Source organism: Marinobacter goseongensis, assembly GCF_023156235.1.
In the GTDB taxonomy this organism is placed as follows: domain Bacteria; phylum Pseudomonadota; class Gammaproteobacteria; order Pseudomonadales; family Oleiphilaceae; genus Marinobacter; species Marinobacter goseongensis.
This window is the reverse complement of the sequence record NZ_JAKZAI010000005.1, coordinates 55681-279713: the sequence shown is the minus strand read 5'-3', so window position 1 is coordinate 279713 and position 224033 is coordinate 55681. Positions and strand designations below refer to the sequence as shown.

Sequence of the window (224033 nt, the reverse complement as noted above, 5' to 3'; positions counted from 1 at the left end):
CCCACCAATCTGAGTAGAGAAGGCAATGGCTTCGAGTACGTCCGGATCGTCGGTCTCAATGGCGGGCTGGCCAAGGGCCGCGAGCAGCTTCTTCAGCGAGAACTGGTCAATGCTCATTTCGCCCTTCAGCTCGGGCTTGTCGCCGAAGCCGTTAACCGCCAGATCGGCATTCAGTTTCAGATCCGCGAGGCTGGCGGTGAAGCCGTTAAGCGTGGCGGTTTCGTTCTCCAGATTAGCTTCAACGGCGCCAGCCAGCTTGGCGGTAACGGATTTGCCGCCGAACGGCTCGCCGTTCATGTCGAAGGTCGCGTCCAGTTCCGAAATGCCGAACTCGTTCAGGGCCTCGTTGGCCGCAAGGCGGGCACTGAGGCGGCCGTCTACGGCAAACTGGGGCTGGTTGGTTTCGAAACGGAAGCTGATGTCCAGCGGAAAGCTGCTGCCCAGGGTGATCTCGCTGGCGTTGACCGTGAAGTCTTCCAGGGTCACGGATTGACCGGTGCTCGCGTCGTTGTAATGAATCTGAGCGTTGCTGATTTGCACATTCTCCACGTTGAAGTTCAGCGGCTCACTGTCGCCGGCCGGTGCTTCGGTGTCCGCCGATTCAGTTGCCTGTTTATCAGCCGCTGCCTGCTCCTGTGCCGCGGTGTCCTCCCCGGTGGCGTCACCCTCAGGCATGATGCGTGTCCAGTTGCCGTTGCCGTCTTTGTCAACGTTCAGGCGGGCATCAAGCCCGTCAAGCAGGAAGGTGTTGACCCGCGGTGACATGGCAATGAGCGACCAGAAATCCACCTGGGCCACGAGTTGGTCCAGGCGCACAAAGCGCTCGCCTTCCAGCATGGCTTCCACATTGTTGAGCTCAAGGCCCAGAGGAATGAACGACCAGCCGATGTCGCCCTCCAGGATCAGATCAAGGTTGGTGGCATCTTCGGCCGCCTTCTCGATCTGGGGTTTGTAGGTGTTGGGGTCGATGACCAGAACGGCGACGGCCACGGCTGCAATAGCCAGCACGATAAGGCCGACAATGGCGAGGGCGATGTAGCGAACAGCTTTCATATTTCAGGCTTCCTTCCATTTGATGCGTTCAGGTGCCGCAAAGTGAGTAAACCTAAGGATAACGCAGGGGTAACAAAATAAAAGCGCCGATGTATGACAATACGGTATTGATAGGCCAAAATAGGCACACTGTTTTTTCATATTGTCCTGAAGACAAACCTACAACGATAAAAAGGAGTTGGCTGTGGCTATCACTGTATCGATCGAACTGAACCGGGAACTTGAAATACCGGGCGGTTACGATGAAGTATTCGATCTGTTGGCCGATGTGCCCCGCTCTGCGAGTCACTTCCCGAAAGTCGACAAGCTGGTGGATCTGGGCGACAACACGTACCGCTGGGAAATGGAAAAAGTGGGCGTGGACAAGCATGCGATCCAGTCCGTGTACGCGTGCAAGTACGCGGCAGACAAAGACGGCGGCCGCATCACCTGGGAACCGGTCAAGGGTGAGGGTAACGGGGTGGTTCGGGGCTCCTGGACCCTCAAGGCCAAGGGTGATAACGCCACCGCGGTCAGGTTCCAGACCCGTGCAGAACTCACGGTGCCGCTGCCGAGCCTGCTGAAGCTGGCGATCAGCCCGGTGATCAAGCACGAGTTCAACAGCCTGGTGGATACCTACATGAACAACCTGAAGAAGGCGTTCTGAGCACCCCGGCTATCGACACCGTCATTGTGGGACTCCGGGATCCAGAAAAGGTATAATCCGCCAATCAACATTTTCCGGCATTGTGCCCTTTATAACCTGGAGTCCCCATGGCCGAACGTAAGGCTCGGGTAGAAAGAAATACCCTCGAAACCCAGATCACTGTCGAGATCAATCTCGATGGCACCGGTACGTCTTCTTTTGATACCGGCGTGCCGTTCCTCGAGCACATGATGGACCAGATCGCCCGCCACGGGCTGGTGGATCTGAACATCGTCTCCAAGGGCGATCTCCACATCGACGATCACCACACCGTGGAAGACATCGGTATTACCCTGGGGCAGGCGTTCCGGCAGGCAGTGGGTGACAAGAAAGGTATCCGTCGTTACGGTCATGCTTACGTGCCGCTGGATGAAGCCCTGTCCCGGGTGGTAATCGACCTGTCCGGGCGTCCGGGCCTGATGATGGACGTTCCCTACACCCGCGGCTCCGTGGGCGGCTTTGATGTGGATCTGTTCGCGGAGTTCTTTCAAGGCTTTGTGAATCATTCCATGGTGACCCTGCACATCGATAACCTGAAAGGCAAGAACACCCACCACCAGATCGAAACGGTGTTCAAGGCTTTCGGCCGTGCCCTGCGCATGGCCATCGAGATGGACGAGCGTATGGCGGGTATTACCCCGTCCACCAAAGGCTCTCTGTAAACGGTCATCCAAGGACACCGCATCAACCATGAAAACCGTTGCCATCATCGACTACGGCATGGGCAACCTGCACTCTGCCAAAAAAGCGGTAGAGCACGTAGCCCCGGACACCACCGTACTGGTCACTGACAACGCCGAAACCATCCGCGAAGCCGACCGGGTGATCCTGCCCGGCGTCGGCGCTATCCGGGACTGTATGGCCGAAATCCGCCGCCTGGGTGTCGACACCCTGGTGCGCGAGGTGTCGCAGGATCGCCCGTTTCTGGGTATCTGCGTGGGCATGCAGGCACTGATGTCCCGCAGCGAAGAAAACGGCGGCGTCGACTGCATCGGGCTGTTCCCCTCGGAAGTACGCTACTTTGGCGATGACCTGAGCGAGAACGGTGAGCGCCTGAAAGTGCCTCACATGGGCTGGAACGAGGTCTACCAGACCTTCGAACATCCGCTGTGGCAAAACATCCCCGACGGCGACCGTTTCTATTTTGTGCACAGCTACTACGCCGAGGCCGAGGGCAATGCCGATATGGCCGGCCGCACGCGTTACGGTGTGGATCTGGCCGCCGCGGTGGCAAAAGACAACATTTTTGCAGCGCAGTTCCACCCGGAGAAAAGCGCCCGGGCGGGGCTGCAGTTACTGAAAAACTTTACTGACTGGACCGGAACATGCTGATTATCCCCGCCATTGATCTGAAAGACGGCAAGTGCGTGCGCCTGCGCCAGGGCCGCATGGACGATTCCACTGTGTTCGGTGACGATCCCGTGGATATGGCCACCCGCTGGGTGGACGCCGGCGCCCGCCGCCTGCACCTGGTGGATCTGAACGGCGCATTTGCCGGCGAGCCGGTGAATGGCGAAATTGTTCAGGCTATTGCCCGCAAGTATCCGGACCTGCCGATCCAGATCGGCGGTGGCATCCGTTCCGCCGACACCATCGAAGCTTACCTGAAGGCCGGTGTGCAGTGGGTGATCATCGGTACCAAAGCGGTGAAAGAGCCCGAGTTTGTCACCGAGATGTGCAAAAAATTCCCGGGCCACATCATTGTGGGTCTGGACGCCAAAGACGGCCGTGTTGCCACCGACGGCTGGGCGGAAGTGTCGGAAGTGATGGCCACCGATCTGGCCAAGCGCTTTGCCAATGATGGCGTGGATTCCATCGTCTACACCGACATCAGCCGCGATGGCATGATGCAGGGCGTGAACGTGGAAGCGACAGCGGAGCTGGCGGAAGCCGGCGGTATTCCGGTGATCGCCTCCGGCGGTGTCACCAACATGGATGACCTCAAGCGTCTGGCTACCGTGGCCGACAAAGGCATCCTCGGTGCCATCACCGGCCGCGCCATCTACGAAGGCACTCTGGATGTGGCAGAGGCCCAGGCCTATTGCGACAGCCTCCAGGCATAAGGATACCGACGATGGCACTGGCCAAACGCATTATCCCCTGCCTCGACGTGGACAAGGGCCGCGTGGTAAAAGGCGTGAATTTTGTCGATATCCGTGATGCCGGAGACCCGGTGGAAGTGGCCCGTAAATACAACGAGCAGGGCGCCGACGAAATCACCTTCCTGGACATCACTGCCAGCCACGAGAGCCGCGAGACCACCTATGAAACCGTGGAACGCATGGCCAGCCAGGTGTTTATCCCGCTGACTGTCGGGGGTGGCGTGCGTACCGTCGAGGACATTCGCAAGCTGCTGAATGCCGGCGCCGATAAGGTCTCGATCAACACCGCGGCGGTGTTCAATCCGGAATTTGTGCGCGAAGCGGCGGAGCGGTTCGGTCGTCAGTGCATCGTGGTGGCGATTGACGCCAAACGGGTGTCGGCAGACGGTGAAGCCCCGCGCTGGGAAATATTTACCCACGGTGGTCGCAAGCCCACCGGGCTGGATGTGGTGGCGTGGGCCCGGAAAATGACAGAGATGGGCGCTGGTGAGTTATTGCTGACCAGTATGGATCGTGACGGCACCAAGATCGGTTTTGATCTGGGTCTGACCCGCGCGGTCAGCGATGCGGTGTCGGTGCCGGTGATTGCCTCCGGTGGCGTCGGCGAGTTGCAGCATCTGGCGGACGGCGTCACCGAAGGCGGTGCGGACGCGGTGCTGGCGGCGTCGATTTTCCACTTTGGCCAGCACACTATTCCCGAAGCGAAGGCGTTTATGAAAGCCCAGGGGATTGAGGTAAGGGAATAATCTATTCTTTCCGGGCGTAAGCAGGCCTTATGGTCTGCTTTTCGCCTTCCGCAAACATTGGGCGGTTGTTGTTTCTCATCGCCCACAGACCACTCACGGTGGCCACCGCAATGCCCTGTTCATCCAGCATCGGCAGATGCTTCTCCAGATAGTCCACGGTGACCTTGTGCGGGTGGCCAATGCCCACGGCACTGCCGTTTTCCCTCGCCCGCTTGATCAATAGCTTGAACTGCCGATCCACGTACTCCTCGGTTTGCTCGTGATCCAGAAACACATCACGGGTCAGGGTGGGAATGCGATAGGCATCGGCCACCTCACCGGCGATGGACGATGCGATGGTGCGGCTGTCGACAAAGTACACCGGGTACCGGTCCAGCTCCGACATCACCCAATCCATCGCCTTGAGCTGCTGGGTCAGCAGGCTGCCCATGTGGTTGTTGACGCCTTTGACGTGGGGGATGGACTGCAGCGCCCGGCGAAGGGTGCCTTTCAGGCTCTGTGAATCCATATCCGATGTCAGCCCGCCGGGTCCGAGCCCGAAATTACGGGTGTTGGCCATGGGGGCGTGCAGCATGATTTCTTTCTGTCTCTGATGGGCCAGCTTTGCCAGTGGCACGGTGTGCCGGCGGTAGGGCAGAAAGGCCAGGGTCACCGGCTGCTCGAGATTGACCAGCCGCGTGCCTTCGTGAAGATTGTGCCCCATATCATCAATGATGATGGCGATGGTGGGCGGCATTTGCCCGGCATCGCGAGGGCCGGGGGTATCTGCCCTGACGGAGGATGCCACCAGAGTCGCGGCAACCAGAATAAGCAGTCGTTTCAAGGGCATCAATCCATGCTGGTCCGGTCAGAGCCGTTGTTGCGCTTGTCCAGAATGCGCAGCCCCTTGAGCAGGTTGAGCGCCGAGCGCAGCTGATAATCACGCTCGGCCGCGGAGGCGTTCTGAGCCTGTCCCGCCGCGTTGTCCTCGCCCTCGCCCTCCAGATGACCACTCAGATCAGCCTCGGTAAAGAAGGGGCCACCCTCGATCTCCTGCAGTTCGGCGGGCTTGACCTCAATGTCGGGCCTGATGCCTTTGGCCTGAATCGAGCGGCCATCCGGCGTGTAGTAGCGGGCCGTGGTCATCTTGATGGCGTGGGTCTCATCCAGCGGAATAACGGTCTGCACGCTGCCTTTGCCGAACGATTGAGTGCCCATGACCACCGCGCGCTCGTGGTCCTGGAGGGCACCCGCAAGGATTTCGGAGGCCGAGGCCGAGCCTCCGTTGATCAGTACCACAATTGGGGTGCCTTCCATCAGGTCGCCGGCCTTGGCATTGAAACGAAGGCGGGAGCTCTGGATGCGGCCTTCGGTGTAGACGATCAGTCCCTCGTCCAGCAAGGCATCCGCGGCTTCAACTGCAGCCTGCAATATGCCGCCGGGATTGTTTCGCAAATCGATGACCAGGCCGTCGAGGTCTTTGCCGTAATCTTCCTCGAGCTTGTTCAGGGTGTCCTTGAACTGGGTGCCGGTATCGGCCTGGAACTGTGTGATCCGCACGTAGCCATAGCCGTTGTCGATCAGCCGTGACTTGATGCTGGTGACCTTGATGATGTCGCGCTCAACGTCGATTTCGATGGGTGCGCTCTCGCCTTCACGCATGATGGTGAGGGTGAGGACGGAGCCGGGCTTGCCACGCATCAGCTTGACAGCTTCCCCCAGCGACATGCCCTTGACCGGCTGGTCGCCAAGCTTGATGATCAGGTCTCCTGCCTGCACGCCGGCTTTCTGGGCCGGGGTGTCATCAATCGGGGCAATAACTTTTACGAAGCCGTCTTCCATGCCCACTTCGATGCCGAGCCCGCCAAACTCGCCGGAAGTGCTTTCTTCCAGCTGCTCATAATCTTTCGGGGCCAGGTACGTGGAATGGGGGTCGAGTTCTGACAGCATGCCCTTGATCGCGCTCTCCAGCAGTTCGCGATCGTCAACTTCTTCCACATAGGCGTCTTTGATGCGGCTGAACACCTCGGTGAATTTGCGCAGGTCGTCCAGCGGAAGCTGCTCTTCCGGGTCGGGTAACTGAATCTGGACCCGTTCACCGTTCTGCACGCCCTCAAGCAGTTCATCGGTTCGGTCATCAGATGCCTGGGCGTGGCTGAGGCCGGGAAGTGCAACAAAGCAGGCAATCAGAGTCAGTGCGCGGATGGTGTTGGCATGATGTGTACTTCTGGCCCGTCTCATTCACTTATCCTGTGTTTATTCCGATGGTTGAACAGTTCCCTGCCCGTCCGGACAGTATGGCGTTACTGTCCCGGTTTGTCAGCCCTTGGCCATCCGGCCCAGGAGGGGTCTCACTTGCCGAGCCAGCCGCGGGGGTTGACCGGTTTGCCGTTGTGGCGGATTTCAAAATAGAGTGCGGGATCTTCGGTGCCGCCGGTGCGGCCGGCGGCGGCGATGGTCTGGCCGGCGTCCACCCAGTCTCCGGGACTGGTGAACAGGCTGCTGCTGTGACCATAAAGTGTCATGTAGCCGTCACCGTGGTCGACAATCGTCATCAGCCCGAAGCCCCTGAGCCAATTGGCAAACACCACCCGGCCATAATGAATGGCGCGGATGTCGGCGCCTTCTGTGGTGTTCATCATCAGGCCGTTGCGGCGCAGTTTGCCGTCGGCATAGCGCTCGCCGAAATTGCTGAACACCTTGCCTTTGGCCGGCCAGGGCAGCTTGTTACGTAGAGATTTGAACGGCTTGGATTCGTTGGGTGACGGTATGCTGGCGATGGCTTCCTCCACCTCCCGCAGCAGCAGCTCCAGGCGCTCCCGGTCAGCCTCCAGCTCTTCCCGCACGCCTTTGCGGTCGCTGATCTCGGAATTCAGTGAGGCGAGGGTTTTCTGGCGCTTGGACTTGTTGGCCGTCAGTTCCTGTTGGCGTTGTTCAACGTCCTTTTCCAGCTTGCCAAGGCGAACGCGGGTGACCTGAACGTCCTGACGGGTTTCACGCAACTGCCGGAGATTCTCGTTGAACACTTCCAGCCGCTGTACTGTGTCCCGGCTCAGATACTCGTAGTAGGTCATGGTGCGGGCGATCCTGTCCGGATCAATTTCATTGAGCAGAACTTTGACCGCTGGCGCGTCGCCTTCCATCCAGGCGGCGCGGATCTGCTTTTTCAGGCTTTGGCGCTGGCTTGCCAGGGTTCGGGTGAGGTCGGTTTCCTGTTTTTCGAGGTCTTTCAGGCGTTGTTGCTGTTCTTTCGTCTGCTGCCGCAGCTCCCGCCGTTCGCGGGTCAGCCGGCCGATGTCCCGCTCAAGGTCCGTCAGCTGCCGTTCCAGTGAGGAGCGATTCTTTTCGGCTTTCGCCAGCCATTGGTCAATGTCGGCGATCTGTTCCTTCAGGGCCCTGATCTGGCCGGGAGTCACTTCTTCCTCGGCCACTGCCGGCAGGGCACTGCAGAGCAGTGCCGCTATCAGCAGCAGTCGGGTCAGCAAAGGCCGGATCAATCGATGTCTACCAGGCTGTGCCCGGTCATTTCCGCTGGTTGCTCCAGGCCCATCAGGGTCAGCAGTGATGGCGCCACATCGCTCAGACTGCCATCATCCTTCAGGTTGATCTTGCGGTGCCCGGTGTACACCAACGGCACCGGGCCGATGGTGTGGGCAGTGTGAACCTGGCCGGAGCTGGGGTCGGTCATCTGCTCGCAGTTGCCGTGATCGGCGGTGATCAGCGCCTCACCGCCAACTTCATCCAGCGCCTCGACAACGCGTTTGACGCACTGGTCCAGACATTCGGCGGCCTTGATGGCCGCATCCAGCTTGCCCGTGTGACCGACCATGTCGCCGTTGGCGTAGTTGCAGATCACCAGGTCATACTTGCCGCTCTTGATCGCCTCGACCAGTTTGTCGGTCACTTCGGGGGCGCTCATCTCCGGTTGCAAATCGTAGGTTGCCACCTTGGGGGAGGGCACCAGAATACGATCTTCACCCTCGAACGGCGTTTCCAGGCCGCCGTTAAAGAAGAAGGTTACGTGGGCGTATTTCTCGGTTTCGGAGATGCGCAGCTGGGTTTTTCCCAGCGCCGAGACGTATTCGCCCAGACCGTTGCTCAGATGCTCCGGCGGGTAGGCGCAGGCGGTTCTGATATCAGCCGCGTACTCGGTCAGCATCACAAAATCCGCCAGTTCCGGATGTTTGCGACGATCGAAACCATCAAACTGCTTGTCCACGAAGGTGCGTGTCATTTCGCGGGCGCGGTCGGCACGGAAGTTCATGAACAGCACCGCGTCGCCGTCGTTGATGGTGCCTTCTGGCTCACCGGCACTGTGAATGCGGGTGGGTTTGACGAACTCGTCGTTTTCACCGCGCTCGTAGGCCTGCTCCAGAGCCGACATCGGGTCCGCTGCCACAAACTCGCCATCACCCTGGGTCATCAGGTTGTAAGCCGCTTCCACGCGGTCCCAGCGGTTGTCGCGGTCCATGGCGTAGTAGCGTCCAACAATGGAGGCAACACGACCCACACCCAGGCTCTTCAGTTTGGCGGAGGCTTTTTCCAGCGACGGCTTGGCGCTGCGCGGTGGCATGTCGCGACCGTCCAGGAAGGCGTGAATATACACTTCCTTCGCGCCCCGGGCGGCGGCCATCTCGGCCGTTGCCATAATATGATCCTCGTGACTATGCACACCGCCCGGTGACAGCAGCCCCATGAGATGAACGGCACGTCCATTACCTACGGCTTTGTCGATAGCGGCACACAGTGTCGGGTTTTTTGCGAAGGTGCCGTCTTCAACGTCTTTGTCGATGCGGGTCAGGCTCTGATACACCACGCGGCCGGCACCCAGGTTCATATGACCAACTTCGGAGTTGCCCATCTGGCCCTGGGGCAGCCCCACAAACATACCGGAGGTGTTGATCAGGGTTTTCGGCTGTTGCTGCCAGAGCTTGTCCCAGAAGGGGGTGTTGGCGTTGCTGATGGCATTGTCGTCGGCTGGGTCGCGGTGACCCCAGCCGTCCAGAATAATCAGTGCAGTCGGCTTACGCGTCGCAGTCATCACTTGATCCGGTATGGTTTTGAAGTTTGTAAAGGGAAGTGCAGATTCTAACCGTTTTCATTCCGTCAGGCCACGTAGGTCTGCCTTCTGTCACCGGAGCCGGGTGTGTATAATCCCGCCAAACTAATTAACTGGGTGTTTTCATGGACAGGTTTATTGAATTTGCCGTCAACCACTACATTCTGGTGTCGCTGTTCGTTGCTTTCCTGCTGGCGATTCTGCTGCTGGAGTCCCGTCGTGGCGGGCAGAAGATCTCAGCGCAGGGAGCGGTAAGTCTGATCAACCGTGACGAAGCCGTGGTGGTGGATATCCGTGATCGCAAAGACTTCACGGAGGGCCGCATTACCGGTTCGGTCAATATCCCGCTGAACGCCATTAAAGGCCGCGCCAATGAACTGAAAAAGTTCAAGGACAAGCAGATTATTGTGGCCGACAAGATGGGCCAGCATTCCGCGATGGCGGTCAAGCAGCTGAAAGCTGAAGGATATGAGAACGTGGTCCGCCTCAATGGTGGCATTGCGGACTGGAAAAGCAGTAACCTTCCTCTGGTCAAGAAGTAAAACACTGAATAATACGAAAAGGATTGAACATGGCTGAGAATCAGCAAGGCGCCGCCGGCAGCGAAAACCAGAACCAGCCGCAATTCGCGCTGCAGCGTATCTATGTGAAGGACCTGTCCTTCGAATCTCCCAACTCGCCGGTGGTCTTCCAGGAGCAGTGGAAGCCGCAGGTGAACCTGGACCTGAACACCTCCCACAACAAGGTGAGCGACAACCAGTATGAAGTGGTGTTGTCCCTGACCGTCACCGCAAAAATGGGTGAGAAGGTGGCGTACATCGTCGAGATTCAGCAGGCCGGTGTGTTCCTGTTGCAGGGCATTGAAGGTCCGCAGCTGGGCCAGATGCTCGGCGCGTATTGCCCGACCATCCTGTTCCCGTATGCCCGTGAGGCGATTGACGGCGTGGTGAACAAGGGCAGCTTCCCGGCCCTGATGCTGGCACCGGTGAACTTTGACGCTATCTATGCCCAGGCGCTCAAGCGCAAGCAGGAAGAAGGCGCGGGTGAAGCCAAAGAGGAGCAGACTCACTGAGGGAATTCCCCATGAGTTGCCCATAAAAAAACCGGCGCATGCCGGTTTTTTTATGTCTGGGCTTTGCTGCCACCGCTTCTGCCGCGGTGCTCAGACGGCACCGTCAAACCCCAGTTGCCGCCATGCCTCGTACACCACCAGAGCGGCGGTATTGGACAGGTTCAGGCTGCGGCTCTGCGGGCGCATCGGCACCCGCAGACGCTGGTTGGCGGGCAGCGATTCCCGCACAGCGGCGGGCAGGCCCCGGGTTTCCGGGCCGAACATCAGGTAGTCCCCCGGCTGAAACGCCGTCTCGTGATAGGGCTGGCTGCCTTTGGTGGTCAATCCGAACAGTCTTGTTGGTTGTTCGCTATCCAGAAAAGCCTGGTAATCCTTGTGCACGGTCACCGTGGCGTATTCGCTGTAGTCCAGCCCCGCCCGCCGCATCTGCTTGTCTTCCAGGCTGAATCCCAGCGGCTCGATCAGATGCAGCCGACACCCGGTATTGGCGCACAGCCGGATGATATTCCCGGTATTGGGCGGAATTTCCGGCTCGTACAGCACCACATGCAGCATGGAATCAGCGCTCAACCGCGAGGGCCACGCCCATGCCGCCGCCAATGCAGAGAGTGGCCAGGCCCTTCTTGGCATCACGGCGCTGCATCTCGTGCAGCAGGCTGACCAGGATGCGACAGCCGGACGCGCCGATGGGGTGGCCGATGGCGATCGCACCGCCGTTGACGTTGACCTTGGTGGTGTCCCAGCCAAGCTCGCGGTTCACCGAAATGGCCTGGGCCGCGAAGGCTTCGTTGGTCTCGATCAGATCCAGGTCATCCACGCTCCAGCCCGCCAGCTGCAGGCAGCGACGGCTCGCCGGAATCGGGCCGGTGCCCATGATGGTGGGATCAACGCCGGCGTTGGCGTGGGCCCTGATCGTCGCCAGCGGTGTCAGCCCCAGCTCTTTTGCCTTGTCAGCACTGCAGACGATTACCGCGGCGGCGCCATCGTTGAGGGATGACGCGTTGCCCGCCGTCACCGTGCCGTCTTTTTTGAACGCCGGGCGCAGTTTTCCGAGGCCATCGGCGGTGACGCCGTCACGGGGGTTCTCGTCTTTGTCGACCACCAGTGGATCGCCTTTACGCTGTGGAATGCTGACCGGAACAATCTGACCGTCAAAATAGCCGGCACTGCGGGCGGCCACGGCCTTCTGCTGTGAGGCAGCCGCAAATTCATCCTGTTCTTCCCGGCTGATGCCGTATTCATCGACAATGTTCTCGGCGGTCACACCCATGTGGTAATCGTTGAAGGCATCCCACAGGCCATCCTTGATCATGGTGTCCACCATGTTCCAGTCGCCCATGCGCTGGCCGTTGCGGCTGTTCGGCAACACGTGGGGCGCCTGACTCATGCTCTCCTGGCCGCCGGCAATCATCAGCTCGGCATCGCCGGTGCGAATCGCCTGCACCGCCATATGCACGGCTTTCAGACCCGAACCGCAGACCTTGTTGATGGTCATGGCGGGCACCGAAGCGGGCACGCCGGCGTTGATGGCCGCCTGGCGCGCCGGATTCTGGCCACAGCCGGCAGTGAGCACCTGGCCGAGGACGATCTCATTGATCTGCCCGGCCGGGATGCCGGTTTCCTCCAGAAGGGCCTTGATCACTGCCGACCCGAGCTGGTCGGCCCGCAGGCTCGACAGTCCCCCGCCGAAACTGCCCACGGCGGTCCGTTTGGCGGCAACAATGACGACATCACGCATAGGTTTTCTCCGGTTCTGATTACGCGGGATTTGGTGTCCTCGCGCTGGGGAGTCAATGATGCATTCATTGTATCGGAAAGGTGGAGAGCGGCCAAAGCTACGAAAGTCGAGAGGTGCCCCGCCTCCGCTCACTCAGTCTTGGTGCTACATGTTCAGGCTACGACCACCATCAACCGCAATAATCTGACCAGTGATAAAAGGTGCATCACACATCAGGAAGGCAATGGTGCCGGCGATATCGTCGGGGTTGCCGGTTCTGGCCAAGGGGGTTCTGGCCAGAATCGATTGCTGGTGTGATTCATCCACGTCGCCTTCGCCCTCCGGCCAGAGGATCGCGCCCGGGGAAACGCCATTGACGCGAATCGCCGGCGCCAGATCCCTCGCCCAGGAGCGGGTGAGGGCGGCCAGACCGGCCTTGCTGCTGCAGTACAGCGGGTGGTCGGCCAGCGGCTTTTCACTGTAGATATCGATGAGGTTGATAATGGCCCCGCCGGTTTCATGCAGCGCCGTCAGGCAGGCCTGGCCGAGGAAGAACGGCGCCTGCAGGTTGGCACCCATGATGGTGTGCCAGTCGCTCAGGGTCGCGGCCTCGGTGGGGTTGGGGTAGAACACCGAGGCGTTATTCACCAGGCCATCCAACCGACCCCAGGCGGATATTGCCGCGCCGGCCAGAGCGGTCACCTGCTCGGGCTCGCTCAGATCCGCCTGCACCGTCGTTGCAGAGTCCGGACGCTCGCCGTTCAGCCGGTCGGCCAGCGCTTGCGCCTGTTCACTGCGGGAGCGGTAGTGGATCACCACGTTCCAGCCACGGCTGTGCATGACTTCGGCGGTGCGGGCGCCAAGACGATGAGCGGCGCCGGTGATGAGGACAACGGAGGGAGTAGTCATGGCTCAGGCCTGCTGCTGATGGATCAGTGTGGCGATACGTTGCAGACGCTCCTGCCGGATCGCTTCACCCAGCGCCTTGCCCTTGAATCCCTGCGCCAGCAACGCCCTGGCCTCAACGCTGGTGGCGGCCTGTTCGCTGGCCTTGAGCAGCCGGATCAGGCCATGAATCTCCGCGGGCAGTGCGCAGAACAGGGTCGTGAGCAAACGCTGGAACCGCTCCGGGCGTCGCCATGCGTCGGTGCCGTCGAGAATCTCCAACAAGGTGCTCTCATCAACGCCGGCAGTGTCCTGTTGCTGAAGGGTATGACAAAGCTGACTGGTCAGTCTGGCCAGATCCTGGCAGTCGTTAGGGGCTTTGAGGGCGCGCGCGCGGGCCCGGGTGTCGTCCTCTGGCAGGGGAGAGAACAGCGCCGCAAAACGGGTGCCGGTGTCATCGCTGCTGTTGCAGGCGCGGCGAAGGGCCGTCAATGCCGCCTTGAAGGTGTCTCCGGGGGCGAGCTCCGGAATCATTACTGCGAGGGCGTTGCAGTCCCGCAGTACCTCAAAGAAGGTGCCGGGCTCGTTTTCATGGAGGGCGCGCTGGATTTCCTGCCAGACCCGTTCGGCGACGAGATGTCTGACCTCGTCGTTTGCCACCATCTGCCGCATCAACGCCATGGTGTCATCCGCCACCCGGAACCCGATCGGGGCAAGGCGAGCAGCAAAGCGCGCGGTGCGGAGTATGCGCAGCGGGTCCTCGGCAAACGCGGCGGATACGTGCCGCAGCGTCCGGGCGTCGAGATCAGCCCGACCGTTGAAGGGGTCGACCAGGGTGCCGGCTTCGGTGCGAGCCATGGCATTGATGGTCAGGTCGCGGCGGCGCAGGTCGTCTTCGAGAGTGACGTCCGGCGCGCTGTACACAGTAAAACCATGATAGCCCCGACCCGCTTTCCGCTCGGTCCGCGCCAGGGCGTACTCTTCACGGGTCTCGGGGTGCAGGAAGACCGGGAAGTCCGCACCCACCTGCTTGAAACCGCGTTTGAGCATGTCGTCCGGTGTGGCGCCCACCACCACCCAGTCCCGGTCTTTCACTTCGAGACCGAGGAGTTCATCGCGGACCGCGCCGCCCACCAGATAGATATCCATATGCCCGGGAGTGCTCCAATACGGGAAATGTCCGGTGGATTATCGGCGCTGGGCGCGGCCGAGGCAAACCGGCCGCGTTCTGTCAGAACGACGCGCCCAGTTCGATGGCGGCCCCGACCTCCGCATCGCTGAACAACACGCCGATGTCGAGACGGGCGCCAAAGGGCGACAGCCCGACACCGGCGGTGAGCTGGGTTTTCTCTTCTATGCCGTCGTTATTGTCGTTGCTGGCCAGGTTTTGCCGGATACCGGTGCGCAGCTGGGCGTAGCGGAACGCGTCGAATTCAGCGCCCAACGCCAGCCACTGGGTATCATCCTCGTAACCGAACGCCTCCCGTTTGGTCAGGTCGAGCTCGGCGGTCACCACATGGAAAGTACCCCGATGGGCGATGGCGGCCGTTACCATGGGATCCAGTTTCATCTCCCGGCCACGGACGGAGTCGAGGTCCATCGGGATCACGTTACGAACCACGGCACCGGCATTCCACTGGTTCTGCTCGCCGAACGAATAGGCGGCACCCAGGTCGAAATTGAATCCGCTGTCTTTGGTTTCGTTCTCGTCATCGTCGAAATCGTCATCCTCGAAGTCACCGACAGTCTGAACGTACTCAAAGGTTCGCATCTGGACGTACTTGGGAGAAACGCCCACTTGCAGCTGCTGCCCGTTGGCGAGCTCGAAGCTTTTGGCGAGGCTGATGCCCACTTCCGCAACCGCAGAGGCCAGCACCGTGCCATCGGACGTCAGGTTGTCGCCAATCTCGCGCCCGCCCACCAACGCGTCGATGGTGCCATTTTCAATATCCTCCAGCCGTTGCAGGTCGTCGTTGGTCACGTTTCCGCGAACGGTGGTGCGCAGGCTGGCGCTGGTGAAGAACCCCACGGAGACCGATGACGTGGGAATCGCCACACCGACACCGAAACCGACATCTCCGCGCATGGTGTCGCGATTCAGGTCGCTGAGCTGGTTCCGCAGCGCGCCGGCGGCGTCCTGGGTCCCGGCCACGTCGGCGCGGTTGGCGCTCTGTTCCACGAGCTCAATGGTGTCCTGGATATCATCAATCTGGTCGATGGTTTCTTTGTCATCGGCAAAGCGCACGTTCACCGACGGCAGTATGAGACCGAATTCGTCCACCCACTGGTGATGGTCCGCCGCGAGCATGGCGGGGTTGGCCATGCCGGCCGCCGCCGGCTGGGCCATTGCCACGCCGGTGCCACCCATGGCAAATGAGCGCGAGGACATGAAGGCCTGCGGGCTCGCGAAGGCGGCAGAGGTGGCAATGGAGAGGCCGATGGCAATGGACAGCTTGCTCAGACGATGATCAATCATGTGGCGGTTACCTGTTTGCTCTTGTTATATGGGGGCTCGGTGACACGCCTGTCAGGTTAAAAGAGTTTCCGAGCCCACACACCGGTGAACTGGTAACGGTTTGTTTTCCGGATGTAAATGGCGGTATTTTTTTGCCGCCCGTCCCCGGCGCCTGGGGCGGAAACGGTGTGGCTCGGTGGAGGTCGTTTAGCTAATCAAGGGGTTAGGAAACATGGCGTGATTCTTTCATGGAACAGACAATTGGAGCCCTGAAACGAGACTTTGCGGAGAATGAACATGACCCTGCGCTGGATAGTGGTACCCCTGCTGGCCCTGGCAATGGCAGGCTGCGCCCCGATGGGGAGCCATCAGAAAGGTGACGACCGAGACCGGAAGCTGGATCCGATCACGGTTCGGGTGAGCGGTTTCGGCACCTATGAGGATGTGTCGGGGGATCGCCTGAACACCCGTAAGCGACTGCTGGCAAGGCGTGCCTCCCAGTTGGATGCCTATCGCAATCTGGCTGAGCGAGTGTACGGCACCGTGGTCTATGGCAGCTCTACGGTCAATGACTTTGTGTTGCGCAACGACATGTTCCGCACTTATGTCGACAGCTACATCCGTGGCGCCAAAATGGTGGCGGTGAATGAGCACAGTGATGGGGTGATTGAAACCGTGATGGAGCTGAAGCTGGAGCCGCGGTTCCGCGCCTGTGTTGCCGATGTTTCCGACCGGCAGGTTCAGGATCTGTGCCCGATCCCCATGCCCACAGACAACGACAGCACCGGTGACGTCCAGAGCCGCAGTGTTGATTCGCTGTATTACCTTGACTGACCAAATGCCTGAATGAGTGACCGAATGCCCATGAACGCTGCGCGGATTCTCCTGTTAGTAACCCTGGCAGTTAACCTGCTGGTTTACCCTGTGGCCCAGGCCGTGGTGCTGGAAGGCGTGGGCCACGCCACCATCTACAACGGTGATCTGGAGGCGGCGCGGGAGCAGGCGCGCAAGGCGGCCCTGCGCGATGTGTCGCTGCAGTATGAGGCGCAGATCAGTAGTCACGACACCATGGAGAATGGCGTAGTGACCGAATCCCGGGTTCAGGTGGCGTCGTCAGCGCGGGCGAGAGACGCGCGCATCGTGGATGAATACCGCCGTGGTGATTTGCTGCGCGTCACGGTGCGGGCCGACATGTCAGAGGGTGCCAGTTGCGGTGCCGGCGACGCCGCCGACCTGAAAAAGCGGGTGGCGGTCACCGGTTTTCCGATCCTTTATCCGGATCAGGCGCGAGTTGGTCGTATCAGCGATGCCGGCGAAATCTTGCCGCAGCGGTTGCAGGCTGCCTTGCACGAGACCGGGCACCTGCAGGTCTTCGGTGCTACCACGTCGCGTCTGTTCCAGGATCTGCTCAACGCGCCCACACAACAGGGTTTCGATAACCGCCTCACCAACGTGATCCAGGTGGCGCGTGAAATGGATGTGCAGTTTGTGGTCACCGGCGTGATCCGGGATCTCGGCGTTTCCGATCCTGCCGCGTGGGGGACATCGGTGATTGATCGCATCCAACGGGGAGTGGGTGCCGCCAACCAGAACCGGCGCTTTGTGGCGGACATGATGGTGTTTGACGGATTCAGTGGCGCGCCGATCTACCAGCAACGATTTGCCACGGAAGCGAAATGGGATGCGGGCCCGGGTGCATCAGCGGGTTTTGATTCAGCCGGCTTTGACGAGACGGCTTACGGTCAGGCAGTGGGTAAGGTGATGGCGGACATGGGTTCGGCAGTGCAGGAGGCGCTGACCTGTCAGCCATTTATTACCCGGGTTACCCGGGTCGATGGTAACCGTGTCACGCTGGCATCCGGCGCGACCGCTGGTCTGCGGCCGGGGGATGAGCTGAATCTGTATCGCAGTCAGCGTTTCTTCGACTCGCTTGGCGGGACGCCGGAGCTGTCAGACAGCCAGACCCGGGTGACGCTGCGAAACGTGCACCCGGATTTCAGCAATGGCGAGATGCCGCTGTCGGGCGGCGAGATCAATATTCAGCGGGATGATGTAGCGATTATCTGGTAATCAGGCAACTGCCACCCGGGCAGCCGTGTCGCGAATCTTGCCGACCATGGCCCGCAGGCCGTTGCCGCGGGTCGGCGAGATGTGGCGGAACAGATCCAGCTTCTCGAAGAGCTCGTCGATGTCGGTGGCCAGCAGATCCCGCGGGCTCTTGCCATTCAGGGCCACCAGGATAATAGCGGCCAGGCCGCGCACGATCATTGCGTCGGAATCGATCAACAGAAACAGCTTGCCGCTGTCTTCATCGTAATGATGAGTCAGCCACACCTGGCTCTGGCAGCCGTGCACGTAATTTTCCTCAATGCGGGCCTGTTCCGGAAACGCGGGTAACTGCTTGCCCAGATCGATGATAAACGCGTAGCGCTCTTCCCAGTCGTCCAGAAACTCGAAGCCGTCCAGCACATCGTCCAGTGTGGTGTCTTTCCCGAGCGGGTTGTTCACGAAAGTGTCTTTGCTGGCGGTCATTTACAGCATCCCCAATTCAAGCTTGGCTTCGTCGGTGAGCATGTCGTTGCTCCAGGGCGGATCGAAGGTCAGTTCCACCGTGACCTTATCCACATTGGGCACGTGCTCGAGCTTGCGGCGGACGTCCTCGGTGATCACCGGGCCCATGCCACAACCGGCGGCCGTCAGGGTCATTCTGACGAAGATGTGGTTGCCTTCCTCGGTCCCGTTCTCGATGTTGCACTCGTAGATCAGGCCGAGATCAACCACGTTGACCGGAATTTCCGGGTCGTAGCAGTTGCGCATGGCTTCCCATACCTGGTTTTCATTGACGGTGCCGTCTTCCGGGGTATCGAAACTGCTTTCCAGCGGCTGCTTGCCGAGGGCATCGGCGTCGTGGCCCTCAATGCGGGCCAGGTTGCCGTTGACCGCCACGGTGAACGTGCCGCCCAGGGACTGGGTGATGGTCACAAAGGTATCCGACGGAATCATGATTTCCGTGCCGGAAGGCACAAGGCGCGCTTCCACCTCGCGTTTGGTCAGGACGACTTCCCGTTCTTGCATGCCTGTTCTGGCCTCGCTGTTTTCAATCTGTGGCGCCGCAGTTTACGCGACAGTAAAGCTCTCACCACAGCCGCACTCGGCCGTGGCGTTGGGGTTGCGGAACTGGAACATGGAGTTCACGCCCTCGGTGACAAAGTCGATCTCGATGCCGTTCACCAGTGGCAGGTGCTCTTCCTTCACGAACACATCCACGCCATCGATATGAAACACCTTGTCGTCAACAGCGGTGTCTTCCACCCACTGGGTTTCATACTTGAAACCGGAGCAGCCACTCTTCTTGATGGCCAGGCGGATACCTTTGGCGTCGGGCTTTTTATCCAGTTGTTTGCGCACGTGCTTGACGGCGCTGGGGGTCATGGTGACGGCGACCGTCGGGGTGAAGATTTCGGCTGTCATAAGGTCACCTCCATCAGGCAAACAGACGCTGGACTTTCTGCAAGGCGGCGAACAGTTGCTCCACCTCGTCCAACGTATTGTAGAACGCAAAGGAGGCCCGGGCAGTACCGGGAACTCCGTAGAAATCCATCAGCGGCATGGCACAGTGGTGGCCGGTGCGTATGGCGATACCCTGCTGATCCAGCAGCGTGCCGATATCACTGGGGTGCAGGCCGGCAATCTTGAAGGATATCACCGGCACCTTGTGCTTCGCTGTGCCAATGACTTCCATGCCCGGCACGGTTTCCACCAGCTGGTTGGCGCGGTCCAGCAGGGCCTTCTCGGCTGCTTCCATGGCTGGCCGGTTCAGGCCGCCAAGGTAGTCAACCGCCGCGCCAAGGCCAACCGCCTCGGCAATCGCCGGGGTGCCGGCTTCAAATTTGTAGGGCAGGGTGTTCCAGGTGGTGCGCTCGAACGACACCCGCTCGATCATCTCGCCGCCGCCCTGGTACGGGGGCATCTCCTCCAGCAATTGTGCCTTGCCGTAAAGCACTCCGATGCCCGTGGGCCCGAACAGTTTGTGGGCCGAGAACACATAGAAATCGCAGCCCAGTGCCTGCACATCAGGCTGGTAGTGGGGCACCGCCTGGGCGCCATCCAGCAGCGTCACCACGCCGCGTGCCTTGGCCTGTTCGATCAGTGGCGCCACCGGATTGACCGTGCCCAGCACGTTGGATACGTGGGTGATGGCCAGGATGCGAGTGCGATCGTTGAGCAGGCTGTTGAACGAGTCCAGATCCAGCTCACCTTCCGGTGTGACCTGAATGGGCACCACTTTCGCGCCGGTGCGCTCGGCGATCATCTGCCAGGGCACGATGTTGGCGTGGTGCTCCATATGGCTCACCAGGATTTCGTCACCCGCCTTCAGGCGCGGGGCCAGGCCGTTGGCCACCAGGTTGATCGCCTCGGTGGTCCCGCGGGTCCAGATGATCTCTCTGGTACTTTCCGCGTTCAGGAAGCCGCGCACGGTTTCCCGGGCACCTTCAAACGCCGCCGTGGCCCGGTCGCCCAGGGTATGGGCGCCCCGGTGAACGTTGGAGTGCATTTCCCGGTAATAACGGTCCATGGCATCCAGCACCGCCGTCGGTTTCTGGGCGGAAGCACCGTTATCCAGATACACCAGCGGCTTGCCGTTCACCTGTTGTGACAGGATCGGAAAGTCACGGCGAATGGCGTCTACGTCAAACGCGGATTGGTGTGCTGTTCTTGCCACGGACAGGTCGGTCATAACCGGTTACGCCCCCTCGAAAGTCTGGTCGAAGAACTGGTTCAGCCGGGCCTGGGCGGTCTCCCGTACCTGTGCCACCGGAATCTGCTCAACCAGTTCGTTGATAAAGGCCATGGTCAGCAATACGTTGGCTTCCCGCCGGCCGATGCCACGAGACACCAGATAGAACAACGAAACCTCATCGAGCTGGCCGATGGTGGCGCCGTGAGCGCATTTGACGTCATCGGCGTAAATTTCCAGCTCCGGTTTGGTGTCGATCTCTGCGCCATTGGACAGCAGCAGGTTCTTGTTGTTCATGTCCGCATTGGACTTCTGGGCATCCTGATGGATATGGATGCGGCCATTGAACACCGCGTGGGACTGGTCCGCTGCAATATTGCGATAGGTTTCCTCGCTGTTGCAGTGGGCGGCCACATGTTCGATGGTGGTGTGGTTGTCGTAATGCTGTTTGCCCTGGGTAACCACCACGCCGTTGAGTTTGCACTCGGCGCCTTCACCTTCCAGACGAACCTGCAGGTCGTGCCGGCGCAGCGGACCGCCAAAGCCGACGCAGTGGCTCTCGAAGCGTGAGCTGCGCTGCTGACGAACACCGGTGGCACCGATGTGCTGCACGTTCTCGCCTTCCGTGTTGAGGCGAATGCTGGTGACGTTGGCGCCGTCGGCCAGGGCGAGCTCGGTGACGGTATTGACCATGACCGACTCGCTGCCACTGGAGATGTACTCCTCCACCAGGGTGATCTGGCTGTTGCGGCCGGCTTCCACGAAGATGCGCGGGTACGCCGAACCGCTGGCGTCCGCGGTGACTTCGTGAACGATGAACAGCGGTTGCTCCAGCACGGCGTCTGCTGCGAGCCGGATCAGCAGGCCATCCTCGAAGCGGGCAGAGTTCAGCCGCGCCATCTGCACCGCGTTGTTGTCGAGCGTGCTGTCCATACGCTCGGCGAGGGTGGTGGCGGTGTCGTCATCCAGGTCGCTGAAGCGCTCGATGGTGATGCCACTGAGGTCCGGGTATTCACTGGCTTCCGGCATCATCACGCCGTTCAGGAATACGACCTTGTAGCCCGGCACTGCCAGGCTGCTGCCCGATTTGCGATCCGCCGGCAGCGAAATGGCTATCTCGTCGGTCAGCTTCAGGTACTTGCTGGAGTACTTCCAGTTTTCGGTTTTTCGGGTTGGCAGAGGCATATCCACCAACGCCGTGCCCCGTTGCTTGCGCAGCGCCAGCAGCGGCTCAGGCAGCGATTGCCCGGCCGGATGGAGGAACGCGGCGGATAAGGTTGGTGCTGATTTCATTCCGCTCTCCCTCAGTTGGCTGAGTTGGCTGCTTCTTCGTCTTTGATGCCGAGCCAGCCGTAACCGCGCTCTTCCAGCTCCAGGGCCAGCTCTCGGCCGCCGGATTTGACGATCCTGCCGCCGGCCAGCACGTGCACGTAGTCCGGCACGATGTGGTTGAGCAGGCGCTGGTAATGGGTCACCATCAGGATGGCGCGGTCCTCGGCCCGCAGTGCGTTGACGCCGTTGGACACTACCTGCAGGGCGTCGATGTCGAGGCCGGAATCGGTTTCATCCAGGATCGCCAGCTTCGGCTGCAGCAGCAGGGCCTGCATGACCTCGTTGCGCTTCTTCTCGCCACCCGAGAAGCCTTCGTTCACGCCGCGCTTGAGAAACGCCGGGTCCAGGTCCACCTGTTTGGACACGTCTTTGGCCAGCTTCATGAACTCGGCGGCGTTCATTTCGCCTTCGCCCTTGTGCTGACGCATGGCGTTCACCGCAGTGCGCAGGAACTGCAGGTTGCTGACCCCGGGAATCTCCACCGGATACTGGAACGCCAGGAAGATGCCCTCGCGGGCACGCTCTTCGGTTTCCAGCTCCAGCAGATTTTCACCGTTCAGGGTGACTTCACCTTCGGTCACCTCAAATGCTTCGTTGCCTGCCAGCACCTGGGACAGGGTGCTCTTACCGGAGCCATTGGGGCCCATGATGGCGTGAACTTCCCCGGCCTTGATCTCCAGGTTGATGCCCTTGAGGATTTCTTTGCCCTCGACGGAGGCGTGCAGGTTCTTGATGCTGAGCATTTGTCGGATTCTCTCTTCTCTGAACAGTATGAATTCGTTTATCTGCCAATAAGGTGCAGCGGCCGTTAACCCACCGAGCCTTCAAGGCTCACTTCGAGCAGCTTGCCGGCTTCCACGGCGAACTCCATGGGCAGCTCCTTGAACACTTCCTTGCAGAAGCCGTTCACGATCATGGAAACCGCCTGTTCCGGTTCGATGCCGCGCTGGCGGCAGAGGAACATCTGTTCATCGCTGACCTTGGAGGTGGTGGCCTCGTGCTCGACGATGGCGGATTTATTCTTGCTCTCGATGTACGGGAAGGTGTGGGCACCACAGCGATCACCGATCAACAGTGAGTCGCACTGGGTGAAGTTGCGGGCACCCTCGGCTCCCGGGCCGAATTTCACCAGGCCACGGTAGGCGTTGGAGCTCTTTCCGGCAGAAATACCCTTGGAGATGATGGTGCTGGAGGTGTTCTTGCCCAGGTGAATCATCTTGGTGCCGGTGTCGGCCTGCTGGAAATTGTTGGTCAGCGCTACGGAATAGAACTCGCCGACGCTGTTGTCGCCCCGCAGCACGCAGCTGGGATACTTCCAGGTAACGGCCGAGCCGGTTTCCACCTGGGTCCAGGAAATCTTGGAATTCTTGCCAATGCAGGCGCCGCGCTTGGTGACAAAGTTGAAGATGCCACCCTTGCCGTTCTCGTCTCCCGGGTACCAGTTCTGCACTGTGGAATACTTGATCTGGGCATCGTCCAGTGCCACGAGTTCGACCACCGCCGCGTGCAGCTGGTTTTCGTCGCGCATCGGTGCGGTGCAACCTTCCAGGTAGCTGACGTAGCTGCTGTCTTCAGCAATGATCAAGGTGCGTTCGAACTGGCCGGTGTTGGCCGCGTTGATGCGGAAATAGGTGGACAGCTCCATCGGGCAGCGCACGCCCTTGGGCACATAGACAAAGGTGCCATCGGAGAACACCGCCGAGTTCAGGGCAGCGAAGAAGTTGTCGCCGTGGGGAACCACGGTGCCCAGGTACTTCTGCACCAGTTCCGGATAATCACGGACCGCTTCGGAGATGGAGCAGAAAATCACACCGGCTTTGGCCAGCGGCTCCTTGAAGGTGGTGGCGACGGACACGGAATCGAACACCGCATCCACGGCCACGCCTGCCAGCTTCTCGCGCTCATGCAGGGGAATGCCCAGTTTCTCGTAGGTCTTCAGCAGCTCGGGATCCACTTCATCCAGGCTCTGGGGCATATCTTCTTTGCGCTTGGGCGCGGAATAGTAGGAGATGGAGTTGTAATCCACCTTGGGGTAGCCCACGTGCGCCCAGTCTGGCTCGTCCATTTCGAGCCAGCGACGGTAAGCTTTCAGGCGCCATTCCAGCATCCACTCCGGCTCTTTCTTGATCGCAGAAAGGCGGGCGATTACGTCTTCGTTCAGGCCGGGTTCGAACGTGTCGGATTCGATTTCAGTAATGAAACCGTGTTCGTATTCCCGTTTGATCAGCTCGTTCACCTCTTTATCGGTGGTCGCCATGATCGTCGCTCCGTATCTCTCATCGTGGGCGCAGGGCCCTTGGTGTCGCCGGCAGCATCGCTGTTGGAACTGTCGGGCGGATGTCATCAGTTCAGGTGTTGCAGTGGTCGCTCATCCTGTGAGTACGCCCTGCAATCGCTTTTTGGATGACGGATTGTGATGTGCCCGATGTCCGCAAGGGGTCATTCGACGGGCTGAATCCGTTGCTTCTGGGCAGCGATTATACAATACCAGAGTAAAATAGTCAGGTATTAAATCGTGCGTGCGCTGATTATACCTTAATCGGCCCTTGGGGCACTAAGTGCTGGCTACCAGGTCTTGTCTCCCGGGCATTCTGCAACCTTGCTGAAATGGTTGCCGGTTAATGTCAGCGGTTTGTGAGTGCAACGTTGATCGAGCGCAAAAGTCGTATTGATTGTTTTCGGCTAACATGTGTACGCTCTGTTCATTGGCTTAGTGGGCCACAGGCCCGGTTGAGGAGGTATCAGGCATGGCATCAAAGCCTCTGGCGCCAGAGGTGGTGCGGGTTTCGCTGAGTGTCCGGGTGAGTTCCCTGATCAGCGTGCAACTTGCCCGCGGCAAGGTTGGTGTGGAAGTGGTGGCGTCGCAGCTGAACATGAGTCGGTACACGCTGCACAAAAAACTGAAACGTGAGGGGCTGACCTTCGCCCGCTTGCTGGAGGACGTTCGCCGCAAGCAGGCGCTGTCTTACATGCAGGACAAAACCAAGCCGCTGGTGGAAATTGCCGAGCAGCTCGGGTTTTCGGAGTTGAGCGCATTCAGCCGGGCTTTCAAGCGCTGGATGGGAACATCCCCGGCTGAATACCGTTCGGTCAGGCTGTCCTGAGCCGCCTCAGAATTTCCTGAACACCAGGGTGGCGTTGGTGCCACCGAAACCGAAGCTGTTGCTCATCACCAGGTTCAGGTTCTGATTGTCCATGCGCTCCCGCACGATCGGGTAGCCTTCGGCGCCCTCATCCAGGGTCTGAATGTTGGCCGACGGCGCAATGAAGCCTTCCCGCAGCATGAGCAGGCTGTAAATCGCCTCGTGCACACCCGCCGCGCCGAGGGCGTGGCCGCACAGAGGTTTGGTGGAGCTCAGCGGTGGAATCCTGTCGCCGAAGGTTTCCCGCAGCGCTTTCAGCTCGGTCACATCGCCGGCGGGTGTACTGGTGCCGTGCGTGTTGATGTAATCGATGTCGCCGTCCAGGCCCTTCATCGCCTGCTGCATGCAGCGCACAGCGCCTTCACCGCTTGGCGCGACCATGTCGGCGCCGTCAGAGGTGGCGCCGAATCCGACGAGCTCCGCCAGAATGTTTGCGCCCCGCGCTTCCGCGTGTTCCAGGGCTTCCAGTGCCAGCACGCCGCCACCGCCCGAGATCACAAAGCCATCCCGGTCGGCGTCGTAGGTCCTTGATGCCAGTTCCGGGGTGTCGTTGTACTTGGTAGACAACGCACCCATGGCGTCAAACAGCAGGCTCAGGGTCCAGTGAATGTCTTCACCACCGCCGGCGAACATCACGTTCTGGCGACCCAGCGCGATCTGGTCGGCGGCATGGCCGATGGAATGCGCGCTGGTGGCACAGGCCGAGGTGATGCCGTAGTTGATGCCGCGAATACCGAAACCGGTCGCGATCGAGGCGTTGATGGCGCTACCCATGGTGCGTGGCACGCGATAGGGACCAACACGGCGAATGCCGCGCTCGCGGTGGGTGTCGATGGAATCGAGCAGTTCCACGGTCGAGGCGCCGCCCTGACCGAAGATGATGCCGGTTGTGTCCGCCTTGATGTGCTCGTCGGTCAGGCCGGCCTGCTCGATGGCTTCGAGCATGGCCAGGTAGGTGTAGCCGGAGGCCGGGCACATGAAGCGCCAGAGTTTGCGATCAATCAGTTCCTTGAGATCCAGATTGATCTGGCCGCACACGTGGCTGCGAAGGCCGTTATCGCGGGCCTCCTCACTGAAGCCAATGCCGGAGCGCGACTCTTTCAGGGACTGGGAAACTTCTTTCTGGTTGGTGCCAAGGCTGGAGACAATCCCCATGCCGGTAACGACAACACGACGCATCTTGTGAGCTCCTAAAAATCATCGGTGGATGTGAACAGGCCTACCCGCAGGTCTTTGGCGGTGTAGATTTCCTTGCCATCCACTTCCATGCGGCCATCGGCGATGGCCATGGTCAGTTTACGCTTGATCAGGCGTTTGATGTCCAGGTAGTAGCGCACCTTCTTGTTGGTGGGCAGTACCTGGCCGAAGAATTTCACTTCTCCGGCACCCAGTGCCCGACCCTTGCCCTCGCCGCCGGACCAGGCCAGATAGAACCCTACCAGCTGCCACATGGCGTCGAGCCCAAGGCACCCTGGCATCACCGGATCACTCTGGAAATGGACCCGGAAGAACCACAGGTCCGGATCGATATCCAGTTCCGCCACCAGGCTGCCTTTGCCGTAGAGGCCATCGCCCGCGCCCACGTGGGTGATGCGGTCCACCATCAGCATTTCGTCAATAGGCAGTCGCATCGCGCCGGGAAACAACTGGCCGTGACCACACTTGATGAGGTCTTCTTTGTCGAAGTGGTCGGGGTACTGTTCTGGGGGCATTGTGCGGTTATCCCTGTTACAAAATGGTTTCTTATACTGTAGCGGGAAATTTGCGGATGGGTATTGACCATTAGTTGATGATTGCCGCCGCGGAGCAACGGGGTCAAGGAAATACCATACCCCAGTCTCGCCAACTGTGCGTACAATGCGGCTATCGTTTTGATCCACAACGGAAGGACCTATGAGCACATACATGATACTCAAAAGCCTGCACATGACCACGGCTTACCTCACCGTGGTACTGCTCGCACTGCGGCTGCTGCTGGATGCGGTAGGCAAACCTAACTGGCGGCAGACGCCATTGCGCTGGATTCCCCATGCCAACGACACCGTGCTGCTGGTGGCAGCTATCAGTCTGATCTTTGTGACTCCGTGGATGCCGTTTGTTCACGGCTGGGTGACGGCCAAGATCTTCCTGCTGGTGGGTTACATTGTGGCGGGTGTGTTTGCGCTGAAACAGACCAAAAGCCTGCCGGTGCGCCTGACTGCCACGGTCCTGGCGTTCATTCAGGTGATGGCGATATTCCATCTGGCCATTGCCAAGCCGTTCTGAGCACCGCCTGCGTGATCGGTCATCCGGGGGCCGGCTAGCGGTCCCCCGGTTTCTTCGCCATCTGTTCGCTCAGTATCTGCAACTGCTCCTGCACCGCTTTTAACTGACGGGCGATCTCATCTCTCTCGTCATGGGCCTCTTGCGCCTGTTTGGCGTTCTGCTCCTCGCTCATCACTTCCAGAATGGCGCCAATCATCATATTCAGGAACACGAACGCGGTCAGGAAAATAAAGGTCAGGTAGTAGATCCAGCTGAGCGGGTAGTGCTCCATGGTTGCATACATCACATCCGTCCAGTCTTCGAACGTGGCAACTCTGAACAGGGTGAGCATGGCGATGGACACATCGCCCCACAGCACTTCATCCACCCTGGCAAAAAACATCGAACCCATGGCCGCGTAGATGTAGAAAATAATAAACATCAGCAGCACGATATAGCCCATGCGCGGGATGGCCTTGAGCAGAGAGTTGATCAGGAAACGCAACTCCGGCACCACCGAGACCAGTCGCAACACCCGGAATACCCGAAGCAGGCGACCCAGCAACACCGCTTCCGAATTATCCAGCGGAATCAGACTGCCGATGACCACCAGAGTATCGAACAGATTCCAGCCATCGAGCAGGAAGCGCTTCTTGTCCTGGCATACCCCGAAGCGAAAGAGAATTTCCATCAGGAAGAAGAGCGTGATGGCGTTGTCTAGGAGGCTGAGACTCTGCTCGATCAGCGGCGGCATATCGTAGGTCTTGGCGCCGATGGTCAGGGCAGACAGGATGATAATGGCGATGACGGCGCCCTGGAACAGCTTGCTGGCTTCAATGCGGCGCAGTTGCTCAAAACCGGATACAGGACTCAATTCTGACGACATGGTGAACAAGAGCTCCAGAGATTGCGGGCGAGGGGGTAGAATTTTATCGGCCCCGGACCGGATTGGATAGATCCACCTCTGATCAGCGATCGGCCAGCAGGATGGCCCACTGATCTTCGGTGACCGGCATCACCGAGAGTCGGTTCCCCTTCTTGACCAACGGCAGTCCTTCCAGTCCCGGGCGAAGCTTTATCGAGTCAAGAGCCAGCAGGCGTGGCAGTTTGCTGACAAACGCCATATCAACCGCCTGCCAGCGAGGCTGGTCTGGTGCGCTCCTGGAATCGTAATACCGTGAGTCCGGATCAAACTGTGTCGGGTCCGTATAAGCGGGCTCCACCACCTTGACGACACCGGCAATACCGATGTGTTTGCAACTGGAGTGGTAAACCAGCACCTGGTCGCCGACCTGCATTTGCCGGAGGAAATTCCTGGCCTGATAATTGCGAACTCCATCCCATGGGATGGTTTGCCCGCTGGCATTGGCGAAATCGTCAATGCTGCACTCCGATGGTTCTGTTTTTACCAGCCATTTGGGCATGCCGGGGTCCTCGATCGAGTTCATGTCAGTTCGGGCAGGCAATGGAGTGGTGGACGGCCCAAGGCATCGATATGGCTCGGGGATTATCACTGTTTATGCGCGTCGATCAGTAATATTCATTCGCGCTATGGTGAAACCCTTTCCATAATCATCTCACGAACAATAAATCCAAAAAAAGCGAGTAACCGATCATGGCAGAAAGACCTGAGTTAGCCGGGTGGCGCTGGGGGCCATTCACTTTCCGCGTTCCGTTTTACCACACACGGCTGTGTTGGTCCGAATTTATACAGGGGCTCTTTGTGTCAGCAGCGACCGGGCTGGCACTGATCCCGGTGATGACGGCGTTTTTCGGATTGAGTTTCGAGGAAGCTGTCGCTCTGTCAATGATTCATGCCTCCCTGATCGCCTCCGCAGTCATAGTGTTCGGCGAACCCTATGCCGGGGGATGGATTACCCCGGCGCTGCCGCTGATACTGGCGTTTGTTATCGGCGGGTATGAAGACCCGATGGCCCGCTTCCAGGCCATGACGGCGTTGAGTCTGGTCTTCGCCACGCTTGTGCTTGCGCTCGGCATCACCGGGCTGGGCCGGCGTTTCGTGATCTGGCTGCCGGATACCCTCAAGGCCGGCATCATACTGGGCGCCGCTATTGCCGCACTCAAGCGGGTGTTTGTTGATGACGCCGAGCGCTTCCTGCTGGAGCAGCCCATTGCCACCGCGCTTGCCTGCGCAATCTGCCTGATTTTCACGTTCTCGGTCCCGATGCAGAAACTCAAGGCACGGAACCGGTTCTTCTTCCTGCTGGGTTCGCTGGGGTTGTTGCCGGGGTTTCTGGCGGCGGCGATGATCGGGCCGCTGGTGGGCGAGGTGAGCTTCGACATCCAGTGGGGCTTCATTGTGCCACCACTGGGTGAGGCCTTCGCCAAAGCGTCTCCGCTGGTCAATGGCTGGCCGTCGCAGGAGATGATCCTGCAGAGCATTCCTCTGGCGCTGATTGCGTACATTATTCTGTTCGGCGATCTGGTGACCGGCAATGAGGTGCTGCGTGATGGTCTGAAAGCGCGCAAAGACGAGCACATCGATATCAACCTGAACCGCACCCATTTCTCACTGTCGATTCGCAATACCATCATGGGCATTGTCGCGCCGTTCTTTCCGACACAGGGCGCGGTCTGGACCGGGGTGCACGTGATTGTGGTGCAGCGCTGGAAACAGGGGCCCAAGGCCATGGGCAGCCTGCACAGCGGGTTGGCGTCCTACTATCTGATGGGGCTGCCGTTCATCTACTTCCTGCTGCCGCTTCTGACAGGCCTGAAGCCGCTGCTGGGCATAGCGCTGTCGCTGACGCTGGTACTGACCGGCTTCGCCTGCGCCTACATTGCCATGTCGATTCCACGGGATAACGCCTCGCGGGGAACCGTAGTGCTGATTGGTGCGGCGCTGGCGTTTTTTGAACCCTGGCAAGGTCTGTTGCTCGGCGTGGTGGCAACACTGGCGTTGGTGGGCTGGGATCGCAGCCCGGACCCGATCCCTCACGACGAGTGAGCGGGTGAGCGTTCTGCCTTACAGCGCCGCGGTGTGGGGCAGAACGCCGTAGTAGATAGCGCTGAAGTGCAGGGCGCTGCCGCCAATCACGAACAGATGCCAGATCGCATGCATATAGGGAATGCGGTCTGCGAGGTAGAAAATGACGCCCGCAGTGTAGACCACGCCGCCGGCAATGGTCAGGTACAGGGCGGTCTCGCTCAGGTTGGCCACCAGATCGGACGAGGCAAAGGTGATCAGCCAGCCCATGGCGATGTAAATTCCCACCCGCGCAAGCTTGAACCGGTTTCTGAAAATCACTTTCAGCACCACGCCGGCGAACGCGAGCGACCAGATGATCGCGAACAGCGTCCAGCCCGTTGTGCCCCGCAGGTTGACCAGCAGGAACGGCGTGTAGGTGCCGGCAATCAGCAGGAAAATCGCACAATGATCGAGGGTTTTGAACAGGGATCTCAGCTCCGGGTGACGGGTGCCGTGGTAGAGCGCCGATGCCAGATAGAGCAGGATCAGCGATGCGCCGAAGATGCTGAAGCTGACGATTTTCCAGGCATCGCCCATCTGACTGGCGGCGGCAATCAGAGCCACAGTTCCGACTACACTGAGCGCGGCGCCAAGGCCGTGGGTGGCGCTGTTCAGCCACTCCTCAATGCGCTGGTGGGTATTTTGTGTGCTGGTTTCAGAGCTTGTCATCGGGGTGGGATCTCTGTGAATCATGAGCGCTAAGGTACTTGAGCGTACACGTGTACGCAATGGCTCGCTAATGACCGCTGTACGCGTTTGTTCGAAAAAACTGAATGACTTTGCGGAAATCTTCCGGTTTTACCGTTTCCCGCTCTTGGCTAATCTGAACCCATATCACAAATGAAGACCCAGGAGGTTTCAGAAAATGGCTAAGATTCTTGTTCTGTATTATTCAATGTATGGTCACATCGAAACCATGGCGAACACCATCGCCGAGGGTGCCAAGGCTGTTTCCGGCGCTGAGGTCATCGTCAAGCGCGTGCCTGAGACCATGCCCGATCAGGCGTTTCGGAGCGCCGGCGGCAAGGAAGATCAGGGCGCACCTTTGGCGGACCCCAAAGAGTTGGCGGATTACGACGCCATCATCTTCGGCACTCCGACCCGCTTTGGCAACATGGCCGGGCAGATGCGCACCTTCCTGGACCAGACCGGTGGGCTGTGGGCCGAAGGTAAGCTGCACGGCAAGGTTGCCAGCGTGTTTACCTCAACCGGCACCGGCGGCGGCCAGGAACATACGATCAGTTCCTTCTGGACCACCCTTGCACACCACGGCATGGTGATTGTGCCGCTGGGTTACGGCATTCCCGACTTCTTCGACATCTCCGAGGTGAATGGCGGCACGCCGTACGGTGCCTCAACCATTGCCGGTGGTGACGGTTCGCGCCAGCCCAGTGAGAAGGAGTTGAACATCGCCCGGTATCAGGGCAAGCACGTGGCAGAGCTGGCGGTCAGGCTGCACGGCTGAATGTGCCGGGACAATCCGAGCAGGAGGCAGGCCAGGTAGGCCTGCCTTTTTTGTTTATGGCGCACTCCTGAGGGCGCTCTTGATCCGCGAGAACGTAGCCGGCACTACGCCCAGCCAGGACGCAAGCTGGTTGTCAGGCACCCTTTTGAGCAACTCCGGGTATTCTTCCAGTAACAGGGTGTACCGTTCCTTTGCCGGCAGGGTCTGTTTGCGGAACTCCCGCATGCTGGTCAGCTCGGCCAGCTCCTCAGTCAGTGCCAGGGCAAAGTTGGCCCAGACGCCGTCTCCGTGATTCTGCAGTGCTGAGCGAAAGGCGGTGAAGTCAGCGGCCCAAAGTGTGGCGGGTGTCACCGAAGTCAGGCACAGCGTGTTGCGGGCGGTGCGGCTGCGCCCGAACACCGGCCATACCAGGTCACCCTCGGAAAAGAAGTGATGAATGGCGGTTTTGCCACTGGGTGCCTCACGGAACAGGCGCAGAATGCCGTACTGCACCAGATACACGTTACTCCAGGGTTGGTCATGCCGCTCCAACGGGTGCTCGGCGTCCACACGTTGCTGCCGGAACAGAAGTGACAGATCACTCAGAAAGCGGCAGTCCGGCGTGTTCGGGTCGCTGTTGAGGTGAATGCCGAAAACACGGCTCAAACCGTGAATCAGTGCCTGCTGCGAGGGAGCGGACGGCGTGTCGATGATGTCTGGATGGTGACTGCCCCGATAGCAGGGGGCGGATGACAGAGACGATGCGGAGGGGAGTTTCATAGCCTGCGAGCTCATATCTGGCCGGAAAGTTAACAGTATTCTACTAAGTGAAATGCATGTTAAATGACTTAAATCATTAAGCATTATAGGTCGGATCAATAACAGCGGAACCTGGCGGCTGATGATAAACTTCCTGCCCTGACCCTGATCCCGCTATTGTCGGAGCAATCATGACAGCCGCGCTGGCCCTGTTCTACAAGCTGATTCCCCTGTATGTCACCGTTGTGCTGGGGTGGCTGGCGGGGCGCTACCTGGAGGCGAGCGGCAAACACATCGCCGGCATCATGCTCTACATCATGACCCCCTCCGTGGTGTTTTCCGGTGTGATGGCGGCGCCGCTGTCGGTCGAGGTGATCCTGCTGCCGGTGCTGGTGTTCGTGTTGTGTTCGGTGATCGGTGCTGGCCACCTCTGGCTGGCGCGGCGAGTCATCACCGATGACAGCGCCAGCCTGATGCCGTTATCCGTGGGTACCGGGAACACCGGCTATTTCGGTATTCCGGTGGCGTTGCTGCTGTTCGGCCAGGAAGGACTGGCGCTGTATATTGTGTGCATGCTCGGCACCACGCTGTTCGAGAATTCCGTGGGGTTCTATCTGGCGGCGCGAGGACGATACAGCCTGCGGGATTCCCTGCTGCGTGTAGTGAAGCTGCCCTCGGTGTACGCCTTCGCTCTGGCCGTGGCCCTGAATCTCTCCGGCGTCTCGATCCCCGAGGTATTTACCCCGCTGTTCGACAACCTGCGGGGCGCCTACAGCGTTCTCGGCATGATGATCATCGGCATGGGCATCCTCAGTTTTCGCGGGCTGGCCGGCAACCTGCAGTTCACCGGCCTGGCGTTCCTGGGCAAGTTTGTCACCTGGCCGCTGGTCGCGCTGGGGCTCTGGTGGCTGGACGCCAATCTGTTTGGTGTCTATGACCTGGCGGTCTACCAGGCCATCTTTCTGATTTCCATCACCCCCATCGCTGCCAATACTGTGGTGATTGCCACTCTGCTGGACACCGCGCCCAGGCAGGCCGCCGGCACCGCACTGCTCAGCACGCTGTTTGCGCTGGCGTTCATTCCGGTGATGGTGGCGCTGTTTATTCCCTGACGTTCCTGGGTAAGCGGTTGCTGATGCCCACGGCTATGCCGGCCGCCAGACCGGTTACTGCGCCAAGCCAATGGGATTGGGGAATCACCACACCGCCGATCGGTGAGTTCTCGCCGGTTATCGGTGACACAACCGTTTCCAGAGCCAGCTTCGCCGCAACAACACCGAGAATCATCAGGCTCCAGCGCTTCTCCTTTACGAGGTTGTGCATTGCTGTGAACACCACGAGTCCGTGAAGGCAGCCTGAAAACCCGCGATACCAGGCCAGCTCGGGAACGAAAACAAGCAGGCCTCCAGACACAACGACTGGCGACACGATCAGGAAACCAGCCCACAGGAGCAGTGGCGGATGCCGTGTAAACAGCATGCCGGTGATCAGCAATCCACCCAGATTGAGCAAAAGGTGATAGGGCCCCATGTGGACCCAGTGCCCGGTAACAAGGCGCCAGTATTCGCCACCGGCAATGGCGTTGCGGGACCATTCAAGGGGTGCCGGCGGCAACAGGAAGGCAGCGCCAAGCAACGCGGCCAGTACTGCAAAACGTCGCCAGCATGGGAGCAGGGATGAGTGGGAAACAGTCCTCATAAATACATTACGTTACGCAAAGCAGATGGTGCCCCGCGGGTGATTTGATTAACTTTCATTCTAACTCTTCGGACACCTCAGGGCAGCTCAATGCCAATCAAGCTTATACAGGTTGTTGCTTCGTTCTTCACCCTCCTGCTGATTGCCGCGACATCAGTCGCCAGTGAACCGGTGGAGAAAAGTATCTGGATTGATGGCCACGGCTACACCGCCTTGTTGCAACCGAGTCGGTCGACCCATGTGGCTGGCCAGTCAGACTCGGTGAGTTCCGGTAAGCATTATCGGGGGCATTTCCCCGAAGATCCCGATAGCTGGGTGAGAATCTCTCGCCTCGACAGCGGTTGGGAGGGGCTGGCCTTCGTGTTCGGGCGCCTGCATACCCTGGGCGGATCCTTTCATTCGGATCAGGCGGCCAGCTTCAGTTTCAGTCAGATGGAGGCTCCCCAGTGCGGCCTTGACCACATCCATGGTGATTCTGTCATTACACCGGACAGCCTGACCGGCACTGCCATGGCGCAGGCGGCCTCCGCCAGTTACGCCACCTTGTGTGCTGACAGGGTAAATGGCGTCTGCCTGATGCTGGAGCTGGAACTGGCGTTCGATCGGGTGTTTCAGACCCGCTTTGCGGATGATTTCGAGGGCCGAGCGGGCGCAATCCTGAATATGGTGGAGGGGTTCTACGCGGACCAGTTCGGCATGGAGTTCGACACCCTGTCCCTGACGTTCCTCGACGAGCCGTTGTTCACTGGCAGTCAGGATGCCGGAACGCTGCTCAGTGATATCAGAGACAAGCGCGCTGCGTCTGCCATTCCCTTTCTCGAAAGCAACCGATCGATTTTCCATTTCATCAGTGGTCGTGATTTTGATGGCACCACTGCCGGGCTTGCCTACGTGGGCAGCGTTTGCAGTAGCAGCGGATACGGGACCGGTATCACCAATGCTTTCGATTCGAACGCCACCACGGCGGTTGTAGTGGCCCATGAAATCGGCCATAACCTGGGTTCGGGGCACGATGGCGATGGCAATAGCTGTGCGGCGGGTGTGGACATCATGAGCCCCTATGTGAGCAGCGCTGCCTCGTCCTTTTCGAGCTGTTCATTCGCCCAGATCAGTGATGAGATCTCCGGCCTCGCCGCCGTCGAGCAATGCTTCAACTTCCCTGCCGATGCCGGTATCGACGCGGTTGAGGGTAATCCGGTCGACGTCATGCAGGGTGCCAGCTTTCAATCTCATTTCAACGTGACGTATCGCCAAGCCGCTGAGCCCGCCGATGGGTTGACGATCGCCGGATCCGTTGGTGAGGACGAGGGGCAGTTGCAAGGCGTCACCGTGGATGGAGCGCCCTGTGTTTTGCTCGACGATACGTCTTTTGCTTGTAATGACGTGAGCCCCGGAGCGGATCTCCAATTGAGTATCGACGCTGTGGCTGGCTCTGGTTCAACGTTCACATTGCTGAACACCGTAGCGCTGATCAGCGTGACCGGTGACGTTATAGACATCGAAATCGGGAACGATTCGCTGTTTACCGAGATTGCCGTTGCGCCGATGGAGGCCCCCGAGACACCCGCCAGCCCGGACTCGCCCGCCCCGGATGACGCCGGGCTAGCCGCCATGCCGCGGACCACTGTCGCCACCCGCTCTGAGTCCGGCAGCAGTGGGGGCGGCGGCGCCATCCACTGGATATGGTTGCTGGCAGGCATCGCCGGTGTCGGCCTGCGGCGCAGGAGGCCGGCGTGATGTGGGTGCGGCGACTGTCGGTAACCGCTCTCGGGCTGTGGCTGGTCGGTTGTGGGGCTCAGGTGTCGGACGTAATAGCGAAAAGTCCGCTGGACTCGGCACCTGAGACTCTTGAGCAGGCACAGGCGCTCTGGGATGCCCACGCCGTTTCAGGCTATCGGGTGACCGTTACTCAGACCTGTTTCTGCCCACCGGACCTGCGACAGCCGCTCGCGGTGAGCGTTGCGGGGGGCGCGGTGGTGAAGATTGAAGGCCTGGATCAACCGCTGCAGGAGCCACATCGACTGGATAGCCAACGGTTGACCGTTGCCGGGCTGTTTCAATTCATCGCCGAGTCAGCAAAGCGCGATCCCTACAAGCTCGAGGTGGAATACGACTCGCACTTCGGGTTTCCCCGCCGCATTGATTACGACGGCCACCCGATGATTGCTGACGACGAACTCCAATACGAATTAACGGACTTCAGGGTGAACGCCCCGGACTGACGCCTGTTTCGCGCTGTCTATGTCACTGCGCGCATGGCGCACCACGCTGACCCCCGACGTGACCGCCAGACCGCCCATCACCGCGGCAACGGCCAGATCCGGCCAGGCGGTACCGGTGCCGAACACCCCCAGTGCCGCCACCATGACCGCCATATTGCCGATGGCATCGTTACGGCTGCACAGCCAAACCGAGCGCATGTCGGAGTCGCCTTCACGGAATTTGAAGAGCAGGAGGGCGACCGCCACGTTGGCCACCAACGCCAGTAAGCCAACGGCACCCATGGTCAGTGGTTCCGGGGTGGCGCCGCTCTGGGCAACCCAGACGGCGCGGCCCAATACGACCAGGCCGAATAGCGTCATGGTGATACCTTTGACCAGGGCAGCGCGGCCGCGCCACAGCATACCCATGGAGAGCACGGACAGCGACAGCAGGTAATTGGCGCTGTCACCGAAAAAGTCGATGGCATCCGCCATCAGGGACACGGATCCGGATTGCAGGCTGGCGACGCCCTCCACCAGAAACATGGCGAGGTTGACCCACAGTGCGACCCAGAGGGCTTGGCGAAAACGGGGGTCCGGGGATTTGGGTTCGGGAACCGAGCAGCACGTCATGAATACCTCCAATGGTCAGAATGCATTCATTAAAAACCCTGTAGTTGCTACAGGGTCAACCAGCGTGTGCACTTTATTTACGCAGTGACCAACTTCAGCGCCGGCCCGGCCGATGGCTGCCCGGCACGTGGTTGTGACGACCCGCCGGAGCCTCCGCGTCGGGTTCGGCGCTGAGCCCGTCGAGAATGCCGCATTCCCGCACCGTGCGGCCCTCCGTGCAGGCCTGCTGGAGCTGCACCAGCGTGTCTTCCAGCCGGGCCAGTTCCCGCAGGCGTTCGCGTACATGATCCAGGTGATGAGCCAACAGGGCATCCACCTCACCACAATCGGCTTCCGGCTGTTCGGTGAGCCGAATCAGCTCGCGGATTTCATCCTGGGCCATATCGAGATTACGGCAGCGCCTGATGAATTGCAGGCGGTCGAGGTGGGCGCTGCGGTAGGCGCGGTAGCCACTGCCATCGCGGACAGGTTCTGGCAGCAGGCCGATTTTCTCGTAGTAGCGGATGGTCTCAACGGGAATGGCCGTTGTTTTTGCGAGCTCACCGATCCTCACTGTTTTATGCCTCTGTCGACGCCGGGAAAACTGGCCATGGCTCGGAGCCCGCCGTGCGAGCTTGTACTGAAGTTCAGGTTACCACCGTAACGCTCGGTGATCTCCCTGACGATGGCCAGGCCCAATCCATGCCCCGGGGTCTGCTGGTCCAGCCGTACGCCGCGGGTGCCCAGGTCCGGTAACGCATCCCGGTTCACCCCCGCGCCGTCGTCTTCCACGGTAATCATCAACCGGTCACCGGATTCGGTCAGTTTGACCACGGCGCTGCGCTTTGCCCATTTACCGGCATTGTCCAGCAGGTTACCGAGTATCTCGTTCAGGTCGTGTTCTTCGATGGGCCAGCGGGTCTCCGGTGCCAACTCGGTATCCAGCTCGAAGTTCTTGTCAGGGTAAAGTCGGCCCAGCATCCACAGCAGCTCCCGCGCCTGATTGACGGGCTGCCCCGCCTTACCCGCCTGCGGGCCGGCAAAGCGGCTGCGGCGCATTTCACTCTCCAGCTGGCGGTCGATGTCGGACAGCCGCTGGGCCAAGTGTTGTCGCATTTCCGGGTCCAGGGCGCGGGTGTCGTCTTCCAGCACCTGGCGGATGGCCGAGACCGGGGTTTTCACGCTGTGAGACAGGTTGGCCAGGGCGTCGCGGGAGCGGGTCAGCCTTTGATCCAGGGTGTCCAGCAGGTGATTGAGCTGGCGGATCAGGGGCTGGAACTCCGCCGGTGCGTTCACATCCAGCCGGTGGCTGGCGCCGGATTGCAGCGAGGTCAGCCCTTGCTGAAGCCGGCCGACCGAGCGCAGGGACAGGCGGATGGCCTGCCAGATCGCCAGTAACAGCAATGCCAGCAGAATGCCGGACACCACGGCGGTCCAGATGTGCAGTTCCTGCTGGCTATGGTGCAAGGTGGTCAGATCCTCGGCCACCACAATGACCACGGGTTCGCCATCCAGGGTCAGTGCCTTGCGGTACGCCAGGAAATCGGCAATGGCGGCGTCGACGCCTATGCGAGTCTCGCGCACAAATCCGCTATGCGCGTCGACCAGTAGTGGCTGCAGTGCCGGTGTCCAGAGCTCCGGAGAACTGTGCATCTGTTCCCCGATCCGCAATGCAAAGGCGTGGTGGAACACCTCCTCAAAATAATCACCGGCGGCGATGTCACGAATTTCGTCGGGCCCGGACTGCCGCAGCTGATGTTCCAGAAAAGCCACTTCGTCCTGCAGGCGGTCTTCCACAAACCCCCGGGCCATGCGCTCCAGCAGCAGGCCGTGAACGATCCAGGCGGCAACCATCAGGGCGATGGCCGCCGGCAACAGCAGCGTGAGCAGGCTCTTGCGGATGGAGCTGCGGGGGTCAATCCATAACATTGAAAATATACCCCTGGCCGCGACGGGTGGTGATGGCGTCGGTGCCGGTGATTTTCCGCAACCGGCGCACGTAGGCCTCGATGGTGTTGTCACTGGGGCTGTCGTTCAGGCTGTACAGCTGCTCAAGCAATTGCTCTTTGGAGAACAGCTGGCCGGGGCGGCTCATCAGGCAGCGTAGCAGGCGGAATTCGGTGCCGGTCAGGGAATGTTCCTGGCCATCCGGGGTCTGCAGGCATTGGCGGTATTCATCCAGCTCGAAACCGCCGGCGGTCAATTTGGCCTCCACCCGGCCTTCGCTGCGGCGGATCAGCGCGTTCAGCCGCGCTAACAGTTCTTCCGTCTGGAAGGGCTTGGCGAGGTAATCATCGGCGCCCGCCTTGAGGCCGTTGACCTTGTCTTGCCAGTCGCCCCGCGCGGTCAGAATCAGCACCGGCATGGCCAGTTTGTCCGCACGCCAGCTTTTGAGCACGTCCAGGCCGTTGCCATCCGGCAGTCCCAGGTCCAGTACTACCGCGCGATAGTCTTCCTGTTTGCCCAGTTGTTCTGCCTGTTTTGCCGTTCGGGCTTCATCCACGGTAAAACCGGCCGCCGTCAACTGGCGGTTAAGGCTGTCGGCAATCAAGGCGTCGTCTTCTACCAGAAGCAATCGCATGAAGGTTCCCGTGTTGAAGGAGTGTCTGAGTTTAGGGCCTTTTGCTGAATGTAACCTGAAAAATGGTTCATCGGAAAATTCAGCAAGAATTCAGGTTGCTGCGGCAGAGTGATTGGCATTAGCAGAATACCTATCTGTTTTCAGGAGAAAATAATGAATCCAATCCTTAAAAACGCACTTTTTCCCGCCCTTGCTCTGGCCTTCTCTTCTGGCCTGTACGCCGCCGGTGAACATGGCGGGCATCATGGCAGCAGCGCTGTCGGCGAACCGGGCAAGGCCGAAGACGTGTCCCGCACTATTGATGTCACCATGATGGACAACTACTACGAGCCGGAATCCATCTCGGTAAAGCCCGGTGAAACTATCCGCTTCCGGGTGAAGAATGAGGGCGCCCTGGTGCACGAATTCAATATCGGCACTGCCGAGATGCACGAAGCCCATCAGGAAGAAATGCAGATGATGGTGGAGCACGGCGTGATCAAGGGCGATCGGATTGATGAGGAAATGATGAACATGGATATGGGCAACGGCCATTCCATGAAACACGACGACCCCAATAGCGTGCTGATGGAACCGGGAGAGACCAGGGAAATCATCTGGACCTTCACCGAAGCCACCGACCTTGAATTTGCCTGCAACGTGCCGGGCCATTACCAGTCGGGCATGTATGGCGATATTGATTTTGAATAAGTGGGCTTGTGATATGAAGAAAACAATTCTGATCGCCATGCTGGCCGGTTTTGCCTCCCTGGCGGCCAATGCCGGTGAGTACGACATTTCCGTTGACCGGGTGCAGATCGACACCGGCGATTTCGTCAAGGAAGGCATTGGTTACAACGGCGCCTCTCCGGGCCCCATACTGAGATTCAAGGAAGGAGAAGAGGTCACCATCAACGTGACCAACAATCTGGACGAGATGACCTCCATTCACTGGCACGGGCTGATTCTGCCCTACCAGCAGGATGGCGTACCGGGCATCAGCTTTCCCGGCATCAAGCCTGGTGAAACCTTTACCTACAACTTTCCCATTGTTCAGGCTGGTACCTACTGGTTCCACAGTCATTCCGGCTTCCAGGAACCCAACGGCGCCTACGGTGCCATCGTGATCGAGCCGGAAGGCCGGGAACCCTTCCGGTATGACCGGGAATATGTGGTGCAGCTGACCGACAAACATCCCCATTCTGGCGACCGCATCATGCGTAACCTGAAAATGTCGGCGGATTACTACAACCGCCAGCAGCAGACGGTCGGGGACTTTATCGAAGAATCCGGCGATAAGGGCTTCATGGCTACCCTGATGGATAGAATGATGTGGGGCGATATGCGAATGATGAAAGCGGATATCGAAGACGTTCAGGGTTTTACCGCTTTGATCAACGGCAAGGGGCCGGAGCAGAACTGGACAGGACTTTTTGAGAAAGGAGATCGGGTTCGCCTGCGGTTCATCAACTCGTCTGCAATGACTTACTTTGATGTACGCATTCCCGGTCTGGAGATGACGGTGGTGCAGGCAGACGGCAATAACGTGCAGCCGGTGAATGTGGATGAGTTCCGTATCGGCGTGGCGGAAACCTACGACGTGATTGTGCGTATCAGGGATGAGCAGGCCTATACCATTTTTGCCGAATCCATGGGCCGCTCCGGCTTTGCCCGCGGCACCCTGGCGCCGGCAGAGGGCATGGTGGCGGACGTGCCGGAAATGCGTGACGCGCCGCTGCTGACCATGGCCGATATGGCCGGACATAGGGATCATGGCGGCATGGACCACGGCAGCATGGACCACGGCAGCATGGACCACGGCAGCATGGATCAGGGTGACATGGCAGGCATGGATCATGGCGATATGAATCGCGACGACATGGCTGGCATGGACCACAGTGGCATGAACCATGGCGGCGACAGTGCGCTGCCGGAAGATCCGTTCTACGCCAAAGGCAGCGGCCTGATACCGACAGCCAGCAATGGCGGCAAGTTCCTTTCCTACGCCGACCTGAAGGCTCAGAAGCCCTTGTACGAAGACCGCGAACCCACCCGCGAAATCGAGATGCGGCTGACCGGCAACATGGAGCGTTACGAATGGAGCATCAATGGCGTCAAATACGAAGACGCTGATCCGGTTGTGCTGCAATACGGCGAACGGGTTCGCTTCAAATTCGTCAACGAGACCATGATGACCCACCCGATGCATCTTCATGGCATGTGGTCGATTCTTGATGTGGGCGCAGACAAGTGGAACCCCATCAAGCACGTGATCAGTGTGGCACCGGCGACCACCGTTTACATGGAAACCGAGGTGGATGCGCCGGGTGAGTGGGCGTTCCACTGTCACCTGTCGTACCACGCCGCCTCCGGCATGTTCCGCAAGATTGTGGTGGAGGGCGACCCGGACAGCACCGTGGCCGACGGCAAGCAAGGCGGGCAACAGGGAGGTGAGTCATGAAGCGATTGATGCCAGCCCTGTGCGGCCTGTCACTGGCAATGGCCACGTTGACCGGCCCGGCGTTCGCTCAGGAAGATGCGGCCAAGAAAACCCAGACCGCCAAAACCTTCTGGGGCGTGTCGGCGGAAAAACTGGAGTACCGCTACAGTGACGCCGATGAAGAGCTGGCGGTCATCGAGGGCGATGCCTTCTACGGCACCGACGAGCTCAAGTTCCGCTGGCTGTTCGAAGGCGAGTGGGAAGAAGCCCACAACGCCTGGGAAACCCTGGAAAACCAGTTCGTTGCCCAGGTTCCCGTGGATGACTTCTGGGACGCTAAAGCGGGTATCCGTGTGGATACCCCGGAAGGGAAGGATCGGGTATACGGGGTGCTCGGGCTCACTGGTCTGGCACCCTACTGGTTCGAGATAGACACCAACCTGTACGTCAGCGATGAAGGTGATGCCTCGGTGGACTTCGAGGCAGAATACGAATTGCTGATCACCAACTTCTGGATTGTGTCAGCCACCTTCGAGAGTCTGGTGGCGTTTTCCGAAGACCGGGAAATTGGCGTTGGTAAGGGCCTGAACTCTACCGAGGTCGGTTTGCGCCTGAGCTACGACCTGTTCGACCGGGCATTCTCGCCCTATATCGGCGCGGCACATGAGCGCACATTCAGCGACACTGCCGATCTGGCCAGAGATTCTGGCGGCAGTACCGAAGACTGGTTCGCGGTGGTCGGCGCCAGGGTTATGTTTTGAGAGCGGGCCATCAGCCCACTCTCATCATTTATTCAACCCTCGGGCCTCAGAGCATCTTTTTCAGCTCACCATAGTCCCCACCGGTGCGAAGCACCAAGGTGATATCGTCATCGTTCCGGTTACGGAAAAACCAGCCGTGGTTGCCGGTGAAGGCAGCTTCCAGCTCGCCTTCATCTTCCGGTACGCCGCGACCCTTTTCGTAGGAAATGGATTGGCCACTGCCATCGCCGTGGGTGTCGAAGTTGATGGGGCCACCTTCCGATACCCAGGAAAACCGGGCAACGGCGCCTTCTTCCATGGTGAGCTTGAATTCCGTGCCTTCACCAGGTGTGAGTACCACGCGGACTTCATCCTGCCACTGAGGTTCCGCAGGTGCGGAGGCCGCCTCTTCCACGGGAGCCGGTGCTGGCTCTACAGCAACTACCGGTTCTGCAACAGGCTTGGCCATGGGTTCAGCAATTGGTTCGGAAACGTCGGGTGCCGGCTGGCTGGCGGAGGACTGCACCGCAACCATCTCGGCATTCTCGTCAGCGGCGGCTTCCTCAGCCAGCTGCGTCTTGATCTCACCCATTTCGGTCAGCCCCAGAAGCTGGCCGGCGCCGGTGGGGTCGATGGCGTATTCCGCGGGCATCACCACGGTCATGAGCAGGATCAGTGCCACGATGGCGGCGATGAGGGTGGAACGAATGAGCTTTGCAGTGCTTGGCAATTCTTCCCGGCTGGGCATATCGGTGTTGTACATAGCAGGTCTCCAGAATTAAGCGACAAAGTAACCGGTGAGCTGATAGCCGAAGAGCAGGAAGCCTGCACTCATCATGGCTACGTTGGCGGTGTAGGCGTGGCGGAAAAAGCCATCGGTTTTACGCCAGAAGCTCATCACGATAAGAATCATGGCAAGCGCAATCAGCTGTCCGATTTCTACGCCCACATTGAACGCGAGGAGGTTCGGAATCAGCCCGTCGGGCGAGATGTCGTATTCGATGATCTTGGTGGACAGGCCAAAGCCATGGAAGAGTCCGAAAATGAGCGTGGCGGCCCTGGTGTCGGGCTGGAAGCCAAACCAGCGCTGATAGGCGCCGATGTTGTCCAGCGCCTTGTACACGATGGACAGGCCAATAATGGCGTCAATGAGGTAGCTGTTGATGCCAACATTGAAGTACACACCCAGCAGCATGGTGGTGGAATGCCCCAGCGCGAACAGGCTCACATAAAGGGCAATGTGCTGCATGCGATAGAGGAAGAAAATGACGCCTAGCAGAAACAGCAGGTGGTCATAACCGGTGACCATGTGCTTGGCCCCGAGATAGATAAACGCGATCAGGTTTACGCCGGTTATTTCCTGGATATACCCTTTGTCACCCTGGGCGACGGCGTGGGCCAGGGTATCGCTACTGAATCCCAATAGCCCGAGAATCAATAACAACCAGGCAAGGCGGCCCGGCGCGGCCATCGTGCTGCTGCGCCAAGGGCCGTCACAATCATTTGCTAGCATGGTGACTCCAGAATGTTTGGTAACCTGTGCGCCGTGCCGCCGCGCATGCACACATCGGATTTACAGACAGTATTGTGCCAGAAGATGCTGCCTCAGCTATGGCGGCGGCGATTAAAAAAGATAAATGTTCCTACTCGAATCACTCTCGTCTTTCCGCGAGCATAGGGCGGCAGACGCCCGGAGGAAATTGCAATGGCATGGCTGATTACCAAGTACGCGATTACCGCCGCTCTGGTGGTGCTGATTTCAGAAATTGCAAAACGCAGTGACAAGATCGGCGCGCTGATTGCGGCGCTGCCCATGGTGACGGTGCTGGCCATGATCTGGCTGTATATGGAGCACCAGCCGATGGAGAAAATCAGCAATCACGCCTGGTATACGTTCTGGTACGTGCTGCCGACCTTGCCGATGTTCCTGCTTTTTCCCTTCCTGCTACCGCGACTGGGTTTCTGGATGTCACTCGGCGCCAGTGCCGTCCTTACGATGGCCTGTTTTGCTGCACTGGCGTTGGTTATGAGGCGGTTCGGCGTTTTCCTGCTCTGACCGGGGATGTTGTCTGGCGCTCGGGAGTTGCCTTGCCGTAGTGGGATCACGGGCATGACTCAGGTCAAAATTCGCTGATTAAAAAGCCACATTCAGCCCCGATTCAGTTCTATGGTCTTTACTGAGAAGGGTGGAGACCAATACAGCTTATAAGGGGAATGTCATGAACAGATTAAGCCGTTTGATTGCGTGTTCCGTTATCGCCGCATTACCCGCCTTTGCCCTTGCACAGGGCAGTCCCGGTCAAATGGGGGGTGGTGGCATGATGAATCCGGAACAGATGCAACAGATGAATGAAAACATGTCGCGCATGCAAGGCATGATGCAGGAAATGCGCAATGCCGAGTCGGACGCAGAACGTGAGCGTATTCGGATGCAGCACATGGAGTCCATGCAGAAGCATATGGACATGATGGGAGGCGGCATGATGGGGCAGGGCATGATGGGCCACGGCCAGGGAATGATGGGCCAGAATCAGGGGATGATGAACAACCAGAGCAAAAAACAGACCGGCGCCAATCAGGAAGGTCGCGCTGGTGCGGGCATGAGCAACGACCAGCGTCTGGAGATGATGGAAAACCGAATGAACCAGATGCAGTTGATGATGGAACAGATGCTGCAGCATCAGGGCCAACAGAGCCGGTAAGCTTCTGTTTAAGGCTGTGCTCAGAACAGTGACAGCTGATCGCTCTCTTCTTTCTCCTGCTCTTTGCCCGGCACAGCGGGTCGCTTCTGAACTGGCCCCTTGCGGCTGCCGTGGCGGTCCAGCACCCGGCCGGTTTCTTCCCGGCTGACGTGTTGCTTGCGAAAATCACCCACCGCCTTGCGGGCGGCGCGGGCAGCCTGCTCATGGTCGCACACCGGCGCTATGTAGGTGTTGCCGCCAAACCGCTCTTTCTGTGCCGGCGTCATCAGCCAGGGTGTGTGGATCATCTCGGCCGGTACGCCGGCCAGCTCCGGAATCCAGCGGCGGATGAATTCCCCCTGTGGATCCAGCTTCTGGCTTTGCAGCACCGGGTTGTAGATGCGCAGCGCGTTGATGCCGGTGAGGCCTGATTGCATCTGGGTCTGGGAATAGTGAATTCCCGGTTCGAAATCGGTGAACAGGCGGGCCAGATGCAGGGCCGGATCGCGCCAGTGCAGCCATAGCTGATAACTGGCCACGGCCATCAGCATCGCCCGCATGCGGAAATTGATCCAGCCGGTGTGTTGCAGGGCACGCATGCAGGCGTCCACCAGCGGCCAGCCGGTCTGGCCTTCCTGCCAACGCTGCAGGCGTTCGGAATCGTTCGGGCCGGTTTTCATGCTTTCGAGTTCGCGATGCATGGCGCGGAATTCCAGTTCCGGCTCGTCCTCCAGTTTCTGGATGAAGTGGCAGTGCCAGTGCAGACGGGAGCGGAAGCTGGTCAGGCTTTTGTGCTTCCGGGGCAGGGTGTTGCGATGGCTGCCGGTGGCTTTGGCCTGCTGGTAGATGTCTCGCAGGCTGACGGAGCCATAGGCGATGTGCGGGCTCAGACGGGAACAGGCACGAACCGCCGTCAGTGGGCTGGAGATGTTGTATTGATAACCCACGCACCGACGATCGAGAAAGGACGCCAGCAGTTTTTCACCCCGGGCGCTGCCGCCTAACTGTCGGTCGGGGCAGTGGTCCATCAGCGTAAAGTCCGTTGTTGAGGGTTGACGCTCGATGCGGTTAACGCCTTCCCCACCGGGCACCAGAGGCGGGGCCGCCAGCACCGGCTGGCGCATCAGGTTGGTCCAGGCCTTGTCCCACAGATCCCGGTCTTTGAGGCGCCGCACCACGCCGAACTGGCTCCATTCCCGGAACTCCACCTGATTTTCAGAACACCAGCCGATCACGGCCCGGTCCCGCTCGAAGGTCCACTGGCCCCCGGTCTCCTCATGGCAGAAAATCCGTTGGATCGAGTGGCTGTCACGGAGCCGCCGCAATGCTTCGATCACCGAACCGCGCATGACGACCAACCGGGAGCCGGCGTTGCGGAGCTGGCGGTCAAGGTCGTTCAGTGAATCATGAACAAAGTCCCATTGGCGGCCGCTGGTGTCCGGCAACTGCCAGTAGTCGTCTTCGATGACGTACAACGGAATAACCGGTTCTCCGAGGCTGGCTGCCGCCACCAGGGGGGCGTGATCGCCCGTGCGCAGATCCCGTTTGAACCACACCACCGTGGTCATGACGATGCGCCTCGCGAGCGGCGGCAGCGTTCGCTGCAGTAGCGCACGCTGTCCCAGTCTTTCGCCCATTTCTTGCGCCAGACGAACGGGCGCTGGCAGATCGGGCAGATTTTCTCCGGCAAATGCGGTTTTTTGTGCATCAGACTCAAATGGTTTTTACTGAAGGTAGGTTTTCTACGTTTTCCAGGCTCTGAGGGATTGTTGATGGCCCGATTCAGTGACGATATCCAGTCTCCATCGGTCTTGATTTTCGACTGGCACGGCACGTTAGTGGATACCCACGACGCCATGTTCAGCGCCATGGAAGACATGCTGCCTCAGCTGGAGGAACTGGGTCTGGTGGAGCGGCTGCTGCCGGAATACCAGTGCCGCACCGCGGACGACGCCCGGCTGGTACGCTACATCCGGATTTTCCGGCGACTGCATCCGCGCATCCTGGCGGAACGCCGGGTGTCGAGGACCGACATCTTCAACGCTGTTTTTGGCGACGACAAAGACGCCAAACTGATTGCCCACCAGGCCTACAACGCGGCGTATCGCCGTTATTTTGGCCAGGTAAAGCCGTTCCAGCCGGGCGCATACGAATACCTCTCGGCGCTAAAAGCCATGGGAATGCGGCTGGCGGTATCCACCAATCGCAACCGGGAATTTCTCGACCAGGAGCTGCTCACGGTGGATGAGGGCCGTTGGCAGCATCTGTTTGACGCCACCGTGTGTGCGGACGATGTCACCGAGTACAAGCCCGACCCGGAGGTCATTCTCAAGGTTCTCGAGACCCTGGGGCTGCCGGCAGACAATCGCGCCTGGTATGTCGGTGACAGTTACGTGGACATGCTGACGGCCAACAAGGCCGGTGTGTCCGGAATCTTCTACAACGGTGCCTGCTGGGAGCCGGGACGCATCGACAGCTGGTTCTCCCGTCGTGACGCGCCCGCGGCGATTCTCGACAGCTTCGAAGATCTGATGGATTTACTGGCCCTGCTGGAGCGTAATGAACCCGGGGCCTTTCGCCAGTCTCCGGCGGAAGTCCGGCCGCGCCCGTTTCCGCCACCTCCGCGCCCGGAGCCACGGATCGAGCCGGATTGGCACCCCGCGGTTGTGCGGCTGATCCGGCCATCGGTGATTCTGTTTGACTGGCACGCCACCCTGGTGGACACCCTGGACGCCATGTATCACGCGGTGGATGACATGCTGCCGGATTTCCACACGCTGCAGCTGATGAACCGGATGGTGGCGCCGGAAGACAGCAAGACGCCAGAAGACGTCCGGCTGGTTGCCTATGTGCGGGAGTACGCCCGGCTGCACCCAAAGGTGAAGGCGGACCGCAAGATATCCCGCACCGACATTTTCGAGGTGTTGTTCGGGGAAGATCAGGAAGCCAAGCAGGTTGCTCACAAGGCGTTCAATCATCACTACCGCAACCACTACGGCACGGTGAAGGCGTTCGAGCCGAAAGTCCGGGAGGTGCTGGAAGGCCTTGCAAGACTGGGTATTCAGGTGGGCGTGATCACCAACCGCGACCGGGAATTTTTTGAGCACGAACTGGCGGCGGTGGAGAACACCGGCTGGACCGAACTGTTCGAGGTAGATGTGTGTGGTGACGACACGCCGTTGCGCAAGCCGCACCCAGACCAGTTGTTGCTGGCGGTGCAGAAGCTGGATTACCCGCCGGACCCCAGCGTCTGGTATGTGGGTGACAGCACCACCGATGTGATTGCGGCCAAGCGCGCCGGTATGACCTCGGTGTTTTTCAATGGCGCGCAATGGGACCAGCCATGGCTCAACAAGATCTTCCCGGGCACCCACAAACACCCGGACAAGCCGGATGCTGTGGTAAATGATTTCTCGGAGTTCTGGGCCCTGGTGCTGGCCTGCGAAGTCGGGCCGCCGTAACCGTCAGTCCCGGTCAAGGCGGGACAGGGCGATCCGTTGCTTGATCGCCGACATGCCGAGGCATCGGTCGTCACGGTTACTGCTCGCAATGCCCGCTATACGTTGCGTTACAGCTTTTCAATGTTGATCAGCAGCTGTTCCCCCCGCTTCAACAGGGCCGCGCGCTGCTCCGGTTTCTGTTTGTCCCAGTTGCGATACATCATTCCCATGCGCGGGTTGTTGGCGAAATCATCGCGGTGGCGATCGATAAAATGCCAGTACAGGGCATTGAAGGGGCAGGCATCGCCTTCGGTGGATTTGTTGACCTTGTAGTGGCAGCTCTTGCAATGATCCGACATCCGGTTGATGTACTTGCCACTGGCCGCATAGGGTTTGGAGCCCAGGTAACCGCCATCGGCGTGCATCACCATGCCCAGCACATTGGGCAGTTCCACCCAGTCGTAGGCGTCGGCGTACACCGCCAGGTACCAGTCACAGATCTCTTCCGGTTTGATCCCAGCCAGCAGCGCGAAATTGCCCGTGACCATCAAGCGCTGAATGTGGTGGGCATAGGCGTTGCGGCGGGTCGCGTCGATGGCTTTGTGCATGCACCGCATTTTGGTGTCGCCGGTCCAGTAGAACCAGGGCAGGGCACGGCTGTTGCCAAGTCGGTTTTCAGCAGCATAGCCCGGCATGTTCAACCAGTAGATGCCCCGCACGAATTCCCGCCACCCGAGAATCTGGCGAATGAAACCCTCTACCGCATTGATCGGTGCGCGTCCGCCATACCAGGCCTGGGCAGCAGCCTCACACACCGCCAGTGGATCCAGCAGGCCGGAATTGATGTAAGGAGAGAGGATGGAGTGGAACAGCCAGTCCTCGTCATCGGACATGGCGTCCTGGTAGTCGCCGAAACAGGGCAGAGCAAAATCGATAAAGTAATCCAGTGCCTGCGCCGCATCATCAGCGGTCACGGCGAAATGGAAATCTTCCGTGGTGCCAAAGTGATCGGCAAAGTATTCATCCACCTGCTTGATCACCTCTGTGGTGATGGCGTCGGGCTCTACCCGGAATGGCGCCGGTGCCGGTGGCTTGCCGGTCCACTTGCGGCGGTTGTCAGCATCGAAATTCCACTGGTCACCTTCCGGCTTGCCCTCAGGGGTCATCAGTAATCCGGTTTTTTTCCGCATTTCCCGGTAAAAGAACTCCATCCGCAGCTGTTTGCGACCTTCGGCCCAGTTGGCGAACTCCTGTTTGCTGGCAATGAAGCGTGTGTCCGGGCGGATCTCTACCGGCATCCCCAGCCGCTCATGCCACTGACTTATCTGCTCGTGCAGACGCCACTCGCCGCACTCGGTCGTGATCACCCGGTCTGCGCCGGCATCTCTCAGCTGGCCGGCGATGACCGCTTCCAGACTCTGTGCTTCGTTGTCCGGGTGATAGTGCTGGTAGTGCACCTGCCAGCCATCCGCCTCCAGTTGCCGCGCGAAATGGCGCATGGCGCTGAACAGCAGCACCAGCTTTTTCTTGTGGTGATTGGTGTAGCTGGCCTCGTCGTGTACCTCAGCCATCACCACCCGATCCCGCTGGCGGTCGCCGTTCTCGAGTGCGCTGATGTCGGTCGTCAGCTGGTCGCCGAGGATCAGGATCAGGTTTGCCATGGCCGGGGTGCTCCTTTGCGTGCGGGTGGGCCTCAATCAGGGGTAGTGGGAATACGCCGGAGGCACAAGGGTGGTTCAGGTGACGGTGGGATTGAATGTGTCCCGGGCCAGTTTGAGGCCCGTAAGCTGATCCGTATCAAATCGGACACCCTCAGGTTGCCCTACTATGGGCGGCATTCTGATCTGACCCTTCCCCACGTTCCGAGTTTGACCATGGCTTCCAGTTCCGCACTTGCTTCCACCTGCCAGCCCTTCATCTGGGATGATGCGTTGATCCAGCGCTATGATCTGAGTGGCCCGCGCTACACCTCTTACCCGACAGCCGTTGAGTTCGACCCGCAGTATCCGTTGACGGACATGGTGCAGGCGGCTGCCCGCAGCGGAGCCAGTGGCCGGCCTCTGTCACTCTATACGCACCTGCCGTTCTGTGCGCACCTTTGCTACTACTGTGCCTGCAACAAGGTGATCACCAAGAAACGTGACAAGGCCATGCCCTATGTGGAGCGCTTGCTGAAAGAGGCCGCTATGCAGGCGCGACTGTTTGGCGCCGAGCGACCCGTGCGTCAACTGCACTGGGGCGGTGGTACCCCCACCTTCCTGCCAAAAGATGTGATGGCTCATTTGATGGCGGGCTATGGCGAGCTGTTCAATCTGCAGCGCGATAAAGAGCGGGACTACAGCGTGGAGATCGACCCGAGGGAAGTGGATCAGGACACCCTGCCAACGCTCTGGGATCTGGGCTTCAACCGTATCAGCCTGGGGGTTCAGGACCTGAATCCCCAGGTGCAGAAAGCCGTCAACCGCATCCAGCCCCGGGAGATGACCGAGGCCGTGCTGAACGAAGCCCGTCGACTCGGTTTCCGATCCATCAATCTGGACCTGATCTACGGCCTTCCCCATCAGACGCCGGAGAGTTTTGCGGCAACGCTGGAGGCTGTCATCGACATGGCGCCGGACCGGCTCTCGGTGTTCAGCTACGCCCACCTGCCAGACCGCTTCTACCCGCAAACCCGCATCGTTGCGGATACCCTGCCAACACCACAGCAGAAGCTGACCATCCTCCACAACACCATCAACCGCTTGCTGGAGGCCGGCTACGAATACATTGGTATGGACCACTTCGCGAGGCCGGACGACAGCCTTGCCGTGGCCCAGAAGGAAGGGCGGCTGCACCGGAACTTCCAGGGTTACACCACCCATTCCGACTGTGATCTGGTGTCGCTGGGGGTGTCCGCTATCGGCCAGACCGACGATGCCTATTTCCAGAACAACCACGACCTGCCGGTCTGGGAAGCGGCCATAGACGCCGGGCAGCTCGCCATCACCAAAGGCGTGAACCTGACCCGGGACGATCGTATCCGCCGCTGGGTGATCGGCCAGTTGATCTGCCAGTTCCGGCTGGAGCGGCAGCGGTTTGCGGACCAATGGGGTGAGAACCCGGATCGCTACTTCGCCGACGAGTTCCGCCGGCTGCAACCGATGATGCGCGACCAACTGATTTCCGACGACGGCCGAACGCTGCAGGTGCTGCCCGCGGGGCGGTTGCTGATACGGGCAATCTGCCAGATTTTTGATCTGTACAGGAAGTCGGGGGCAAGCCAGCGATTCTCGCGGATCATCTGATGGAATCTTCGACGTCCATCTCGATGATGGATCTGAGGCAACGGACCGAAATCAACCCCCGGTCATGTTCATAAACCGCAGGATCTGCACGTCGCCATCGGTCGAGAAGTGGTGGCGTTCAGGCTTCAGGTCCATGGCATCGATGATGGCCTGACGCAGAGGCGCGTCCGACTCGGGATGGGCGCGCAGCACATGGCGCAGATCCACCGAATGCTCGTTGCCGAGGCAGAGCAACAGGCGGCCTTCCACGGTCATTCGGACACGATTGCAGGTGGCGCAGAAATTGTGGGAGTGGGGGGAGATGAAACCAACCCGGATGTCGCTGTCGGCCATCCGGTAATAGCGGGCCGGGCCGCCGGAATCCTCCGGGGTCGGCGTCAGTTCATGATGCTGGCCGATGATGCCGCGCACTTCGTCACTGGTACACAGCACCAACCCGCGATCGTGATCGGAGATCTCGCCCAGTGGCATTTCCTCAATAAAGGTAATGTCCACCTTCTTCTTGCGGGCAAACTCTACCAGCTCCGGCACTTCCTGATCGTTGCCGCCTTTCATCACCACGGTGTTGAGTTTGATGCCCTGGAACCCCGCATCTTTGGCCGCCTCAATGCCTTCCAGCACCTGGCTCAGCCGTCCGGTGCGGGTAATGCGATGAAATTTGTCTGGGTCCAGAGAGTCCAGGCTGATGTTGAGCCGGTTCAGCCCCGCCTTGCGCAAAGGTTCGGCCATGGTTGGCAGCTGGCTGCCGTTGGTGGTCATGGCAAAATCCCGCAGGCCATAACCGCCGATTTCCTTCACCAGCTCCAGGATATCCTTGCGCACCAGGGGCTCGCCTCCGGTCAGCCGGATTTTTTCAGTGCCCAGGGAGACAAACGTTCTTGCTACCCTGGCAATTTCCTCCAGGGTAAGCACCTGCTGACGCGGCAGGAATGCCATCTCTTCGGCCATACAGTACACGCAGCGGAAATCGCATCGATCAGTAACGGACAGACGCACATAATTAACGGTGCGGCCGAAGCGGTCTGTCAGCGTAGTCTGTGGCATGGAGGCGATCCTGTTACAGCACTGTTGTTCGATGTCTGAACTTCAGTAGAACAAGGATCGCCTGCCGGATCAATCCTTCTGATAGCACGCCCGGAATGATCAAGGGCCACCACCTGCCAGGTAACGCTCAAGACCTCAATGATGAGGACCACGTCGCGCGCCTGGTTTCGCTCCGGCGACTGGGAAGACCTGTGCATTAATTGCCGGTACAACTTGCGTTCTTTGTCGCGGTGCAGCGGCTTCGGGCACAAGCACGGTGAACGGGAGAACCGGATTCAAAGTTCTTGCGTATATCTTTGCCGGATTTGGGCACAGCCCCAAGTATTCACAATGTCGGCGTTCCTGAGCACCAGGCCGTCGTGTGAACCGGTTAACTGCTTCCCTGGAGTATTTGAATGCACATCACCCGTTACACAGATTATTCGATTCGCGTGCTGATCTATCTGGCAGTGCAGGGTGATCGTCTGACCACCATTCAGGAAATTGCTGATAGCTACGAGATCTCCAAGAACCACCTGATGAAAGTGGTCCACCAGCTCAACAAGAAAGGCTACATCGAAACCGTTCGCGGCAAGAAAGGGGGTATGCGCCTGCACATGGCGCCCGGTGACATCAACATGGGCATACTGGTTCGTGAAACCGAGCAGGACATGAGCATCGTTGAGTGTTTTTCCTCGAAGAATGCATGCCGCATCGCGCCGGTGTGTGGCCTGAAATCGATGTTTGCGGAAGCGCTTGACGCGTTCCTCCGTGCGCTCGACAAGTACACCCTGGCAGACATCATTCAGGAACAGCATCGGCCGCAATTACTGCGGCTCTTGCAGATAGCGTGAGACAGAAAGGTCGCCACCGGGACTGTCCGATGGCGACCAAGGCCGGGCTTAGGCCATCTGTGGGGCGATGCGCTGGCGCACACGATCCGGCAGTGAATAGCTGACAATGCGCTTGAGCACGGTGCCGTACTGCTTGGCAAAACTGCCGGTGTTGTAGTGAATGCCGTGTTTCTTGCACACCGCTTGCACTTTCTCGGAAATTTCCGGGTAGCGATGAGCTGGCAGATCCGGGAACACGTGGTGCTCCATCTGGTAGCTCAGGTGGCCACTCAGCAGGTGCACAAATTTGTTGCCGGAGAAGTTGGACGAGCCGGTCAGCTGACGCAGGTACCAGTGGCCTTTGCTTTCCCCTTCACACTCTTCCTCGCTAAAGGTTTCCGCGTCCTGGGTGAAGTGACCGCAGAAGATCACCGTGGATGACCACAGGTTGCGAATCAGGTTCGCGCCCAGATTGCCCGCCAGCACGATCGGCGCCACCGGGAAGGTGAGCAGCGGGAAGAAGGCGTAATCCTTGAAGGCCTGGCGGCCGCCTTTGCGCAGGAAACCCTTCAGGAACGGGAGTTTTTCCCTGAGCGTTACTTCGCCCCGGCGCACACGCTCGAACTCCATTTCGTGCAGTGCCACACCCCACTGGAAAAATACGCTCAGCAGCACGTAGTTGACGAACTGCAGGCTGTGGGCAGGGCGCCATTTTTCATCATCGCTCAGGCGGAGCAGGGCGTAACCGTAGTCCCGGTCCTTGCCGATGATGTTGGTGTAGGTGTGGTGCTCATAGTTGTGGGTCAACCGCCAGGAGTCGCTGTCGCACGCTGTATCCCACTCATAGGACTGCGAGTGCAATGACGGGTCATTCATCCAGTCATACTGGCCGTGCATGACGTTGTGGCCAATTTCCATGTTCTCGATGATCTTGGAAATGCCCAGCGCGACCGTAGCCGCCACGAATACCGGCGGGATAAAGCCGAAAGGCATCATCACCCGGCCGCCCACTTCCAGTGCGCGGTGCAGGCGCACCACGCGGCGGATGTAGTTGGCGTCGCGTTCACCCAGGTCAGCAATGACCTCATCGCGGATGGCGTTCAGGTCCTGCTCGAGTACACTAAGTTGTGCTTCGGTCATCTGTTTCATGTTAGTGCTCCTGTTCTATTCAGTTAAAGCTCGACGGTGACGGGGCCTTGGGGGACGGATATACACAATTGAATGTTTTCCTCTCCGGGCCCGGAGCTTTTTCCGGTTAAACGATTTACAACGGTGCCGCTGGTTTTCTTGCAGCTGCATTGATGGCAGATGCCCATGCGACACCCGTAACGGGGTGACAGTTTTGCTGCCTCGGCGATGTCCAGCAGTACGGCATCGCCTTCCGACGAAACGTTCAGATCACTGCGGCTGAAGTGGACGGCGCCGCCGAGGCTGTCGGTGTCCAGCGCGGCCTTGGCCGCGGCAAAGAAGGTGCTGTGTCTGCGGTCCTGGGCAATACCCTGGCGGTCCAGCAGATCGCCGGCCAGATCCATCAGGCCCTTGGGGCCGCAGAGGTAGCAGCGCCGCGCCGTGATCTCCGACACCTCTTCCAGATCGCTTTCACGCAGGAAACGCGGTTGTTCGCTCTCATTGGTCGCCAGCACGTTCAGAGTGAGGGCGGGCCAGTTCTGCCGCAGGCTGTAGAGCTTTTCGGCGCCGATGATGTCGGCCTGCGTGCGCACGAAGTACAGCAACGTGACTGGTGCCTGGTAATCGGCGGCTGCCAGTGTTTCCAGCTGGCTCAGCACGGGTGTGATACCGCTGCCGCCGGCGATGTACAACAAGGGTTCACTGATCTCCGGCACCAGGAACTCGCCAAAGGCCTCGCCCAGGCCGAGGGTGTCACCTGCTTCGAGGTTGTCGTGCATCCAGTTGGTGACCCGTCCGCCGGGCAGGCGTTTGATGGTCAGAGTCACGATGCCGTTGTCCTGCCATTGCGCCGGGGCACTGGACAGACTGAACGTTCGGTTACGGCGTACTCCGTCAATATCAACACAGATGTTCACATGCTGACCGGCTTCGAACCCGGCCCAGCGTTTTGCCGGCTTGAGTACGAAGGTTTTGGTGTCTGCAGTCTCGTCAACAATGCGCTCCACACGGGCAGGAGTGTACTGTTGTACCCACATGGGGTTGATGCGCTCGAGCAGCGGGTCGAAAAAGGCAGCCGGGTCTTCCCGGTTAAAAAGCTGCTTGCCCAGCCACTGTAGTGCGGATGATCTTTCAATTCTGGATAACATATTGGCTCTCTCCATCTGTACCGTTGTGTACAGTTGTTCACTTATGTGTACGACTGTACACACGGAGGTGTTGGCGAGCAATCAGTGCTCTCGCTGTTGGCGCAAAATGACAAGCGTGATGTACTTTATGTTTCCGGAATGTGTACACTTGTGTACCGGATATAACTGAAACCTGCAGTACGGTGAAGGCATGGCAGAAAAGCAGCGGCGCAAGCCGGGAGAAACGCGGGAAAAACTGATGGCTGCGGCATTAACGCTGGTGGGCAAGGGCCGTCATTTTGCCAGTCTCGGCATTCGCGAGGTGACTCGCCAGGCGGGTGTGGTGCCCACGTCCTTCTATCGTCACTTCCGAAATATGGACGACCTGGGGTTACAGCTGGTGGACGAACTCGGGCTGGTGCTCAGGCGCATGATGCGGGAGGCCCGCAACAACGTACTGCAGGCCGACAAACTGATGGAAGAATCGGTGGGCATTTTTATTAACCATGTACAGGCCAACCGCAGTTTCTTCTTTTTTATGGCCCAGGGCCTGGCCGGAGAAAGCCGGGCCGTGCAGGAAGGCATTCGCAGCGAAATGCGGTTCTTTGCCAGTGAGCTGGCCAACGATCTGCGGCGGCTGCGGCTGGCTGAGCATCTGAGTGACGGCGATCTGGAAATGACCTGTGACCTGGTGGTCCGCAGCGTGGCGTTCAGCCTGACCGACCTGCTGGGGGTGTCACCGGATGACGACTACCAGATCGATCAGATCCGTAAACGCACCACCCGCTTTCTGCAGCTGATCTTTGTAGGCGCCGCCCACTGGAAGAGTGAGGGCGCCTGAACCCGCTGCCTCAGACCAGCGAAGCCACGCCGATGGCGATCAGTGTTGCCAGTACGGGTATGGCGACGGTAACCACGAAAATGTCCTTGTACGCCTCTTTATGCTTCAGGCCCATGATCGTCAGCATCGCGATCACGGCACCGCAATGTGGCAGGGAATCAATGCCGCCAGAGCCCAGCGTTGCGATACGGTGGAGCTCCTCCGGTGCGACCCCCATGGCAAGGTAGTTTTCTGCGAAGGTCTGCATGAAGATCTGTAACCCACCAGAGCCGGAGCCCACAATGGCTGACACCACACTGACCGACGCAAACACCGACAGCAGCGGTGGCAGCGGAAGATCCAGTACCCACTGAGCGAACGCACTGAAACCATCGGTCTGAGTGACCACGCTGCCGAAACCGATCACCGCCGCGGTGTTGAGCAGGGGCATGATGGCATCGTTGGCGCCGGCGCCCATGCTTTCCATGGCTTTCTGGCGAAAATCCGGGAACAGCAGTACGCAGCTTGCGGCACCGATCACCAGTGCAATGCTGGGCCAGATGATCGGCTCGCCGTTGGCAAAGCCGATCACGGCGGTATCACTGTCGGCCAGTCCCAGGGCGATCAGCAGCCGCGGTAGAATGATCGTGCCCAGTACCAGCGCCAGCGGCAGAATGCTCAGCTGCCACCTGGGCCCGTGTTTCAGAGCCGGGGCCATGCTTTCCATGTACTCGTCCTGGGCATTCACCGCATAGCCTTCACCCATCGCCCGGGCCTTGGTCCACTGGCGTTCCAGATAGACCATGCCTGCCACAAACATTACCACCGCTGCGGTGAGGCCGATCAGGGCGCCTGCGAACAGGTCTGTGCCCAGGGCAGATGCCGCAATGACGTTATGAATGGACGGGGTGCCCGGCAAGGCGGTCATCGTGAACGTGCCGGCGCCAAGCGCTATGGCCCCGCAAAACAGACGCTTGGGCAGGTTGGCCTCGCGCATCAGTGCAACACCGAGTGGGTACATGGTGAAAACCACCACAAACACCACCACGCCGCCGTAGGTGAGCAACGCGCACACCAGCATGGTGATCAGGATGGTGTGTTTGGCACCCAGCCCGCGGGTAATGGCGCTGGCAATGGAGCCTGCGGCCCCGCTGGAGGCCATCATCTTGCCGAACACCGCCCCGGCCAGGAACAGCACGAAAAACTTGCCGGCAAAGCTGAACGCGCCCAGCGGCCCGAACGGGAAATGCTCCAGCAGGGTCGGTGAAATGCCCAGGCCATTGGTGACCGCCACCAGCAGGCTGGAGACCAGCGCCGCAATCAGGATATTGACGCCCCGCAGCGCCATGATAATTAACAGGACGAGACCGGCCAGAAGGCCCAGGTTGGCAAGCATGAGGATCAATCCGTTTGTTGTTGTTTGGAAGTCCGGGGGTTACATGACCCCTTCGGCGTCCTTGTACAGCGAGCGTACCGGTTGCGCGAACACCCGACGGACCATAGGCTCGAAGTAGGACAACGGCAGGCTGTCTGCGTCCGGGTCAAACGCCGGCGAGTCGTACTTGTGAACGAACTCGAGGGTCTGCTGGAAATGCGGATGGTCGCGGTACTGCTCCCGCATATCCCGGTCCATGCCCAGATAATGGAAGAAGAAATAGCCCTGGAAAATGGCGTGGTGTTTCACCATCCAGTGATTGGCCTCACTGACGAACGGCTCCAGCAGCACGGCGGCCACATCGGCGTGATTGTAGGAACCCAGGGTATCGCCAATGTCGTGCAGCAGGGCACACACCACGTACTCGTCGTCCTTGCCATCGCGATGGGCCAGCGTGGCGGTTTGCAGGCAGTGGCTCAGGCGGTCAACGGGAAAGCCGCCGAAATCGCCTTCCAGCAACTTCAGGTGTGCCAGAATGCGTTCGGGCAGTCCTCTGGCGAATTCGCCGAAGGACGAGGCGATGATTTGCCAATCCTCGGGTTTGCCGTCTTTCATGTGGGTAAACGTGGCCTGTTTTTCGGCTTGATGGTTCATGGGGATCTCCTCTCAGTGCCGGAAGCCGGGGTCGATACGGTCCAGTTTGCGCAGAAGCCCCGGCCACGCCAGCTTGCCGCCGAGACCCTTGGTGACCTGATCGGCCTGTTGTTTGATGGTGTCGACAATGCCCGTTGGAATTGGTGTCAGCGGGCGGTTGCCCGACAGGGCACGGACCTGGATTTCGCAGGATGTCTGCAGGATGTACATGGCGAGAAAGGCGTCGGCAATGCTGCTGCCGGTGGTCAGCAGGCCGTGATTGCGCAGAATCATGTAGTTGGTATTACCCAGGTCTTTCTGCAGCCGTGCTTTCTCGTCCTCCCGCAGAGCTACGCCTTCGTAGTCGTGGTACGACAGGCTGGCCAGCGCAAACAGGCTCTGTTGTGACAGCGGCATCAGGCCGTCCTGCTGGGCCGACACGGCAATGCCGTCGGTGGTATGCAGGTGCATCACGCAGGCGGCGTCGTCCCGCACGGCGTGAATGGCACTGTGGATGGTGAAGCCGGCGGGGTTGATGTCGAAGTCATCAGGGTTGATCTTGTTGGCGTCCTGATCCACGCGCACCAGGCTGGAGGCGGTGATCTCTTCGAACATCATGCCGTAGGGGTTGATCAGGAAGTGATGCTCATCGCCCGGAATCCGCGCGGAAATGTGGGTAAACACCAGGTCGTCCCAGCCATAGAGGGCAACCAGGCGGTAGGCGGCGGCAAGATCCACCCGCAACTGCCACTCTTCCTCGCTGACGGACGCTTTTTTTGACGGAATTGAAAGCTGTGCTGACATGGCGTGCCTCTCTAATCGGATTTCTTGTTGGCGTTTGTTGTGGTCGAAGCCCTGATCTACCACCGAGTGTAGGGAAGAGTGATCGGCGAACACTGTCAATTGGTTTACAATTCGGGGTATGACCGATATTCAGACTGTGCTTGCCGACTGCCCGCTGTTCTCCGGCTTTCCCCAACCGGCGTTGGATGAGCTTGCTGCGATTGCCCGCATCCGCCGGTTCGAGGCTGACGAGCTGATATACAGCAAGGGTTCGGCCACCTCCACCCTCAACGTGATTGCCTCCGGTGTGGTGCGGATCAGTTCGGTCAATCCAGCCGGGCGGGAGGCCACGCTGATCATGTTCAGTGCCGGCACCTGGTTCGGAGACTCGGTGTTTTCCCCGGGAATGCGACGGGTCTACGGGGCAACCGCTCACGAGGCGGCCACCCTGATTGAAATGCCCGGCGACACCTTTCGTCATCTGATGGCAAGGCACCCCCAGTGCTACCCGGTGATCCTCGATATGGTCAGCCGCCGTTTGTGGGCGGCGATGTCGATTATTGAGGACGATGCGCTGCGGGGCATTGCCGCGAGGATTGGCCGTCGCCTGTTGTTTCTGGCCGAAATTCAGGGCAATGGAGAGGCAGGCTCGGAGCCGGTGACCATCTGGATCACCCGCGAGCACATCGCCAACATGATGGGCATGACCCGCCAGGGTGTGCATAAATGGATCAAGGATTTCGAACGGCGGGGTTTGCTGCAACTGGGTTATGGCCGGATCAAACTGACCGATCCGGCCGCCCTGCAGCGTCATATGGAGACCGTTGACTAGCCCCGGCCCGCTGCTGGGGCCGGCGTCGTCTCAGGTCTTGGGTGTGGCTTTCTTGCGCGCGGCTTTCCGGGGTTGCGCCGCCGGCTTGGCAGCGGGCTTCGCCGCTGGGGGCAGAATCAGCCCCGCCAGTTCCTCCAGCGCCTCACCGGTGTACACCGCCAGTTTCTGCATGCTCGGCAGGGTATCGCGACAGCCGGTGAAACCGAAATTCAGTGAGCCCGCGTAACTCAGGCAGGTGATGTTGAGTGCACCGCCGTGGGCAATCAGCGACACCGGGTACATGGCTTCCAGTTTTGCGCCTTCGTAATACAGCGTCTGCTCCGGGCCCGGCACGTTGGAAATGGTCACGTTGAACACCGGCCGCATGCGCCCGCCCATGCCGGACATCAGCTGCAGGATGTACGGTGACATCAGCAGCATGGTGTACTGGGTCAGCGCCTTGCGGGGCAGCTTTTGCAGGTGCTCCTTGGCGCGGCGGGTTGACTGCTTGATGTGGGCCAGCCGGGTCAGCGGGTCGGCCTGATCCGTAGCCAGCGACGCGATCATGAAGCTGATCTGGGTGCCGGTGCCCTGATCATCCGCGGGGCGGATGTTGACCGGAATCCCAGCGGTCAAAGGCGTGTCCGGAATGTGGTCCTGCTCGATCAGGAAGCGGCGCAGGGCGGTGCCGCACAGGTACAGCACGATATCGTTCAGCGAACCCTGGGCAGCGTGGGCCAAGGCCTTGAGGTTTTCCAGCTGATAATGCTGGGTGGCGAAGCGGCGCTGGCCGGTGACCCGGTGATTCAGCAGCGACACCGGCCCGGCAAACGGCGTGGTGAGGCCGTCTTCGGGGTGGCGCGCTGACTGGACCAGCCGCGACATCGCGCCCCACAGCCGTGGTGTCAGGTCCGCCTGCAGCTTCAGTGCGTCCATGGCCTGTGAAAAAGCCGCCGGAATGCTGCCCTCCCCGGCGGTCTTGCTGCCGCGCTTGCGCTCCGGACGCACCGACCAGGGCGGCAGCATGTTGGTTTCAGCGGGATCTGTGCTCAGCACCCGCTGCATCAGCCGCACGCCACTGATGCCGTCGATCATCGAATGGTGCATCTTGGTGTAGAGCGCAAACCGGTTGTTCTCCAGCCCCTCAATGATGTGGCACTCCCAGAGCGGGCGGGAGAAATCCAGCGGGTTGGAATGTAATCGCGACACCAGAATGCCCAGCTCCCGCTCGCTGCCCGGGCGGGGCAAGGCTGAGTGGCGAACGTGGTAGTCCAGGTCCAGGTGTTTGTCGGTCTTCCACATGGGCGCCACCAGGCGTCCGAGAAAGCCGGAATACCCCAGTTTATAGCACCACGGGGGCGCGAGTTCACCGTCCTCTTTCATGCGTGCAAGCATGTCCCGGAGGAAAGTCTCGGGTGCGTTGTCAGGGAGTGAAAAAATTTGCAGGTTGCCCACGTGCATCGGAGTGTCTTCCGATTCCACCGCCAACCAGGATGCATCCAGTGTGCCCAGGCGTTTCATTCAGTGTCCTCTTGCTTGTCCTTGAGTCCGTTCGACTTGATTCTGTTTGTATTTTTATTAGATGAGGAGCGTAAGTATACGCAACTACAACCGTTAAACACACGCTCATCGGCTGTAAAGGTTCGGCTTTATTGTCGTTGCGGCGCTGGCCTGCACGCACGGCTGGCGGCTGTGTTACATCTTGTTGCCAAATCCCTGTCACCAGGCATCGTTGCCTTGTGCTAACTTCGCTGGCCGACTAACTTCATTAAAACAACAATGTGGAGGCACCGTGGAGTCAAGTCCACTGATTTCTGCCGGGTTACCGATCGCCCTGTTCATCATCATGATCGGCATCGGTATGACCCTGACCGTTCGGGATTTTCGCCAGGTGGCGGTCTACCCGAAAGGCCTGATTGTGGGCACCGTGGCGCAGATTCTTGTAATGCCGACGATTGCCTTCGCACTGGCCACGCTGTTGGCCGTACCGCCGGCGATTGCGGTGGGGCTGGTGATTATCGCTGCCTGCCCCGGCGGAACCACCTCTAATCTGTTTGTATTGCTCTCCCGGGGCAACATTGCGCTGTCGATCGTGCTGACCGTCACCGCCAGTCTGATTACCATCCTGACCTTGCCGCTGTTCATCAACATGGCGCTGGACCTCTACATGGGCACCCAGGAAACCATCGTGCTGCCGGTGGGTAAAACGGTGGGCATGCTGGTTGGCATCGTGCTGTTCCCGGTGGCCATTGGCATGCTTTTCCGCACCCGCAAGCCCGCACTGGCGAGAAAAGCAGAAGGCGTGGTCAGCATTTTTGGCGGCGTGGTGCTGGCGGTTCTGATTGTCGGGCTGATTGTTGGCGTGCGAGACCAGATCTGGGATCTGCTCAAGCAGGCCGGTCCCGCAACCCTGTTGCTGAACATTGCCGGTATTGCGCTGGGCCTGTTGGCCGGGCGCGTCGCGGGGCTGACCCAGCGCGAGTCGTTGGCGGTTGCGGTAGAGCTGGGCGTGAAAAACAGCACCATTGCGCTGATGGTCACACTCACCTTGCTGGAATCCAGTGCCATGTCGATTCCTGCCGCGGTCTACGGTGTGTTGATGTTCCCGATCGGGTTCCTGCTGGCGATGTACGGCCGCAGGATCATCCCCAAATCTAACGTGCAGGCACCCGTTTCCCGTCCCGCCGATTGACAAATCTGCCAGTGCCCCTCTGCCACCAGAGACAGAGGGGCATTGCTGCATCGCTGTTACCCTGAGCGCTCAGATATTCAGTTCGGGATAACAATAATGATGCCTTCTGTCTTTCAAACATCGCCATTACGCCACTGGGTCACCCAGTGCCTCTTTCTGGTTACCACCGCTGTATTGTCTTGCTTCTCGGTCCTGACCTGGGCCAGTGAGGATCTGCGGGCGACCATCTACGACCAGAGTCTGCCCCTCGAAGAGCGGGTCGAGGCCATGCAGGAACTGACCGGGCTGGAGCCCGAGCCAGACCGGATCTACCGGGTATGCGTCTGGGATATCTTTGGCCGCTCCGGGCCCATTTATGGTGCGGCTCAGGATCAGCGTCGTAAAATCCTTCAGTACGGCATCAATGTGGAAATGGTGCCCTACACCAGCGAATCGGTGATGGTGGAGGAGCTCAAATCCGGCACCTGTGATGCCGCCCTGATGAGCGGGCTGCGGGCACGGTTGTTCAATCAGTACACCGGGACGCTGGATTCCATTGGCGGCTTCCCCGAGCGCGAACAGATGCGCCTCGGCCTGCAGCTGATGGCGGATCCCCGTAGCGCGGATCGCATGGTCAGCAACGGTTACGTGGTAATGGGCATTGCACCGGCGGGCGCCGCCCATGTGTTTGTTAATGACCGCAGCATCAACACCCTGGCGAAGGCGTCCGGCAAGCGCGTGGTGGTGCTGGATTACGATCCTACCCAGGCGGAAATGATTTCCGGCGTCGGTGCAACGCCAGTGGTGGCCGACATCGTCAACGCCCCCAACATGTTCAACACCGGTGTGGTCGACGTGCTGGCGGCACCGCTGGCGGCCTATGAGGTGCTGGAACTGCATAAGGGGCTGGAGCCGGATGGCGGCATTATCGACCTGCCGCTGACCCACATCACCATGCAACTGATCGGTCGCGAAGAGGTTATTCCCAATGAACTGGCGCAGTTCGTGCGGGAGGCTTTCTACCAGGGTTTCGATGAAATCATCAGCCGCATCCGCATGGAAGAGGACAAGGTGCCGGACAAGTGGTGGATCGAAATTCCTGCTGAGGATCGCCGCGAATACGACACGCTGATGCAGCAGGCGCGGCTGGAGTTGCGCGAGCAAGGCTATTACAGCGGGGACATGCTGACCCTGCAGCGCAAGATCCGGTGCCGCACGGACGGCAGCCGGGAGGAATGCAGTAACCCGGTGGAGTAAGCCATGACCACCGACTCCCGGACGTACCCTGCGGCGGGCAGCCGCACCCGGTCACTTACTCTGGCCAGTGCGCCAATGCTGGTCATTCTGGTCCTGACGCTGCTGGCGTCGGTGGGTGAAACCCTGCATTCGCGGTTGCTGGAAATCGGCGGTGACACCTGGCCGGACTACTTCAACCTGCGGGTGATCGATCAGATCAGCGCGCCGGACTGCCAGATCGTGCGCGACGAAGAGGCGGCTGTAGACCTGGCCGTCGCGGCTAAAAAAGCGGAAAAATCCGCTGACCCTTTTGCCGATGTGTTCGGAGAAAAGATCGACCGGGAGCAGATTCGTGCCTCGGTTATGGCGACATCGCGCGCCTGTGAGAACCGCCTCGCCAGGTGGGAGCGCCTGCAGTCAATCAACAGTCCCGGGGTTCAGGCTTTCGCCCTGATGGAGACCGGGCTGTCACAGGCTGTGCTGCTGGTGACCGGAAACCGCCGGGTGCTGCTGGGGTTGATGCTGTTGTTCTGCGCCGCGGCCGCCACCCTCGGGCGCCAGCACATTGCCCTGCGACCGGTGGAAAGCCGTCTCGATGACCGCGTCGCCACGGTATCGCAGCTGGTGGCCAACGGCTTGCTGACCGCGTCTACCTGGCTCTACCGTCAGCAGGAACTGGCTCAGGCGGATGCTGGTATGCCTCTGGCGCATCTGTTCATGCACGATATCTGGGTGGCAGGTTTCGGTACGCTCACCCTGATCTCTCTGTGGCAACTGTTTCAGCAACGCAACGACCTGCCTGTTGGTGGAAGCTGGTCCCGGGCTATGCTGAGTGTGCCGCTTTACAGTTTCATGTGCGTGTCCGCCTCCATCCAGTTTGCGTTTCATGGCTTCTACCACGGCATTGCCGTGTACCTCACCATGATGGCGGAGTTGTCGGCGCTGTTCCTCAATCTGGGCCTGTATGTGTGGGTGGGTATGTTGCTGGCGCGCACCCATCTTCCCCGCAAGGTGTTTGATGTTCTGCGGCCCTGGAAGCTGCCGCCGAAATGGCTCGGGGTGGTGGTGTTACTGCTCACCGCCTTGCCCACGGCCTACAGCGGTGCGTCCGGTATTTTCATTCTGGCGGCGGGCCTGACCCTGTATCGGGAGCTGCGGCGCGCCGGCACATCCGAGCAACTCGCGCTGGCGACCACCGCCATTTCCGGTTCTATGGGCACCATGCTGCGCCCCTGCCTGCTGGTGGTTATCGTTGCCACCCTCAACAACAGTGTGACCACCGATGAAATGTTCAGTGCCGGCGCCAGGGTATTGCTGCTGACCGCTTCTGTGTACGCGATTTACGTGTTCCTGATCGGCGGGCCGTCGAAAGGACGCATTGCCCCGCTGCGGGAGGCGGTGCCCGGCATGCTGCGCGCACTGCTGCCGCTGGTGCCTTACGTGGCCATTTTTGCCGGCGTGATCCTGCTGTGGAACCTACTGCTGGATCGCGGTCTGGACGAGTTCTCGGCGCCGGCCATCCTGCCGTTGATTCTGCTGCTGGTGCTTGCGTTCGAGCGTCTGGTGCTTAAGTCATCGGATCCCGACACGGACGAGCCGCCACAGAACGTCCGCGGCCCGCTGCCGACCGGATTCTCATCGTCTGTGTTGCGCGCTACCCGTGAATCCAGTGCCCTGATCGGTGCCCTGCTGATGCTGATGGCGCTGTCCGTCAGCGTGGGTGGTCTGATCGAACGCTCGGGCCTGCTGGAGTTATTCCCGGAACAGTTGGGGTCGGTGTGGCTGACGCTCACGCTACTGATGGGTTTGCTGGTGTTCATCGGCATGATCATGGATCCCTACGGTGCGGTGTTGCTGGTGAATGCCACGCTGGCGCCCATTGCCCTGAATAACGGCATTGATCCACTGCACTTCTGGGTGATGACCGTGCTGGCGTTCGAGATGGGGTATCTGACCCCGCCGGTGGCGCTGAACCATCTGCTGACACGCCAGGTGGTGGGTGTGCCCACCTCGCCGGAAAGCCTGTACGGCACGTTCTGGCAACGTAATTTCCGCTTCATTCTCCCAGTGCTGGTGATGGGGAGCACGCTGATCATGGTCACGTATCTGCCGGCCTGGTGGGACACGGCCTTCCAACTGTTGCTGGGTATCCAGCCACCGGGTTAGTGGCTATGCTCAGGCTGGTGTTGATGTAAACGAGTCGGAGTGTGGGTATGAACTTTCTTCTCAATGGTCTGACGCTGTTGTTGGTGCCTCGGCTGGAGGATACGATGCAACTGGCGTCAGGGGGCTAGAGTGAACGTACGGGGTTGCGGGTTCGCGCGGCGTGTGGTGGTGATGGCGGTTGGCGTGTCCGGTCTGCTGCCGCTGGGCGAGCTGGCGGCGCAGGCCGCGCAAGAGGATGACCAGGCCGGTGACATGGTGCTGGAGGTAACGTCGCCGCGACTGGTGCGTGATCTGTACGATACCCCCGCCGCGGTCAGCGTGGTGAACGCTCCCGAAATCCGCCGGGGGCAGCAGCGCCTGCAGTTGGATGAGTCGCTCAATACCGTGCCTGGGCTGTTTTTCCAGAACCGGTATAACTTTGCTCAGAACCTGAGGTTGTCCACCCGTGGTTTCGGCGCCCGTGCGCCTTTCGGGATCCGCGGCATCCGGCTGCAGGTGGATGGCATTCCCTACACCCTGCCGGATGGGCAATCCCAGATTGATGCGGTGGATCTGGACTCGGCCCAGCGCATCGAGGTGATTCGTGGACCGTCGTCCGTGCAGTATGGCAATGCCGCCGGGGGCGTGGTGGATGTCTCCACTGCGCGCGGGGATGAGCTGCCCCCGGGGGCTCGCCTGCGTCTTGACGGCGGCAGCGACGATTATCGCAAGGCGGCGGTACAGGCTAATGCCCGCGCTGGAGACACCGCTGCCATCGCCACCCTGTCGTGGCTCAATGTGAATGGTCACCGGGAACAGAGCACCGCCGAAAAAGGCCTGTTCAATGGTCGCCTCAGCCATGAGCTGGTGCCCGGGCGGCGGCTGACGGCAACCCTAAACGCCCTGCACAACCCCGAATCCGAGGATCCCGGTGGACTGACCCGGGCGCAGGCCGAAGAGGACCCGCATCAGGCGACTTTCCTGGCCAGGCAGCTCGATGCCGGTCAGCGCGTCGATCAGCAGACGCTGGGCCTGCAGTATGAGGAAGCCGTCGCCGTGCCGGGGCAGCTTACCGTGAACACCTTTTTCAGTCGCCGTGACTTTGCCCAGCAGTTACCGTTCCCCGGTGCCAGCCGGGTGGCCTTCGATCGCCAGTTCTACGGCATCAGTTCCAGTTATCAGCAGGAGTCCACTCTGGCGGGTTTGCCTCTGGCCTGGCTCGTGGGGGCGGATGTGCACCGGCAACGCGACGAGCGCCGCCGCTACCAAGTGTCGTTCGAGGGGCAGGTCACCGGCCAGACCCAGGACGAAACCCAGAACGCGACCAACGCCGCCCTGTTTGCCCAGGGTGATCTCGCGCTGACGAACAAGCTGAGCCTGTCTCTCGGCGCCCGGTTTGACCGCCTGCGGCTGTCAATTGATGATCACCGCCTGGTGGACGGTGACGATTCCGGCAGCCGCACGTTTCGCGAGGCCAGTGGCGTGGCCGGGCTCAGTTACCGGCTGGGGCCCCGTCACCAGATCTACGGCACCGTCGGCACCGCGTTCGAATCGCCCACCTTCACCGAGTTTGCCAATCCCGATGGCAGCGGCGGCTTCAACCCCGATATCGAACCCCAGCAAGCCCTCAACCGGGAGCTGGGCCTGCGGGGCGTGTTGGGGGGTGGCGTGAGTTACGACTTGGCGCTGTTCTCTATCCGCGTAGATGACGAGATACTGCCGTTCGAGCAGGGCGGGCGCACTTTCTTTGAAAATGCCGGGCGCACCCGCCGCGACGGTGTCGAGTTTGGGCTGGCCTGGGACATTTCCTACGCCTGGCGGCTGAGCTCGGCACTGACCCTGGCGGATTACGAACTGGACGATTTCACCGATGAGCAGGGTAACGACGCCAGCGGCAATCGCCTGCCCGGGTTACCACGGGAACACTGGGTCACCGAACTGGAGTGGCGCGGGCAGGGCCACGGTTTTGCGGCGCTGGAGTGGCAGTATGTGGGCGATCTGTACGCGGAAAACAGCAACCAGACCCGGGTCAGTGATTACTGGCTGCTGGGCCTGCGGGCCGGGGACAGCGTGCGGCTGGCGGAGCGGAACCTGAACCTGTACGCCGGCATTCGCAATCTGCTGGATGAAGACTATTTTGCCAACGTACGAATCAACGCCAACGCCGACCGGCCGGTGGAGGAACGGGGCTATTTCGAGCCGGGCCCGGGGCGTATCTTCTATGCCGGTGTGGAGTGGACCTTCTGAGGATTACTCCTCCTCCAGCTCCTGGGGCGGGCAATGATACTCTTCCACCACCGTACCCTCGTCAACACTCTCCAGGTGCACGTCGAAACCCCACAGCCGGTGGGCGTGGCGCAGCACTTCCTCGGTTTCCTGGCCCAGCGGTACCCGGTCCACCGGTATGTGCCGCAGGGTCAGTGAGCGGTCGCCCCGCACATCCACGTTCCACACCTGAATGTTGGGTTCTCGGTAGCTGAGGTTGTACTGGCGAGCCAGCTTCTCCCGCAGCACCCGGTAGCCGGGATCGTCATGGATCGCGGTGATGCGATAGACGTCTTCCTGATCGTCGTTCTGGATCGAGAACAGCTTGAGATCCCGCATCACTTTGGGCGACAGAAACTGCTGAATGAAGCTCTCATCCTTGAAGTTCTTCATGGCGAAATGCAGGGATTCCACCCAGTCGGTGCCGGCGATATCCGGGAACCAGTGGCGGTCTTCCTCGGTCGGGTTTTCGCAGATCCGCCGCAGGTCGGTGAAAATGGAGAAACCGAGGGTGTAGGGGTTGATGCCGGAATACCAGGGGCTGTCGAACGGCGGCTGGTAGACCACGGCGGTGTGGCTCTGCAGGAACTCGAGCATGAAACCGTCGTTCACCAGGCCTTTCTCGTACATGCGGTGAATCAGGGTGTAATGCCAGAACGTGGCCCAGCCCTCGTTCATCACCTGGGTCTGGCGCTGGGGGTAAAAGTACTGGCCCAGCTTACGTACGATGCGGATGATTTCCCGTTGCCAGGTCTCCAGCAGCGGTGCATTCTTCTCGATGAAGTACAGCAGATTTTCCTGGGGCTCCTCCGGAAAACGCTTCTTGCGCCGGATCGGATCGTCGTCCTCGCCCATTTTCGGAATCGTCCGCCACAGATCGTTCAGCCGGCGTTGCTGGTATTCTTCCCGCTCTTTCTGCCGCCGCAGTTCTTCCGATGCCGAGATCGGCGCCGGGCGCTTGTAGCGATCCACGCCATAGTTCATCAGCGCGTGGCAGGAGTCGAGAATCTGCTCCACCGCATCCACCCCGTGGCGCTCCTCGCACTCCGCCACGTAATGGCGGGCAAACACCAGGTAATCGATGATCGCGCTGGCGTCAGTCCAGGTGCGGAACAGGTAGTTGTTCTTGAAAAAGGAATTGTGGCCGTAGGAGGCGTGGGCAATCACCAGCGCCTGCATGGGCAGGGTGTTTTCCTCCATCAGGTAGGCGATACAGGGGTTGGAGTTGATCACAATCTCGTAGGCCAGACCCATCTGACCGCGCTGATAGCCTTTGGAGGTGCTGAGAAACTGCTTGCCGAACGACCAGTGGTTATAGCCCACCGGCATGCCGACGGAGCTGTAGGCGTCCATCATCTGTTCGGCACTGATCACTTCAATCTGGTTAGGGTAGGTGTCGAGACCGAACTCGGCGGCGCACTTGGCAATTTCGTCATCGTATTGCTGGATCAGCTCGAAGGTCCATTCCGAGCTGGTGGAAATGGGTTCTCTGGTTGCGGGCTGACCACTGTCCGGTGCGTTCGGACGGTCGACGATGTCAGTCATGCGGCTTTCCTCTCGAACAACTGGCGGAATACCGGGTAGATCTCACCGGGGTCGGCAATTTGCTGCAAGGCGAAACTCTGGGGGAATCGCTCGTGGATTTTCTCATACTCGTACCACATCATCTGATGATCCTGAGGAGTAATTTCCACATAGGCAAAATACTGCACCAGCGGCAGGATGTTGTCCTCCAGCAGCTTGCCGCATACCGGTGAGTCGTCGTTCCAGTTATCGCCATCGGACGCCTGGGCGGCGTAGATGTTCCACTCCGCCGGGGAATAACGGGATTCGATGATCTTGTGCATCAGCTTCAGTGCACTGGACACAATGGTGCCGCCGGTTTCCCGGGAGTAGAAGAACTCCTCCTCGTCCACTTCCTTGGCGCTGGTGTGGTGGCGGATGAAGACCACGTCGATCTTCTTGTAGTTCTTCTTCAGGAACAGATACAGCAGGATGAAGAAGCGTTTGGCGATGTCCTTGTGCATCTGGGTCATCGAACCGGACACGTCCATCAGGCAGAACATCACCGCGCTGGTGGCGGGCTTGGGCTGCTTCAGGTGCTGACGGTAGCGCAGGTCGATCTCGTCGATGAACGGAATGCGCTTCACATTGGCCTTCAGCCGCGTGATTTCCTCCTCCAGTACCTGGATCTGATCTTCGTGGCTGAACGCCGGGTCGAGATCGTCCGGGGCGGATTTCAGGGCCGCCAGTTGTGCTTCCAGCTCACGGATCTTTTTCTTGCGGGCACCACCAAGGCCCAGCCGTCGGGCGTGGGCACCCCGCAACGAGCGCACCACATCCAGTTTGGCCGGCACCCCTTGGGTGGAGAAACCGGAGCGCACGTACTTGAATGCCTCGGTGTCTTTGAGTTTCTTGCGAGCAAGGTTAGGCAGCTCCAGATCGTCAAACAGGAACTCGAGGAATTCTTCCTGGGTGATCTGGAAGGCGAATTCGTCCATGCCTTCGCCGTCGGGGCTGGCCTGGCCCTGGCCTTGCCCCTCGCCACCACCGCCGGGTGGTTTCGGCAGGGTGTCACCGGTGATGAATTCCTTGTTGCCGGGGTGCACCATTTCCCGCTTGCCGCCCTGGCCATGGTGAAAGATGGGTTCCTCGATGTCGCGGGACGGAATGCTGACCTTCTCGCCCCGTTCGATGTCGGTGATGGACCGGCGCTGCACCGCGTCGGCTACCGCTTTCTTGATGTGATGCCGGTACCTGCGCAGGAACCGTTCCCGGTTTACTGCGCTCTTGTTTTTACCGTTCAGCCGGCGGTCGACTATGTGGGTCATACCCATAGTGCTACTCCAGTTCAGTGAGCCATCACTGACTTAGTGAGACTTGCGGACGCGCAGATACCATTCGGCCAGAAGCCGTACCTGTTTCTCCGTGTAGCCTCGATCGACCATTCGCTCGACGAACTGCTTGTGTTTCTTCTGATCCTCGTTGCTGGCCTTCGGGTTGAAGGAAATCACCGGCAACAGGTCCTCTGTGTTAGAGAACATCTTCTTCTCGATCACACTGCGCAGCTTTTCATAGCTGAGCCAGGACGGGTTGCGGCCCTGATTGTTCGCCCGCGCCCGCAGCACGAAGTTGACTACCTCGTTGCGGAAATCCTTGGGATTGCTGATGCCGGCCGGCTTCTCGATCTTCTCCAGCTCGTCGTTGATCGCCGAGCGATCGAGAATCTCGCCGGTTTCCGGATCCCGGTATTCCTGATCCTGAATCCAGAAGTCTGCATAGGTCACATAGCGGTCGAACAGGTTCTGGCCATATTCGCTGTAGCTCTCCAGGTAAGCGGTCTGGATTTCCTTGCCGATAAACTGCACGTAGTGAGGTGCCAGGAACTCTTTGATAAAGCGCAGGTAGCGCTCCTGGGTCTCCGGCGGGAACTGCTCCTGTTCAATCTGCTTCTCGATCACATACAGCAGGTGCACCGGGTTGGCGGCTACTTCCGCAGTATCGAAGTTGAATACCTTGGAGAGAATCTTGAAGGCAAAGCGGGTCGACAAACCGTCCATGCCCTCGTTGACCCCCGCGGCATCGCGATACTCCTGGATGGACTTGGCCTTCGGATCGGTATCCTTGATGTTCCGGCCGTCGTAAACCCGCATCTTGGAGAACACGCTGGAGTTTTCCGGCTCCTTGATCCGTGACAGCACCGAGAACTGCGCGAGCATGTCCAGGGTATCCGGGGCGCAGGGCGCACCGAACAGGGAACTGTGCTTGAGCAGTTTCTTGTAGATCTCGATCTCTTCCGATACCCGAACACAATAGGGCACCTTGACGATGTAGACCCGGTCGAGAAATGCCTCGTTGTGCTTGTTGTTGCGGAACGTCTGCCATTCCGACTCGTTGGAGTGGGCAAGAATAATGCCGTCAAACGGCACCGAACCCATGCCTTCGGTGGTGTTGTAGTTGCCTTCCTGGGTGGCGGTCAGCAACGGATGCAATACCTTGATGGGGGCCTTGAACATCTCCACGAATTCCATCAGCCCCTGGTTGGCCTTGCACAGACCGCCACTGAAGCTGTACGCATCCGGGTCATCCTGGGAATAGTCCTCCAGCATGCGAATGTTGACCTTGCCCACCAGCGCCGAAATATCCTGGTTGTTGTCATCACCGGGTTCGGTCTTGGAAACCGCGACCTGATCCAGCACCGACGGATACTTCTTCACCACCCGGAACTGGCTGATGTCACCGCCGTACTCATGCAGGCGCTTGACCGCCCAGGGCGACATGATGGACTTCAGATAGCGGGCAGGAATGCCGTACTCTTCCTCCAGAATCTTCGCGTCTTCAGCCGGATCAAACAGTCCCAACGGCGACTCGTTCACCGGGGAATCCTTGATGGCATAGAAAGGCACTTTCTGAATCAGGAACTTGAGCTTTTCAGCGAGGGAGGACTTACCGCCCCCGACCGGGCCCAGCAAGTACAGAATCTGTTTCTTCTCTTCGAGCCCCTGGGCGGCGTGGCGATAGAAGGAAACGATGTTCTCCACGGCGTCTTCCATGCCGTAGAATTCGGAGAATTCAGGGTAACGCTTGATCACCTTGTTGGAAAAAATGCGTGACAGCCGGGAGTCACGGGAAGTATCAACAACCTCTGGCTCGCCGATAGCCAGTAACATCCTCTCCGCGGCAGTGGCATATGCCGTTGGGTCCTGTTTGCAGATCTCCAGGTATTCCTCAAGGGAGTATTCTTCCTCCTGAGTTGCTTCATACCGGTCTTTGAAGTGCTGCAGTATACTCATAGATGGCCCCTCGCTCGCTCTTTTGTCTTGGTATAGACAGCTTTCAGTTCACGCAATTTCCCCGTTGCTGTTGGCTCCGCCAACCTGGGCGGTGTAGTTAGTTATGGGTGGAAGAAATGGATACTTCTAACCGATGTACGCTGAGCGCTTGATGTCGGTTTGGTTACTGTGAGCTTAGTTCACGCTCGGGGTCTTCGACAGTGGTATTACGGTTAAGGTTCATTAAATTCTGTTGCTGCTATCAGGGGGAGGGAGCGTGGGGGTGGTCCTTTTTTAAAAATTCCGCTTAAACTCGCTGCACTCAGACAGGCGGTGTTTTGAAAAAAGGACCACCCCCATATCCGCCGATCCCCCCAACAACCAGGCTACTTCTTCAATAGCCTGAACACACTTTCGGTAGCCCCAGAAAGCCCCTTCCGCTTGGTAAACGGGTGATCTTTAGCAAGGGTGTTGGTCAAAATGTGCTCAATCTCGAAGTCACCAGAGTAAAGTTCATGAACCTCCGAGTCGCTGACATTGAACGGCGGCCCCTTGATCTCGGTGTCGTAATCGAGGGTAATCAGCAGAATGCGGGTGCCGTCGGGGATGACCGCGGTGAGGTGATCGACATAACCCTTGCGCATGTGAGGTGGTAGGGCGATGAGGGCAGCACGGTCGTAGACCAGCCGGATGTGTTTGAGGTCATCGGGCACCAGCTGGAAGAAATCGCCGCACCAGATTTCCAGGTCGTCGTGCTTGAAGCGGGTGAAGGGCTCGCCGGGGCGAACCATGGCTTTCTCGCCGGCTTCCTCGAAGAAATCCTTGCAGGCGATATCGCTGAGCTCCACACCGATGATGGGATGGCCGCGGTCGTGTAGCCACCACATATCGTGGGCCTTGCCACACAGCGGCACCAGCACCGCCTCCTTGCCATTGCCGGCCAGTTCCGGCCAGTGGTCGTGGAGGTACTGGTTGATTGTGCCCTCATGGAAGCCGATTTCCTTCTTTGCCCAGCGCTCGTGCCAGAATTCGTGTTCCATCGTCAGCCCATCCTTCTGTTGGCGGTTTGTGTCAGTCTACCCTAATCTGTCACGGTCTTGGTGAAGGAGAAACGAATGAAAGCGGTGTTCCTTGATGCGGATACGCTCGGCAGCGACGTGGATCTGTCGCCCCTTGAAAAGGTAACCGGCGATCTGGTGCTACACGACAGAACGGCGCCGGATCAGGTGGTTGAGCGTGTCCGTGGCTTCGATACGGTCATCGTCAACAAGGTGGTGCTCAAGGGAGAACATTTTCAGGCCTGCCCGGAGCTCAGTACCATTGCACTGGTGGCGACCGGCCTCAACAACATTGATCAGGCGGCGGCGCGAGAGCACGGCATCCGGGTAATGAACGTGACCCACTATGGCCGCTCGACCGTGGCCCAGCACACCCTGGCGTTGATGCTGGCCCTGGCCACCCGGCTGCTGGATTACGACAAAGACGTGCGGGCAGGGCGCTGGGCCAGCAGTTCCATGTTTTGCCTGATGGACCACCCGATCATGGAACTGGAGGGCCGCACCCTGGGCATCATCGGCTACGGCGATCTGGGGCAGGGGGTCGCGGAGCGGGCCCGGGCGTTCGGCATGAACATTTTGCTGGGGGCTCGTCCGGGGCAGGAGGCGGGCGAGTTGGATGGCTATGCCCGTGTGCCTCTGGAGGAATTGTTACCGCAGGTAGACGTGCTGTCGCTGCACTGCCTGCTGACCGACGAAACCCGCAACCTGATTGGTGCCAAAGAGCTGACCTTGATGAAGCGGGACGCGCTGCTGATCAACACCTCACGCGGCGGGCTGGTGGACGAACAGGCGCTGGCAGACGCATTACGGGCGGGCACCATCGGCGGTGCGGGGTTTGACGTGCTCACCGAAGAACCACCCCGCAATGGCAACCCGCTGTTGTCGCAGGACATTCCCAACCTGATCATCACCCCCCATTCGGCCTGGGCCAGCCGGGAGGCGCGCCAGCGGATTGTTGACATTACCGCGCGCAACCTCGCCGCCTGCTGAGTAAGCACAATTCAGGGGAACGTCGCGCGGCGTTATCAGAATAAATAACCCAGGCTTGCGGACAGGCCAATCTGGTACATTCGCAGCTCGATACTCTGGCCAGGGCCGAGGGGGTTGTCGCCCTTCAGGCTCTTCCCCGGTGCGTAGAAAGCCATACCTGACACTTCCAGATCGTCACTGAAGGTGTGGGTAAAGCCGCCGGTAAAGTGCCACTCCGGCACAGCTGGGGCCAAAATATTGAACAGAACCTCTTCGTCAGGGATCGGCTGGCCGCCGTAACTGACGCCTGCTCGCCAGGTTTGTGACGCGTTCTGCTGCCACTGCCATCCCAGTTTCACAATGGTCATGTCGTCCCAGCCGAAGCCGGCACCGTCATCGTCGCCCAGGCGGGCTGTCTGCACGTTAGGCAGGAACGGGTTGCCCACACTGTTGATTTCGCTGTAGCGGATATGCTGCAGGTCAAGGGCTAGCCAGTGGTCCTGAATGCCTGACCAGGCAAACCCTGCGCTGAACATCTGGGGAAAGTCGAAATCGCCCTGTTCGGCAAAGAGCCCCTCGTATTTCTCGAACTCCTCCATCTCCAGGATGGTACGCCAGCTCACCCCAGCGCGAAGATTTTCGGTTACCTCTCCTTGCCAGCCAATCTGGAAACCGTAACCCCAAGCGTCGTCAGTGCCGCGGTTGCTGAGGGCATCCGGGTTCGAGGAGAACGCTCCGAAGCTGGACAGTCCTTTCGCCTCAAAGCGCTGATAGGCGATCAGTGGGGAGAAGCCGATGGCTTGGTTGTCTGTAAATTTCCAGGACCAGGTAGGCGCAATAAACAGCTGCTCAAGGTTGACCCCCGCAGAACCTGCGCCGAAAGCGCCGCCGTTGCTGCTACCGTATTCGGTGTTCAGCCCGCCGTTGGCAAACACTGAAACGCCCAAGCTGTGGTCACGGTTGAGCTGTCGGTTCGCGCCGAAGTGGGGGATGGCGAACAGATTGTTGCGGCTCTTGCGGGTGCCCGGGGCAAGGTAGAAGGTGCCCGGCGGAGGCGTCGCGTTGCCCCCTTCAACGGTGAACTTCCGGCGGGGCGAGAACAGCTCGACCCCTGCGTCTACCCGGTTGCCGATAAAGGCCATGCCCGCAGGGTTGGAGGCAGCCGCGATGCTGTCCTGGGAAAACGCCGTAGCGGCGCCTGCCATGCCGGAGCTGATGGTGCCATAGCCGTGTTTGAAATAGCCGTTGGTGGCCAGTGCCGGCGCGGAAGCAACACTGGCAAAGGCCAGCGTAGTGAAAGCCAACTTCAACTGCATGATGAAGTACCTGTCTGCCTGGTTCGGTTTAAGAAGTGGCCGACTTTATACAGTTATTCAGGCATAAGTAGAAATAAGACAATGCTATATTGATATTTCGAAGCCGTGGGCAGTCAACTCTGTTGGGAGCATTCTGGTGGTTGAATCCTGCGGCTGACTGCCCATACTCTTACAACAACTTTTTTAAACAGGATGTTATGTGGCTTCCTTCCAATTGAAAGAACGGCTTAACGCCGGCGAGAAATGGATTCTGGCAAACCCGAATCCGCCCGAGCGTTGGCCCTGGACCTGGCTCTACAAAACCGGGCGCAGCCTGTACGCGCTGGCGCGGGATGTGATCAGCGGCAACCTGACACTGCACTCCATGAGCCTGGTGTACACCACCCTGCTCAGCATCGTGCCGCTGCTGGCCCTGAGTTTCTCGGTACTCAAGGCGCTGGGGGTTCATCAGCGTATGGAACCGTTCCTGTACCAGTTTTTCGAGCCCATGGGGCCGCAAGGCATCCAGATCGCGGAGCAGATTCTGGGCTTTGTGGACAACATGAAAGTGGGGGTGCTGGGGTCTGTCGGGCTGGCGTTGCTGGTCTACACGGTGGTGTCGCTGGTGCAGAAGATCGAGCGCTCGTTCAACATGATCTGGCGGGTGCCGGACATGCGCTCCATGGCCCAGCGGTTCAGCAACTACCTGAGCGTGATCATGGTGGGACCGCTGCTGATGGTGTCCGCCATCGGCGTCAGCGCCACAATTTTCTCCTCGAGCATCGTGCAATCATTGATTGCCATAGAGCCTTTCGGGTCGCTGATCATCGTGCTGACCCGATTCACGCCCTTCATGCTGGTCGTCGGCGCCTTCACTTTTGTGTACGTGTTCATTCCCAACACCCGGGTGAAACTGCGTTACGCCTTTATCGGTGGCCTGGTGGCGGGCGTGTCCTGGCAGGCCGCGGGCATGCTGTTTGCGTCTTTCGTGGCGGGGTCGGCCAAATACGAGGCGATCTACTCCAGCTTCGCCATCGGCATCATCCTGCTGATCTGGATCTACCTGAACTGGATGATTCTGCTGCTGGGCGCCAGCCTGTCGTTCTATCTGCAGAATCCGGGATCTGTCGCCAAGCGGCACCAGGTGCAGTTGTCAGCGGAGTTGCAGGAAAAGGTCGGATTAGTATTGATGTGGATGGTGGCCAAACCGTTCAGTGAGGGGAAATCCGCCCCGCAGCAGGAGTGGCTGGAACAGCAGTTGCGGGTACCCGGCGAGGTCACCCGCGGCGTCAGCGACAAACTGATCCGCGCCGGGTTTCTCACACTGGCCGGCAGCAACGGCGACAAGCTCATTCCCGGGCGGGCGTTGAACCTGATCACGGTAGACGGTGTGCTGGATGCCATCCGCCATGATGAAGACCGGGTGGTTGACCGGTTGCCGAAGGTATTGCCAGCAGGCCTGCAGAACACCTCCCCTGGCCAGCATCCCACCACCTTTGCCGACCTGCTGAATCAGGACGAGGCGCCCGGCAAAGTTTGACGGCCAGAGCCCTGCCTCGCCTCAGGGGCGGGCTCTGTTGCTGCCTTCCAACATCTGCAGTAGAACCTGGCGTACTTGGTCGAACTGGCCATCGTCAAGGCGGATTACCGTTCTCAGGTTATCCTCGGCCATGTTGCGTTGATGGGCGTGGCGCAGCACTTCCCGACTGCCGATGATCATGCCATCGTTCAGTGGTGTGTGGGCCTGTCGCGGAGAGGGGCGCTCTGCCGCCAGCAGATAGGCATGGTATTGCGGGGGCAGGTTCCATTCGTTGGCCAGTAGCTGCGAGGTGGTCCACTGATAGCGGGACAGCGCCTGGCGAATGACCACCGGCTCTGGCTCTGCGCCTACGGCGCGGCCGCGATAGATGCGCTGCAACTCTCGGCGCAGGGTGATATAGGACAGTGCCGGCAACAGCCCGACCATGAAGAACGCGTTGGTGTCCTGGCCCTGAAGCTTGGCGATCAGTTCCGCCGAGCGTGCGCAGGCCAGCCCCCAGCGCCAGACCCGTTGCGCAAACAGCGCCTCGCGGCTGTTGCGGGCCACCATCATAGGCCGCATTACCGCCGCTGAAATCACATTCCGGATACCATCAATGCCCAGCAAGAAAATGGCCTGGTCGACGGACTCGATGGCCTGATCGCCCGAGCGGAAATAGGGGCTGTTGGCGATTTGCAGTAACTGATCGGTCAGCGCGGGGTCGCTGAGGATAATGTGCCCCAGGCGCTGGCGGTCGGACGATTCGTCAGACAGTGCCCGCATCAGCATGGGCAAGCTCATGGGTTGGCGGGGCAATTCGTCAATGGACGATGTCGCCAGGCGCTCTCCGAGCTGGTCAAGGGTTGTCGCCATGCGCGGGACGTCCGCCCTCAGCCCTGCGGGTGGTGAATCAAGCAACCAGCAAAAGAGATGATCCTCAAGGCGCCGGACGAGGGCGATTTCCTGTTCGGAGGTGGCGGAATTGCGATTGACCGGGTTGAACAACCTTGGCTCAGCTTGCGGGGCTGACGGCCCGTTTGACGAAAAAAAATCTGATACCCAGGAAAAAAAGCCTGGCATCCATTGCCTCCGGATCTCTTCAGTCGCTAAAAGGTACGCACCCGCCTACGACCAGTATAGAGACGTCTCCGGTTTATGCACAGCAAAATGGCACGCTGATGATCAGGACAGCGCCCCGCCAAACACGAAGATCAACTGGCCGACGCCGGCCATCATGCCCAGGAATGCACCCACGAGAATGAGCTTGATCTCGTCTTCCTGGAAGCACGGGCGCAGCAGGTCTTGGAACTCCTCCGACGACAGCGCAATCATCCGCTCCACCATGATCGATTCCACCGCGCGGGCGCGATCCTGCTCGAACATGGGGCTGTTGAAGGACGATTGCGAGATGGAGATCGCCTTCTCTCCCACCTTCTGCTTCAGGCTTGCGAACCCGGTGGGCCCGAACGCCATCTGGGTGAGAGCCTTGCCCATACCGGCGGTTTCATCCACCAGCGGCTTGATGTGCTTTTTCACCATATTGCGCGCCCGGTCGCCCTTGGGACCCTCGATGATGGCGTTGATGATGTTGCCAACGGTGAGAATTTCGTGGGTGACGATGTGGCAGAACGACTCCGCCACCTCATTCTGGCGCTTGAGGAAAAGGCCCTGGAGCCGGAAAGGCCCGATTTTTTTCTCGTGTAGCGGTCGGAAGATCACGTTCAGGGCAATCCAGTTGGTGGCGTAGCCGACCAGCAGGCCGAAGAACGGCAGTACCCACCAGCTCTGATAGAAGTACCACACTGACATCTGGATCAGGCCGAACAGGAAGCCGAAGTAGAGCCCGGAATTGACGATAAAGCGGAATTCCACGTCGCCGCATTCCAGAAAAATACGGTTCAGCAGGCGCTTGTCCTTGGCGAGACGGTCGATGACCATGCCTTTGATGTCCAGCAGGTCCTCGATGTTCACGGAAATGTCGCTGACCAGGTTGTCCACCAACTGCGGCGTGGCCTTGCGGACCCGGTCATAGACCATGCGACGGGCCGAGTTGGGCAGGTTCTCCCAGAATGTGGGGTATTCCTGCAGCATCATCTCGTCCACGTACTCTTCGATGCGCGGTTCGGCGTTTTCAATGATGTGCTGGGCGAGCACCTGGGGGTCAATCTGCTGGAAAATTTCTTCCACAGTACCGATTTTCGAGATGGTGGCGTCCACGCTGATTGCGGCCATTTTGCGGGCTTTGGAGGGAATGATGCCCTGCCAGCCCAGGAGGGGAGGCTTGCCAATGAATTCCAGCGGGTAAAAGGTCATCTTGATGGCGAGCCAGTTGGTGCTCCAGCCGATCAGGGCGGCAATAACCGGGATGCTGATGTATTGCCAGAATTCAGGGTTGGTAAACAGGCTAGTCATCCAATACTCGCAATCATTCGTTATTGTTGCTGCGGAGCATGACCACCCCGACCTGGGCGCCGCTCTCATCAGTGCTTCTGTCCGACAGGGATAATGTTAGCCAGCCCGCGTCCTGTCAATGACTGATACGCCAAACAGAGGCGGCTGCGCAGTCGGTCCGGTTAGCCTCCGAAGTCACCCCAAAGCCACTGGCACAGCGCCATGGCGGCCACCGGCGCGGTTTCGGTTCGCAGTACGCGGGGCCCCAGCGCCACGGGCAGAAAGCCTGCGTGCTCGGCGGCAGCGATTTCGTCGCCGCTGAGTCCGCCTTCCGGACCGATCATCAGGGCTATCCGGACGGGTTTGTTCAGGGCGGTCAGGGACTGTTCCGTACGATGGTGTAACACCAGCCTGAGATCGCAATCTCCGGTGCGTTCGAACCATTCGTCCACTGTCATCACCGGCAGAATTTTCGGTACCCGTGCGCGGCCACATTGTTCGGCGGCGCTGATGGCGACGGACTGCCAGTGGCGCAGACGCTTGTCTTCCCGATCACCCTTGAGTCTGACCTCGCAGCGTTCGGTGGTAAGCGGAACAATGCGGGTGACCCCCATTTCCACGGCTTTCTGCACCGCGTAATCCATGCGGTCGCCCTTCGAGAGGGTCTGACCCAGAACGATCTCCAGCGGCGATTCGGTGGTGTTTGCGGTCGGGCTGCCCAGTTGCACCTCCACCTGTTTTTTGCCCGCGCTGGTGATAGTGGCGGGGAAATCCTGGCCATCGCCGTTGAACAGCAGCAGTTCTTGGCCGGGCTGCATGCGCAGTACCCGGCCAACGTGCTGGGCGGCGTTGTCGTCCAGCGCCGCGACTTGCCCCTCAGTGAGAGGGGAGTCGGTGTAGATGCGGGGGATGCGCATGGTCAGTCTCTGACCGCAATCTCGATGCCTTCGGTGGCCACCTGAGCCAGGTGGCGGATCTGATCCTCGGTGATCACGTAAGGCGGCATGAAGTACAGCACGTTACCTAATGGCCGCAGCAGTGCCTGGCGGGTCAGTGAATGCTTGTAGACCCGGATGCCGCGCCGCTCCTGCCAGGGGAACGGCGTTTTGTCGGCTTTATTCTTCACCATTTCGATAGCCAGGGTCATGCCGTGCTGGCGAATGCCCCCCACGTTGGGGTGATCCGCCAGGTGCGCCACCGACTCCGCCATGCAGGCGGACAGGCGCTTGTTGTTCTCGATCACGTTGTCGTCGCGGAAGATGTCCAGGGTTGCCAGGGCAACAGCGCAGCCGATGGGGTTGCCGGTGTAGCTGTGGGAGTGCAGGAACGCCCGGAGGGTCTCATAGTCGTCGTAAAAGGCGTTATAGACATCGTTGGTGGTCAGCACCGCCGACAGCGGCAGATAGCCCGCGGTCAGCCCCTTTGACAGGCACATGAAGTCCGGGGTGATGCCGGATTGTTCACAGGCGAACATGGTGCCAGTGCGGCCAAAACCGACGGCGATCTCGTCAGCAATCAGGTGTACACCATATTTGTCGCAGGCCTCGCGCAGCCTGGTATGGTAGATCGGGTGGTGCATGCGCATGCCGCCGGCGCACTGGATCAGCGGCTCGACCACCACCGCACAGATTTCGTCGTGCTTCTCGGCCAGCAGTTTGTCCATGGCCTCGAACTGGCGCAACGCGTAGTCTTCGTCGGTTTCGCCAGCTTCCTTGTACCAGGCGTCCGGAGACGGTGCGGTGAGCACCTCCATCAGCAGTGGCTGGTAGGTGTCCTTGTAAAGGGCCACATCCCCCAGCGCCAGCGCGCCCAGAGTCTCACCGTGGTAGCTGTTGCTCAGGTTGACGAAGTTCTTCTTGCCCGGCTTGCCGTGATTTTTCCAGTAGTGAAAGCTCATCTTCAGCGCCGCTTCCACCGCTGAAGAGCCGTTGTCGGCGTAGAAGCACTTGTTGAGACCCTGCGGCGTGACTTCTATCAGCCGCTCGGACAGATTCACCACCGGTTCGTGGGTAAAGCCCGCCAGAATCACATGCTCGAGCTGCCCGATCTGCTCCTGGATGGCGGCGTTGATGCGGGGGTTGGCGTGTCCGAACAGGTTAACCCACCAGGAACTGACGGCATCGATGTACCGGTTGTTCTCGAAATCCTCCAGCCAGACGCCTTCGCCCCGTTTGATCGGGACCAGCGGCAGGGATTCGTGGTCTTTCATCTGGGTGCAGGGGTGCCAGACGGATTTCAGGTCCCGTGCGACGAGATCGGCGTTGCGCATCAAAAAGTCTCCTGTCGGCCCGGTAGGGTGCTCGGTAACGGATGAAACATTAAGGGCGCCCATGATACTTGCCGGGGGTATGGACGGCTAGAGTGTGACCAAAATCACTCTGGCCACGCAGCCTTCACAACCTGACCAGCCGGCCAATGTTTGCGCAACTGCCGCCCGCAACAATTGAGTCATTGTGATTGGAGGCTACTATGGAACTCGAACTGAACCATCCCTACGAAGCAGGGCTTGACCAGGTGCTGGCAGCCTTCTTCGACGAAAACCGGATCATCGAAAAAAACCGCAAACTGGGTTCCCGTAACGTGCGCGTGGCCGAGCTTACCCGCGACGATCTGTCCGCCAAGCTGGTGGTGGAGCGGGAAATGATGACCTCCGCCGAAGTGCCCGGCGTGCTGGCCAGCTTCCACCGGGAGTGGAATCAGGTACGGCAGGAGGAACACTGGTTCCGCAAGAACGACGGTGAGTGGCATTGCGAATTCCGCGTGCGCATCGAGAATGTGCCGGCCAAGATTCACGGTGTCATGAGACTCACCGGATCGCCGGAACGCTGTACCAACCACGTCAGTCTGACTGTGCGCTGCGATGTGCCGTTTCTCGGTAAGAAAGTGGCCAAGTTCCTGGCGGAGGATTCCCGCGTGAAAATCGAGCAGGAATACAGCGTGAACCGGGAGCTGTTGTAACCGGTTGAATAATCAGTGGTGGGGCAATGCGGATGCCCCGCCGGTGATACGCTGCCGCACGCATTGCCGCGCCGCCGGCAAGGGCGTCGACTCCATGGCAAACACCAGCGCCGACCACACCAACGCCAGCAGCACCGTTTGTGTGGTGACCCCGTCATCGGCCGGCAGGACCTCCGGATCCCTCAGGATGTCCTCGATCGCGTCTTTCAGCACCGGATCCGGTGACATCGAGGCGGCCGTGGCCATCAGAAGATCCTGATCCCCGCAAGGCTCACCTGCCATGGCCGCCTCCAGAAACAGCGTGCTCGCGGCGCGGGCACATTCACTGCGGTAAGTTTTCTGCCGCGTTGCGCCGATGATCTGGTTCAGGGCATCACACAGCGCCATACCGATCTCAAGCCCCGAATAGTTGACGTCTGTTACCCCCGGCCGTCGGGAAGCCGTGCGCAGATGTTCGACCCGTGCGGAAATCGCGCTGCCGTAGAGGGCGATGCGGTCGACCAGCTCAACGCCACTGTCATCGAAGGGCTTGGAAATCAGACTCATCACGGGACCCTCAAAGCCAATTGATGTTTGTGTGTCGTATGCACTGGTATCTCAGGCAAATAAAGCAGGTACTTTGACCGCGATGAAGAACGATACGAGCAATTCGGCGAACAGTTCTCTGTCGGGCCGCGTTTCCAGCGCCCTCAAAACCCAGTTTATCGCAGATGCGTTGGCGATGCCGGTGCACTGGTATTACAACCCGCTGGACATCGAGCGGGCGTTCCCCGGAGGGATTCAACGGTTTGAGTCCGCCCCGGCGTTTCACCCGTCTTCGATCATGTCGTTGCATTCCACCCGCAGCGGAGGACGTCATCATGGCCGCACCGGTTCCGGCGATCAGACGCCGGAGGTCGTGGGCGGTCTGATTCTGAAAGGCCGGGCACACCACTGGAATGTGCCCAACGTTCATTATCATCACGGAATGGGTGCCGGTGACAATACGTTGAATGCCCACTGCACACGCGTGCTGATGCGCTCGCTGGCGGCGTCCTCGGGCGGCTACGACCGTGAAGCGTTTCTTTCGGCCTACATCGGGTTTATGACGGCTGACCCGCCCGCGCACGGGGACACCTACGCCGAATCCTACCACCGCGGCTTTTTCGCCAACCTGCAGCGGGGGCTGCCACCGGAACAGTGTGCGATGATCACCCACGATACGCCGTCGGTTGGCGGGCTGGTGACTGTTGCCGCCCTGGTATTTGCCCACAGGCTGGCCGGCACTGCACTGTCCTCCATTCAGGCGGTGTGCCGTGATCACCTGGCATTGACCCATCCGGACGAAAGCCTGATGAGGGTGTGTGACCGCTATGTGAAACTACTCTGTGGGTTACTGGACGCGCCGGACGACCAAGGGATAACTACTCTTCTGTCAGAGGCCGGAAAGGGAAAACCGGGGCTCGATGTGGCCAGTCTGGTGAAGCGCAACCTGCCTGATCATCAGGTGGTGGGCCGGCTGTACTCCTCGGCCTGTTATATATCCGACTCCTGGCCAGTGGTGCTGTACCTTGCTTACAAATATCGCGAGGACCCGTGGCTGGCGCTCTGTGTGAACACCAATCTGGGCGGCGACAATGTGCACCGTGGCATGGTGCTCGGTGCACTGTTGGGACTTCTGAGTGACTCAGTCGCCACCAGCGGGTTCGAGCAGCTGGTGGCGCACGAGGCCATCGGCCAGGAAATCGATACGCTGATCAGCGCGGCAGTCGCTCCCAGATAGTCACTTCTGACAGCGTGTGCTGGAACTTGTGCTGCGTCTCCCGAATGACAAACGGTACCTTGCGGGGGGCGCTCACCAGTCTGAAGTGGCTGCTGAGATGATCTTTCAGGCCGTCCAGCGTGGTGTAATTTTCGCCGTCTTTCTTGAAACCGCCGATCCACTCCTCTTTCGGCGTGTGCTCTTCCAGCCAGGTATAGGGTGAGGCGATCACCAGCAGGCCACCGTCGTTGATGCGCTCGTGAATGCTGTCCAGGAAACGTCTGGGTCGGTAGAGCCGGTCAATCAGGTTGGCCGCCAACACCAAGTCGTAACCGCTCAGCTGAGGCTTGAGGTTACAGGCGTCGCCCTGATGGAATGAAACTTTGCTGACACTGTCTTCCAATCCGAGCTCCCGGAGTGTCCGGGTGTGGTAGCTGACCAGCTCACCCTCCTCCGCCAGGGCGTAGCGCACCATGCCCTGTTCTGCCATCTCGACACCAAGGCGAATAAAGTTGGCGGAAAAGTCCACGCCCTCAACCTCGTCGAACTGACGCGCCAGTTCGAAACTGGAGCGGCCACAGGCACAGCCCAGATCCAGGGCTTTCCCACAGGCCTTGCCGGCCATGGCATCGAGCGCAATATCCGCTATCGCTTTCGGAAAATTGTCCACGCCGAACCAGCGATCGCCAAAGTGGAATTCCGCATATTCGGTCAGTAGCCGGTCGCTCTCGTAATAGCTGTTCGGCTGCACGGCATCCGCATCGGATGCGATATACCGGAACCCGGCGTGTTGGAAAAAGTGGCGGCGGAAGGCGTAACGGGCCGAGAGTCGGGCCTCGTTACCACAGGAGATCCACGACCCGCCTTTGATCAGGTTGTGCTGGCCGTCGAAGGTGGGCGTGGTGAAGTCGTCGTAGAGGGGATGAACCTTGAAGCCGTCGAAGGGATAGGTGGGCGTTTCCACCCACTGCCAGGCATTGCCAACCACGTCAAACCACTGCCCGTGCCGGAAGCGGGTCACCGGGCAGGGCGAGGCACCATGGTCCAGGTGCAAATTGGCATGGGCGGGGCGGTCATCCACTTCTTCAACCCCCGCGACTGAACACAGCCGATACCATTCATCTTCAGTGGGCAGGCGAATCAGCAGGCCGGTGTGCTCCCGCTTCCACTCGCAGAAGGCCTTGGCCTCGTGATAGTTCACTTCCACCGGCCAATCCCAGGGCATCTCGACTTCTTCGGTCATCAGCCTCAGGTGCCAGCCGTTGTGCCAACTCCAGAAGGTTGGGTGTTTGGCATCTGCGAACTGTCGCCACGCACGGCCTTCATCGCTCCAGAATGTATCCAGCTCATAACCACCGGCTTCAACAAATTCCAGAAACTCCTGATTACTCACCAGGTACTGGCTGGCTTTGAACTCTTCGACGTCCGCCTGGTGCTCGCCGTATTCGTTGTCCCAGCCGTAGTAAGCGTCGTCGTAGGACTTGCCGATCTTTACTGTGCCTGACGGGACGGTGATCAGCTCGTTCTCGGGCGCCTCCCCGGTTTCAATCACGGGCGCCCAATCGGGTTGCGGCCGGACTTTGCTCAAATCGTGCTGGCGGATCAACACCGAAGACGTTTCCAGGTGAATGCGCTCGTGCTCGATGCCCATCACAATCGGCCACCAGGGGTTCTCCCAGTTGATGGGTAAGGCCAGGGGCAGAGACTCGATCAGCTCCAGCACGGCGGCGCGCACTTTGGCGCGGTAGGCCATCACTTCAGACACCGCCGGCCAGTTGTAATGCGCGTCGTTCAGATCATCCCAGCTCATTTCGTCCACGCCCACGGCAAAAACCGACTCCATGCGTGGGTCGATACGTGCCGGTAGAAGCTTGGCGAGCACCAGTTTGTTGACGAAGAAGGTGGCGGTGTGGCCGAGATAAAAGATGAGCGGATGTCTCAGCGGAATTGATTTCTGGTAGAAGCCCTCATCACCATCCAGACAGTCGAACAGCCGCGTGTAGACGTCGAAAGTATTGGTGAAGTAAGCCGCAATTTCTCTGCGCTTGGCCTCAGGATCGCCCTCCGCAAGATTGGGTGTTCTCAAAATCGTCGGTGAGGGTTGATGAGATCTGAGCGGATCGGCCGAGGCGTTTTTTTTGTGGGCTTCTAACGTCATGGTTGAGCACGTCCTGTTGTGAGTGAACTAGAGAAGCAATACGTTGAACCACATAGAGATGGTTCAACGATCCTTCAAAACGTCAGTCACTGATCGACCTGTCAGTGTGCGAGCACTCGGGACAGGAAGGCCTGGGTACGCTCGTTCTGCGGGTTGTCGAACACATCTGCGGGTTTGCCTTCCTCGACGATCTGACCTTCATGAATGTAGATCACCCTATCGGCCACCTCGCGGGCGAAGCCCATTTCATGGGTGACCACCATCATGGTCATGCCTTCCTTGGCCAGCTCCCGCATCACGTCCAGCACCTCGCCGATCATTTCCGGGTCCAGCGCGGAGGTGGGCTCGTCGAACAGCATCAGCCGAGGTTCCATGGCCAGGGCCCGGGCGATGGCGACCCGCTGCTGCTGACCGCCGGACAGGTGGCTGGGGTACTTGTCGGCCTGACTGCCAATACCCACCCGGTTGAGCAGCCGTTCGGCGGTGGCGTTGGCGATCACTTGCGGCGCGTTCTTCACCTTCATGGGCGCCAGCATGATGTTCTTTTTTACCGTCAGGTGAGGGAACAGGTTGAATTGTTGGAACACCATGCCGACTTCCTTGCGGATTTCAGCCAGTGAGCCGGGGTTGCCGCTTTTGGGCTCGAGGGGGTGGCTGTCTACCTCAAGCGTGCCGGATTCGAACGCCTCGAGGCCGTTCACGCAGCGGATCAGGGTAGACTTGCCGGAGCCGCTGGCCCCGATAATCACCACCACCTCGCCTTGTTCAACGGACAAGTTGATGTCTTTCAGAACATGCAGTTTGCCAAAGAATTTGTTCATGCCCTGCATTTTTACAATCTGAGTCATGGCTACGATTCCTTCAGACAGATGCCAGTCCGCGCCGCTCAGCCAAGCGCAGAATCAGGGACAGGGTGAGGGTGATGGCCAGATAGAGGATGGCAACCACGAAATACACCTCGAAGGCCGTAAAGGTGTTGGCGATGTAGATCTGGCCCTGACGAACCAGCTCACCAACGCCGATGACCGAGAACAGGGAGGTGTCCTTGATACTGACAATGGCCTGATTGCCCAGCGGCGGAATCATGCGGCGAAAGGCTTGTGGCCAGATAATGGACCAGAAGGTCTGGGTGCGGGACAAGCCCAGGGAAAGCCCGGCTTCGGTCTGGCCTTTGTCGATGGACTGAACCCCACCGCGAACCACTTCCGAGATGTACGCGCCGGAGTTCAACGCAATGGCAGCAATGCCGGCCGTGAGTGGGTCGATCGGACCACCGATCAGATCCGGCAGGCCGTAGAAGATAAACAGAACCTGCACAAGTATGGGCGTGCCACGGAAAATTTCGATATAGGCGGTGGCGGGCCATTTCAGGAACCATTTCTTGTTGATGCTGAGCAGGCCGAACAGGATGCCTAGGGCGAAGCCAATCGCGAGGCCACCGAATGAGATCAGCAAGGTGTAGGGAATGCCCTTGAGCAGGAAAGGAATGGAATTGATGGCGGCTTGCCAGTCGAACTGAAACTGGAATTCCACAATTGCGTCTCCGAAGGAAGTGGACGTCAGATGCGGCCGGGGCGAGGGCCCCGGCGCAAGGAGTCAGGCCGATAAAACCGTGCGGCCTTATTCGCTTTCCGGCATTTCGCCGAACCACTTCTCGTAGATTGCCTTGTAGGTGCCATCTTCTTTCATGGCGGCGAGGGCATCATTCAAGTCATCCACCCACTCACTGCCTTTTTTCAGGGCGATGCCGTATTGCTGGCCCTCGTAGAGTTTACCAACGGTTTTCACTTTGCCCTTGCCTTTGGTGCTGGCGAAGTAGCCCACGTTGGGCGCATCGTAGAACACTGCGTCGATCGCACGGGACATCAGTGCCATGTACATGTCGGAGCTGCCCGGGTAGGGCGTTACTCCGTCGTTCTCATCGAGGGATTTCATCAGGTAATCGTAGCTGGTGCTGCCGATCTTGGTGCCGATCTTCTTGCCCTCAAGATCGGGCAGCGCCTCAACGTTGTCGTTGTCGGCGCGAACCAGAACGCGCAGGCCGGAGTCGTAGTACGGATCGGAGAAATCGACGATCTGTTGGCGCTCTTCGGTGATGGTGATGCCGGCGATGGCAATATCCACATTGCCAGTCTGCAGCGCAGGAATAATGCCATTGAAATCCATGGTATTGAGGTCGACTTCGAAGCCGGCGCGGTCTGCCACCTCACGGATGATCTCCATATCGAAACCGATCATTTCACCGGTTTCCGGGTCCATCATCTCGAAGGGAACAAAGCTGGGGTCGGTGACGACTCGCAGGGTCTCCGCGCTTGCGGTGCCCGCGGCCACGGTCAGGGCCAGACTGGCTCCGAGTGTTCTCATCCATTTTGTATTCATGCTTTCTCCTTCTCTTTCTTATGAGGCTCCCTTTGCCCGGTAAGGCAAGCCGACGGGCACGGTTGGTGACAGCGCCTGTCGGAGAGCGTTAATGGGACTGCATCGAATTCACTCTAGACCATTAACGGGAGAGGTGCATAAAATCAAATGCTTGGGGGGGTGCGGAGAGGAGGGGCAAGCTGGGTGTGTTGGATTACGGCCCTTCGGGCCGCAATCCGACACTGAGGACATCATCAGAAAGCGATCTTCTCCCGCTCGCTGATGCCCAGATTTTTCCAGATACTGATGCTGGGCTCAACCTGGTTCAGGGTGTAGAAATGCAATCCGGGCGCACCGGCTTTGAGCAGCTTTTCGCACATTTCTGTAACCACCTCTTCACCGAACTTGCGGATGGAATCGCTGTCGTCGCCATAAGCTTCGAGCTGCTTGCGAATCCAGCGCGGAATCTCCGCCCCACACATGTCCGAGAACCGCACCAGGCTGGAAAAGTTGACGATGGGCATGATGCCCGGCACCACCGGAATGGTGACGCCCATCTTTTCCAGGCGGTCAATGAAGTAGAAGTAGCTGTCCGCATTGAAGAAGTATTGGGTGATGGCGCTGTTGGCGCCAGCTTCCACTTTGCGGGCAAAATTCTTCAGATCTTCCTCGGCACTGCGGGCCTGGGGGTGAAACTCCGGGTAGGCGGCCACTTCCAGGTTGAAATGATCGCCGCTGTGCTCGCGAATGAAGGCTACCAGCTCATTGGCGTAGCGCAGCTCACCGGCCGCACCCATGCCCGAGGGCATGTCGCCGCGAAGGGCGACAATGCGGTTGATGCCGTTGGCCTTGTACACGTCCAGTAGCTCACCGATCTCTGCGCGGGTTCCCCCCACGCAGGACAGGTGCGGCGCCGTGGAAATGCCCTGCTTGTGCAGGTTCAGCACGGTTTCAATGGTGCGCTCCCGGGTGGAGCCTCCGGCGCCGAAGGTGACCGAAAAGAAATCCGGGTTCACCTCGGCCAGCTGGTTTCGCACGTTCTGCAGTTTTTCCTTGCCCTGGTCGGTCTTGGGCGGGAAAAATTCAAAGCTGAAACGGCGCTTGAACTGTGTCTGGGATTCCATCTTGATACCCGATCAGTACTTGTAGCTTTCCGGCTTGTACGGGCCTTCGACCGGTACACCGATGTATTTAGCCTGCTCCGGGGTCATCTTGGTGATCACGCCACCAAAACCTTCCACCATGGCCAGAGCCACTTCTTCGTCCAGATGCTTGGGTAGTACCTGAACGTACACACCCTTGGCGCGAGCGTCTTCCGGCAGGTCAGCGAACTTGCGCTCGAACAGGAACATCTGCGCCAGCACCTGGTTGGCGAAGGAGCCGTCCATGATCCGTGACGGGTGACCGGTGGCGTTGCCCAGGTTCACCAGGCGGCCTTCGGACAGCAGGATCAGGTGGTCATTGGTGGCCTTGTCGCGATACACAACGTGCACCTGCGGTTTGACCTCGTCCCACTGCCAGTTCTTGCGCATGTAGGCAGTGTCGATTTCGTTGTCGAAGTGACCGATGTTGCACACCACCGCACCGCTCTTCAGAGCCTTGAGCATGTTTGCGTCACATACGTTCATGTTACCGGTGGTGGTCACCAGCAGGTCGGTGTTCTGCAGCAGTGCGCGATCCACACCCGCCTCGGTGCCGGTGTTGACGCCGTCAATGTAAGGAGACACCACTTCAAAACCGTCCATGCACGCCTGCATGGCGCAGATCGGATCGGCTTCGGTGATCTTCACGATCATGCCTTCCTGACGCAGGGAAGCCGCGGAGCCCTTGCCCACATCGCCGTAGCCGATCACCAGCGCTTTCTTGCCGGACATCAGGTGGTCGGTGGCGCGCTTGATAGCGTCGTTCAGGCTGTGGCGACAACCGTATTTGTTGTCGTTCTTGGCCTTGGTCACGGAGTCGTTCACGTTGATGGCTGGCACTTTCAGCTTGCCGTCGCGCAGCATTTCCTGCAGGCGGTGAACGCCGGTGGTGGTCTCTTCGGTCACACCGTGGCAGTTGGCCAGGATTTCCGGATACTTCTCGTGGAGCAGGGCAGTCAGATCGCCGCCGTCGTCCAGGATCATGTTGGGCTCCCAGCCCTCGACATCGGCGCCGACGGTGCGCTCGAGGCACCAGTCGTACTCTTCGTCGGTTTCACCTTTCCAGGCGAACACGGGGATGCCTTTGGCGGCGATGGCGGCAGCGGCCTGATCTTGGGTGGAGAAGATGTTGCACGACGACCAGCGAACGTTGGCACCCAGATCGATCAGAGTTTCGATCAGCACGGCGGTCTGGATGGTCATGTGGATACAGCCCATGACGTTGGCGCCTTTCAGCGGCTGCTCGGCCCGGTACTTTTCGCGCAGCTTGATCAGCGCTGGCATTTCGCCTTCGGCAATGTTGATCTCCTTGCGGCCCCAGTCGGCCAGGGAGATATCGCGTACTTTGAAGTCTTCGAAGGTGTTCAGTTTTTCTGCTGGAGTGCTCATTTGGTGTTCTCCTGTCAGCTTTCTTTGGCCCCGGAGTTTGATTTCCGATGCCGCTAATTTGGGTGCGGGTCGGGATCGGGGCTTTGCTTTCGCGGAACCGCTACGAGCACATCCATGTGCGCTTCTCTCAGGCCATCCATGGCCTTCGAAATTCCGCGAAAGCAAAGCCCCGATCCCTCAGCCTCGCTTTTGGCGCATGCGGTCAGACAATACGCCGTAAATTCTCGTTCGGGCCTCCCTGTTCTGATTGCAGAGGCACAAAGCCATTCTTTGATCAGCCCTCAGCTCCGCCACCCCCACAGGCAGCGGGCCGGGCAATAACAGAGGTCCAACTCAAGAGTCGGACTCACAACCGTTAAATACCTGCAGCGTCCTTAAGAGCCGCCGCACGATCTGTCTTCTCCCACGGGAACGAAGTGAACGTCTTGCCGCCCACGGTTATTTCCTGCGGCTCACGGCCAAAGTGGCCGTAGGCTGCTGTGGCCCGGTACATCGGGTGCAGCAGATCAAGCATGTTGGTGATCGCGTATGGACGCAGATCGAAGTTCTGGCGTACCAGTTCGATGATCTTGTCGTCGCTGATCTTGCCGGTACCGAAGGTGTTCAGGGAGATCGAGGTGGGTTGCGCCACGCCGATGGCGTAGGACACCTGAATCTCGCACTTTTCGGCCAGGCCGGCGGCAACGATGTTCTTGGCGACGTAACGGCCGGCGTAGGCGGCCGAGCGGTCAACCTTCGACGGGTCTTTGCCCGAGAACGCACCGCCACCGTGACGGGCCATGCCGCCGTAGGTGTCGACGATGATCTTGCGGCCGGTCAGGCCACAGTCACCAACCGGTCCGCCGATCACGAACTTGCCGGTGGGGTTGATGTGGAACTGGGTATCTTTGTGCAGCAGTTCGGCCGGGAGGGCGTGCTTGACGATCAGCTCCATCACCGCTTCTTTCAGGTCGGCCTGGGTGACGTCTTCATCGTGCTGAGTCGACAGCACCACCGCGTCGATACCGGCCACGCGGCCGTTCTCATAGCGGCAGGTCACCTGGCTTTTCGCATCCGGGCGCAGCCATGGCAGCAGACCGCTCTTGCGGGCTTCGGCCTGGCGCTGCACCAGGCGGTGCGAGAAGGTGATCGGGGCCGGCATCAGTACATCGGTTTCGTTGCTGGCATAGCCGAACATCAGGCCCTGGTCGCCAGCGCCCTGATCTTCCGGCTTCTGGCGGTCAACGCCCTGGGCGATGTCGACAGACTGCTTGCCGATGATGTTGATGATGCCGCAGGTGTCGCCGTCGTAGCCCACGTCGGAAGAGGTATAGCCGATGTCCTTGATCACACCACGTACCAGGTCTTCCAGATCGACCCACGCACTGGTGGTGATTTCACCGCCGACAATCGCGACGCCGGTTTTTACCATGGTTTCGCAGGCAACCCGGGCGTGGGGGTCTTCAGCGAGGATGGCGTCCAGCACCGCGTCAGAGATCTGATCGGCCAGTTTGTCAGGATGGCCTTCAGAGACCGATTCGGAGGTGAAGATATTGTAGTCAGCCATTAAGCGTGCTCCTCTGTGAGCGTTTCAAATTCAGACCGGTAAGTGACTTTCTTAAAGTACCTTCCGGCTACCGGTTTGTTGGTTCGTGTAAGCATACGTAAAACTACGTATCTGTATATCAAAATTTGTTGATATTGAGATTCGGGTCGTCAGCCTGGACTGTCGCTCTTCCAGAATTCCCGTACCTGAATCTGGAAACCGTTGCGCAATCCTATAAATAGTTGCTCGCCCGCGGTGAGGCCGGCGTCAGCGGCCCAGGCGGTGAGTTCTTCCGGTTCAAAGCCCAGCCAGAGGTCGCCGCAGTTTTCCTTGGCCCAGTCCTGGTCGTGGCTGCACAGGTCGCTGATGACCAGACAGCCGCCGTTGTTCATCAGCGCCGCCGCATCCAGAAATATGTCGGCCGGGCTGGGCACGTGGTGCAGCACCATGTTGGCTACCACCAGGTCAAAGGCATCGCCCCGTGCCAGCAGGTTGTCGGTTACACCCTCGATCAGGTCGACGTTGTTCAGCCGCTGGTCAATACAGGTGCGGGTGGCCTTGGCCAGCATGTCGCGGCTGTTGTCCAGCGCCACCACGTGGTCGCAGAGTCGGGACAGGGTCGGCAGGAACGCACCTTCCCCGGGACCGATTTCCACCGCTGTGCGCCAGGGGTGTTTTCTGGCACGTTTGCGCAGCAGATCCGCAACCGGCTTGGCGTAAAGGTCAAAGGCGGCAATCAGTTCCTGCTGTTCGCGGAACTGCTCGGCATGGCGCGAGAAAAAGGCCTGCGACTGATCCGCCCGCTGGTTGCGGATGGCTTCGATCTTCGCTTCCAGATGCGGGGGCAGGGACACCAGATCCACGGTATCGAAAATCTGCCGGATGGTCTGGTCCGTCAGTTTGTCGCTGTCGAGGCTCAGGGGGCGGCGGTAGAAAATCGCGTTGCCTTCCCGCTGGGGCTCCAGCAACCCGGCCTTGTGCATCACCTTGAGGTGGTGGCTCATGCCGGACTGGCGCATGTCGAACAATTGGCTCAGCTCCAGCACCCCAAAGGTGTCACGGCGCAGCACGCGCAGAATCTCCAGGCGCAGCGGATCCCCGCTCGCTTTGTAGATCGGGGCCAAGGCGTCCACGGAGGACAGATCGGCGGCGTGTGCGTTCATGGATGTCATGGGGGGCAAGTTTAGGAGGGTTCGGCTGGTCAATCAATAGCCATATCAAAAAATATTGATATAGTTTTTGTGGTCTCGAAAGTTGGCCCGTTTCGGGAAACCCGATTTGCCCCGGCACACACTAATCGGCGAAAATACGCGCCTTATTTTTGCGCAGTTCTATTTTTCCCGATAAAGCACTGGAGAAACGTCGATGCCCTCTCGTAAAGATCTCGCCAACGCCATTCGCGCGCTGAGCATGGATGCGGTTCAGAAAGCCAAATCCGGCCACCCGGGTGCGCCCATGGGTATGGCGGATATCGCCGAGGTACTGTGGAACGATTATCTGAGCCACAACCCGGCCAACCCGCAGTGGGCAAACCGCGACCGCTTCGTGCTGTCCAACGGGCACGGCTCCATGCTGCAGTATTCCCTGCTGCATCTGAGTGGCTACGACGTTTCCATTGACGATCTGAAGAATTTCCGTCAGCTGCACTCCAAGACACCGGGCCACCCGGAGTACGGTTACACCCCGGGCGTTGAAACCACCACCGGTCCCCTGGGGCAGGGTTTTGCCAACTCGGTCGGTTTTGCGCTGGCAGAGAAAGCGCTGGCAGCACAGTTCAACCGTCCCGGCCATGACATCGTGGATCACTACACCTACACCTTCCTCGGCGACGGCTGCCTGATGGAAGGCATTTCCCACGAAGTGGCGTCCCTGGCCGGGACCCTGGGTCTGGGCAAGCTGATCTGCTTCTACGACGACAACGGCATTTCCATCGACGGTGAAGTGGAAGGCTGGTTCACTGACGACACCCCCAAACGTTTTGAAGCCTACGGCTGGCAGGTGATTCCCGCCGTTGACGGCCATGACGCTGACGCCGTGCGCGCCGCCATCGAAGCGGCCCGCGCCAACGCCGATCAGCCCACCATGATCTGCTGCAAGACCATCATCGGTTTCGGCTCCCCTAACAAACAGGGTAAAGAAGATTGCCACGGCGCCCCGCTGGGTGACGACGAAATTGCCCTGACCCGCGAGCAACTGGGCTGGGCCCACGGTGCGTTTGACGTGCCCTCAGAGATCTATGCCGAGTGGAACGCCGAAGAGAAAGGCGCCGCGGCTGAAAGTGCATGGGATGAGAAGTTTGCGGCCTACGCGAAAGCCGAGCCGGAACTGGCGGCCGAGTTCAAGCGCCGCATGGCCGGCGACCTGCCTGCCGATTTCTCCGAGAAGGCCCAGGCCTACATCCAGGAGTGTCAGGACAAGGGCGAAACCGTTGCCAGCCGTAAGGCCTCCCAGAACACCCTGAACGCCTACGGCCCGCTGCTGCCGGAACTGCTGGGCGGCTCCGCCGACCTGGCCGGCTCTAACCTCACCATCTGGGGCGGCTCCAAAGGCGTCACCAAAGAAGACGCCAGCGGCAACTACATCTATTACGGTGTGCGCGAGTTCGGCATGGCCGCCATCATGAACGGCATCGCCCTGCACGGTGGCTACGTGCCTTACGGCGCCACCTTCCTGATCTTCATGGAATACTGCCGTAACGCCGTACGCATGGCGGCACTGATGAAGCAGCGCTCCATCTATGTATTCACCCACGACTCCATCGGTCTGGGCGAAGACGGCCCCACGCACCAGCCCATCGAACAGCTGGCCAGCCTGCGCACCACCCCGAACATGAGCACCTGGCGCCCGGCCGATACCGTGGAATCCGCGGTGGCCTGGAAAGCCGCGCTGGAGCGTAAAGACGGCCCTACCGCCATGGTCTTCTCCCGCCAGGGCCTGCCGCACCAGCAGCGTGATGCCCAGCAACTGGCGGACGTTGCCAAAGGCGCATACGTTCTGTCCGACAGCGACGGCACCCCGGACCTGATCCTGATTGCCACCGGTTCCGAAGTGGGCCTCGCCCAAGACACTGCCGCCAAACTGCGGGAGCAGGGCAACAAGGTGCGTGTTGTGTCCATGCCGTCCACCGACACCTTTGACGCCCAGAGCGCCGAATACAAGCAGCAGGTGCTGCCGCTGGAAGTCACCAACCGCATCGCCATCGAAGCCGGCATTGCCGACTACTGGTATAAATATGTGGGTCTGGACGGCCGCGTTGTCGGCATGACCACCTTTGGTGAGTCTGCACCCGCCGGCGAGCTGTTCAAGGAATTCGGCTTCACCGTCGACAACATCCTGGAAGTGGCTGCGGAACTGCTGGACGCCTGATGAGCAACGCCAAGCCATTTCGCATTGCGATCAACGGGTATGGCCGTATCGGTCAGTGTGTGTTGCGCGCGCTCTACGAAAATGGCTTTCGCGACCAGTTGCAGGTGGTGGCCATCAATGAGCTGTCGGACATCGACACCATTGCCCATCTCACCCGTTACGACTCTACCCATGGCCGTTTTCAGGGTGAGATTTCCGTGTCGGGTCAGGACTTGATGGTCAACGGCGACGCCATCGGGGTGCTGCGGCACTCGGACCCGGCAGAGCTGCCCTGGCGCCTGCTCGACGTGGATCTGGTGATGGAGTGCTCCGGTGCCTATTCCGACCGCGCCACCGCGGAAAAACACATCCAGTCGGGGGCGAAACGCCTGCTGTTTTCGCAGCCGGCGGAGTCCGATGTGGACCGAACCGTAGTCTTTGGCATCAACGATCAGGATCTGGTTGGCGAAGACACCATTGTGGCGGCCGGTTCCTGCACCACCAATTGCCTGGTGCCGGTGATCAAGGTGCTGGACGAAGCCTTCGGTGTGGAGCAGGGCAGTACCACCACCATCCACGCGGCGATGAACGATCAGCCTGTGATCGACGCTTACCACCACCAGGACCTGCGCCGAACGCGCAGTGCGTTACACAACATCGTGCCGGTAGACACCGGCCTTGCCAAGGGCATCGAGCGTCTTCTGCCGCACATGGAGGGCAAGTTCAGCGCGGTGGCCATGCGGGTGCCCACCTTGAACGTCTCTGCCATCGATATGGTGCTCAACGTGCGCGAGGCTACCGACGTGGCCGCGGTCAACAAACTGCTAGAAGAGGCCGCCCAAGGCCCGTTAAAAAGCATACTTGGCTACACCGATGAACTGCTGGCCAGCTCCGATTTTAACCACGACGCCCACTCCGGCATCGTGGACGGCGGCCAGACCCGGGTCACCGGGGGGACCATGGTGAAAGTGCTGTGCTGGTTCGATAACGAGTGGGGCTTCGCGAACCGGATGCTCGATGTCAGCAAAAGCTGGTTAACCAAACATTCTTAATCTGAAATTTTGTTGAAGGGACGAACGACATGGCCATTAAAAAAATGACCGACCTGGACCTCGCCGGCAAGCGAGTGCTGATCCGCGAAGACCTGAACGTGCCGGTCAAAGACGGCAAGGTCTCCAGTGACGCCCGTATCCGCGCGTCACTGCCGACCATCAAAGCCGCCAAAGACGCCGGCGCCAAAGTCATGCTGATGTCACACCTCGGCCGCCCGGAAGAAGGCGTGTACGACGAAGCGGCCTCCATGAAGCCGGTCGCCGACCACCTCACCCGGGTGCTGGGCCAGGAAGTGCGCCTGATCAAAGACTACCTGAGCGGCGTTGACGTGGCTGACGGCGAAGTGGTCCTGTTCGAAAACGTCCGCTTCAACAAAGGCGAAAAGAAAGACAGCGAAGACCTGGCAAAACAGTACGCGGCGCTTTGCGACATCTACGTGATGGACGCCTTCGGCACCGCCCACCGTGCCCAGGCCTCCACCCACGGCGTTGCGAAATTTGCCCCCGAAGCCTGCGCCGGCCCGCTGCTGGCCGCGGAACTGGATGCCCTCGGCAAAGCCCTGGATAATCCGGCCAGGCCCGTAGTGGCCATCGTTGGCGGCTCCAAAGTCTCCACCAAACTGGACGTACTGAACGCCCTGGAAAACGTCTGCGATCAGATCATCGTCGGCGGTGGCATCGCCAACACCTTCCTGGCGGCCGCGGGCCACCCGGTTGGAAAATCCCTGTGCGAGCACGACCTGGTCGACACCGCCAAAGAGATCGCCTCCCGCGTGAACATCCCGCTGCCGGTCGACGTCGTGGTAGCCAGCGAATTCGCCGAAACCGCCACCGCCACCACCAAGAACATCTCCGACGTCAGCGACGACGACATGATCCTCGACGTCGGCCCGGAAACCGCAGGTCAGTTCGCCGAGTTGCTGAAGAACGCCAAAACCATCCTCTGGAACGGCCCGGTCGGCGTTTTCGAGTTTGATCAGTTCGGCAACGGCACCAGGGCCCTGGCGGAAGCCATCGCCGAAAGCGACGCTTTCTCGCTGGCCGGCGGTGGTGATACCGTTGCGGCCGTTGACAAGTACGGCGTGGCTGACAAAATCTCCTACATCTCCACCGGTGGTGGTGCGTTCCTTGAATTCGTGGAAGGCAAAACCCTGCCGGCAGTAGCTGTACTGGAAGAGCGCGGCGCATAACGAGTTTCAGAACGCATTCAACGATTCCCAAATTCAACTGAAGGAGACGACCCATGGCCCTGATTTCGATGCGGCAAATGCTGGATCACGCCGCCGAGCATGGTTACGGTGTACCAGCCTTTAACGTCAACAACCTGGAACAGATGCGCGCCATCATGGAAGCCGCCGACAAAACCGACTCTCCGGTGATTGTCCAGGCCTCCGCCGGTGCCCGCAAATACGCCGGCGCCCCGTTCCTGCGCCACCTGATCCTGGCGGCCATCGAAGAATGGCCTCATATCCCGGTGGTTATGCACCAGGACCACGGCACCAGTCCGTCGGTGTGCCAGCGCTCCATCCAGCTGGGCTTCAGCTCGGTGATGATGGACGGCTCCCTGGGTGAAGATGGCAAAACCCCGACCGACTACGAGTACAACGTCGATGTCACCCGCCGTACCGTCGAAATGGCCCACGCTTGTGGTGTCTCGGTAGAAGGTGAGCTGGGCTGCCTGGGTTCCCTGGAAACCGGCCAGGCCGGCGAGGAAGACGGCATCGGCGCCGAAGGCACTCTGGACCACAGCCAGATGCTGACCGATCCGGAAGAAGCCGCCGACTTCGTCAAGAGAACCCACGTGGACGCCCTGGCCATCGCCATCGGCACCAGCCACGGTGCCTACAAGTTTACCCGTCCGCCGACCGGTGACATTCTGGCCATCGACCAGATCAAAGCCATCCACGCCCGCATCCCGGATACCCATCTGGTCATGCACGGCTCCAGTTCCGTGCCGCAGGAATGGCTGAAGATCATCAACCAGTACGGTGGCGAAATTCCGGAAACCTACGGTGTGCCGGTGGAAGAAATCGTGGAAGGCATCAAGCACGGCGTGCGCAAGGTCAACATCGACACCGACCTGCGTCTGGCCAGTACCGGCGCTGTTCGCCGCTTCCTGGCGGAAAATCCGGCGGAATTCGACCCGCGGAAATTCCTCAAGGAAACCATGAAGGCGATGACCGAAGTATGCATCGCACGCTACGAAGCCTTTGGCTGTGCCGGCAACGCCAGCAAGATCAAGCCGATCAACCTTGATCGCATGTTCGAGCGTTATGCCGCTGGCGAGCTGGACCCCAAGGTCCGATAACGCCCTGGCTGCAGAAGCCTCCGGATTCTTCTGGATTCCCGGAGGCTTTTTTTATCCCTTTTTTGCCAGCCGCTCCAGCGCCAACAGCGTATCCGCGTAATTCACGAACCGGTTCAGATACTCCGGCGACAACGTCTCCATGGTGGCGATCGCACGGCTGACCAGCCTATGGGCGTTCATTGGCCCGGCGTTTTCCGGCGTCTGTTCAATGGCCTGGCGAATGCGCTTGTGCAGGGCCTCATGGCCCCGGTCCGCCTGGGCTCTGGCCATGGCTTTGAGTGGGCGGGGCGGTCGGTTCGCTGGGATAGATTGCGAGGCCTCCCCCGTCTCCTCACCGAAGATGAGACTCTCCAGGGGTGAAGGGGCATTCGTAGCAGGTATTTCCGCTGAGTAATTCAGAGCATCCAGCAGACGCTGCAGTGGTGAGGGCTGCCCGGTTTGGCCGGGCAGTTCCGGTTGTTGTGCGTCAGTCTGCTGTTCGGACCTCGCTTGATACTCCGCCACGGCCTGCGCCAGCTTCTGCCAGTGGCGGCTGCCCTGCAGTCCTTTTGCCCGTAGTCTGTGCTCCAGAACTTCCAGGTAACGGAAGCGGATCGGATCCATCTGATCTTTGCCCGCCTGCTTCAGGTCAGCGAGGAGTTGGTCAATCGCCTCCGGCTCAGTGACGTCTGTCATTCGGTTCCGTCTCCGCTGCCGGTTTCGGCGGCCATAGCCGGTGCCCGTGGCACGGTGCTGATCTCCACCCGCCGGTTCTGGGCGCGGGAGCCGGCATCCACATTGGGCACCGCCGGGTGGTGCGGGCCAAAGGCCGCGGCAAAGACCCGGTCTGCAGGCAGGCCCAGTTCCATCAGGGTACGCGTGACCGTTAATGCCCGCTGGGCCGACAGCCCCCAGTTGTCCTGATAGCGATTGCCCTGGTGCATGGGCAGGTCGTCGGTAAAGCCGCTGACCATCAGCAGCTCATCGTGCTGGTTCAGGTAGGTCTGCAGGGGCGCAACCAGCGATTGAAGCACGGCCACGCCCTCCGCCTGCAACTGATCCGAGTTCAGCTCGAACAGCACGTTACCGCTGATACCGATGCGGCCATCGCGGAAGGTCACCAGGCCCTTGGTAAGCGGGTCTTCCAACGCCTGTTCCAGTGCCATGCGGCGCTCTTCCTCGGCCACCCGGCGCTCCGTCTCCTCCGCCAGAGACTGGCTGAGCTCCAGCTGCACGCCGATCACCCAAACCAGAATCAGCACCAGGATACCCACCAGCGCCGCCATCAGGTCAGAGAAGATCGCCCAGATCGGTGTGGACTGCTGTTCGTCGCCTTCCAGGTGTTCCATCAGTTGGCCCCGGCAGGCTCTGGCTGGCCCCTGCGCAGGGCGGTGACGGCATCGATAACGTCCTTCTGGGAGCTGACAGACAGATCGATGACCTCGCGGGCCTGCGCCACGTAGTAGGCCAGTTGTTCATCATGCCGGCTGCTGGCGCTGTCCATCGCCTTCTGAATGTTGGTCAGAGTTTCCTGCAGGCTGCTATTGGAGGTGCTGAATAACGCTACTGCCTGGTGGAAGGCCTCACTGAGGGCGCCCACTTCCTGACTGCTGCCGGCAATGTCGTCGCCCAGTTTGCCAAGCTGCTGGCTTTGTTCCGCAATCAGGGTGTTGAATCGTTCGCTGATCCCGGTGAGGGTGTCACCGGCGCCGCTGATCAGGGCGTCAACGGCCTGGCGCTGACTGTCAGCATTGCTGCGCTGAGAGTCCAGCAGGCTGTCCAGTTCCTCAACCAGCCGTTGGCGTTCCGCCAGCAACTGGTTTTCCCGTTCGCTGTTGCGGGCCATTTCCTGTTGCAGCTGGTTGATCACCTCGGCGGCGGCTTTCGGCGTTTCCGAAGCCGTTTCAATCAGTCGGGTCATGGGTGCTTCCAGGCCCGTGCCCAGCTGGGTCAGGTGGTCGCTTACGGTATTCTCCAGCCGTGCCAGGCGGTCAGTCGCTGCCTCGCCTCTGGCCGCTTCCTGGTCCCGGAGTGCGGTGAGCTGTTCACTGATTCCGTCGATCAGCGTAGCCAGATTCTCCTGCCAGCGCAGGGCGTTCTGTTCCGAAGTCGCCTGCTGGGTCGCAAGGTTCTGCTGCCAGCGTTCCCCCGCATCCATCGTGGTTGTCCGGAAGGCTTCGGCGATCTCCGTGAGTTGCCGTTCGGCGGTATCAGACCAGCTTCGGTGCAGTTCTCCGGCTTCTTCGTTCAGGCCCGTCATCGCTTTTTCCACAATCGGTTCTACGCGCTCTGCCGCCAGGCGGGTGCTGGCGTCCAGAGCCGACTCCAGGGATTGAGCCACGGAATCCGCCAGTGTCTGATAGTGGTTTCCGACGGTGCTGTGAAATTCCTGCTGGTTGCGGGTCAGGGATTGCTCAAGGGTCTGGCCCAGCTGTTCCATGCGGGCGGTCATGGCTTCCATGGCCGACGCCATGTCCGGCAGCGCCCGGGCCTGGGATTCCAATGCCTGAAACGCTTGCTGGCGCTGGTAGTCGGCGGACAGATGGTGCAGCTGCTGGCGCAGGGTGGTGTCCAGCTGGCGGGACACCAGCAGCCGCTCGCGTCGGCTGAGAGTGGAGGCCAGCCCGAGCATGGCGGAAGCGGCCACACCGGCAATGGACGTGCCGAAAGCCAGGCTGAGACCGGCAATGGGCGCGGCGAGGGCGCTGCGAATGGCGCTCAGTTCGGTACTGCCATCGAGCGCCGAGGCGGCACCGTTGAGGGTCACGATCATGCCGGCAAACGTGCCAAGCAGACCCAGCATAACCAGCAGGCCCACCAGGTAGGGCGTGAGCTGCGGGCTAGGTAAGGCGGTGGAGTGGCCGTCCAGGCGCTTCTGTATGGCGAACTGCACCGGTTCCGGCAAGCCGGACAGCCAGCGCTCAATCTGCCCGCGGTTATCCGGGGCGGAGCGCAGGCGTTCGGCCAGCTGGTGTGTCGTGCGCCGGAATCCGGTCAGCTCGGCAAAACCCAGCCCGTACACCGCAGCAATAATGACGGTCACGGTCAGCGCCAGCCGATCGGAACCGAGAAAGCTGTGGCCAATCCAGGCCGCCACGGCCAGGCCGAGGGCAAACGCGAGAAAAAAGAAAAGTCTGGTCATGGTGAATCACTCGCCTCGTTGTGGCAGGCCTCCAGCAGCCCCAGCACCGGCTCCAGCCGAACATCCAGTTCAGCGAGTAACAGAGTCTGCGCTTCCTCGCAGTAACGGTGGCGCCAGTCAGTGGGTGGGTTGCCCGCATGCAGGGCGTGCTCGGAGAGTTGCTCAGGGGGTGTTTTCAGGGTCTGGAACCGTTGTTCCAGCACCGTTGAAATTCGCGAAAAACACTGGCTGGTGTAGCCGGCCATGGTGTGGTCGAACACCGCATCCAGCTCCGCCAGCCGGGCCAGGGTCGGGCTCTGATCTTTCATCGCCTTGCGGACCTTGTCCCGCAACTGGCGGCTGCTGGCGGCGACTTTGCGTTGCAGGGTAAGCCAGGCGTTCAGATAGGGCTCGAACGCCGCCGGATCGTCCGCCTCCGTCTCGTGCCCGTAGCGCTGAATCCGCTCAACCAATGCCCGACGGGTGGTGGCCAGTTCCCGTGCCAGTTGCTCGACCGCCGCACGCGTTACTCCGGCGGGCGTGCCACCACGGAAGGCCAGCGCCGAATCCAGGCTCATGGTGTCTCCCAGGCCGAACAACCGGCCCAGACGCTCGGCGACGCAGGGCAGGCTGGCATCGTCGGTCTTTATGCCAGCGGCAGAAGCCGTGAGCTGCAGCAGCCGCGACCGGGCAACACCGGGTTGTCGGAGTGGGGACTGAATCATGGAGTGTGGGAGCACCGTGTGCGTTGGCCGTTGTTACAGGAAAAACCAGGGTCGTTCATTGCCGAGTGTCGGCGGCTGCCTATACTAAAGGCTAAATGCGGGAATTGATAATGACCGTAGATGAGGAAATCCATGGACTTCAAAGACTATTACGCCGTACTTGGTGTGAGCGAGTCTGCCTCCCCTGAGGACATCAAAAAGGCCTATCGCAAGCTGGCCCGCAAATACCATCCGGACGTCAGCAAGGAAGACGATGCCGACGCCAAATTCAAAGACCTCGGCGAAGCCTACGAAGTACTTAAAGACCCGGAAAAGCGGGCAGAGTATGACGAGCTCCGGAAATACGGTGCCCGGCCCGACGGCTCGTTCGAGCCGCCACCGGGCTGGCAGAGCGCGTCCGGCTTCGGCCGGGGCGGCTACACCGACGCCGATGCCCGCCAGTTCAGTGACTTCTTCGAAGAAATCTTCGGCGGGGGCCGCGGTGGCAATTCAGGCCAGGGTTTCAGCGGCGGCCGTGGTTTCCGCCAGAGTAATCGCATGCGGGGAGAAGACGTTCATGCCCGGCTGGCGCTGTTTCTGGAAGAGGTGTTCCAGGGCTGTGAAAAGCAGGTGTCGTTCCGGGTGCATGAGGCTGACGACCATGGCCGCATCGTCGCGCGCCAGAAGAACCTGAAAGTGAAAATCCCTGCCGGCATGCGCGAGGGCCAGCACCTGCGCCTGAAAGGCCAGGGCTCGCCCGGTATCGGCGGGGGCGAGGCCGGCGATCTGTTGATCGAAGTGGAACTGGCACCGCACCCGCTGTTCAGTGTCGAGGGGCGGGATGTGGTGGTCACAGTGCCCATTGCACCGTGGGAAGCCGCGCTGGGGGCCCAGATTACGGTGCCGACGGTGGGTTCCAGGGTGAAAGTGAAGGTGCCCAGGGGGTCATCCGGCGGACGCCGGCTTCGCCTCAAGGGCAAGGGGCTACCGGGCAAGCACCCGGGGGATCAGATCGTGTTGCTTCAGATCGTGATGCCGGAACAGCACTCCGAGCAAGCGGAAAAGCTCTATCAGGCGCTGGCTGAGGCTGAGGTGAACTTCAATCCCCGCAGCAAGCTCCATGTTTAGGTTCAGGTACAGGTTCGGTAAGAGGAGCCGGAAATGACCAGGAAAGATTCGATTCTGACCGTCGACGTGGATGAACCGCAGATGACCCTCACCCTGCGCGAAATCTGCGAGCGGGGCGAGTGCCATGCGGAGTTTGTTATCAAGCTTGTCAGCTACGGCATCATTGCCCCGGTGGAGGAGGGACCGGAAGAGCGCCAGTGGCAATTTGATCTGGCCGCCCTCGCGCGGCTGCGCAAAGCCCAACGGTTACAGCACGACCTCAATATCAACCTGCCCGGGTTGGCTATGTCTCTGGATCTGCTGGACGAGGTTCAGCAGATGCGCCGCGAGGTTGACCGGCTGAACCAGCAACTGCGGCAACTGATGGGGGAGTGGTAACTCCCCGGCTCACGCCTGCTTTTCCAGTGCCTGTATCTCCGCGTAGATTTTCTCCGCTTCTTCCATAAGCGTGCCATGACTTCGCAGATCGCCGTTACGCTGCGCATGGAGCGCTTTGGCGAGCTTGTCTTCATACGCTTTCTGCAGTTTCTTCTTCGGATCGCCTTTTAAAAATCCCAGCATGGTGTCTCTCCTTTCACATGGTGTCTGGAGAGCTTACGCGCCCGGGGGGCAAAAGTTCACAAATTCTTAATGAGCAAAAACTGGACAACCTATAAAAATGGGATTAAATTCCCAAATATGATATGGGAAAAATATCCCAAAAATGAAAAGCGGAAAACGAATCTGGAGAAGAACGATGAAACACAATGCCTTGGCTACAGCGATCAGATTTGCCCTCGGTGGTGCGCTCGTCAGTGCACTGGTTGCCTGCGGTGGCGGTGGAAGCGGCAGTTCCGGTGGGTCGGACGGCGTCAGTACATCCAGCGGGTCCAGTGTCGGGCCGGTATCCGGTTTTGGCAGCGTCTACGTCAATGGAACGCGCTTCCGGACAGACGGCTCAGTGACCAGTGACGATGGGATCGAGCGGGAAACCCAGCTTGAGAAAGGCATGATCCTCAAGGTGCGCGGTAGCTGGGATGGCCGTGGTGAGGGTGAGGCTCAACGGATCGACTACGACGACACCCTGCGGGGCCCGCTGACCGCCGCCACCTGGGATGAGGTGGAAAACGTGGGTGAGCTGACCGTTGCCGGCCAGACGGTTCGCCTGGATGGTCAAACCGTATTCAAAGGGCTGAGCCCGGTTGAACTGAACGGTGTTGCGCCGGATACCTACCGGGTACGGGTCAGTGGCTGGCCGCTGGCGGACGGCTCATTCCGCGCCAGTTTTGTCGGCGTTCGGACCATCGGGGTGGATTTTGATGACGACAATGAAGTGGAAATCGCGGGCGTAGTGGAGAATCTGGATGCCGAGGCCCAGACCTTCACCCTCAACGGGTTTCCGGTCAGTTACACCAGCGCTGTTTTCGATGACGACCTGAGTGCCCGCGATCTGCAAAACGGCCTGGCCGTGGAAGCGGAGGGCAGTCTGAATGCGGAAGGCACCCTGCTGATTGCCCGGGAAATCGACGACGAAGACGATCTGTTCGACGATGACGACGACGTGGAGATTGCCGGCAGTGTTTACGACATAAACGCCACCAGCCGCACGTTCTTCATCAACGGTATTCAGGTGCAGGTTGATGGCGGCACCGAGTTCGACGATGGCCTGCGGGGAAGCGACCTGGCTGACGGTTTGCTGGTCAAAGTGGAAGGTGAATACCGCAACGGTGTGCTGATGGCGGAAGAAATCGAGCCGCGGGATGGCGACGCCGAGCTGGAGGGCGTGATCGAGTCCAGACCTGACAGCGAGACCCTGGTTGTCAGTGGGGTGCGCGTGGTTCTGACCAACGCCACGCTGATTGAGGACGACGATGATGACGATGATGACGATGACGACCGCATCACGCTGCGAACCCGCGACATTGAAACTCTGAATGTTGGCGATTTCGTTGAAGTCGAAGGTCGCCAGCGTTCCGATGAGGGCGGGTTTCTCGAGGCCATCACGGTCGAGCGAGAGGACGACAGCGACGATGGCTTTGAGCTGGAAGGCCGGATCACTGCAGTGACCGACATCACCGTCACTGTTCTTGGGCTGGAATTGCAGCGTGGCACTTCAGACCTCTCAGGATTGCAAGTGGGCGATGAGGTGGAAGTGGACTACACCCTTAATGCCGGTGGTGACTACGTCATTGAAGACATCGAAAAGAACGACTGACCGAAGCGTAAACCCGGTGAACATTCTGTCACCGGGTGTTTCTGGTTTTGATGTTGCCATGGGAATACAATCCCAAACATGAAACATTCCGACACCCCACCTCTGCATCGGGCGCTGTATCGAATTCTGCGCCCCCTTGCCCGGCTTCTGCTCCGCAACGGGATACCGTTCGGTGAGTTTGCGGACCTGGTCAAGCGCGCCTACGTGGAAGCGGCACTGGAAGATTTTGGTGACGGACGCAGGAAACCCACGGATTCCCGGGCGGCGGTGATGACCGGTCTGACCCGGAAAGAAGTCAGGCGGCACCGTGAAATCCTTTCCGGCGAGGGCGCCAGCGCGATCAGCGCCAGTCATAGCAATCGCGCCTCGCGGGTTGTATCAGGTTGGGTCCACGACGCTGCCTTCCAGGATGTCAACGGAGAACCGGCACTGCTGCCCCTCGATGGGGTGCTGAGTTTCAGCGAGCTGGTCAGACGTCACAGTGGCGACATGCCGCCGCGAGCTGTGCTGGATGAACTGCTGCGGGTCGGAGTTGTGGGTGTGGACGCTGAAAGCGGCAGACTGGCATTGAGGCAGCGTGCCTATGTGCCGGCCGGAGATAGTGAAGAAATGCTCCAGATCTTCGGGGAAGACGTATCAGATTTGATAGCAACAATTGATCATAATCTGGTCAGCGGCGAGTCCGGCAGTCAACCGCTGTTCCAACGGACACTGACGTACAACAACATTCCTCCGGAAATCATGGCTCGCTGGCGCAGTCACGCGGCCGCCCAGTCCCAGGCCCTGCTTGAGCAGTTGGACCGTTGGCTGGGGCCACACGATCTCGACATCGCGGGGCGCAGCGGAAACGGGCGCACCGGAGAAACAGTGAGAACCGGAGAAACAGTGAGAACCGGCGTCAGTCTCTTTTACTTCGAGGATCCGGTGCAGCCGGAACCAGGCGAGGAGCCAACTGAATGACGGTCGACAGCAGTGCGGGGGAGGTTGTCCCCTGGGAACCCACAGACCTGGTCAGCACCTTGCTGTCGTTGGGCGCGCGGCAGGTTGTGCAGCAATGGATCAGCTCTGCACACTTTCTGGACGACCACAATGATCCGGTGTTGCTGACCATGACCGGAGACGAAGATTGCCGTTTTTCACGATTGGTCCACCAGGTCAACCTTGAGCTGGCCCCGGTCGTGATTCTCAACGAATTGCTCCGCAAGGGCATTGTCGAACGGCACGTAAACGGGCAACTGCTGCTACGCCGAAGCGCGTATGCGCCACCGCAGCCGAAACTTCCGAACAGGGCGCGAATGGAGTTCCCCGTGCGTGTTGTGCGGCCATTGCGGCGCCGGCGGTATAACGATTTTGGATGACAACTGCCGGCCTGGACGGCTGGTCATGGAGACAGTTCAATGAAACCGACAACCTCACGCCGCCGTCTGAATGCGCCCCTGCTTCCCCTGCTGGCAATAGCCATAGCGGGCTGTGGTGGAGGCGGGGGCGGGGGCAGTGTCGGCATTGCCGATGGTGGTATTCGTGGCACGGGTGCCAGCGTTGGACCGGTTTCCGGTTTCGGTAGCGTTTTTGTAAATGGTATTCGCTTTGAAACCGACGGCAATGTCGCCAGCGACGACGGCATCACCACGGAACGCCAGCTTGATAAAGGCATGATCCTGAGGGTTGATGGCCAGTGGCGTGAAAATGGCGAGGGCACTGCCGATAGGGTGGAATACGACGACACCTTCCGTGGCGAAATTGCGGACCTGGTGGCGGTCGCTGACCCGGATAACAGTTCCATACGGGAAAGTGTGACCTTCACCCTTTACGGCCAGACCATCGTCGCGGACAAGCAGACCGTCTTCCGGGGTGTCTCGCTGCAAACACTGGCCGATGCGGACGTCATTCGTGTCAGCGGCTGGCGCCTCCCGAGCGGGAACTACCGGGCAAGTTACATCGGGGCGTTGAACGGGCCCGCCAGTGAGGTGGAAATTGAGGGCAGCATTGACGGTGACCCCGGCACCGTCGGGGTGAACCAGTTCCGGATCAACGGTTTCCTCGTTGAGTTCGACGAGCAGAATACAACGTTCGAAGACGGGCTGACCCCATCGGATTTGCAAACGCCGGGGTTCCGGGTGGAAGCCGAGGGTGAAATTGTCACTCTCGACGGCGAACCCGCCATTCGTGCGACGAGCCTGGAGCGGGACGAAGCCCGCCGCTATGAACGCAGCCAAGGCGATGACATCGAGTTTGCCGGGCCGGTTGCCACCGCCTACCGCGCAACCGATCGCACCTTTACCATCAATGGCCTGACTGTGGTGGTACCCAGCGACGACGTGTTCGATGACGGTCTCTCCGCCAGTGATCTGCAGCCGGGCCTGTTGATTCAGGTGGAGGGTGACTTCCTGGCAGACGGCCGGGTGGAAGCAGAGGAAATCGACATCCGCGATGCCAACGCGAAAGTAGAGGGGCCTGTGGACACCGCTTCCATCGATCCTCAGGCGAGGTCCTTCCGGGTCGGCGGCGTGCTGGTCCGGGTAACTCCGCTGACCATCATCAGCGACGATGAAGACGACCGCCGGATTGGATTCAACGATCTCAACGGCGCCTTCGAGTTGGAGGTCGAGGGGATCGAGCGGTCTGATCAGACAGGCGCTGTGTTCCTGGACGCGGTCAAGATCGAGCGGGAGCCCATCGAGGATGCCGAATTTGAGCTGACCGGGCGACTCACCGCCATCGACAGTGCCACCATTACCGTACTGGGGGTGCGGATCGCCGCTGATAATTCGGCTTTCGAGGATGGTAACCGAGCGCTTGTGCGAGACTTGTTCAGCGAAGGCCAGCGCCCTCTGCTTGAGGTGGAGTACATCGAGAGCCCCGTTGGCAGCAATAACTACGTCGCCGATGAGGTGGAGCTGGAAGACGAGGGTACTGACGACAGCGACGACTGACCTTTAACCGTTGCCGACCCCGGGCAGGCCAGTGAATGGCGGGCCCGGGTCGAGCGGCGTGCTCCAGTTGTGCGTTCTAGCTGCACAACCTCTGCTTTGCCTCGCGGTATTCGCGCTCAAGACGCTCCACCAGAGTCTTTACTGACACTACATCCCGAATCTGGCTCACGCCCTGTCCCGCTGACCACACCGTTTTCCAGGCCTTGGCCTCGTCGTCGATGGGCTTGAGTTTTTCGCCATAATTCACGTCACCGGCCTGATGCAGCTTGTCCATCGGGAAGCCCGCCGCTTCCAGGCTCTGACGCATGAAACTGGCCGGTATGCCGGAGACTGCGGGGGTATGAATGATATCGCCGGACACCGCTTCGATGATCATGTTGCGATAGGCGTCATCCGCCTGGGATTCCTCGGTGTTGATAAAGCGGGTGCCCAGGTAGGCCAGATCGGCACCCATGGCCCGGGCGGCCAGAATGTCCTCACCCTGCGACAGTCCGCCCGCCAGCAGGATGGCGCCGTCAAAGACCTCGCGAATTTCGTGCACCAGTACGATCGGGTTGATGGTGCCGGCATGGCCGCCAGCGCCGGCGGCCACCGCAATGATGCCGTCCACGCCGGCCTCGGCGGCTTTGCGGGCGTGTTTCTGGTTGGTCACATCGTGGAACACCAGGCCGCCGTAGCTGTGTGCCGCGTCAACCACCTGGCTGGCTGCACCCAGCGAAGTAATGATAATCGGCACCCGGTGTTTCACACACAGTTCCAGATCCGCCTGCCAGCGCGGGTTGGTGCGGTGAACAATAAGATTGACCGCATAGGGCGCCGGCGGGTGGTCGGGATCCGCGTCAAGGAGCGCCTCAAGTTCGTTGTTCATCTGAATCAGCCACTGCTCGAAACCTTCGCTGGTGCGTTGGTTCAGCGCCGGAAAACTGCCCACGATGCCTTGTTTGCAGCACGCAAGGGCGAGTTCGGGGCCGGAGATCAGAAACATGGGGGCGGCCACCAGCGGCAGAGACAGGCGGTTCTTCAGAGAATCAGGCAAAGCCATGAGTATTCCTTAATTTTTGTTGGAACTTTTGTAGGATATAAAGGATCTTAGCGTGCTCACAAACCCCTGAAAACTAATAAACACCACAGCAGCGAATAACAAGGAGTTCGTATGGGTGAAGCAAAACGACGCAAGGAAACCGGCCAGCCATCACCGGCAAAACCCCAGAGCCGCAAACCGCTGGTGCTCGGCGTAACAGCCCTCGCGATCGTCGCGGCCATCATCGGGGTGTTCTTCCTGACGGCGGCGCCGGACAAAACGTCGGACGAGCTTCCGGTTGCCACCCCCGGTGCAGACGCCTTCCCCGCAGCGCTGGATCGCTATGGCATTTCCGTCGGCGACGCTGATGCGCCAGTGGTGGTCCGCGAATTCGCCGACTACCAGTGCCCTGCCTGCGGACGCTTCTCGGACGCCAGCCAACGGCTGAAGGAGGAATACGTCGACACCGGGAAGGTCCGCTTTGTGTACTTTGACCTGCCGCTGCAACAGCACCAGAACGCGATGCCCGCGGCCCAGGCCGCCCGGTGTGCCGGCGATCAGGGCGCCTATTGGCAGATGCACGACGAGCTGTATGGCATGCAGACCGAATGGAGCGGGTCTGGTGATCCCCTGACCACCTTTTCCCGCTACGCCAACGACCTGGGTCTTGAGGAGCGCCGTTTCCGCCGTTGTATGACAACCGAACTGCACCGGGAAGCGGTGGAGCAGAGCCTGCAGGTTGCGATGCAGATGCGGGTGACCAGCACCCCCACCGTACTGGTCGACAATATACGCCTGAGCCGCCCGGGCTGGGGCCAGTTGTCTGCCGTGGTGGAGCGCGAATTGGCAAATGGTAATCAGGATTAACTTGATTGGTATGCCCGGTTAGTTAGAATTTCCGTCCCCTGTCTGCCTTCCGATCCAGCGATCGCCGGCAACGGGGGATTTTTTTACCCCATGCTCCGGATTTACGGTCCGGCCCGCAGGAGAGAAACATGAGTCAGGATGTGGTTGTCTGCGCACTTTACAAGTTCGCAGTTCTGAATGATTACGAAGCCCTTCGCCAGCCGTTGCTGGATGTATTGCTTGGGCAGGACGTGCACGGCACTTTGCTGCTGGCGCGGGAGGGCATCAACGGCACCATCGCCGGCAGCCGTGGCGGCATTGATGCCGTCAAAGCCTGGTTGGGTAGCGATGAGCGTTTCGACGGCATTGATTACAAGGAATCCTTCGTGGATATCCAGCCGTTCAAGCGCACCAAAGTGAAGCTCAAGAAAGAAATCGTCACCATGGGTGTCGAGGGGATCGACCCCAGGCGCATCGTTGGCACCTACGTGCAGCCAGAAGACTGGAATGATCTGATCTCGGACCCTGACGTAATTCTGGTAGATACCCGCAACCAGTACGAAGTGGAGATCGGAACGTTCAAAAACGCCGTCAATCCGGCCACTGACACCTTCCGACAGTTTCCCGAGTATGTGAAGGACAATCTGGATCCCTCAAAACACAAGAAAGTCGCCATGTTCTGCACCGGCGGTATCCGCTGTGAGAAATCCACGGCGTTTCTGAAAGAGCAGGGGTTCGAAGAGGTGTATCACCTGCACGGTGGCATCCTCAAGTACCTGGAGGAGGTGCCCGAGGAGCAGAGCCTCTGGCAGGGCGAATGTTTCGTGTTTGATGATCGTGTGACGGTGAATCACCGGCTGGAACGTGGCGGCTATGACCAATGCCACGCCTGCCGCCGGCCGATCACCGAAGACGACAAGCAGCGCCTGGAATACGAGCAGGGCGTGAGTTGTCATCAGTGCATCGAGTCACTGACCGAAGAGCAGAAAGCACGGTTTGCCGAGCGGGAGAGGCAGATGCGATTGGCGGAAGAGCGCGGCGAAGCCCATGTGGGCGGCGAAGCAGCCCGCATCATCGCTGAACGCAAAGCCCGCAAGAGAGCGGAGCGGGAACGTCAGGCCCGGAAGAGTCTGGCGGGCGAGCAGACCGGAAAATCCGCAAACTTGTAACAAGGAGATTCTATGGGACTGAAGCAGGCAACGGCCATCGCCGCGATTCTGGTGTCGCCTCTGGCGGCCGCAGACGCGAGAGACTGGCAAGGTGAGGCGGAGCTGGGTGTGTTGAAGACCACCGGCAACACCGAGGAAACCAACGTGAATGCTCGTCTTGGACTGATTCACGAAGTGACGGAGTGGCGGAACAGTGGTGACTTCCGTTCGGTGTATTCCGAAGCGGAGGATGAAACCACCGCCGAGCGTTACCGCGCCGAGCTTGAGACCAACTACAAGTTTGATGAGCACCAGTACCTGTTCCTGCGGGGCGGTTACGAGGACGACCGGTTCTCCGGGTACGATTTCCAGTCATCGGCCACGGCCGGTTACGGTAACCGCTTCCTGAACTGGAATGACCGCACGTTCCTCGACCTGTCGGCCGGTCTCGGTTACCGGTTCAACAAGCTGGAGGAGCCGGACGAGGACGGAAACCGGGACGAGGAAGAGGCCATCGCGCGACTGGCTGCCCAGTTCGATTACGGTCTCTCCGAAACGTCTCTGTTTCGCCAGAAGTTGAGCTCCGAAATCGGCCTTGACGAGAACAACGTCATTACCGAATCGGAAACCTCGATACAGGCCAGCATTGTTGGCAATCTGTCGATGAAAGTGGCCTACCGGGTCAAGCACGTGTCGGACGCGCCGCCGGATTCCGACGACACCGACACCGAAACCTCGATCTCAGTGCTTTACGGCTTCTGATCTCAGCCATCCAACACGAGAACGGGCCCGGGCGGGCCCGTTTTTTTTGGCGTGACCAGGCGGCATTACACCCGGTTGCGCAGTCCCAGTTCATCGGGATAGGGCGTCAGGTATTGCTGAGTGCTCAGATAGTCCACCGGTTCCCGGCGCTGCGCCATGCGCAGCAGGGTCATCGGGACCACTAAGGGCACCTCGCCGCGATGGTAAGCCTCAATCTGCTCGATCATCACCTTGCGGTCTTCGTCCGCCATGGAATCCCGCAGATAGCCCATCAGGTGCTGCATAGCGTTAACGTGGGAGCCACGGCTGACTCGGCGGCCCATGGCTTCCATAAAACCCTGAATGTAGCGATCCGCCAGATCCGCCAGGGGCTCGGATTTCAGATCGCTGAGCATCGGGCCGAGCTGGCGATACAGCCGTTCCGAATGGGCCAGCAGCTGAAACTTGTGGCGGGTATGGAACTCGATCAGTGCTTTTGCCGAGAGGTTGGCTCCCGCTACGTTCTGCATCCAGTCGTCGTAGGCGAACACCCGCTCAATGAAATTTTCCCGCAGCTTGTCGTCGTTCAGGCGGCCCTCTTCCTCCACCGGCATGAGTGGGTAGGCGCGAATTAACGCGTCTGCGAACATGCCCCTGCCATCCCGGCGGGTAACCCGGCCTTCCTCATTGTGCACCTTGATACGCGCCATGCCACAGCTGGGCGACTTGGCCATCAGAATATAGCCACGAAGGTCAGCCAGCTCCGGCAGGATCCGGTCAATGAACGTCTGCATGGCGGGGGTATGGTCGGCGGTGCCCCGGGTTTCAATCAACCGCAGCCCGTTGTCGTGCTCGCGCAGGTGAATCGCGGGCCGGGGCACGCCCAGCCCGGCCTCGAGCTCGGGGCAGATGGCGCGGAATTCGAAATGTCTGGAAAGCACCTGGGTGCAGTAATGGGAATGCTTATGCCCGCCATCATGGCGAACTTCCTTGCCCAACAAGCAGGTGCTGATTCCAACGGGGATGCCGCTCACGCTGTCTCTCCGGTCGTGAATATACACAGAAAATACGTGTTTCCAGTGTAAACCGATCAGCGCCGCCGGCGAAATCGCCGCGTCAGGTTCCGGAGCGACGGCGCTTCCGTTTCTTGTCCACCAGCGCCAGCGTGGTGGCGTAAATATGCCGCACGTCGTCAGCGAAACGTTCTACTGAAAAGTCTTCGGCAAAGGCCAGCGCCTGGGTGGCCAACTCAGCGCGGAGGTCGTCATCTTCCAGCAGCTGTCTGACGCAGGCACGCCATTGATCCTGTTTTTCCGGGGTCTTGAAGCCATTTAACCCGTGGCGAACCACATCCTCGATACCGCTGGAGCGCACCGCCACCACGGGCAGTCCGGCGGCCATGGCCTCGAGAATAACCATGCCCTGGGTTTCCGATTTCGACGCAAACAGGAACGCATCCCCCAGCTTGTACCAGGTGGCCATCGCCTCGGGTGGTACCGCACCGACCAGCGTTACGTGGCCGGCGAGATCCAGTTGTTCAATTTTGCCTTGCAGGCGGTCCCGCTGGTGCCCGTCGCCAATCATCAGGAAACGGAACGGCACCCGGGTTTCCCGGCGTAACGCGCTGATGGCCTCGATCATGAAATCAATGTTCTTCTCGTTCGACAGCCGCGACACGCTGATGAAGATCTTTTCCCTGCCCAGCCCCAGCCGCTTGCGAAGATCGCTGACCTCGGCGGGGTCAACCTCCTGGAAACGCTGATACTCGATCCCGGTGGGCTGAACATAGGTCGGGGCTTTCACCCCGATCATGCGCAGATATTCTTCGGTGGAGTAGGTGGGCACGATCACGCCGTCACATTTGTTGGCGAACCGCCTGATCAGCGCGTGGGAAATAAGGTTGCGGAACAGCATCCCCGGCAGCGGCACAAAGTGGGCGTAGTGCTCCAGCCGGGTGTGGTAAGTGTAGATGGCCGGTATACCCAGCCGCCGCGCCATAAACAGGCCCAATGAACCCAGCCAGATCGGATGGTGTAAATGGATGACATCCGGGCGGAACCGGCGCACCTGCTTGCGAATGCGGGCGAGGAAGATGTTCGCCAGCCGGAATTCCCGTTTTTCACCCATGGCCAGCAGGGAAGGCACCCGCAGCACCCCGGTTTCGCCATGGGGTTCGCCACGGTATCGTGGCGCGACGATCAGCAGGGCGTCACCCAGTTGTTCCAGTCCACGCCGAAGCCGGTCGATGGAGATGGGGACGCCGCCGATAAACGGCAGGTAGTTGTTGGTGAACATGGCCACCCGCAGCGGCTTGCCCAGCCAGGGCGCGGGGTCCAGATCATAGTCCGGGTAGTAGTCCTTGCCGACAAAGATGGCGCCGTACAGCTTGATGGTGACCGCTATAAACACCGCAACAATCAGCAGGAAGTTGAGATAGCCGGTGTAGAACAACGAATAAATAAAGAACCACAGGCTTTCCAGTCGTTTGAGAATCGGATCCTGCCCCACCTCCACCCGCTGCAGGGTGTGGCTGACCTGGCCGTCTGCATCAACGTCCACCCGCACGTAGTGGTAGAAGCTGGTGTCGTCGTTCAGCACCAGCCCGCCCGCACCCCCGGTGGCAATGTATCCGGTGTTACCCCGCCCGGTTTCAGCGAATGCCGACAGATTGGCGGAGAACACCCGGTCAATCTGGTGTCTGTCAGCCATGTCCAGCAAGGCTTCGCGAAATTCCGGCGGGCTCAGGTAATCCTCGTCGCGGTCAAAGGGCAGGCTGCTTGCGGGCTTGAACGGCGGATGGCCAATAAATACGAGGCGCGCCCGGGAGGTGCCCTGGCTCAGCAGATCATCCAGCCAGCGCATCTGCCATTGCCAGGGGGTTTTGCCGGTGCTGTCGAGGAAGATCAGCCGGGCATCCCCGGCGATGACGCTGAAAAAGTGCGGGCCGTAATGATCGTAGAAGCGGAAGCTGCCGAAATCCTCGTACTCATGGGCGCCGAAGGTCAGCAGGTAGGGCATTTCGAGGTGGCTGAGGGTGCCGTGCAGGGCCCGGTACTTGTCTTCCCCGCCACCGCTGACAGCATTGCCGGCAGACACCATGAAGTCGACGCCGGCATCATTGAGCAGGGGAATCATGCGCTCCTCGAATACCCCCACGGAGTTATTGATGTTGCCGACCACCGCAAAGCTGAACGGTTGCCCCGGTGTTACCAACTGTTCGATCCGTTCCACCTGATCGGTATGAATACCGGCGAAATCCTCGGTGAAAACATTCAGATAGATCTTGTAGCCCACCAGCAGGATGACAATCAGCAGGCAAACGTAAAACAACCATTTCAGCGGATTACGCAGGATCATTCCGTTCCTCTCACATGTCTGCGCTGTCTGAGCAGCTCCCTTTGAAGCACCACGAGGCCAATGAGCATGCCCAGATAGATGGTCAGTAGCCGCCAGCTGACAATGACCAGAATCAGGTGGTTACCCGAAAGAATATCGCGGAAAAAGCTGCCGAACACACCCTCTGAGATGCCCGACGCACCGGGGGTGGGTGAGAAGTACATAATAAAGGTGGTGACTACCAGTAAGCCCAGTGACACCAGATAGTCCACCTCGTATCCCAGACTGACCATCAGCAGTGCCGGAAAGCTGAACAGGCTCAGCAGGAACACCGCCGTAAAAACCACCGACAACCAGACAAACAGCGGCCGACCTCGCAGGTAGTCACTGAAGCTTTTGGTGAAACGCAGCATCTCGCGGCGCGCCTTGAACTGCCAGCGTCGGTGGCGGTTTTCCCCAATCAGGTGGGCGCGATGCAGCATGCCCAGCAACCCGCTGAGTGGGCCGATGAGCCAGCGGGTGCGGAACAGCAACACCGCGAAAAATCCCAGGTAGAGCGCGATGATAACCGCCAGGGCGACACCGAGGTTTCCGCCCAGTGAGCGGCCGTTGAACGCGTCCAGCGTCAGCAGGAACACCGGGGTGAGCGAGAATATGAACACCACCGCCAGCACCGTTCGGATGGTGGTGGCTGCGGTTGCCCGCCCCACGGGCACGCCATGATGATGCAGGTACCAGATCTGCGCGAAACCGCCGCCGGTGGCCATGGGTGTGACGTTGGAGAAAAACAGGTTAATGAACACCAGGCGGAAAATTGCGGGCAGGGGGAGCCGGTGCCCGAGTGCCCGCAGGGTGAAGTGCAGGCGTAGGCCGTCGGCGCTGAAGTAGACCAGTAGTAACGCGATCACCGCTGTTACCGTGGCCGGGTTGATCAGACGGCTGTCGAAGGTCAGGCTTCGCCCGGCGAACCGGTCGTACACGGCGTACAGCCCGATGCCGGTCAGGATGATGAACATCAGGCTGAACAGGGTGAGCCGCCGCCAGGATGTCTTTTTCGAGTATGTAAGGTCGGTGGAATCCGTCATGGCCTGCCCGTCAGTGAGAGACGGGCAGTTTACAGGCAGAGGTAAGGCCGCTGTCCAGTGTTGCGCTAGTGGCCATAGACCATCAGGGTGGTGTCGGTGATGGCGAAGTCGGTGAACGACACACTGCCGATACTTTCGGGACCAATGCGGAACACCGGCATATCGATGTCGGCGCGGAACTCCACGTTATGGATCGACAGGCCTTCCTTGCCGGAGACGGCGCTGGTGCCTCGGGAGAGTCTGGCGGTGGCGTGGGCCATGCCGAAATGCCCCAGGGTATCGTCGCCGCGGCGGTTATGAATCTGCAGCCCTTCAATGCCAACTGCCGCGAAGTTGAAGATGAAAATCAGGTCGGCCACATCCCAGTTCAGGCTGCCGTCGGCAACTTCGAAGTGGGTATCCAGCTGTAACTCAGAACCTGACACCACCGTGCCGTTGGAGAGGGTTCGGGTGGCGTCGCCCCCGTTGCGGATGACCAGGTCCGTGGGGCCCACATAGCCTTTAAGAAGCACGTCCGAAAACATCGTGGTGCTGCCACCGCTGCCCTCGGTCTGCAGGCTGCCCACCTCCAGCTGGAAGTCGATCGCCTTCAGGTAATCGTCAAGGCTGGTGGGGTCGCCGGTGTTGACGGCCCCGAGGTGGATCACCAGGTCGCCGCTGTTGAACTGCTTGCCAAATTCACCGGCCACGGAATAGCGGGCCAGGGCATCGGCTATGTCCGGGTCGCTTGCGTCCAGCACACCGGCGTTGGCTCGGCGGGCGATCTCCGAGAAGCCATGCTCCAGCACTTCACCCTCGCCGGCGATATCCAGTGTGATCTGCAGATTGTCCAGTACCGAACCGTCGTGGCCGGACAGGCTCAAGTCATTCACGCTCAGCGTGCCCTCGTCACGCCAGCTCAGCCTGCCGATATCCAGCTTGGTTTCCAGCTCAATGGTGACCCCGGCCTGACCGGTGATGTGCCCCATATCGCGGTCATCCAGAGGGCGGAAATCCGCACTGACGGGTAAAGATACCATTACGGCAGCGGCGGCCACGGGCCATAAGCGCGGTTGGCAGCGGGTGCATCGTTTGGCAGAGCGGGGGAGTTCGTTGGTCATGGTGGCCCCGGAATCATCTGGGCCGGCCAGGCGCCGGCCTGTTTATTGTTTTATGGCCGCAGGGGACAGCAGAACCGGTGCAGCATCCATGTGGTCTGGTTACACGTTGTTACGATAAGCGGGAATGTGGAGAAGGTCTGTGAGCTGAGTCACAACATGGTCTGGCCTGCCTGAATCCGGTGTCAGGAGGCCAGAGCTTGCAGAATCAGGGCTTTCTGATGTTCGGCAAATTCCCGGATCAGAGCCTGGGCCCGATCCGCGTCCCGCGCCAGAACAGCTTGGGGCAGCTGGGTAAAGAACTGACTGGTCTGGTCCAGGCCCTGGCGGTAGCGCTCAGCGCTCAGGTAGTAGGCGCGGCTGACCGCCGGCTTGAAATTGGACAGGGCCTCGGTGAGATACGGGTTGCCTACCACCTCGCAGCACACCTCCATCACTTCAAAGCTGGCTTCAACAATGGCAGTGACGTTGGCAGTGGGCTCGTTCATCTGCTCGATCACGTTGCGGGCGACATCCATCATCGGCTGCTTGTCCTTCTCTTGCCAGCGCTCGCTGACCCGCGCCGCGAGCATCATCAGCAAGTGCATGTAGACGTCGTACAGCTCCGAGGCGTGGGCCTGGTCCAGCTTGGAGGCCGACGCGCCCTTGCGTGGAGTGATTTCAACCAGGTGCCACCGCTCCAGGGTGTAAAGCGCCTCCTTGACGGAAGCGCGGCTCACCTTCAGCTCCGTGGCCGTGGTGGCCTCATGAATGCGTTCACCAGGCCGGATCCGGCCCGTCATGATGCGCTCGGCAAGGTAATTCGCGATCTGTTCCGCGAGGGTGTTGGGAACCTGAAAATCCATAATGGCTCTCTGAACCGATTGTTTCAGCCGGCCCGCCGCAGTGGGCGAGGGGCCGCTATCCATGGGTGCGTCTTTCATGAGTTTACCACAGCCTTGCCAAAGGAGAGATTCGCAGAAGGAGTCAAAGTATTGATCCGTGTCGCAATTTTGTTTCGGTAATGAAAAAAACGATCAAATAGATTGACGACTGCTATATTGTAGGACAATAATTAGGAAAAGCACAACGGGAAATCAAGCGAGGTTCATTTTATGAGTACCCGGTCCATCGGCTTCAACAGTGAAAGCGCACGCCGCAAGGTGCTGCTTACCCTGAAAAAATACAGCTACCTCATTGCCATGGTGCCGCTGATCCTGCCACCGCTGCTGCTGGCCGCCGGCCAGGCCACCGATCTGTTGAACGTGTTTGCGTGGGGCGTGCCGGTGGTGGTGTTCGGCATCATTCCGGTGCTCGACATGTTGCTGGGCAAGGATTCCCTGAACCCGGATGAGAAAACCGACGTGCCGGTGATGAACGGCGAAGCCTTCTACCGCGTGATCACCCTGGGCTGGGTTGCCGGCTTTGCGGTCCTGCTGGTGTGGGGCATGGCGACGCTGGCCTCCGGTATTTTCAGCGTGGCTGGCGGTCTGGGATGGGTGGTATCCATCGGCATCGTCGGGGGGCTGGGCATCAACGTCGCCCACGAACTGATCCATAAAGACGACCGCCTGGAAACCTGGGCCGGCGGGTTCCTGCTGTCACTGGTCTGCTACGCCGGTTTCAAGGTGGAGCACCTGCGAGGTCACCATGTGCACGTGTCTACCCCGGAAGATGCGTCGTCGTCACGTTACAACCAGTCGCTGTACCAGTTCCTGCCCCAGGCCTACGTGCGCAACTTCCTCAACGCCTGGAAGCTCGAGGCCCAGCGCCTGCAGCGCAAAGGTCACAAAGCCCTGAGCTGGCGCAACGAGCTGATCTGGTGGTACAGCATCAGTGCACTGGTAGGTATTGGCTTCACCCTGGCCTTCGGCTGGTTCGGCGCCGCCTTCTTCCTGGGTCAGAGCTTCTTCGCCTTCACCCTGCTGGAGATCGTCAACTACCTCGAGCATTACGGCCTGCATCGTCGCAAGCTGGATAACGGCCGCTATGAGCGCACCACCCCCGAGCACAGCTGGAATTCTAACTACTTCCTGACCAACGTGTTCCTGTTTCAGCTTCAGCGCCACAGCGATCACCACGCGTTCGCCAAGCGCCGCTATCAGGTGCTGCGTCACCATGACATCGCGCCCCAGCTGCCGGCCGGCTACTCCGCCATGATCGTCCTGGCTATGGTGCCGCCCCTCTGGAAGCGCGTTATGAACCCCCGGGTGGAGGCGTATTACCGGGGTGAGGAGCATCAGCTGGCTTCTTGAGCCTCTCCAGAGGCTTCAGAGCGTCTCTGAAGCGTGTGCCAGGAAACTGGCCCTTTCAGGCCCCGCAGGTTCGGTCTCTGACTGCGGGGCCTTTTTTGGTCCCCTTGAAGCACCCTTGAAATCCACCGGTAACGCACGCAGGTATATCGTTTAACCCAAGCAATTAACAAAGGGAAAAACCATGCCCAAGCACTTTGAACAGGCCGCCGGCCTGCACGAAGCACCGGTTCCGGAGACAGAAGGCTACGTTTTCAACCAGACCATGATGCGTATCAAAGACCCCGAGCGCTCTATGGATTTCTACACCCGCGTGATGGGCATGCGCCTGGTGCGGAAGCTCGATTTCCCCGAGATGAAATTCACCCTGTACTTCCTCGCCTACCTGGACGACCGCCAGGCCAGCACCGTGCCGACAGACGACGCCCACCGAACCACTTTCATCTTCGGCCGCGAGGCCATGCTGGAGCTGACCCACAACTGGGGTACCGAAAACGATGCGGATTTCAGCTACCACAACGGCAATGACGAACCCCAGGGCTTTGGCCACATCGGCGTGGCGGTGCCGGACGTCTACGCCGCGTGTGAGCGTTTTGAAACGCTCGGGGTGGAGTTTGTGAAGAAGCCGGACGACGGCAAGATGAAAGGCCTGGCCTTTATCAAGGACCCCGACGGTTACTGGGTTGAGATCCTGCAGCCGAACATGCTGGAAAAGCAGCGCAAAGACGGCTGACAGGCGGGCGGGCGTCAGTCGGCCTGACGCCCGCTGATCGGGTGGTCATCTGCTCGCACTGCGCCGGGCAGGGTTCTGGCGCTGCTCTGCGAGGCCACGATGACCGCAGCGGTGAGGATCACCGCACCAAGCACACCGATAACCCCCAGCACCTCCCCGAGAATTATCCACGCCAGCAAGGCGACGAACAGCGGTTCCAGCGTCACGATGATGCTGGACAAAGTGGCAGGTGTGGTTTTCATACCGGCAAAAAAGCTCAGATAGCCGATGCAGGTGGGTACCACGCCAATGTAGCCCACCATCAGCCAGTGCCGGATGCCCAGCGTTTCGATACCGTCAAAGCCGTCGGTGACCAGCAGCACCATCAGCAGGATCAGTGCCGCAGTGGCGAAGCAGATAAAAGCGGTGGTGAACACCGGCGTGCCGGTGGAGGTGTGGCGGCTGGTCAGGGTGAAGCCGGCGTACACCACGGCGGCAAAGACGGCCACCAGAATGCCCGCCAGGCGAAGTTCCCCGGCGGTATCCATGTCGCTGACGACCAGCATGGAGGTGCCGATAATCGCCGCCACCAATGCCAGCACGGTGATGACCCCCGGTCTTTCACCCAGCAGCGGCGCGGCCATGATGGCCACCAGCACCGGCGCCAGACACAGGGCAATCAGGGTGGCAATGCCGGCCCCGGTCAGGTCTACCGCAATCAGATAGCTGCCCTGATAGCAGGCCTGAAACAGGCCGAGGGCCGCCAGTGGCAGCAAGGCTTTCAGGGTGATCCCCGGCGGCCGCTGGCGCGCTGAGGGCTGGCCGGTTGTATCCCGGCGTTCCCGGAGCATCAGCACGAAAAAGAAAGGCAGCGCGACCGCGAGGCGTAAAAATCCGAGGGTGATGGCTTGCAGTTCGGTTCCGGTGAACAGGAACTTGGCCACGATACCGGTTGTGGCCCAGAGCAAGGCGGCGAGGGCAATAAGAAGTGCACCGTGAATCATCGGATAGCGACCTGGCTTGGTGTTGAGCAAGGGCGTGAGATTATCAGTGCGATCCGGGCAACGCCAGCGGCAGAAGGTCGCGGAGCCGGTGGCTCCGCTGGGCAATGCTTACTCGATGGCGAGGCTGTCGGCGTTCTTCGCAACGGTAGCTTCACCAATGCCTTTGACGTTGACCAGGTCGTCGGCGGACTGGAAAGGGCCGTTGGCTTCGCGGTAAGCGACAATGGCCTGGGCCTTGCTCTCACCAATGCCGTTCAGGCTGGCGAGGGTTTCCACATCGGCAGTGTTGATGTTGACGGCGGCCGGTTCGGCGTAGGCGAAGCCGGACAGCAGGCTGAAAAGAAGAACCAGTGTGGCCATCATTGGCGTGGATTTCATGGGCGTGAGCTCCTGAGTCTGAATACTTTCGTTATGGTTAGATGCCAGAACGCAGTCAGCAGGACGTTCGCTGGTCGGAAGATTGTTGCAGGTGAGCAAGAACTGGAAGGCAAAAAGTGCACGGAACAGGACCACCTTCCCTGTGATCCCTTGTCCGTGGCTGACCCCCGCCTGATCCTTCAGGCTACACACGTCCTGTGTGCTTCATCCCTGGTGGTCGTCCCTGTCTGCCCTGATCCGTGGGCTGCTCCAAATCCCTGGAGTCATCATCCTTGACCAACGTTCCTTGCTGGCTTGTCATCCCTGACAATGAGCATTCTACAGATGGCCTGATCTGCACATATCGGACAATTGCTCCCGCTGTTGTGCGATATATCCCACAGACTCGTGAGCCGTTGGCGTGGCCCGAAAATGAACCTGAATTCAGTATTTATGCGGTCTCCGAGGCAATATTTTGCCCGCCCCGATGGGCCGCGGCCGCCTCGCGAATTCGCTCCATGGTGATCTCGCGAACGGCCTTTTGGGAGGTACGAATATGCTGCGTGAGTTTGTCCGCGGCGGCGGTGGCTTCGCCGGAGCGGATGGCGGCCAGAATCTCCGAGTGCTCCACGTAGGTGGCGTCCACCCGGTCGTCCCGGGTGAAATCCAGCCGACGAATGATTCGCAGCCGGTCGGTGATCTCCCGATGGATACGGGTCATCTCCCGGTTGCCGGCGGCTGCGACCAGGTCGCAGTGGAAGCTTTCATCCAGTGCCCGCACGGTGCTGCCGACCGCTCGTTCTGACGGATGATCCGGATTCCAGATCGCGGTTAGCGTTCGCACGGCCTGAGGCTGTTCGTCCAGAGCGCAGATCTTGTGCATGGCGGCCCGTTCCAGCGTAATCCTCAGATCATAGAGTTCCTCGACCTGCAGAAAATCAAACGGCTTGACCTGCCAGCCACTGCGGAAAAGAACCTCCACATACCCCTCTCGCTGCAAGCGATAAAGTGCTTCCCTTACAGGCGTTCTGCTGGCGCTCAGTCGGGTGCCGACATCACCTTCGCTGAACTTGTCACCAGGAATCAACCGAAACTCAAAGATGTCCTCTTTAAGGGCTTCGTATACCCGATCGGCCATACTCTCTTTGCGTTTTGCTGCGGGTTTTCTGGTCATGATGGTGCTCTTCTGATGACTATCGCACTGCACTTTGGGGGTGGCGGCGGAGCGGGGAGTCTTTTTTAAAAACGTCGCTTAAACTCGCTTTGCTCAGACAGGCGACGTTTTGAAAAAAGACTCCCCCCACCACCGCTACATACTCTGGTGCTGGAGTCCTCTAAACCTTAATGCTTAGTATTGGTTCGCCAGGGGTTACGGCCTTTCCGGGGGAAGTATGCAATGCACTGATTTCTCCGGAAAGGGTCGCGTTTATTTCGAACTCCATTTTCATAGCTTCTACGATGATTAATGGATCACCTTCGGCCACGATGTCACCGGGCTTAACGAGACATTTCCAGATGTTTCCGGCGATTTCGGCACTGATGAGCTCACCGAATTTCTCCAGGTCGGAGACATCTGCTTTTGGCGGTGCTTTCGCCAGTTTGTCGAGCTCTTCCGCCTCGCTGTCTTTCCACAGGGCCACTTCTTTGGCGTAGGCCGCCTTCTGAAGTTTCCGGAAATCGGCGATGGAGTCGGCATTGGCGTCCAGGAAAGCCTGATGGGATTTCAGATCAAAGGTTTCTTCCTCAATCTTCACTTCCAGCTGACCAGCGCGGAACTGATCGCGCATTTCGTCCAGCTCAGGCTCTGTCACCGGGTAATAGCACACCTGATCGAAGAACCTTAGCAGCCAGGGGGCGCCTTCGGCGAACTGGGGGTTCTTCAGGTATTTGTTCCAGATTGGCAGGGTGCGGCCTACCAGCTGGTAACCACCAGGGGAGTCCATGCCGTAGATGCACATGTAGACGCCGCCGATGCCAACGGTGCCTTCCGCCGTGTAGGTTCGGGCCGGATTGTATTTCGAAGTGAGCAACCGGTGCCTTGGGTCGAGCGGAACGGCGCAGGGGGCACCCAGATATACGTCGCCGAGGCCGAGCACCAGATACCGGGCGGAGAACAGCACGTCCCGCACTTCCTCTCTCGTCGGCAAGCCGTTTATCCGCTGCATGAAGTCGACGTTGTTGGGCAGCCAGGGTGCGGTGTCTCTGACGGACTGGCGGTATTTGTCCACCGCTTCGAGCGTTGCGCTGTCTTCGAAGGCCATGGGCAGGTGGATCACGCGGCTGCGTACTTTCAGCTCGTCTGTGGGCGGCAGGGTTTCTTCCAGGTCCAGCAGGTATTCCATCAATGCCTGCTGTGACAGCAAGCGGGCGTCGTAGCGCAATTGCAGCGAGCGCACGCCGGGGGAGAGCTCCAGCAGGCCGCCGGGTTGCACGTCGGCGATGGCTTCCATCAGCGCGTGAATGCGCATGCGCACGCCCAGGTCCATCACGTTTGGACCGTACTCCAGCAAAATATACTGGTCGCCGGCCTGGCGATAGGTGACTTCCGGGCGGCCGTCTTTCTCGGGAAGGTGGGCGAGGATGGTGGCGGACAGGTCGCTCAGCGGTGCCAGTTGGGGCGCAACCAGAGCGACTTCCGGTGGCGCCATCAGGCTGGCGATGGCCAGTTCCTGGCGTTCGGACAGTTTCACCGCGGTGTCGTTATCAATGGCGACGAAGCGGATGGTGTCGCCGGGTTTGACCTGGCCGACTTTCCACAGCTCGGCCTTGGCGATGGTGACCGGGCACACGAAGCCGCCGAGGCTGGGGCCATCCTTGGTGAGGATCACCGGCATGTCGCCAGTGAAGTTGATGGAGCCGATGGCGTATTCGCAGTCGTGAATGTTGGATGGGTGCAGGCCGGCCTCGCCGCCGTCTTCCCGGGTAAATTCGGGTTTCGGGCCGTTCAGGCGGATGCCCAGGCGGTTGGAGTTGTAATGCACCTCCCAGTCTTGCTGGAAGAATTTCTCGATGGAACTTTCTGTGAAGAAGTCCGGGGCACCGTGGGGGCCATAGAGCACGCCGATTTCCCAATGATCCGGGTAGGACGGGATCAGGTCCGGGTCCGCCGGGGCGGCGTCGTGGGTTGGGGCGGTGGTGGTGCAGGCCGGCAGGTTGATTTGGCTGATGCCCAGCATGTCGCCGGGGCGCAGGGGCCGGCCGCCGTGGCCGCCGAACTGGCCGAGGGCGAAGGTGGAACGGCTGCCCAGATACACTGGTACATCAAAGCCGCCGCGGACGGAGAGGTAAGTGCGGCAGCCCTTGATGGCTTTGCCGACGGCCAGCACCTGACCGGCTTTGACAGTGATGGGTTTCCAGAATTCCACCGGTTTGTCGTCCAGCGTGGCTTCGGTCAGTGCGCCGGTCAGCGCCACTACCGAGTCCTTGTGGAACTTCAGGCTGGGGCCGATCAATGTGGCTTCCAGCCCCGCCGCTTCGTGGTGGTTACCAACGATGCGGTTGGCGATGCGGAAGGCGTAGTCGTCCATCGGGCCACTGGGTGGCACGCCGATGTTCCAGTAACCCACGCGGCCGGGGTAATCCTGCACCGTGGTGTAGGTGCCGGGTTTGACCACTTCGGCCACCGACGGTTTGAACTCGAAGGTCTCCAGCGCGCGAGTAGACACAACGCCGTCGGCAAAGCTCTTCTGGGCCACTACCTGGCGCAGGTAATCCAGGTTGGTCGCAATGCCCATCAGCCGGGTTTCCGCCAGCGCTGCCTGCAGTTTTGCCAGGGCGTCGTCGCGGTCTTTGCCGTGCACGATCAGCTTGGCGATCATCGGGTCATAGTGGGCCGACACTTCACTGCCGTTTTCTACCCAGGTGTCGACCCGCACGCCGTCCTCCGGCCAGTACACATCAGTCAGTTCGCCGGGGGAGGGCTGGAAGTCTTTCAGTGGGTCTTCGGCGTAGATGCGCACTTCCATGGACGCGCCGTTCAGTTTGGGCTGGAAACCAGCCAGGTCCGGGCTCTCGCCAGCGGCGATTTTCAGCATCCACTCGATCAGGTCCAGGCCGGTGACGGACTCGGTCACAGGGTGCTCCACCTGTAAGCGGGTATTCACTTCCAGGAAGTAGAATTCGTCCCGCTCCTCGTCGTAAATGTATTCCACGGTGCCGGCGGAGCGGTAATTGACGGACCGGCCGAGGGACACGGCGGCATCCAGCATCTTCTGGCGGGTGGCCGCCGGGAGTCTCGGGGCCGGGGTTTCTTCCACTACTTTCTGGTTGCGGCGCTGCAGGGAGCAATCCCGCTCGCCCAGGGCGACCACATTGCCTTCGCCGTCACCGAACATCTGCACTTCCACGTGGCGGGCGCGGGCGATGAAGCGCTCAAGGAACACGCCGCTGTCGTTGAAGAAGCTCTGGCCCTGGCGGCGCACGGTTTCGAAGGCTTCCCGCAGTTCGCCGTCGCTGTTGCAACGGGTAAGGCCGATGCCACCGCCGCCGGCGGTGCTTTTCAGCATCACCGGGTAGCCCAGGTTGTCTGCCACGCCCAGTGCTTCGTCCAGGCTATTCAGCAAACCGCTGCCGGGAGCCAGGGGCACGCCGGCGGCTTCCGCCAGTTCCCGCGCCCGGTGCTTCAGGCCGAATTCCCGCATCTGTGTGGGGGTGGGGCCGATAAAAGCAATGCCTTCGGCTTCGCAGGCTTCGGCGAAGTCCGCGTTCTCTGACAGGAAGCCGTAGCCGGGAATAATGGCGGTTGCGCCGGTTTGCTTGGCGGCGGCCAGAATCTGTGACTTGTCGAGGTAGGTTTCGCTGGCGCCATTGCCGGTCAGGGCCACGGCTTCGTCGGCACTGGTCACATGCAGGCTGTGGCGATCCTGATGGGAGTAAACCGCAACGCTGCCCACCCCCATGGCCTTGAGGGTGCGAATGGTGCGTACGGCGATCTCACCGCGGTTGGCAATCAATACTTTGCTGAACATGGTTGGGCTCTCCTTATGCCTGTCCGGATTTGAGGGCGGTGATGAAGGCGCGCCAGCCGCCGAATTCGGTCACGTCCCGGGCGCCTTCGAAGCCGTAGCCTTCGCAAATAAAGCCGTTGACCCAGCGGCCATCGGCCAGCTCCACGTTGCCGATGCCCAGGGGCGCCGGAATCAGGTCAACCAAGGAGCCGAACTCAGAGCTGGCCATCTGCCACACCTCCACGATCATTTCGCGGCCGTTTTCCGGGCCAACCCGTTTGAGCCCCGGTTTCGGCGGTGTGGTGTTGGGCAGGGCGTACAGGCAGTAGTTGGCTGAAGTGGTGGTCTGCTCCAGCAGCACCGCGTTGCGCTCGGTGAGCTGGGTGTTCAGGGGCATGCCGCTGAGGTGAGCACCCACCACGGCGACGGTAATGGTGTCCGCCGGCATCGGGGCGGCCGGTTCTTCGATGGGGCGGTTCAGGTCGGTGGCGCCCAGCGGGGTGGGGTGGGCGTTCAGCCACTGGCTGGCCAGCCTCTGCAGTTCGGCGTCTTTCCAGGCACCGCTGATCAGGGTGACTCCGAAAGGCAGGCCGTCGTCGCGGAAACCGGCGGGCACCGCCAGGGCACAGAAATCCGCCAGGTTGACGAAATTGGTGTAAGTGCCCAGCTGACTGTTGAGAGTGACCGGGTCCGCATTCACCGCGTCAATAGTCGGGGCGGTAGGGGCCGTAGGCACCAGCAGGGCGTCGATATCCTGCAGTTGTCCATCAATGGCGCGCACCAGCTCTTCCTTGCGGTACTGGGCCTTGAAGGCATCGGTGGCGGTGAAGTTGGCGGCTTTTTCGATAATGCCTTTCACCACCGGATTCATCTCGCGGGCGTGCTCCGCGATAAACCCTTCCACTGCCGCGTGGCGTTCTGCGACCCAGGGGCCCTCGTACAGCAGTGCCGCCAGTTCCGACATCCGCGCAAAATCCAACGGCACCAGCTCCACATCCTGCTGGCGCCAGTTACTGAGGGCGGTATTCCAGGCCGCTTCCGCCTGTTGATCCCCGAACCACTGGGGCTGTTCGGGAATGGCCAGGCGTTTGATGGGGCCGTTCCGGCGAATGGCCGGTGCATCGTCGGGCAGGGTGGTAGGCGCCTGGCGGGAGAACGCATCGGTCGGCTGATAGCCAGCCATTACCTGCTGCACGGCCCCGGCGTCGCCCACCGTCAGGGCAAAGATCGACACGCAATCCAGGGACTTGCAGGCCGGCACCACGCCTTCAATGCTGAACTGACCTTTGGTGGGTTTCAGCCCCACCAGGTTGTTCAGCCCCGCCGGCACCCGGCCGGAACCGGCGGTGTCGGTCCCCAGGGCAAACGGTACCAGCCCGCGGGCCACCACCGACGCGGAACCGGAGCTGGAACCGCCGCTGATCACTTCCGGTTTGAAGGTGTTGGGCACCGCTCCGTACGGCGAGCGGGTGCCCACCAGCCCGGTGGCGAACTGATCCAGGTTGGTTTTGCCAATCAGGATGGCGCCGGCGGCCTTGAGGCGGGCGACGGTGGCGGCGTCCTGCTGGGGTGTATAGGCGTAGGCAGGGCAACCAGCGGTGGTCTCGAAACCCACAGCATCAATGTTGTCCTTCACTGCGAACGGCACACCATATAAAGGCAGCGCTGCCCGATTACCGCCGGACTGTTGCGCCAGCTGGTCCAGATCCGCCAGCGCTTTCTTCAGGCCGGCCTGATCGATCAGGGAGATCCAGGCCACGTCTTTATTAGGGGTGGTATCCAGGCTGGTCAGCAATTCGCCCAGCAGGGACTCCGGCGACTGGCCCTGACCGTAGGCGGCGCGCCAGTCATGCAGTGTCCATCCGGTTGTTGAAGGCATGGGTTGTCCTCGTGCAGTTTGTCATCTTGTATACATCCTGATTGGCAATGCCCGTGCCATTTGACAAATTTTCTTTAAAAGCGTTTAAAAACAGTTGGATAGTGTTTTTTGCGGAAATGGCGCTTCAAAAGTGAGCGCCCAAAGCCGGTGCGGGCGCACCAAAACAGAACCGTAAAACAGTGAGTTAAGGGGGATTTGGTTCTGGCCGGGTACGAATCGATCTGCTTGTATACTAGATAAGTCGCTGTTTTTGCGGAATATATGGGTAATGTGGAACAGCAGATGCAGAGAGGGAAGTGCGTTTACGACGAACGACACTCTCTAATCAGGTAAAACCCAACAAAGTAAAAGGACTCACAACATGAGCATCAAAAAATACGTGAAGCTGGGCCTCTCTGCTCTGGCGCTGTCGTTATCCTTCCACGCCATGGCCGCGGAAGATCCCATCAAGGTTGGCATCCTGCACTCTCTGTCCGGCACCATGGCGATCAGTGAAACCGCCCTGAAAGACACCATGGAAATGCTGATCGAACAGCAGAACGCCAAAGGCGGCATTGACGGCCGTCAGCTGGAAGCCGTTGTGGTCGACCCCGCCTCCAACTGGCCGCTGTTTGCCGAGAAAGCCCGTGAGCTGCTGGAAAAAGAGAAGGTAGACGTGATTTTCGGCAACTGGACGTCAGTGTCCCGCAAGTCGGTACTGCCGGTGGTGGAAGAGCTCAACGGCCTGCTGTTCTACCCGGTGCAGTATGAAGGTGAAGAGTCGTCAGAAAACGTTTTCTATACCGGTGCCGCGCCCAACCAGCAGGCCATCCCGGCGGTGGACTACCTGAAGAACGAGCTGGGCGTTGAGCGCTGGGTTCTGGCGGGCACGGACTATGTATACCCCCGCACCACCAACAAGATTCTGGAAACCTACCTGAAAGACATGGGTGTGGCCGAAGCCGACATCATGATCAATTACACGCCTTTCGGTCACTCCGACTGGCAGTCCATTGTGTCTGATATCAAGAAGTTCGGCAGCGCCGGCAAGAAGACCGCAGTGGTTTCCACCATCAACGGCGACGCCAACGTGCCGTTCTACCGTGAGCTGGGCAACCAGGGCATCGCCTCTTCCGACATCCCGGTGGTGGCTTTCTCCGTGGGCGAGCAGGAACTGGCGGGTATCGACACCGGACCGCTGGTGGGTCACCTGGCCGCATGGAACTACTTCATGAGTGTGGACAGCGACGCCAACTACGACTTCATCGACGCCTGGGTTGAGTACAAGGGCGACGAGAAAGCCGTGACTAACGACCCCATGGAAGCTCACTACATTGGCTTTAACATGTACGTGGAAGCGGTGAAGAAAGCCGGCACCACCGATGTGGACGCGGTGAAAGACGCCATCATCGGCGTGGCCGTTCCCAACCTGACCGGCGGTTACGCTACCATGATGCCGAACCACCACATCACCAAGCCGGTGCTGATCGGCGAGATTCAGGACAACGGCCAGTTCTCCGTGGTGTGGGAAACCTCCTCCACCGTGGCGGGTGATGCCTGGTCTGACTTCCTGCCGGGTTCCCGTGACCTGATTGCCGATTGGCGTGCGCCGCTTAAGTGCGGCAACTTCAACGTCAAATCCGGCACCTGTGGCGCCTCTGCCGGCGAGCAGGCCCTGGCCGACGCTGACTGATCTGCCGATCACATCTCGCAGAATGAACCCCGGGGCCGCGTGAGCGCCCCGGGTGTTTCCCGAGTTCCGAACCCATCCTTTCTCTTCAACAACAGGACGGACACATGGGCATCTCCCGATGGCTCGCATCCCCTTGTCTCAAACGCCTGGGCCTGACCGTGCTGCTGGCACTCGCATTCATCGTCGCCAGCCCGGTAAAAGCCGACCCCGGTCAGGCGCTGCTCGCGGACCTGGCCGACGCCTCCCCACGGCAAATCGACGCCGCCATTGAAGCCATTGTCGACAGCGGTGATCCCCGCGCCCGAGACTGGCTGGATGCTTATGGCAATAACCGTCTGAGTCGCAACAAAAACACCGGGCAGGTGGTGGAAGTGCTGCGCAACGTAGGCCGCAACTGGACCATTGCCGACCCGCTTACCGGTGACAACCTGGGCGAGATCTCCCGCCGGGAGCTGGACCGGGTGAACATCAATAATGCCATCCGCGGCAAACTGGAAGGCGTGCTGGCCATGCTGGACCTGTATTCGGACGACCCCGAAGTTCAGGAAAACGCCGCCGAAGCCATGATGGGCAAAGTGAACAACAGTGTGGTGAACCCACTGAACAAATTACTGGAACGGGACCTGCCGGGTCCGGTTCGCAATCGCATTGAAGAGTCCGTTGCCATTTACCAGCTGGAGCAGGGCGACTCCCAGGCCCGGGTCGAGGCCATCGACGTACTGACCGGGAGCCTCCACAGCAACGCCCGCGCCGCCCTCAATAACGCCGTGGCCGGGGATGACCCCGCAGCCGCCGCTCGCGCCAAACAGGCGCTGGTCTCTATCGAGCAGAAACTGCAAATGAACCGCGTTGCGGAGACCCTGTATTTCGGGTTGTCTCTCGGCTCGGTGCTGGTGCTGGCGGCCATTGGTCTGGCCATCACCTTTGGCGTGATGGGCGTGATCAACATGGCCCACGGCGAACTGATCATGCTGGGGGCCTACACCACCTGGGGCATGCAGCAGCTGTTACCGGGCCAGCCCGGGCTGGCGCTGATCCTGTCCATTCCCGCCGGCTTTCTGGTCGCGGCGCTGGCGGGCATCGCCATCGAACGCAGCGTGATCCAGCACCTCAAAGGCCGCCCGCTGGAAACCCTGCTGGCCACCTTCGGTGTCAGCCTGATTCTGCAGCAACTGGTGCGCACGGTGATTTCCCCCCTCAACCGTTCGGTGACCACCCCGGAGTGGATGAGCGGCTCGCTGGTGATCAACGACGCGCTGTCGCTGACCCTGAACCGCATGTACGTCATCGGTTTTGCCCTGGTGGTATTCGCCGGGCTGATGTTGATTATGCGCAAGACCCGCCTCGGCCTGGAAGTGCGGGCCGTGACCCAGAACCGCGCCATGGCCCGTTCCATGGGCATTCGTGCCACCCGCGTAGACATCCTGACTTTCGGCCTGGGTTCCGGCGTGGCCGGGCTGGCGGGCGTGGCGCTGTCACAGATCACCAACGTCGGCCCCAATCTGGGCCAGAACTACATCATCGATTCCTTCATGGTGGTGGTGTTTGGCGGCGTGGGTAACCTCTGGGGCACCCTGCTGGCGGGGCTGTCACTGGGCACCATCAACCAGATTCTGGAACCCTGGGCCGGCTCGGTACTGGCCAAGATCATGGTGCTGGTGCTGATCATTCTGTTCATTCAAAAACGGCCGAAGGGACTATTTCCCCAGAAAGGCCGGGCTGCGGAGGGCTGAGCTATGTGGTTAACAAGACCTTTGCAGGAACGTTCCACCCAGGTCTTTCTCGGGGTGCTGTTCGCGGCGGTGGCGCTGGTCACCCTGCTGCACCTGATCATGCCGGAAGGCCATGCGCTGCATGTCAGCGCCTATACCGTCACCCTGCTGGGGAAATACCTGTGCTACGCGCTGCTGGCGGTGGCGGTGGACCTGGTGTGGGGTTACCTGGGTATTCTCAGCCTCGGCCACGGAGCCTTCTTTGCCCTCGGCGGCTACGCTATGGGCATGTACCTGATGCGCCAGATCGGCGATCGCGGCACTTATGGTGACCCGGTGCTGCCGGACTTCATGGTGTTTCTGAACTGGGACTCGCTGCCCTGGTACTGGCAGGGCTTCGACATGGCCTGGTTCGCCTTCATCATGGTGCTGCTGGCCCCGGGCCTGCTGGCGCTGGTGTTCGGCTTCCTGGCGTTCCGCTCGCGGGTGACCGGGGTGTACCTGTCGATCATCACCCAGGCGCTGACCTTTGCGCTGATGCTGGCGTTCTTCCGCAACGAAATGGGCTTTGGCGGCAACAACGGCCTGACCGACTTCCGCGACATCGTCGGCTTTAACCTGCGCACCGACGCCACCCGGTTGGGGCTGTTCATCGCCACCGGCATCGCGCTGGCCGTCGGCTACGTGATCTGCCGCGGCATCGTCACCAGCAAGCTCGGCCGGGTCAGCATCGCCTGCCGTGACGCCGAAGCCCGTACCCGCTTTCTGGGATACCGGGTGGAATGGGTGCAGCTGTTCGTGTTCGTGGTGTCCGCCATGCTGGCGGGTGTGGCCGGGGCGTTGTACGTGCCCCAGGTGGGCATCATCAACCCCAGCGAATTCTCGCCGCTGTTCTCCATCGAGATCGTGGTGTGGGTTGCCTTGGGTGGTCGCGCCACCCTCTACGGTGCGGTGATCGGCGCCATCCTGGTGAACTACGCCAAAACCGTGTTCACCGGCGTGATGCCAGACGCCTGGTTGTTCGCCCTCGGCGGCCTGTTTGTGCTGGTGACCGTGTTCCTGCCCAAGGGTATTGCTGGCCTGCTGCAGAAACGCCGCAAGCAGGAGGACGATGACCCGACCGAAAACGGCTCTTATAAACCCCAGTCGAAGGAGGCCAGCGCATGAGCGTATTCGAGCAACTGAGCAACCGTGATCGGGTGTTCGAATTCCTTGCGCCCGAGGCCTCCCCGGTGGACGTGCGCCATGGCCCGATCCTGTACCTCGAGGACGTCAACGTGAGCTTTGACGGCTTCCGTGCCATCAACAACCTCAATCTCACCATCGACGACGGCGAGCTGCGCTGCATCATCGGCCCCAACGGCGCGGGCAAAACCACCATGATGGACATCATCACCGGTAAAACCCGGCCGGACACCGGCTCGGTATGGTTCGGCAGCCGCCACAACCTGCTCACCATGAACGAGCCGGACATCGCCAGCCTGGGCATCGGCCGCAAGTTCCAGAAACCCACCGTGTTTGAAGCCCTCACCGTTTTCGAAAACCTGGAACTGGCCATGGCCGCCGACAAGCGCATCTGGCCCACGCTGACTGCCATCATGAAAGCGGAATACCGCGACCGCATCGACGAAGTGCTGGAAATGATTGGTCTGAAACAACTGCGGGACAAGCCCGCCGGCATCCTCTCCCACGGCCAGAAACAGTGGCTGGAAATCGGCATGCTGCTGATGCAGAAACCCCGGCTGCTGCTGGTGGACGAGCCGGTAGCGGGCATGACCGAACAGGAAATGGAACGCACCGCCGAACTGCTCACCAGCCTGGCCGGTAAGCAGTCCGTGGTGGTGGTGGAGCACGACATGGGGTTCGTGCGCTCCATCGCCCGCCAGGTCACCGTGCTGCACCAGGGCAGCGTGCTGGCCGAAGGCACCATGGACCAGGTGTCCAATGACCCGGAAGTCATCAAGGTTTATCTCGGGGAGGAGGCGTAATGCTGAAGATCCAGAAGCTCAACCAATACTACGGCGAAAGCCACACCCTCTGGGATCTGGACCTGGACGTACCCCAGGGCCAGTGCACCTGCGTAATGGGCCGCAACGGCGTGGGCAAAACCACCTTGATGAAATGCATCATGGGCGAGGAAACCACCAAAAGCGGCAGCATCGAATTTGCGCAGGACGTGGAGCTCACCAAAAAGAAAATCGAAGACCGCTCAAGACTGGGCATTGGTTACGTGCCCCAGGGCCGGCAGATATTCCCGCTACTGACCGTGGAAGAAAACCTGCGCACCGGCCTGGCGGTGCGTAAGGATGGCAGCAAGAAAATCCCCGAGCGGGTGTATGAGCTGTTTCCGGTGCTGAAGGAAATGAAACACCGCAGAGGTGGCGACCTGTCTGGTGGGCAGCAACAGCAACTGGCCATTGGGCGGGCGTTGGTGATTGAGCCCAGGCTGTTGATTCTGGATGAGCCGGGGGAGGGGATTCAGCCGAATATTGTGGCGCAGATTGGCGAGGTTATTCGTAGGCTGATTGAGGAGGATGGACTCACCGTTCTCCTGGTTGAGCAGAAGTTGCCGTTTGCGCGGAAGTATGCAGATCGGTTTGCGATTCTGGATCGGGGGAGGAGAGTTGCAGAAGACGAGATTGCGGGTCTGACAGATGAACTTATCAGGAAGCACCTGACGGTCTAGCCACCGGTCACGATGCCGGTTTCTAATCGATACCGGCCTCACACATTCAACGATGACATTCCGCCCGTTGCGGCCAAGGAAAATCTTAAAATACGGTCCGGGATTGATTGATCACTTCCGTTCTCTGCGAGACTTGATTCTTTGACCTGACTTTTCTCGAGGCTTCATCTGCATCTCAGACCCGCCTCTGGGAATTGATGAGTGCGCCCTCATTCCTTGAGGCTGAGTAACCGCCATAACGCTAGCTTTGATGATTGAAACCGGAACTTAGGTTATTCTCGACATCAAGTATTTACGGCACAAGCGCCAGGAGTAAAACACCTATGTTGAAGCGTTCACTATCGGCCGCCATGATCCTGACCGTTCTGGCCGGCCTGGCTGCTTGCAGCAGCAGAGAAACCCTTGAAAGCGATATGGGCATATCAGGTGCCCCTGACTGGGTTAATGAAGGCACCCAGGCTGTTGACGACGATGACGGTCGCTATATTCAGGGGGTTGCCTATGCACCGCCCCTGAACAATCAGTCGTTGCAGATCTCTACAGCAGACAGCAGGGCCCGAGCAGAAGTTGCGCGGGTAGTCTCCAGCTATGTCGACAGCACCCTGAGCGACTATTCGTCCAGCACAGGAGATTCGGCCGTCAGCAGTATCGAACAGACCCTGGTCAGTTCAACCAGAACGGCCCTGAACGGCGTCAGAATCAAGGCGCGCTGGAAAGACAGCAACACTGGCAATGTCTATTCCTTCGCGGAAATGGATATGGAGGCGCTGGACGACTCTATCCAGACGGCCAGCAAGCTGTCTGATAATTTCAAGGCGTTTTATTCTGGCAAGGCCAACGCCAACTTCGAACGATTCGTGCAAGGACAACAGTAATGAAAATCTGGGTAGTTATTTTTGCGGTCCTGCTGTTCAGCGGCTGCGGAACATCAGTTGAGCGGGTAGACAGTGACAGCACGATTGATCTGAGCGGCGCCTGGAATGACAGCGATTCACGGCTGGTGGCCCAGGAGATGATTCAGGATGTCCTGTCCCGACCCTGGATCACTGATTTTACTACCCGAAGCGGTGAGCGGCCTGCGGTGATTGTGGGCACGGTTCGTAACCTGAGCCATGAACACATCAACCTGAAAACCTTTGTCGCCGATATGGAGCGTGAACTGGTCAATTCCGGGCGCGTGGATTTTGTCGCGTCGAAAGACGAGCGTGGCGAAATACGTGATGAGCGCCTCGATCAGGATCTGAATGCCCGGGATGATACTCGCAACGCCGCAGGTCAGGAGCTGGGCGCAGATTTCATGCTGACCGGACAGATCAACACCATCATTGATGCCGAGGGCAAACAACAGGTGCGTTTCTATCAGGTCGACCTTACCCTGATCAGCATGGCCGACAACCGCAAGGTCTGGCTGGGTCAGAAGAAAATCAAGAAGCTGATTAAAAACCCGTCCATCCGCTATTAGTCTGCTTTTGGATGACAGATAGACCGTGATTGGCGAGATGCATGTGTTCCGGTTTCTGGCGAGTCCAGTGGTGTTGCTGTGCTTGTTGTATCTGCAGGGATGCACCTCCTGGCAAATCAATCAGCTTTCGGCAGAGCTGCCGGCGGTAGGCCCTGAAAAGACCCTGGCAAAACTGGAAGACATTGATCCGCCAGACCGTGACAGAAGCCAGTACCTGCTGAATCGGGGCCTGCTGAAGTTCTACACCGGAGACCTGGCCGGTAGCCGACAGGATCTTGAGCAGGCCAAGGCGATCATGATGTCTCTGAAGGCGGTCAGTCTGTCCGAAAACTTTGGTGCCCTGACGACCAACGAGACGCTTCGCAGCTATGGCGGAACGCCAAGTGAACAGGTGCTGGTGCATGCCATGCTGGCCATGGGTTATCTGTTCAGTGGCGACCGGGACGGCGCGCGGGTCGAAATGCTGCAGGCGGATGTCACCATGAGTCAGCTGGGAGACACGGAGTCTGTCAGCGGGCAACTGGCAAGCGTGCGCTTTTTAGCAGGGCTGGTTTACGAAATGAACGGTGAACTCGATGATGCCATGATCAGCTATCGCCGGGCGCACCAGATCATCAGGGCTCGTAAAGAAAAGGTTCCTGAGGCCCTGGCTACCAGCCTGTTGCATGTCAGCTTGCGCCGAAACAATGAAAACCGTAACGATGAAGAGTATCAGCGATACGTCAGTGAGTTTGGCCGCGAGGCCTCATTGCCCGGGGCTCATGAAGGCGAATGGATTGTGTTTTACCACGATGGTGTGGTTACCAATAAAACCGAAACCCGCCTTTTGGTGTTTGATCCGAATCTGGAGGCGCAGATCAGCATCGTCATGCCTCATTATCCGCCATCGCGTTACCAGACCAGGCATCTTTCGATCAAAGCCGGAGACCTCAGAAATACCGAAGTGATAGAAATGATCGAACAACGGGCGCGTGAAGACCTTGCGGATCAGAGTGCAAAAACCATGGCTGCGGCGACCGTTCGGGCAATTACCAAATACCAGATGGTCAGGAAAGCGAGAGAAAGTGGAGAACTTGGCGGTTTCCTGGCCAATATTGCCGGTTTGCTGTCAGAGCAGGCCGATGTGCGTAGCTGGAATATGCTGCCCTCGTCTATCCAGTTGGCGCGGCTGGTGACGCCTCTGGATGCCTCGGTCGGGATTGTCGCCAAGAACGTCGAGTTACCAGCGCTGAACAAGCTTGGCTCACGCCATTACGGTGTCGTGTTGGTAACCAGTCTGAATAATCGCCTGCTCAGTTATCCGCCCTATGAGGGCCTGGAATCTATCGAAGGACAGCCTAATGAACAATAGACCTGCATTCAGTTCATCTTTGATTCAGCCAAAGACCCTGGCCGGTTTGCTGGTTGTGTTGAGTGTGCTGGCTATGACTGCCTGTAGCTCCATACCTGATAGACCGGAGTGGCTGAATAACCCTGAATCGGCCTATCCGGCGGCCACGCATCTTTCGGCGACGGGATCAGCCGATGACCGGCAAAGGGCATCGGATCGGGCGATCAGCAACCTGGCCAAGATATTTGAAGTGAGCGTCCAGGAACGCTCGACAGACTTTAGCAGTGCTCAGATGAATGCCGGGCCGGGGCAGTTGCAGATTACCAACGAACAAAGGGTTACCCGCGCGGTGAGCACTGAGACCCAACAGGTACTGCAAGGTGCGCGGGTTGTTGAGTACTGGGACGATAACAATAATCCAGGACGGGTTCACGCCCTGGCTGTGCTGGCCAAACAACCTGCCGCCAGCCGCTTCCGCCAGTCCATATTGACTTCCGACCGCGAGATCAAGGATCTGATTCGCTACGCCAGTGTTACCGCTAACAATCCGATATCCGCCCTCAACGCCTTGAAACGTGCCCGCAGCGCCCAGATTCAGCGAGATCAGCTCAACGAGAATCTGATGATTGTAGCCGACGGCCAGGGGGTTATCGGTCAGTACGACCAGGCGGCGGTGGACACCCTGATTCGCAATGCGTTGGGCACCCTGCCGATCACGGTTCAGGCCGATGATCCATCGGTGAAAGCAGAGCTACAGCGTGCCCTGACCAGGCTTGGCGTGAAGACTGTGGCGCAGTCAGATTATGTACTACGCGGGCTTTCCGATCTGGCGCCGGTCAGTGAACAGCAGGGCTGGTTCTGGTTGCGTGGCTCCTACGAGCTGATGCTGCAGTACCAGGAGACTGTGTTGGCGAAGAAACGCTGGCCGGTGAAGATATCCGCTGCCGAACCCGGTTTATTGCAACAGCGGGCCCGGGATGAACTCAACCAGACATTACCGGGCCATGTGTTCGAATTGCTATCAAGCGACCCGGGTTTGCCAGGCCCCTTTGCAGGCGGAAAACTCTAGTCTGCGGAGAAACTGATACAGGCATTCGAGTGGCGTATAGGCATGCCCTGAGCCATAGTTACATAGGACAGTTCAAACGATCTGCCGTGTTTCATCCGGTTGCAATGCCGCTTTGACGCTTTGTTAAGCGACAACTGTTAACCAATGTCCCGCGCCCGCTTATGCTGGCGATTAAATGCAATAGAATTTGGGGTCAAGGTAAAGCCGAAGCTATCAAAATAAGGTCCTTGTATGGACGAGAGCGAATTAGACGAATCCCAGAGGTCGGCCATATACCAGATCCAGCGAAAGGTTCTGGGGAGAGCTATTCGTGGCGATGGTCTGGTCTCCAGCATGGACTTGCTTTGCCGCGAGATAGAACAAGCTCTGAAGGGCGACAGCGCCTTTTGCTCCATTTTGTTGCTTGATGGCCAACGACTGAAACACTGCGCCGCTCCCAGCCTGCCGGAGGCCTACTGCGAGGCTATCGATGGAGTGACGATAGGTGAAGGCATCGGCTCTTGCGGCACCGCACTTTTTCGTCGAGAGCAGGTGGTGGTAACCGATATCGCGACCGATCCGCTTTGGCAGGACTTTAGGGATCTGGCCATGTTCAACGGACTGGGCGCCTGCTGGTCAAATCCTATCATTGCTTCCGACGGCACGGTTCTCGCCAGTTTTGCCATTTACTATCCTGACCAGCGCTCTCCCTCACGCTTGCATTTGTACCTGATTCAGGCTTTTTCGGCCCTCGCACTGCTTGTCATTGATCATTACAGGCTGGCTGAACAGCAGTCCCGGCTTACTGCAGCTTTGGGAAAGATAAACGCGAGGCTGAGTGCTGTCATGCAGGTAATCCCGGATGTGGCTATCGTGCTTGATCTGTCAGGTCACTATATTGATTTTTGCGGTGATACCTTCGAGCTGATGGCACCATCAGAGACACTATGGGGCCAGTCAATAGAAAACCTGTTCGACCCCGAACTCGCTGAAGAGGTGATGACGGTAGCGCGCGAGACCCTCGCGACCGGGGAGATGCAGATTTTCGAGTATGAAGTTGTGACGGAAGGCGAGCGCCGGGTTTTCGAGGGCAGAACCGCGATCGTCGATGATTTTTATACCGAGGGTCTTGATGACTCCTATGTCTTGTGGATGGCCCGTGAAGTCACGACCCGCAAGTGCGCCGAAGAAAACGCTGCCCGCTTGGCGTTGTTCGATGCGCTTACCGGCTTACCCAATCGCCGCCATGCTGAGGAACAGCTGGAACAGCTACTGGAAGAGGTGAATCGCGGCCACGCCAGCGGCGCAGTGATGTTCCTCGATCTTAATGATTTTAAACGCATCAACGACAGCCTGGGACACCAACAGGGTGACTTGCTGCTCCAGCAGGTTGCACGGCGGCTTGAGGGTCAGACGCGCCGTTCGGAAATAGTCGCGCGTCTTGGTGGGGATGAGTTCATTGTATTGTTGCGCGAGCCTTTAACAGGTAAGGATGAGCTGGCCGAATCCGCAACAGCAGTGGCGCATAGGATACTCGATTGCTTCAATGCACCCCTGGAAAGTCAGGGCCATGCCTACAGCGTCAGCGTCAGCGTCGGAATAGCCCTGGCCGACAAGCCCGGATTGAAAACAGAAGACCTGCTACGCAAAGCAGACGCCGCGATGTATGAAGCCAAGCGCCATGGTGGCAATCGAGTCGCGTTCTTTGAAGAATCGCTGCAACGGGAGGCTGACCGGCGCCTTGATCTGGAGCGTCGGATGGTTCACGCCATTCGGAACATGGATTTTGCGGCCTACTTTCAGCCTCAGTTGACACCAGACGGGGCCCTTTTCGGCGCAGAGGCATTGCTGCGCTGGTTTGACCCGGAAGAAGACACCATCCCCCCGGATGCGTTTATCCCGGTGGCGGAACGGGCAGGGTTGATCTATCAGCTTCAGGATATCGTGTTCGAACAGAGCTGCCAGATGCTCGCAGAATTGCGCAAGAAAGATCGATTGCCGCCAGCCTTTCGGCTTGCCATCAATATCAGCCCGCTCCAGCTCCAAAACTACAAGCTCACCGAACGTCTCGATTTTTTCCTGGCAAAGTATGACCTGACGGCAGACCGCTTTACCCTGGAAATCACCGAAAATCTTTTGATGGGCCAACAACAGGAAACCTATCAGCAGATGCAGGCTTTGCGGCAGCGGGGATTTCGGTTCGCAATTGATGATTTTGGCACTGGCTACTCGTCTCTGGCGTATCTGCACCGTTTGGACGTGGATCAGTTGAAAATCGACAAAAGCTTTATTCGCGAGCTGGGACAAACAGCCGCCGGAGAAGCCATCGTGGATTCCGTGGCTGCACTATCAAGAAGCCTCCACTTGGAAGTTATTGCAGAGGGTGTAGAAACTGAGCTCCAGGCTCGCATACTTCACGAAAAGTCTTTGACTGGTTTGCAGGGATATCTGTATGCCCGCCCCATGACCCGCGCCGATCTGATGGACTACCTGGACTCGTCGACAAGAAATCCTGCGTCAGCATAGCATCTACCGCGAGGCCGGGCGGGTGGGCCGACCGGATCACATAGTCATTGCCGTCCCCATTCATTTCCTCCCATTTCAACCAACCGAGAAGCGGCTCGTCGAAAGGAAAAGGCGAGATCATTGGCAGACGATAATTGTGCCAGCGACACGCCAATTCGACCCGTCGCCGACCACTCATAATATTCTCCCTCTTTGGTGCGAATCATGGTGGTCGCAAAGGAACTTGAGTTTCCTCCCTTTTCATTGACAATCAATTCTTCATCTCCGTCGCTGCTTTCGACTTGCGCTTCAAAATCAACAAACAACTCGTCGAGCGGGACTTGTGCCGCCAGCACCAAGCGGGTGCGAGATTCATAACACGCGTCAATGAGGGTCACGAATCGTCGTGCTTCGTTGAGGTGATTGGCGTCCAGTTGGGGGACGCGCTCCATGATGATGACCGGAAATCGGCGGCAGAGAGAAATATAATCGGCCGCCCCGAGCGGTTGGTAGCACAACTCGGAAAAGTCAAACCAGGCGCACCGGTCATTCAATCGGGTCACCTGGACGGTGCGACCAAAGGGGACGGAAATGATCTCGGCCTCAGTTCCGGATGCAGCGCTACCAAATATTTTTTCCAACTGCGCTTGCATGTTGTTTTTACTATTATTATCACTATGAACTTTCTTGTTTGACCAAAAATAGGATTGACCATCCGCTCGATTTTCAAGTCGATAATCCTTGCTGGAATCCTCCATGGAAATAATGTCGAATGTGTGTTTTAACATGTCTATGAATGGCAAAAAGAGGGAGCGGTTAATGCCTCCTTCATACAAGGCATCGGGAGAGCGATTCGAGGTAGCCACTACCACCACATTCAAATCCAATAATAATGAAAACAGTCGCTTCAAAATCATGGCATCGGCAACGTCTGTCACTTGAAATTCATCGAAACAGAGGAGTTGGGCTTCTTGTGCCAATTGTTGCGCGATGATGGGAATCGCATCGCCTCGTGGGTACTCCTGTTTGTAGGCAAAGATGCGATGATGGACGTCTAGCATGAACTCATGAAAGTGGACGCGGCGTTTGGTTATGTTTATGTGTTTGTGGCTGTCATTAGTACAGCAAGAATTATCATCAGGAACAGAAACCGACGCGTAAAAGAGATCCATTAGAAAGCTCTTGCCGACCCCGACCGGTCCATGAATGTACATGCCTCGCGGTGGTGGACCAAAAGACCACAAATGGAACTTCTTTCGAAGAAAAGACTGAGCGTGTGCCAAGGATCGCGCCAGTAACCGTAACAGTGGACTGCTGTTTTTAAAGCTGCCCTCTGTCGGTTCGTCGCTGCGTACTGGTACTGGTGGGAGCGAGGTAAGAGAACCGTGCAGGGCATCGAATTTTGCCGCCAAAGCGACCTGCGCGTCATCTCGTTGTACCTCCCCCGCATCCACCATGCGTTTATACGCTGCTGTCACGGGGCCTGTCGGGAAGGACCGCCAAGCGACGCGATGTTGTGCTGTCATATTATTCATCACAGTCTTCATATTGGAACTGATGAGATTATTAACATGGTGGAATAGTACGCTAGGCTTCTGTATGGGTATCAAATTAACCCTGACACACCTGACCTGCTCCCCTCTCGCTTAACCGCTTTCCGTTTCGTCTGAATGTTCGCTTTGCGACCCAACCGAACGATGAATTGTTGGCGAGATGAGAGCAGGTAAGGTGCCCGCTTCAGGTTGTAACTGAGCACCGCTTCAGCGGCCTATCCAATCGGTACGAAAATGTTATCCTCACCGCCGGCTGTGACGTATATAAATCAAGCCTAGAGTGCCGCCACCCGGTAGGTTACTTTCAATCCGGAGTTTGAGTGTTACCCATGAGAACCATTATCCGTTATTTTTTCCGCGCCCTGCGCCTTGTTCTGACGCCATTCATGTTGCTCAGCGAAAAGCTCAGCACGCCCACGGGCGTTACCCGCAGCGCTGAACAGCAGGCCCGCGTCGACGAGGCCAGCAAGGATCTTGCCCTTTACCAGTTCAGAGCCTGCCCGTTCTGCATCAAGGTACGCAAAGAAGTTGCCCGGCTGGGTCTGAACATTGAAACCCGAGATGCCCAGCATGACCCGCAGCACCGTGCCGCGCTTGAGGCCGGCGGTGGTCAGGTCAAGGTGCCCTGCCTGAAGATGCGTCAGGATGATGGCAGTGAGCGATGGCTGTACGAGTCTGATGACATCAGGGCATGGCTGCGGGAACGCTTCGAGCCGGGTGGTGGAAACCCGGGCAGATACTCGACGCCTTTATCGACCTGGCGAGTGAGCTGATGGCTAGCCGGGAAATGGCCTCCGGTTCAGGGGACAGCGAATCTCTGTTCCGGTCAGATCGCCTGTTTCATGCCTGCCTGGAGGTTGCCGCCACGTGTCCTGCCCGGCAAGACAGTTCACTTGGGGATCTTTTTGCTCAACGTATTGCACAGGAAGAACGCCGGCTGATTGAGCAGACGTTTGAGCTTTTGGAAACGCAAAAACGTGTCATCGTTTGAGCCGTTTGTCGGGCTTGAAGCAGAGAGAGGGTTTCCGGTGTAGCCCGTAAGAGTTCTGTGACCCTTCCTTTACTGATTCGTTATCGGGCCGTGACAGCTCTGTAAGCGCACCCGGGTACTTTGCATTCTGACGCCTTCAGTCTTCAGGTTACGGACTGAGAGGCGTCGAACATCGAATGTTTCCAGTAAGGAGAATGCAGAATGAAAACCCTGACAGCCACACTCATTGCTCTCGGCACCACCCTGGCCATGTTAGCCCCGGCCCACGCGGCAGATACGGACAAAGACAGCATGGGTATGGAAGAGAAGATGATGCAGGACGACATGAAAGATGACGGCATGCACAAAGACACAATGAAGGCCGACACCATGCATGACGAGATGAAAACAGAAGACAAGATGAATGACGGCATGGAGAAAGGAAACATGGCCAAGGAGACCATGGAAAAGGACATGATGTCCGATAGGAAGAACAAGTCTATGTAGAGGGCGTGTGCGCCCGTTTACGGGCGCCCGCTACGCCGGGTTGTAGCCTGTTGACTCACATTTTTAGAGTGTTAATTCCTCACCTTGGGATCTCGGCTCACTTTCAGTTTTCGAGCTTCTGGGCTCACGGATTGGTGGCATCTCCCAGCAGTGCCCTGAAATCCCGAGCCTCAAGAAAATCGGATTCAAGCTTAACCAGATGCCCAGCCTGAGACCTGAAAAAGACAAAAGACCTTTCGCTATCGGAGAGGAAGTAATAATACCGATCCTCTCCCTTCCAAGCGCCTGAACGTGTCCCTTTGACGAATACGCTCTGGAACGATTCAACGGCGGATTTTTCGCACTCACCCTCCGAACTCTTTTCCAGAATAGCTTCGAAGAAGGTGCCCACTTCGCAGCCGCCAGTATCCAGTGAATTCTCGGCACTAAAACTGATGTAACGCTCTCCGGGATTGTTTGAAAACTTTATCAGCAGGATATCGTTGCTCTGGCCGAGAGCACCGATGATCACGGGGGCGCCGGGCACCTGGAACTTCATGCCGGAGAATACTGCGGTAATGACTTGGTCGGCTTGTGCGCAGGCCGTTACCGAGGTAATTGCCAGTGTAAGTAGTAAGGCAAATTTCTTCATTTCACAGTCCCTGTTTCGCCATTTCCATTTGAGTGCGGTAGTTGATGATTCAGCGACGCTCCTGAGGATGATACTCTGCCGATGGTAATGTCTGAGCTAATGTTGAGTGAAGTCTTCTAGAACTCTTATGGGAACGATGAGGGGCGTAAGCATGCAAATCGGAGTGATCGCAGACACCCACAGCAAAATGCGTCCCGAAGCCCTGGAGGTTTTGAAAGGCTCGGATCTGATCCTTCATGCCGGTGACGTGGGGCGAGACGAGGTTCTGGAAGCACTGGAGGCGATTGCGCCCGTGGTTGCGATCCGTGGCAATATCGACAAAACCGGTCGGGCAGCAACCCTTCCTGATGTTCAGGAGCTGGAATTTCTGGGCCACGCTTTCTACATGCTCCACGACGTCAAAACCCTCGATCTCGATCCGCAAGGCCGCTTCCGCGTGGTCATCGCCGGCCATTCCCACAAACCCCGTAATGAGTGGGTTGGCGATGTGCTTTCTTTCAATCCAGGTAGCGCCGGGCCCCGACGGTTTACTCTGCCGATCACGGTGGGGCGGTTGCAGGTGAGCAAAGACAGTGTGGTAGGTGAGATTATTGAACTGCCGGTTTGATCCGGTACCCAGATAACACGATCCGCGACAGGCCCCCAATATGCATTTGGACAAAGCAAAGAAGCGCATTGCAAAGCAGGTTAAGAAGGGCTTTCACGGCTACCCGTTGGTTTCGCTGGAGTACTTCGGTAAAGCGGGCCCCGGTAAAACACCGGAGTCAGCCACCGACGTCGTTGTTTCATATACTGAGGAAGAGGGCGCCGATCCTCAGAAGCAAACGTTTGTGAGTGACGGTGACGCCCGGGAAGATGAAACGATTCAATCCACCCTCGTGAAAATTATTGAGCGGGCGGATGCCAAAACGGTGACTGAGATCGACGGCATTTCCACTCGATAATGGGCAACCGGGAAAGAATTATTTTCCGGACGCGAACCGTGGGCTTATTCAAACCTGTTGTGGATTACCCTCAATAGCAGATTTCTGGCGCGCAATGACAGACTCAGTTTTTAATCGAGCAGAGCTTGATCAATCGGGCAATAAACAGCGAGACCCGGCCTGTTCAGAATTTGTAGTTGAGACCAACGGCAAACAGATAGGAAGACTCATCGTAGAAAGTCAGATTGGATTGGGTGTCGCCATAGCCGGCAAAGGAAATGAACGACCAATCTTTCCATCCCATGAATTCCGCGTATTCGTAGGCTGCGAACAGGCTGAATTCGTCATCCGAACGATTTTTATTGAACAGCGCACTGGCGCTGTCGTAGTCGCGACTGGCGAACCCCGCCGTTAACACCAGGCTTTGCCGGCCCAGAAGATTGACCCAGCTGATTTCGCCGCCATGGGAATCGAAGCTGTTGGCGCTACCATCAGCGTCATGTTGGATGTAAACGGCGGACGGTGTGACAAAGCTGGTAGGCGATACCGTAAAGCGGTAGCTGCCTTTGGCATAGTAAGTGTTGGCATCGCGGGCCAGATCCGTGCCGGCGTTGAGATCGTCCTCGACATCTGAGGTGGCGTAGGCGAGATCGACACTGAAGCCGGATCCCGAGATGCTCTTCAACTGCAGGCGGTAGGCATTGCCTTCAACGTCGGTCTCTTTTCTGGCTGTGTTGAGCTGATAGGGGTTCTGCCAGGTTTCTCCGGATATCACCGTCGGTAAGAAGGAAATATCCACGACGGTACCGGAGCTGAGTTTGTGGTTATATCCCAGCTGAACGGCCAGGGTGCCGACCGCAATGTCTTCCCTTGTAGTACCAAAATAGATTTGTTGTTCCAGTTTCTCGCCAAAGGTGTAGGCAACGTTGCCAAGTGGCGCTATCAGGACATCTGACTCACTTTGAGCCTTGTTATCAAGGGAGTTGATGGTGGCATCGCCATCGACGTTAAAGTTTGACGTTGAAGAGATAACCCCTGCATTCAATGAGATTTCACCGCTGATACCCTCCTGAGGCGCGAATTGCGCATAGCCGGGCGATGCGATGATCAGGGTGGACAGGGCAAGGTACTTTTTCATTTCAGAACTCCGGGGTCGCGACGATTCGGGTATCAATAGGCCTGAGGTATACAGCCAGTGATTTGCCCGCTGGAGATAACTACGCTGGCAAGGCACTGTTCGATTTCAGACAAGTCGTTCTGTGTCCCCGATGGCCTCGGCTTCGAAAGGAAGTTCTCCACCGAAGAATGATAGTATTCGGTTTGGTGGAGCAAGAATTTCAGAGCTTATGCGCATTCGAGTAACGCATCAAAGGATCACGTTGGTTCTCCAGCTGATACTGGTGGGTGAAACTGTCCTGGCCGTCCTCAGCCAGAATTGGTTCACCGCCTTCCTGACGTCAATGATCATCGCCATCACCTTTTTTCCGCTGTTATTTGAACGCCGTTTCCGAATACACATCCCCCCTGAGCTGCAGCTGGCTGCCATCGCGTTTGTTTTTGCGTCTCTGTTTCTCGGAGAGATCCGCGACTATTACACGCGGTTCTGGTGGTGGGATATGGCTCTGCACACTACGTCAGGGTTTCTGCTGGGCATTCTCGGTTTTCTGCTGGTGCATGTCATGAACGAGACCGAGAAGATTCATGTGCATATGAAGCCCGGCTTCGTTGCCTTTTTTGCCTTCATGTTTGCCCTGGGTGTGGGCGCGCTGTGGGAGATTTTTGAGTTCACCATGGACAGCGTGTTCGGCATGAATATGCAAAAGCCGATGCTTGGTGACCCGTCCGGGTTAACGGATACCATGTGGGATCTCATCGTGGATGCAACCGGCGCCTTGGTGATCGCCGTAATGGGATGGCGCTATTTGAAGAATGCTGACAGGAAATCGTTTCTGGAACGCTGGATTGATTCCTTTATTGAACGAAACCCAAGATTCTTTAAAAAGTGACTGGAAGCGCAAACACGCCGCGTGGGCATGAATCGTCGAGGTTTGAACCCATGGCGATCGCCCAGTGAAGAGTCAGCCAGTCACAAAACCTGAACCTTGTCCCCAAGGGCAATGTCCCCCGCCTTTACCACCCGCGCGGTAATGCCCCCATGTCCGCGCATGGCGTTGTAACCGCCGGGCCCTAGCGTGGTTTCCATTTTGCTGCAGGGGTGGCAAAGGCCGGTGTACTCCAGCACCACACTGCCGACGCGGAACCGTTTGCCTTTCAGGGCCAGCAGGTTCAGGCCAGACACCACAATGTTGCGCCGGAACACCCCGGGTGCAATGGCCTCCCGCTGCAGGCAGGAGGCGATGGCGTACAGGTGCTCTTTCTGGATCAGGGTCACTTGCCGTTTGCTGGTCTCGCGGCCTTTGAACCGGTCGCCTTCCAGGCCTTTGCCGGGGGTGACCGCTGCACTGTCGAGCGCCTCCATGGCCTCACCACGGGCGGGGCGGATGCCGATCCAGGCCACGTGGCCGGTTTGGGGGAGGGTGTCTAACAGAGTTTGCAGTGAAGACTGGTCAGACATTGGCCAGGGCCCTCACACAGCGGCGGAACAGCTCGGCCGAGAAGAAACGGTGTTCGCCTGGCTGCTCGGCCACGAAGAGCTGGCCGCCGGCACCATGGATTCCGCCTTCGATCATCAGGTTGTCACGCATCTCGAAGTCCTCAATGGTATGGCCCAGCTCGTCCAGTTCGGCGGCGCCTGCCCGATCCCGGTAGTATCGGTTGTCCAGGGTAAACCCGAAGGCGGGTTTGCCCTGTCCGGCCATATAGCCCACCTCAAAGACGGTGCCCGGGTCGGCGCTGATGCCGCGAAAGGGTGTCAGGTTGGCGATGATGGCATCACAGCTGTCCATCAGTTCACGATTGGCCCGGTAGATCCGATGGCCGCGCCTGAGTTTTGCCTCATTACCTGAAAATGTCAGCGCCGTGTCCAGTGGGTCGACGCCCTCGAACCCGTTTTCCCGGAGCAGGCGTTTTTTCTCGGCGACGATGGCCTGGTGTTCCTCAGCGGGGAAGAAGACTTCCGGGCCGGCGAGATAGATGCGTTTTGGCTTTGCCATGGGGGGCCTCTTCAGAAAGATCGTTGGATCGGGACAGCTCTGGTTTCTGGTCTCTTCACCATGCGTCACCTCGGGAGCGGCTCAGAGGTATGTCCAGGCCAGTACCCTGGTCATCTTGTTTCCCTGTTTCATTTCTATTTCCCGTACATCAACAGCGCCGAGTTTACGAATCAATTTCTTTGCCGGTTTTACATTGTCGGCTTTGGAAACCAGGCTGGTAAACCAGCGGCACTGCGTGGAATACGTATGGCTCTCTCTGATCAGCTTTTTCAGAAACAGCTGTTCACCGCCCTTGCACCACAGCTCTGCGCCCAGCCCGCCAAAATTCAGCATGGCGGATTCGGTTTTTGCTCGTTGCTCACCGCGGCTGCGCGCCAGGTTATTGCGTTTAAGCTGATTGCCCTTGAGCGCTTCATCGAGTGAGGCATGGAAGGGTGGGTTGCAGACGCTGACGTCAAAGAACTCCCCGGCTTGAATGACCCCCTCAAAGATGTGGTTTTTATCGGGCTGCGTGCGCAGCGTGAAGCGGTCTTTAAGGATGGGGTTGTGGGCAATGATCCCGGCGACGTTCTCAATGGACGGGGTGTTGATGTCACTGCCGACACATTGCCAGCCGTAAATCTGGCAGGCCAGTAGCGGGTAGATGCCGTTGGCTCCCGTGCCTATGTCGAGCAATTTGATGTTGGGCTGTTCAGCCCCGGGCTCGATCCCCAGTAAGTCCGCCATGTGATGGATATAGTCCGCTCTGCCCGGGATCGGCGGGCAAAGTGCGCCCTCTGGGATGTCCCAGTTGGCAATATGGTAGTACCGGTTCAATAAAGCGGCGTTGAGGGTTTTTACCGCCAGCGGGTCGGCGAAATCGATGGAAAGGTCGCCATGGGCGTTCGGTTTCACATAGGGGGCGAGCGCTGGATGGCTTTTTATGAGGGCAGGGAAGTCGTAGCCCCCATTGTGCAGATTCCTCGGGTGCAGGCCTTTGCGGACTGGCCTGTCTGGGCTTTGTTTGCTTCGATGGAGAGTGCTCACAGTGTTAGGCCCGAGGCTTGGAGTTCGAAAATTGAGTGGGTCTGGTTGAGTCCGTGATTATAATCGCACTGTATATGACCCATGAAAACATGATGCCCAGTTGTTTGCCCGGAGCCCGAGATGATCAAGCCTAGTTGTTACAGCTGTCGGAAAAAGTTTGAGCCATCGGCGCTCAGGGTGTCCTACTCAAAAAACTACTGTGAGGGCTGCGGCGTTGGGCTGTTTGGAGAGGACTACTTCAGTTTCAGCAGAAAGCCCGCTCCAACAGCGCGGAAGAACCTGGCGGTCCATTTCGCTGTGCTTCTTTGCGTGGGTGCCGGCTTAGTGTTTTGGTTTCTGCTTCGTTAACGGGTACCCCGGTTTTCCTGCACGGCAGTCATCGCTACAGAAGGCATTCGGCCCACCTCCCCCAAACGCCTCGGTCAAAACCCGCAGGTGATGCCGGAGCGTGTCCGCAAACTCCACCTGAAACACGGTCAACGGTTCCACCTGCATCGCTTTGCGCGCCGGCTCCGGCGGGTGGGACATGTGCCAGCAGCCGATCAACGCCTGCTGGCACTGCATCAGATAGCGCAGGCAGGCGGCTTCTTCCTGGCCGGTCGCCGCGGCGATAACGGCCGTCAGGCGGCGGGTCTGGGCCAGCAGGAACAGTTTGAATTCCCGGGCCTCTTCCTCGCTCAGGCCGGTTTCCAGGGCAATGTGCAGGATGGCGGTCAGGCCGCAGAACACGGGATGGGCCAGAATGCGATCAACAAACTGGTCGGGAAAACCATCTTGGCCAACCGCTTCCACGTCTGATGCCCATCCGGTCATGGCCCGGCGGTATACGGCAATGAACAGCAGCTCCTTGCTGCGGAAATACCGATACAGCGCGGCTTTGGTGAGCCCGGTTTCACGGGCGACATCCGCCAGGGTCAGACCGTGGAAGCGATGTTCCAGAAACAGACCTTCCGCCGCATCGAGTATCTGTTGTTCCCGCTGCGCCTTGTCCGATTCGGACCGGGCGCGTTGTTTACCGCCGCATAATCTGTGCTTCAAAACCACCTCAATGTTCTCGCGTGTTGGCCGGCATCAGGCCTGCAGCCAACCGGCCAGCCGTCGTGTCACGGCTCGGGGCGAGAGTTTACCAGACCACATCATCAACAGGTTACGCAGCCCCGGAATCACAATGGCTTTTCGGCGCCGGGCGAGGGATTTCCGGACCACCGCTTCCGCCGTCATGGCGCCGGCTTTGAACAGTTTGGTGTCGGTCATGTGGGCTTCCTGGGCGAACTCGGAATCGGTAGCGCCCGGGCACAGCGTGCTCACGGCAACGCCTGCCCCCCTCAGCTCTTCATGCAAGGCTTCGGAGAAGGAAAGCACGAAGGCCTTGGTGGCGTAGTAGACCGCCATATTCGGCCCGGCCTGAAACGCCGCAGTGGACGCCACGTTGATCACAAAGCTCCCCGGCTGTTTGCGCAGGGAGGGCAGCAGTTGCCAGGTCAGGGAGACCAGGGAGGTGATGTTCACCTGAATCATCGCCAGCTGGCGTTCAAGTGGAAGATCGGTAAACGCCCCGCGGTCGCCGAAGCCGGCGTTGTTGATCAGGCCAGACAGCGCCCAGCCGCCTTCATTGATCTGTTTTGCCAGGGTGTCTGCGTCGGCCTGATCTGCCAGATCGGCTTTCAGGACAACGGCCTCGATGCCATGCTGCTGCTTCAGCTCGGCGGCCAGGGTATTCAGGCGCTCTTCCCGGCGAGCCACCAGAATCAGGTTCTGCTTTTCACTCGCGAGTGCCCGGGCGAAACACTCGCCGATGCCGGCACTGGCGCCGGTGATAACCACATAGGACATGATCTGCTCCATTTAAGTGAACGATGGTCACTTAACATACAGGGGTGGTCAGAAATTGTAAATGACCTGTGGTTATTTATTGCATTGAGTCCCACTCGGGAGGCGGTTGTCTCTTGGGGCTGCGCGTTGGCCTTTGAAACGGTACAGTGTGGAGGACTGCTGTTTGGGCGAACGGGCAAGGGCAAGAGTGCGATGAAGTTTCTCATTATTGGATTATTTGTGGTTGTTGCGGTGTTTCTGATCCGCCGCAGCAAGCACACCGAAAACCCCGCTGAAGAAGCTTGCGCGATCGAGATTGGCGAGCTGATAAAGTCCAATCCGGAGGCCGGGTCGCAAGCGATTGCAGAGGTATTTTCGAAGCACGGCATTGCCCCATCACGCTGCTACAAGGTGGGGGCGATGGTGATGCCGCAGTTGCGCAAGCACGGGATGAAAGCGGAGGATGCGCGCCTTGTCATGACGCGGGTAAGGTCGGCGTATTCGCAGGTTTCATAAAAACCACCACAATCGGAGCAGATGCACCGGTAGAAATCACTGAATATGGAGGAAAACACGATGGGTTGGGAAGGCAAAACGGCACCCGATTTCACGCTGCACGACCAGGAAAACAAAGCGCACACGCTGTCTGATTATCAGGGTCAGAAAGTGCTGCTCTACTTTTATCCGCGTGATGCCACGCCCGGTTGCACCACCGAGGCTCAGCAGTTTCGGGATCGATTGGATGAGCTCAGCAGTCAGGGCGTGCAGGTACTCGGTGTCAGCCGCGACACAGTCAAGTCACACGAAAAGTTCGCCCGCAAAGAATCGCTGAACTTCCCGATTCTGGCAGACCCGGAGGAAGTGGTGGTGAACCAGTACGAGGTGCTCAAGGAGAAGAATATGTACGGTAAACAGGTGATGTCTGTTAACCGGGAATCGTTTCTGATCGATGAGAAGGGGCTGATTCTGCGCCATTACGGCAAGGTCAAGCCGGCCGAGCATGTGCAGGAAATACTGGATGACCTGACCTGACGAGTGCTTTGCCGATGGCACTGGGGTGCCGGTGTTGCCCCCTGGGGACGCAGCTAAGGCCGAGGGGGCTATATACCGCTAGGATTCAGAGACCAGCAGGTCGGCATTGATCTCGCTGATGGATTTGGCGCCGGTAAGCACCATAGCGACCCGCATTTCTTTCTCGATCAACTCCAGTAGATTGCTGACGCCGGCCTGGCCGTCGACAGCGAGGGCGTAGATGTAGGCGCGGCCGAGCATGGTGCAATCGGCACCCAACGCCAGCATGCGCAGTACATCCAGCCCCGTTCGAATGCCGGAATCCACCAGAATTTTCAGGTCGCCTTTGACCGCATCGGCAATGGCCGGCAGTGCACGCGCGGTGGATGGAACGCCGTCAAGCTGACGGCCGCCGTGGTTGGAAACCACCACGCCGTCCGCGCCGAAGCGCACGGCATCCCGGGCATCATCCGCGTCCAGAATGCCTTTAATGAGCATTGGTCCGTCCCAGAATTCGCGAATCCACTCCAGATCCTTCCAGGAAATGGAAGAGTCAAAGTTGTTGCCGAGCCAGCCGATGTAGTCTTCCAGGCCGGTCGATTCTCCGCGGTAGGCGGAAATGTTGCCCAGGTCGTGGGGTTTGCCACGCAGGCCCACATCATAGGACCAGCGCGGATGCGTCATGGCTTGCAGGTAGCGGCGCATGGCCGCGTTGGGGCCGCTCATGCCGGAGTGCGCGTCCCGGTAGCGGGCGCCCGGCACCGGCATATCAACGGTAAACACCAGGGTTTTGACGCCGGCGGCCCTGGCCCGTTCCAGCGCGTTCTTCATAAAGCCGCGGTCCTTCAGCACGTAGAGCTGGAACCACATGGGACGGTTGATCGCCGGTGCGACTTCCTCAATCGGGCAGACCGAGACGGTGGACAGGGTAAAGGGAATGCCTTTGCTCTCTGCCGCGCGCGCTGCCTGCACCTCGCCCCGACGGGCGCACATGCCGGTCAAGCCAACGGGTGACAGAACCACTGGCATGTTAAGGGTCTCGTCAAACAGTCTGGTTTCCAGGTTCAGGTCTTCCATGTTCTTGAGGACCCGCTGGCGCAAACCGATGTCGGCGAGGTCCGCGACGTTGCGCTTGAGGGTGTGCTCGTTGTAGGCGCCGCCATCGATATAATGAAACAGGAAGGGGGGCAGGCGGCGCTGGGCAGCAGCGCGGTAATCGGTCGAGGCGGAAATGATCATCGCGGATTCCTCAAAGGCTCTCTGATAGCCCGTGGTCTGGAGAGGTTTTAGTAAATTGGTAAGGCCAATTAATCATTTTTATCCCACTAGATTAAAAAAGCATCAATGCGGTGTCAAACCCCTTAATGGGGTTTTGGTAAAGGAAGGGGGATTTTTATTGATCATAAGTGAGTCGTTGGTTATGATTTTTGTACATTGGTAAGACCAAAGGATCGGTAATGGAAGTAGGGCAAATTCGCCAGCACCGGCTCTCTGACGACATCGTAGAGCAGTTGGAAACCTTAATACTGGAAGGCACGCTGCAGCCGGGCCAGCGCCTGCCGGCGGAGCGGGCCCTGGCGGAGCAATTTGGCGTTTCGCGGCCTTCCGTGCGCGAGGCGCTGCAAAAGCTGGCGGCCAGGGGCTTGGTGATCAGTCGCCAGGGCGGCGGGAATTACGTGTGCGACTCGCTGGGGTCGAGCTTCAGCGACCCTTTGATGAACCTGTTGGAAAGCCGGCCCGAAACCCGCCGCGATCTGTTGGAGTTTCGTCATACGCTGGAAACGGATTGCGCCTATTACGCCGCCCACCGCGCCACGGACCTTGATCGTCAGCAACTGCAGCTTGCCTTTGATGAGCTGCAGGCCTGCTATGCCCGCGAGCCCAAGGCAAGCCGGGAAGAAGAAGGCGCCGCCGATGCGCGTTTTCATCTGGCGATTGCCCAGGCCAGTCACAATCTGGTGCTGCTGCACACCATTCGCGGTTTGTTCGATCTGCTCAAACGCAGTGTGGTGACCAATATTGGCGGCATGTATGCACTGCGCAGCGATGCCCGGCACACCCTGATTTCGCAGCACCAGGCCTTGTTCGACGCGATCATGGAAGGCCGTGCCGAGGATGCCAGGCGCATTGCGGGTGAGCACATCCGTTTTGTGCAGAGCGTGCTGGACGAGCGCGAGGAAGAAATTCGTCGGCTGGCCCGCGCTCAGCGGCGTGAGCGGCCGCAAACGTAAAGCCAGGGTTGTCAGCGTCGTTACCTATCAGGTGAGCGCCTTGTTGTTTGTTGCCGCTGGTGCGGCTTATGCTCTTCGCACACATATCTGTTCCGGGGTTGCTTTATGAGTCTGGCCATCGCATTGCACGTTCTCTCTGCCGTTATCTGGGTTGGCGGTATGTTTTTCGCCTACATGGCCCTGCGCCCGGCGGTCATTGAGGTGATTGATGCCTCACAGCGGGGCGCGCTCTGGTGTGCCACCCTGTCCCGGTTTTTCCGGTGGGTGTGGGCGGCGGTGATTCTTTTGCTGGTGACCGGTTACTGGATGATCTTCAGCGTGTTCGGCGGCATGGCGGGAGCTGGCTGGCACATCCACGTGATGCAGGGGCTGGGGATCGTGATGATCCTGCTGTATTTCCACGTCTATTTTGCGCCTTTCCGCCGCCTGAAGCAGGCTGTTGCAAACCAGGATCCCCAGGAAGGCGGGCGCCAGGTGGGGCAGATCCGCAAATTGGTGGGTACCAACCTGATTCTTGGGTTGATCGTAGTGGTGGTTGGTGCTGGTGGGCGGTATCTGTGAGTACTGTGGCGTAAGAAAGGGTGTTACAAAAATCCTGAGGTGAAAAGTGAAACAATGATTTATGTTTCTCGGCTGCCTGATTGACGGAAGCAAAACAAGGACGTCCGTAAAATGGATTTCAGCCCGGCTTTTCAGCCACTGATTGCTGCACTTTGGTACCTGATCCCCCTTCTGATCGTCAGTGGGCTGATCAAGTCATCTTGGTTCAGGGGCAAGTTCGGGGAGTTCATTGTCAACTTCTCCGCTCGGTGTTTCCTTGATAAATCCCGCTACCATCTCATTAAGAACGTGACTCTCCCCACGGAAGACGGCACCACACAGATCGACCATGTTCTGGTGTCGGAATTCGGAGTTTTCGTTGTCGAAACCAAGAATATGAAAGGGTGGATTTTCGGTGGCCCTCATCAGCGCTTCTGGACCCAGAAGATTTACCGTTCCAACCACAAATTCCAGAATCCGCTACACCAGAACTACAAGCACGTAAAAACACTTCAAACGCTGCTCGGACTGGGCGATCACCAAATGCACTCGGTAGTGGTTTTTGTGGGTGACAGTACGTTCAAAACGCCCATGCCGGATAATGTCACCAAAGGTCTGGGGTATGTTCGCTACATAAAGTCCCGCACGGAATTGATGCTGAGCCCGGAGCAAGTCGCGGACGTTCGGGAAAAGTTGGCAGCCGGTCGCCTCAAGGCATCATTCGCCACCGATCAGGCCCATGCGCGTCATGTGAGAGGTTTGGTGGCCGAGCGTTATGGTCATGCGCCCGGCCGCTCCAATAGAGGACTTCTCAAGCTGGCCGTTTATACGGTATTGCTGTTGGGGGTGGGTGCAATCGGCGTGAATGCCTTTTCAGATTTTGCTTCACAGGCTATGGCTATAGGCACGAAAAGAATGCCTGAACAGCGGGAGGAAAGCGCACCGCTGCCAACACCCCGTCAAACTGGAAGTGAGCCAAAAACTGATGCAAGAACCGTGGAGCCAGAGCCCTCCCCAAAACCCCGTGCTCAGCGTGCTCCTCAACCTCCCTCGGAGTTGTCTCTGGCCCGTCAGGACTGCAACTCCCTGATTGCTGCCGCGCTTGGCAATCGGGATCCGCGCCTTTTGAGAGACAGGGATAAGGCGTGTGCCCGGTACAACGCTCTGAAAGGAGAAGTGCATTGAACCAGAAAGGACTGCTCACCGCCTGGAATGACACCAAGGGGTTTGGTTTCATTACACCAGACGGCGGTGGTGAACGGGTGTTTGCCCATATCAGCAGTTACGCGGGCCGTGGCCGGCCGGTTTCCGATCGCAAGGTGACGTACAGCCTCATGAAGGATAAACAGGGCCGGCCAAGGGCAGGGCGGTTCCAGTATGCCGGGGTGGCGAGAGTTGGTGCCAGTGTCGCTTCAGGCGTCTGGATGGCCGCTGTCTTCGTGCTGGTGTTCTTTGCCATTCAGGCTGGCCTGTTCCATCAAGGCTATCTGCCGGTCTCGATCCTGGCGGTCTACGGCGCAGTCAGTTTGGTGTTGTTTGTGATGTACTGGATCGATAAACGGGCGGCGCAGCGAAGTGCCCAACGCACCGCTGAGAACACGCTGCACCTTTTCGAGCTTTGCTGTGGCTGGCCCAGTGCGCTTCTGGCCCAGCAGGTTTTTCGGCACAAAACGCGGAAGGGCAGCTATCAGTTCGTTTTCTGGCTGGCGGTTCTGTCCAATGTGGGTGCTCTGGGTTGGCTGCTTATGGCGCCGGAGGCGAGCGCTTTGCGGCAGCAATTGGGCTTTGATCTGTCGAGGTCTTTGCAGCCGCTTGTCTGGTAGCTGGCTGAAAATCGCGGAGGTTCTGGTTTTCTATCCCTGAAGTCTGCGTCGCTACTGGCTATAATGGCGCACTTTGAACCATCGCAGAGAACCTTATGCCAATCGAAAAAAACCAGGTGGTCCTGTTTCATTACAGCGTTCGTGATGAGCAGGGCAAGGAAGTGGAAAACTCCCGTGGTGGCGAGCCGAACGCCTATTTGCACGGCCACGGCGGCATTATCCAGGGGCTGGAAGACGCCCTCGAAGGTCGCGAAGCCGGCGATACGTTCAGCGTTACCGTCACGCCGGAAAAAGCCTATGGTCCGCGCAAAGGCGATGCGGTGCAGCGCGTGCCGGTCAAGCATTTGATGGGCGCCAAACGCTGGAAGCCGGGCATGGTCGCCCAGGTGCAAACCGAGCAGGGCCCGCGCCATGTGGTGGTCACCAAGGTCGGCCTCAAGTTTGCGGATGTCGACACCAACCATCCGATGGCGGGTAAAACCCTGACCTTCGATATTGAAGTCATCGAAGTGCGGGACGCCGATGCGGAAGAGATTGCTCACGGCCACGCCCATGGGCCGGGTGGGCATCATTGATCGATTAAACCCTGCAACATGACGGCGCCTTTCACGCTGCGGCCTTACCAGCAGGAAGCGGTTGAGGCCACGCTGAACCATTTCCGCCAGTCCGATGAATCTGCGGTCATCGTGCTGCCCACCGGTGCGGGTAAAAGTCTGGTTATTGCCGAGCTGGCCCGCCTCGCCCGGCGCAGGATTCTGGTGCTGACTCACGTCAAAGAGCTGGTGGAGCAGAACCACGCCAAATACCAGAGCTATGGGTTGACCGGCGGCATCTTCGCCGCCGGACTGAAGCGCAAGGAAAGCCGGCACCAGGTAACCTTTGCCAGTGTGCAGTCGGTATCGGCCAATCTGGATCAGTTCCGGGATGAATACTCGCTGGTGATCATCGATGAGTGCCATCGGGTCAGTGGTGAGGACACCAGCCAGTATCAGCGAATCATCGAGCTGCTGCGGCGGCAGAATGATTCCCTCAAGGTGCTGGGGCTGACCGCCACACCCTATCGACTGGCCATGGGCTGGATCTATCGCTATCACTATCGGGGCTTTGTTCGAAGTGAAGAGGACAAGCCCTTTCAGCACTGCATTTTTGAGCTGCCGCTGAGCTACATGATCAATCGCGGGTATCTCACCCGGCCTGAGTTGGTGAACGCTGCGGTGGCGCAATACGATTTCTCCGCACTGGCGCAGGACCGCTTTGGCGAATACACCGAGAGAGACGTCAACCAGCTGCTGGGCAAACACCAGCGGGTGACCCGAGCCATCATTGAGCAGGTGATGGAGCTGGCGGCTGAGCGCAAGGGGGTGATGATCTTTGCGGCCACGGTGGACCATGCGCGGGAAATCACCGGTTATCTGCCGGAAGACGAAACCGCTCTGGTGACCGGCGCGACCGATCTGAAGGATCGGGACTCGCTGATACGGCGTTTCAAACAACGGCAGTTGAAGTATCTGGTGAATGTGTCTGTGCTCACCACAGGCTTCGATGCGCCCCATGTGGACTTTATCGCCATTCTTCGGCCTACCCAGTCGGTCAGCCTGTATCAGCAGATTGTCGGCCGCGGTCTTCGCCTGGACGAAGGCAAGCCGGATTGCCTGGTGATTGATTACGCGGGCAACCCTATGAACCTGCATCACCCGGAGGTAGGGGAGCCGAAACCCAACCCGGACAGTGAGCCGGTGCAGGTGTTCTGCCCGGGCTGTGGGTTTGCCAATATCTTCTGGGGCAAAACCGACGATGACGGCCATGTGATCGAGCATTACGGGCGTCGATGTCAGGGGCTGATTGAGACTGCAGATGCCGAAAATCCTGCCGTGCAGAACGGGCGGCCGCAACAGTGCGATTACCGTTTCCGGTTCAAGGAGTGCCCCCACTGCGGTGGCGAGAACGATATTGCCGCCCGCAACTGCCACCAGTGCCGCAACGCCATCATCGACCCGGATGATCAGCTACGGGACGCACTGAAACTCAAGAATGCCATGGTGATCCGCTGCGCCGGGATTGCGTTAACGGTGGATGGCCGCAAGCTGAGGATCACCTATCACGGTGAAGATGGGGAGGAACTCCGCGAGTCGTTTGATTTCAGCAAGCCGGCGCAGCGTCATGTGTTTAACAAGCTGTTCGGGCGTCGTTTCGCGAACGGCCGGGCCCCGCAAACGTTCAGCAGGGTGGATGAGGTGCTGGAAAACCAGGCCCTGTTGCCGGCCCCGGATTTCGTGATTGCCCGCAAGCAGAAGCATTTCTGGCAGGTGCAGGAACGGGTGTTTGATTACCAGGGCAGTTATCGTAAGGCGAACGAAGCCTGAGGTCTTGAGCTTTCAAAGCGGTCTGCCCGCGAGCGGTGCAGACCGCCTGTGTAGTTGCACCACGTTAACCGGGGGTTAGCGCAAAGCTCAACAACCAGCGATTCCCGCGTTCAATTGTTGACACGCGGTGCTCGTAAAGATCCGGGCGAAAGAGATATAGCCTCCCGAAGAGATTAAACATAGTCTTCTCACAGATGAATTCGCCTCCGGCCCCGGGCTTGGCGAGAACCCAGTTAAGTTTGTACAGCGGGCCTTCGGAGACCATGTCGACGTGGCGTCCTACGCTGTGGCCCTCGGGATATCGCACAAGGTATATGTTCAGGCATTTGGAATGGAAGAGAACCCTGGTTTTCACTTTTTCAGGCATTGGAGGTGCGCTCACTATTTCGCCGTGTGGGAGACTCCGATATGAGTTTGTACGGTCGGACGGGTGGCCGTCAAAGGGTCTGACATGTCTTTCTGCCCGCGGCTCTCCCGATCTCTTCTAAATCTCTATAAACCGTGGGGCCAGTATCAGCCCGACACCCACCGCCAACAGTTCCCAGGTGCTGCTCGCAAGGTATGGGTACAGAATCATCGCTATGCCGCAGTAACGGGTGACGATGTTCTGCGTGCGCCGCCCGTGCATGAAGTACCCGAAACCGACACAGCCGAAGAGCAGTGCCAGGAAGATATCTGTAGTTTCCATAAGCCGAGGTCCCCCTGCCTTTCAGATTCGTGACATAGGTAGATTCGGCGAGCCGGTCATCATGTCTACCCTGCGTCAGTATCATTCAATAAAAAGTTAACAAGAAAAAGGTAGGGACAGCATACTGCGATAACCTGAGCTACACTTTTTTAAATCAACAACGGCATAGGGAGGCTCGTCATGGCTGGCCCACCGAACGTCGTTTTATTTGATGTCCTTGAGACATTGATTGATCTGCATCCACTGGCAACCCGGCTGGAAGAGGTTGGCCAGCCAGCGATACTCCTGGAGCCCTGGTTCCTGCGCTTTCAACGTGACGCCATGGCACTGACCCTCGCCGGTGATACGGCACCCTTCGATGCCGTTGCACGGGAATCACTCCGCACGGAAACAAAATATATGCTCAGTGAGCGTGATATTGAGTATGTCGTTGACGGCTTCTCTACGCTGCCCACTTTCGACGACGCCGCGCCAGCACTGAAGAAAATCTCGGAGGCGGGGGTGATCGTTGGCTGCCTGACTGTTAACAGCCCTGACAAAACACGCCGCTTTCTTGAGGGGGCAGGGCTTGCCGGATTTGTTGATCACGTAGTTACTGCGCAGGATGCGGGTGTCTGGAAGCCTCATCCGGACATTTACCGTTTCGCCGCCAAACGTCTGGATACGCCTATCGATCGCCTGGCACTGGTTGCCGTGCATGCCTGGGATTGCCATGGCGCGAAACGGGCCGGTGCACTGTCGGGTTGGTGTGCACGCCTTGAGTGCAGGCCCGGAGATGTCTTTCTACCCGCCGACGTCACTGGCGAGACACTTGTTGAGGTGGTCGACAAACTGATGTCTCTACACTAGTCAGCCAGGCGTCGCTAGTGAGCCGTGGCGGGATCAGCGTTATCGTCTGCCGGTTTGATCAATTCAGTCTGCGGTGGTTTGTATTGGCAGGGCGAGTCTTTCACTGTACCTTTTCGCTACTGGTCATCACTATTCCATGTCTTGGTTGGGTAACGCGCAGTGTTTAAAAGGTCAGGGAAAGCCGTCAGTCCAGCCCTTGTGTTTTCGATTCTCATGATCGTTGCGAACTCTGGCAGCGCAAAGATTTATAAATGGGTAGATGAGAACGGGAAGGTTCACTTCAGCGACCGACAGGATCATCGCGTTGAGCAGGAAGTGGTCAACGTGAGGCCAACGGCATCGGACTGGTCGCGTTTTGATATTAAAGTTGAAACGGTGGACGTCGAGCTGAGTGACGAAGAAAACCAGAACATTGTTGACGGTGTAAATAATGTTTATGAGTTTTTCGACCGCGTGATGTCTTTTGATATGTACCGGACGGTGCCGGTCAATATATTGATTTTGAAAGATCACACCGTTTACCGGAACTACCTGGTTCGCAATGACAGAGGCCTGGGCGTGGCGTCTTACGGTCTGTATATCCCCTCTGAGCATCAAATCGTCGTTTACATGCAGGAAGACCGAGGCCTGACTTTCAGGACGATCAAGCATGAGGTGAGTCACGCGGTTGTTGATACCATCGTTCCCTATGCGCCTGCCTGGCTCAATGAGGGGCTTGCCGAGCAGATGGAGATGCTGGAGCGTGACGAATCGGGGTTGTATTTTGAACCGCACCCGGTCAATCGTTGGGTCGTCGCTCAAGCCCTTGATCAGGACCGTTTAACAGACATCGACGAATTCTTGAAACTGTCCAGTAACAAGTGGCGGCATTCCGAGATGGCAGGGCACGGAAGCCTGCGAGCGCAGTCCGGCGAGTTTGTCTTTTTTCTTCTGTCCAAACCGACCCGGCGAAACTTTTTGGTGCGGTTGATGCACAACTTCAACCGGGGTGATCGCACGCTCTCCTATTATCTGGTGGATGATAATTACCTTGGTGGCCTGACCATGCTGGGTTCGGACTGGCGGCGTTGGCTGCACGCTCAGGGTAAAGGGCTCATCAGGCTATAGTCTGGCGCGCGGCGACCACACCTCCCCGTGCTGCATCACCCGAAATGCCGACTCATTCAAGCCCTGCCTTTCCAGCGCCAGCCGCAGTCGCCGCGGTGGCTCGTCCATGGGTTCATCGGTGAGCACGAATGTGCCCCAGTGCATGGCGACCGACTGGCGGGCGCCAATGTCCTGGTGAATCCGCACTGCTTCCTCTGGCGCCACGTGCACCGGGGCCATGAACCAGCGCGGGTCATAGGCACCGATGGGGAGCAGCGCCAGGTCAATGGGCGCAAACAGCTCGCCGATGTGGCGAAACACCCTGCCATAACCGGTATCACCACCGAAATAGAGCCGAAAGCCGTCCATCTCCAGAAGCCAGCTACACCAGAGCGAGGCGTTGGTGTCGGTGGGTGTTCGTCCACTGAAGTGCTGAGCCGGCAGGCAGAACACCTCGCTGTTGCCGGTCAGCGGCGCGGATTGCCACCAGTCCAGCTCCACCAGGTTATGAATGCCACGCTTTTCGAACCAGCGGCGCAGCCCCATGGGAATGCAAAAGCGCAGGTCAGACCCGAACCGTCGGTGCAACTGGCGCACCGTTGCCTCGTCGAGATGGTCGTAGTGATTGTGGGAAATCAGTACCAGGTCGATCGGCGGCATGTCCGCCACCGTCAGGGCGGGTGGCGTGAAGCGCCTCGGCCCGATTAACCGGAAGGGGCTGGCACGGTCCGACAACACCGGGTCGGTCAGCACGTTCAGGCCCTTGTGTTGAAACAGAAACGAGGCATGCCCCAGCCACGTCAGCTGGGGGGCCTCTGGCGGACTCATCAGCAGGTGGCCATCCGGGCGCAGCAGGGTATAGCGTTTACCCGGCGGAAAACGGCGGCCGGGCGCCAGTTGCCAGCGCAGGAAATCCCCCAGGCCATGCTGCTCTGTGCGTTCCAGGTTTCTGTATTTGCCCCGGTAAAAGTGGGGCTCGGCAGCAAGCGCTGCCAGGCGTTCACGGTCGATGGTCATGGGTTGGTCTCAACGCTGTTCTTGCGACTGCCCCAATCAGCCAGCAGGTGCCCAAAGACTTTGCAATTGGCCCAGTAACGACGAACCAACGCCCTGATCGCCCAGGAAGTCCATCACGATCGGTACAAACTGCTGGATCATGGCGCTGTCCATACCCAGCGCGGAGAAAGCCGATTGCACACTGTCCATGGACGAGACATTGGACAGCAGACTGCTGCTCAGGCTACCACCACCGCCCATCAGACTGGACAGGCCCGACGCTTTGTTGGTCAGGGTGCCGATAGAGTCTGGGCTGAGCTGATTTTTCGCCAGTTGCAATAGCGCAGAGGTACCGCCCATCGCCTGCGTTTTGGTAACACCTAGCTGATTCTGGAGCTGACCGACCAGTTGCTGCGTTTCACCAGTGACTTCCGTTGCCGAGGAGATCGCTTGTGTTCCGCTGGAAATAGTGTTGCTGAGGCTAAAGGCGTCAGCCGAGGGTGCTAATAGATAGATGCTGGAGACCAAAAGGAATTGCTTGAAAATAGCGTTCATTAAGACTTCCTGAAAGGTGTTCTAGTGGCAATTATCAGTATAGTTGGGGCAGTGGGTGCATAATAAAAGGGTGGGGAACCCGGGCGCTTGAATTCTCTCCATGTGCCCAGATTATTCTCTCCAACAGCGACTCAGAGACCGACTCACCATGACTGACACCCGACACCTCGTGTGCCCCCATTGCCACAAAGTGAATCGCGTGCCCGCGGACAAGCTGTCATCCGGCGGCAATTGCGGTGCCTGCAAGCAGCCGTTGTGGCCGGATCAGGTTCTGGAGCTGGGTGACCAGAGCTTTGCCGCCCATACCGCGCGCAGTGATGTGCCGGTGCTGGTGGATTTCTGGGCCAGCTGGTGTGGCCCCTGCAAGGTGATGGCGCCGCAGTTCGAGCAGGCGGCGAAAGCCTGGCGGGGCAAGGTGCGCTTTGCCAAGCTGAACACCGAACAGGCCCGCGGGCCGGCTGGCCAATTTGGTATTCGCAGCATCCCGACGCTGATCCTGTTTCAGAATGGCCGCGAGGTGGCCCGTCAGAGTGGTGCCATGAATCAGGCGCAGATCAGCCAGTGGCTCCAGTCGAACGGATTGGTTTGAACACCAGTAACCGGTTGTTTGCCGGCATGGCGTAATTCTCCGCCAGTGTAAGGCCCACCGTCCCCGCCAGCGCGCAGAGGTCCTCCAGATCCCTGATGCCCATGTGGGCGGCGCGGGCCCGCAGGTGCTGATCAAACTGTCGGTTGCTGTCACTGGAGAACCGGCCCTGGTGGTTGAACGGACCGTACAGGCAGAATGCACCGTTTTTTGACAGGCGTTCATCAATACCTCGAAACATCTGTTCCACTTCCGGCCACGACATGATGTGGGCAGTGTTGGCTGAGAAGGCCCAGGTAAAGGCCTCAACAGGCCATTGGGCCGAGCCGACGTCGAGGTCGATCACTGGCAGGATGTTGGGCAACGACGCCTGCGCCAGCCGGGGACGACAGGTTCCCGCCGCGTCGGGATGGTCGGTCGGTTGCCACTGTACGTGAGGCATGGCGGTGGCGAAATGCACGGCGTGCTGGCCGGTGCCGGTGCCCACTTCGAGAACGATGCCCGGGGTGTCGAAGATCTCACGGAGCTTCTCGAGGATCGGCGATTTGTTGTTCTCACAAGCTTGGGAAAAGGGCAGGTTGGTGACCATTACGTCATGTCTCCATGCGGAGAAGGCTTCCGATTGGTATCATCGTACATGGGACGTAAATGTTGATCCAGAAGAGGTACCCGGTTTTGATAACTCCGATGCGATTGCTGGCCAGTGCTCTGCTACTGGTCCTGATGATGCCACTGGCACAGGCCGCCAAAGATGACAGCGAAATGGCGGTGGAGTCCTTGCGCGAGCAAATGCAACAGCTCGATGAGGAGCTGGCGGATTTTAGCGCCGAACGTCGGGAACGGTTGATGACTGACATCAAGGACGTGCTCGGCGCCATTGATGACCGTATCGCGACCCTGGAAGACCGCCTGGAGACCGACTGGCAGGAGGCCGACAAGATCGCCCGCGCCCAGGCGCAGACTGCGCTGGCGTCCCTGCACCGGGAACGGGCCCGGATCACTGAATGGCACGAGCGCATGGAGGACAGCGCCGATTTCACCTGGGAGTCCATGAAGGAAGGCTTTAACGATGTCTTCGACAAACTCTCCGACGCTTTGCAGAACGCAGAGCAGAAGGTCGGCAAGGTTGTCGAGGACATTTGATCAGGGGGCCCAATCTCACTGGCTGCCGTCTTGGTGCGCCTGGTTGGTGAGGCGGGTTTCGGAGGGTCTGCTGGTTGCGACGCACCAGGGATACAAAAACGAAGCCGTATCCCTGGCTCCGGCAAGGTTTATTTAGTGAGTTTGTCCCACTCTTTCTCTGCCTCGTCTTTCTTGAGGCCGTACTTTTCCTGAATTTTGCCAATAAAGTGATCTTTGCGGCCCGCGATTTCCTCGACGTCGTCGTCGGTCAGCTTGCCCCAGTGTTCTCTTACTTTGCCTTTGAGCTGCTTCCAGTTACCTTCCAGAGTATCGTTGTTCATCTCGGTCATCCTTTTTCCGTGAATTTGAGTCGAACTGAATACCGCAATAGCAGCAAGTCATTTCGCTATTACGTAACTGCACCTCTCAACGTGCCACACAACGAGTTGTTCGACAATTACAGTTGGTTCAGGTGAAACGTTCCAGTGGGCTCTCCTGCGTTGTTCTTGCCCTACAAAAAACCTGATCGGACCATATCGAACGTATCCAGAATCCGCGCTACGAACTGATCCTTTGGCCGAAAGCTGTTTTGGGTGCTCAGTGTCACGTCTTGCTGAAGGTGATCCAGAAGTTTGTGCAGGCGCCGGCGATGCAGACCGATCGCCGCCTGAACGGGATCGAAAATCACACCGGATAAGGCCGCAAACGCTGCCAGGGCTGCCATCACCGCGACCATAACGCTGGCGGTTGTTGCCAGTGAAGGTTCCGGTGGGAATACGCTGTAGTACCATCCGCCGATAGTTTCGCCCAGGATAAAGTCTCTGGCAGCCAGCGTCTTCGCCACCATGGAGGCAAGCACCACTCCGAGCCCAATGCCGCCGGGGGTGAATTTCTGGAACGCGAACGCGCCAAGCACGGTGCAGCCAATACTGTTGGTGATATCGGCCGCGGCCGTTCGAGTCACCCGGTACTGGCTGAGGGTGTCTGCGATCAGAGGGTGTACCAGCTCGCTGAACTTCTGGTGGTCGATTGACTCGCAATTGTGGCGGTCATAGACGGCCTCCAGGGCCTCAACCAGGTAGCGCTCAATGAGCGGGCTCTCCTGACCATTGTTCAGCAACTCCACGAGGATCAGCTGCGAGATGTGATGCTGTACCCGGGTGGTGAACCCAGCCGGCACACGATCAGCCAGGCTGTGCAGCCATATGAGACCTGTTCGTCGTGGCAGCAGAATCTTCGTCAGGCAGGCCAGGGCATATATGGGTGCCCACAGCAGATTGATCGGTGCCCGCAACATGTCCCAACCCAACGCCCTGCGGTTGGTGGTGATGGCGCCGGGGTAATGGAAGTGGCGATCGATAAACGTCGGCACCCGTGCCCGACAGTCGTCGAAGTAGCGTCTGATGCCCTCGCGGACAGCATGCTCGATCTCGGCTTCGGAGATGGTTTGCTCGGGCGATGTGACAGTGCGCATAGTGAGGGAGCATCTGCAGGCAAATGGGTGTCTGCCGCATTAAACCGCAAAATGGACCGGTGCGGCCACATACTCCAGCAATGTTTCCCGGTTTCAGCTATACTGGCCAACTGTTGTTGGCGAGCAAGCCGGCATGCAACCAGGGGACTACCATGAGCAAGAAACCCGCAAAAGCGACGTTAACAACCGCCACGATCGAAGAGCAAACCGCAGCGTTTTTAAAGGCTGGAGGCGTTGTTGAGTACGTTGGCAAAGGTAAAAGTGGACAATTCGCCTCTACAGGTTCGAAGCAGATCAACCTGAAAAGCAATTGATGTAGCCGGTGCCCGGGGGCAGATAATGCCCCTGTTCTCACCGACCCACCGCTAAGCCTGAATCCCTTCTCTGAGCGCCAGCTCTCTCCCTTTCCAAACCCGCTGCTGCTGCCCATCTGCGCCCCGGCAAGCGACGATGCCAATATTCGGCAAGATCGTAAAATGTGTCCTACCCTTGTGGAACGGTTCCCTCACTCAAGGAAAGGGTCATGAATATGATCACCAACACACAACGTTTCTTCCTTTACTCCGTGCTGGCAGTTTCAATGGTTTCCGCTGCCCATGGCGCAACGCCCGCGCCTGACGGCGCAGCGGTGTATTTTGTTTCACCAATGGATGGGCAAACTGTCAGTTCGCCAGTAACGGTGAGGTTTGGTCTGGAGGGGCTGGGCGTGGCTCCGGCGGGTGTGGAGCGCGGTAGCACCGGCCATCATCACCTGCTTGTGGATGTCGACGATCTGCCCGCCATGAACCAGCCGGTGCCGGCGGATGACCGCCATATTCACTTTGGCGGTGGACAAACCCAGACCACCCTGGAATTGTCGCCCGGTGAGCATACACTGAAATTGCTGGTGGGAGACCACCTGCACGTACCCCATGAGCCGCCGGTGATGTCTGAGCAAATCACCATCACGGTGGAGTAATCGCGACGGCGCTTGCGCCCAGCACAAGCAGCTCCTGCAACATGCTGTAGCTCAGGCCCCAGATGCAGTAATCCTGGTAGCGGCAACAAGGCAGGCTCAGAGTGCCTACGGGCGTGCGCCAGGGCAGCCTGCTCTGGTTTTCTCGGGCGGCGAGGTAGTCCAGTGGAACCCACACTATTTGTTCCACTTCATGATTCAGCGTGACCGGCTGCGTGCCATGCCATTGATACACGTAGGGTGTGACGACCATGGGGCGCCAGCGGCTATGATGGCGGGTGATCAGGTCCGAGAGCCGGGCCTGAAAGCGGCCATGGCGCAGGAGATCGACGCCGGTTTCTTCGAGCGTTTCCCGCTCAGCGGCCGCACGGGGTGTGGCGTCTTCCGGTTGCATGCGCCCACCCGGAAAGCCCATGTCGCCGGACCAGGGGTCGCCTTGCCGGCGGGCCCGCTGGATAAACATCAATTCGACGCCGCCGTCATCCGCTTTGCGATAGATCAACGCCACTGAGGCTCGCGTCAGACGGCGCCGGAACGGCAGCTTTTGGGGGCGCAGGGTTCTGGCCCAGGAGTGGGTTATCACAGCGCGCTGTCCTTTGTTGTATGCTGATTGACAGTGGGCCACAGGGGCGGCTGATCCGCAACTGAACCACTGGCCGCCCATTCATTCATGATCCCATCAAGGATTCCGCCAGATCCCTATGAAACCGCTCCTGAATCAACAGTCCGAGGCAAACGAACAGGCCTTGACGGCCATTGCCCATATGCCAACCCGAAGCCTGCCCGTTCTTATGGGTGACGAATTCGCACAGGCGTTGACGGATGCAGACCGCATGCGCATCGCGGTGTTGCTGGCGCAGAAGAGCTACAACGAGGGCGGCTGCCCCATTGGTGCTGTGATTGTGGATAATGCCACCGGCAGGATTGTGGGTAAGGGGCACAACACGCTGGTTCAGGAGAACCATCCCTACAACCACGGCGAGACGTCTGCCATTCGTGACGCAGGCCGGCTTGATTTCAGCCAGACCACGCTCTACACCAGCCTTAGCCCCTGTGAGGTGTGCGCCACGCTGCTTGCAATGCGAGGATTCAGCCGCGTTGTGGTAGGTGATGTAACGAATGCCTCCGGCACCGAAGCGGCGTTGGAAGAGAGGGGCATTCGGGTGGATATTCTCGAGGATGCACGGGGTGTTGCGCTCTATGCCCGCTTTCGCTCTGAAAAACCCGAGCAGGATCTGGAGGATTGGCAGGGCGTCAGCGCCCTGCACAGGTCAAAAAACTGATGGTCGCCGTTCAGGCGAAATCGTATTTCCCGCCCTTTTCCAGCGCCTGTTGATACGCCGGCCGGGCGTGCACGCGTTGCACCCAGGCATTGATGTGGGGCCGGTGCTCGCCGACGATGCCCCGCGCCACGGACGCTTCCAGCGGAAAACTCATCTGGATATCCGCGGCGCTGAGGTTGTCTCCGAGAAACCAGGTGTTTTTCGTCAGGTGGGCTTCAACAAAGTCCAGGTGGGTTTTGATCATCGGGCCGATGAAGATCTCATTAGTTTTGTCTGAGATGCCTTTTGCCACAGGCTTTATGAAGAACGGCATCGGGCTGGTTTTGACCTTCTCGAAGACCAGGCGCATCACCAGCGGTGGCATCAGTGAGCCCTCGGCGTAATGCAACCAATAGGTGTAATCCAGCCACGCCTGGCCGCCACTCTCAGGCAGCATGGTGTCTTTGCCGTAGGTGTGGGCCAGGTATTCAACAATGGCGCCGGATTCAGCCACCACCAAGTCACCGTCCGTGATGACCGGCGATTTACCCAGCGGGTGGATCTTTTTGAGGCTTGCCGGTGCCAGCATGGTTTTGGGATCACGCTCGTAACGCTGGATCTTGTAAGGCACGCCCAGCTCTTCCAGCAGCCAGAGAACGCGTTGTGAGCGGGAATTGTTGAGGTGATGAACTGTAATCATGCAGAAACTCCGTTCGCATCGAAATAATGAGCAGGTTAGCAGTGTAGGCCGCAAATGGCGTTTTGGTTCACCGCCACCGTGATTTGCGTCGCTTTTCGGGATAGTTTATGCGGATTTGCTGTCGTTACCGGAGCCGTTTAAACCTGTGAATTGGGGTGTCTTTACCCTACGATTATACGATCAGTGTTGCAGCGCAGGCGGTTTCCAGAGTCTTATGTCCGATAAAGAGCTACGCCCCAGATCCGATAAGCAATCCATCGACGAGTTTATCCATCAGGTTCGCACGCTGCCGACGCACAGTGGCGGGCAGGGCCGGCTGATTTTCGCTCTGGACGCCACCGCCAGTCGTGAAGCCACCTGGGATCAGGCCTGTCATTTGCAAAGTGAACTGTTTATGGCGACTCGGGATCTGGGCGGCCTGGCCATTCAGCTTTGTTACTATCGGGGCTTTGGCGAGTTCAAGGCCACAGGTTTTGTGACGGAAACCGGTCAGTTGCTGACGCTGATGAACAGGGTGTCCTGCCTGGGTGGTCGCACCCAGATCAGCCGGGTGTTGGCCCACGCCGTCAAGGAGACCCGGGCCGAGGCGGTGAAAGCCGTGGTGTTTATTGGCGATTGTTGCGAGGAACCGGTGGACGATCTTTGCCACACAGCTGGCGAGCTGGGCATGCTGCGAACCCCGGTGTTCATGTTTCATGAGGGCAACGATGCCCATGCCCGGGCGGTGTTCAAACAGGTAAGCAAACTGTCGGGTGGCGCCTACGCACCCTTTGATCGCGCCAGCCCACAGGTTCTCAGGGATCTTATGGCGGCAGTGGCGGTCTATGCTTCCGGAGGCACCAAGGCGCTTGGGGATTTTTCCAGCCGCAGTTCCGAGGAAGTGAAGCGCCTGACCCGACAAATCCGGTAGCGCGTGCGGGTGGTTAAAAGCAGACAAACGTCAATTCATTGTTGGGCGGATCCGCCCGGGGTATCCGAGTGCCACTGACACTACTGGTGATTGGAGCGTCGATTGTTGCCTGGGCATGGCTGCGCAGCCAGCCGCCCGGTCAGCGCAAGCCGGCGGTTATCAAACTGGCGTTACTGGCGGGTATCGGACTGGTAGTTCTGCTGGCCCTGACCGGCCGTTTGCACTTCGTGTTTGCGTTGTTGGCGTTCCTGTATCCGCTGTTGCGTCGTGTGCTGCCTTCGCTGTTGACAGGGCGAGTTGGCGGTGCGGGCCATGGTGGCACGACAGCGAGTTCCGGGAATCAGTCCCAGGTGTCCAGCGACGTCCTCGCTATGACCCTGGATCATGATTCCGGCACCATGAGTGGCCGTGTCCTCAAGGGACCGATGGCGGGGCGAGAGCTGGCAGAGCTCAGCGAGAAGGAGTTTATCGAGCTGCTGCGCTATTGCCGGGAGCAGGATGAGGATTCAGGCCGGCTGCTGGAGACCTATCTGGACCGCCGGTTCGGGGATTCCTGGCGGGTGGATGACGAGCCTGAAGACCAGTGCGGCACTGACGGCGGTTCCACCAGTGCCGGTGGCCCGCTGACTGAGAGCGAGGCCCTCGACATCCTCGGGCTCGCACCCGGTGCCAGCCGCGAGGAGATCATTCAGGCTCACCGCCGGATGATGCAGAGAATGCATCCGGATCGTGGAGGCAGCAACTATCTTGCAGCGCGCGTCAATGAAGCCAAGGAGCGCCTGCTGGGCTGATTGTCCTGCATGGGCCGCGCCCTGCTATTCGGTTTCATTCCAGGAGATGGTGACGGTGCGTTTACCCCAGTCCCTCGCCGCTTTGACATCCACACCCATGTAGATGTCGATCTTGTCTTTCCAGCGTTTGTTCATCTTGTCCCGCACGATGTACGTACCCGACATGCCCTCGATAGTCACTTCGGTCCCATGAGTCAGTCCATCTTCGATCAGATCACGGGAAACGGCGATGGCTTTCATGCCCGGCTTGAGGGTGTCACCCCAGGCGGTCAGGGCCGGGTCGCCGGCCTTGGTCTGGCTGGTGACGGAGTTATAGGCGGTTGCGGTAACTTCCTGGGTTTGGCTATTTCCGCCGCTGCAGCCGATAAGAGTGGTGGCTGCCAGGGCGATGAACAAAGTGCGCATAACGAAACTTTCCTTTTATTTTCGATAACTGTACAGAAAAGGTACGTAAGAAAACCAGGAAAGATTCATCTGCGGAAAAGTCAGCGCGTTTCCGCTGCTGACGTGACCATTGGCTCAGGCTCAGTAATAATCCGTGTAGCTGAACACCAGCGCCACTTTATCTTCACTCCGAGGTTTTGTATCCATGTCTCTTTTTCCACCCAACAGCGGCGAGAACGATCTGTACATTTCACGGGCCGACCCCGACAATCCGCTGGGCACCCATGCGGCTTTCAGCTTTGAGCTGGAAGGCAAGGTCTGGCCCACGGTGGAACACTATTTTCAGGGCATGAAATTCACCGATGAAATCCGCCAGGAACAGGTGCGCATGGCAGCCACGCCCATGCAAGCAAGAAATCTGGGCCGTAAACGCCATAAAAGCCTGCGGCCGGACTGGAAGCGGGTGCGTGAAACCATCATGACGCGAGCCGTGTACACCCGCTGCTGTACGTACCCGCATTTGGCACAGGAACTTCTCGACACCGGCGACAGGAATATCGTTGAGAACAGCAACTTCGATTACTTCTGGGGCTGTGGCCGGGACCGTCGCGGCGACAACCGGTACGGTGAGGTGCTGATGAAGGTCAGGGGTAAACTGGCTGAAGAGCGCAAGGCTTCATGAACGGCATTGCGCGTTGGGGCTGCGGTTTCTGCAAGGACGCTCACGGAGAAGCAAGGGGTGTGGCCTCGTCATCCCGGGTGATTCTGACGCAGTTGCGGCCACTGGCCTTGCCTGCGTAGAGAGCGCTGTCCGCTTTGCGCATTAATGAATCGTGGGAGGTGTCGGATTTTGAAAACGAGGCAACGCCCACGGTAATGGTGGCGTGGAAAGACGTGTCTTCGTGCCTGAGCTCCATGGCCCCGGTGCGCTGACGAATGCGTTCAGCAAACGCCGCTGCCTCCTCCAGGGACGTATTGGGCAGAATGATGGCAAACTCTTCGCCGCCGATACGACACCCCACATCCGTTGGCCGCAATTCCCTCTGAATCATCTGTGCGACTTTGATCAGTACCATGTCGCCGCTGGCATGGCCGAACTGATCATTGATGGCCTTGAAGTGATCGAAATCGAACATGATTACGGAAGCGGGCAGGCCCGAGCGAACAAAACCGGCGTACTGGGCCTTTAGCTGGGTTTTGAAGTGTTTCCGGTTGTAGAAACCGGTCATTTCGTCCGTCAGGGATTCCAGCGTCAGCCGATCCTCCAGCGCCCTCTGATAGGTGACATCCCTGACCAGCGCCATGGCAGCCGGCGCCCCGTCCAGCGTGAGTTCGTTAATCATGATATCAACGGGCACCCCCGTGCCATCGGCGCGCAGTCCTGAGAAGCGTTTCTCTGCGCCCATGGGCCGGGCATGAGGTGTCTCGAAGTAGCCAGTCACGTTTCCGGCATGCCTTTTCCGATGGTGCGCCGGGATGATCATCTTGAGGTCAGAACCCATCATGGCGGCAATCTCGTGCCCGAACATCTCTGCGGCGCGGATGTTGGCCAGTACGATCTGGTGATTCGCGTTGACGATGACGACGGCATCGGGCAACGACTCGATGAACGGCAACAAAGCCTGAGAGGTCGCAACGAGCTTGTCGGTATTCTGATCGGCCATGGGCAGGAACAACTCAGCAGGGGATAGTGTGACTACATGTCCTTAATTATACGTGCTCGGGTGGCAAATGCCTTATGAATCTCCCTCGGGGCCCCTTTTGACTGAGGGAGTATCGCACGGTACCTATATCGTCAATTTCGGAAGCGTGTTAAAAGGTTCCGTCCAGTGACAGCCAGCCTGTGAATGTTTGACTGGTTACGCTCCCTACCTCCAGGATTTCGATATGTCAGACAAGTTTTTTTTCAAGGGCCGGCAGGATGCGCGCCAGCACCACACCGCTTACGGCGGTTTTGAGACCAATGCCAGCAAAAAAAGCGGCAGCAAGAAATTTCCGCTGACCCTGGTGGTCACCAGTGAGTCGCGCAAGCTGGAACTTGCGGCTGAGGTGGCCGAGGCCGGCCTGTATGCGAACATCGCCGTAGACACCCGCGAGGACGCTGTTGAATCCATTGCGGAACTGACTGCGATCCTGAACAAGGGGCCGACGGTCACGGTGGCGAAAGCCCCGAGTCGCAATGACCCATGCAGTTGCGGCAGCGGTCTGAAGTTCAAGAAGTGTTGTGGTTGAATGGGCGCAGGGTTCGTCCAGCCAGAAGATTGAAGCGAGCAAGGCCATGATTATTTGCGGAGTGGAACTGACCGGTAGCGATGCGGTGGTGTGCTTGCTGAAGCTCGACCGGGGGCAGTTCAGCCTGCCGGAATGCAAGGTGCGCAAGCTGTCGCTGAGCAAGAACCACACCCGGCAGGACCTGAAGCAGTTCCAGGCGGCGTTCGCCGCCTTGATGACCGAGCATGGGGTAACCGGAGTGGCGATCAAGGAGCGGATGCCCAAGGGCAAGTTTGCCGGGGGTGCCATCAGCTTCAAGCTGGAGGCGGCCATCCAACTGATCGACCAGCCCGGACTGGACGTCAGGCTGCTGCCACCGGCGCTGATCAAGTCCACGCTGGCCGCCCATCCCCTGCCGATTCCGTTTGCGGATACCGGGCTGAAGGTTTTCCAGGAGACTGCCTTTACCGCCGCCTACGTGGGGCACATGGCGAAATAGCCGTGTCAGCAGGGCGAGCCTTTCAGCGTCTTTGCCCAGTCGCAGAAGGTGTCCAGTGGCATTGGCCGGGCAAACAGGTATCCCTGCAACCGGTTGCAGCCAAGCTGGCTGAGTAACTCACGGGTGTTTTCGTCCTCCACGCCCTCGGCCACGGTTTCCAGCTTGATGCTGCGCGCCAGTTTCAGTGTGTTCTGGACGATGCCCAGATCATTCTGGTTGGAACACATCTGGCTGATGAAACAACGATCAATCTTCAGTTCATGGATGGGCAGGCGGCTCAGGTACGCCAACGACGAGTAACCCGTACCAAAATCATCCAGGGCGATCCGGCAGCCGCTGTTGGCAATTTTCAACAGCGACCCGATCACTGCCTCCATATTGTGCATCATGGCGGTTTCTGTCACTTCGAAGATCACCCGGTTCATGGGAATGTCATGCTCCCGGATGTCGGTCAGGGCGAAGGAGACAAAGTGGCTGTTGGTGAGATTCTGAACCGACAGGTTAATGCTGCAGGTGATGTCCACCTGGCGCTCATGCAGGGTCTGCATGGTTCTGCACGCCTGGGTCATGATGTGGCGTGACAGCAGGTCCATCAGGCCGGCATTCTCCGCAATCTCGATCACCTCCCGTGCGGAAACCGAACCAAAACGCGCGCTGTGCCAGCGCAGCAGGATTTCCGCGCCCACCAGCTTGTGACCACTGCTGCTCATTTGGGGTTGCAGGTGCAGCGTCAGTTCCCCGGCCTGTATCGCCGGGGGCAGGGCGGTCACCAGATCCAGGCGTCGCCGTGCGAAATCGGAGATCTCGTTGTTGTAGACCTGCACCGGAACCTTGCTCGACTCGCTGCGGTCGCGGGCCGCCGAGGCATGCTGGTACAGGATCTCGGTACTGTCACCATGCTCCGGGGCTATAGCTACGCCGCAGCACAGGTTCATGAACACCGGCAGCCTGACGGCATGAACCGAGATCTCGTGATTCCCCACCACCTGTTCGATGAACGGCTCCAGCGGGCCTTCAATGTGCGCCAGGTCTATCAGGAACGCTGCAGAACCGAATTCGGGAATGGCGAGGTAGGCGCGCTGCCGGCTTTCGAGGCAGATCACACCTTGCAGACCCGCCAGCGTATGGTTGAGCTTACTCATCAACTGGCAGAACATTTCCTCCGCCAACCGGTGGCCCATGCTGGAGGCAATGTCCTTGATCTGTGGGTAATGGACCAGTGTGAGCGCGACCCGCCTGTTCGCCCGCATCATGGTGTGTAGCTGCTGATTTAGCAGCGAGGCATTGGGCATCCGGGTGGTTGAGTCGTGCATGGCCTGTTCCATCGACAGCAATTCCAGATCCCGGACCTGGCGCTCGGCCATCTGTTGTTTGCGCAGGGCCGCCAGTTTGCGTGCCCGTTCTTCCTTGATGCGGTGGGCGAGCGCGAAGGAGAGCAACAGTACCTCGGCGACGGAGCCCACTTGCATGGCATGGTTGGTAATCAGGTTCACTGGTAACAGATCAAAAACATTCAGCAGGTACAGGGAAGCCCCCACGGCGAAGGTCGTCCAGGCCAACACGAAATAGCGGGCAATAGCGACGCCGGCCTTCAGGCCCGCCAGCCCCACGGCGATGAGCAGAAAAATCACCAGCGTGGCCAGCAGCCCTGCGAACAGCGCGCCGCGTGTGGGATCAACCCAGGTGTAGACCACCAGCAGGCCGGCAAGACCCGCCGAAACCTTCATGCTGCGATCCCAGCGAGGAGAAATGTCCTGCCATTTCATAAAGCTGCGTGCGAAAAGCAGGGCAAAAAGTGACACCAGAGCGGTGCTGAGGGGCAGGGCGTAACGGGTCAGCAGCGGGTGCCCGCCCCAGATCCACGCATTGCCAACCCCGGATATACACAGCATCACCAGGCTCATCGATACGATGTACAGCACGTAGTAGCCGTAGGCTGAATCCCGGAGGGACAAAAACAGGAACAGATTGTAGATCACCAGGGCGCACAGCACCCCGAAATAGGCGCCCCAGTATAGACTGCGGAGGGAAAACTGGGTCAGCAGGCGGTCCTCGCGCCAGAGTTCCAGTGGCACTTGCAATGACGTTGCGGACCGCGCTCGCAGCACCAGTTGCAATTCACCCTGCAGGTCGCGGGGTAAGGGCAGGGCGACCTGATAGCTACGGGGCTGTTGTCGCCGGGTTTCACTTTGTTCGCGACTGATGTGGTAGATGGGGAGTTGTTGCCGATCGCGCAGGATGTAGAGATCTACTTCCTCCAGCAGGGGATAGGGAATCACCAGGTACCACTGACGGTTCAGGGGTTCAGGGATGGTCAGGGATGCTCTGAGCCACACCGATTGATCGGTGAACCCCAGATTGAGCACGCTGTCGTCGTGCTTGGCTTGCCACTGTCCCCGTTGCAGTGCCTGACCCGGGGATTGCTCATCGCCGACAAAATAGTCTATGAGGTGATTCAGGCGGTAACGACCCGTGTCGCCCTGCACCGTCAGTGCCTGGCCACTGGCGGACAGGGCGAACAGAAGCAATATCACCAGCCATCCTGCTGCCCATTGGTTGCGATTCCTCATGGCGCATCCCTGTTCACCTTACTCGTCCAGCGGGCTGATCAGCCGGCCGGTAAAGCCGAGAAACTCGGCTTGCTCACAGAAGGCGGAAAAATCACCTTTGCCAACGCCCGGCTGCCGGAGCAGAACCAGGGCTTCCACCAGGCAGCCCGGAATATCGCGGTTGTTCCAGGCCGGCATGCGCGGCCACATCAGAAATTCCTCATGGGAGAGCACCACCTTCTCCACCGCGATCTGACTCTCTTGCAGGCGTTCCCGGGCGGTAAGGCTGATGCAGGGGTGAGTGTCATCAGCAATCAGGGCGCCCGGGCTGATGTATTGCTGGAGCTCCAGTACGGCATCGCCGTGGTGGGTCAGGCCAATGAACAGCTTCTCGTCCAACAGATTGGCGAGGGAGGAGGTGTGCAGTATCGTGCCCCCGTCCGTGACGATTTCCTGGTCTTCCTTATAGCGCGGGTCAAATCCGATCACCCGGTCATACAGGTTTGTGAGGTCGCGGCACACTGCGTTGCCGATGCGCCCGGCGCCCCCGAGCACAACGATGCTGGTCTGCTTGCAATATTGAGGGCGCTCAAGCATTTGGCGCGCCACGTCCCAGATCATGTAGCGAGTTCCGAGACTGCCCTCTACCAGCGGATCCGCAATTTCGATGCCGGCTTTCATGACAAAATTGGGCAGGCGTCCGACCAGGGCGATCCGCTGCACGTTGGGGTAGTCCTGCTGCAATCGCTCCATGTACAGCCGGACCTTATCGGAATCCGCTTCCAGCTCATGCTCCAGAAACTGCGACGCCACCATCAGGCCGCGCATGTCTTCATTGCGGATGAAACCCAGCACCATATTGGAGGGCATACGCTTTGCCATGCCGGGTGTAAAATAGGCCCCGGCCTGGTCCTGATTCCCGTACACCGCAAACAGGAACTGTGGCTGGGCCAGGGCGTGAAGGGGCGCGCGCAGATAGGTGTTGGCCAGAAAAACCGCGAAGCGGCGGCTGTTCTTCCAGAGTGCCCGCTTAGTTTTGGCTGTCATACGCTGCCAGCCGGGTGCGGCGCCATAGAGCGTGGTCAGCTCACTTTCGGAAAATCGTCTGCGATAGAACTTCAAGCCGATGTGAGACTTACCGCTGTGCGTGACCATTGCCGCGACCTTGGTGCCGGCCATGTTGCGAAAGTCCACGTCAACGCTTTCACCGGGGCGGATATACACCCGCTCCGGCCTTTTCAGCCGCAATCCTCCAGCCGATATATCCAGTGTGTTGGCTTCTACTGTGTGATTGGCATACGTCAGAACCACCGGGACACGAATCCCGGATCGCAAATGCCGGCGATACTCTCCATGCATCCTTATCATGGCAGGCTCCCGACGCGCTTTCGAAACGGATACTCACTTTCCTAACACAGTCTGGACCAAACCACAGAAAGCCGCCATGTTTCAGCGCTCTGAAAAGCCCTAACCGCAATCTGAGGCATGTGCAGTGATCAATTGCCCCGGTTTCTGGCCCTACAGCCCATAGTCGGGACGGCCAGCGTGTGGACAATAGGGCCCTCATTCAGACTGGGTCAAAAGACTATGGCACGAGTAACGGCACACGACGGCGCCAGGCTAAAGGTCAGGGAGATCGGGCGCGGCCCGGTTGTTATTCTGGTGCACGGTTTCGGCATGGACAGCCGTCACTGGCTGCCCATTGTGTTGCCGCTGGCGCATCGCTTCCGGTTTGTACTCCCGGATTTGCGGGGTTTCGGCGGTTCGTCGCGGCTGGCCTGTAGTGAAGCCTGTGTTCTGACCAGCCATGCCCGCGATCTTGACGCAGTCATCCGCGAATACAGCGTGGGCGAGCCGGTGGGCCTTGGCGGTATTTCCATGGGAGCAAGCACGTCGTTGCGCTACATGGAGCTCTTCGGTTCCCGCGCAGTGCGTCATTACGTCAACATTGACCAGTCGCCGTGCATTGCTCACGGTCCGGGCTGGCCCTGGGGGATTTTTGGCGAGCACGGCCCACACCGGATCCAGTCGTGGTGGCCGCTGCTGGAGCAACTGGCGCGTATTGATCCCGAAACACCCTTTGCCCAATTGCCTATGGCCCTGCGCCACCAGTTCCAGGAGGATCTGGCCGAGTTCATGGAAGTTGCCCTCAGCCGCCGCTGGATGAAGTGGGCGGCGGGCCGGTTGATGCGAGTGCCCGGGATGGCCCGGCAGCTGGTGCCGGTGGACAACTGGTACACTCTGTACCAGCACATGCGGGCCTATGCGGAACAGGGGTACGATTTTCGGGGGTTCCTGCCGGAACTGATGGTGCCGACCACGGTGATGGCCGGCCGCCGCTCGGAAATGTACCCCTGGCCCGGTCAGGCAGTTATGGCGGATCTGATCCCCGGCGCCCGCATGGTGACCCTGGAGAAAAGCGGCCACGTGCCCCTGATTGACCAGCCCCTCGCGTGCATCCGGACGCTGGGCGAGGCGTTCGAACTTACCCCAGGGTTGCCAGCAGGCTGTTGATTGCCTGAGCAAATGGCACCGGCGAGTCTTCCTGCAGGAAGTGTCCGCCTTTGAGCGTAACGTGGGGCTGGTCCTGAGCCCCCGGGATGCGTTTCTGCATGTAGGCATCACCACCCCGGGTGATCGGGTCGCCATTGCTGAAGGTGGTCAGGAACGGCTTGTGCCAATGTTCCAGCACCCGCCAGGCCCCCCGGTTGGCTTCGCTGGCGGGGTCGTCCGGTCGCATGGGGACCAGGCGTGGAAATGCCCGGGTGCCTGCTTTGTATTTCCTGCCCGGGAAAGGAGCATCGTAGGCGCGTAGCTCATCCGGGCCCAGCTTGCGGAAAGAACCGGCGTCGATGATGCGGCCAATGGGAAACCAGGGGCTGTGCAGGGCAAAGTTCTTCCAGATCTTGAACGCCAGTGGCGCTTTCTGGTCGCCCGTGGGCAGCATGCCGTTTCCGACCACGATGGCGCGGAAGCGGTCGGGGTTTTCCGCGGCAAGTCGCAGTCCCAGCAGGGAACCCCAGTCCTGGCAGACCAGTGTGATGTTGTTCAGATCCAGTTGATCGATAAACGCCTGCATCCAGTCCATATGCTGTTGATAGCTGTAGTCGTCGATGGACGTGGGTTTGTCGGACTTGCCGAAGCCGATCAGGTCAGGCGCAACGACCCGGTGGCCGGCGGCGGCACACACGGGAATCATGTGACGATAGAGGTAGGACCAGGTAGGCTCGCCGTGCATCATCAGAATCGGGCTGGCATCGCCGGGTCCCTCATCCACGTAATGCATCCGCAGGTCTCCCAGTTCCGCATAGTGCGGCTCGAAGGGATAATCCAGCAGTCGATCGAATCGTGCATCCGGGGTTCTGACGACATCCATGGTAACAGCCTTCTTGTGGGTTGCGTGGGTTAGGAACCGGGAAATCAGCAGGAAGCTTGGCACCAGAGGTGCGGGACATCAAGATCCGCCCGGATTTCATTGGCAAGCCGGCCTATACTGAGTAATAAGAGCCGGGTTTGCTTCATGGAAACCATCAACCTCAGGGAGAAGACATGTGCGACGCTTCATACGTCATCCCACAGACTTCCCGATTCTCGTTTTCTCAGCGAAAAGCGCTCGCGGCGATGAAGCCAGCCTGTGTGATATCAGCCAGGGCGGTCTGGCCTGCAGCCTGCGCAACAAACTCCGGCGGGATGAGCCGGTGGAGTTGGGCATCCCCTCGCTGCAACAGGATTACAGAATCTCGGGCGAGGTAGTGAGGTGCCGGCGAATCGCCGACGGATATCGGGTGGCGATCCGCTTCAGCGATGAGTCGGAGTCCTTCAAGAGCAAAATGGTGGAGCAGGTTTGCCAGATCGAGCACTTCCGTCAGGCGCTCTGTAAGGACGGACGTGAACTGGACAGCCAGACGGCAGCGCGGGAGTGGATTGAGCGCTATGGTCGCCAGTTTGCAGACATCTTTTCCGGTTAGACGCCCGACGACATTGGCATCGACGTCGCATTGAGAAAGGTTGAGCAGGAATTGCCGGGACCGCCAGTGGTTGAAGCACTGCCCGGAGAGAACGATCAGAAGGTGTAAGCGGCCCCTACGGAGTAGTAATCGATATCAAAGTTGTCGAGTTCGTAGCGCTCATATTCGGCGCGAACCTGGAACGAGAACAGGGTGATCCGCGCACCGACACCATATAACGGGTCAGTGCCGTCTTCGTCACCAATGTCGTCCAGGTCACCGTCCCAACTGATGAAGCCGGCTTTGCCGAATATACCGACGGGGCCGAGCTTTACGCCAGCCAGGGCGGCGGCGGTCCATCCGTCCACTTCAAAATCGGCGTCGCTGAGCGGGCCGATATCGCCTCGGAACTTGCCAAAATCCACGTAGGCGCCCTCAACGGCAAGGTCGACCAACGGGATCAACCCGAGATTGTAGCCCGCGAAAACCTTGTAGGCGGTATCTTCGTCGTCGAAATCGATGTCGACATCGATGTCATTGGCGCCTGGACGGTCATCGTCGAAGTCGAGCTGCGCCTCGCCGATGGATGCGCCCAGGTACAGGCCGCTGTCGCTCCCAGCGAGGGCGTTGCCAGAAACTGCAAGTAAGGGAACTGCAAGAATGAGAGGAATGACGGGGTTCATGATCCTAGCCTCCGTTGCCAAGATGGTGTCGGTTAAAAAGTAGTCAACTTCCTGTCGGTTGTCGAACCTTAGAACCTAAATTTCCGTTAATCCTTTCCCGCACCTTGCGCGCGGGCCGCCGGTTGGCAACGGATTCAAAGTAAAATGCCACGCAATCGGGTTGCTGCGCGGATCAACAGGGCTTCTTCAGCACTGACCGGTTGCATACTGTCGACTTTCTCCAGCAGCGGCAGCGCCGCCTTTTTGCCGTCGTCACCGTTCATTTTCACGTGGGCCCGGGCGTATTCGTAGTAGACCCCGGGGTACTTCGGTGAGATTTTCCGGGCTTGCTCGAACAGCTCCACCACGGACGATTGCTTGGCGCCGTATGTCAGCCGCGCGACAAAGCCGCCGGCTTTCTCGATGATGCCGGCCTGAACACCGGCCAGCAGGGTGATGGCGTAGACGTTGTTGGCGTCTTCATCCAGCAGTGTTTCCAGGGTGTCCTGTATTTCCGAGGTATACCCGGTGCCAAGCGCCTCGGTCGCGGAGACGTCTTCGAGAATCCGCGCTTTGCCATAGGCATTGCCAAAGCGGATCATCGGGTGATCCGGGGCCATGGGCATGATGTCCCGAGTGAGATGGATCACCTCTTCCAGCAGGCTATGTCGCTTGTCCGGATCGGTTTCGATCAGCGTGGCGTAGAGCGCCTGGGCGTACAGCCCGGGGAAATAGCCGGCGGGTCCGAGCGCCAGCCCCAGATCCCGCGCTTCCTGAAAGCGGCCGTTGAACAGCAGGCTCCAGGCATTGCGCAGTTCCGCGGCATAAGCGTCGAAATGCTCGTCCAGGTTGCCTTCGGAGAGATGAGCCAGTTCTGGGTGGGTATTGGCGATAGACTGCAGGTGTGCCTGGGTGTAGCCGTACATCTCCGGCCAGCGCTCGGCATCCTCTCTCAGGCTGTCTGCCGTGGGCAGTGGGCCCCGAAGCCCATAGGTCAGCGTCTGCCAATGCTCGGCCAGATTCTGCTCGGAGTAGCTGAATGGCGCGAGTGTGTCAGGGTAATCGCTCCAGTTCTGGGCAGACAGGGGCGTGGCGCTGCATAACAGGGTAACTATCAGCAGTAGGGTACGGATCAGCATGGCGATGGCTCCTCTTTTGAACAAGGAGAACACAGCATTCCGGGGCTGCCATTGGCTCTGGTTTTCAGGTCAGCCGAAGAAATGCCAATTTCCTGGGCCAGGTCAGGTGGCGATGATGCTGGCTGATTGGATATGCTTTACGCCCTGACATCAGGCATGGAGAGTGTAATGAACGTGATGATTCTGGGAGCCTCGGGATTGACCGGTGGTCTGGTTCTTGAGGGCTTGCTGGCCACGCCGGCCGTGACGTCTGTGGTGGCACCGGTGCGCCGACCGCTTGCCCTTGAGCACTCGAAGCTGTCTCAGCATGTGGTCGATTTCGATGCGCTGGAGGCCCATGCGGCGATCTTTCACGTGGACGCAGTGGTCTGCTGTCTTGGCACGACGATCCACAAGGCCGGCTCCCGCGATGCGTTCCGTAAGGTGGATCATGACTACGCCCTGGCGGCAGCCAGACTGGCGAAGATGGCAGGCGCCCGAGCATTTATTCTGATGTCCGCTGTTGGCGCGTCGGCCACCTCGTCGGTTTTCTACAGCCGGGTTAAGGGGGAGCTCGAGGACGCCGTTCGGGCGCTGCGGTTTGCGTACCTGGCGGTTTATCATCCGAGCCTGTTGCTGGGCGATCGGGACGAGCGGCGCACGGCGGAATCCCTGGGGATGGCGGTAATGCCGCTGGCTAATTATGGCCTGATCGGACCTCTGAAAAGGTATCGCGCGATCAGTGCGGAGACGGTTGCGTCAGCGATGGTCAACGAAGTTGCTATGTTGGCTGAAAATCCCTCCGCTGCACCCTTTGAGCGCATTCTCGAATACGCTGACATTCTCCAGCAGGTGAGGCTGGGCCAGTCCCCCGGGAGAGCCGGTCACTAGGTTGGTCGTTCCTCCATTCCCATAGGCACATACCCTTAACGCTCGGATTAATCCCTGCCCCACGGGACGGCGTAAACCTGAGGGATTGTTAGTCAACAACCAATGAGGTGAAGTCATTATGGGATTTACGTTCAAGCACATCCTGGTTGCTGTTGCGCTCACCCTGGCCTCCGGTGCGGCTCTCGCGGCCGAACATGTGATCGAGATGAAGAATTCCGGTGCGGATGGCGCCATGGTTTTCGAACCCGGGTTTCTGAAAGCTGAGCCGGGCGATACGGTGAAGTTTGTATTGGCCGACCAGGCCCATAACTCTGCATCCGTCGCAGTGCCGGAAGGCGCGGAAGGATGGCAGGGAGCGATCAATGAAGAGATCACTGTGACCCTTAACGAGGAGGGCGTTTATGTCTTCAACTGCACACCCCATGCAGTTCTGAACATGGCCGGTGTGATTCAGGTGGGTGAAGCGGTGAACTACGACAGCGCCAAAGCCGCTGTGGAGAAGCTGAGCGCTGCTGCGGTGACGAACAAAGAGCGTCTTGCCGGTTACTTCGAGCAGGTGCAGCAGTAACCCTCCAATTCATGTCAGAGCGGAGCCGCGCGTTCGCGTGGCTTCTGCCCGTCCTGGCAAAACAGACATCGTCGTTATAGGCGTGCCAGCCACAGCCTCGTATACTTGAGGCCTGTCCCTTTGTTGGCGGAATCGCCCAATGTCGCTTCGAGTCTTCGCAATGGCCAGATTACTGCTATGTTCCCTGTGGTTTTTCTGCGCTTCAGCACTTGCGGCGGAAGAAACTACGGATGCCCCGCTTCACTTCTGCAACAGTCATTGGCCCCCGTACAGTTATGGCGACGCCAACGGTCGTGCCGTCGGCGGTTATGCGGTCGATTTCATGAAAGAAATTTTCGCAAGGACCGGCAGGCCGGTGAGATTGAGTATTCTGCTCTGGCTTCGTTGCCTGAAAATGGCCGAGCGTGGCGATGTCGACGGCATTATGTTGTTAACCGCGAGCGAGGAGCGAAAGCAATTTCTGATAATGACATCTCCTTTGCTGTCCGATGCCAACGTGTTTTGGTATCGCCGCGACAACCCCAGGGCGCAGGAGAGACTCGCGTTTGAAGAGCTTCGCGGCCTTCGCATCGGAGTCGTTGCCGGCTTCAACTACGGTGAAGCCTTCAACAGGGCAGTTACAGAATACGGCCTCATTCTCGATGAGGCCCCGTCAATACTGAGCAACTTCCGAAGGCTGGATCGCAACTGGATCGATGTATTCCCCGTGAACCGACTGGCCGCTGACTACGCGCTCCACAATCACAGCTCGCTGCGTTCTCGCTTCATCGCCTTCAACGGCCCGTTTGAGGCAGTGGGCTTCAGGTTGGGACTTGCGAAGACGGGGCGAGCGGCCGGGCTCATCGCGCCCATCAATGAAGCAATCAACAGCATGCGGGAAGATGGTTCGGTCGAACGTATCCTGCGTCAGGTGCCTTTCGAATATCGGTAGACGTCCGCATCGATGAACACCACGTAGTGTTTTCTATGAACGTGCAGGATCGCCAGGTTTCCTGTAGCCTGCGCGGCTTTTTCATCGAGAGGCAGACTCTATGACCGTTAAATCCCAACCCCTTTCGCGGGCACGATCCGGGGCGCTCGCCGACAGTGATCCCGTTGTTCTGGTGCTGACTGTTGGCTTTATTCTGCTGTTTGTTGCGGCCTCGGTGCTCGACAGTACCTACGTTGCGGATCTGATTGGGCGGGGCTTCACCTGGACCGCCGCGTACCTTGGCTCTTTTTTCCAGGTGCTGTTATTGCTGACATTTTTTATCGCCATCGGTACCGCGCTCAGTCGGGCGGGTGCGGCAAGAATCGGTGGACTGGACCGGCCGGAAATCGGCCGTTTCCGCTGGTTGTCGATGATCATGTGTACCCTTTTGGCGGGCGGTGGTGTGTTCTTCGCTGCCGGTGAGCCGGTTTATCATTTCGTGGTGACTCCACCGGCCTTCGACACCGAAGCTGCAACCCCGGCGGCAGTGGCGCCTGCCATGGCGCAGTCCTTTACCCATTGGGGTTTTCTCGCCTGGGCGGTCTTGGGCTCCCTGACTGCTCTGGTTCTGACCCGGGCGCATTACGGCCAGGGCAAACCCCTGCAACCGAGAACCCTTTTGTACCCGGTGTTCGGCGAGAAGGTGATTCAGGGTCGCATTGGCGGTGTGATCGATGCCTTCTGCGTGATTGCGGTCGTTGCCGGCACGGTTGGCCCCATCGGGTTTCTCGCCACCCAGATGAGTTTTGGTCTGCACGAACTGTTCGGTATTACGGACGGGTTCGGCACCCAACTCACGGTGCTGGTTATCCTGGCTGGTGTTTATATGACCTCTGCCATGACCGGGCTTCACAAAGGCATTCAGTTGCTCAGTCGCTTCAACGTCCTGTTGGCACTGGTCATTGCCGCCATCATTTTCGTTTTTGGACCCACTCTGTTTCTGGTTAACACCTACACCCAGTCCATGGGCGAATACGTCACTTCCTTCTTCGCGATGGCCACCCTGACGGCTGAGACCGCACCCGGCTGGTGGATGAAGTGGTGGACCGTGTTTTTCTTTGCCTGGTTCATTGGCTACACGCCGTTAATGGCAGTCTTTGTGGCGCGGATCTCCCGTGGCCGGACGGTTCGGGAAATGATCCTCGCGGTCGCGGTACTGGCCCCCATTGCCACCACTATCTGGTTCACCCTGCTGGGTGGCTCCGGCATTTACCACCAGTTGGCAGGTACCTTTGATCTGACCGAGGCATTGAACAATTTCCGCTTTGATGTGGCAACACTCACGGTGGCCCAGGCGCTGCCGGGCGGCACCTGGATGGCGGCAGCCATCCTGTTGCTGACCACCATCTTTGTGGCCACTACCGGCGACTCCATGAGCTACTCCATTGCCATGGTCGGCGCCGGCCATGACGAACCAAACCCGTGGATTCGCGTGTTCTGGGGCGGTGCTATGGCGTTGATGGCGGCGATTCTGTTGTACATGGGTGCCGGTCAGATTGGCGTGTTGCAGCAGTTCATCGTGCTGACGGCGATACCCGTGTCGCTGATTATCCTGCCCTCGCTGTGGACCGGGCCGAAAGCGGCCATGGCGATGGCACGGGAACAGGGGCTGGTCTAGTCTTCCAGAGAGCGGGCGGCTCGCCGGATATTCGGTGTCGCCCGGCGTTTTTTACCTGAACAGGCTCACGGAGCGCGGATGCTGGAAGCATTTGAAGCCGGCTTCAAGGCGTGGTGGATGCCGGGTGTTTCGGCGGTTTTTGCCGTGGTGGCCACCTATGTGATCTATCGGCTGACGCTGGCGCTGGTTCGTCATTTCTCGGAGTCCAGAGCGGTGCCGCGGCTGTTTCTCGATGCGTCGGCCGGGGCGCTCGGCCTGGTATTCTGCCTGCTGGCGCTGGCAGGCACCCTGAAAGCGGCGTCGGACGACCTGCCCCTGATTGGGGCGATCCAGCAGGTGACCACGCTGTTGCTTATTCTCGCTATTACCTGGGCGGCGGTGCGGCTGACGTCGGCCATCGGTGAGGTGATTGTGGCGCTCAATCCGGTGCTTGAGGGGCAATGGAAACGGGCGCGCAAGGTCGAAACCCAGACCCGCTTTCTGGTCCGGGCGCTGAACATTCTCATCGTGATTATCGGTTTTGGTGCCGCGCTGATGACCTTCGAGTCAGTCCAGCACATGGGCGCCAGCCTGCTGGCGTCGGCGGGGGTGGGCGGTCTTATTCTGGGATTCGCGGCGCGGCCGGTGCTCAGCAACCTGCTGGCCGGCATGCAGATTGCGCTTACCCAGCCGTTCCGCATCGACGACGTACTGCACGTGCAGGGAGAGTGGTGCTGGGTGGAGGAGGTCACCGCCACCTATGTCGTGTTGCGGGTGTGGGACCTCCGCCGCCTCGTCGTGCCGTTGCAATGGTTTATCGAAAATCCGTTTCAGAACTGGTCCCGCAATACCGCGGATCTGCTGGGTGCCGTGTTTATCTGGGTAGACTACACCATGCCGGTGGAACCGCTGCGGCAAGAGTTCAAACGCTTGCTGGAGCAGTCGAACTTGTGGGATGGCAAACTGGCAACGGTGCAGGTCACCGATTCCAACGATCAGGCCATGCAGGTGAGGTTTCTGATGAGCGCTGCGGATTCCAGTCGGAACTGGGATTTGAGATGTGCAGTACGGGAAGGGCTGGTAACCTTCATTCAGGAACAGTATCCCGCCCAGTTGCCGCGCGTGAGAGCCAGGCTGGTGGAAAGCTGAAACGCAGAGGAGAACCCGAGTTAATGTCTGAAGATCCCCTGAAAACCCTGTCTGATATGGCCAGCGATGCCCACGCCCGAGTTCAGGCCACGCGCCAGCATATCAATCCGGTGATCGAAGTGCGTCGCGGTATGCGTGACTCCGGGATCCCCGCTGATGTCATGACTATCGACTGCCTGCGCACCCGCCGGCGGATAACGCTGATCCTGCATGACAGGCAACCCGGCAACCTGCTCTACCAGTTTGTCACCATTGATAACGAAGTCGGCAACGACTTCAAACAGATGGCACTGTCCGACATGGATGCCGGCACGCTTTTCGCCTGGATTGAGGAGTATTTCGGTTAATCGCTTCGCGATGTGGCCGGTGCGAACAGGCGCATGTTGTGATGTAAAACAGGTCGAACTGAAGGCTGTTCGGCGCTACGATGGGGTGATACATCACAATGATAAGAGCAAGAGGAAAGCCCAATGACCAACGTTGGGGTATGCATGTGGTCGTTCTGATCCGCGTTTTGCAATGGTTGGTTGCAGTGCTTCTCTGGGGTGTCGGGTCGTTAGCGATGGCGGCCGCGCAGCCGATTACCATCACCGCGGCTTCATCCATCCCGGCTCATTTCGAAGTGTGGGAGGACCCGCAGGGGCGGGCGGACATTGCTCGGGTCACCCGGCTTGCAGACGATCAGTGGGTGTCTGTTCCCTCCGGCAGTGCCACCTATGGCATTACTTCGTCGGCTTACTGGTTGCGATTCACCCTGGAAAACCGGACAGCGGAGCCGCTGAACCTGGTGGCGGAGCTGGCCTACTCCCAACTGGATGATGTGGTTTTCCACGTGGTTTCCGGTGGCGAAGTCGTGGAGGAATTTCGAACCGGTGACACCCGGCCGTTTTACCCGCGCCAGATTGACCATCCTAATATGCTGCTGCGACTGGACCTGACGGCTGGCGGAGCGCGCACGGTGTATGTCCGGGCGCGGACCGACGGCTCAATGATTCTTCCTCTGAATCTCTGGCGGGCGAACGATTTTTTCAGCGCTGCCTCCAATGAGCAGAAGCTGAACTTCTTCTACTACGGCAGCCTCACGGTCATTATCCTGATCAATCTTGCGGTGTTTCTCACGCTGCGGGAAAAACTCTATCTGTACTATGCGCTGGCCATCGCCGGTTATCTGCTCTTTTTTGCATCCATCAAGGGCTACAGCTTCCAGCTGCTGTACCCGGACGCGCCGTCACTCCATGCCCGGGCGCTGCTGGTGTCGATGCCGATACTGGCGCTGTTTTCGGTGCTGTTCTGCCGGGAGTTACTGAAAATTCCCACCCACAGCCCGAAACTGGACATCGCCATTCGGACGATGATCGTGTTTGAGGTGATCAATTTCATGGCCGCGCTGACACTGGGTTATAACTCGGCGATCATGCTGTCGGCGCTCTCTGCACTGGTATTCTTCTCGTTGCTGTTCGTGGCCGGCCCCATCACCTGGGCCGCCGGGGTCCGGGCCGGGGCATTCTTCACCATTGCCTGGACCCCGCTCACCATCGGTGTTCTGGCCACCGCCGGCCGATCTCTGGGGTTCTTTCCGGAAAATTTCATGACCGAGCATGCCATGCAGATCGGCTCCGGGCTGGAGGCGTTTATCCTCACCCTGGCGCTGGCGGATCGTTTGTATCGGGAGCGTGAGGAAAAGATCCTCGCCCAGGCAGACAGTCTGCGGAAGGAGAAGGCGCGCAGCGAAGCGCAGAACCGGTTGGCGGAAGCCATGACACACGATTGCGTCACCGGACTGCCCAACCGGAATCGTTTCGAGCGTATGGTCAACGAGCAACTGAAGCGCGACCCCAGTGGCCACTACATGATTGGTGTAGCCCGTATCACCCGCCTGGACGAGATCAATCGTACCCTGGGGCTCAGCCGCAGCGACCGGCTGCTACGGCGCCTGGCGGGGGAGATGACCCGGCTTGCCAACGAACTGCCGATATTGCATCGGCCGCAGCGGCAGGAGCGATCGGAGCTGGTGTATCAGCTGTCCGGCGACAGTTTCGGCGTGTTGGTCGACGCCAACAAGGTGACCGACGACTTTGCAGAACTGAACAGCGCATTGCGACGTCTGGCAGAGCCTATCTCTCTGGACAACCTCGCCATCGAACTGCACCCGAAATTCGGGGCGGCCAGCTACCCGATGCACGGTGACACCGCGGCGCTGCTGCTCCGTAATGCCCATGTGGGTATGGAGATCGCCCCCCATGGTCCGTTCGAGACCGGGTTCTACTCACCGGATCTCGACATCTACAGTGAAAGCCGGCTGACCCTGATGTCGGATCTCAGGGAAGCGTTGCAGGAAAATCGCACCGAACTCTACTACCAGCCCAAGCTGTGCCTGGAAACCGGCGCGGTGATCGGTGTTGAGGCGTTGATCCGCTGGCATCACCCGCAACGGGGCTGGGTGTTCCCGGCGGATTTTATCCCGCTGGCAGAAGAAACCGGTGTGATCACCCAGTTGACCCGGTGGGCGATAGAGAGGGGCATCCGTGATCTGGCGGACCTGTCGGCCGGGTTTCCGGAGCTGACCGTATCCATCAACATTTCCGCACGGGATCTGGGCTCCGGCGAGCTGAAGCGCCTGATTGCATCGGCACTCCGGCGCCACGATCTGGCCGCCGAACGACTGACTCTGGAGCTGACCGAAACCGCCGCCATGGAAGATCCGGAACGGGGCCTGGTTGCGCTGGCGGAACTGGCTGAAACCGGCATTCAGATTTCCATCGACGATTTTGGCAGCGGCTATTCCTCGCTCTCCTATCTGCGGCAGCTGCCGGCCAATGAGCTCAAACTGGATCGCTCCCTGGTTGAGGACGTGGACAGCAGTGAAAGTTCCCGGGTGATCGTGAGAACCGCCGTCAATATGGCTCACAGTCTCAGCTACCACGTTGTGGCGGAAGGGGTTGAGCGCGAGACCACGGCGCGTTTGCTGCGGGACCTGGGCTGTGACCGGCTGCAAGGGTTCTGGTTGTGCGGGTCGCTGCCACTCAGTGAACTCCGGGAGTGGCTGGCCCAATACCCGGTCTCACTTGGTTGCCTGACCCGCGTTAAACCTGGAAGGGGGTGAGAGGTGTCTGACCTCGATAACCTGAATTTGCGCCATCTTTACTATTTCTGGGTCATTGCCCGCGAAGGCGCCATTGTCAGGGCCGCTGAACATCTTTCGCTGACACCCCAGACCCTCAGCGGTCAGTTGGCTGCGTTTGAAGCCGCCCTCGGTAACGCGCTGTTTCGCCGTGCCAATCGGGCGCTGCAGCTGACGGATTTCGGGCAAACGGTGTTCGGTTACGCCGATGACATGTTTCAGACCGCCCAGGCGTTGACCGATGTGCTTCGCCAGCCGGCGGAACATCGGCCGTTAAGCCTTTCGGTGGGAATTGCCGCATCGATCCACAAGCTCATCGCCTACTATCTGACGAAGCCCGCCCTGTCTCTGCGCCGTGAGGTACGGCTCAGTTGTCGCACCGCCGACACGCCGGAATTGCTGAAGCGCCTGGGGCAACGCGAGCTTGATGTGGTGTTGACCGATCGCCAGCCCGGTTTCGGCGAGGCCAGTCAGTTCCGCAGTTACCGCCTCGCCAGTTCCACCATGTCTCTGTACGCGGCGCCAGAGCTGGCAGACAGCCTGTCCGGCAATTTTCCGGACAGCCTGAACGGCCGCCCGTTTCTGGCGACGTCCCTCGACGCTCCCTACATCAATGCGTTGATGAACTGGTTTTCCAGCCAGGGCATTCGCGTGAATGTGGTGGCGGAGGTGGACGACAGTGCGCTGATCAAGGTGTTCGGCCGTCATGGGCTAGGGTATTTCGCCGCCCCCACCTCGATTCGCGATGAGGTGTGCCGGCAGTATCAGGTGGTGCACGTGGCCAGTATCGATGATGTCAGAGACACCCTTTACGCTGTAACCCGAGCCCGCGGCAGTCATAACGACGCCGTCACGGAGCTGTTAAAGGAACGTCGGGAGCTGATGGATTAGCTCGAAAAAACCGATCTATAAATCAGATAAAACTTTGTTCTTTTCGATCTTTTGTTGGTGGATGATGAAACCGTGTTCCATCACAGGAGAGTCGCCCATGAAAACTATCCACAAGTTCCGTCTCGAGTGCGGCAAAGAGCCCACTACCCTTAATCTGCGAGAGGGCTGCAAGATCGTGCGATGCGAATACCTGGTCGCGCAAAAAGGGGTCTATCTGTGGGTCGAGCAGCCCCTGAATGTCACCATTCCGACGGTTGAACGACAGTTCGTGGTGGTGTACTCCGGCGATCCGGTACCAGACAGCTACCAGTATCTGGATACCGCGCTGGATCCGTTTGGCCCCGAGGCGTACCACCTCTTTGAGGTCACGCCAGCGGAAGAGCGTAAATCAGTCGTCGCCGGCTACCCCCTGAGCGACGTGATCTTCAGGCCCGCGGTCCAGCGAGCGGGATCGGCGTGATGTCATTGTTCCTCTGAGGGCCCTGCGGGGCCCTTTCTTTTGCCGGAGATTTTTCTGCAATGCCCGATATTATCGTGATGTTTTTTCTGCTCGGTGTGGTGGCGGGCGCGCTGCGCTCGGATTTGACCATTCCCAAGGCCGTATACGATATTCTCAGTCTGCTGCTGATGCTGACCATCGGTCTCAAGGGCGGAATGGCGCTTCATGGCAACCTGCACTGGGGGCTGCTGTCGCAGGTGCTGGCGGTTATCGCTCTGGGCTTCGTGATTCCGCTGATCCTGTTTCCATTGCTGCGCCATCTGGTGCGTCTGAACGTGGCTGACGCCGCCAGTTTCTGTGCGCACTACGGCTCGGTCAGTGCCGGCACGTTCGCGGTGGCATTGGCCTGGGTGGAATCGAGAGGCCTGGCGACCGGCGGACAAGTGACCCTTTACCTGGTGCTGCTGGAATTGCCGGCTATTCTGACCGGGCTGTGGCTGTACCGGCGCTATCAGCAGGGCGGCGCCAGCATGAGTGGGACGGGCACGCCCCTATGGCAGGAAACTCTGACCAATCGCAGTGTGGTGTTGCTGGTGGGCGGTGTCATCATCGGCATTCTGTATGGGCCGGATAACGGAGATGGTGTCACCGCGCCGTTGACCGGGGCCTTCTCGCTGGTGTTGTCGCTGTTCCTGCTGGAAATGGGGCTGGTGGCGGCAGACACCTTGCGCAAGATCCAGCTGCGCCACTGGCGGGTGATTGCCTTCGCGCTCTGCCTGCCCCCGCTGCTCTCGATCCCCGGCCTGCTGACTGGCGTGTGGCTTGGTCTGGAACCGGGAACCATCGTGGTGCTGGGTACCCTGACGGCCAGTGCCTCCTATATCGCGGCACCGGTGGCCGTCCGGCACGGAATTCCCGACGCGGACATCGGGTTGGCCATGCTGGCGTCACTGGGTGTGACCTTTCCGTTCAACGTGATTGTCGGTATCGGGTTGTACAGCTACTTCCTCGAATTTTTGATGGCCTGAGGTGGAACAGGGTCTTCTGGGGGTGAAGCTCTTGGCGTATGCTGGGCACGCCATTTGCCTTAAACAACCGGAAACACCTCAATGAAATTCCCCAAAGCGACCGTCATACTGGTTTCAGCTGCGCTGGTTTATGTTGCCTGGGATCTGACCCGTGACAAGCCCGATGCCGGCGATCCCGCTCGTTTCGCCAATCCGGCGGCGAATCCGGTGGAGCGTGGGGAGGTGGTGGACTGGGTTGTGTCACGGATTCCCGAGCATTGCGAAGACATCACCGGTGAAGCGGCGGGAAGTCAGGCATATGCCGGGTGTGTTGAGCGCAGCGAGTCCCGCAATTCCCTGTGCCGACGCGCGATTTACGACAGTTTTCCGGAAACGATCCGCTCTGAGGCGGTCTTCCGGGATGTTGCCCTTACCATGACGGATTGCCTGGCCCAACACTGAAGGCCGGGAACAGAGAGCCAAACCATGACCAATGAAGAGCTGACTGCCATTCTCGAACTTGATGGTGAGGAGCGGTACGACTATTTCCTCAGCCAGGTTGGCGAGGAACGGGAAATCTGGATTCTGGTGAATGCCGAGAACCGGTTTCTGAAAATTGCTGCCGACGATGGCGATGTGGAATACCTGCCGGTCTGGCCCAGCGCTGATTTCGCCGCAGCGTACGCCAAGAGCGGTGACGAACTCACACCAAAGAGTCTGTCGCTGCCGGATTTTCTCAAGAAGTGGATTCCCGGTCTGGCCAAAGACGGCCTGGACATCGGCGTGTTTCCGGGGCTGGACAAAACCCTGTGGATCACCGAGCCGGATGAGCTCAGGCAGGACCTGCAGGACGAGCTGTCGAACTTCTAGAGCTCAGGCCGTGTCGAGTTCCCGGTAAAGGGCGCGGCCCAGCGCGCTGAAGTAGTGTTCGAAAGCGATGTTGATGCGTTCCCGGTGCTCACCTTGAGGATACAACCCCGCTCTGGCCTCGTCGGAGTGGCGGCTGCCACGAACCAGGAACGGGCTGGCGGGGTTGCTGTCTTCAACAAAGGCCTCGAAGGCGCGGGCACACAACTCTTCTGGCCGGGCGTAGTAAAGAACCCCCAGCTCCCGGTCGGTTTTGCTCGACTGCTCAAACAGCTCGCTGGGCAATGAGCCCTCGCGGTTCAGGATAATCACCTGAAAGCAGTTGCCCAGCAGGGCATTCAGCGGATGGGCGTCGGGTTTGGCGTGGTCAAGCCAGGCGCTGGACGCAAACTGCGCCCCCTGGGAGCCCTTGAACATACGGCTGCCCATGTAGTGATCAAAGGCATGGAACCATTCATGGGCCAGGCTGCCGGCCCCCGCGTTCTTGGCAAGAGCCAGCTGCCGCGTTGCCGGAATGTAATGGGCTGCCACGCCGGGCCTGCCGCCAATGCCGTATTGCAGCCCCAGGGTCTGCCTCAGTGAAATCAGGTGTTCCGGCCCCCGCAGTACCGACATCAGGTCATCAAGCGCTTGCTGGAACTGTGTTGCTGCGCGATCTCGCTCGGGCTCCGACACCCAGCGCCCGATCTCGATGCTGCGAAAGTCAAAGCGCCGCCGTATGGTGGCGAAGCCCGGTTGCTGCTCCGAAAACCTCATGATGAAACATTCCTTGCCGGTTACTGCAAACGGGCCATCGCTGCGGCGCCGACCGTTTATAATAACATGTATGGATATACAGCATTGTTGCTGTGTATAACGTCAAGGTCAATCATTGTGGGAAAGTCGGGCCACGATAAAAAGAGAGTGCGGTCAATTTACGGTCATATTATGAGAACCCCCGTGGCAAAGGGTTTCAGCGAGCCTTTCCCGCCGTTGCTAACACAGTTATCCACAGTTTTTGTTAGCAACTTTTTGCGCCGCGGGCGGAGTGTGACCACTGTCCCGTGTTGAGCCCGGTACGTCTGGGTGAACCGGGCGGAACCGGTTAGACTATCCCGGTTCGGGAAGGCGGGTACCTGAACGGGGAACGCACCCGAGAATCACTGACGCAGGGAGCAGGGCTTGGAAGCATTACTGATCATTGTTGTGGTTGGATTTGCGCTGTTGGTTCCGGTTGGTTCGGTGCTGGGGTTTCTGGCGTTTCGACAGCGCCATCAGCAGGCCAGACAGCTCGCGGCGCTGACGCAGGAAGTGGCGTCGCTGCGGGCGCAGGTGAACCAATTCAAGGGCGCGGTGCCGCCGGCCAGCGACCCTGTGCCGGACGAGCCCCGGATAACGCCTTTGCCGCCGCTTGAGCTGGACGAGCCGGGTGAACCGGATGAGCCGGTGGCTACCGGGAGTCACCCCTCCCCGCATGTTGACCGCTTTTTCAGCGCCCTCAAGGAACACTGGATGGTCTGGCTCGGTGGCCTGAGTGTCGCGCTGGCGGGCATCTTCATGGTCAGCCATTCCATCAGTGCCGGCTACATAGGTCCGGTGCAACAACTGTTATTGGCGCTGATCAGTGGCCTGGCCCTGCACGGCGGCGCCGAATGGCTGCGGCGGCGGCACCGGGGCAGCGATGATGTCTTCGCGGCGCTGGCGGGCGGCGGCAGCATCACGCTCTATGCGGCCTTGCTGGCTGGCGTTCACCACTACGGGCTGATCGGGCCCACGGTGGGGCTGACGGGATTGGCCGCGGTTTCCCTGGGCACCATGGTGTTGGCGCTGTTGCATGGGCCGGTGTTGGCCATCATGGGGCTGAGCGGTGCCTATCTGGTGCCGCTGTTAGTGGGCGGCGACAGCGGCAACGTGGCTTTTGTGCTGGCCTACAGCTTTCTGATATCTCTCAGCTCGTTGTTGCTCATGCGCTACGTATTCCGCGACTGGCTCTGGTATGCCACAGTCACCGGTGCCGTGCTGTGGTGGCTTGTGGCCAGTTCCGCGGCCCCGGCCGAGGCGGCCATGCCCTGGTACCTGGCGGGTCTGTTTGCCGTGTTTGCGCTGGTGGCGGGCAGGATCCGCAGCGAAGTACCGCGCTTGCGGGAGGTACTGCTGGTGCTGTTGGCGCTGTGGGGTTTGTCGATTGGCGGCCAGGGCATGTCCGATCCATTGATGCTGGGCTGGTTGCTGATTCTGCCGGTAGCGGCACTGGTGCCCCAGAGCCGCGGCGCGCTGTGGTATCTGCCCTGGGGCGCGGTGCTGGCCAGCGCCGTGGGTTGGTTGATGCTGGCAACGGTGATCAATGTTGACGGCACCTATCGGTTGGCGATGCCGGTCATGCTCCATCGGGACTTCGTGGCCTACCTGATGCTCGCTGCGGTGCTGACAGCAGGCCTGGGGCTCTGGCACTGGGTGCGGGCGCCGGAGCGTCAGCGCTGGGCGTCGTTCACCCTGCTGGCGCCGGTGGTCTGGCTGGTTCTGGGATGGCTACTGATTCAGCGTGCTGAACTGTCGCTGACCTGGGCAACGGCAACCCTGATTCTGGCGGGCCTGTATGGCGTCATCGCCGGTTGGCTGGAGCGGCGGGCCAACGGCCGCAGCGGCGTTGTCTGGGCGATTCTCGCGGCACACATCTGCTACTCATTGGCGGCGGTGATGGTATTCCGCGAGGCCTCACTGACGCTCGCGTTATCGGTTCAGTTTGTCAGTCTCACCTGGCTGGCGCGCCGCTACCGGATGCCGCAGTTGCACCTGCTGCTGAAACTGGCGCTTGCCCTGGTGGTCGCCCGCCTGACTTTCAATCCGTGGTTGGCAGGCTACGACACCGAGGCGCACTGGTCGTTGTGGACCTATGGCGGCGCCACACTGTGTGCGGGTGTGGCAACCTGGCTGGCTGCCCGCAACACCGCGATCCGCCCTTGGCTGGAAGCCGCGACCCTGCACCTGCTGGTGTTGTTTCTGGGTGCGGAACTGCGTTACTGGCTCTATGACGGCGACATTTTCACGCAGCAGTACAGCTTTACCGAGGCGGCACTGAACACACTGCTGTGGGGTGCCCTGAGCCTGAGTTACGGCGTGCGGGCGCGGGTGAGTGAGTCCCTGGCCTGGCTGTACCGGTTGTTCTCGTGGGTGTTGTTGGGCCTGGCCGGTGTGAGCTATCTGACGCTGCTGACCTGGCACAATCCCTGGTGGGGCTCCGAGGCCATCAGCGCCACGCCGGTGTTCAATCTGTTGTTACTGGCTTATGGCGCGCCGGTCCTGCTGGCGCTGGCCGTGTCGCGGTTCCCGCAGCTGGCACCGCGGTTCTGGGCGCTGTGTGTGGCGGCGTCGGGCTTTCTGCTGTTCACCGCCTTTGAAATCCGGCAGCTCTGGCAGGGCAGTGACATGGCCCTGTCCTCCGGTGTCTCCGAAGGTGAGCTTTACAGTTATTCCGTGGTGGGGATGGCGTATGCCATCGTCGCAATCCTGTACGCCACCGGGCGTCATCACCCGGTACTGTATAAGGCGGGCATGGCGTTACTGGGTCTGGTGATTGGCAAGATTTTCCTGATTGATATGTCTGGCCTGCAGGGGCTTTGGCGTGTGGCCGCCTTCATGGGGCTCGGCCTGGCCTTGCTGGGTCTGGCCTGGCTTTACCGCCGGGCCCGCAGAACATCGTTGGCAGACGCGCCAATGGCGGGCCCGGATGGCCTTCGGGAGTAGCCATGCCGGCCGTAAGCTGGCAAAGTTCACCCCATCAATGATTCACCATCAGCAAGAGGACTGGCCCGTGACGGACCTGGTAGATTACAAACTGAACGACGGCATCGCGACCATCGTGATCAACAACGGTAAAGCCAATGCGCTCAGCCACGAGGTGTTCGAGGGGCTGAATGCCGCGCTGGATCAGGCCGAGCAGGACAAGGCCGTGGTTATCCTCACCGGTCAGCCGGGCGTGTTTTCCGCCGGTTACGATCTGAAGGAAATGCAGAAAGGTCCGAACGAAGCGGCGGCACTGGTCACCGTTGGGTCCAAGCTGACCCGCCGTCTGGCCGCGTTCCCGCTGCCGGTGATCGCCGCGTGCAGCGGCCACGCTATCGCGAAAGGCGCGTTTATCCTGCTCTCCGTGGATCACCGCATTGGCATTGAGGGGCCCTTCAAGCTGGGCCTGAATGAGGTTGCCATCGGCATGACCATGCATCACGCCGGTATCGAGATTGCCCGTCATCGACTGGCGCCGGCGCACTTCTACCGGTCCGTGGTGAACGCGGAGATCTACACTCCGGAAGGCGCCATTGCGGCCGGTTTCCTCGACGAAGTGGTGGCTCAGGACAAGCTGATCGAGCGCGCCAACGAGCTGGCCAGCCACTTCAAGACCCTGAACATGCGGGCTCACCGGGAAACCAAGGTGAAAGCGAAAGCCGATTACCTGTCATTGCTCGACCGCAGCATTGTCAAAGATGCGGAGAATCTCGGCCTCCGTGGCTGAGCCCGCAAAACTCCTCCCGAAACTGCCGGTATTGCCGCAACGTGCGATCAATACCGGCGGCTCTGAAACGCACCGTCTGCCCCGGCATGCACTGGGCCAGACGGCTGGCGGCCAGAGGCGTCAGGTTGCCGAGACGCGGGTAGCCACCAATGGTCTGGCGGTCGTTCAGCAACGCAATGGGCTGACCGTCCGGCGGCACCTGCACCGCACCCAGTGAAATGCCTTCGGAAACCAGCGAGGTGACCGAGCACTGCAGTCGCGGGCCGGTCAGGCGAACCCCCATCCGATCTGCGCGCTGATCCACCTGCCACTCGGCATTGAACGCATCGAACAGGCTCCTGCCAGTGAACGACGCTATCTGCGCGCCCGGAAGCAGGTCCAGCGTGGCCGGGAGGCGGTAATCCTGCTGTTCCGAGTGCGGTGCCATTCGCTGTGCGGGTGTAGCTGACGTGCCATACACGGTCAGCCCGTCCCCCTCACGCAACGGGGTTCCCCGGCCGTCAAAGCCTCCGATCTGTTCTCGTACCACGCACGCGGCACTGCCGAGCACGGCATCACCCCGGAATCCGCCCGCCACCGCCAGGTACGCGCGCAAGCCGTTGATGGGTGTGCCGAAGGCCAGCGTATCACCGGCCCTGAGGTTCAGGGTTTGCCAGCGCCCAGCCGGGTGCCGATTGCAGGTGATGCTCAGGTCGGCGCCGGTCAGCGCAATGGTAAGGTCCCGGTCGGCGATCAGCACCAGGCCACCGAAGGTTATTTCCAGCGCCGCCGCGCCCCACGGATTGCCCGCCAGGTGATTGGCCCAGGCCCAGGCGTGCAGGTCGGCCGGGCCACCCTGGGTGACACCAAGGTGGCGCACGCCAAAACGGCCAGCGTCCTGCAGCAGCGCTAGCGGACCGGTGCGGGCTACACGGAATCCGTTCAGGCCACTGTCGCTCATCGGGCCTGCGCCGGGCCAGGCTGGCTGACCGCTTTGGTGTCGCCGCCCCGGGCCTCGAAGGTGGCCTGATCCACCGGCACGAAGCGTACCCGGTCGCCTACCTGAAGCAGGCTGAAGCCGTCGCGATCGCGGTCGAACAAGCGGGTGGGGGTGCGTCCGATCAGATTCCAGCCACCAGGGGTGGCCGCCGGGTAGGCGGCGCTCTGCTGGCCGGCAATAGCGACGCTGCCCGCCGGCACGTGTTGCCGGGGCGTGTCCAGGCGGGGGCAGATCAGCGCAGTGTCGAGCAAACCCATGAAGGCGAAACCGGGGGCGAAGCCCAGGGCGAACACGCGGTAATCCCGGGCGCTGTGCGCGTCAATCACGGCGTTCACCGACAGCCCGGAGAGTTCCGCCACCCGCTGCAGATCAGGACCGCTGCGCGGGTCATACCATGTGGGCAGGCAGTGCTGTTTGCTGGTGGCTCCGGCATCCGCGGGTTCGAGCCGGGCGAGAATGGCTATCAGTTTCTGTCTCGCGTCACAGGGCGTGAGGCGGAACGGGTCAAACACCACCAGCAGCGTGGTGTAGGAGGGCACCAGATCGACGAGGGTGTCGCCGAATTCGGTTTCGCATTCCCCGGCCAGGGCCGCCAGCCACAGCAGGTTGTTTTCCTCGATGCGGTCAAACAGCCGCACCATCCAGCCATCCAGGCCAGCCCGCTCAAGACACGGCAGGCGTAACGATTTCATGCCGGTCCTTGCAACGTCGTGAGCATCTGGCGGATGGCGCGCACGGAAGCCACCGACTCTTTATTGTCTCCGTGCACGCACAGGGTATCCGCCTGCAGAATCAGGTCACTGCCGTCGCTGGCAGTCAGGGGGAGCCCGCTGGCAATTCGCCGGGCCTGCTCAAGGATCACGTCGGGGTCATGGTGCACAGCGCCGGCCTCGGCCCGGGATACGAGCCGGCCCTCGCCGTCGTAGGCGCGGTCGGCGAAGGCCTCAAACCACAGTGTGATGCCATGCTCCTGCGCCAGCGCGCGGATCTCGCGGGTATTCCGGGTGGCCAGTGTCATCAGCGGCAGGGTCGGGTCGTAGGCCTTGATGGCCCGGGCGACCGCACCGAAGATCTCCGACGTGCGGGCCATGTCGTTGTAGAGGGCACCGTGGGGTTTGACATAGCGCACCTCGGTGCCCTCGGCACGGCACATGGCGGCCAGCGCGCCCACCTGATAGAGCACCAGGTTCTCGATTTCCGCCGGTGAACAGGCCATGGCGCGCCGGCCGAAGCCCACCAGATCCGGGTAGGCCGGGTGGGCGCCGATGCCCACGGAATGTTCAGCGGCGAGGCGCACGGTGCGCCGCATCACGTCCGGGTCGGAGGCGTGAAAGCCACAGGCAATGTTCGCCAGGTCGACTTCCGGCATCACGTCATGATCCAGCCCCATCACCCAGGGGCCGAAACTTTCCCCCATGTCGGCGTTCAGCAGTAACGTTTTCATGGTGTCCTCTCTGTGTCTCTCGATTCTCGCACCGCTTCATGATATATCAGCACACCTATTGTCCCATTTTTTGTTTGGAAGCTTCAGACATGCCGAAAGCCAGTGAAATCAAGAAAAACTCCGCGGTCGAGTATGAGGGCCGAGCCTATTTTGTGAAGGACATCGAACGCTCGGTGCCCCAGGGCCGTGCCGGTGGCAGTCTGTACCGCATGCGCCTGTACGATGTCGTCACGGGGGCTAAGCTGGATGAGACCTTCAAGGACTCGGACATGCTCAGCCTGGCGGACCTGGTGCGTCGGCCGGTGTCGTTCTCTTATTCTGACGGTGACGAATACGTGTTCATGGACACCGAGGACTTCACCCAGTACAGCCTGAACCGTGAGGCCATTGCCGAGGAGCTGCTGTTCATCAGCGAGGAGACCCAGGGCCTGATGGCGGTTCTGGTCAGCGATGCACCGGTGGCGCTGGCCCTGCCGCCGACCGTGGACCTCGAGATTCTGGAAACCGACCCGTCGGTCAAGGGCGGCTCGGCCACGGCACGCACCAAACCGGCGAAAATGGCCACCGGGCTGGTGATTCAGGTGCCCGAGCATATTTCCACCGGCGATCGCATCAAGATCAACGTGGACGAGCGTCGGTTCCTGGGTCGGGCCTGATTGTCATGACCGATCGAACCTCCAGAACCGTCTCTGCCTCCGCCATCGAGAAACACGTCTACAAGGTGTTTCCCAATGACATGAATGCTCACGATACGGTGTTCGGTGGCATGATCATGGCCAAGTGTGACCGGCTTGCGCTGGTGGTGGCAGAGCGCCACTCGGCTCATGTCTGCGTCACCGCGGCGGTGGACTCCATCCATTTCCGCGCGCCCGCCAAGGGCAACGACACCCTGTTGTTCAGCCTGGCGCTGAATCGCAGCTGGGGCTCATCCATGGAAATCGGCGCGCGGGTGGAAGCGGAAAACAGCTACACCGGCGACGTGCGCCACATTTTGTCGGCCTTCTTCACCTTTGTGGCCCTCGATGAGCATGACAAGCCGGTGGATGTGCCGCAAGTGATCCCGGAAACCGACGAGCAGAAGCGCCGTTATGACAATGCCGAGATCCGTCGGGAAGGGCGCCTGGAAACCCGCAAGAAGCTCTCCAGCCGCTGAGCCCTGAACGCTGGCACGGAATCAGAGGCCAGCGTCCCGGACGTTCTCCATGACCACGAAGGTGCTGGTTTGCAGCACGTGTGGCAGGGCCGAAATCTCCTCACCGAGCACCTGCCGGTACTCCGCCATGTTGCCGGTCCGCACCTTCAGCAGGTAATCGAAATTGCCGGCAATCATATGGCACTGCTCAACAGCGGCAATCTGTTTCACCGCCTTGTTGAAGGCGGCAAGGGCACTGCTGCTGGTGTCGTTCAGAGTCACCTGGGCAAAGGCGATGTGACTGAGGCCAAGCTTGGTCTGGTTCACCAGCGCGGTATAACCCGTGATATACCCCTGATCCTCCAAACGCCGCATCCGCACCTGGCAGGGGGTCTTCGACAGGCCAACCCGGGACGCCAGTTCGGTGACGGTAATCCGCGAATTCTTCTGCAGTTCACGAATAATGGATTGATCGATTCTATCCAATTCGGCCATGTTACGGGTTCCAGGCTGGATTAACGGCTGATTCCTGCATTCAATATAATCAAAAAACCTTTTATTCGAAACACTATGGTCAAAGCGACTTTCTGGCCTTGGTTATACTGGGCTGATCACCAGACCGGAGAGTTTCGATGACCGATGCCCGCACACTACAAAAACAAACCCTGCTGGAACAACTTGCGGATGTCCTCCAGGGTCAGGCTCCTGACAACGATGAGTCGCTGGAGCTGCGGGAGATTGTTGCCCGCATGGTCCAGGAATCCCGCTCCTGGGACGACGATCTGCACGGTGAGCTGGTGCGTTGTTTCGGGGCATCCATCGGTGGCAGCTACGCCCGGGTATTCAGTGGTGGTTTTCCCTCTGCCTACCGCGCCCGCTTTTCCGTTGCCGAGGCCATAGCGGATATCCAGCAGGTCCAGTCCATCGCCGTCAGCTCGGACGTGCCCATGCGCTTTTATCAGCCGCGGGATCCCGGCGAATCCGGTTGTCATTTCAAGCTTTATAGCGAGGGGCACCCGGTTGTGCTGTCGGATGTGATTCCGATCCTCGAAAACCTGGGCATGCGGGTTCTCGGAGAGCATCCGTACCGGATTCGTCGCCGTGACGGCGGGATGTTCGGTGTCAGTGATTTTACCGTGGAGGTTCACGCCCGCTGCGCCGGGACCGATCTGAACGCGGTCCAGCCGCTGATGCAGGCCGCGTTCCGTGAAATCTGGAACGGTTTTGCCGAGAACGACGATTTCAATCAGCTGATCATGATGTGCGGGCTTGGCTGGCGGGAGGTTGCCCTGCTCAGGGCGTATGCACGATACAACAAGCAGATCCGTTTCGGTTTCAGTCAGGCGTTCATCGCCGACACTCTGGCTCGTCATCCGGGCATCACATCGCGTCTGGTGTCTCTGTTCCAGGCCCGCTTCGACCCGGATTTACCGGCCCGGGAGGCGCGGGTCGAACAGGTTGAGAGCGACATCCGGGAGGCGCTTGAGGCCGTTGAGAGTCTCGATGATGATCGTATCCTGCGGCGGTTCCTCGTGCTTGTTCGGGCCACGCTCCGCACCAACTATTTTCAGCGTCACGAGGACGGCGGGTTTCTGGGTTATCTGTCACTCAAGCTGGACCCCACGTCGATCCCTGACGTATCCAAACCCCGCCCGAAATTCGAGGTGTTCGTGTATTCTCCGCGGGTAGAAGGGGTTCACCTGCGGGCCGGTCCGGTGGCCCGCGGCGGTTTGCGCTGGTCGGACCGCATCGAGGATTATCGCACCGAGATCCTGGGCCTGGTGAAGGCGCAGCAGGTCAAGAACTCGGTCATCGTGCCGGTGGGCGCAAAGGGCGGTTTTGTGGTCAAACGGCCGCCGTCGGATGCCTCACGGAAGGAGTTCCGGGCCGAGGGTGTGGCCTGTTATCAGACTTTTATCCGTGGCTTGCTGGATATCACCGACAATCTTGATGATGGCGTGGTGGTGCCCCCTGCGAATGTGGTCCGCTACGACGGCGACGACACCTACCTGGTGGTCGCGGCCGACAAGGGCACGGCGACATTCTCCGATATCGCCAACGCCCTGGCCGCCGAATACGGTTTCTGGTTGGGGGATGCCTTTGCGTCCGGCGGCAGCGAGGGTTATGACCACAAGAAAATGGGTATTACCGCCCGCGGAGCCTGGGAGTCGGTCAAACGCCATTTCCTGGAGCTGGGTATCGATACCCAGTGCGATGAATTCACCGTAGTCGGTATCGGTGACATGGCGGGAGATGTGTTTGGCAACGGCATGCTGCTGTCGGACCGGATTCAGCTGGTGGCTGCGTTCAACCATCAGCACATCTTTGTGGATCCGGCGCCGCAGGCTGCGGTCGCTTTTGCTGAGCGCAAGCGCCTGTTCAACCAGCCCGGGTCGACCTGGGCCGACTACGACACCCGCCTGATCAGCGAAGGCGGCGGTGTCTTCCCACGAACCCTGAAGTCTATTCCCGTGTCGCCGCAACTGCGGCGACTGCTGGGTATCCGGTCGCAGGCGCTAGCGCCCTCCGAGTTGATCAGTGCACTGCTGAAAGCACCGGTCGACATGTTGTGGAACGGGGGCATTGGCACCTATGTAAAAGCGGCATCCGAATCCCATCAAGATGTGGGCGATAAAGCCAACGACGCGGTGCGGGTGAATGCCGATCAGCTACGCTGCAAGGTGCTGGGGGAGGGCGGAAACCTGGGCGTGACCCAGCGCGGCCGGATTGAATTTGCCCGGCTTGGCGGGCTGGCCAACAGCGACTTCATCGACAATGCCGGGGGCGTGGATTGCTCGGACCATGAGGTCAACATCAAGATCCTGTTGAATGACCTGGTGCATCGCCAGCGCATGCCGCTGATGCAGCGTAACCGCATGCTGCGGGCCATGACCCCGGAGGTGGCCACTCTCGTGATTGCCAACAACTACCGCCAGGCCTTGGCCCTGAGCATGGCGCAGGCCAGCGCTGTGGTAGCGGCGGATCAGAATGAGCGGCTGATGCGCCGCCTGGAGTCCGAGGGCAAGCTGGATCGGGCGCTGGAATGCCTGCCGTCGGATGAGGAGCTGCGGGCTCGGCGGGCACTCGGCGCCGGGCTGACGCGTCCGGAGCTCGCGGTGCTGGTGTCCTACGCCAAGATCGAGTTGAAACAGGCCCTGGTGGCATCCCCCATCGTGCACGATCCGCGATTCAATGCCGCCCTTCATTCGGCTTTTCCCGCGTCATTGCTGGCCACGTTTCCGGAGGCGGTGAACGGGCACCCGCTGCGAGCGGAGATCGCGGCAACGCAGATTGCCAATGATCTGGTGAATCGCATGGGCATCACCTGGTTCGACCGGGTTCGCAGCGCCACGGGCGTGGAGGCGGGCCAGATTGTGGCGGCCTACCTGATCTCCCTGCGGATACACGACGTAGACGCCCAATGGATAGCTATAGAATCGCTTGATAAGGATATCCATGCCGAAATGCAGGCGGGGCTTCTTGCCGACGCGGTGCGGCTGGTCACACGCAGCACCATCTGGTTGCTGCAAAACCACCGGCAGGGACTGGACCCGGTGTCCTGTGTGGATCAGTACCGCGAGCCTCTCGCGGACGTCCTGGTATCCGGGGAGCGACTTGCCTCGGTGATCCCTGCAAGTCGGTGGCAGGAACGCTATGATGAGTATGTGAGGAACAATGTACCGGAAGGCCTGGCGGCCTGGTGCGCCTCGGCAGAAAGCCGTTACTGGTTGATGGACATGATCGAGATCAGCCGACACGCGGGCGAAGCACTGGAAACCGTGGCCTGGGTGTATTTCAGGTTGGGGGAGAGCCTGAATCTGATCTGGCTGGACAGACAGGTGCGGGGGTTTCGCGCCCAGGGGCACTGGCAGGTACTGGCAACCCTTCACTACCGCGATGAGCTGGATCATCAGTTGCGGAACCTGACATCCGGTGTGTTGTCACGGCGGGAGTCGGACAACGATTCGGCGGAACAGTGTCTGGCGGCGTGGTTTGACGACAAGCAGGTGGTGCTCGGCCGGTGGGAGAAGATGCTCAATGATATGCAGTCCGCCAACGATGTGGATTGCGCCGTGTTCTCGGTAGCGCACGGAGTGCTGAGGGAGCTGGCCCTGCAGGCAGGTTGAAAGAGGAGGCAGGTAAAGCGTCTGAATATTACCGGTACATGAGAATTAGTTTAGTTTTTTCCCCGGCGAAAAAAGACGCAATGGCATGCTAGTCTGGATTTTACAGGCAAATTGTCTTTGTTGATCTCGGTAGAATGCCGGAGAGACAAACAACCAAGAGGGTACAACTATGAGACCGCAGCAATCCGTGACGCCGGAGCTCGTTGATAGCCGGCAGTCGATTCGTGAGTATTATCTCGCTGACGAGTACACCGTCATTCAGGAGATGATTGCTGGCGCTCAGTTGTCCCGGGCCGAGCGTGAGGCCATTTCTGCCCGCGCCGCCGACCTGGTGCGCAGCGTCCGCAAGAACGCCAGATCCACCATCATGGAAAAGTTCCTGGCGGAATACGGCCTCACCACCAAAGAGGGCGTTGCGCTGATGTGTCTGGCCGAAGCGTTGCTGCGAGTGCCTGACAACACCACCATCCACGAGCTGATCGAAGACAAGATTACCTCCGGCGCCTGGGGTGCCCACGTAGGCAAGGCGTCCTCGCCGCTGATCAACACCGCTACCGTTGCGCTGCTGATGACCAGTAACCTGTTGAAGGACTCCGAGCGCAATACCATTGGCGACACCCTGCGGAAACTGCTTAAACGCTTCGGTGAGCCGGTGGTGCGCACAGTGGCGGGTCAGGCGATGAAGGAAATGGGGCGTCAGTTCGTGCTTGGTCGCGACATCGGGGAAGCCCAGGACGAAGCCAAAGAGTACATGGCCAAGGGCTACACCTACTCCTACGACATGTTGGGGGAGGCCGCTCGCACCGACGACGACGCCAAGCGCTATTACGAATCCTACTCCAACGCCATCGACAGCATTGCCAAGAGCTGTGAGGGCGACGTTCGCAAGAATCCGGGGATTTCCGTCAAACTGTCCGCGCTGCTGGCGCGCTACGAGTACGGCAATAAAGAGCGGGTGATGAACGAGCTGCTGCCCCGTGCCCGCGAGCTGGTGAGAAAGGCTGCCGCCGCCAACATGGGGTTTAATATCGACGCCGAAGAACAGGATCGTCTTGATCTGTCGCTGGATGTGATAGAGGCCCTGGTGGCCGATCCCGAGCTGGAGGGTTGGGACGGATTTGGCGTGGTGGTACAGGCCTATGGCAAGCGCGCCTCGTTCGCACTGGACTGGCTCTACGGTCTGGCGGAGAAGCACAATCGCCGGTTCATGGTGCGCCTGGTCAAAGGCGCCTATTGGGATGCGGAAATCAAACGTGCCCAGGTGATGGGGCTGGATGGCTTCCCGGTGTTCACCCGCAAGGCCTGCAGCGACGTGTCGTTTGTCTCCTGTGCCACCAAGCTGCTGAACATGGCAGACCGGATTTACCCGCAATTTGCGACCCACAACGCCCACTCAGTGTCGTCGATCCTTGAGCTTGCAAAAGCTCGCGGCGTGAAAAACTATGAGTTTCAGCGTCTGCATGGCATGGGTGAGTCCCTGCACGACGAAGTGCTGAAAGTGAGTGGTGTGCCTTGTCGTATTTATGCCCCGGTCGGCCCGCACAAGGATCTGCTGGCCTACCTGGTGCGTCGTCTGCTGGAGAACGGGGCCAACAGCTCGTTCGTTAACCAGATTGTGGACACCCGCATCACGCCGGAGGACATTGCCAAGGACCCCATCGACAGTGTGGAGGAAATGGGCAGCAAGATCTCCAGCAAGGCGATTGTGCACCCGTTCAAGCTGTTCGGGGAGCAGCGCCGCAATTCCAAGGGGTGGGACATTACCGATCCGGTGACGGTGAAAGAGATTGATGACGGTCGTAACGCATTCCGGGATTACCGTTGGAAGGGTGGCCCGGTGATGTCGGGTGACGTCGCCGGCACGGAGGTGCAGGTGGTGCGTAATCCGGCCAATCCGGAGGATCTGGTCGGTCATGTTACCCAGGCGAACGATGCCGACGTGAGCACTGCGATCGGTGCTGCGGTTGCCGGTTTCCGCAGCTGGTCTGCGACCCCGGCGGAAGAGCGCGCCGCCTGCGTGCGCAAGGTGGGTCTGCTCTTCGAGGAACACGCCCATGAATTGTTCGCGCTGGCCACCCGCGAGGCGGGTAAATCCCTGCTTGATGCCATTGCCGAGATTCGCGAAGCGGTGGATTTTGCCGAGTTCTACGCCAACGAGGCGGTGCGTTACAAAGACAGCGGCGAGGCGCGGGGCGTGATCTGTTGTATCTCGCCCTGGAACTTCCCGCTGGCGATCTTCTCCGGGCAGATCCTGGCGAACCTGGCAGCCGGCAATACCGTGGTGGCCAAGCCTGCGGAGCAGACATCCCTGATTGCCGTGCGCGCGGTGGAACTGATGCACCAGGCCGGTATCCCCACCGATGCCATCCAGCTGGTGCCGGGTACCGGCGCAACCGTGGGTGCAGCGATGACATCCGATTCACGGGTGGCCGGCGTGTGCTTCACCGGGTCCACCGCAACGGCCCAGCGTATCGACAAGGTTATGGCCGACAACATGACGCCGGACGCGCCGCTGGTGGCGGAAACCGGCGGTCTGAACGCCATGATTGTGGACTCCACCGCGCTGCCGGAGCAGGTGGTGCGGGATGTGCTGGCGTCTTCGTTCCAGAGCGCCGGCCAGCGCTGTTCGGCCCTGCGTATGCTGTATGTTCAGAAGGACATCGCCGAGAACCTGCTGGAGATGCTGTACGGCGCCATGGAAGAACTGGGCATCGGCGATCCCTGGCGGCTGTCCACCGATGTGGGGCCAGTGATCGATGAGAATGCCCGCAAGAAGATTGTTGACCATTGCGACCAGTTCGAGCGCAAGGGCCGTTTGCTGAAGAAACTGAACGTGCCGGAGAAGGGGCTGTTTGTCTCGCCGGCGGTGCTCAGCGTGAGCGGCATAGAAGAACTGGAAGAGGAAATCTTTGGCCCCGTTCTCCACGTGGCGACGTTCGAAGCCAAAAACATCGACAAGGTGGTGGATGCCATCAACGCAAAGGGCTATGGCCTGACGTTTGGTATCCACAGCCGCGTTGACCGCCGTGTCGAGCGCATTTCCAGCCGCATCAAGGTGGGCAATACCTACGTCAATCGTAACCAGATCGGTGCCATTGTGGGTTCTCAGCCGTTCGGCGGTGAGGGGCTGTCTGGTACCGGTCCGAAGGCGGGAGGGCCGCAGTATGTGCGTCGCTTCCTCAAGGGCAGTGCGGTTGAACGCGCGGCCGAGTCTGGTGCCAGGACGATCGATATCAAGAAGCTGGAAAGCCTGATCGGCAGCGTCAAGGACGTGAAGCCCCTGAAACCGGAGGCTCGGATCGAAGCTCTGACGCCGATTTTCGGCCAGGTGCCTGCACCGCTGGACGCCCATGCCGAGGAACTGCCGGGACCGACCGGTGAATTGAACCGATTGAGCAATCACGCCCGTGGTGTTGTGGTGTGTCTGGGGCCAGACCAGCAAACGGCACTGGAACAGGCAGCCACGGCGTTGTCCCAGGGCAACCAGGTGGTGGTGATCGCGCCGGATGTGGAAGACACCGTCGCCCGGGCTGCGAAAGCCGGCCTGCCCATAGCGGGTGTGAATGGCTTGCTGGAGCCCTTGGCGCTGGAGCAGGCGCGGGGATTCACTGCGGTTGTCAGCTGTGCGGAAGCGTCGCTGTTGCGGGAATATCGCCAGGCACTGGCGAAGCGGGACGGTGCCCTGCTGCCGTTGATCACTGAGCACACCCTTGACCAGCGCTTTGTGATCGAGCGCCACCTGTGCGTCGACACCACAGCGGCCGGCGGTAACGCCAGTCTGATTGCGGCGTCGGAGTAAAGTCTGACCGGCGGGAATCTGTGCCCCAGGGATCGGGGCAAAGCGCCCCGCAATCCTTTCCCGAGCGGCGCTGCGCTCTAGTTCGCGGCGTAGCGTTCGTGCAGTATGCCCACCCGTTCAACGTAGGCCTTGGTTTCGGCGTAGGGCGGTATGCCCCCGTGGCGCCCGACCGCACCCGGACCGGCGTTATAGGCCGCGGTAGCCAGCCGGGTATCCCCATTGAAACGCTTGAGCATCCGGGCCAGGTAATCGGCGCCGCCACGAATATTTTCAGCCGCGTTCATCGCATTCGTCACTGCCAGCTCCCTCGCCGTGCCGGGCATCAGTTGCATCAGTCCCTGCGCGCCCTTGGGCGAAACCGCTGCGGCATTGAACGCAGATTCGGCATGAATGACGGCCCGGACCAGGGCGGGGTCGAGGTCAAACTGGCGGGCCGCCGTCTCGATTTCATCCCGGTAGGGCTTCAGGAAAAGGGGGGTGGTGCGCCAGTCGACCCGTGATTCGGGATCGCAGGCGTAGCAGTGAAAGCGGATCACATCAAAGTTAGCATCGGCCGGCCGGCTGCTGCTGTAGGCCACCACGCCGTTGCTGTCGCGGTAGCGATAGACCACTTCGTTTTTGCTGGAGGCGCGGGGGCTGCCCGCGTTGCTGTTGACGTTGGTGTATTCCACCGACCCGTCGGGGTGAACCACGCGTTTCACAGTGTCGCCCAGCGTCGGGGCGCTTATCAGCGTCAGCCACGCAGCTACAATCAGTGAGCCCGGGATTCGTTTACTGCTGGTCATTGCGCACTCACATCTGCCCTGAACGAAGTCTTTCTTATCAACGGCAAGTATACGTCCTTGTGTCGCGTATGAAACGTAACGGTTCGTGTACTTATCCGCAAATGTGATGGCGGTTCCGGTCATTGTAATCCCGCGGGAGCGGCTCTACTCTGCAAAATCAATAACAACGACAGGGCAGGGAACATGAGGCTAGCGGGAAAAACCGTGGTGATTACCGGGTCATCCAGCGGTATCGGTGCGGTGGCGGCCAGGCAGTTGGCCGGTCTGGGGGCAAGGGTGTGCCTGGTGGCGCGTCGGGAAGAGGAACTTGCCGAGGTGCAACGGGCCATCGTGGAAACGGGTGGGCAGGCCTGGATTTACCCGGCCGATCTGACCGACGAGGCATCGCTGGATCAGTGCGCCCTGCGCATTCTTGACGATCATCCGCAGGTCGATGTGCTGGTGAACAATGCGGCGCACTCGATTCGCCGGCCTATCACCGGTGCATTGGATCGTCTCCACGATTACCAACGTACCGTCAACATCAATTACATTGCCGCGGTCGGCCTGACCCTGAAGCTGCTGCCACGGATGCTGGAGCAGGGCAGTGGGCAGGTGGTGAACATATCCACCCTGTCCTCCCAGGTGCCGATTCCGCTGTTCTCCGCCTACCTTGCCAGCAAGGCTGCACTGGAGTCCTTTTCCCGGTCGCTGCTGGCGGAACTGGGTGACAGGGGCATTGATGTGACGGTGGTGTATTTTCCGATGGTGCGCACACCGATGTCGTCGAGAACCAGCATCTATCGCCACATGCCGATGATGGATGTGGAAAAAGCCGCCGGGTGGATCGTGAAGGCGGTCCGGAAGAAACCGGCCCGTGTTGGCAGTCCGCTTGGCACCGTGGGCAGTCTGGCGCTGGCGGCTTTGCCCGGTCCGGTCACGCGGCTGACTCAGCCAGCGTTCCGCCAGATGGACCGCTTGCTGAAGCAGAAAATGGGTCGCGATTAATACAATGAGCTAGGGACACTGCCAACTGCTCGTCGGTTGTGGCGTGAGCAGTTGGCAGCCTGCGGACCTGCTGAAGCGGTGGCTATATTTTCGGGCCCTTGCCCCGCATGGCGTTGGCCACCAGAGAAATCACCAGCAGGATCAGAAAGATGAAAAACAGAATTTTCGCAATGCCTGCTGCTGTGCCGGCAATGCCGCCAAAGCCCAGCACGCCCGCAATGATTGCGATCACAAGACACACGACAGCCCAATAGAGCATATCCTTTCCTCCTTTAATGGCTTCGCTTATCAACGTGGCACAGCTTTCTGTTTTGCACAAACGGCGACACTCGGCCGGCCATGGGTCAGACCTTTCTGCCGTTTTTAACGTTCTGTTTCTGAAAGATATATACTGTTTATTGACGCACTATTACGCTTTCATAAGTTACGGTGTTCGCGGTCGACATGCGGACGTGGTGGGTTATTCCGGAACGCAAAGTGTCTCTTCACGGCGCAGAGACCGGTAGTCACCCGGAGCCAGCGCCGGATCCAGGCGAATGTCGCCCATCTGCTCCCGGTGCAGGGCGGTGACGCGGTTACCGACGGCGTGGAACATGCGCTTGATCTGGTGGTAACGGCCTTCATAGATGGTGACCCGGGCTTCGTTGCCACCCAGAATCTCCAGGCTGGCCGGGGAGGTACGGAGCTGCTCGTAGTCGAACCAGATGCCCTCGGCAAAACAGCGGGATGTGTCCGCTGTAATCGGATGGGCGGTCGTCACCCGATATACCTTGGGCAGCTTGACGCGGGGCTCGGTCAGGCGGCGCGACCAGTTGCCGTCGTTGGTCAGAATCAGCAGACCGGTCGAGGCGCGGTCCAGGCGCCCGGCGATGTGCAGGTCAGTGTGGAGCTCCGGGGGCACCAGTGCCAGCACGGTGGGGTGGAGATCGTCCCGGGTGGCGCTGAGGTAGCCTGCGGGTTTGTGCAGCATCAGATAAAGGGCGGATTGCCCGGGCTGGATTACCCGGCCATCCACCCTGACTGTTTCGAACCGGCTCACGTCCCGTGCGGCGTCACTGCATACCCGGTCATCGATGGTGGCGCGGCCAGCGGCAATCAGCGCGTTGGCGCGCTGGCGACTGACACCGTTCTGGTTGCTGAGGATGCGTGAGAGTTTCATGGCGCAGATGATAGCCGTTTGCCACCCCGGGTCCCAGCACAGCTGGTGGCCAACCTGTGCTGGTTCTAAAGGTGGCATTCTGTATCTGTAATGATTGCCTGCTGACAACTACAGTAGATAGATCCTGAACGTTGTTCATTCCGGTGAGTTCCATGCGATCCCTGTTCTTTACCTATCTTGTTCCGGCTCTGTTTGTGTGGCTGTGGAGTACCGGTTTTATCGGTGCCAAGTACGGGCTGCCCTATGCCGAGCCTTTCACATTGCTGCTGATCCGCATGCTGTTGACGCTCGCGCTGCTGGCGGGGCTGGCCTGGGTGATGAAAACGCGCTGGCCGGGTTGGCGCAGTGCCGGGCATCTGGCGGTGACCGGGTTGCTGGTGCACGGCTGTTACCTGGGCGGCGTTTACTATGCCATTCAGGGCGGCATGCCATCGGGCATTGTGTCGTTGATTGTCGGGCTACAGCCGCTGGTGACCGCGGCGGCCGCTGTGGTGATTCTCAAGGAGGGCGTATCGGGTCGGCAGTGGCTGGGGCTGGGGCTGGGGCTGATCGGGGTGACTCTGGTGTTGCTGGAGAAGTTCGCCGGCGACCGGGTCGGCAGTGCCGGCTTTCCGCTCTGGACACTGGTATGGGCGGGCTTCTCGCTCACCGGTATCTCGCTCGGCACGGTTTACCAGAAGCGCCACGGCACCCAGGCCGACCTGGTCGCTGGCACCCTGATTCAGTACAGCGCCGCGGCGGCGTTCTTTGCCCTCGGTGCCTTCACCCTGGAAACCCGGGAAGTGACCTGGTCACTGCAGTTGCAATTGTCCATGGCGTGGCTGATTCTCGGGGTATCCATTGGCGCGATTCTGTTGCTGATGTGGTTGATTCGCCAGGGCGCCGCGTCCCAGGTGGCGAGTCTGTTCTACCTGGTGCCGCCGGTCACCGCGCTGGAGGCATTCTGGCTGTTTGATGAGCGTCTGGGCGTGCTGGCGATGACCGGCGGCGCCATATCCATTGCCGGCGTTGCACTGGTGGTGACCCGGAAAGCGACAAAAAGGACCTGAACGCAATGATCGGGAACCGCGGTGTGCGTTTGTGCCTCGAGCGGGAAGCCACCCTCGCCGTGCTGGCGGCCCCGCTCACTCCGGGTCATCGGCCGGTCGGTGATAACCAGTGCCGGATCAGCCTGACAGCAGCGGTATGATCAGTCCGGTGGTGATGGCCAGCAGAACGATAAGGAAAACCAGTTGCTTCCAGGGAAAGCTCGGCGCGGGCGGGGTCTGCAGTTCCTTCTCCAGGTATTCCCGCAGGATACGGGTGTTGCGGGTGTTGGCCTTGTAGACGATGTCGAAGGCGTCACCCACCACCGGCACCATGCCACCAAACGTCTCGATCAGCATGTTTTTCACCATGTGCGCTTTGATCCGTTTGCTGGCTCCGGCCCGATGGGCTTCCAGTAGCACATACAGCGACAGCACCAGCCCGATGATGTCGCCGATCACCGGCACCAGACCGATGATCGGGTCCAGTCCCAGACGGATGCCGGTGAAAGGGATACGGAATGCCGTGTCGGTGATGCGGGAAAACCTGTCCAGACGGGCAAGGGTCGCTCGCTGTCTTGATTCGAGATCCGAGCTGCCTGTGGCGGTTTCCCCATTGTCCATGTGTCCCTCTCCTGATCATTTATTCGCCAGAATCCACGCTGCGGCTTTTTCCGCGATCATCAGCGTGGGCGAGTTGGTGTTGCCGCTGGTGATGGTGGGCATGATACCGGCATCGACCACCCGCAGGCCATGAATACCCCTGACACGGAGGTGAGAGTCCACCACGGCCATCGGGTCGTCCGCACGCCCCATGCGGGTCGTGCCCACAGGATGGAAGATGGTGGTGCCGATGTCACCGGCCAGGCGGGCCAGTTCGTCATCGGTCTGGAACTGAACGCCGGGTTTGTATTCTTCGGGCCGGTAGCGCGCGAAAGCCGCTTGCCTGGCGATCCGACGGGTGACCCGCAAGGAGTCGGCCGCCACTTTACGGTCCTCTTCAGTACTTAGATAGTTGGGAGCGATGGCCGGTGCCGCGCGGGGGTCAGCGCTGCGGATGCGCACCGTGCCGCGGCTGGCGGGATTCAGATTGCACACGCTGGCGGTGATGGCGGCGAAGTCATGCAGGGGCTGGCCAAAGGCATCCAGGCTGAGGGGCTGCACGTGGTATTGAATGTTGGCGAAATCAAACTCCGGGGAGCTGCGGGTGAAGATGCAGAGCTGGGAGGGTGCCATGCTCATGGGGCCGGAGCGTTTGAGCAGATACTCGAGACCGATCCTGGCCTTACCAAGCAGCGAGCTGGCCATGGTGTTGAGGGTGTTGGCACCGTGCACCTTGTACACCGAGCGGATTTGCAGGTGATCCTGCAGGTTTTCGCCCACCCCGGGCAGATCCGCCACGACCGGAATCCCGTGCTGGCCCAGCAATTCGGCTGGGCCAAGCCCGGACAACTGCAGCAACTGGGGTGAACCGATGGCGCCTGCGGACAGAATTACCTCGCGGGTCGCTCGTACCAGTATCTCTGCGGCATTCGGTGCCGACAGTCGCACGCCGCTGCAGCGGCGTGCGTCACCGTTGTGGGTGTCCATTTCAAGTCCCAGCACCTGAGTGGAATGACGAACGGTCAGGTTGCGGCGTTTGGCGGCCGGTCGTAAAAACGCTTTCGAAGTATTCCAGCGCCAGCCGGCCCGCTGATTGACCTCGAAGTAGTCCACGCCCTCGTTATCGCCCCGGTTGAAATCCCGGGTCCGCGGCACGCCGGCCTGCACCGCAGCCTCGGCGAAATCCTCCAGCACCTGCCAGTGCAGGCGTTGATGCTCCACCCGCCACTCACCACCGTGGCCATGGAACTGTCCATGGTGGCCGTCTGCATCACCGCCGTCGTCCAGACGGTAGTGATCTTCATGACGCCTGAAATCCGGCAGGCAGTGCTCCCAACGCCAGGCGTCGTCACCAGTCACCTCGGCCCAGTGGTCGTAGTCTCGTTGCTGGCCGCGGATGTAGAGCATGCCGTTGATGCTGGAGCAGCCCCCGAGGGTCTTGCCGCGGGGATAGATCAGCGAGCGGCCATTCAATCCCGCTGCCGGCTCGGTACGGAAGCGCCAGTCGGTGCGTGGGTTGTCGATGCAGTACAGGTAGCCAACGGGAATATGGATCCAGTGGTAGTTGTCCCGGCCACCGGCTTCGACCAGCAGCACCCGGTTCTCCGGGTTGGCGCTGAGGCGATTGGCCAGCAGACAACCCGCGGTTCCGGCACCCACAATGATGAAATCGAAGGTTTCCGATTCCGCTTGTGTGTTATCCGTCATAGAAGAAGCCTGTTCGTTATTGTTGTGCACTACCGGATGTTTTAACTGAAAACGTCGCGCATTACATTACGGCGTTGGTTGAATCCTTGTGTGAACTGAGCGCCATTCCCGGCGTAAATGTTAACTGTGGCCTCGCCGGAGCCCGGATACGTTTTGTCACTGACATTCGATCCGTATCAGGTAATGATGTCGGGATGGCATAAACGATCAGAAGCGCTGACAATTTATGCCAGTGCATCACTTATGCACCTATTCCATAACAGACAAACCCGCTTCGTCAAAAGGGATAAAAGAATGCCTTACCCAATGACACCGTCCATGACCGGAGCCCGCAGCGCCCTGCTGTGTGTCCTGGCCTGCCTGCTGATACTGGCCGGCCGTGCCAGCGCCTCCGAACGGCTGTACATTTTCACAGAGAATTACCCTCCGTATAACGAGACCAGAACGGGCAAGGGATTTGCGCACAGTGAGGAGGACATCACCGGTATCTGCAGCGAAATGGTGAAAGCCATGCTGGCCAGGGTGGACTACGACTACGTGATCAAGATGCGTGACTGGAGTTATGCCTACAGCTGGGTCCAGGGGCGGGAAAACCACGGATTGTTCTGCACCGCGCGCACCGATGAGCGGGAGGAACAGTTCCAGTGGGTGGGCCCGCTGGCCCCGATCAAGTGGACCCTGTTCGCTGCCCCGGGCTCTGACATCACGCTGACGTCTCTGGAAGACGCCAGGGATTACCGGATTGCCGGTTACAAGGGCGATGTCATGTCCGACTACCTGGTCAGTCAGGGGTTTGAGGTGGTGATGAGCGTGTCCGGTGACGTGAACCCCCGTCGCCTGACGCTGGGCGAGGCGGATCTGTGGGTGACCGACGGTCTGGTCGGGCCCCAGGTGGCGCAGGATGAGCATGGAATCTCCGATCTGCTGCCGGTGCTGACCTTCCGGGAGACTCCCATGTATCTGGCATTCAGCAACGAAACCGATCCTGCGGTGGTCGAGGAACTGCAGGCGGCACTGGATGCTGCGCGTCGAGACGGCGAGCTGGACGGCCTGGTCAGTCAGACCGCTCCGGCCGCGGAGTGAGGCAACAGCCTGCGGGCTGACAATCAGGGGTGAAAAGACGTTGTAGAAAGCACGATCCTCGTATAGAACTTAAAGGGAAACTCCCAATGTTAACGAGGATCGTCCATGGCTTTTTCGCCTGATCATCTTGCTGAACTTAACCTGCTGGCCCTGTTCCATTCCACGTCCGCGCTGGAGGGCATCAAGGTGCACCAGCACTCCGCATCCGAAGAATCGGTGAGAGCGGCGCAGCGGTTGTATGACAAAGGACTGATATCCCAGAACGACGGTGGCTATCTCACCGCACTCGGCAGCGAGGCGGTCGAACTCACCCAGAAACTGCAATCGATCCTCACCAGTCCCTGACCGTCCGGTTGCCGGACATCAGAACCAGAAGCTCACGTTCGGTGACGGTGTCTGGCGATCCAGCGTCACGCCTTTTCCCTCCAGAATCCGTAGCAGAATCTGGGTATCTTCCACATTCAGGAATGGGCCGAGCGCGATCGTCTGATTCCGGTGCGTGAGGAACAGCTTGGGTGGTGCAAAGGGGTGGCGGGGCAAGCGGACTCTTACCCGGGTGTATTGGCCGGGGAAGTGCCACTCGCTGTGTTTCGTGGTGCGCCCCTTTTCGAGGGTAATGCCGCCGGGGCCAATCATCAGCACCTCGCGGGCCTGACAGTTCCGGGACGTGACATAAATGCCGGCAGCCAACGCCACCAGCTCCAGGCCGGCAAACGGCACAATGACCCATGCCCCGGCAATCGCCATACCCATGGAAATCACCAGAGACACCACAAACAGTACCAGCCAGATCCGCACGTTGCCTTGCCAGCTCAGCGAGCGATTGGGCGTCAGTAACAGGCGCACGCCCTGATCGCATTCCAGATGCTCTACCATTGACCTGATCCCGAAGCGGGTAGTGTAGATCTATACGCCGACAGTGCGGGTACCGATGAATGCACGCTGCCTGACGGAGCCGTAATTCAAACGGGGTAGAATTAACGACATACTACTCACCTCTGAGCATAGTTGCAGGCATGTGGGAGTTCCTGTTTGGCCAAGAAATCCGTATTCCGACGGTTTACCCGTCATGTTGCCTGGTTCCTGGCGGGCATTGCTGTGTTGCTGGTAACGACACTGCTGGTGCTGAGGTTCCTGAATCCGCCGACCACGGCCTTCATGCTGGCTCACAGTCTGGGCAAGGCGGACGGCAAGGTACATCATCAATGGATCGATTATGGGCGGATTTCACCGTGGATGCCGCTGGCGGTGGTTGCCAGTGAGGACCAGCGCTTCCCGGAGCATTGGGGGGTCGATTTTGCCGCGATCCGCAAAGCGCTTGATGAATACCGGGCCGGCGAAGGTCTCCGTGGGGCCAGCACCATCACCCAGCAAACCGCCAAGAACCTGTTCCTGTGGAATGGCCGGAGCTTTATCCGCAAAGCCCTGGAGGCGGGTCTGGCATTGGGGCTGGAGGCATTCTGGACCAAGCGGCGTATACTGGAGGTGTACCTCAACATCGCCGAATTCGGCCCCGGCATCTACGGCGTCGAGGCCGCCAGCCTGGCCTATTTCGGTGTCAGTGCCCGCGACCTCTCACGTTCCCAGGCGGCGCGGTTGGCGGCAGTGTTGCCCAATCCGAAAGTGCTCAGTGCGGGCGATCCGTCACCCTACGTGTGGGAGCGCGCTGCCTGGGTTCAGCGGCAAATGCAGCAGTTGAACGGGCCGGGTTACCTTCGCGGACTGTAGATTACTGATACCCTTCCGCGTGACGGCTCTGCTAGAGTATTTATGTTGTTTCACGCTGCCGAAGGATTCGCACCCTAAATGCCCAGACAAACCGCCCACGCCCAGAAGTTACTCCTGTTCAGCCTCACCGGTCAGAAACTGTTCGCCATCGGCACGCTGAAAATCCGCGAGATCCTGCCGTTTGCACGCCTGACACGATTGCCACACAGCCACGCTGCGGTGCTGGGGACCATGTCGTTCCGTGGGGCAGCCGTGCCGGTCATCGATATGGCTGCGGCCGTCGGTGGCCAAGCGTTGACGACGGACGAGCTGACGTCGGCATCGATCATCGTGACCGATATCCAGCGCCAGGAAATCGGTTTCGTGGTGCGAAGCGTGAACAAGATTATTGAAGCGGACTGGAAAAACGTGAAGTCGCCCCCGGCAGCGCTGGGCGATCAGGCCTTCCTGACTGGCTTGATTGACCTTGAGGGTGATTTGATTCAGTTGCTGGACGTGGAGCTGCTGCTTTCCAAAGTCTATCCCGCTGCAGTGGACGCCGAAGCCGCGGCGTTGACCGATAGGGAGAGCGAAACCCTGCGTGCCCAGCGCATTCTGCTGGTTGACGATTCCCAGGTGGCCCGCAAGCAGCTGTCGGACGTTCTCGACAACAAGGGCATTTCCTACGAAGTGACCACCAACGGACAGAACGCGTTGACGATGTTGCTGGAAGCGGACAGCAACGGGCGCCCGGTGGACATACTGGTCAGCGATATCGAGATGCCGGGGCTGGATGGCTACGAGCTGGCATTCACCATTCGTGACAACACCGCGCTCAAGCAGCCTTACATCATCCTGCACACCTCACTGAACAGTGAGATGAGCCTGAGCTATGCCAATCAGGTCGGCGCCAACGAGGCACTGACCAAATTCGATGCCAATGAACTGATGCAGGCGATGTTGCGGGGCGCAGCCAGTTAAAATGGCTGATAAGGACGCTCAGTTGGCACTGGCCTGATGAATTCGGCCATCATAGTCCAGTGAGGTTTCCAACGCGGCTGTGACCGGGCCGTTGCGTTCATAAATGTCGTCGCGCAAGTTCAGTGTGCCGGCGTCGTCTACCCATGCCGTCCAGTATTCCAGGTGCACCGGTACCGGGTTTTCAAGATAGACCTTGGTCAGCTCGCGGGAGTCGAGCACGCGATTCAGCCGGTTGCCGGACCATCCGTTCTGGCTTTCCAGCAACAGGCGGGCGAGTTCCAGGGAGTTTTCCACGCGGATGCAGCCGGAGCTGAACGAGCGTTGACTGCTGGCGAACAGGTGCCGGGCCGGGGTGTCGTGCAGATACACATCGAATTCGTTCGGGAACATGAACTTCACCTGCCCCAGGGCATTGCTCGGGCCGGGTTCCTGAATCAGCTGAAACGGAAAGTAGTTTTCAGACAGCGCCCACCAGTCAACGGTATCCGGGTCGACCGGTATGCGGTCGGGTCCCCAGCCGCGATACAACGAAAAGCCCAGGTTGCTCAGATAGTCCGGATTCTGGCGAATAACCGGTAACTGGTCCTCGATCATGATGCTACGGGGTACCGTCCAGCTGGGGTTGAAAACCAGGTGACGAATGCTGTCGCTGAACAGCGGCGTCTGACGGTAGGGGCGGCCCACAATCACCCGGGTGCGCAGCACCTCCTCACCCTTGCGAATCATGGTGAGCTCGAATCCGGCCACGTTGACAACGATGTAGGTGTCTCCGGGTTGCTCTGGCAGCCAGCGCCAGCGCTCCAGGTTGGCGTCAATCTGGGTGAGGCGCTTTGCCGGTGTGAGGTTTATCGCGGCCAGGGTATCCCGGCCAATCAGGCCGTCGTCATCCAGCCCGTGCCGTGCCTGAAATCGTT

222 protein-coding genes (2 of these 222 only partly in view) are annotated in these 224033 nt (G+C 59.4%); 112 read left to right on the top strand and 110 right to left on the bottom strand.

Annotated features, from left to right (window positions below; all coding sequences use genetic code 11):
* On the bottom strand, window positions 1-1053 hold the start of the coding sequence (locus MLC70_RS06415; RefSeq protein ID WP_248182343.1) for an AsmA family protein. 1197 nt of this gene lie to the left of the window's left edge; only the first 1053 of its 2250 coding nucleotides appear in the window; it begins with the start codon at window positions 1051-1053; its stop codon lies off the left edge, out of view.
* A 184-nt stretch (window positions 1054-1237) separates the two neighbouring features.
* Between MLC70_RS06415 and MLC70_RS06410 the strand changes: the two genes are divergently transcribed.
* From MLC70_RS06410 to hisF, 5 genes are all read left to right on the top strand, one after another.
* Window positions 1238-1699 carry an SRPBCC family protein gene (locus MLC70_RS06410; protein WP_248182342.1) on the top strand — a complete coding sequence of 154 codons (462 nt, stop codon included), beginning with the start codon at window positions 1238-1240 and terminating at the stop codon, window positions 1697-1699.
* Between the two features lie 107 nt (window positions 1700-1806).
* Window positions 1807-2400 carry an imidazoleglycerol-phosphate dehydratase HisB gene (gene hisB / locus MLC70_RS06405; protein ID WP_248182341.1) on the top strand — a complete coding sequence of 198 codons (594 nt, stop codon included), beginning with the start codon at window positions 1807-1809 and terminating at the stop codon, window positions 2398-2400.
* Window positions 2401-2428: 28 nt separating this feature from the next.
* Window positions 2429-3070, top strand: coding sequence for an imidazole glycerol phosphate synthase subunit HisH (hisH, locus tag MLC70_RS06400; RefSeq protein WP_248182340.1), 642 nt, complete (start codon window positions 2429-2431; stop codon window positions 3068-3070).
* Window positions 3064-3801: a 1-(5-phosphoribosyl)-5-[(5-phosphoribosylamino)methylideneamino]imidazole-4-carboxamide isomerase gene (gene hisA / locus MLC70_RS06395; protein WP_248182339.1), complete on the top strand. Its 738-nt coding sequence runs from the start codon at window positions 3064-3066 to the stop codon at window positions 3799-3801. The genes hisH and hisA overlap by 7 nt, the downstream gene beginning before the upstream one ends.
* 11 nt (window positions 3802-3812) lie before the next feature.
* On the top strand, window positions 3813-4586 hold the full coding sequence (gene hisF, locus MLC70_RS06390; protein ID WP_248182337.1) for an imidazole glycerol phosphate synthase subunit HisF: 774 nt from the start codon (window positions 3813-3815) through the stop codon (window positions 4584-4586).
* A 1-nt stretch (window position 4587) separates the two neighbouring features.
* Here the strand turns inward: hisF and MLC70_RS06385 are convergent, their stop codons facing one another.
* The 4 genes from MLC70_RS06385 to gpmM form a co-directional block, all read right to left on the bottom strand.
* The gene (locus MLC70_RS06385) at window positions 4588-5415 is read right to left on the bottom strand and encodes a divergent polysaccharide deacetylase family protein (RefSeq protein ID WP_248182335.1); all 828 of its coding nucleotides are present in this window, start codon (window positions 5413-5415) and stop codon (window positions 4588-4590) included.
* On the bottom strand, window positions 5415-6806 hold the full coding sequence (locus MLC70_RS06380) for a S41 family peptidase (RefSeq protein WP_248182333.1): 1392 nt from the start codon (window positions 6804-6806) through the stop codon (window positions 5415-5417). The genes MLC70_RS06385 and MLC70_RS06380 overlap by 1 nt, the downstream gene beginning before the upstream one ends.
* 110 nt (window positions 6807-6916) lie before the next feature.
* Window positions 6917-8062, bottom strand: a complete 1146-nt coding sequence (locus MLC70_RS06375) for a murein hydrolase activator EnvC family protein (RefSeq protein ID WP_427902091.1) — start codon at window positions 8060-8062, stop codon at window positions 6917-6919.
* Window positions 8059-9606 (bottom strand): 2,3-bisphosphoglycerate-independent phosphoglycerate mutase, encoded by a 1548-nt coding sequence (gene gpmM, locus MLC70_RS06370; RefSeq protein ID WP_248182330.1) that lies wholly within the window; start codon window positions 9604-9606, stop codon window positions 8059-8061. The genes MLC70_RS06375 and gpmM overlap by 4 nt, the downstream gene beginning before the upstream one ends.
* Before the next feature lie 143 nt (window positions 9607-9749).
* On the opposite strand from gpmM, the gene MLC70_RS06365 reads away from it, so the two are divergent.
* On the top strand, window positions 9750-10166 hold the full coding sequence (locus MLC70_RS06365; RefSeq protein ID WP_248182328.1) for a rhodanese-like domain-containing protein: 417 nt from the start codon (window positions 9750-9752) through the stop codon (window positions 10164-10166).
* Window positions 10167-10195: 29 nt separating this feature from the next.
* Window positions 10196-10696, top strand: a complete 501-nt coding sequence (gene secB / locus MLC70_RS06360) for a protein-export chaperone SecB (protein WP_248182326.1) — start codon at window positions 10196-10198, stop codon at window positions 10694-10696.
* A 90-nt stretch (window positions 10697-10786) separates the two neighbouring features.
* Here the strand turns inward: secB and trmL are convergent, their stop codons facing one another.
* The 5 genes from trmL to traF all read right to left on the bottom strand — a co-directional run bounded on the left by trmL (window position 10787) and on the right by traF (window position 15774).
* Window positions 10787-11251 (bottom strand): tRNA (uridine(34)/cytosine(34)/5-carboxymethylaminomethyluridine(34)-2'-O)-methyltransferase TrmL, encoded by a 465-nt coding sequence (gene trmL / locus MLC70_RS06355; RefSeq protein ID WP_248182403.1) that lies wholly within the window; start codon window positions 11249-11251, stop codon window positions 10787-10789.
* Window positions 11252-11255: 4 nt separating this feature from the next.
* Window positions 11256-12434 carry an acetyl-CoA C-acetyltransferase gene (locus tag MLC70_RS06350; protein WP_248182324.1) on the bottom strand — a complete coding sequence of 393 codons (1179 nt, stop codon included), beginning with the start codon at window positions 12432-12434 and terminating at the stop codon, window positions 11256-11258.
* A gap of 144 nt (window positions 12435-12578) precedes the next feature.
* Window positions 12579-13322 (bottom strand): pteridine reductase, encoded by a 744-nt coding sequence (locus MLC70_RS06345; RefSeq protein ID WP_248182323.1) that lies wholly within the window; start codon window positions 13320-13322, stop codon window positions 12579-12581.
* 3 nt (window positions 13323-13325) lie between these two features.
* A complete protein-coding gene (locus MLC70_RS06340; RefSeq protein ID WP_248182321.1) occupies window positions 13326-14447 on the bottom strand; it encodes a tRNA nucleotidyltransferase/poly(A) polymerase-related protein in 1122 nt (373 codons plus the stop codon).
* A gap of 82 nt (window positions 14448-14529) precedes the next feature.
* On the bottom strand, window positions 14530-15774 hold the full coding sequence (gene traF, locus MLC70_RS06335) for a conjugal transfer protein TraF (protein WP_248182319.1): 1245 nt from the start codon (window positions 15772-15774) through the stop codon (window positions 14530-14532).
* Between the two features lie 276 nt (window positions 15775-16050).
* Here traF and MLC70_RS06330 point away from each other — a divergent pair, with 276 nt between their 5' ends.
* Window positions 16051-16587, top strand: coding sequence for an LPP20 family lipoprotein (locus tag MLC70_RS06330; protein WP_248182317.1), 537 nt, complete (start codon window positions 16051-16053; stop codon window positions 16585-16587).
* 30 nt (window positions 16588-16617) lie between these two features.
* On the top strand, window positions 16618-17823 hold the full coding sequence (locus MLC70_RS06325; RefSeq protein ID WP_248182402.1) for a flagellar assembly protein T N-terminal domain-containing protein: 1206 nt from the start codon (window positions 16618-16620) through the stop codon (window positions 17821-17823).
* Here the strand turns inward: MLC70_RS06325 and MLC70_RS06320 are convergent, their stop codons facing one another.
* The 7 genes from MLC70_RS06320 to sufB form a co-directional block, all read right to left on the bottom strand.
* A complete protein-coding gene (locus tag MLC70_RS06320) occupies window positions 17824-18285 on the bottom strand; it encodes a SufE family protein (protein ID WP_248182315.1) in 462 nt (153 codons plus the stop codon).
* Entirely contained in the window at window positions 18286-18828 is a 543-nt protein-coding gene (sufT, locus tag MLC70_RS06315; RefSeq protein WP_248182313.1) for a putative Fe-S cluster assembly protein SufT, read from the bottom strand.
* 42 nt (window positions 18829-18870) lie between these two features.
* Window positions 18871-19224: a HesB/IscA family protein gene (locus tag MLC70_RS06310; RefSeq protein WP_248182311.1), complete on the bottom strand. Its 354-nt coding sequence runs from the start codon at window positions 19222-19224 to the stop codon at window positions 18871-18873.
* Between the two features lie 13 nt (window positions 19225-19237).
* Complete coding sequence (locus MLC70_RS06305; RefSeq protein ID WP_248182310.1) at window positions 19238-20491, bottom strand: aminotransferase class V-fold PLP-dependent enzyme; 1254 nt, start codon at window positions 20489-20491, stop codon at window positions 19238-19240.
* 6 nt (window positions 20492-20497) lie between these two features.
* Window positions 20498-21784 carry a Fe-S cluster assembly protein SufD gene (gene sufD, locus MLC70_RS06300; RefSeq protein WP_248182309.1) on the bottom strand — a complete coding sequence of 429 codons (1287 nt, stop codon included), beginning with the start codon at window positions 21782-21784 and terminating at the stop codon, window positions 20498-20500.
* An 11-nt stretch (window positions 21785-21795) separates the two neighbouring features.
* On the bottom strand, window positions 21796-22566 hold the full coding sequence (sufC, locus tag MLC70_RS06295; RefSeq protein WP_248182308.1) for a Fe-S cluster assembly ATPase SufC: 771 nt from the start codon (window positions 22564-22566) through the stop codon (window positions 21796-21798).
* 65 nt (window positions 22567-22631) lie between these two features.
* Window positions 22632-24080, bottom strand: coding sequence for a Fe-S cluster assembly protein SufB (gene sufB, locus MLC70_RS06290; RefSeq protein WP_248182307.1), 1449 nt, complete (start codon window positions 24078-24080; stop codon window positions 22632-22634).
* Window positions 24081-24570: 490 nt separating this feature from the next.
* Between sufB and MLC70_RS06285 the strand changes: the two genes are divergently transcribed.
* Window positions 24571-24927, top strand: a complete 357-nt coding sequence (locus MLC70_RS06285) for a helix-turn-helix transcriptional regulator (protein ID WP_248182306.1) — start codon at window positions 24571-24573, stop codon at window positions 24925-24927.
* Between the two features lie 6 nt (window positions 24928-24933).
* Here the strand turns inward: MLC70_RS06285 and fabB are convergent, their stop codons facing one another.
* Window positions 24934-26145 (bottom strand): beta-ketoacyl-ACP synthase I, encoded by a 1212-nt coding sequence (fabB, locus tag MLC70_RS06280; protein ID WP_248182304.1) that lies wholly within the window; start codon window positions 26143-26145, stop codon window positions 24934-24936.
* 11 nt (window positions 26146-26156) lie between these two features.
* Window positions 26157-26678, bottom strand: a complete 522-nt coding sequence (fabA, locus tag MLC70_RS06275) for a bifunctional 3-hydroxydecanoyl-ACP dehydratase/trans-2-decenoyl-ACP isomerase (RefSeq protein ID WP_248182302.1) — start codon at window positions 26676-26678, stop codon at window positions 26157-26159.
* A gap of 181 nt (window positions 26679-26859) precedes the next feature.
* On the opposite strand from fabA, the gene MLC70_RS06270 reads away from it, so the two are divergent.
* On the top strand, window positions 26860-27231 hold the full coding sequence (locus MLC70_RS06270) for a SirB2 family protein (protein ID WP_248182300.1): 372 nt from the start codon (window positions 26860-26862) through the stop codon (window positions 27229-27231).
* 34 nt (window positions 27232-27265) lie between these two features.
* On the opposite strand, the gene MLC70_RS06265 is transcribed toward MLC70_RS06270, so the two are convergent.
* The gene (locus MLC70_RS06265) at window positions 27266-28096 is read right to left on the bottom strand and encodes an ion transporter (protein ID WP_248182298.1); all 831 of its coding nucleotides are present in this window, start codon (window positions 28094-28096) and stop codon (window positions 27266-27268) included.
* 82 nt (window positions 28097-28178) lie between these two features.
* Entirely contained in the window at window positions 28179-28634 is a 456-nt protein-coding gene (locus tag MLC70_RS06260) for an EVE domain-containing protein (RefSeq protein ID WP_248182400.1), read from the bottom strand.
* Window positions 28635-28933: 299 nt separating this feature from the next.
* On the opposite strand from MLC70_RS06260, the gene MLC70_RS06255 reads away from it, so the two are divergent.
* Entirely contained in the window at window positions 28934-30178 is a 1245-nt protein-coding gene (locus MLC70_RS06255) for a hypothetical protein (protein ID WP_248182297.1), read from the top strand.
* A gap of 18 nt (window positions 30179-30196) precedes the next feature.
* Here MLC70_RS06255 and trhA read toward each other — a convergent pair whose 3' ends face one another.
* The gene (trhA, locus tag MLC70_RS06250) at window positions 30197-30868 is read right to left on the bottom strand and encodes a PAQR family membrane homeostasis protein TrhA (RefSeq protein WP_248182295.1); all 672 of its coding nucleotides are present in this window, start codon (window positions 30866-30868) and stop codon (window positions 30197-30199) included.
* A 196-nt stretch (window positions 30869-31064) separates the two neighbouring features.
* Here trhA and wrbA point away from each other — a divergent pair, with 196 nt between their 5' ends.
* Entirely contained in the window at window positions 31065-31664 is a 600-nt protein-coding gene (gene wrbA, locus MLC70_RS06245) for an NAD(P)H:quinone oxidoreductase (RefSeq protein WP_248182294.1), read from the top strand.
* A gap of 54 nt (window positions 31665-31718) precedes the next feature.
* Here wrbA and MLC70_RS06240 read toward each other — a convergent pair whose 3' ends face one another.
* Window positions 31719-32423, bottom strand: a complete 705-nt coding sequence (locus MLC70_RS06240; protein ID WP_248182293.1) for a Crp/Fnr family transcriptional regulator — start codon at window positions 32421-32423, stop codon at window positions 31719-31721.
* A gap of 170 nt (window positions 32424-32593) precedes the next feature.
* Between MLC70_RS06240 and MLC70_RS06235 the strand changes: the two genes are divergently transcribed.
* A complete protein-coding gene (locus tag MLC70_RS06235; protein WP_248182292.1) occupies window positions 32594-33514 on the top strand; it encodes an AEC family transporter in 921 nt (306 codons plus the stop codon).
* On the opposite strand, the gene rrtA is transcribed toward MLC70_RS06235, so the two are convergent.
* Window positions 33504-34100, bottom strand: a complete 597-nt coding sequence (rrtA, locus tag MLC70_RS06230) for a rhombosortase (protein ID WP_248182291.1) — start codon at window positions 34098-34100, stop codon at window positions 33504-33506. The two genes, MLC70_RS06235 and rrtA, sit on opposite strands and share 11 nt — an antisense overlap.
* 90 nt (window positions 34101-34190) lie before the next feature.
* Here rrtA and MLC70_RS06225 point away from each other — a divergent pair, with 90 nt between their 5' ends.
* The gene (locus MLC70_RS06225) at window positions 34191-35837 is read left to right on the top strand and encodes a M12 family metallo-peptidase (protein WP_248182289.1); all 1647 of its coding nucleotides are present in this window, start codon (window positions 34191-34193) and stop codon (window positions 35835-35837) included.
* Window positions 35837-36322, top strand: coding sequence for a DUF6174 domain-containing protein (locus MLC70_RS06220; RefSeq protein ID WP_248182398.1), 486 nt, complete (start codon window positions 35837-35839; stop codon window positions 36320-36322). Before MLC70_RS06225 ends, MLC70_RS06220 begins: the two co-directional genes overlap by 1 nt.
* Here the strand turns inward: MLC70_RS06220 and MLC70_RS06215 are convergent.
* From MLC70_RS06215 to MLC70_RS06200, 4 genes are all read right to left on the bottom strand, one after another.
* On the bottom strand, window positions 36290-36934 hold the full coding sequence (locus tag MLC70_RS06215) for a cation efflux transmembrane domain-containing protein (RefSeq protein WP_248182287.1): 645 nt from the start codon (window positions 36932-36934) through the stop codon (window positions 36290-36292). The genes MLC70_RS06220 and MLC70_RS06215 overlap by 33 nt on opposite strands.
* A 94-nt stretch (window positions 36935-37028) precedes the next feature.
* A complete protein-coding gene (gene cadR / locus MLC70_RS06210) occupies window positions 37029-37487 on the bottom strand; it encodes a Cd(II)/Pb(II)-responsive transcriptional regulator (protein ID WP_248182286.1) in 459 nt (152 codons plus the stop codon).
* Window positions 37484-38842, bottom strand: a complete 1359-nt coding sequence (locus MLC70_RS06205; protein WP_248182284.1) for a sensor histidine kinase — start codon at window positions 38840-38842, stop codon at window positions 37484-37486. The genes cadR and MLC70_RS06205 overlap by 4 nt, the downstream gene beginning before the upstream one ends.
* Window positions 38829-39494: a response regulator transcription factor gene (locus MLC70_RS06200; protein WP_248182282.1), complete on the bottom strand. Its 666-nt coding sequence runs from the start codon at window positions 39492-39494 to the stop codon at window positions 38829-38831. The genes MLC70_RS06205 and MLC70_RS06200 overlap by 14 nt, the downstream gene beginning before the upstream one ends.
* A 153-nt stretch (window positions 39495-39647) precedes the next feature.
* Here MLC70_RS06200 and MLC70_RS06195 point away from each other — a divergent pair, with 153 nt between their 5' ends.
* From MLC70_RS06195 to MLC70_RS06185, 3 genes are read left to right on the top strand one after another with little or no spacing between them, the layout of a single operon-like run.
* Window positions 39648-40184, top strand: coding sequence for a cupredoxin domain-containing protein (locus MLC70_RS06195; RefSeq protein WP_248182280.1), 537 nt, complete (start codon window positions 39648-39650; stop codon window positions 40182-40184).
* Window positions 40185-40197: 13 nt separating this feature from the next.
* Entirely contained in the window at window positions 40198-41934 is a 1737-nt protein-coding gene (locus tag MLC70_RS06190) for a copper resistance system multicopper oxidase (protein WP_248182279.1), read from the top strand.
* Complete coding sequence (locus MLC70_RS06185) at window positions 41931-42674, top strand: copper resistance protein B (RefSeq protein ID WP_248182278.1); 744 nt, start codon at window positions 41931-41933, stop codon at window positions 42672-42674. Before MLC70_RS06190 ends, MLC70_RS06185 begins: the two co-directional genes overlap by 4 nt.
* Before the next feature lie 46 nt (window positions 42675-42720).
* Here MLC70_RS06185 and MLC70_RS06180 read toward each other — a convergent pair whose 3' ends face one another.
* Both MLC70_RS06180 and MLC70_RS06175 read right to left on the bottom strand, forming a co-directional pair.
* Window positions 42721-43416, bottom strand: coding sequence for a hypothetical protein (locus MLC70_RS06180; RefSeq protein WP_248182277.1), 696 nt, complete (start codon window positions 43414-43416; stop codon window positions 42721-42723).
* 15 nt (window positions 43417-43431) lie between these two features.
* Entirely contained in the window at window positions 43432-44124 is a 693-nt protein-coding gene (locus MLC70_RS06175; protein WP_427902092.1) for a HupE/UreJ family protein, read from the bottom strand.
* A gap of 234 nt (window positions 44125-44358) precedes the next feature.
* Here MLC70_RS06175 and MLC70_RS06170 point away from each other — a divergent pair, with 234 nt between their 5' ends.
* A complete protein-coding gene (locus tag MLC70_RS06170; protein ID WP_248182275.1) occupies window positions 44359-44709 on the top strand; it encodes a DUF3147 family protein in 351 nt (116 codons plus the stop codon).
* Between the two features lie 163 nt (window positions 44710-44872).
* Window positions 44873-45355 (top strand): hypothetical protein, encoded by a 483-nt coding sequence (locus MLC70_RS06165; RefSeq protein ID WP_248182274.1) that lies wholly within the window; start codon window positions 44873-44875, stop codon window positions 45353-45355.
* A gap of 20 nt (window positions 45356-45375) precedes the next feature.
* On the opposite strand, the gene MLC70_RS06160 is transcribed toward MLC70_RS06165, so the two are convergent.
* Both MLC70_RS06160 and MLC70_RS06155 read right to left on the bottom strand, forming a co-directional pair.
* Window positions 45376-46902 (bottom strand): FAD-binding domain-containing protein, encoded by a 1527-nt coding sequence (locus MLC70_RS06160; protein WP_248182272.1) that lies wholly within the window; start codon window positions 46900-46902, stop codon window positions 45376-45378.
* Entirely contained in the window at window positions 46899-47042 is a 144-nt protein-coding gene (locus tag MLC70_RS06155) for a DUF2256 domain-containing protein (RefSeq protein ID WP_248182271.1), read from the bottom strand. Before MLC70_RS06155 ends, MLC70_RS06160 begins: the two co-directional genes overlap by 4 nt.
* 64 nt (window positions 47043-47106) lie before the next feature.
* Between MLC70_RS06155 and MLC70_RS06150 the strand changes: the two genes are divergently transcribed.
* Window positions 47107-48795 (top strand): HAD family hydrolase, encoded by a 1689-nt coding sequence (locus MLC70_RS06150; RefSeq protein WP_248182270.1) that lies wholly within the window; start codon window positions 47107-47109, stop codon window positions 48793-48795.
* A 107-nt stretch (window positions 48796-48902) separates the two neighbouring features.
* Here the strand turns inward: MLC70_RS06150 and MLC70_RS06145 are convergent, their stop codons facing one another.
* A complete protein-coding gene (locus tag MLC70_RS06145; protein ID WP_248182269.1) occupies window positions 48903-50435 on the bottom strand; it encodes a cryptochrome/photolyase family protein in 1533 nt (510 codons plus the stop codon).
* Between the two features lie 213 nt (window positions 50436-50648).
* On the opposite strand from MLC70_RS06145, the gene hemN reads away from it, so the two are divergent.
* Complete coding sequence (gene hemN, locus MLC70_RS06140) at window positions 50649-52058, top strand: oxygen-independent coproporphyrinogen III oxidase (RefSeq protein ID WP_248182268.1); 1410 nt, start codon at window positions 50649-50651, stop codon at window positions 52056-52058.
* Window positions 52059-52109: 51 nt separating this feature from the next.
* Here the strand turns inward: hemN and moaA are convergent, their stop codons facing one another.
* Window positions 52110-53102, bottom strand: a complete 993-nt coding sequence (gene moaA, locus MLC70_RS06135) for a GTP 3',8-cyclase MoaA (protein ID WP_248182267.1) — start codon at window positions 53100-53102, stop codon at window positions 52110-52112.
* A 395-nt stretch (window positions 53103-53497) separates the two neighbouring features.
* On the opposite strand from moaA, the gene MLC70_RS06130 reads away from it, so the two are divergent.
* Entirely contained in the window at window positions 53498-53935 is a 438-nt protein-coding gene (locus MLC70_RS06130) for an RrF2 family transcriptional regulator (protein ID WP_248182266.1), read from the top strand.
* A 48-nt stretch (window positions 53936-53983) separates the two neighbouring features.
* Here the strand turns inward: MLC70_RS06130 and MLC70_RS06125 are convergent, their stop codons facing one another.
* Together MLC70_RS06125 and MLC70_RS06120 are read right to left on the bottom strand one after the other, a co-directional pair.
* Complete coding sequence (locus tag MLC70_RS06125) at window positions 53984-55063, bottom strand: fatty acid desaturase family protein (protein WP_248182265.1); 1080 nt, start codon at window positions 55061-55063, stop codon at window positions 53984-53986.
* 23 nt (window positions 55064-55086) lie between these two features.
* Window positions 55087-56190, bottom strand: a complete 1104-nt coding sequence (locus MLC70_RS06120) for a ferredoxin reductase (protein ID WP_248182262.1) — start codon at window positions 56188-56190, stop codon at window positions 55087-55089.
* Window positions 56191-56380: 190 nt separating this feature from the next.
* Between MLC70_RS06120 and MLC70_RS06115 the strand changes: the two genes are divergently transcribed.
* A complete protein-coding gene (locus MLC70_RS06115; protein ID WP_248182261.1) occupies window positions 56381-57010 on the top strand; it encodes a TetR family transcriptional regulator in 630 nt (209 codons plus the stop codon).
* A gap of 10 nt (window positions 57011-57020) precedes the next feature.
* On the opposite strand, the gene MLC70_RS06110 is transcribed toward MLC70_RS06115, so the two are convergent.
* From MLC70_RS06110 to MLC70_RS06100, 3 genes are read right to left on the bottom strand one after another with little or no spacing between them, the layout of a single operon-like run.
* A complete protein-coding gene (locus MLC70_RS06110) occupies window positions 57021-58385 on the bottom strand; it encodes a GntP family permease (RefSeq protein WP_248182259.1) in 1365 nt (454 codons plus the stop codon).
* Between the two features lie 39 nt (window positions 58386-58424).
* Window positions 58425-59018 carry an HD domain-containing protein gene (locus MLC70_RS06105; protein ID WP_248182257.1) on the bottom strand — a complete coding sequence of 198 codons (594 nt, stop codon included), beginning with the start codon at window positions 59016-59018 and terminating at the stop codon, window positions 58425-58427.
* Window positions 59019-59030: 12 nt separating this feature from the next.
* A complete protein-coding gene (locus MLC70_RS06100) occupies window positions 59031-59801 on the bottom strand; it encodes a class II aldolase/adducin family protein (RefSeq protein ID WP_248182255.1) in 771 nt (256 codons plus the stop codon).
* Window positions 59802-59919: 118 nt separating this feature from the next.
* On the opposite strand from MLC70_RS06100, the gene MLC70_RS06095 reads away from it, so the two are divergent.
* Complete coding sequence (locus MLC70_RS06095; protein WP_248182254.1) at window positions 59920-60612, top strand: Crp/Fnr family transcriptional regulator; 693 nt, start codon at window positions 59920-59922, stop codon at window positions 60610-60612.
* A 30-nt stretch (window positions 60613-60642) separates the two neighbouring features.
* Here MLC70_RS06095 and MLC70_RS06090 read toward each other — a convergent pair whose 3' ends face one another.
* Window positions 60643-62112 carry a WS/DGAT/MGAT family O-acyltransferase gene (locus MLC70_RS06090; RefSeq protein ID WP_248182251.1) on the bottom strand — a complete coding sequence of 490 codons (1470 nt, stop codon included), beginning with the start codon at window positions 62110-62112 and terminating at the stop codon, window positions 60643-60645.
* Window positions 62113-62383: 271 nt separating this feature from the next.
* On the opposite strand from MLC70_RS06090, the gene MLC70_RS06085 reads away from it, so the two are divergent.
* The 4 genes from MLC70_RS06085 (at window position 62384) to MLC70_RS06070 (ending at window position 68890) form a co-directional block, all read left to right on the top strand.
* A complete protein-coding gene (locus tag MLC70_RS06085; protein WP_248182249.1) occupies window positions 62384-63283 on the top strand; it encodes a bile acid:sodium symporter family protein in 900 nt (299 codons plus the stop codon).
* A 96-nt stretch (window positions 63284-63379) separates the two neighbouring features.
* Window positions 63380-64519 carry a putative solute-binding protein gene (locus MLC70_RS06080; protein WP_248182247.1) on the top strand — a complete coding sequence of 380 codons (1140 nt, stop codon included), beginning with the start codon at window positions 63380-63382 and terminating at the stop codon, window positions 64517-64519.
* A gap of 3 nt (window positions 64520-64522) precedes the next feature.
* Window positions 64523-66664: a TRAP transporter large permease subunit gene (locus MLC70_RS06075; protein ID WP_248182245.1), complete on the top strand. Its 2142-nt coding sequence runs from the start codon at window positions 64523-64525 to the stop codon at window positions 66662-66664.
* A gap of 129 nt (window positions 66665-66793) precedes the next feature.
* On the top strand, window positions 66794-68890 hold the full coding sequence (locus tag MLC70_RS06070) for a TonB-dependent receptor family protein (protein ID WP_248182243.1): 2097 nt from the start codon (window positions 66794-66796) through the stop codon (window positions 68888-68890).
* Window positions 68891-68893: 3 nt separating this feature from the next.
* Here the strand turns inward: MLC70_RS06070 and MLC70_RS06065 are convergent, their stop codons facing one another.
* The 4 genes from MLC70_RS06065 to tmpT form a co-directional block, all read right to left on the bottom strand.
* Window positions 68894-70453 (bottom strand): SpoVR family protein, encoded by a 1560-nt coding sequence (locus MLC70_RS06065; RefSeq protein ID WP_248182240.1) that lies wholly within the window; start codon window positions 70451-70453, stop codon window positions 68894-68896.
* A complete protein-coding gene (locus tag MLC70_RS06060) occupies window positions 70450-71745 on the bottom strand; it encodes a YeaH/YhbH family protein (protein ID WP_248182239.1) in 1296 nt (431 codons plus the stop codon). The genes MLC70_RS06065 and MLC70_RS06060 overlap by 4 nt, the downstream gene beginning before the upstream one ends.
* Before the next feature lie 33 nt (window positions 71746-71778).
* Entirely contained in the window at window positions 71779-73701 is a 1923-nt protein-coding gene (locus MLC70_RS06055; protein ID WP_248182238.1) for a PrkA family serine protein kinase, read from the bottom strand.
* 365 nt (window positions 73702-74066) lie between these two features.
* Complete coding sequence (gene tmpT / locus MLC70_RS06050; RefSeq protein WP_248182237.1) at window positions 74067-74720, bottom strand: thiopurine S-methyltransferase; 654 nt, start codon at window positions 74718-74720, stop codon at window positions 74067-74069.
* Between the two features lie 75 nt (window positions 74721-74795).
* Between tmpT and MLC70_RS06045 the strand changes: the two genes are divergently transcribed.
* On the top strand, window positions 74796-75728 hold the full coding sequence (locus MLC70_RS06045) for a D-2-hydroxyacid dehydrogenase (protein WP_248182236.1): 933 nt from the start codon (window positions 74796-74798) through the stop codon (window positions 75726-75728).
* A 35-nt stretch (window positions 75729-75763) separates the two neighbouring features.
* On the opposite strand, the gene MLC70_RS06040 is transcribed toward MLC70_RS06045, so the two are convergent.
* Window positions 75764-77023 carry an OmpP1/FadL family transporter gene (locus MLC70_RS06040; RefSeq protein WP_248182234.1) on the bottom strand — a complete coding sequence of 420 codons (1260 nt, stop codon included), beginning with the start codon at window positions 77021-77023 and terminating at the stop codon, window positions 75764-75766.
* A 199-nt stretch (window positions 77024-77222) separates the two neighbouring features.
* Here MLC70_RS06040 and MLC70_RS06035 point away from each other — a divergent pair, with 199 nt between their 5' ends.
* On the top strand, window positions 77223-78542 hold the full coding sequence (locus MLC70_RS06035; protein ID WP_248182233.1) for a YihY/virulence factor BrkB family protein: 1320 nt from the start codon (window positions 77223-77225) through the stop codon (window positions 78540-78542).
* A 21-nt stretch (window positions 78543-78563) separates the two neighbouring features.
* On the opposite strand, the gene MLC70_RS06030 is transcribed toward MLC70_RS06035, so the two are convergent.
* The 4 genes from MLC70_RS06030 to MLC70_RS06015 all read right to left on the bottom strand — a co-directional run bounded on the left by MLC70_RS06030 (window position 78564) and on the right by MLC70_RS06015 (window position 83181).
* Window positions 78564-79394, bottom strand: coding sequence for an HDOD domain-containing protein (locus MLC70_RS06030; protein ID WP_248182231.1), 831 nt, complete (start codon window positions 79392-79394; stop codon window positions 78564-78566).
* 309 nt (window positions 79395-79703) lie between these two features.
* Window positions 79704-80933 (bottom strand): DUF445 domain-containing protein, encoded by a 1230-nt coding sequence (locus MLC70_RS06025; RefSeq protein WP_248182229.1) that lies wholly within the window; start codon window positions 80931-80933, stop codon window positions 79704-79706.
* A 161-nt stretch (window positions 80934-81094) separates the two neighbouring features.
* Window positions 81095-81829 carry a 16S rRNA (uracil(1498)-N(3))-methyltransferase gene (locus MLC70_RS06020; protein ID WP_248182228.1) on the bottom strand — a complete coding sequence of 245 codons (735 nt, stop codon included), beginning with the start codon at window positions 81827-81829 and terminating at the stop codon, window positions 81095-81097.
* Between the two features lie 2 nt (window positions 81830-81831).
* Window positions 81832-83181: an adenosylmethionine--8-amino-7-oxononanoate transaminase gene (locus tag MLC70_RS06015; RefSeq protein WP_248182227.1), complete on the bottom strand. Its 1350-nt coding sequence runs from the start codon at window positions 83179-83181 to the stop codon at window positions 81832-81834.
* A gap of 200 nt (window positions 83182-83381) precedes the next feature.
* Here MLC70_RS06015 and MLC70_RS06010 point away from each other — a divergent pair, with 200 nt between their 5' ends.
* Window positions 83382-83870 (top strand): DUF2505 domain-containing protein, encoded by a 489-nt coding sequence (locus MLC70_RS06010; protein ID WP_248182226.1) that lies wholly within the window; start codon window positions 83382-83384, stop codon window positions 83868-83870.
* A 12-nt stretch (window positions 83871-83882) separates the two neighbouring features.
* Here MLC70_RS06010 and MLC70_RS06005 read toward each other — a convergent pair whose 3' ends face one another.
* Window positions 83883-84416, bottom strand: a complete 534-nt coding sequence (locus tag MLC70_RS06005) for a hypothetical protein (protein WP_248182225.1) — start codon at window positions 84414-84416, stop codon at window positions 83883-83885.
* 82 nt (window positions 84417-84498) lie between these two features.
* Here MLC70_RS06005 and MLC70_RS06000 point away from each other — a divergent pair, with 82 nt between their 5' ends.
* Complete coding sequence (locus MLC70_RS06000) at window positions 84499-85632, top strand: ADP-ribosylglycohydrolase family protein (protein WP_248182224.1); 1134 nt, start codon at window positions 84499-84501, stop codon at window positions 85630-85632.
* Here MLC70_RS06000 and ovoA read toward each other — a convergent pair.
* The 8 genes from ovoA to MLC70_RS05960 form a co-directional block, all read right to left on the bottom strand.
* A complete protein-coding gene (gene ovoA, locus MLC70_RS05995; protein WP_248182221.1) occupies window positions 85607-87769 on the bottom strand; it encodes a 5-histidylcysteine sulfoxide synthase in 2163 nt (720 codons plus the stop codon). The genes MLC70_RS06000 and ovoA overlap by 26 nt on opposite strands.
* A gap of 101 nt (window positions 87770-87870) precedes the next feature.
* Entirely contained in the window at window positions 87871-88617 is a 747-nt protein-coding gene (locus MLC70_RS05990; RefSeq protein ID WP_282448335.1) for an amino acid ABC transporter ATP-binding protein, read from the bottom strand.
* 13 nt (window positions 88618-88630) lie between these two features.
* The gene (locus tag MLC70_RS05985; RefSeq protein WP_248182217.1) at window positions 88631-89302 is read right to left on the bottom strand and encodes an amino acid ABC transporter permease; all 672 of its coding nucleotides are present in this window, start codon (window positions 89300-89302) and stop codon (window positions 88631-88633) included.
* Window positions 89303-89389: 87 nt separating this feature from the next.
* The gene (locus MLC70_RS05980) at window positions 89390-90148 is read right to left on the bottom strand and encodes a transporter substrate-binding domain-containing protein (RefSeq protein WP_248182214.1); all 759 of its coding nucleotides are present in this window, start codon (window positions 90146-90148) and stop codon (window positions 89390-89392) included.
* 233 nt (window positions 90149-90381) lie between these two features.
* Complete coding sequence (gene metF, locus MLC70_RS05975) at window positions 90382-91251, bottom strand: methylenetetrahydrofolate reductase [NAD(P)H] (RefSeq protein WP_248182213.1); 870 nt, start codon at window positions 91249-91251, stop codon at window positions 90382-90384.
* 12 nt (window positions 91252-91263) lie between these two features.
* Entirely contained in the window at window positions 91264-92658 is a 1395-nt protein-coding gene (gene ahcY / locus MLC70_RS05970; RefSeq protein WP_248182210.1) for an adenosylhomocysteinase, read from the bottom strand.
* A 355-nt stretch (window positions 92659-93013) separates the two neighbouring features.
* Window positions 93014-94204 carry a methionine adenosyltransferase gene (metK, locus tag MLC70_RS05965; RefSeq protein WP_248182209.1) on the bottom strand — a complete coding sequence of 397 codons (1191 nt, stop codon included), beginning with the start codon at window positions 94202-94204 and terminating at the stop codon, window positions 93014-93016.
* Between the two features lie 149 nt (window positions 94205-94353).
* Window positions 94354-95355 (bottom strand): metalloregulator ArsR/SmtB family transcription factor, encoded by a 1002-nt coding sequence (locus tag MLC70_RS05960; protein ID WP_248182208.1) that lies wholly within the window; start codon window positions 95353-95355, stop codon window positions 94354-94356.
* 193 nt (window positions 95356-95548) lie between these two features.
* Between MLC70_RS05960 and tkt the strand changes: the two genes are divergently transcribed.
* The 4 genes from tkt to fba are packed head-to-tail and all read left to right on the top strand — an operon-like array spanning window position 95549 to window position 100888.
* Window positions 95549-97549 carry a transketolase gene (gene tkt / locus MLC70_RS05955; RefSeq protein ID WP_248182206.1) on the top strand — a complete coding sequence of 667 codons (2001 nt, stop codon included), beginning with the start codon at window positions 95549-95551 and terminating at the stop codon, window positions 97547-97549.
* The gene (gene gap, locus MLC70_RS05950) at window positions 97549-98580 is read left to right on the top strand and encodes a type I glyceraldehyde-3-phosphate dehydrogenase (RefSeq protein ID WP_248182204.1); all 1032 of its coding nucleotides are present in this window, start codon (window positions 97549-97551) and stop codon (window positions 98578-98580) included. Before tkt ends, gap begins: the two co-directional genes overlap by 1 nt.
* Window positions 98581-98609: 29 nt before the next feature.
* Window positions 98610-99770: a phosphoglycerate kinase gene (locus MLC70_RS05945; protein WP_248182201.1), complete on the top strand. Its 1161-nt coding sequence runs from the start codon at window positions 98610-98612 to the stop codon at window positions 99768-99770.
* Window positions 99771-99823: 53 nt separating this feature from the next.
* Complete coding sequence (gene fba, locus MLC70_RS05940) at window positions 99824-100888, top strand: class II fructose-bisphosphate aldolase (protein WP_248182199.1); 1065 nt, start codon at window positions 99824-99826, stop codon at window positions 100886-100888.
* 51 nt (window positions 100889-100939) lie between these two features.
* Here the strand turns inward: fba and MLC70_RS05935 are convergent, their stop codons facing one another.
* Genes MLC70_RS05935 through MLC70_RS05920 form a run of 4 tightly spaced genes read right to left on the bottom strand, consistent with a single transcriptional unit; the run spans window position 100940 to window position 104713 of the window.
* Entirely contained in the window at window positions 100940-101563 is a 624-nt protein-coding gene (locus MLC70_RS05935) for a DUF2894 domain-containing protein (RefSeq protein ID WP_248182196.1), read from the bottom strand.
* Window positions 101560-102216, bottom strand: coding sequence for an OmpA family protein (locus tag MLC70_RS05930; protein ID WP_248182194.1), 657 nt, complete (start codon window positions 102214-102216; stop codon window positions 101560-101562). Before MLC70_RS05930 ends, MLC70_RS05935 begins: the two co-directional genes overlap by 4 nt.
* The gene (locus MLC70_RS05925) at window positions 102216-104009 is read right to left on the bottom strand and encodes a DUF802 domain-containing protein (RefSeq protein WP_248182192.1); all 1794 of its coding nucleotides are present in this window, start codon (window positions 104007-104009) and stop codon (window positions 102216-102218) included. Before MLC70_RS05925 ends, MLC70_RS05930 begins: the two co-directional genes overlap by 1 nt.
* Window positions 104006-104713, bottom strand: coding sequence for a DUF3348 family protein (locus MLC70_RS05920; protein ID WP_248182189.1), 708 nt, complete (start codon window positions 104711-104713; stop codon window positions 104006-104008). Before MLC70_RS05920 ends, MLC70_RS05925 begins: the two co-directional genes overlap by 4 nt.
* Before the next feature lie 132 nt (window positions 104714-104845).
* Between MLC70_RS05920 and MLC70_RS05915 the strand changes: the two genes are divergently transcribed.
* Both MLC70_RS05915 and MLC70_RS05910 read left to right on the top strand, forming a co-directional pair.
* On the top strand, window positions 104846-105820 hold the full coding sequence (locus MLC70_RS05915) for a DnaJ C-terminal domain-containing protein (protein WP_248182188.1): 975 nt from the start codon (window positions 104846-104848) through the stop codon (window positions 105818-105820).
* Window positions 105821-105853: 33 nt separating this feature from the next.
* The gene (locus tag MLC70_RS05910) at window positions 105854-106198 is read left to right on the top strand and encodes a chaperone modulator CbpM (protein WP_248182186.1); all 345 of its coding nucleotides are present in this window, start codon (window positions 105854-105856) and stop codon (window positions 106196-106198) included.
* A 9-nt stretch (window positions 106199-106207) separates the two neighbouring features.
* Here MLC70_RS05910 and MLC70_RS05905 read toward each other — a convergent pair whose 3' ends face one another.
* A complete protein-coding gene (locus MLC70_RS05905) occupies window positions 106208-106381 on the bottom strand; it encodes a DUF6435 family protein (protein WP_213478078.1) in 174 nt (57 codons plus the stop codon).
* Between the two features lie 175 nt (window positions 106382-106556).
* Between MLC70_RS05905 and MLC70_RS05900 the strand changes: the two genes are divergently transcribed.
* The 4 genes from MLC70_RS05900 to MLC70_RS05885 all read left to right on the top strand — a co-directional run bounded on the left by MLC70_RS05900 (window position 106557) and on the right by MLC70_RS05885 (window position 110947).
* Window positions 106557-108014 (top strand): DUF5666 domain-containing protein, encoded by a 1458-nt coding sequence (locus MLC70_RS05900; protein WP_248182184.1) that lies wholly within the window; start codon window positions 106557-106559, stop codon window positions 108012-108014.
* 78 nt (window positions 108015-108092) lie between these two features.
* Window positions 108093-108974, top strand: coding sequence for a DUF6502 family protein (locus MLC70_RS05895; protein ID WP_248182183.1), 882 nt, complete (start codon window positions 108093-108095; stop codon window positions 108972-108974).
* Window positions 108971-109372 (top strand): hypothetical protein, encoded by a 402-nt coding sequence (locus tag MLC70_RS05890; protein ID WP_248182182.1) that lies wholly within the window; start codon window positions 108971-108973, stop codon window positions 109370-109372. Before MLC70_RS05895 ends, MLC70_RS05890 begins: the two co-directional genes overlap by 4 nt.
* A 39-nt stretch (window positions 109373-109411) precedes the next feature.
* On the top strand, window positions 109412-110947 hold the full coding sequence (locus MLC70_RS05885; RefSeq protein ID WP_248182181.1) for a DUF5666 domain-containing protein: 1536 nt from the start codon (window positions 109412-109414) through the stop codon (window positions 110945-110947).
* Between the two features lie 76 nt (window positions 110948-111023).
* Here the strand turns inward: MLC70_RS05885 and MLC70_RS05880 are convergent, their stop codons facing one another.
* A complete protein-coding gene (locus tag MLC70_RS05880; RefSeq protein ID WP_248182180.1) occupies window positions 111024-111989 on the bottom strand; it encodes an NAD(P)H-dependent flavin oxidoreductase in 966 nt (321 codons plus the stop codon).
* A gap of 111 nt (window positions 111990-112100) precedes the next feature.
* On the opposite strand from MLC70_RS05880, the gene MLC70_RS05875 reads away from it, so the two are divergent.
* From MLC70_RS05875 to MLC70_RS05865, 3 genes are all read left to right on the top strand, one after another.
* Complete coding sequence (locus tag MLC70_RS05875; RefSeq protein ID WP_248182178.1) at window positions 112101-112835, top strand: DsbA family protein; 735 nt, start codon at window positions 112101-112103, stop codon at window positions 112833-112835.
* Window positions 112836-112963: 128 nt separating this feature from the next.
* The gene (gene trhO, locus MLC70_RS05870) at window positions 112964-113983 is read left to right on the top strand and encodes an oxygen-dependent tRNA uridine(34) hydroxylase TrhO (protein ID WP_248182177.1); all 1020 of its coding nucleotides are present in this window, start codon (window positions 112964-112966) and stop codon (window positions 113981-113983) included.
* 12 nt (window positions 113984-113995) lie between these two features.
* The gene (locus tag MLC70_RS05865; protein ID WP_248182176.1) at window positions 113996-114724 is read left to right on the top strand and encodes a DUF481 domain-containing protein; all 729 of its coding nucleotides are present in this window, start codon (window positions 113996-113998) and stop codon (window positions 114722-114724) included.
* Window positions 114725-114789: 65 nt separating this feature from the next.
* Here the strand turns inward: MLC70_RS05865 and MLC70_RS05860 are convergent, their stop codons facing one another.
* The 5 genes from MLC70_RS05860 to MLC70_RS05840 form a co-directional block, all read right to left on the bottom strand.
* The gene (locus MLC70_RS05860; RefSeq protein ID WP_248182175.1) at window positions 114790-115737 is read right to left on the bottom strand and encodes a YbgA family protein; all 948 of its coding nucleotides are present in this window, start codon (window positions 115735-115737) and stop codon (window positions 114790-114792) included.
* An 82-nt stretch (window positions 115738-115819) separates the two neighbouring features.
* Window positions 115820-118060, bottom strand: a complete 2241-nt coding sequence (locus MLC70_RS05855; protein ID WP_248182174.1) for a glycosyltransferase — start codon at window positions 118058-118060, stop codon at window positions 115820-115822.
* Window positions 118057-119124, bottom strand: a complete 1068-nt coding sequence (locus tag MLC70_RS05850) for a lysylphosphatidylglycerol synthase transmembrane domain-containing protein (RefSeq protein WP_248182173.1) — start codon at window positions 119122-119124, stop codon at window positions 118057-118059. The genes MLC70_RS05855 and MLC70_RS05850 overlap by 4 nt, the downstream gene beginning before the upstream one ends.
* Before the next feature lie 65 nt (window positions 119125-119189).
* The gene (locus tag MLC70_RS05845) at window positions 119190-120224 is read right to left on the bottom strand and encodes a DUF6160 family protein (RefSeq protein ID WP_248182172.1); all 1035 of its coding nucleotides are present in this window, start codon (window positions 120222-120224) and stop codon (window positions 119190-119192) included.
* 182 nt (window positions 120225-120406) lie between these two features.
* Window positions 120407-121066, bottom strand: coding sequence for a GntR family transcriptional regulator (locus MLC70_RS05840; RefSeq protein ID WP_248182394.1), 660 nt, complete (start codon window positions 121064-121066; stop codon window positions 120407-120409).
* Window positions 121067-121315: 249 nt separating this feature from the next.
* Between MLC70_RS05840 and MLC70_RS05835 the strand changes: the two genes are divergently transcribed.
* Window positions 121316-122455, top strand: coding sequence for an alkane 1-monooxygenase (locus tag MLC70_RS05835; protein WP_248182171.1), 1140 nt, complete (start codon window positions 121316-121318; stop codon window positions 122453-122455).
* A 181-nt stretch (window positions 122456-122636) separates the two neighbouring features.
* Window positions 122637-123185 (top strand): lactoylglutathione lyase, encoded by a 549-nt coding sequence (gene gloA, locus MLC70_RS05830; RefSeq protein WP_248182170.1) that lies wholly within the window; start codon window positions 122637-122639, stop codon window positions 123183-123185.
* 14 nt (window positions 123186-123199) lie between these two features.
* Here the strand turns inward: gloA and MLC70_RS05825 are convergent, their stop codons facing one another.
* From MLC70_RS05825 to atzF, 5 genes are all read right to left on the bottom strand, one after another.
* A complete protein-coding gene (locus tag MLC70_RS05825) occupies window positions 123200-124168 on the bottom strand; it encodes a DMT family transporter (protein WP_248182392.1) in 969 nt (322 codons plus the stop codon).
* A 108-nt stretch (window positions 124169-124276) separates the two neighbouring features.
* Window positions 124277-124546: a ComEA family DNA-binding protein gene (locus MLC70_RS05820; protein ID WP_248182169.1), complete on the bottom strand. Its 270-nt coding sequence runs from the start codon at window positions 124544-124546 to the stop codon at window positions 124277-124279.
* A 430-nt stretch (window positions 124547-124976) separates the two neighbouring features.
* Window positions 124977-125699 (bottom strand): GntR family transcriptional regulator, encoded by a 723-nt coding sequence (locus MLC70_RS05815; RefSeq protein WP_248182168.1) that lies wholly within the window; start codon window positions 125697-125699, stop codon window positions 124977-124979.
* A gap of 160 nt (window positions 125700-125859) precedes the next feature.
* Window positions 125860-129492, bottom strand: coding sequence for an urea carboxylase (uca, locus tag MLC70_RS05810; RefSeq protein WP_248182167.1), 3633 nt, complete (start codon window positions 129490-129492; stop codon window positions 125860-125862).
* 13 nt (window positions 129493-129505) lie between these two features.
* The gene (gene atzF, locus MLC70_RS05805) at window positions 129506-131350 is read right to left on the bottom strand and encodes an allophanate hydrolase (protein WP_248182166.1); all 1845 of its coding nucleotides are present in this window, start codon (window positions 131348-131350) and stop codon (window positions 129506-129508) included.
* A gap of 361 nt (window positions 131351-131711) precedes the next feature.
* Between atzF and urtA the strand changes: the two genes are divergently transcribed.
* From urtA to MLC70_RS05755, 10 genes are all read left to right on the top strand, one after another.
* A complete protein-coding gene (gene urtA, locus MLC70_RS05800) occupies window positions 131712-133022 on the top strand; it encodes an urea ABC transporter substrate-binding protein (protein WP_248182165.1) in 1311 nt (436 codons plus the stop codon).
* 104 nt (window positions 133023-133126) lie between these two features.
* Entirely contained in the window at window positions 133127-134755 is a 1629-nt protein-coding gene (gene urtB / locus MLC70_RS05795) for an urea ABC transporter permease subunit UrtB (protein WP_248182164.1), read from the top strand.
* A gap of 3 nt (window positions 134756-134758) precedes the next feature.
* Window positions 134759-135901 (top strand): urea ABC transporter permease subunit UrtC, encoded by a 1143-nt coding sequence (urtC, locus tag MLC70_RS05790; protein ID WP_248182162.1) that lies wholly within the window; start codon window positions 134759-134761, stop codon window positions 135899-135901.
* A complete protein-coding gene (gene urtD / locus MLC70_RS05785; RefSeq protein ID WP_248182161.1) occupies window positions 135898-136722 on the top strand; it encodes an urea ABC transporter ATP-binding protein UrtD in 825 nt (274 codons plus the stop codon). Before urtC ends, urtD begins: the two co-directional genes overlap by 4 nt.
* On the top strand, window positions 136722-137420 hold the full coding sequence (gene urtE, locus MLC70_RS05780; protein WP_248182159.1) for an urea ABC transporter ATP-binding subunit UrtE: 699 nt from the start codon (window positions 136722-136724) through the stop codon (window positions 137418-137420). Before urtD ends, urtE begins: the two co-directional genes overlap by 1 nt.
* Before the next feature lie 323 nt (window positions 137421-137743).
* Window positions 137744-138295 (top strand): LPP20 family lipoprotein, encoded by a 552-nt coding sequence (locus tag MLC70_RS05775; RefSeq protein WP_248182157.1) that lies wholly within the window; start codon window positions 137744-137746, stop codon window positions 138293-138295.
* Complete coding sequence (locus tag MLC70_RS05770; RefSeq protein WP_248182155.1) at window positions 138295-138882, top strand: penicillin-binding protein activator LpoB; 588 nt, start codon at window positions 138295-138297, stop codon at window positions 138880-138882. Before MLC70_RS05775 ends, MLC70_RS05770 begins: the two co-directional genes overlap by 1 nt.
* Before the next feature lie 25 nt (window positions 138883-138907).
* On the top strand, window positions 138908-140233 hold the full coding sequence (locus MLC70_RS05765; protein ID WP_248182153.1) for a COG3014 family protein: 1326 nt from the start codon (window positions 138908-138910) through the stop codon (window positions 140231-140233).
* Window positions 140223-141281, top strand: coding sequence for an LPP20 family lipoprotein (locus MLC70_RS05760; protein ID WP_248182152.1), 1059 nt, complete (start codon window positions 140223-140225; stop codon window positions 141279-141281). The genes MLC70_RS05765 and MLC70_RS05760 overlap by 11 nt, the downstream gene beginning before the upstream one ends.
* A gap of 231 nt (window positions 141282-141512) precedes the next feature.
* The gene (locus tag MLC70_RS05755; RefSeq protein WP_248182149.1) at window positions 141513-143786 is read left to right on the top strand and encodes a putative bifunctional diguanylate cyclase/phosphodiesterase; all 2274 of its coding nucleotides are present in this window, start codon (window positions 141513-141515) and stop codon (window positions 143784-143786) included.
* A gap of 44 nt (window positions 143787-143830) precedes the next feature.
* Here the strand turns inward: MLC70_RS05755 and zapE are convergent, their stop codons facing one another.
* Window positions 143831-145300: a cell division protein ZapE gene (zapE, locus tag MLC70_RS05750; protein WP_248182148.1), complete on the bottom strand. Its 1470-nt coding sequence runs from the start codon at window positions 145298-145300 to the stop codon at window positions 143831-143833.
* Window positions 145301-145647: 347 nt separating this feature from the next.
* Between zapE and MLC70_RS05745 the strand changes: the two genes are divergently transcribed.
* The 3 genes from MLC70_RS05745 (at window position 145648) to MLC70_RS05735 (ending at window position 146795) form a co-directional block, all read left to right on the top strand.
* Window positions 145648-146091: a glutaredoxin family protein gene (locus MLC70_RS05745; protein WP_248182146.1), complete on the top strand. Its 444-nt coding sequence runs from the start codon at window positions 145648-145650 to the stop codon at window positions 146089-146091.
* Window positions 146091-146309 carry a hypothetical protein gene (locus tag MLC70_RS05740; RefSeq protein WP_248182145.1) on the top strand — a complete coding sequence of 73 codons (219 nt, stop codon included), beginning with the start codon at window positions 146091-146093 and terminating at the stop codon, window positions 146307-146309. Before MLC70_RS05745 ends, MLC70_RS05740 begins: the two co-directional genes overlap by 1 nt.
* Window positions 146310-146510: 201 nt before the next feature.
* Window positions 146511-146795 (top strand): hypothetical protein, encoded by a 285-nt coding sequence (locus tag MLC70_RS05735; RefSeq protein ID WP_248182143.1) that lies wholly within the window; start codon window positions 146511-146513, stop codon window positions 146793-146795.
* 124 nt (window positions 146796-146919) lie between these two features.
* On the opposite strand, the gene MLC70_RS05730 is transcribed toward MLC70_RS05735, so the two are convergent.
* Window positions 146920-147426, bottom strand: coding sequence for a hypothetical protein (locus MLC70_RS05730; protein ID WP_248182142.1), 507 nt, complete (start codon window positions 147424-147426; stop codon window positions 146920-146922).
* Between the two features lie 151 nt (window positions 147427-147577).
* Between MLC70_RS05730 and MLC70_RS05725 the strand changes: the two genes are divergently transcribed.
* Window positions 147578-148033, top strand: a complete 456-nt coding sequence (locus MLC70_RS05725) for a metallophosphoesterase family protein (protein WP_248182141.1) — start codon at window positions 147578-147580, stop codon at window positions 148031-148033.
* Window positions 148034-148073: 40 nt separating this feature from the next.
* Window positions 148074-148370 carry a hypothetical protein gene (locus tag MLC70_RS05720; RefSeq protein ID WP_248182140.1) on the top strand — a complete coding sequence of 99 codons (297 nt, stop codon included), beginning with the start codon at window positions 148074-148076 and terminating at the stop codon, window positions 148368-148370.
* Between the two features lie 163 nt (window positions 148371-148533).
* On the opposite strand, the gene MLC70_RS05715 is transcribed toward MLC70_RS05720, so the two are convergent.
* On the bottom strand, window positions 148534-149487 hold the full coding sequence (locus tag MLC70_RS05715) for a DUF2860 domain-containing protein (protein ID WP_248182139.1): 954 nt from the start codon (window positions 149485-149487) through the stop codon (window positions 148534-148536).
* Between the two features lie 208 nt (window positions 149488-149695).
* Here MLC70_RS05715 and MLC70_RS05710 point away from each other — a divergent pair, with 208 nt between their 5' ends.
* Window positions 149696-150355, top strand: a complete 660-nt coding sequence (locus MLC70_RS05710) for a DUF2238 domain-containing protein (RefSeq protein WP_248182137.1) — start codon at window positions 149696-149698, stop codon at window positions 150353-150355.
* A gap of 80 nt (window positions 150356-150435) precedes the next feature.
* Here MLC70_RS05710 and MLC70_RS05705 read toward each other — a convergent pair whose 3' ends face one another.
* From MLC70_RS05705 to MLC70_RS05685, 5 genes are all read right to left on the bottom strand, one after another.
* A complete protein-coding gene (locus tag MLC70_RS05705; RefSeq protein WP_248182136.1) occupies window positions 150436-150924 on the bottom strand; it encodes an MOSC domain-containing protein in 489 nt (162 codons plus the stop codon).
* Window positions 150917-151462, bottom strand: a complete 546-nt coding sequence (locus MLC70_RS05700) for a nucleoside 2-deoxyribosyltransferase (RefSeq protein ID WP_248182134.1) — start codon at window positions 151460-151462, stop codon at window positions 150917-150919. Before MLC70_RS05700 ends, MLC70_RS05705 begins: the two co-directional genes overlap by 8 nt.
* A gap of 81 nt (window positions 151463-151543) precedes the next feature.
* The gene (gene rlmF, locus MLC70_RS05695; protein ID WP_248182131.1) at window positions 151544-152488 is read right to left on the bottom strand and encodes a 23S rRNA (adenine(1618)-N(6))-methyltransferase RlmF; all 945 of its coding nucleotides are present in this window, start codon (window positions 152486-152488) and stop codon (window positions 151544-151546) included.
* A 321-nt stretch (window positions 152489-152809) separates the two neighbouring features.
* Window positions 152810-153532 (bottom strand): TetR/AcrR family transcriptional regulator, encoded by a 723-nt coding sequence (locus MLC70_RS05690; RefSeq protein ID WP_248182129.1) that lies wholly within the window; start codon window positions 153530-153532, stop codon window positions 152810-152812.
* A 27-nt stretch (window positions 153533-153559) separates the two neighbouring features.
* On the bottom strand, window positions 153560-154321 hold the full coding sequence (locus tag MLC70_RS05685) for an SDR family NAD(P)-dependent oxidoreductase (protein WP_248182127.1): 762 nt from the start codon (window positions 154319-154321) through the stop codon (window positions 153560-153562).
* A 192-nt stretch (window positions 154322-154513) separates the two neighbouring features.
* Here MLC70_RS05685 and MLC70_RS05680 point away from each other — a divergent pair, with 192 nt between their 5' ends.
* Entirely contained in the window at window positions 154514-154816 is a 303-nt protein-coding gene (locus MLC70_RS05680) for a hypothetical protein (protein ID WP_248182125.1), read from the top strand.
* 60 nt (window positions 154817-154876) lie between these two features.
* Window positions 154877-155332 carry a thioredoxin-dependent thiol peroxidase gene (bcp, locus tag MLC70_RS05675; protein WP_248182123.1) on the top strand — a complete coding sequence of 152 codons (456 nt, stop codon included), beginning with the start codon at window positions 154877-154879 and terminating at the stop codon, window positions 155330-155332.
* A gap of 78 nt (window positions 155333-155410) precedes the next feature.
* On the opposite strand, the gene lldD is transcribed toward bcp, so the two are convergent.
* The gene (gene lldD / locus MLC70_RS05670) at window positions 155411-156550 is read right to left on the bottom strand and encodes an FMN-dependent L-lactate dehydrogenase LldD (protein ID WP_248182120.1); all 1140 of its coding nucleotides are present in this window, start codon (window positions 156548-156550) and stop codon (window positions 155411-155413) included.
* A gap of 218 nt (window positions 156551-156768) precedes the next feature.
* Here lldD and MLC70_RS05665 point away from each other — a divergent pair, with 218 nt between their 5' ends.
* From MLC70_RS05665 to radD, 6 genes are all read left to right on the top strand, one after another.
* Window positions 156769-157542: a GntR family transcriptional regulator gene (locus MLC70_RS05665; protein ID WP_248182117.1), complete on the top strand. Its 774-nt coding sequence runs from the start codon at window positions 156769-156771 to the stop codon at window positions 157540-157542.
* A 105-nt stretch (window positions 157543-157647) separates the two neighbouring features.
* On the top strand, window positions 157648-158103 hold the full coding sequence (locus MLC70_RS05660) for a CopD family protein (protein ID WP_248182115.1): 456 nt from the start codon (window positions 157648-157650) through the stop codon (window positions 158101-158103).
* 111 nt (window positions 158104-158214) lie between these two features.
* The gene (locus MLC70_RS05655) at window positions 158215-159267 is read left to right on the top strand and encodes a nuclease-related domain-containing protein (RefSeq protein WP_248182114.1); all 1053 of its coding nucleotides are present in this window, start codon (window positions 158215-158217) and stop codon (window positions 159265-159267) included.
* The gene (locus MLC70_RS05650; RefSeq protein WP_248182113.1) at window positions 159264-159905 is read left to right on the top strand and encodes a DUF1294 domain-containing protein; all 642 of its coding nucleotides are present in this window, start codon (window positions 159264-159266) and stop codon (window positions 159903-159905) included. Before MLC70_RS05655 ends, MLC70_RS05650 begins: the two co-directional genes overlap by 4 nt.
* Window positions 159906-160000: 95 nt before the next feature.
* The gene (locus tag MLC70_RS05645) at window positions 160001-160480 is read left to right on the top strand and encodes an FKBP-type peptidyl-prolyl cis-trans isomerase (RefSeq protein ID WP_248182112.1); all 480 of its coding nucleotides are present in this window, start codon (window positions 160001-160003) and stop codon (window positions 160478-160480) included.
* An 18-nt stretch (window positions 160481-160498) separates the two neighbouring features.
* Window positions 160499-162268: a DNA repair helicase RadD gene (gene radD, locus MLC70_RS05640; RefSeq protein WP_248182111.1), complete on the top strand. Its 1770-nt coding sequence runs from the start codon at window positions 160499-160501 to the stop codon at window positions 162266-162268.
* Between the two features lie 484 nt (window positions 162269-162752).
* Here the strand turns inward: radD and MLC70_RS05635 are convergent, their stop codons facing one another.
* Window positions 162753-162956 (bottom strand): hypothetical protein, encoded by a 204-nt coding sequence (locus MLC70_RS05635; RefSeq protein ID WP_248182110.1) that lies wholly within the window; start codon window positions 162954-162956, stop codon window positions 162753-162755.
* Window positions 162957-163136: 180 nt separating this feature from the next.
* Here MLC70_RS05635 and MLC70_RS05630 point away from each other — a divergent pair, with 180 nt between their 5' ends.
* Window positions 163137-163805: an HAD-IA family hydrolase gene (locus MLC70_RS05630; protein ID WP_248182109.1), complete on the top strand. Its 669-nt coding sequence runs from the start codon at window positions 163137-163139 to the stop codon at window positions 163803-163805.
* A gap of 213 nt (window positions 163806-164018) precedes the next feature.
* Entirely contained in the window at window positions 164019-164912 is an 894-nt protein-coding gene (locus tag MLC70_RS05625; protein WP_248182108.1) for a DUF4124 domain-containing protein, read from the top strand.
* On the opposite strand, the gene MLC70_RS05620 is transcribed toward MLC70_RS05625, so the two are convergent.
* Both MLC70_RS05620 and MLC70_RS05615 read right to left on the bottom strand, forming a co-directional pair.
* On the bottom strand, window positions 164907-165908 hold the full coding sequence (locus MLC70_RS05620) for an MBL fold metallo-hydrolase (RefSeq protein ID WP_248182107.1): 1002 nt from the start codon (window positions 165906-165908) through the stop codon (window positions 164907-164909). The genes MLC70_RS05625 and MLC70_RS05620 overlap by 6 nt on opposite strands.
* Before the next feature lie 36 nt (window positions 165909-165944).
* Window positions 165945-166442, bottom strand: coding sequence for a DUF2780 domain-containing protein (locus tag MLC70_RS05615; RefSeq protein ID WP_248182106.1), 498 nt, complete (start codon window positions 166440-166442; stop codon window positions 165945-165947).
* 148 nt (window positions 166443-166590) lie between these two features.
* Between MLC70_RS05615 and trxC the strand changes: the two genes are divergently transcribed.
* Window positions 166591-167031 carry a thioredoxin TrxC gene (gene trxC / locus MLC70_RS05610; RefSeq protein WP_248182105.1) on the top strand — a complete coding sequence of 147 codons (441 nt, stop codon included), beginning with the start codon at window positions 166591-166593 and terminating at the stop codon, window positions 167029-167031.
* On the opposite strand, the gene MLC70_RS05605 is transcribed toward trxC, so the two are convergent.
* On the bottom strand, window positions 166997-167617 hold the full coding sequence (locus MLC70_RS05605; RefSeq protein ID WP_248182104.1) for a DUF938 domain-containing protein: 621 nt from the start codon (window positions 167615-167617) through the stop codon (window positions 166997-166999). The two genes, trxC and MLC70_RS05605, sit on opposite strands and share 35 nt — an antisense overlap.
* Before the next feature lie 86 nt (window positions 167618-167703).
* Between MLC70_RS05605 and MLC70_RS05600 the strand changes: the two genes are divergently transcribed.
* On the top strand, window positions 167704-168171 hold the full coding sequence (locus tag MLC70_RS05600; protein ID WP_248182103.1) for a hypothetical protein: 468 nt from the start codon (window positions 167704-167706) through the stop codon (window positions 168169-168171).
* Window positions 168172-168299: 128 nt separating this feature from the next.
* On the opposite strand, the gene MLC70_RS05595 is transcribed toward MLC70_RS05600, so the two are convergent.
* Window positions 168300-168491, bottom strand: a complete 192-nt coding sequence (locus MLC70_RS05595; RefSeq protein WP_248182102.1) for a CsbD family protein — start codon at window positions 168489-168491, stop codon at window positions 168300-168302.
* A gap of 170 nt (window positions 168492-168661) precedes the next feature.
* The gene (locus MLC70_RS05590) at window positions 168662-169624 is read right to left on the bottom strand and encodes a DUF6635 family protein (RefSeq protein WP_248182101.1); all 963 of its coding nucleotides are present in this window, start codon (window positions 169622-169624) and stop codon (window positions 168662-168664) included.
* 152 nt (window positions 169625-169776) lie between these two features.
* Here MLC70_RS05590 and MLC70_RS05585 point away from each other — a divergent pair, with 152 nt between their 5' ends.
* Both MLC70_RS05585 and MLC70_RS05580 read left to right on the top strand, forming a co-directional pair.
* Window positions 169777-169938, top strand: a complete 162-nt coding sequence (locus MLC70_RS05585; RefSeq protein WP_248182100.1) for a hypothetical protein — start codon at window positions 169777-169779, stop codon at window positions 169936-169938.
* A 209-nt stretch (window positions 169939-170147) separates the two neighbouring features.
* The gene (locus MLC70_RS05580) at window positions 170148-170582 is read left to right on the top strand and encodes a DUF4399 domain-containing protein (RefSeq protein ID WP_248182099.1); all 435 of its coding nucleotides are present in this window, start codon (window positions 170148-170150) and stop codon (window positions 170580-170582) included.
* Here the strand turns inward: MLC70_RS05580 and MLC70_RS05575 are convergent.
* On the bottom strand, window positions 170569-171162 hold the full coding sequence (locus MLC70_RS05575; protein WP_248182098.1) for an NUDIX hydrolase: 594 nt from the start codon (window positions 171160-171162) through the stop codon (window positions 170569-170571). The genes MLC70_RS05580 and MLC70_RS05575 overlap by 14 nt on opposite strands.
* Window positions 171163-171280: 118 nt before the next feature.
* Between MLC70_RS05575 and MLC70_RS05570 the strand changes: the two genes are divergently transcribed.
* Window positions 171281-171862, top strand: a complete 582-nt coding sequence (locus MLC70_RS05570) for a nucleoside deaminase (protein WP_248182097.1) — start codon at window positions 171281-171283, stop codon at window positions 171860-171862.
* A gap of 10 nt (window positions 171863-171872) precedes the next feature.
* Here the strand turns inward: MLC70_RS05570 and MLC70_RS05565 are convergent, their stop codons facing one another.
* The gene (locus MLC70_RS05565; RefSeq protein WP_248182096.1) at window positions 171873-172541 is read right to left on the bottom strand and encodes a glutathione S-transferase family protein; all 669 of its coding nucleotides are present in this window, start codon (window positions 172539-172541) and stop codon (window positions 171873-171875) included.
* Between the two features lie 214 nt (window positions 172542-172755).
* Here MLC70_RS05565 and MLC70_RS05560 point away from each other — a divergent pair, with 214 nt between their 5' ends.
* Complete coding sequence (locus MLC70_RS05560) at window positions 172756-173451, top strand: vWA domain-containing protein (protein ID WP_248182095.1); 696 nt, start codon at window positions 172756-172758, stop codon at window positions 173449-173451.
* A gap of 68 nt (window positions 173452-173519) precedes the next feature.
* On the top strand, window positions 173520-174242 hold the full coding sequence (locus MLC70_RS05555) for a J domain-containing protein (RefSeq protein WP_248182094.1): 723 nt from the start codon (window positions 173520-173522) through the stop codon (window positions 174240-174242).
* Window positions 174243-174266: 24 nt separating this feature from the next.
* On the opposite strand, the gene MLC70_RS05550 is transcribed toward MLC70_RS05555, so the two are convergent.
* Window positions 174267-174647 carry a 3D domain-containing protein gene (locus tag MLC70_RS05550; protein WP_248182093.1) on the bottom strand — a complete coding sequence of 127 codons (381 nt, stop codon included), beginning with the start codon at window positions 174645-174647 and terminating at the stop codon, window positions 174267-174269.
* 184 nt (window positions 174648-174831) lie between these two features.
* Here MLC70_RS05550 and ybiA point away from each other — a divergent pair, with 184 nt between their 5' ends.
* On the top strand, window positions 174832-175308 hold the full coding sequence (gene ybiA / locus MLC70_RS05545) for a riboflavin biosynthesis intermediates N-glycosidase (protein ID WP_248182092.1): 477 nt from the start codon (window positions 174832-174834) through the stop codon (window positions 175306-175308).
* 40 nt (window positions 175309-175348) lie between these two features.
* On the opposite strand, the gene MLC70_RS05540 is transcribed toward ybiA, so the two are convergent.
* Entirely contained in the window at window positions 175349-176290 is a 942-nt protein-coding gene (locus tag MLC70_RS05540; RefSeq protein ID WP_248182091.1) for a sensor domain-containing diguanylate cyclase, read from the bottom strand.
* Window positions 176291-176513: 223 nt separating this feature from the next.
* On the opposite strand from MLC70_RS05540, the gene MLC70_RS05535 reads away from it, so the two are divergent.
* Window positions 176514-176858, top strand: coding sequence for a PBPRA1643 family SWIM/SEC-C metal-binding motif protein (locus tag MLC70_RS05535; protein ID WP_248182090.1), 345 nt, complete (start codon window positions 176514-176516; stop codon window positions 176856-176858).
* Window positions 176859-176904: 46 nt separating this feature from the next.
* Window positions 176905-177336 carry a DUF3010 family protein gene (locus tag MLC70_RS05530; protein WP_248182389.1) on the top strand — a complete coding sequence of 144 codons (432 nt, stop codon included), beginning with the start codon at window positions 176905-176907 and terminating at the stop codon, window positions 177334-177336.
* A 5-nt stretch (window positions 177337-177341) separates the two neighbouring features.
* On the opposite strand, the gene MLC70_RS05525 is transcribed toward MLC70_RS05530, so the two are convergent.
* Window positions 177342-179906 (bottom strand): EAL domain-containing protein, encoded by a 2565-nt coding sequence (locus tag MLC70_RS05525; RefSeq protein WP_248182089.1) that lies wholly within the window; start codon window positions 179904-179906, stop codon window positions 177342-177344.
* Between the two features lie 18 nt (window positions 179907-179924).
* Window positions 179925-181253 (bottom strand): PilZ domain-containing protein, encoded by a 1329-nt coding sequence (locus tag MLC70_RS05520; protein WP_248182088.1) that lies wholly within the window; start codon window positions 181251-181253, stop codon window positions 179925-179927.
* Between the two features lie 219 nt (window positions 181254-181472).
* Between MLC70_RS05520 and MLC70_RS05515 the strand changes: the two genes are divergently transcribed.
* Window positions 181473-182399: an alpha/beta fold hydrolase gene (locus MLC70_RS05515; protein WP_248182087.1), complete on the top strand. Its 927-nt coding sequence runs from the start codon at window positions 181473-181475 to the stop codon at window positions 182397-182399.
* Here the strand turns inward: MLC70_RS05515 and MLC70_RS05510 are convergent.
* Window positions 182371-183261, bottom strand: a complete 891-nt coding sequence (locus tag MLC70_RS05510; protein WP_248182086.1) for a haloalkane dehalogenase — start codon at window positions 183259-183261, stop codon at window positions 182371-182373. The genes MLC70_RS05515 and MLC70_RS05510 overlap by 29 nt on opposite strands.
* Window positions 183262-183436: 175 nt before the next feature.
* Here MLC70_RS05510 and MLC70_RS05505 point away from each other — a divergent pair, with 175 nt between their 5' ends.
* Window positions 183437-183853 carry a PilZ domain-containing protein gene (locus MLC70_RS05505; protein WP_248182085.1) on the top strand — a complete coding sequence of 139 codons (417 nt, stop codon included), beginning with the start codon at window positions 183437-183439 and terminating at the stop codon, window positions 183851-183853.
* 95 nt (window positions 183854-183948) lie between these two features.
* On the opposite strand, the gene MLC70_RS05500 is transcribed toward MLC70_RS05505, so the two are convergent.
* Both MLC70_RS05500 and MLC70_RS05495 read right to left on the bottom strand, forming a co-directional pair.
* On the bottom strand, window positions 183949-184515 hold the full coding sequence (locus MLC70_RS05500; protein WP_248182084.1) for an outer membrane beta-barrel protein: 567 nt from the start codon (window positions 184513-184515) through the stop codon (window positions 183949-183951).
* Between the two features lie 134 nt (window positions 184516-184649).
* Window positions 184650-185633 (bottom strand): hypothetical protein, encoded by a 984-nt coding sequence (locus MLC70_RS05495; protein ID WP_248182083.1) that lies wholly within the window; start codon window positions 185631-185633, stop codon window positions 184650-184652.
* Window positions 185634-185801: 168 nt separating this feature from the next.
* Here MLC70_RS05495 and MLC70_RS05490 point away from each other — a divergent pair, with 168 nt between their 5' ends.
* The 12 genes from MLC70_RS05490 to MLC70_RS05435 all read left to right on the top strand — a co-directional run bounded on the left by MLC70_RS05490 (window position 185802) and on the right by MLC70_RS05435 (window position 197115).
* Window positions 185802-186503, top strand: a complete 702-nt coding sequence (locus tag MLC70_RS05490) for an NAD(P)H-binding protein (RefSeq protein WP_248182082.1) — start codon at window positions 185802-185804, stop codon at window positions 186501-186503.
* Between the two features lie 118 nt (window positions 186504-186621).
* A complete protein-coding gene (locus MLC70_RS05485; protein WP_248182081.1) occupies window positions 186622-187071 on the top strand; it encodes a pseudoazurin in 450 nt (149 codons plus the stop codon).
* 139 nt (window positions 187072-187210) lie between these two features.
* Window positions 187211-188002, top strand: coding sequence for a substrate-binding periplasmic protein (locus tag MLC70_RS05480; RefSeq protein WP_248182080.1), 792 nt, complete (start codon window positions 187211-187213; stop codon window positions 188000-188002).
* Between the two features lie 100 nt (window positions 188003-188102).
* Complete coding sequence (locus MLC70_RS05475; RefSeq protein WP_248182079.1) at window positions 188103-189659, top strand: BCCT family transporter; 1557 nt, start codon at window positions 188103-188105, stop codon at window positions 189657-189659.
* Between the two features lie 78 nt (window positions 189660-189737).
* On the top strand, window positions 189738-190787 hold the full coding sequence (locus MLC70_RS05470) for a mechanosensitive ion channel family protein (RefSeq protein WP_248182078.1): 1050 nt from the start codon (window positions 189738-189740) through the stop codon (window positions 190785-190787).
* A 23-nt stretch (window positions 190788-190810) separates the two neighbouring features.
* Window positions 190811-191134 (top strand): hypothetical protein, encoded by a 324-nt coding sequence (locus MLC70_RS05465; RefSeq protein ID WP_248182077.1) that lies wholly within the window; start codon window positions 190811-190813, stop codon window positions 191132-191134.
* A 140-nt stretch (window positions 191135-191274) separates the two neighbouring features.
* The gene (locus tag MLC70_RS05460) at window positions 191275-193890 is read left to right on the top strand and encodes an EAL domain-containing protein (protein ID WP_248182076.1); all 2616 of its coding nucleotides are present in this window, start codon (window positions 191275-191277) and stop codon (window positions 193888-193890) included.
* A gap of 3 nt (window positions 193891-193893) precedes the next feature.
* Window positions 193894-194799, top strand: coding sequence for a LysR substrate-binding domain-containing protein (locus MLC70_RS05455; protein ID WP_248182075.1), 906 nt, complete (start codon window positions 193894-193896; stop codon window positions 194797-194799).
* Window positions 194800-194896: 97 nt separating this feature from the next.
* On the top strand, window positions 194897-195259 hold the full coding sequence (locus MLC70_RS05450) for a DUF7352 domain-containing protein (RefSeq protein ID WP_248182074.1): 363 nt from the start codon (window positions 194897-194899) through the stop codon (window positions 195257-195259).
* Between the two features lie 59 nt (window positions 195260-195318).
* Window positions 195319-196266, top strand: a complete 948-nt coding sequence (locus MLC70_RS05445; RefSeq protein ID WP_248182073.1) for a sodium-dependent bicarbonate transport family permease — start codon at window positions 195319-195321, stop codon at window positions 196264-196266.
* Window positions 196267-196347: 81 nt separating this feature from the next.
* Entirely contained in the window at window positions 196348-196707 is a 360-nt protein-coding gene (locus MLC70_RS05440; RefSeq protein WP_248182072.1) for a hypothetical protein, read from the top strand.
* A 24-nt stretch (window positions 196708-196731) separates the two neighbouring features.
* Entirely contained in the window at window positions 196732-197115 is a 384-nt protein-coding gene (locus MLC70_RS05435) for a DUF2750 domain-containing protein (RefSeq protein ID WP_248182071.1), read from the top strand.
* Window positions 197116-197118: 3 nt separating this feature from the next.
* Here the strand turns inward: MLC70_RS05435 and MLC70_RS05430 are convergent, their stop codons facing one another.
* Window positions 197119-197868, bottom strand: a complete 750-nt coding sequence (locus MLC70_RS05430) for a CLCA_X family protein (protein ID WP_248182070.1) — start codon at window positions 197866-197868, stop codon at window positions 197119-197121.
* 405 nt (window positions 197869-198273) lie between these two features.
* Here MLC70_RS05430 and MLC70_RS05425 point away from each other — a divergent pair, with 405 nt between their 5' ends.
* Entirely contained in the window at window positions 198274-200835 is a 2562-nt protein-coding gene (locus MLC70_RS05425; protein WP_248182069.1) for a DUF2339 domain-containing protein, read from the top strand.
* A 67-nt stretch (window positions 200836-200902) separates the two neighbouring features.
* Window positions 200903-201601, top strand: coding sequence for a crotonase/enoyl-CoA hydratase family protein (locus tag MLC70_RS05420; protein WP_248182068.1), 699 nt, complete (start codon window positions 200903-200905; stop codon window positions 201599-201601).
* On the opposite strand, the gene MLC70_RS05415 is transcribed toward MLC70_RS05420, so the two are convergent.
* The 3 genes from MLC70_RS05415 to MLC70_RS05405 are packed head-to-tail and all read right to left on the bottom strand — an operon-like array spanning window position 201567 to window position 204024.
* Window positions 201567-202541: a 5-oxoprolinase subunit C family protein gene (locus tag MLC70_RS05415; RefSeq protein ID WP_248182067.1), complete on the bottom strand. Its 975-nt coding sequence runs from the start codon at window positions 202539-202541 to the stop codon at window positions 201567-201569. The genes MLC70_RS05420 and MLC70_RS05415 overlap by 35 nt on opposite strands.
* The gene (pxpB, locus tag MLC70_RS05410; RefSeq protein WP_248182066.1) at window positions 202538-203272 is read right to left on the bottom strand and encodes a 5-oxoprolinase subunit PxpB; all 735 of its coding nucleotides are present in this window, start codon (window positions 203270-203272) and stop codon (window positions 202538-202540) included. The genes MLC70_RS05415 and pxpB overlap by 4 nt, the downstream gene beginning before the upstream one ends.
* Window positions 203269-204024: a 5-oxoprolinase subunit PxpA gene (locus tag MLC70_RS05405; protein WP_248182065.1), complete on the bottom strand. Its 756-nt coding sequence runs from the start codon at window positions 204022-204024 to the stop codon at window positions 203269-203271. The genes pxpB and MLC70_RS05405 overlap by 4 nt, the downstream gene beginning before the upstream one ends.
* A gap of 89 nt (window positions 204025-204113) precedes the next feature.
* On the opposite strand from MLC70_RS05405, the gene efpL reads away from it, so the two are divergent.
* Together efpL and MLC70_RS05395 are read left to right on the top strand one after the other, a co-directional pair.
* A complete protein-coding gene (gene efpL, locus MLC70_RS05400) occupies window positions 204114-204680 on the top strand; it encodes an elongation factor P-like protein EfpL (RefSeq protein WP_248182064.1) in 567 nt (188 codons plus the stop codon).
* Window positions 204681-204685: 5 nt separating this feature from the next.
* Window positions 204686-205177, top strand: coding sequence for an acyl-CoA thioesterase (locus MLC70_RS05395; RefSeq protein ID WP_248182063.1), 492 nt, complete (start codon window positions 204686-204688; stop codon window positions 205175-205177).
* 21 nt (window positions 205178-205198) lie between these two features.
* Here the strand turns inward: MLC70_RS05395 and MLC70_RS05390 are convergent, their stop codons facing one another.
* Window positions 205199-205651 (bottom strand): Lrp/AsnC ligand binding domain-containing protein, encoded by a 453-nt coding sequence (locus MLC70_RS05390; RefSeq protein ID WP_248182062.1) that lies wholly within the window; start codon window positions 205649-205651, stop codon window positions 205199-205201.
* 137 nt (window positions 205652-205788) lie between these two features.
* On the opposite strand from MLC70_RS05390, the gene MLC70_RS05385 reads away from it, so the two are divergent.
* Both MLC70_RS05385 and putA read left to right on the top strand, forming a co-directional pair.
* Window positions 205789-209283, top strand: a complete 3495-nt coding sequence (locus MLC70_RS05385; protein WP_248182061.1) for an NAD-glutamate dehydrogenase — start codon at window positions 205789-205791, stop codon at window positions 209281-209283.
* Window positions 209284-209452: 169 nt separating this feature from the next.
* Window positions 209453-213082 carry a bifunctional proline dehydrogenase/L-glutamate gamma-semialdehyde dehydrogenase PutA gene (putA, locus tag MLC70_RS05380; protein WP_248182060.1) on the top strand — a complete coding sequence of 1210 codons (3630 nt, stop codon included), beginning with the start codon at window positions 209453-209455 and terminating at the stop codon, window positions 213080-213082.
* A 77-nt stretch (window positions 213083-213159) separates the two neighbouring features.
* Here putA and MLC70_RS05375 read toward each other — a convergent pair whose 3' ends face one another.
* On the bottom strand, window positions 213160-213867 hold the full coding sequence (locus MLC70_RS05375; protein WP_248182059.1) for a lytic transglycosylase domain-containing protein: 708 nt from the start codon (window positions 213865-213867) through the stop codon (window positions 213160-213162).
* A 183-nt stretch (window positions 213868-214050) separates the two neighbouring features.
* On the opposite strand from MLC70_RS05375, the gene MLC70_RS05370 reads away from it, so the two are divergent.
* Window positions 214051-214854 carry an SDR family NAD(P)-dependent oxidoreductase gene (locus MLC70_RS05370; protein ID WP_248182058.1) on the top strand — a complete coding sequence of 268 codons (804 nt, stop codon included), beginning with the start codon at window positions 214051-214053 and terminating at the stop codon, window positions 214852-214854.
* Window positions 214855-214936: 82 nt separating this feature from the next.
* Here MLC70_RS05370 and MLC70_RS05365 read toward each other — a convergent pair whose 3' ends face one another.
* Window positions 214937-215113, bottom strand: a complete 177-nt coding sequence (locus MLC70_RS05365) for a DUF1328 domain-containing protein (RefSeq protein WP_248182057.1) — start codon at window positions 215111-215113, stop codon at window positions 214937-214939.
* A gap of 201 nt (window positions 215114-215314) precedes the next feature.
* On the bottom strand, window positions 215315-216013 hold the full coding sequence (locus MLC70_RS05360) for a pseudouridine synthase (RefSeq protein ID WP_248182056.1): 699 nt from the start codon (window positions 216011-216013) through the stop codon (window positions 215315-215317).
* Window positions 216014-216165: 152 nt separating this feature from the next.
* On the opposite strand from MLC70_RS05360, the gene MLC70_RS05355 reads away from it, so the two are divergent.
* Window positions 216166-217062 carry a DMT family transporter gene (locus MLC70_RS05355; protein ID WP_248182055.1) on the top strand — a complete coding sequence of 299 codons (897 nt, stop codon included), beginning with the start codon at window positions 216166-216168 and terminating at the stop codon, window positions 217060-217062.
* Between the two features lie 5 nt (window positions 217063-217067).
* Window positions 217068-217202, top strand: a complete 135-nt coding sequence (locus MLC70_RS18520; RefSeq protein WP_282448322.1) for a hypothetical protein — start codon at window positions 217068-217070, stop codon at window positions 217200-217202.
* Here the strand turns inward: MLC70_RS18520 and MLC70_RS05350 are convergent.
* Both MLC70_RS05350 and MLC70_RS05345 read right to left on the bottom strand, forming a co-directional pair.
* Window positions 217180-217662, bottom strand: a complete 483-nt coding sequence (locus tag MLC70_RS05350) for a DUF4112 domain-containing protein (RefSeq protein WP_248182054.1) — start codon at window positions 217660-217662, stop codon at window positions 217180-217182. The genes MLC70_RS18520 and MLC70_RS05350 overlap by 23 nt on opposite strands.
* Before the next feature lie 15 nt (window positions 217663-217677).
* Complete coding sequence (locus tag MLC70_RS05345) at window positions 217678-219348, bottom strand: GMC family oxidoreductase (protein ID WP_248182053.1); 1671 nt, start codon at window positions 219346-219348, stop codon at window positions 217678-217680.
* A gap of 294 nt (window positions 219349-219642) precedes the next feature.
* On the opposite strand from MLC70_RS05345, the gene MLC70_RS05340 reads away from it, so the two are divergent.
* Both MLC70_RS05340 and MLC70_RS05335 read left to right on the top strand, forming a co-directional pair.
* Complete coding sequence (locus MLC70_RS05340; protein WP_248182052.1) at window positions 219643-220431, top strand: substrate-binding periplasmic protein; 789 nt, start codon at window positions 219643-219645, stop codon at window positions 220429-220431.
* A gap of 105 nt (window positions 220432-220536) precedes the next feature.
* Entirely contained in the window at window positions 220537-220776 is a 240-nt protein-coding gene (locus MLC70_RS05335; RefSeq protein WP_248182051.1) for a TIGR02647 family protein, read from the top strand.
* Between the two features lie 18 nt (window positions 220777-220794).
* Here MLC70_RS05335 and MLC70_RS05330 read toward each other — a convergent pair whose 3' ends face one another.
* Window positions 220795-221307, bottom strand: coding sequence for a DUF2244 domain-containing protein (locus MLC70_RS05330; protein WP_248182050.1), 513 nt, complete (start codon window positions 221305-221307; stop codon window positions 220795-220797).
* 156 nt (window positions 221308-221463) lie between these two features.
* Between MLC70_RS05330 and mtgA the strand changes: the two genes are divergently transcribed.
* Together mtgA and MLC70_RS05320 are read left to right on the top strand one after the other, a co-directional pair.
* On the top strand, window positions 221464-222159 hold the full coding sequence (mtgA, locus tag MLC70_RS05325) for a monofunctional biosynthetic peptidoglycan transglycosylase (protein ID WP_248182049.1): 696 nt from the start codon (window positions 221464-221466) through the stop codon (window positions 222157-222159).
* Between the two features lie 78 nt (window positions 222160-222237).
* Window positions 222238-223119, top strand: a complete 882-nt coding sequence (locus tag MLC70_RS05320) for a chemotaxis protein (protein ID WP_248182048.1) — start codon at window positions 222238-222240, stop codon at window positions 223117-223119.
* An 18-nt stretch (window positions 223120-223137) separates the two neighbouring features.
* Here MLC70_RS05320 and MLC70_RS05315 read toward each other — a convergent pair whose 3' ends face one another.
* A protein-coding gene (locus tag MLC70_RS05315) for a L,D-transpeptidase family protein (protein WP_248182047.1) crosses the window boundary here: on the bottom strand, window positions 223138-224033 show its 3' portion. The gene runs 766 nt beyond the window's last position; 896 of the gene's 1662 nt are visible here — the last part of the coding sequence; the start codon falls outside the window, past its right edge — the gene reads right to left on this strand; its stop codon occupies window positions 223138-223140.

Excerpts from the sequence above, each read along its gene's own strand:
- MLC70_RS06225 (WP_248182289.1), top strand. The coding sequence starts at position 34,191 with ATGCCAATCAAGCTTATACAGGTTGTTGCTTCGTTCTTCACCCTCCTG.
- MLC70_RS06240 (WP_248182293.1), bottom strand. The coding sequence starts at position 32,423 with ATGAAACTCCCCTCCGCATCGTCTCTGTCATCCGCCCCCTGCTATCGG.
- MLC70_RS06075 (WP_248182245.1), top strand. The coding sequence starts at position 64,523 with ATGACCACCGACTCCCGGACGTACCCTGCGGCGGGCAGCCGCACCCGG.
- MLC70_RS06100 (WP_248182255.1), bottom strand. The coding sequence starts at position 59,801 with ATGTCAGCACAGCTTTCAATTCCGTCAAAAAAAGCGTCCGTCAGCGAG.
- MLC70_RS05320 (WP_248182048.1), top strand. The coding sequence starts at position 222,238 with ATGCCCAGACAAACCGCCCACGCCCAGAAGTTACTCCTGTTCAGCCTC.
- MLC70_RS06015 (WP_248182227.1), bottom strand. The coding sequence starts at position 83,181 with ATGCGCAACGCCGATCTCGTCGCACGGGACCTGAAATCCGTCTGGCAC.
- MLC70_RS05835 (WP_248182171.1), top strand. The coding sequence starts at position 121,316 with ATGAGTACCCGGTCCATCGGCTTCAACAGTGAAAGCGCACGCCGCAAG.
- MLC70_RS05705 (WP_248182136.1), bottom strand. The coding sequence starts at position 150,924 with ATGTCTGACCAGTCTTCACTGCAAACTCTGTTAGACACCCTCCCCCAA.
- MLC70_RS05710 (WP_248182137.1), top strand. The coding sequence starts at position 149,696 with ATGCGCATTCGAGTAACGCATCAAAGGATCACGTTGGTTCTCCAGCTG.
- ybiA (WP_248182092.1), top strand. The coding sequence starts at position 174,832 with ATGTCTCTTTTTCCACCCAACAGCGGCGAGAACGATCTGTACATTTCA.
- MLC70_RS05755 (WP_248182149.1), top strand. The coding sequence starts at position 141,513 with ATGGACGAGAGCGAATTAGACGAATCCCAGAGGTCGGCCATATACCAG.
- MLC70_RS06105 (WP_248182257.1), bottom strand. The coding sequence starts at position 59,018 with ATGAACCATCAAGCCGAAAAACAGGCCACGTTTACCCACATGAAAGAC.
- zapE (WP_248182148.1), bottom strand. The coding sequence starts at position 145,300 with ATGAATAATATGACAGCACAACATCGCGTCGCTTGGCGGTCCTTCCCG.
- moaA (WP_248182267.1), bottom strand. The coding sequence starts at position 53,102 with ATGCCACAGACTACGCTGACAGACCGCTTCGGCCGCACCGTTAATTAT.
- gloA (WP_248182170.1), top strand. The coding sequence starts at position 122,637 with ATGCCCAAGCACTTTGAACAGGCCGCCGGCCTGCACGAAGCACCGGTT.
- fabB (WP_248182304.1), bottom strand. The coding sequence starts at position 26,145 with ATGCGTCGTGTTGTCGTTACCGGCATGGGGATTGTCTCCAGCCTTGGC.
- MLC70_RS06350 (WP_248182324.1), bottom strand. The coding sequence starts at position 12,434 with ATGCGTGATGTCGTCATTGTTGCCGCCAAACGGACCGCCGTGGGCAGT.
- MLC70_RS05820 (WP_248182169.1), bottom strand. The coding sequence starts at position 124,546 with ATGAAATCCACGCCAATGATGGCCACACTGGTTCTTCTTTTCAGCCTG.
- MLC70_RS05635 (WP_248182110.1), bottom strand. The coding sequence starts at position 162,956 with ATGGAAACTACAGATATCTTCCTGGCACTGCTCTTCGGCTGTGTCGGT.
- tkt (WP_248182206.1), top strand. The coding sequence starts at position 95,549 with ATGCCCTCTCGTAAAGATCTCGCCAACGCCATTCGCGCGCTGAGCATG.
- urtD (WP_248182161.1), top strand. The coding sequence starts at position 135,898 with ATGAGCGTATTCGAGCAACTGAGCAACCGTGATCGGGTGTTCGAATTC.
- hisA (WP_248182339.1), top strand. The coding sequence starts at position 3,064 with ATGCTGATTATCCCCGCCATTGATCTGAAAGACGGCAAGTGCGTGCGC.
- MLC70_RS05585 (WP_248182100.1), top strand. The coding sequence starts at position 169,777 with ATGAGCAAGAAACCCGCAAAAGCGACGTTAACAACCGCCACGATCGAA.
- MLC70_RS05530 (WP_248182389.1), top strand. The coding sequence starts at position 176,905 with ATGATTATTTGCGGAGTGGAACTGACCGGTAGCGATGCGGTGGTGTGC.
- MLC70_RS05470 (WP_248182078.1), top strand. The coding sequence starts at position 189,738 with ATGCTGGAAGCATTTGAAGCCGGCTTCAAGGCGTGGTGGATGCCGGGT.
- fba (WP_248182199.1), top strand. The coding sequence starts at position 99,824 with ATGGCCCTGATTTCGATGCGGCAAATGCTGGATCACGCCGCCGAGCAT.
- MLC70_RS05560 (WP_248182095.1), top strand. The coding sequence starts at position 172,756 with ATGTCCGATAAAGAGCTACGCCCCAGATCCGATAAGCAATCCATCGAC.
- MLC70_RS05355 (WP_248182055.1), top strand. The coding sequence starts at position 216,166 with ATGCGATCCCTGTTCTTTACCTATCTTGTTCCGGCTCTGTTTGTGTGG.
- MLC70_RS06155 (WP_248182271.1), bottom strand. The coding sequence starts at position 47,042 with ATGCACAAAAAACCGCATTTGCCGGAGAAAATCTGCCCGATCTGCCAG.
- metK (WP_248182209.1), bottom strand. The coding sequence starts at position 94,204 with ATGGCTGACTACAATATCTTCACCTCCGAATCGGTCTCTGAAGGCCAT.
- MLC70_RS05825 (WP_248182392.1), bottom strand. The coding sequence starts at position 124,168 with ATGATTCACGGTGCACTTCTTATTGCCCTCGCCGCCTTGCTCTGGGCC.
- radD (WP_248182111.1), top strand. The coding sequence starts at position 160,499 with ATGACGGCGCCTTTCACGCTGCGGCCTTACCAGCAGGAAGCGGTTGAG.
- MLC70_RS06020 (WP_248182228.1), bottom strand. The coding sequence starts at position 81,829 with ATGCGCATCCCCCGCATCTACACCGACTCCCCTCTCACTGAGGGGCAA.
- MLC70_RS05405 (WP_248182065.1), bottom strand. The coding sequence starts at position 204,024 with ATGAAAACGTTACTGCTGAACGCCGACATGGGGGAAAGTTTCGGCCCC.
- hisF (WP_248182337.1), top strand. The coding sequence starts at position 3,813 with ATGGCACTGGCCAAACGCATTATCCCCTGCCTCGACGTGGACAAGGGC.
- MLC70_RS05595 (WP_248182102.1), bottom strand. The coding sequence starts at position 168,491 with ATGAACAACGATACTCTGGAAGGTAACTGGAAGCAGCTCAAAGGCAAA.
- MLC70_RS06115 (WP_248182261.1), top strand. The coding sequence starts at position 56,381 with ATGGCAGAAAAGCAGCGGCGCAAGCCGGGAGAAACGCGGGAAAAACTG.
- MLC70_RS05590 (WP_248182101.1), bottom strand. The coding sequence starts at position 169,624 with ATGCGCACTGTCACATCGCCCGAGCAAACCATCTCCGAAGCCGAGATC.
- MLC70_RS06030 (WP_248182231.1), bottom strand. The coding sequence starts at position 79,394 with ATGGCGACAACCCTTGACCAGCTCGGAGAGCGCCTGGCGACATCGTCC.
- hisH (WP_248182340.1), top strand. The coding sequence starts at position 2,429 with ATGAAAACCGTTGCCATCATCGACTACGGCATGGGCAACCTGCACTCT.
- MLC70_RS06205 (WP_248182284.1), bottom strand. The coding sequence starts at position 38,842 with ATGTTATGGATTGACCCCCGCAGCTCCATCCGCAAGAGCCTGCTCACG.
- MLC70_RS05360 (WP_248182056.1), bottom strand. The coding sequence starts at position 216,013 with ATGAAACTCTCACGCATCCTCAGCAACCAGAACGGTGTCAGTCGCCAG.
- MLC70_RS05895 (WP_248182183.1), top strand. The coding sequence starts at position 108,093 with ATGAAACATTCCGACACCCCACCTCTGCATCGGGCGCTGTATCGAATT.
- wrbA (WP_248182294.1), top strand. The coding sequence starts at position 31,065 with ATGGCTAAGATTCTTGTTCTGTATTATTCAATGTATGGTCACATCGAA.
- efpL (WP_248182064.1), top strand. The coding sequence starts at position 204,114 with ATGCCGAAAGCCAGTGAAATCAAGAAAAACTCCGCGGTCGAGTATGAG.
- MLC70_RS06080 (WP_248182247.1), top strand. The coding sequence starts at position 63,380 with ATGATGCCTTCTGTCTTTCAAACATCGCCATTACGCCACTGGGTCACC.
- MLC70_RS05625 (WP_248182108.1), top strand. The coding sequence starts at position 164,019 with ATGATCGTTGCGAACTCTGGCAGCGCAAAGATTTATAAATGGGTAGAT.
- MLC70_RS05605 (WP_248182104.1), bottom strand. The coding sequence starts at position 167,617 with ATGGTCACCAACCTGCCCTTTTCCCAAGCTTGTGAGAACAACAAATCG.
- trhO (WP_248182177.1), top strand. The coding sequence starts at position 112,964 with ATGAGTCAGGATGTGGTTGTCTGCGCACTTTACAAGTTCGCAGTTCTG.
- MLC70_RS05645 (WP_248182112.1), top strand. The coding sequence starts at position 160,001 with ATGCCAATCGAAAAAAACCAGGTGGTCCTGTTTCATTACAGCGTTCGT.
- MLC70_RS05465 (WP_248182077.1), top strand. The coding sequence starts at position 190,811 with ATGTCTGAAGATCCCCTGAAAACCCTGTCTGATATGGCCAGCGATGCC.
- MLC70_RS05330 (WP_248182050.1), bottom strand. The coding sequence starts at position 221,307 with ATGGTAGAGCATCTGGAATGCGATCAGGGCGTGCGCCTGTTACTGACG.
- MLC70_RS05565 (WP_248182096.1), bottom strand. The coding sequence starts at position 172,541 with ATGATTACAGTTCATCACCTCAACAATTCCCGCTCACAACGCGTTCTC.
- MLC70_RS05725 (WP_248182141.1), top strand. The coding sequence starts at position 147,578 with ATGCAAATCGGAGTGATCGCAGACACCCACAGCAAAATGCGTCCCGAA.
- MLC70_RS05980 (WP_248182214.1), bottom strand. The coding sequence starts at position 90,148 with ATGAATACAAAATGGATGAGAACACTCGGAGCCAGTCTGGCCCTGACC.
- MLC70_RS06325 (WP_248182402.1), top strand. The coding sequence starts at position 16,618 with ATGAACGCTGCGCGGATTCTCCTGTTAGTAACCCTGGCAGTTAACCTG.
- MLC70_RS06110 (WP_248182259.1), bottom strand. The coding sequence starts at position 58,385 with ATGCTTGCCAACCTGGGCCTTCTGGCCGGTCTCGTCCTGTTAATTATC.
- MLC70_RS06120 (WP_248182262.1), bottom strand. The coding sequence starts at position 56,190 with ATGTTATCCAGAATTGAAAGATCATCCGCACTACAGTGGCTGGGCAAG.
- gap (WP_248182204.1), top strand. The coding sequence starts at position 97,549 with ATGAGCAACGCCAAGCCATTTCGCATTGCGATCAACGGGTATGGCCGT.
- MLC70_RS05740 (WP_248182145.1), top strand. The coding sequence starts at position 146,091 with ATGGCTAGCCGGGAAATGGCCTCCGGTTCAGGGGACAGCGAATCTCTG.
- MLC70_RS06305 (WP_248182310.1), bottom strand. The coding sequence starts at position 20,491 with ATGACCGACCTGTCCGTGGCAAGAACAGCACACCAATCCGCGTTTGAC.
- MLC70_RS05850 (WP_248182173.1), bottom strand. The coding sequence starts at position 119,124 with ATGACGGATTCCACCGACCTTACATACTCGAAAAAGACATCCTGGCGG.
- MLC70_RS05910 (WP_248182186.1), top strand. The coding sequence starts at position 105,854 with ATGACCAGGAAAGATTCGATTCTGACCGTCGACGTGGATGAACCGCAG.
- MLC70_RS18520 (WP_282448322.1), top strand. The coding sequence starts at position 217,068 with ATGATCGGGAACCGCGGTGTGCGTTTGTGCCTCGAGCGGGAAGCCACC.
- MLC70_RS05485 (WP_248182081.1), top strand. The coding sequence starts at position 186,622 with ATGGGATTTACGTTCAAGCACATCCTGGTTGCTGTTGCGCTCACCCTG.
- MLC70_RS05385 (WP_248182061.1), top strand. The coding sequence starts at position 205,789 with ATGACCGATGCCCGCACACTACAAAAACAAACCCTGCTGGAACAACTT.
- MLC70_RS06040 (WP_248182234.1), bottom strand. The coding sequence starts at position 77,023 with ATGCAGTTGAAGTTGGCTTTCACTACGCTGGCCTTTGCCAGTGTTGCT.
- urtE (WP_248182159.1), top strand. The coding sequence starts at position 136,722 with ATGCTGAAGATCCAGAAGCTCAACCAATACTACGGCGAAAGCCACACC.
- MLC70_RS05720 (WP_248182140.1), top strand. The coding sequence starts at position 148,074 with ATGCATTTGGACAAAGCAAAGAAGCGCATTGCAAAGCAGGTTAAGAAG.
- MLC70_RS06340 (WP_248182321.1), bottom strand. The coding sequence starts at position 14,447 with ATGGATATCTATCTGGTGGGCGGCGCGGTCCGCGATGAACTCCTCGGT.
- MLC70_RS06060 (WP_248182239.1), bottom strand. The coding sequence starts at position 71,745 with ATGGGTATGACCCACATAGTCGACCGCCGGCTGAACGGTAAAAACAAG.
- MLC70_RS06165 (WP_248182274.1), top strand. The coding sequence starts at position 44,873 with ATGAACAGATTAAGCCGTTTGATTGCGTGTTCCGTTATCGCCGCATTA.
- putA (WP_248182060.1), top strand. The coding sequence starts at position 209,453 with ATGAGACCGCAGCAATCCGTGACGCCGGAGCTCGTTGATAGCCGGCAG.
- MLC70_RS05945 (WP_248182201.1), top strand. The coding sequence starts at position 98,610 with ATGGCCATTAAAAAAATGACCGACCTGGACCTCGCCGGCAAGCGAGTG.
- MLC70_RS05535 (WP_248182090.1), top strand. The coding sequence starts at position 176,514 with ATGTCAGACAAGTTTTTTTTCAAGGGCCGGCAGGATGCGCGCCAGCAC.
- MLC70_RS05960 (WP_248182208.1), bottom strand. The coding sequence starts at position 95,355 with ATGACATCCATGAACGCACACGCCGCCGATCTGTCCTCCGTGGACGCC.
- MLC70_RS05630 (WP_248182109.1), top strand. The coding sequence starts at position 163,137 with ATGGCTGGCCCACCGAACGTCGTTTTATTTGATGTCCTTGAGACATTG.
- MLC70_RS05875 (WP_248182178.1), top strand. The coding sequence starts at position 112,101 with ATGGGTGAAGCAAAACGACGCAAGGAAACCGGCCAGCCATCACCGGCA.
- MLC70_RS05920 (WP_248182189.1), bottom strand. The coding sequence starts at position 104,713 with ATGATTCAGTCCCCACTCCGACAACCCGGTGTTGCCCGGTCGCGGCTG.
- sufT (WP_248182313.1), bottom strand. The coding sequence starts at position 18,828 with ATGCAAGAACGGGAAGTCGTCCTGACCAAACGCGAGGTGGAAGCGCGC.
- trmL (WP_248182403.1), bottom strand. The coding sequence starts at position 11,251 with ATGCTGCATGTGGTGCTGTACGAGCCGGAAATTCCGCCCAATACCGGG.
- MLC70_RS06180 (WP_248182277.1), bottom strand. The coding sequence starts at position 43,416 with ATGTACAACACCGATATGCCCAGCCGGGAAGAATTGCCAAGCACTGCA.
- MLC70_RS06265 (WP_248182298.1), bottom strand. The coding sequence starts at position 28,096 with ATGTCGTCAGAATTGAGTCCTGTATCCGGTTTTGAGCAACTGCGCCGC.
- MLC70_RS06320 (WP_248182315.1), bottom strand. The coding sequence starts at position 18,285 with ATGACCGCCAGCAAAGACACTTTCGTGAACAACCCGCTCGGGAAAGAC.
- MLC70_RS05660 (WP_248182115.1), top strand. The coding sequence starts at position 157,648 with ATGAGTCTGGCCATCGCATTGCACGTTCTCTCTGCCGTTATCTGGGTT.
- MLC70_RS06005 (WP_248182225.1), bottom strand. The coding sequence starts at position 84,416 with ATGAGTCTGATTTCCAAGCCCTTCGATGACAGTGGCGTTGAGCTGGTC.
- MLC70_RS05775 (WP_248182157.1), top strand. The coding sequence starts at position 137,744 with ATGTTGAAGCGTTCACTATCGGCCGCCATGATCCTGACCGTTCTGGCC.
- trhA (WP_248182295.1), bottom strand. The coding sequence starts at position 30,868 with ATGACAAGCTCTGAAACCAGCACACAAAATACCCACCAGCGCATTGAG.
- MLC70_RS06175 (WP_427902092.1), bottom strand. The coding sequence starts at position 44,124 with ATGGCCGCGCCGGGCCGCCTTGCCTGGTTGTTATTGATTCTCGGGCTA.
- MLC70_RS05540 (WP_248182091.1), bottom strand. The coding sequence starts at position 176,290 with ATGGCCGATCAGAATACCGACAAGCTCGTTGCGACCTCTCAGGCTTTG.
- MLC70_RS06345 (WP_248182323.1), bottom strand. The coding sequence starts at position 13,322 with ATGACTACTCCCTCCGTTGTCCTCATCACCGGCGCCGCTCATCGTCTT.
- MLC70_RS05665 (WP_248182117.1), top strand. The coding sequence starts at position 156,769 with ATGGAAGTAGGGCAAATTCGCCAGCACCGGCTCTCTGACGACATCGTA.
- MLC70_RS06235 (WP_248182292.1), top strand. The coding sequence starts at position 32,594 with ATGACAGCCGCGCTGGCCCTGTTCTACAAGCTGATTCCCCTGTATGTC.
- tmpT (WP_248182237.1), bottom strand. The coding sequence starts at position 74,720 with ATGGAACACGAATTCTGGCACGAGCGCTGGGCAAAGAAGGAAATCGGC.
- MLC70_RS05435 (WP_248182071.1), top strand. The coding sequence starts at position 196,732 with ATGACCAATGAAGAGCTGACTGCCATTCTCGAACTTGATGGTGAGGAG.
- lldD (WP_248182120.1), bottom strand. The coding sequence starts at position 156,550 with ATGATCATTTCCGCCTCGACCGATTACCGCGCTGCTGCCCAGCGCCGC.
- MLC70_RS05680 (WP_248182125.1), top strand. The coding sequence starts at position 154,514 with ATGAAGTTTCTCATTATTGGATTATTTGTGGTTGTTGCGGTGTTTCTG.
- secB (WP_248182326.1), top strand. The coding sequence starts at position 10,196 with ATGGCTGAGAATCAGCAAGGCGCCGCCGGCAGCGAAAACCAGAACCAG.
- MLC70_RS05770 (WP_248182155.1), top strand. The coding sequence starts at position 138,295 with ATGAAAATCTGGGTAGTTATTTTTGCGGTCCTGCTGTTCAGCGGCTGC.
- MLC70_RS06125 (WP_248182265.1), bottom strand. The coding sequence starts at position 55,063 with ATGAAACAGATGACCGAAGCACAACTTAGTGTACTCGAGCAGGACCTG.
- ovoA (WP_248182221.1), bottom strand. The coding sequence starts at position 87,769 with ATGACGTTAGAAGCCCACAAAAAAAACGCCTCGGCCGATCCGCTCAGA.
- MLC70_RS05570 (WP_248182097.1), top strand. The coding sequence starts at position 171,281 with ATGAAACCGCTCCTGAATCAACAGTCCGAGGCAAACGAACAGGCCTTG.
- MLC70_RS05715 (WP_248182139.1), bottom strand. The coding sequence starts at position 149,487 with ATGAAAAAGTACCTTGCCCTGTCCACCCTGATCATCGCATCGCCCGGC.
- MLC70_RS05840 (WP_248182394.1), bottom strand. The coding sequence starts at position 121,066 with ATGGATTTTCAGGTTCCCAACACCCTCGCGGAACAGATCGCGAATTAC.
- MLC70_RS06215 (WP_248182287.1), bottom strand. The coding sequence starts at position 36,934 with ATGACGTGCTGCTCGGTTCCCGAACCCAAATCCCCGGACCCCCGTTTT.
- sufC (WP_248182308.1), bottom strand. The coding sequence starts at position 22,566 with ATGCTCAGCATCAAGAACCTGCACGCCTCCGTCGAGGGCAAAGAAATC.
- MLC70_RS05440 (WP_248182072.1), top strand. The coding sequence starts at position 196,348 with ATGAAATTCCCCAAAGCGACCGTCATACTGGTTTCAGCTGCGCTGGTT.
- trxC (WP_248182105.1), top strand. The coding sequence starts at position 166,591 with ATGACTGACACCCGACACCTCGTGTGCCCCCATTGCCACAAAGTGAAT.
- pxpB (WP_248182066.1), bottom strand. The coding sequence starts at position 203,272 with ATGAAATCGTTACGCCTGCCGTGTCTTGAGCGGGCTGGCCTGGATGGC.
- MLC70_RS06195 (WP_248182280.1), top strand. The coding sequence starts at position 39,648 with ATGAATCCAATCCTTAAAAACGCACTTTTTCCCGCCCTTGCTCTGGCC.
- MLC70_RS05335 (WP_248182051.1), top strand. The coding sequence starts at position 220,537 with ATGGCTTTTTCGCCTGATCATCTTGCTGAACTTAACCTGCTGGCCCTG.
- MLC70_RS06090 (WP_248182251.1), bottom strand. The coding sequence starts at position 62,112 with ATGAAACGCCTGGGCACACTGGATGCATCCTGGTTGGCGGTGGAATCG.
- MLC70_RS05365 (WP_248182057.1), bottom strand. The coding sequence starts at position 215,113 with ATGCTCTATTGGGCTGTCGTGTGTCTTGTGATCGCAATCATTGCGGGC.
- MLC70_RS05620 (WP_248182107.1), bottom strand. The coding sequence starts at position 165,908 with ATGACCATCGACCGTGAACGCCTGGCAGCGCTTGCTGCCGAGCCCCAC.
- MLC70_RS05935 (WP_248182196.1), bottom strand. The coding sequence starts at position 101,563 with ATGACAGACGTCACTGAGCCGGAGGCGATTGACCAACTCCTCGCTGAC.
- MLC70_RS06170 (WP_248182275.1), top strand. The coding sequence starts at position 44,359 with ATGGCATGGCTGATTACCAAGTACGCGATTACCGCCGCTCTGGTGGTG.
- sufD (WP_248182309.1), bottom strand. The coding sequence starts at position 21,784 with ATGAAATCAGCACCAACCTTATCCGCCGCGTTCCTCCATCCGGCCGGG.
- MLC70_RS05655 (WP_248182114.1), top strand. The coding sequence starts at position 158,215 with ATGGATTTCAGCCCGGCTTTTCAGCCACTGATTGCTGCACTTTGGTAC.
- MLC70_RS05685 (WP_248182127.1), bottom strand. The coding sequence starts at position 154,321 with ATGTCCTATGTGGTTATCACCGGCGCCAGTGCCGGCATCGGCGAGTGT.
- MLC70_RS06285 (WP_248182306.1), top strand. The coding sequence starts at position 24,571 with ATGGCATCAAAGCCTCTGGCGCCAGAGGTGGTGCGGGTTTCGCTGAGT.
- MLC70_RS06145 (WP_248182269.1), bottom strand. The coding sequence starts at position 50,435 with ATGGCAAACCTGATCCTGATCCTCGGCGACCAGCTGACGACCGACATC.
- MLC70_RS05990 (WP_282448335.1), bottom strand. The coding sequence starts at position 88,617 with ATGACTCAGATTGTAAAAATGCAGGGCATGAACAAATTCTTTGGCAAA.
- MLC70_RS05915 (WP_248182188.1), top strand. The coding sequence starts at position 104,846 with ATGGACTTCAAAGACTATTACGCCGTACTTGGTGTGAGCGAGTCTGCC.
- MLC70_RS05880 (WP_248182180.1), bottom strand. The coding sequence starts at position 111,989 with ATGGCTTTGCCTGATTCTCTGAAGAACCGCCTGTCTCTGCCGCTGGTG.
- MLC70_RS05375 (WP_248182059.1), bottom strand. The coding sequence starts at position 213,867 with ATGACCAGCAGTAAACGAATCCCGGGCTCACTGATTGTAGCTGCGTGG.
- MLC70_RS05550 (WP_248182093.1), bottom strand. The coding sequence starts at position 174,647 with ATGCGCACTTTGTTCATCGCCCTGGCAGCCACCACTCTTATCGGCTGC.
- MLC70_RS05890 (WP_248182182.1), top strand. The coding sequence starts at position 108,971 with ATGACGGTCGACAGCAGTGCGGGGGAGGTTGTCCCCTGGGAACCCACA.
- MLC70_RS06385 (WP_248182335.1), bottom strand. The coding sequence starts at position 5,415 with ATGCCCTTGAAACGACTGCTTATTCTGGTTGCCGCGACTCTGGTGGCA.
- MLC70_RS06095 (WP_248182254.1), top strand. The coding sequence starts at position 59,920 with ATGACCGATATTCAGACTGTGCTTGCCGACTGCCCGCTGTTCTCCGGC.
- MLC70_RS05615 (WP_248182106.1), bottom strand. The coding sequence starts at position 166,442 with ATGAACGCTATTTTCAAGCAATTCCTTTTGGTCTCCAGCATCTATCTA.
- MLC70_RS05500 (WP_248182084.1), bottom strand. The coding sequence starts at position 184,515 with ATGAACCCCGTCATTCCTCTCATTCTTGCAGTTCCCTTACTTGCAGTT.
- MLC70_RS05735 (WP_248182143.1), top strand. The coding sequence starts at position 146,511 with ATGAAAACCCTGACAGCCACACTCATTGCTCTCGGCACCACCCTGGCC.
- MLC70_RS06380 (WP_248182333.1), bottom strand. The coding sequence starts at position 6,806 with ATGAGACGGGCCAGAAGTACACATCATGCCAACACCATCCGCGCACTG.
- hemN (WP_248182268.1), top strand. The coding sequence starts at position 50,649 with ATGGCTTCCAGTTCCGCACTTGCTTCCACCTGCCAGCCCTTCATCTGG.
- gpmM (WP_248182330.1), bottom strand. The coding sequence starts at position 9,606 with ATGACTGCGACGCGTAAGCCGACTGCACTGATTATTCTGGACGGCTGG.
- ahcY (WP_248182210.1), bottom strand. The coding sequence starts at position 92,658 with ATGAGCACTCCAGCAGAAAAACTGAACACCTTCGAAGACTTCAAAGTA.
- MLC70_RS05520 (WP_248182088.1), bottom strand. The coding sequence starts at position 181,253 with ATGATAAGGATGCATGGAGAGTATCGCCGGCATTTGCGATCCGGGATT.
- fabA (WP_248182302.1), bottom strand. The coding sequence starts at position 26,678 with ATGCCCCCAGAACAGTACCCCGACCACTTCGACAAAGAAGACCTCATC.
- MLC70_RS05395 (WP_248182063.1), top strand. The coding sequence starts at position 204,686 with ATGACCGATCGAACCTCCAGAACCGTCTCTGCCTCCGCCATCGAGAAA.
- MLC70_RS05845 (WP_248182172.1), bottom strand. The coding sequence starts at position 120,224 with ATGACCAACGAACTCCCCCGCTCTGCCAAACGATGCACCCGCTGCCAA.
- MLC70_RS05345 (WP_248182053.1), bottom strand. The coding sequence starts at position 219,348 with ATGACGGATAACACACAAGCGGAATCGGAAACCTTCGATTTCATCATT.
- MLC70_RS06365 (WP_248182328.1), top strand. The coding sequence starts at position 9,750 with ATGGACAGGTTTATTGAATTTGCCGTCAACCACTACATTCTGGTGTCG.
- MLC70_RS05865 (WP_248182176.1), top strand. The coding sequence starts at position 113,996 with ATGGGACTGAAGCAGGCAACGGCCATCGCCGCGATTCTGGTGTCGCCT.
- MLC70_RS05700 (WP_248182134.1), bottom strand. The coding sequence starts at position 151,462 with ATGGCAAAGCCAAAACGCATCTATCTCGCCGGCCCGGAAGTCTTCTTC.
- MLC70_RS05495 (WP_248182083.1), bottom strand. The coding sequence starts at position 185,633 with ATGCTGATCCGTACCCTACTGCTGATAGTTACCCTGTTATGCAGCGCC.
- MLC70_RS05370 (WP_248182058.1), top strand. The coding sequence starts at position 214,051 with ATGAGGCTAGCGGGAAAAACCGTGGTGATTACCGGGTCATCCAGCGGT.
- rrtA (WP_248182291.1), bottom strand. The coding sequence starts at position 34,100 with ATGAGGACTGTTTCCCACTCATCCCTGCTCCCATGCTGGCGACGTTTT.
- MLC70_RS06185 (WP_248182278.1), top strand. The coding sequence starts at position 41,931 with ATGAAGCGATTGATGCCAGCCCTGTGCGGCCTGTCACTGGCAATGGCC.
- MLC70_RS05900 (WP_248182184.1), top strand. The coding sequence starts at position 106,557 with ATGAAACACAATGCCTTGGCTACAGCGATCAGATTTGCCCTCGGTGGT.
- MLC70_RS06025 (WP_248182229.1), bottom strand. The coding sequence starts at position 80,933 with ATGACTAGCCTGTTTACCAACCCTGAATTCTGGCAATACATCAGCATC.
- MLC70_RS05580 (WP_248182099.1), top strand. The coding sequence starts at position 170,148 with ATGAATATGATCACCAACACACAACGTTTCTTCCTTTACTCCGTGCTG.
- MLC70_RS05815 (WP_248182168.1), bottom strand. The coding sequence starts at position 125,699 with ATGACCAGAAAACCCGCAGCAAAACGCAAAGAGAGTATGGCCGATCGG.
- MLC70_RS05450 (WP_248182074.1), top strand. The coding sequence starts at position 194,897 with ATGAAAACTATCCACAAGTTCCGTCTCGAGTGCGGCAAAGAGCCCACT.
- hisB (WP_248182341.1), top strand. The coding sequence starts at position 1,807 with ATGGCCGAACGTAAGGCTCGGGTAGAAAGAAATACCCTCGAAACCCAG.
- urtC (WP_248182162.1), top strand. The coding sequence starts at position 134,759 with ATGTGGTTAACAAGACCTTTGCAGGAACGTTCCACCCAGGTCTTTCTC.
- MLC70_RS06150 (WP_248182270.1), top strand. The coding sequence starts at position 47,107 with ATGGCCCGATTCAGTGACGATATCCAGTCTCCATCGGTCTTGATTTTC.
- urtB (WP_248182164.1), top strand. The coding sequence starts at position 133,127 with ATGGGCATCTCCCGATGGCTCGCATCCCCTTGTCTCAAACGCCTGGGC.
- MLC70_RS05525 (WP_248182089.1), bottom strand. The coding sequence starts at position 179,906 with ATGAGGAATCGCAACCAATGGGCAGCAGGATGGCTGGTGATATTGCTT.
- MLC70_RS05340 (WP_248182052.1), top strand. The coding sequence starts at position 219,643 with ATGCCTTACCCAATGACACCGTCCATGACCGGAGCCCGCAGCGCCCTG.
- MLC70_RS05925 (WP_248182192.1), bottom strand. The coding sequence starts at position 104,009 with ATGACCAGACTTTTCTTTTTTCTCGCGTTTGCCCTCGGCCTGGCCGTG.
- MLC70_RS05885 (WP_248182181.1), top strand. The coding sequence starts at position 109,412 with ATGAAACCGACAACCTCACGCCGCCGTCTGAATGCGCCCCTGCTTCCC.
- MLC70_RS06160 (WP_248182272.1), bottom strand. The coding sequence starts at position 46,902 with ATGACCACGGTGGTGTGGTTCAAACGGGATCTGCGCACGGGCGATCAC.
- MLC70_RS05415 (WP_248182067.1), bottom strand. The coding sequence starts at position 202,541 with ATGAGCGACAGTGGCCTGAACGGATTCCGTGTAGCCCGCACCGGTCCG.
- MLC70_RS06130 (WP_248182266.1), top strand. The coding sequence starts at position 53,498 with ATGCACATCACCCGTTACACAGATTATTCGATTCGCGTGCTGATCTAT.
- traF (WP_248182319.1), bottom strand. The coding sequence starts at position 15,774 with ATGATTGATCATCGTCTGAGCAAGCTGTCCATTGCCATCGGCCTCTCC.
- MLC70_RS05475 (WP_248182079.1), top strand. The coding sequence starts at position 188,103 with ATGACCGTTAAATCCCAACCCCTTTCGCGGGCACGATCCGGGGCGCTC.
- MLC70_RS05490 (WP_248182082.1), top strand. The coding sequence starts at position 185,802 with ATGAACGTGATGATTCTGGGAGCCTCGGGATTGACCGGTGGTCTGGTT.
- MLC70_RS05760 (WP_248182152.1), top strand. The coding sequence starts at position 140,223 with ATGAACAATAGACCTGCATTCAGTTCATCTTTGATTCAGCCAAAGACC.
- MLC70_RS05515 (WP_248182087.1), top strand. The coding sequence starts at position 181,473 with ATGGCACGAGTAACGGCACACGACGGCGCCAGGCTAAAGGTCAGGGAG.
- MLC70_RS06045 (WP_248182236.1), top strand. The coding sequence starts at position 74,796 with ATGAAAGCGGTGTTCCTTGATGCGGATACGCTCGGCAGCGACGTGGAT.
- MLC70_RS05430 (WP_248182070.1), bottom strand. The coding sequence starts at position 197,868 with ATGAGGTTTTCGGAGCAGCAACCGGGCTTCGCCACCATACGGCGGCGC.
- uca (WP_248182167.1), bottom strand. The coding sequence starts at position 129,492 with ATGTTCAGCAAAGTATTGATTGCCAACCGCGGTGAGATCGCCGTACGC.
- sufB (WP_248182307.1), bottom strand. The coding sequence starts at position 24,080 with ATGGCGACCACCGATAAAGAGGTGAACGAGCTGATCAAACGGGAATAC.
- MLC70_RS06270 (WP_248182300.1), top strand. The coding sequence starts at position 26,860 with ATGAGCACATACATGATACTCAAAAGCCTGCACATGACCACGGCTTAC.
- MLC70_RS05480 (WP_248182080.1), top strand. The coding sequence starts at position 187,211 with ATGTCGCTTCGAGTCTTCGCAATGGCCAGATTACTGCTATGTTCCCTG.
- MLC70_RS05730 (WP_248182142.1), bottom strand. The coding sequence starts at position 147,426 with ATGAAGAAATTTGCCTTACTACTTACACTGGCAATTACCTCGGTAACG.
- MLC70_RS06330 (WP_248182317.1), top strand. The coding sequence starts at position 16,051 with ATGACCCTGCGCTGGATAGTGGTACCCCTGCTGGCCCTGGCAATGGCA.
- MLC70_RS05510 (WP_248182086.1), bottom strand. The coding sequence starts at position 183,261 with ATGGATGTCGTCAGAACCCCGGATGCACGATTCGATCGACTGCTGGAT.
- metF (WP_248182213.1), bottom strand. The coding sequence starts at position 91,251 with ATGGAATCCCAGACACAGTTCAAGCGCCGTTTCAGCTTTGAATTTTTC.
- MLC70_RS05350 (WP_248182054.1), bottom strand. The coding sequence starts at position 217,662 with ATGGACAATGGGGAAACCGCCACAGGCAGCTCGGATCTCGAATCAAGA.
- MLC70_RS05445 (WP_248182073.1), top strand. The coding sequence starts at position 195,319 with ATGCCCGATATTATCGTGATGTTTTTTCTGCTCGGTGTGGTGGCGGGC.
- MLC70_RS06200 (WP_248182282.1), bottom strand. The coding sequence starts at position 39,494 with ATGCGATTGCTTCTGGTAGAAGACGACGCCTTGATTGCCGACAGCCTT.
- MLC70_RS05855 (WP_248182174.1), bottom strand. The coding sequence starts at position 118,060 with ATGATCCTGCGTAATCCGCTGAAATGGTTGTTTTACGTTTGCCTGCTG.
- MLC70_RS05745 (WP_248182146.1), top strand. The coding sequence starts at position 145,648 with ATGAGAACCATTATCCGTTATTTTTTCCGCGCCCTGCGCCTTGTTCTG.
- MLC70_RS06310 (WP_248182311.1), bottom strand. The coding sequence starts at position 19,224 with ATGACAGCCGAAATCTTCACCCCGACGGTCGCCGTCACCATGACCCCC.
- MLC70_RS06000 (WP_248182224.1), top strand. The coding sequence starts at position 84,499 with ATGAAGAACGATACGAGCAATTCGGCGAACAGTTCTCTGTCGGGCCGC.
- MLC70_RS06220 (WP_248182398.1), top strand. The coding sequence starts at position 35,837 with ATGTGGGTGCGGCGACTGTCGGTAACCGCTCTCGGGCTGTGGCTGGTC.
- MLC70_RS05460 (WP_248182076.1), top strand. The coding sequence starts at position 191,275 with ATGCATGTGGTCGTTCTGATCCGCGTTTTGCAATGGTTGGTTGCAGTG.
- bcp (WP_248182123.1), top strand. The coding sequence starts at position 154,877 with ATGGGTTGGGAAGGCAAAACGGCACCCGATTTCACGCTGCACGACCAG.
- MLC70_RS05905 (WP_213478078.1), bottom strand. The coding sequence starts at position 106,381 with ATGCTGGGATTTTTAAAAGGCGATCCGAAGAAGAAACTGCAGAAAGCG.
- MLC70_RS06190 (WP_248182279.1), top strand. The coding sequence starts at position 40,198 with ATGAAGAAAACAATTCTGATCGCCATGCTGGCCGGTTTTGCCTCCCTG.
- atzF (WP_248182166.1), bottom strand. The coding sequence starts at position 131,350 with ATGCCTTCAACAACCGGATGGACACTGCATGACTGGCGCGCCGCCTAC.
- MLC70_RS06260 (WP_248182400.1), bottom strand. The coding sequence starts at position 28,634 with ATGCCCAAATGGCTGGTAAAAACAGAACCATCGGAGTGCAGCATTGAC.
- MLC70_RS05930 (WP_248182194.1), bottom strand. The coding sequence starts at position 102,216 with ATGGAACACCTGGAAGGCGACGAACAGCAGTCCACACCGATCTGGGCG.
- MLC70_RS06010 (WP_248182226.1), top strand. The coding sequence starts at position 83,382 with ATGGAACTCGAACTGAACCATCCCTACGAAGCAGGGCTTGACCAGGTG.
- urtA (WP_248182165.1), top strand. The coding sequence starts at position 131,712 with ATGAGCATCAAAAAATACGTGAAGCTGGGCCTCTCTGCTCTGGCGCTG.
- MLC70_RS06065 (WP_248182240.1), bottom strand. The coding sequence starts at position 70,453 with ATGACTGACATCGTCGACCGTCCGAACGCACCGGACAGTGGTCAGCCC.
- MLC70_RS06055 (WP_248182238.1), bottom strand. The coding sequence starts at position 73,701 with ATGAGTATACTGCAGCACTTCAAAGACCGGTATGAAGCAACTCAGGAG.
- MLC70_RS05390 (WP_248182062.1), bottom strand. The coding sequence starts at position 205,651 with ATGGCCGAATTGGATAGAATCGATCAATCCATTATTCGTGAACTGCAG.